Source organism: Campylobacter sp. RM16190 (genome assembly GCF_012978835.1).
In the GTDB taxonomy this organism is placed as follows: domain Bacteria; phylum Campylobacterota; class Campylobacteria; order Campylobacterales; family Campylobacteraceae; genus Campylobacter_A.
In genome coordinates, this window is the sequence record NZ_LIWS01000002.1 from 168,439 (window position 1) to 336,192 (window position 167,754).

General features: G+C 37.1%; 179 protein-coding genes and 4 pseudogenes (1 of these 183 only partly in view). 112 read left to right on the plus strand and 71 right to left on the minus strand.

All coding sequences use genetic code 11. The annotated features are described in order from the left end of the window. The 18 genes from trxA to mqnP form a co-directional block, all read right to left on the minus strand. Positions 1–131, minus strand: partial view of a thioredoxin gene (trxA, locus tag CDOM16190_RS02920; RefSeq protein ID WP_169976305.1) — the start only. The gene continues 184 nt to the left of window position 1, outside the view; 131 of the gene's 315 nt are visible here — the first part of the coding sequence; it begins with the start codon at positions 129–131; the stop codon falls past the left edge of the window. Between the two features lie 70 nt (positions 132–201). Beyond that, on the minus strand, positions 202–540 hold the full coding sequence (locus CDOM16190_RS02925; RefSeq protein ID WP_170018819.1) for a YraN family protein: 339 nt from the start codon (positions 538–540) through the stop codon (positions 202–204). Further along, positions 541–1,815 (minus strand): homoserine dehydrogenase, encoded by a 1,275-nt coding sequence (locus CDOM16190_RS02930; protein ID WP_170018820.1) that lies wholly within the window; start codon positions 1,813–1,815, stop codon positions 541–543. It lies immediately after the preceding gene. Further along, positions 1,815–3,020: an LL-diaminopimelate aminotransferase gene (locus CDOM16190_RS02935; protein WP_170018821.1), complete on the minus strand. Its 1,206-nt coding sequence runs from the start codon at positions 3,018–3,020 to the stop codon at positions 1,815–1,817. The genes CDOM16190_RS02930 and CDOM16190_RS02935 overlap by 1 nt, the downstream gene beginning before the upstream one ends. Positions 3,021–3,033: 13 nt before the next feature. Beyond that, positions 3,034–3,831 carry a hypothetical protein gene (locus CDOM16190_RS02940; protein WP_170018822.1) on the minus strand — a complete coding sequence of 266 codons (798 nt, stop codon included), beginning with the start codon at positions 3,829–3,831 and terminating at the stop codon, positions 3,034–3,036. Beyond that, entirely contained in the window at positions 3,825–4,838 is a 1,014-nt protein-coding gene (locus CDOM16190_RS02945; protein ID WP_170018823.1) for a phosphatidylglycerophosphate synthase, read from the minus strand. Before CDOM16190_RS02945 ends, CDOM16190_RS02940 begins: the two co-directional genes overlap by 7 nt. After that, on the minus strand, positions 4,831–5,511 hold the full coding sequence (locus CDOM16190_RS02950; protein ID WP_170018824.1) for a TrmH family RNA methyltransferase: 681 nt from the start codon (positions 5,509–5,511) through the stop codon (positions 4,831–4,833). Before CDOM16190_RS02950 ends, CDOM16190_RS02945 begins: the two co-directional genes overlap by 8 nt. A 35-nt stretch (positions 5,512–5,546) precedes the next feature. Continuing rightward, positions 5,547–6,359: a 16S rRNA (cytidine(1402)-2'-O)-methyltransferase gene (gene rsmI / locus CDOM16190_RS02955; RefSeq protein WP_170018825.1), complete on the minus strand. Its 813-nt coding sequence runs from the start codon at positions 6,357–6,359 to the stop codon at positions 5,547–5,549. 4 nt (positions 6,360–6,363) lie between these two features. After that, a complete protein-coding gene (gene rpmE / locus CDOM16190_RS02960) occupies positions 6,364–6,564 on the minus strand; it encodes a 50S ribosomal protein L31 (protein WP_169973557.1) in 201 nt (66 codons plus the stop codon). An 88-nt stretch (positions 6,565–6,652) separates the two neighbouring features. After that, positions 6,653–7,309: a 16S rRNA (uracil(1498)-N(3))-methyltransferase gene (locus CDOM16190_RS02965; protein WP_170018826.1), complete on the minus strand. Its 657-nt coding sequence runs from the start codon at positions 7,307–7,309 to the stop codon at positions 6,653–6,655. Next, positions 7,306–7,719, minus strand: a complete 414-nt coding sequence (locus tag CDOM16190_RS02970; RefSeq protein WP_170018827.1) for a hypothetical protein — start codon at positions 7,717–7,719, stop codon at positions 7,306–7,308. The genes CDOM16190_RS02965 and CDOM16190_RS02970 overlap by 4 nt, the downstream gene beginning before the upstream one ends. Further along, positions 7,719–7,907 (minus strand): hypothetical protein, encoded by a 189-nt coding sequence (locus CDOM16190_RS02975; RefSeq protein WP_170018828.1) that lies wholly within the window; start codon positions 7,905–7,907, stop codon positions 7,719–7,721. The genes CDOM16190_RS02970 and CDOM16190_RS02975 overlap by 1 nt, the downstream gene beginning before the upstream one ends. Beyond that, complete coding sequence (locus tag CDOM16190_RS02980; RefSeq protein WP_169943178.1) at positions 7,907–8,488, minus strand: 6-pyruvoyl trahydropterin synthase family protein; 582 nt, start codon at positions 8,486–8,488, stop codon at positions 7,907–7,909. The genes CDOM16190_RS02975 and CDOM16190_RS02980 overlap by 1 nt, the downstream gene beginning before the upstream one ends. Then, entirely contained in the window at positions 8,489–9,250 is a 762-nt protein-coding gene (locus CDOM16190_RS02985) for a 7-carboxy-7-deazaguanine synthase QueE (protein ID WP_170018829.1), read from the minus strand. It lies immediately after the preceding gene. 37 nt (positions 9,251–9,287) lie between these two features. Further along, complete coding sequence (gene moaA, locus CDOM16190_RS02990) at positions 9,288–10,256, minus strand: GTP 3',8-cyclase MoaA (RefSeq protein WP_170018830.1); 969 nt, start codon at positions 10,254–10,256, stop codon at positions 9,288–9,290. A 143-nt stretch (positions 10,257–10,399) separates the two neighbouring features. Beyond that, the gene (locus tag CDOM16190_RS02995) at positions 10,400–10,912 is read right to left on the minus strand and encodes a DUF6115 domain-containing protein (RefSeq protein WP_170018831.1); all 513 of its coding nucleotides are present in this window, start codon (positions 10,910–10,912) and stop codon (positions 10,400–10,402) included. Between the two features lie 58 nt (positions 10,913–10,970). Then, positions 10,971–11,486: a hypothetical protein gene (locus CDOM16190_RS03000; protein WP_170018832.1), complete on the minus strand. Its 516-nt coding sequence runs from the start codon at positions 11,484–11,486 to the stop codon at positions 10,971–10,973. Continuing rightward, the gene (gene mqnP, locus CDOM16190_RS03005; RefSeq protein WP_170018833.1) at positions 11,483–12,349 is read right to left on the minus strand and encodes a menaquinone biosynthesis prenyltransferase MqnP; all 867 of its coding nucleotides are present in this window, start codon (positions 12,347–12,349) and stop codon (positions 11,483–11,485) included. The genes CDOM16190_RS03000 and mqnP overlap by 4 nt, the downstream gene beginning before the upstream one ends. A 94-nt stretch (positions 12,350–12,443) precedes the next feature. Here mqnP and CDOM16190_RS03010 point away from each other — a divergent pair, with 94 nt between their 5' ends. The 16 genes and pseudogenes from CDOM16190_RS03010 to gdhA all read left to right on the plus strand — a co-directional run bounded on the left by CDOM16190_RS03010 (position 12,444) and on the right by gdhA (position 28,892). Next, complete coding sequence (locus tag CDOM16190_RS03010; RefSeq protein WP_170018834.1) at positions 12,444–13,646, plus strand: NAD(P)/FAD-dependent oxidoreductase; 1,203 nt, start codon at positions 12,444–12,446, stop codon at positions 13,644–13,646. After that, complete coding sequence (locus CDOM16190_RS03015) at positions 13,643–14,599, plus strand: tRNA (adenosine(37)-N6)-dimethylallyltransferase (RefSeq protein WP_170018835.1); 957 nt, start codon at positions 13,643–13,645, stop codon at positions 14,597–14,599. Before CDOM16190_RS03010 ends, CDOM16190_RS03015 begins: the two co-directional genes overlap by 4 nt. A 53-nt stretch (positions 14,600–14,652) precedes the next feature. Continuing rightward, entirely contained in the window at positions 14,653–15,726 is a 1,074-nt protein-coding gene (locus CDOM16190_RS03020; RefSeq protein ID WP_170018836.1) for an epoxyqueuosine reductase QueH, read from the plus strand. A 122-nt stretch (positions 15,727–15,848) separates the two neighbouring features. Beyond that, entirely contained in the window at positions 15,849–16,295 is a 447-nt protein-coding gene (gene fabZ / locus CDOM16190_RS03025) for a 3-hydroxyacyl-ACP dehydratase FabZ (protein ID WP_169943187.1), read from the plus strand. Between the two features lie 10 nt (positions 16,296–16,305). Further along, complete coding sequence (lpxA, locus tag CDOM16190_RS03030; RefSeq protein WP_170018837.1) at positions 16,306–17,094, plus strand: acyl-ACP--UDP-N-acetylglucosamine O-acyltransferase; 789 nt, start codon at positions 16,306–16,308, stop codon at positions 17,092–17,094. Further along, positions 17,094–18,326, plus strand: coding sequence for an ATP-dependent Clp protease ATP-binding subunit ClpX (gene clpX / locus CDOM16190_RS03035; protein ID WP_170018838.1), 1,233 nt, complete (start codon positions 17,094–17,096; stop codon positions 18,324–18,326). The genes lpxA and clpX overlap by 1 nt, the downstream gene beginning before the upstream one ends. Positions 18,327–18,341: 15 nt before the next feature. After that, positions 18,342–19,379, plus strand: coding sequence for a rod shape-determining protein (locus tag CDOM16190_RS03040; RefSeq protein WP_169973529.1), 1,038 nt, complete (start codon positions 18,342–18,344; stop codon positions 19,377–19,379). After that, the gene (gene mreC / locus CDOM16190_RS03045; RefSeq protein WP_170018839.1) at positions 19,369–20,124 is read left to right on the plus strand and encodes a rod shape-determining protein MreC; all 756 of its coding nucleotides are present in this window, start codon (positions 19,369–19,371) and stop codon (positions 20,122–20,124) included. The genes CDOM16190_RS03040 and mreC overlap by 11 nt, the downstream gene beginning before the upstream one ends. Further along, the gene (gene carB, locus CDOM16190_RS03050) at positions 20,124–23,381 is read left to right on the plus strand and encodes a carbamoyl-phosphate synthase large subunit (protein WP_170018840.1); all 3,258 of its coding nucleotides are present in this window, start codon (positions 20,124–20,126) and stop codon (positions 23,379–23,381) included. The genes mreC and carB overlap by 1 nt, the downstream gene beginning before the upstream one ends. A gap of 5 nt (positions 23,382–23,386) precedes the next feature. Then, the gene (locus CDOM16190_RS03055; RefSeq protein WP_170018841.1) at positions 23,387–24,091 is read left to right on the plus strand and encodes a type II restriction enzyme NmeDI-related protein; all 705 of its coding nucleotides are present in this window, start codon (positions 23,387–23,389) and stop codon (positions 24,089–24,091) included. Beyond that, positions 24,081–24,263 (plus strand): DpnD/PcfM family protein, encoded by a 183-nt coding sequence (locus CDOM16190_RS03060; protein ID WP_170018842.1) that lies wholly within the window; start codon positions 24,081–24,083, stop codon positions 24,261–24,263. Before CDOM16190_RS03055 ends, CDOM16190_RS03060 begins: the two co-directional genes overlap by 11 nt. Before the next feature lie 13 nt (positions 24,264–24,276). Beyond that, a pseudogene (locus CDOM16190_RS03065) lies at positions 24,277–25,097 on the plus strand (type II restriction endonuclease). Further along, on the plus strand, positions 25,090–25,908 hold the full coding sequence (locus CDOM16190_RS03070; protein WP_170018843.1) for a DNA-methyltransferase: 819 nt from the start codon (positions 25,090–25,092) through the stop codon (positions 25,906–25,908). The pseudogene CDOM16190_RS03065 and the gene CDOM16190_RS03070 overlap by 8 nt, the downstream one beginning before the upstream one ends. 84 nt (positions 25,909–25,992) lie before the next feature. After that, entirely contained in the window at positions 25,993–26,895 is a 903-nt protein-coding gene (locus tag CDOM16190_RS03075) for a DMT family transporter (protein ID WP_170018844.1), read from the plus strand. Further along, complete coding sequence (locus tag CDOM16190_RS03080; protein WP_170018845.1) at positions 26,892–27,314, plus strand: Sua5/YciO/YrdC/YwlC family protein; 423 nt, start codon at positions 26,892–26,894, stop codon at positions 27,312–27,314. Before CDOM16190_RS03075 ends, CDOM16190_RS03080 begins: the two co-directional genes overlap by 4 nt. A gap of 219 nt (positions 27,315–27,533) precedes the next feature. After that, positions 27,534–28,892 (plus strand): NADP-specific glutamate dehydrogenase, encoded by a 1,359-nt coding sequence (gene gdhA, locus CDOM16190_RS03085; protein ID WP_170018846.1) that lies wholly within the window; start codon positions 27,534–27,536, stop codon positions 28,890–28,892. 48 nt (positions 28,893–28,940) lie between these two features. On the opposite strand, the gene CDOM16190_RS03090 is transcribed toward gdhA, so the two are convergent. Then, positions 28,941–31,286 (minus strand): autotransporter outer membrane beta-barrel domain-containing protein, encoded by a 2,346-nt coding sequence (locus CDOM16190_RS03090; protein ID WP_170018847.1) that lies wholly within the window; start codon positions 31,284–31,286, stop codon positions 28,941–28,943. Positions 31,287–31,641: 355 nt separating this feature from the next. Between CDOM16190_RS03090 and CDOM16190_RS03095 the strand changes: the two genes are divergently transcribed. Beyond that, positions 31,642–32,079, plus strand: coding sequence for an isoleucyl-tRNA synthetase (locus CDOM16190_RS03095; protein ID WP_170018848.1), 438 nt, complete (start codon positions 31,642–31,644; stop codon positions 32,077–32,079). Here CDOM16190_RS03095 and CDOM16190_RS03100 read toward each other — a convergent pair. Together CDOM16190_RS03100 and surE are read right to left on the minus strand one after the other, a co-directional pair. Then, on the minus strand, positions 32,076–32,726 hold the full coding sequence (locus CDOM16190_RS03100) for a tRNA threonylcarbamoyladenosine dehydratase (protein WP_170018849.1): 651 nt from the start codon (positions 32,724–32,726) through the stop codon (positions 32,076–32,078). The genes CDOM16190_RS03095 and CDOM16190_RS03100 overlap by 4 nt on opposite strands. After that, a complete protein-coding gene (gene surE, locus CDOM16190_RS03105) occupies positions 32,723–33,493 on the minus strand; it encodes a 5'/3'-nucleotidase SurE (RefSeq protein WP_169973510.1) in 771 nt (256 codons plus the stop codon). The genes CDOM16190_RS03100 and surE overlap by 4 nt, the downstream gene beginning before the upstream one ends. Before the next feature lie 131 nt (positions 33,494–33,624). Here surE and lpxB point away from each other — a divergent pair, with 131 nt between their 5' ends. The 22 genes from lpxB (at position 33,625) to CDOM16190_RS03215 (ending at position 55,849) form a co-directional block, all read left to right on the plus strand. Then, positions 33,625–34,656 carry a lipid-A-disaccharide synthase gene (gene lpxB / locus CDOM16190_RS03110; protein ID WP_170018850.1) on the plus strand — a complete coding sequence of 344 codons (1,032 nt, stop codon included), beginning with the start codon at positions 33,625–33,627 and terminating at the stop codon, positions 34,654–34,656. A gap of 1 nt (position 34,657) precedes the next feature. After that, on the plus strand, positions 34,658–35,146 hold the full coding sequence (greA, locus tag CDOM16190_RS03115; protein WP_169973506.1) for a transcription elongation factor GreA: 489 nt from the start codon (positions 34,658–34,660) through the stop codon (positions 35,144–35,146). Between the two features lie 3 nt (positions 35,147–35,149). Continuing rightward, positions 35,150–36,151, plus strand: a complete 1,002-nt coding sequence (gene argC, locus CDOM16190_RS03120; RefSeq protein ID WP_170018851.1) for an N-acetyl-gamma-glutamyl-phosphate reductase — start codon at positions 35,150–35,152, stop codon at positions 36,149–36,151. Between the two features lies 1 nt (position 36,152). Then, entirely contained in the window at positions 36,153–36,881 is a 729-nt protein-coding gene (locus tag CDOM16190_RS03125) for a UDP-2,3-diacylglucosamine diphosphatase (RefSeq protein WP_170018852.1), read from the plus strand. After that, positions 36,874–37,821 (plus strand): chemotaxis protein, encoded by a 948-nt coding sequence (locus CDOM16190_RS03130; protein WP_170018853.1) that lies wholly within the window; start codon positions 36,874–36,876, stop codon positions 37,819–37,821. The genes CDOM16190_RS03125 and CDOM16190_RS03130 overlap by 8 nt, the downstream gene beginning before the upstream one ends. 9 nt (positions 37,822–37,830) lie before the next feature. Beyond that, positions 37,831–40,170, plus strand: coding sequence for a hybrid sensor histidine kinase/response regulator (locus CDOM16190_RS03135; RefSeq protein ID WP_170018854.1), 2,340 nt, complete (start codon positions 37,831–37,833; stop codon positions 40,168–40,170). A 3-nt stretch (positions 40,171–40,173) separates the two neighbouring features. Further along, positions 40,174–40,671, plus strand: a complete 498-nt coding sequence (locus tag CDOM16190_RS03140; RefSeq protein WP_169973497.1) for a chemotaxis protein CheW — start codon at positions 40,174–40,176, stop codon at positions 40,669–40,671. A gap of 11 nt (positions 40,672–40,682) precedes the next feature. Beyond that, positions 40,683–41,306: a phosphoserine phosphatase SerB gene (gene serB / locus CDOM16190_RS03145; RefSeq protein ID WP_170018855.1), complete on the plus strand. Its 624-nt coding sequence runs from the start codon at positions 40,683–40,685 to the stop codon at positions 41,304–41,306. Positions 41,307–41,315: 9 nt separating this feature from the next. Beyond that, a complete protein-coding gene (locus tag CDOM16190_RS03150; RefSeq protein ID WP_170018856.1) occupies positions 41,316–42,320 on the plus strand; it encodes a transaldolase in 1,005 nt (334 codons plus the stop codon). A gap of 15 nt (positions 42,321–42,335) precedes the next feature. Next, positions 42,336–43,529, plus strand: a complete 1,194-nt coding sequence (locus CDOM16190_RS03155; protein ID WP_170018857.1) for a type IV pilus twitching motility protein PilT — start codon at positions 42,336–42,338, stop codon at positions 43,527–43,529. 91 nt (positions 43,530–43,620) lie between these two features. Beyond that, the gene (locus tag CDOM16190_RS03160; protein ID WP_169973489.1) at positions 43,621–44,157 is read left to right on the plus strand and encodes a 50S ribosomal protein L25/general stress protein Ctc; all 537 of its coding nucleotides are present in this window, start codon (positions 43,621–43,623) and stop codon (positions 44,155–44,157) included. A 13-nt stretch (positions 44,158–44,170) separates the two neighbouring features. Next, positions 44,171–44,725, plus strand: coding sequence for an aminoacyl-tRNA hydrolase (pth, locus tag CDOM16190_RS03165; RefSeq protein ID WP_170018858.1), 555 nt, complete (start codon positions 44,171–44,173; stop codon positions 44,723–44,725). After that, entirely contained in the window at positions 44,722–45,783 is a 1,062-nt protein-coding gene (locus tag CDOM16190_RS03170) for an LptF/LptG family permease (RefSeq protein ID WP_170018859.1), read from the plus strand. Before pth ends, CDOM16190_RS03170 begins: the two co-directional genes overlap by 4 nt. Before the next feature lie 56 nt (positions 45,784–45,839). Then, the gene (lysA, locus tag CDOM16190_RS03175) at positions 45,840–47,039 is read left to right on the plus strand and encodes a diaminopimelate decarboxylase (RefSeq protein ID WP_170018860.1); all 1,200 of its coding nucleotides are present in this window, start codon (positions 45,840–45,842) and stop codon (positions 47,037–47,039) included. Further along, the gene (locus CDOM16190_RS03180) at positions 47,036–47,821 is read left to right on the plus strand and encodes an HAD-IIA family hydrolase (protein WP_170018861.1); all 786 of its coding nucleotides are present in this window, start codon (positions 47,036–47,038) and stop codon (positions 47,819–47,821) included. Before lysA ends, CDOM16190_RS03180 begins: the two co-directional genes overlap by 4 nt. Then, positions 47,805–48,884: a prephenate dehydratase gene (gene pheA, locus CDOM16190_RS03185; RefSeq protein ID WP_170018862.1), complete on the plus strand. Its 1,080-nt coding sequence runs from the start codon at positions 47,805–47,807 to the stop codon at positions 48,882–48,884. The genes CDOM16190_RS03180 and pheA overlap by 17 nt, the downstream gene beginning before the upstream one ends. Continuing rightward, positions 48,881–49,981 (plus strand): histidinol-phosphate transaminase, encoded by a 1,101-nt coding sequence (gene hisC, locus CDOM16190_RS03190; RefSeq protein ID WP_170018863.1) that lies wholly within the window; start codon positions 48,881–48,883, stop codon positions 49,979–49,981. The genes pheA and hisC overlap by 4 nt, the downstream gene beginning before the upstream one ends. Before the next feature lie 3 nt (positions 49,982–49,984). Next, complete coding sequence (gene fliF, locus CDOM16190_RS03195) at positions 49,985–51,679, plus strand: flagellar basal-body MS-ring/collar protein FliF (protein WP_169973476.1); 1,695 nt, start codon at positions 49,985–49,987, stop codon at positions 51,677–51,679. Then, positions 51,679–52,710: a flagellar motor switch protein FliG gene (gene fliG, locus CDOM16190_RS03200; RefSeq protein WP_169973475.1), complete on the plus strand. Its 1,032-nt coding sequence runs from the start codon at positions 51,679–51,681 to the stop codon at positions 52,708–52,710. The genes fliF and fliG overlap by 1 nt, the downstream gene beginning before the upstream one ends. Next, a complete protein-coding gene (fliH, locus tag CDOM16190_RS03205; RefSeq protein WP_170018864.1) occupies positions 52,707–53,531 on the plus strand; it encodes a flagellar assembly protein FliH in 825 nt (274 codons plus the stop codon). Before fliG ends, fliH begins: the two co-directional genes overlap by 4 nt. Before the next feature lie 12 nt (positions 53,532–53,543). Continuing rightward, entirely contained in the window at positions 53,544–55,373 is a 1,830-nt protein-coding gene (gene dxs, locus CDOM16190_RS03210) for a 1-deoxy-D-xylulose-5-phosphate synthase (RefSeq protein ID WP_170018953.1), read from the plus strand. Between the two features lie 62 nt (positions 55,374–55,435). Then, the gene (locus tag CDOM16190_RS03215; protein WP_170018865.1) at positions 55,436–55,849 is read left to right on the plus strand and encodes a Fur family transcriptional regulator; all 414 of its coding nucleotides are present in this window, start codon (positions 55,436–55,438) and stop codon (positions 55,847–55,849) included. Positions 55,850–56,086: 237 nt separating this feature from the next. Here CDOM16190_RS03215 and CDOM16190_RS10675 read toward each other — a convergent pair. The 5 genes and pseudogenes from CDOM16190_RS10675 to CDOM16190_RS03235 form a co-directional block, all read right to left on the minus strand. Further along, positions 56,087–56,419: pseudogene (locus tag CDOM16190_RS10675) on the minus strand (DIP1984 family protein); the annotation flags it as partial. A 21-nt stretch (positions 56,420–56,440) separates the two neighbouring features. Continuing rightward, the gene (locus CDOM16190_RS10680) at positions 56,441–56,536 is read right to left on the minus strand and encodes a DIP1984 family protein (protein ID WP_249934097.1); all 96 of its coding nucleotides are present in this window, start codon (positions 56,534–56,536) and stop codon (positions 56,441–56,443) included. A 31-nt stretch (positions 56,537–56,567) separates the two neighbouring features. Further along, a complete protein-coding gene (xseA, locus tag CDOM16190_RS03225) occupies positions 56,568–57,731 on the minus strand; it encodes an exodeoxyribonuclease VII large subunit (RefSeq protein WP_170018866.1) in 1,164 nt (387 codons plus the stop codon). Next, on the minus strand, positions 57,725–58,441 hold the full coding sequence (gene ubiE, locus CDOM16190_RS03230; RefSeq protein ID WP_169973471.1) for a bifunctional demethylmenaquinone methyltransferase/2-methoxy-6-polyprenyl-1,4-benzoquinol methylase UbiE: 717 nt from the start codon (positions 58,439–58,441) through the stop codon (positions 57,725–57,727). The genes xseA and ubiE overlap by 7 nt, the downstream gene beginning before the upstream one ends. A 9-nt stretch (positions 58,442–58,450) precedes the next feature. Then, positions 58,451–59,878: a CYTH and CHAD domain-containing protein gene (locus CDOM16190_RS03235; RefSeq protein WP_170018867.1), complete on the minus strand. Its 1,428-nt coding sequence runs from the start codon at positions 59,876–59,878 to the stop codon at positions 58,451–58,453. A gap of 130 nt (positions 59,879–60,008) precedes the next feature. Between CDOM16190_RS03235 and serC the strand changes: the two genes are divergently transcribed. Together serC and CDOM16190_RS03245 are read left to right on the plus strand one after the other, a co-directional pair. Next, entirely contained in the window at positions 60,009–61,091 is a 1,083-nt protein-coding gene (gene serC / locus CDOM16190_RS03240; protein WP_170018868.1) for a phosphoserine transaminase, read from the plus strand. A 128-nt stretch (positions 61,092–61,219) separates the two neighbouring features. Then, entirely contained in the window at positions 61,220–61,858 is a 639-nt protein-coding gene (locus tag CDOM16190_RS03245) for a Crp/Fnr family transcriptional regulator (RefSeq protein WP_170018869.1), read from the plus strand. Positions 61,859–61,892: 34 nt separating this feature from the next. On the opposite strand, the gene CDOM16190_RS03250 is transcribed toward CDOM16190_RS03245, so the two are convergent. The 6 genes from CDOM16190_RS03250 to CDOM16190_RS03275 all read right to left on the minus strand — a co-directional run bounded on the left by CDOM16190_RS03250 (position 61,893) and on the right by CDOM16190_RS03275 (position 65,201). Beyond that, positions 61,893–62,879: a beta-ketoacyl-ACP synthase III gene (locus tag CDOM16190_RS03250; RefSeq protein WP_170018870.1), complete on the minus strand. Its 987-nt coding sequence runs from the start codon at positions 62,877–62,879 to the stop codon at positions 61,893–61,895. 3 nt (positions 62,880–62,882) lie between these two features. Then, entirely contained in the window at positions 62,883–63,872 is a 990-nt protein-coding gene (plsX, locus tag CDOM16190_RS03255; protein ID WP_169973463.1) for a phosphate acyltransferase PlsX, read from the minus strand. 5 nt (positions 63,873–63,877) lie between these two features. Beyond that, positions 63,878–64,024 carry a 50S ribosomal protein L32 gene (gene rpmF, locus CDOM16190_RS03260; RefSeq protein ID WP_122863182.1) on the minus strand — a complete coding sequence of 49 codons (147 nt, stop codon included), beginning with the start codon at positions 64,022–64,024 and terminating at the stop codon, positions 63,878–63,880. A gap of 11 nt (positions 64,025–64,035) precedes the next feature. Beyond that, positions 64,036–64,392, minus strand: coding sequence for a DUF177 domain-containing protein (locus CDOM16190_RS03265; protein WP_169973462.1), 357 nt, complete (start codon positions 64,390–64,392; stop codon positions 64,036–64,038). Positions 64,393–64,400: 8 nt separating this feature from the next. Beyond that, positions 64,401–64,814, minus strand: coding sequence for a nucleoside-diphosphate kinase (ndk, locus tag CDOM16190_RS03270; RefSeq protein WP_169973461.1), 414 nt, complete (start codon positions 64,812–64,814; stop codon positions 64,401–64,403). A gap of 102 nt (positions 64,815–64,916) precedes the next feature. Then, positions 64,917–65,201, minus strand: a complete 285-nt coding sequence (locus CDOM16190_RS03275; RefSeq protein WP_169973460.1) for a DUF362 domain-containing protein — start codon at positions 65,199–65,201, stop codon at positions 64,917–64,919. 175 nt (positions 65,202–65,376) lie between these two features. On the opposite strand from CDOM16190_RS03275, the gene CDOM16190_RS03280 reads away from it, so the two are divergent. The 9 genes from CDOM16190_RS03280 (at position 65,377) to CDOM16190_RS03320 (ending at position 74,490) form a co-directional block, all read left to right on the plus strand. Beyond that, positions 65,377–65,976, plus strand: coding sequence for a peroxiredoxin (locus CDOM16190_RS03280; protein WP_169973459.1), 600 nt, complete (start codon positions 65,377–65,379; stop codon positions 65,974–65,976). Between the two features lie 198 nt (positions 65,977–66,174). Continuing rightward, complete coding sequence (locus tag CDOM16190_RS03285) at positions 66,175–66,900, plus strand: PilZ domain-containing protein (protein WP_169973458.1); 726 nt, start codon at positions 66,175–66,177, stop codon at positions 66,898–66,900. A 9-nt stretch (positions 66,901–66,909) separates the two neighbouring features. Next, on the plus strand, positions 66,910–69,201 hold the full coding sequence (locus tag CDOM16190_RS03290) for an ATP-binding protein (protein ID WP_170018871.1): 2,292 nt from the start codon (positions 66,910–66,912) through the stop codon (positions 69,199–69,201). Between the two features lie 83 nt (positions 69,202–69,284). Further along, positions 69,285–69,959, plus strand: a complete 675-nt coding sequence (locus CDOM16190_RS03295; RefSeq protein ID WP_170018872.1) for a hypothetical protein — start codon at positions 69,285–69,287, stop codon at positions 69,957–69,959. Between the two features lie 112 nt (positions 69,960–70,071). Continuing rightward, positions 70,072–70,686, plus strand: a complete 615-nt coding sequence (gene plsY, locus CDOM16190_RS03300) for a glycerol-3-phosphate 1-O-acyltransferase PlsY (RefSeq protein WP_170018873.1) — start codon at positions 70,072–70,074, stop codon at positions 70,684–70,686. Beyond that, complete coding sequence (locus CDOM16190_RS03305) at positions 70,683–71,000, plus strand: dihydroneopterin aldolase (protein ID WP_211437393.1); 318 nt, start codon at positions 70,683–70,685, stop codon at positions 70,998–71,000. The genes plsY and CDOM16190_RS03305 overlap by 4 nt, the downstream gene beginning before the upstream one ends. 80 nt (positions 71,001–71,080) lie before the next feature. Next, on the plus strand, positions 71,081–71,752 hold the full coding sequence (gene hsrA / locus CDOM16190_RS03310; RefSeq protein ID WP_169973454.1) for a homeostatic response regulator transcription factor HsrA: 672 nt from the start codon (positions 71,081–71,083) through the stop codon (positions 71,750–71,752). A gap of 38 nt (positions 71,753–71,790) precedes the next feature. Continuing rightward, complete coding sequence (locus CDOM16190_RS03315) at positions 71,791–73,023, plus strand: HAMP domain-containing sensor histidine kinase (protein WP_170018874.1); 1,233 nt, start codon at positions 71,791–71,793, stop codon at positions 73,021–73,023. A gap of 15 nt (positions 73,024–73,038) precedes the next feature. Beyond that, positions 73,039–74,490: a Ppx/GppA phosphatase family protein gene (locus CDOM16190_RS03320; protein WP_170018875.1), complete on the plus strand. Its 1,452-nt coding sequence runs from the start codon at positions 73,039–73,041 to the stop codon at positions 74,488–74,490. On the opposite strand, the gene CDOM16190_RS03325 is transcribed toward CDOM16190_RS03320, so the two are convergent. From CDOM16190_RS03325 to CDOM16190_RS03365, 9 genes are all read right to left on the minus strand, one after another. Next, positions 74,483–75,337, minus strand: a complete 855-nt coding sequence (locus CDOM16190_RS03325; RefSeq protein WP_169973450.1) for an excinuclease ABC subunit A — start codon at positions 75,335–75,337, stop codon at positions 74,483–74,485. The two genes, CDOM16190_RS03320 and CDOM16190_RS03325, sit on opposite strands and share 8 nt — an antisense overlap. After that, complete coding sequence (gene fliN / locus CDOM16190_RS03330) at positions 75,334–75,648, minus strand: flagellar motor switch protein FliN (RefSeq protein ID WP_169973448.1); 315 nt, start codon at positions 75,646–75,648, stop codon at positions 75,334–75,336. Before fliN ends, CDOM16190_RS03325 begins: the two co-directional genes overlap by 4 nt. Next, entirely contained in the window at positions 75,645–76,064 is a 420-nt protein-coding gene (locus CDOM16190_RS03335) for a restriction endonuclease (protein ID WP_249321433.1), read from the minus strand. Before CDOM16190_RS03335 ends, fliN begins: the two co-directional genes overlap by 4 nt. Before the next feature lie 63 nt (positions 76,065–76,127). Next, positions 76,128–76,877, minus strand: coding sequence for a tryptophan synthase subunit alpha (gene trpA, locus CDOM16190_RS03340; protein ID WP_170018876.1), 750 nt, complete (start codon positions 76,875–76,877; stop codon positions 76,128–76,130). Beyond that, positions 76,870–78,051 (minus strand): tryptophan synthase subunit beta, encoded by a 1,182-nt coding sequence (trpB, locus tag CDOM16190_RS03345; protein ID WP_170018877.1) that lies wholly within the window; start codon positions 78,049–78,051, stop codon positions 76,870–76,872. Before trpB ends, trpA begins: the two co-directional genes overlap by 8 nt. Further along, complete coding sequence (locus CDOM16190_RS03350) at positions 78,041–78,694, minus strand: phosphoribosylanthranilate isomerase (RefSeq protein WP_170018878.1); 654 nt, start codon at positions 78,692–78,694, stop codon at positions 78,041–78,043. Before CDOM16190_RS03350 ends, trpB begins: the two co-directional genes overlap by 11 nt. Continuing rightward, positions 78,691–80,295 (minus strand): anthranilate phosphoribosyltransferase, encoded by a 1,605-nt coding sequence (gene trpD / locus CDOM16190_RS03355; RefSeq protein ID WP_170018879.1) that lies wholly within the window; start codon positions 80,293–80,295, stop codon positions 78,691–78,693. The genes CDOM16190_RS03350 and trpD overlap by 4 nt, the downstream gene beginning before the upstream one ends. Further along, positions 80,292–81,560 carry an anthranilate synthase component I family protein gene (locus tag CDOM16190_RS03360; RefSeq protein WP_170018880.1) on the minus strand — a complete coding sequence of 423 codons (1,269 nt, stop codon included), beginning with the start codon at positions 81,558–81,560 and terminating at the stop codon, positions 80,292–80,294. The genes trpD and CDOM16190_RS03360 overlap by 4 nt, the downstream gene beginning before the upstream one ends. 145 nt (positions 81,561–81,705) lie before the next feature. Next, complete coding sequence (locus tag CDOM16190_RS03365) at positions 81,706–82,143, minus strand: DUF302 domain-containing protein (protein WP_170018881.1); 438 nt, start codon at positions 82,141–82,143, stop codon at positions 81,706–81,708. 87 nt (positions 82,144–82,230) lie between these two features. Between CDOM16190_RS03365 and CDOM16190_RS03370 the strand changes: the two genes are divergently transcribed. The 5 genes from CDOM16190_RS03370 (at position 82,231) to CDOM16190_RS03390 (ending at position 88,224) form a co-directional block, all read left to right on the plus strand. Further along, on the plus strand, positions 82,231–82,968 hold the full coding sequence (locus CDOM16190_RS03370; protein ID WP_170018882.1) for a sulfite exporter TauE/SafE family protein: 738 nt from the start codon (positions 82,231–82,233) through the stop codon (positions 82,966–82,968). Between the two features lie 241 nt (positions 82,969–83,209). Continuing rightward, a complete protein-coding gene (gene uvrA, locus CDOM16190_RS03375) occupies positions 83,210–86,068 on the plus strand; it encodes an excinuclease ABC subunit UvrA (RefSeq protein ID WP_170018883.1) in 2,859 nt (952 codons plus the stop codon). Further along, on the plus strand, positions 86,049–86,975 hold the full coding sequence (locus CDOM16190_RS03380) for a hypothetical protein (RefSeq protein ID WP_170018884.1): 927 nt from the start codon (positions 86,049–86,051) through the stop codon (positions 86,973–86,975). Before uvrA ends, CDOM16190_RS03380 begins: the two co-directional genes overlap by 20 nt. Next, entirely contained in the window at positions 86,972–87,412 is a 441-nt protein-coding gene (locus tag CDOM16190_RS03385) for a pyrimidine dimer DNA glycosylase/endonuclease V (protein WP_170018885.1), read from the plus strand. The genes CDOM16190_RS03380 and CDOM16190_RS03385 overlap by 4 nt, the downstream gene beginning before the upstream one ends. Beyond that, positions 87,391–88,224, plus strand: coding sequence for a DNA alkylation repair protein (locus CDOM16190_RS03390; RefSeq protein ID WP_170018886.1), 834 nt, complete (start codon positions 87,391–87,393; stop codon positions 88,222–88,224). The genes CDOM16190_RS03385 and CDOM16190_RS03390 overlap by 22 nt, the downstream gene beginning before the upstream one ends. A 142-nt stretch (positions 88,225–88,366) precedes the next feature. Here the strand turns inward: CDOM16190_RS03390 and CDOM16190_RS03395 are convergent, their stop codons facing one another. Both CDOM16190_RS03395 and CDOM16190_RS03400 read right to left on the minus strand, forming a co-directional pair. Beyond that, positions 88,367–88,540, minus strand: a complete 174-nt coding sequence (locus CDOM16190_RS03395; RefSeq protein ID WP_249321430.1) for a formate--tetrahydrofolate ligase — start codon at positions 88,538–88,540, stop codon at positions 88,367–88,369. Between the two features lie 52 nt (positions 88,541–88,592). Then, positions 88,593–88,952: pseudogene (locus CDOM16190_RS03400) on the minus strand (formate--tetrahydrofolate ligase); the annotation flags it as partial. A gap of 313 nt (positions 88,953–89,265) precedes the next feature. Here CDOM16190_RS03400 and CDOM16190_RS03405 point away from each other — a divergent pair. From CDOM16190_RS03405 to CDOM16190_RS03425, 5 genes are all read left to right on the plus strand, one after another. Then, entirely contained in the window at positions 89,266–89,853 is a 588-nt protein-coding gene (locus CDOM16190_RS03405; protein WP_170018887.1) for a DJ-1/PfpI family protein, read from the plus strand. Between the two features lie 75 nt (positions 89,854–89,928). After that, positions 89,929–90,738 carry an HDOD domain-containing protein gene (locus tag CDOM16190_RS03410; protein WP_170018888.1) on the plus strand — a complete coding sequence of 270 codons (810 nt, stop codon included), beginning with the start codon at positions 89,929–89,931 and terminating at the stop codon, positions 90,736–90,738. A gap of 75 nt (positions 90,739–90,813) precedes the next feature. After that, positions 90,814–93,462 carry a DNA polymerase I gene (gene polA, locus CDOM16190_RS03415; RefSeq protein WP_170018889.1) on the plus strand — a complete coding sequence of 883 codons (2,649 nt, stop codon included), beginning with the start codon at positions 90,814–90,816 and terminating at the stop codon, positions 93,460–93,462. 247 nt (positions 93,463–93,709) lie between these two features. Continuing rightward, entirely contained in the window at positions 93,710–95,380 is a 1,671-nt protein-coding gene (locus tag CDOM16190_RS03420) for an anaerobic C4-dicarboxylate transporter (RefSeq protein ID WP_170018890.1), read from the plus strand. Between the two features lie 199 nt (positions 95,381–95,579). Then, a complete protein-coding gene (locus CDOM16190_RS03425; RefSeq protein ID WP_169973414.1) occupies positions 95,580–95,798 on the plus strand; it encodes a hypothetical protein in 219 nt (72 codons plus the stop codon). A 27-nt stretch (positions 95,799–95,825) separates the two neighbouring features. Here CDOM16190_RS03425 and flhB read toward each other — a convergent pair whose 3' ends face one another. Then, positions 95,826–96,905, minus strand: coding sequence for a flagellar biosynthesis protein FlhB (gene flhB, locus CDOM16190_RS03430; RefSeq protein ID WP_170018891.1), 1,080 nt, complete (start codon positions 96,903–96,905; stop codon positions 95,826–95,828). A gap of 331 nt (positions 96,906–97,236) precedes the next feature. Between flhB and CDOM16190_RS03435 the strand changes: the two genes are divergently transcribed. The 26 genes from CDOM16190_RS03435 to CDOM16190_RS03560 all read left to right on the plus strand — a co-directional run bounded on the left by CDOM16190_RS03435 (position 97,237) and on the right by CDOM16190_RS03560 (position 117,674). Then, positions 97,237–98,268: a cytochrome-c peroxidase gene (locus CDOM16190_RS03435; RefSeq protein ID WP_170018892.1), complete on the plus strand. Its 1,032-nt coding sequence runs from the start codon at positions 97,237–97,239 to the stop codon at positions 98,266–98,268. 145 nt (positions 98,269–98,413) lie between these two features. Continuing rightward, positions 98,414–98,728: a 50S ribosomal protein L21 gene (gene rplU / locus CDOM16190_RS03440; RefSeq protein WP_169942268.1), complete on the plus strand. Its 315-nt coding sequence runs from the start codon at positions 98,414–98,416 to the stop codon at positions 98,726–98,728. An 11-nt stretch (positions 98,729–98,739) separates the two neighbouring features. Beyond that, a complete protein-coding gene (rpmA, locus tag CDOM16190_RS03445; protein ID WP_169973408.1) occupies positions 98,740–98,997 on the plus strand; it encodes a 50S ribosomal protein L27 in 258 nt (85 codons plus the stop codon). A gap of 190 nt (positions 98,998–99,187) precedes the next feature. Next, positions 99,188–100,240, plus strand: coding sequence for a GTPase ObgE (gene obgE, locus CDOM16190_RS03450; RefSeq protein WP_170018893.1), 1,053 nt, complete (start codon positions 99,188–99,190; stop codon positions 100,238–100,240). A gap of 116 nt (positions 100,241–100,356) precedes the next feature. Further along, entirely contained in the window at positions 100,357–101,010 is a 654-nt protein-coding gene (locus CDOM16190_RS03455) for an NAD(P)H-binding protein (RefSeq protein WP_170018894.1), read from the plus strand. 4 nt (positions 101,011–101,014) lie between these two features. Continuing rightward, positions 101,015–101,965, plus strand: coding sequence for a methionyl-tRNA formyltransferase (fmt, locus tag CDOM16190_RS03460; protein WP_170018895.1), 951 nt, complete (start codon positions 101,015–101,017; stop codon positions 101,963–101,965). Between the two features lie 12 nt (positions 101,966–101,977). Beyond that, the gene (locus CDOM16190_RS03465; protein ID WP_170018896.1) at positions 101,978–102,613 is read left to right on the plus strand and encodes a biotin--[acetyl-CoA-carboxylase] ligase; all 636 of its coding nucleotides are present in this window, start codon (positions 101,978–101,980) and stop codon (positions 102,611–102,613) included. Then, positions 102,610–103,392: a ParA family protein gene (locus CDOM16190_RS03470; protein ID WP_169973401.1), complete on the plus strand. Its 783-nt coding sequence runs from the start codon at positions 102,610–102,612 to the stop codon at positions 103,390–103,392. Before CDOM16190_RS03465 ends, CDOM16190_RS03470 begins: the two co-directional genes overlap by 4 nt. 3 nt (positions 103,393–103,395) lie before the next feature. Beyond that, positions 103,396–104,256: a ParB/RepB/Spo0J family partition protein gene (locus CDOM16190_RS03475; protein ID WP_170018897.1), complete on the plus strand. Its 861-nt coding sequence runs from the start codon at positions 103,396–103,398 to the stop codon at positions 104,254–104,256. A gap of 99 nt (positions 104,257–104,355) precedes the next feature. Further along, the gene (locus tag CDOM16190_RS03480; RefSeq protein ID WP_170018898.1) at positions 104,356–104,778 is read left to right on the plus strand and encodes a FoF1 ATP synthase subunit B'; all 423 of its coding nucleotides are present in this window, start codon (positions 104,356–104,358) and stop codon (positions 104,776–104,778) included. A 9-nt stretch (positions 104,779–104,787) separates the two neighbouring features. Further along, the gene (locus CDOM16190_RS03485) at positions 104,788–105,297 is read left to right on the plus strand and encodes a F0F1 ATP synthase subunit B (protein ID WP_170018899.1); all 510 of its coding nucleotides are present in this window, start codon (positions 104,788–104,790) and stop codon (positions 105,295–105,297) included. After that, positions 105,297–105,827, plus strand: a complete 531-nt coding sequence (locus tag CDOM16190_RS03490) for a F0F1 ATP synthase subunit delta (protein WP_170018900.1) — start codon at positions 105,297–105,299, stop codon at positions 105,825–105,827. Before CDOM16190_RS03485 ends, CDOM16190_RS03490 begins: the two co-directional genes overlap by 1 nt. Positions 105,828–105,840: 13 nt before the next feature. Next, positions 105,841–107,361, plus strand: a complete 1,521-nt coding sequence (gene atpA, locus CDOM16190_RS03495; protein WP_502707502.1) for a F0F1 ATP synthase subunit alpha — start codon at positions 105,841–105,843, stop codon at positions 107,359–107,361. 9 nt (positions 107,362–107,370) lie between these two features. Beyond that, positions 107,371–108,258, plus strand: a complete 888-nt coding sequence (gene atpG, locus CDOM16190_RS03500; RefSeq protein WP_170018901.1) for an ATP synthase F1 subunit gamma — start codon at positions 107,371–107,373, stop codon at positions 108,256–108,258. A 12-nt stretch (positions 108,259–108,270) separates the two neighbouring features. Beyond that, complete coding sequence (gene atpD, locus CDOM16190_RS03505) at positions 108,271–109,668, plus strand: F0F1 ATP synthase subunit beta (RefSeq protein WP_170018902.1); 1,398 nt, start codon at positions 108,271–108,273, stop codon at positions 109,666–109,668. A 19-nt stretch (positions 109,669–109,687) separates the two neighbouring features. Beyond that, the gene (gene atpC, locus CDOM16190_RS03510) at positions 109,688–110,077 is read left to right on the plus strand and encodes an ATP synthase F1 subunit epsilon (RefSeq protein ID WP_170018903.1); all 390 of its coding nucleotides are present in this window, start codon (positions 109,688–109,690) and stop codon (positions 110,075–110,077) included. Next, positions 110,077–110,652: a MotA/TolQ/ExbB proton channel family protein gene (locus tag CDOM16190_RS03515; RefSeq protein WP_170018904.1), complete on the plus strand. Its 576-nt coding sequence runs from the start codon at positions 110,077–110,079 to the stop codon at positions 110,650–110,652. Before atpC ends, CDOM16190_RS03515 begins: the two co-directional genes overlap by 1 nt. Before the next feature lie 4 nt (positions 110,653–110,656). After that, positions 110,657–111,049, plus strand: a complete 393-nt coding sequence (locus CDOM16190_RS03520) for a biopolymer transporter ExbD (protein WP_170018905.1) — start codon at positions 110,657–110,659, stop codon at positions 111,047–111,049. Then, positions 111,042–111,866, plus strand: a complete 825-nt coding sequence (locus CDOM16190_RS03525; RefSeq protein ID WP_170018906.1) for a TonB C-terminal domain-containing protein — start codon at positions 111,042–111,044, stop codon at positions 111,864–111,866. Before CDOM16190_RS03520 ends, CDOM16190_RS03525 begins: the two co-directional genes overlap by 8 nt. Positions 111,867–111,876: 10 nt before the next feature. Continuing rightward, positions 111,877–113,151 (plus strand): Tol-Pal system protein TolB, encoded by a 1,275-nt coding sequence (gene tolB, locus CDOM16190_RS03530; protein ID WP_170018907.1) that lies wholly within the window; start codon positions 111,877–111,879, stop codon positions 113,149–113,151. A gap of 51 nt (positions 113,152–113,202) precedes the next feature. Then, positions 113,203–113,724 (plus strand): OmpA family protein, encoded by a 522-nt coding sequence (locus CDOM16190_RS03535; RefSeq protein WP_170000674.1) that lies wholly within the window; start codon positions 113,203–113,205, stop codon positions 113,722–113,724. A 6-nt stretch (positions 113,725–113,730) separates the two neighbouring features. Next, positions 113,731–114,603, plus strand: coding sequence for a tol-pal system YbgF family protein (locus tag CDOM16190_RS03540; protein WP_170018908.1), 873 nt, complete (start codon positions 113,731–113,733; stop codon positions 114,601–114,603). A gap of 61 nt (positions 114,604–114,664) precedes the next feature. Further along, the gene (locus tag CDOM16190_RS03545) at positions 114,665–115,312 is read left to right on the plus strand and encodes an FKBP-type peptidyl-prolyl cis-trans isomerase (protein WP_502707243.1); all 648 of its coding nucleotides are present in this window, start codon (positions 114,665–114,667) and stop codon (positions 115,310–115,312) included. Between the two features lie 9 nt (positions 115,313–115,321). Continuing rightward, positions 115,322–116,248, plus strand: coding sequence for an ACP S-malonyltransferase (gene fabD / locus CDOM16190_RS03550; RefSeq protein WP_170018909.1), 927 nt, complete (start codon positions 115,322–115,324; stop codon positions 116,246–116,248). After that, positions 116,245–116,928, plus strand: a complete 684-nt coding sequence (locus CDOM16190_RS03555; protein WP_170018910.1) for a 5'-methylthioadenosine/adenosylhomocysteine nucleosidase — start codon at positions 116,245–116,247, stop codon at positions 116,926–116,928. Before fabD ends, CDOM16190_RS03555 begins: the two co-directional genes overlap by 4 nt. After that, positions 116,925–117,674, plus strand: coding sequence for a tRNA 2-thiocytidine biosynthesis TtcA family protein (locus CDOM16190_RS03560; RefSeq protein WP_170018911.1), 750 nt, complete (start codon positions 116,925–116,927; stop codon positions 117,672–117,674). Before CDOM16190_RS03555 ends, CDOM16190_RS03560 begins: the two co-directional genes overlap by 4 nt. Here CDOM16190_RS03560 and recO read toward each other — a convergent pair whose 3' ends face one another. From recO to CDOM16190_RS03635, 14 genes are all read right to left on the minus strand, one after another. Further along, entirely contained in the window at positions 117,675–118,289 is a 615-nt protein-coding gene (recO, locus tag CDOM16190_RS03565; protein WP_170018912.1) for a recombination protein RecO, read from the minus strand. Next, positions 118,290–119,216, minus strand: coding sequence for a tRNA dihydrouridine synthase (locus tag CDOM16190_RS03570; RefSeq protein WP_170018913.1), 927 nt, complete (start codon positions 119,214–119,216; stop codon positions 118,290–118,292). Next, positions 119,213–120,214, minus strand: a complete 1,002-nt coding sequence (locus CDOM16190_RS03575; protein WP_170018914.1) for a LapA family protein — start codon at positions 120,212–120,214, stop codon at positions 119,213–119,215. Before CDOM16190_RS03575 ends, CDOM16190_RS03570 begins: the two co-directional genes overlap by 4 nt. A 9-nt stretch (positions 120,215–120,223) precedes the next feature. Continuing rightward, positions 120,224–120,580 carry an RNA polymerase-binding protein DksA gene (dksA, locus tag CDOM16190_RS03580; RefSeq protein WP_170018915.1) on the minus strand — a complete coding sequence of 119 codons (357 nt, stop codon included), beginning with the start codon at positions 120,578–120,580 and terminating at the stop codon, positions 120,224–120,226. A 9-nt stretch (positions 120,581–120,589) separates the two neighbouring features. After that, positions 120,590–121,045 carry a 23S rRNA (pseudouridine(1915)-N(3))-methyltransferase RlmH gene (locus CDOM16190_RS03585; protein WP_170018916.1) on the minus strand — a complete coding sequence of 152 codons (456 nt, stop codon included), beginning with the start codon at positions 121,043–121,045 and terminating at the stop codon, positions 120,590–120,592. Positions 121,046–121,048: 3 nt separating this feature from the next. Continuing rightward, positions 121,049–121,954, minus strand: a complete 906-nt coding sequence (accD, locus tag CDOM16190_RS03590; protein ID WP_170018917.1) for an acetyl-CoA carboxylase, carboxyltransferase subunit beta — start codon at positions 121,952–121,954, stop codon at positions 121,049–121,051. A 127-nt stretch (positions 121,955–122,081) separates the two neighbouring features. Continuing rightward, entirely contained in the window at positions 122,082–122,510 is a 429-nt protein-coding gene (gene rimP / locus CDOM16190_RS03595; protein ID WP_169973355.1) for a ribosome maturation factor RimP, read from the minus strand. Beyond that, positions 122,497–122,868, minus strand: a complete 372-nt coding sequence (rbfA, locus tag CDOM16190_RS03600; RefSeq protein WP_169973353.1) for a 30S ribosome-binding factor RbfA — start codon at positions 122,866–122,868, stop codon at positions 122,497–122,499. The genes rimP and rbfA overlap by 14 nt, the downstream gene beginning before the upstream one ends. After that, positions 122,865–125,567: a translation initiation factor IF-2 gene (gene infB, locus CDOM16190_RS03605; RefSeq protein ID WP_170018918.1), complete on the minus strand. Its 2,703-nt coding sequence runs from the start codon at positions 125,565–125,567 to the stop codon at positions 122,865–122,867. The genes rbfA and infB overlap by 4 nt, the downstream gene beginning before the upstream one ends. 276 nt (positions 125,568–125,843) lie before the next feature. Beyond that, positions 125,844–126,728, minus strand: a complete 885-nt coding sequence (gene thrB, locus CDOM16190_RS03615; protein ID WP_170018919.1) for a homoserine kinase — start codon at positions 126,726–126,728, stop codon at positions 125,844–125,846. A gap of 8 nt (positions 126,729–126,736) precedes the next feature. Continuing rightward, the gene (locus CDOM16190_RS03620; protein ID WP_349644374.1) at positions 126,737–127,210 is read right to left on the minus strand and encodes a glycoprotease; all 474 of its coding nucleotides are present in this window, start codon (positions 127,208–127,210) and stop codon (positions 126,737–126,739) included. After that, a complete protein-coding gene (gene lpxC, locus CDOM16190_RS03625) occupies positions 127,189–128,073 on the minus strand; it encodes a UDP-3-O-acyl-N-acetylglucosamine deacetylase (protein ID WP_169973345.1) in 885 nt (294 codons plus the stop codon). The genes CDOM16190_RS03620 and lpxC overlap by 22 nt, the downstream gene beginning before the upstream one ends. A 65-nt stretch (positions 128,074–128,138) precedes the next feature. Beyond that, positions 128,139–129,509 (minus strand): peptidoglycan metallopeptidase Pgp6, encoded by a 1,371-nt coding sequence (gene pgp6, locus CDOM16190_RS03630; RefSeq protein WP_170018920.1) that lies wholly within the window; start codon positions 129,507–129,509, stop codon positions 128,139–128,141. 65 nt (positions 129,510–129,574) lie between these two features. After that, entirely contained in the window at positions 129,575–130,405 is an 831-nt protein-coding gene (locus tag CDOM16190_RS03635) for a prephenate dehydrogenase (RefSeq protein WP_170018921.1), read from the minus strand. An 81-nt stretch (positions 130,406–130,486) separates the two neighbouring features. Here CDOM16190_RS03635 and bamA point away from each other — a divergent pair, with 81 nt between their 5' ends. Together bamA and ribD are read left to right on the plus strand one after the other, a co-directional pair. Further along, positions 130,487–132,709: an outer membrane protein assembly factor BamA gene (gene bamA / locus CDOM16190_RS03640; RefSeq protein ID WP_170018922.1), complete on the plus strand. Its 2,223-nt coding sequence runs from the start codon at positions 130,487–130,489 to the stop codon at positions 132,707–132,709. A gap of 59 nt (positions 132,710–132,768) precedes the next feature. Continuing rightward, positions 132,769–133,767 (plus strand): bifunctional diaminohydroxyphosphoribosylaminopyrimidine deaminase/5-amino-6-(5-phosphoribosylamino)uracil reductase RibD, encoded by a 999-nt coding sequence (gene ribD, locus CDOM16190_RS03645; protein ID WP_170018957.1) that lies wholly within the window; start codon positions 132,769–132,771, stop codon positions 133,765–133,767. Positions 133,768–133,769: 2 nt separating this feature from the next. On the opposite strand, the gene sppA is transcribed toward ribD, so the two are convergent. Continuing rightward, positions 133,770–134,639, minus strand: coding sequence for a signal peptide peptidase SppA (sppA, locus tag CDOM16190_RS03650; protein WP_170018923.1), 870 nt, complete (start codon positions 134,637–134,639; stop codon positions 133,770–133,772). A 12-nt stretch (positions 134,640–134,651) separates the two neighbouring features. Next, positions 134,652–135,875, minus strand: a complete 1,224-nt coding sequence (gene mqnF / locus CDOM16190_RS03655; RefSeq protein WP_170018924.1) for an aminofutalosine deaminase family hydrolase — start codon at positions 135,873–135,875, stop codon at positions 134,652–134,654. A 150-nt stretch (positions 135,876–136,025) separates the two neighbouring features. Here mqnF and aroQ point away from each other — a divergent pair, with 150 nt between their 5' ends. The 18 genes from aroQ to CDOM16190_RS03740 all read left to right on the plus strand — a co-directional run bounded on the left by aroQ (position 136,026) and on the right by CDOM16190_RS03740 (position 149,908). Then, positions 136,026–136,508 (plus strand): type II 3-dehydroquinate dehydratase, encoded by a 483-nt coding sequence (aroQ, locus tag CDOM16190_RS03660; protein ID WP_170018925.1) that lies wholly within the window; start codon positions 136,026–136,028, stop codon positions 136,506–136,508. 10 nt (positions 136,509–136,518) lie between these two features. Then, positions 136,519–137,544, plus strand: coding sequence for a M24 family metallopeptidase (locus CDOM16190_RS03665; RefSeq protein ID WP_170018926.1), 1,026 nt, complete (start codon positions 136,519–136,521; stop codon positions 137,542–137,544). Next, positions 137,541–138,044 (plus strand): 2-amino-4-hydroxy-6-hydroxymethyldihydropteridine diphosphokinase, encoded by a 504-nt coding sequence (folK, locus tag CDOM16190_RS03670; RefSeq protein WP_170018927.1) that lies wholly within the window; start codon positions 137,541–137,543, stop codon positions 138,042–138,044. Before CDOM16190_RS03665 ends, folK begins: the two co-directional genes overlap by 4 nt. Then, positions 138,034–139,389, plus strand: coding sequence for a flagellar biosynthesis GTPase FlhF (flhF, locus tag CDOM16190_RS03675; RefSeq protein ID WP_170018928.1), 1,356 nt, complete (start codon positions 138,034–138,036; stop codon positions 139,387–139,389). Before folK ends, flhF begins: the two co-directional genes overlap by 11 nt. After that, the gene (locus CDOM16190_RS03680; protein ID WP_170000671.1) at positions 139,382–140,248 is read left to right on the plus strand and encodes a P-loop NTPase; all 867 of its coding nucleotides are present in this window, start codon (positions 139,382–139,384) and stop codon (positions 140,246–140,248) included. Before flhF ends, CDOM16190_RS03680 begins: the two co-directional genes overlap by 8 nt. A 14-nt stretch (positions 140,249–140,262) precedes the next feature. Beyond that, positions 140,263–140,619: a hypothetical protein gene (locus tag CDOM16190_RS03685; protein WP_170000670.1), complete on the plus strand. Its 357-nt coding sequence runs from the start codon at positions 140,263–140,265 to the stop codon at positions 140,617–140,619. Further along, entirely contained in the window at positions 140,591–141,298 is a 708-nt protein-coding gene (locus CDOM16190_RS03690; protein ID WP_170018929.1) for an RNA polymerase sigma factor FliA, read from the plus strand. Before CDOM16190_RS03685 ends, CDOM16190_RS03690 begins: the two co-directional genes overlap by 29 nt. Continuing rightward, positions 141,298–142,410 carry a flagellar motor switch protein FliM gene (fliM, locus tag CDOM16190_RS03695; protein WP_169973329.1) on the plus strand — a complete coding sequence of 371 codons (1,113 nt, stop codon included), beginning with the start codon at positions 141,298–141,300 and terminating at the stop codon, positions 142,408–142,410. Before CDOM16190_RS03690 ends, fliM begins: the two co-directional genes overlap by 1 nt. Beyond that, on the plus strand, positions 142,400–143,245 hold the full coding sequence (fliY, locus tag CDOM16190_RS03700) for a flagellar motor switch protein FliY (protein ID WP_170018958.1): 846 nt from the start codon (positions 142,400–142,402) through the stop codon (positions 143,243–143,245). The genes fliM and fliY overlap by 11 nt, the downstream gene beginning before the upstream one ends. Before the next feature lie 48 nt (positions 143,246–143,293). Beyond that, positions 143,294–143,884 carry an LOG family protein gene (locus tag CDOM16190_RS03705; RefSeq protein WP_170018930.1) on the plus strand — a complete coding sequence of 197 codons (591 nt, stop codon included), beginning with the start codon at positions 143,294–143,296 and terminating at the stop codon, positions 143,882–143,884. A gap of 53 nt (positions 143,885–143,937) precedes the next feature. Then, positions 143,938–144,951, plus strand: coding sequence for a tRNA 2-thiouridine(34) synthase MnmA (gene mnmA / locus CDOM16190_RS03710; protein ID WP_170018931.1), 1,014 nt, complete (start codon positions 143,938–143,940; stop codon positions 144,949–144,951). Between the two features lie 739 nt (positions 144,952–145,690). Continuing rightward, positions 145,691–145,825 (plus strand): hypothetical protein, encoded by a 135-nt coding sequence (locus tag CDOM16190_RS10820; RefSeq protein ID WP_260952209.1) that lies wholly within the window; start codon positions 145,691–145,693, stop codon positions 145,823–145,825. Then, on the plus strand, positions 145,812–146,741 hold the full coding sequence (locus CDOM16190_RS03715; protein WP_170018932.1) for a ribose-phosphate pyrophosphokinase: 930 nt from the start codon (positions 145,812–145,814) through the stop codon (positions 146,739–146,741). The genes CDOM16190_RS10820 and CDOM16190_RS03715 overlap by 14 nt, the downstream gene beginning before the upstream one ends. A 164-nt stretch (positions 146,742–146,905) precedes the next feature. Then, positions 146,906–147,622 carry a DUF4198 domain-containing protein gene (locus CDOM16190_RS03720; protein WP_169973325.1) on the plus strand — a complete coding sequence of 239 codons (717 nt, stop codon included), beginning with the start codon at positions 146,906–146,908 and terminating at the stop codon, positions 147,620–147,622. Beyond that, positions 147,622–148,044, plus strand: a complete 423-nt coding sequence (locus tag CDOM16190_RS03725) for a hypothetical protein (protein WP_169973324.1) — start codon at positions 147,622–147,624, stop codon at positions 148,042–148,044. Before CDOM16190_RS03720 ends, CDOM16190_RS03725 begins: the two co-directional genes overlap by 1 nt. A gap of 3 nt (positions 148,045–148,047) precedes the next feature. After that, positions 148,048–148,629 (plus strand): cobalt transporter CbiM, encoded by a 582-nt coding sequence (gene cbiM / locus CDOM16190_RS03730; RefSeq protein WP_169973323.1) that lies wholly within the window; start codon positions 148,048–148,050, stop codon positions 148,627–148,629. Beyond that, the gene (locus CDOM16190_RS03735; protein ID WP_169973321.1) at positions 148,626–149,279 is read left to right on the plus strand and encodes a CbiQ family ECF transporter T component; all 654 of its coding nucleotides are present in this window, start codon (positions 148,626–148,628) and stop codon (positions 149,277–149,279) included. The genes cbiM and CDOM16190_RS03735 overlap by 4 nt, the downstream gene beginning before the upstream one ends. 2 nt (positions 149,280–149,281) lie before the next feature. Beyond that, complete coding sequence (locus CDOM16190_RS03740) at positions 149,282–149,908, plus strand: energy-coupling factor ABC transporter ATP-binding protein (RefSeq protein ID WP_170018933.1); 627 nt, start codon at positions 149,282–149,284, stop codon at positions 149,906–149,908. A gap of 16 nt (positions 149,909–149,924) precedes the next feature. Here CDOM16190_RS03740 and CDOM16190_RS03745 read toward each other — a convergent pair whose 3' ends face one another. The 10 genes from CDOM16190_RS03745 to lepA form a co-directional block, all read right to left on the minus strand. Continuing rightward, on the minus strand, positions 149,925–150,431 hold the full coding sequence (locus tag CDOM16190_RS03745; protein ID WP_169973317.1) for a YqhA family protein: 507 nt from the start codon (positions 150,429–150,431) through the stop codon (positions 149,925–149,927). Between the two features lie 134 nt (positions 150,432–150,565). Beyond that, positions 150,566–151,591 carry an aspartate-semialdehyde dehydrogenase gene (locus tag CDOM16190_RS03750; RefSeq protein WP_170018934.1) on the minus strand — a complete coding sequence of 342 codons (1,026 nt, stop codon included), beginning with the start codon at positions 151,589–151,591 and terminating at the stop codon, positions 150,566–150,568. Beyond that, on the minus strand, positions 151,588–152,892 hold the full coding sequence (locus CDOM16190_RS03755) for a sigma-54-dependent transcriptional regulator (protein WP_170018935.1): 1,305 nt from the start codon (positions 152,890–152,892) through the stop codon (positions 151,588–151,590). Before CDOM16190_RS03755 ends, CDOM16190_RS03750 begins: the two co-directional genes overlap by 4 nt. Positions 152,893–152,895: 3 nt before the next feature. Next, on the minus strand, positions 152,896–153,306 hold the full coding sequence (locus CDOM16190_RS03760; protein WP_169973311.1) for a hypothetical protein: 411 nt from the start codon (positions 153,304–153,306) through the stop codon (positions 152,896–152,898). Further along, on the minus strand, positions 153,282–153,776 hold the full coding sequence (locus CDOM16190_RS03765) for an LPP20 family lipoprotein (RefSeq protein ID WP_170018936.1): 495 nt from the start codon (positions 153,774–153,776) through the stop codon (positions 153,282–153,284). Before CDOM16190_RS03765 ends, CDOM16190_RS03760 begins: the two co-directional genes overlap by 25 nt. 40 nt (positions 153,777–153,816) lie before the next feature. Beyond that, the gene (gene gyrA, locus CDOM16190_RS03770) at positions 153,817–156,426 is read right to left on the minus strand and encodes a DNA topoisomerase (ATP-hydrolyzing) subunit A (protein WP_170018937.1); all 2,610 of its coding nucleotides are present in this window, start codon (positions 156,424–156,426) and stop codon (positions 153,817–153,819) included. A 60-nt stretch (positions 156,427–156,486) separates the two neighbouring features. Continuing rightward, on the minus strand, positions 156,487–157,059 hold the full coding sequence (locus CDOM16190_RS03775; protein ID WP_170018938.1) for a ComF family protein: 573 nt from the start codon (positions 157,057–157,059) through the stop codon (positions 156,487–156,489). Next, positions 157,060–157,611, minus strand: a complete 552-nt coding sequence (locus CDOM16190_RS03780) for a YajG family lipoprotein (protein ID WP_169973302.1) — start codon at positions 157,609–157,611, stop codon at positions 157,060–157,062. Positions 157,612–157,620: 9 nt separating this feature from the next. Further along, positions 157,621–158,337, minus strand: a complete 717-nt coding sequence (locus CDOM16190_RS03785; RefSeq protein WP_170018939.1) for a hypothetical protein — start codon at positions 158,335–158,337, stop codon at positions 157,621–157,623. Positions 158,338–158,411: 74 nt separating this feature from the next. Next, a complete protein-coding gene (gene lepA, locus CDOM16190_RS03790; RefSeq protein ID WP_170018940.1) occupies positions 158,412–160,202 on the minus strand; it encodes a translation elongation factor 4 in 1,791 nt (596 codons plus the stop codon). A gap of 131 nt (positions 160,203–160,333) precedes the next feature. Here lepA and CDOM16190_RS10685 point away from each other — a divergent pair. Continuing rightward, positions 160,334–162,349 (plus strand): annotated as a pseudogene (locus CDOM16190_RS10685) (HsdM family class I SAM-dependent methyltransferase); the annotation flags it as partial. A 90-nt stretch (positions 162,350–162,439) separates the two neighbouring features. Beyond that, complete coding sequence (locus CDOM16190_RS10905; RefSeq protein ID WP_249934107.1) at positions 162,440–163,489, plus strand: restriction endonuclease subunit S; 1,050 nt, start codon at positions 162,440–162,442, stop codon at positions 163,487–163,489. Positions 163,490–163,564: 75 nt separating this feature from the next. On the opposite strand, the gene CDOM16190_RS03800 is transcribed toward CDOM16190_RS10905, so the two are convergent. Beyond that, complete coding sequence (locus tag CDOM16190_RS03800; protein ID WP_170018941.1) at positions 163,565–164,422, minus strand: ABC transporter six-transmembrane domain-containing protein; 858 nt, start codon at positions 164,420–164,422, stop codon at positions 163,565–163,567. Between the two features lie 159 nt (positions 164,423–164,581). Here CDOM16190_RS03800 and CDOM16190_RS03805 point away from each other — a divergent pair, with 159 nt between their 5' ends. The 4 genes from CDOM16190_RS03805 to CDOM16190_RS03820 form a co-directional block, all read left to right on the plus strand. Further along, positions 164,582–165,217 carry an NAD(P)-dependent oxidoreductase gene (locus CDOM16190_RS03805; protein WP_170018942.1) on the plus strand — a complete coding sequence of 212 codons (636 nt, stop codon included), beginning with the start codon at positions 164,582–164,584 and terminating at the stop codon, positions 165,215–165,217. A 69-nt stretch (positions 165,218–165,286) separates the two neighbouring features. Further along, positions 165,287–165,712: an Rrf2 family transcriptional regulator gene (locus CDOM16190_RS03810; protein ID WP_169942624.1), complete on the plus strand. Its 426-nt coding sequence runs from the start codon at positions 165,287–165,289 to the stop codon at positions 165,710–165,712. A 219-nt stretch (positions 165,713–165,931) separates the two neighbouring features. Further along, the gene (gene hemE / locus CDOM16190_RS03815) at positions 165,932–166,954 is read left to right on the plus strand and encodes a uroporphyrinogen decarboxylase (RefSeq protein ID WP_170018943.1); all 1,023 of its coding nucleotides are present in this window, start codon (positions 165,932–165,934) and stop codon (positions 166,952–166,954) included. Positions 166,955–166,989: 35 nt separating this feature from the next. Continuing rightward, a partial coding sequence (locus CDOM16190_RS03820) for a cache domain-containing protein (protein WP_170018944.1) occupies positions 166,990–167,754 on the plus strand: 765 nt, incomplete at its 3' end.

The window sequence follows — 167,754 nt, forward strand, 5'->3', positions numbered from 1 at the left end:
TCCGCAAGCTCATCAATAACCGGAGCAAGCATTCTGCAAGGTCCACACCAAGGCGCCCAGAAATCAACAAGTGCAACACCCTCTTTGGCTACGTCGAAGTTAGCCGATGTAAGCTCAATGTATTTTCCCATAATTTTCTCCTAATTGAATTTTGGATTGTATTATACATAAACAAGTTTAAAAAATAATAAATAATAAAAATTATAAACTAATATTTTTTATCCACTTTATATTATTATTTTCTATTGTTATCAGATCCACTTGAAAATCGGAGTTTAATCCATTTTGAAGCAGATAAAAATCAATAGTTTTTAAAATTTTCTCAAATTTAGCAGGAGTTAGTCTATATATTGCTTCATACTCTCCTTTGGTTGCTTTTACCTCTATGAAGTGTAAAATTTCATCTTTTTTTGCGATAATATCTATCTCGCCAAATTTTGAGCTAAAATTTCTATCTAAAATTTCATATCCCTCGTTTTTAACATGCCTAGAGGCTATATCCTCTGAGCTTATTCCAAAGAGATATTCATTTAAGCCCACTTACTGTTCAATCCTTATCATAAATGGCTTTTCTCTTATAAATTCTTGCTCTTCTAGTATTCTTATAACTCGTTTGACATCAGCCTCTCTGCTTGTATGAGTTGTAAAAAATAGAGTCGCTTTTTTGTCATTTTCTTCATTTTTAATGTGTGGTTTTTGTAAAAAACTATCGATTGAAAGATTATTTTCGCTCATTAAATTTGTAATTCTAGCCAAAACACCGACTTTATCATCAACCTTTAGTCTGAAATAGTATTTGGTTCTAATCTCATCTTGGGCAAGTAGCTCTAGGGATTTTATCTCAAGAGGTGATTTGTATCCCATCATCGGGAAATTTGTGCCTCTGGCAATATCGATTAGATCGCTTATAACAGCACTTGCGGTAGCGCTTCCACCAGCTCCAGGACCATAAAACATGGTTTCTCCGACAGCATCTCCTGCTACACTTACTGCGTTCATGACTCCATCTACTTTGGCTATCATCTTATCTTTCGCTACAAGTGCAGGATGTACTCTTAGCTCTACTTTATCTCCTACTTTTTTAGCTATCGCAAGAAGTTTGATGACATATTCAAAGTCTTGAGCGAAGAAAATATCGTCTTTTGTAATGCCTTCTATACCCTCTATCAGTATGTCTTCAGGATCTCCGTGAACACCGTATGCGATACTTGCTAGTATTAGCAGCTTATGAGCCGTATCAAATCCGCCTATGTCAAAGGTAGGATCAGCCTCTGCGTATCCAAGTTCTTGAGCTTTTTTAAGAGCGTCTTCAAATTTGACTCCGCTATTCATCATAGAGGTTAGTATATAGTTGCTGGTTCCATTCATTATGCCGTTTATAGAGAGAATCTGATTAGCGCTTAGACCTTCTCTAAGAGCTTTTATAATAGGGATTCCGCCAGCCACGCTAGCTTCAAAACCAAAAGGAGTGTCTCCTGTTAGATTTTGAAGTTTAAATCTATGGTAAGCTAAAAGTGCTTTGTTTGCTGTAACAACAGCTTTTTTTCTATGTAGAATCTCACTTACTACTCTATAAGGCTCATCAACTCCGCCCATCAATTCTATGTAAATATCGATATCATCTCTATTGATAACGCTATTTATATCATTTGTAAGCGGTAAATTTACATCGCGTTTTTTGTCTAAATTTCTTACAACGCCAATAACCGGCTTTATATCCTTGCCGGCTCTTGCGCTGATTAGCTTTTGATTTTGAATCAAAATTTTAGCCACTTGTTCACCGACTGTGCCAACTCCTAAAATTGCTACATTCATTAGAACTCTTTTAAGTATTTTTTGATATTTCTTGCTGCTTGCCTAATGCGGTTTTCATTCTCTATAAGCGCGATTCTTACATAATCGTTGCCGCCTTCTCCAAAGCCTATTCCGGGACTTACGGCCACGCAAGCTTTAGTTAAAAGCTGTTTGGAAAACTCTAAGCTTCCTAAATTGCCCACTTGAGGAGGTATTTTTGCCCATACGAACATACTTGCACTCGGTTTTTCTATTTGCCAGCCTGCATTATCGAATGCTTCTATTAGGACATCTCTGCGTTTTTCATAAATTTGGCGAATTCCCTCTACGCAATCTTGAGGACCGTCTAATGCCACTGTTGCGCCTACTTGAATTGGAGTAAACATTCCGTAGTCAAACCATGATTTGATTTTTTTAAGTGCCGCGCAAAGCCTTTTGTTTCCACATACAAAACCAACTCTCCAGCCAGCCATATTATAGCTTTTTGATAGAGTATAACACTCTACGGCAACATCTTTTGCGCCTGGAACTTCAAAAATACTAGGTGTTTTGTATCCGTCAAAAGTAAGGTCGGCATATGCGATGTCTGATATGATATAAAATCTCTCTTTTTTTGACATTGCCACAAGTCGCTCATAAAAGCTCTTTTGAACCGATACAGTCGTAGGGTTATGCGGGAAATTTACCACGACATATTTTGGTTTTGGTGAGCTTGAGTAGATGGTATTTTGCAAATTTTCAAAGAATTTATTCTCGTCAAGCTCATATTTTTCGTTATAAACTAGAGGCATTTTCGCGACATTTCCACCCGCAATGATAAATGCTTGAGTATGAATAGGATACGCAGGATCAGGTACTACGGCTATATCTCCAGGATTTATGATAGCTTGTGTAAGATGCACAAAGCCCTCTTTTGACCCCATTACGGCTACAGCCTCTGTTTCAGGGTCTAAATTTACGTCATATTTGCGCTTATACCAGTTGCAAATAGCAAGGCGGAGTTTGTAGATTCCTGCTGATGCGGAGTATCCGTGAGTTTTGTCTTTTTGTGCGCTCTCACAGAGTTTATCGACTATATGTTGAGGAGTCCTGCCCTCGGGGTTTCCCATAGAAAAATCTATAATATCTTCTCCCGCACGACGTGCGGCCATTTTTATAGCATTTACCTCTGCAAATACGTAGTTGGGTAGTCTCTCAATCGTATTAAAGCGAATTTCATCAAACATAGCTATCTCCTAGTTATTGTATATGGATTCTTAAGCCTCTTTTTATATTTTCAAGGCTGTTTGCATCGTCTATTGTAATGTATTTTGCGTTTGAAGGAAGTATAAAATTAATTTTAGTCGTCTTTTTGTTTTTTCTTTTTTCATCTATCAAATTTAAATTTTTATCCAAAATTCTAACCAAAGCAAACCAACTATCGCCATTTTTTGCAGTTATTTCGACCTTGTTTGCATCGCTTACATCTATAAAATATGGCTCAAGAGGTTTTGATAGTTCTATCTCTTTTCCTATTTCTACGGCCGTTAAATTTAATATGGATTTTGAGGTATCAAGTGCGTATTTATAAGTGAAGGTATCTGTTCTTTCAATAGCTTGTATAATGGTATTTGTATTTTTAAAAGCAGTATATAATGAGCCTGGATCAAGCATAAATTTAGTATTTAGCCTAATTCCCCAAATCGTAGCTTGGGTATTTGCAAATTCGGTTGTTAAAATTTCATTAAATCCAAGGCTGTTTAGCGCTTCTTTTACAATCTTTATCAAAAGTAGCGGATTTGCTTGACTTGATATAAATTGTATATCTAAATTTATTTTCTCTTTATATGAAGTAGGAAATAGCGAATTTGACTTTAGCGTGTTTGAAATTTTAGCTATATTAGGTCGTCCGTCTTCATCTAGATAATCCAGCCCATCTCTAAATAGTGCAGTTGTATTGGTGCTAGTTTGACCAAGTATGCCATCTACTATCTCTAATACATTGGCTCCAAAAGTAAAAGAAGCCGCTAAAGCAAATGCAATAATTTTTTTTACCAAGATTTGCCTTTATTTAAAGACACAAAATCATCATAGCTAATAAGCGTTATCCTGTCTTGTTCTACTAAAAATCTCTTTGGATTATCAGTGCTAAATTTTACAACCTCTCCATCTATATCTAAATTTATAGAGCCGTGCCCGGTTACTACTAATTGCTTTTTATCTAAAATTATATTTAGAGGCTTATCCGTATCGACAGATCTTTTTTTGCTACTTTCAAGATCTATAATGCCTATCCAAACTTTCTTGCGTGGATGAATTTTAACTTCGTTTAATCCGGTTGTTATATATTGGCTTCCTATTTCGGTAGATTTTATTTGATTGACTTTTGAAGTGTCTATTTGCAATATTGTCTCAGGCTCTATTTTTTGAACTTTCTCTTCAGGTTCAGGCTGCTCTTTTGATTCATTTTCATCTATTTGATCAGCTTTGGCCGGTTCTTCTTGAGGTATGGGAGCAGATACAATTATAAGTTCAGGCTTTTGCTCTATATTTTGCTTTGCTATAGGGGCCGGTAAATTTATAGTGACATTGGTCTCTTTTATGCTGTTTATATTTTTTTCAGCCTCTTCTACTACTACAGTATTCGTATAGCTTACACTTCTATTTTTGTCTTCAAATAGGCTAGATATGCTACCTATATGTTTATATCCTTCAAAAAACCATACTAAAAAACTTACTACAATCAAGATAATAAGAAGCCAAAATAAACCCCAGGATGATTTTTTACCAGTAGATGTGTATGATGAAATTTTTGGGAAAATGGCCGTGCTTTTTTGTGGAGCTTCATCCTTGTGTTTAGATACGAATTGATCATATTCCTCTAACCACTCTTTAAAATTTACATTATATTCACGTTCTAAAATTTTAATAAAGCCTCTGACATTTAGTCTTGCAAGCTTCTCATAATTTCTATCGATAATATAACCTACATATTCAGCTTCTATATGCGTTTTTCTGGCTATTTCGTTTAGTCCAATCTCTTGTAAGATACTAGTTTCATTCATTTATAATCCTGTCGCAAATTATGGCGAAAGCCGCACTTACATTTAGCGAATCCCAGCCGTTTTTCATCTTTATACCGACGCACTCGTCGCATTTTAAGATCGCTTTTTTCGGCATTCCTTCGCCTTCACTTCCCATAACAAGAGCTGTTTTAGGACCAAATTTCATCCCATTTACGTTTTTACCGCCGCTTGCTGTTGCATAGAGCTTAAATCCGCATTGCTTTAACTCATTTAGCGCGCTAAGTCCGTCTTCTACAAGAGCGATATCTATCTCATATGCAGCACCGCTGCTTGCTCTTATGACACCTTCCATGGCAAGACTTTTAGCCACTACGACTATGCCCTCACACCCCAAAGCGTGAGCGGTTCTGATGATAGCGCCTATGTTTCCTATGTCACTAAGTCCGTATAGAACGGTTATAAAATTTCGCTTTTTTAGCTCGTCAAACTGCTTAAAGCCAAACTCTTCAACTTCTGCTAAAAAGCCTTGGTGGTTGCCTCCGCGTGCAAGAGCTTGAGCTTTTTGATTATCCATTCGCTTGATAGGTGCTCCAACGGAAGCGATTTGCGAAAAGGTAGCTTTATCGCACTCTTTTGCAAGATAGATAGTTTTAACGCTTTTTTTATAGTGCTTTATAATGTGTAAAAATAGCTGTTTTCCATATATAATCATCGGCTCATAATAGCTAAAAATCAGTAAAATTTAGCTTATTTTGTTAGATTTTCGTATATTTTTTTTACGTTTTCGCCTGTGATTTTGGCGATCAGTTTGGCTTTGGTTTTTGGAGGTATATCAAGAGAGATGATGTCGTCTATCGTGATTTTTTCACTGCTTTGATGCAAGCTTTTATCTATCACGATACACCATTCGCCCTTTAAATTTGCATTTTGAAGTTGTTCTTTTAACTCTTTTGCATTTGTGCTGAATTTGGTTTCAAATTTTTTAGTCGCCTCTTTTATGGCAAAAATTTTTCTCTCAGGTTCTAAATTTGCTATCTGCTCTATCAGTGCAAGCACTCTTTTTGGACTTTCGTATATGACTATAGGATAGGGCGAAATAAGTGCGTTTTGTATAGCTATCATTCGTTCTTTGCCCGTGTTTGGTAAAAAGCCTAAAAAAGTAAATTCTTTATCACAAAGCCCGCTTGCAACGACTGCTAAAAGTAGTGCGCTTGATCCGCTTAAGACTTCGTAATCAATCCTGTTTTTGATAGCAAATCTTACTAGCTCAACACCCGGATCACTAATCGCGGGCATTCCTGCATCACTTACATAAGCAACTGTTTTTTTAAAAATTTCCGTATCCAAATTTGAAAGAATTTGAGCTTCGTTATGAGAGTGAAGCGAGATAAATTTTTCTATCTTTATATCTGAGTTAAAGCGAGAATTCAAAAGATTTATAAGAGTTTTAGTAACTCTCGTATCTTCACAAAAGATCACTTCACATTCACGCAAAATATTTAATGCGTGAAGTGAAATGTCCTCTAAATTTCCTATCGGAGTAGGAATAAAATAGAGCAAAGTATTATTTCAAGTTATATTTTTTCTTAAATTTATCAACTCTACCGGCAGAGTCAACTATCTTTTCGCTTCCTGTAAAGAACGGGTGGCACTCGCTGCAGATATCTACTCTGATCTCATTTTTGTTTGATTTGGTTGTAAAAGTGTTGCCGCAAGCACAAGTTACTTGGCACTCAACAAATTCCGGATGAATCTCTTTTTTCATTTTTTATCCTTTTTATAGCCTATTTTATTATCTGTTTCGTTCATAGAGTAAGGCGTGATTATACAAAAAAACTTTTTAAAAATCAAATTTAGACTAAAACCTTTGCTGCAACGCTTAAAATCGCAGTTTGAGATCGAAGTATATTTTTAGAATTTAGACTGTATTTTTTACCTGTTTTTTCACGCTCGATTTGGCTAAATCCGCCTTCCGGACCAATTATTAAAAGCTCGCTTTGCCTATAATTTTCAAAATTTTCTCCACCAAAATCAACTAGCGCAATATCCTTGTAAGAGTTTAAAACCTCATCTAAATTTTTATAAATTTCAATTTGCATAAGAGAATTTCGTCCGCACTGCTCGCAAGAATTTATTAAAATTCTCTCAAGTCTATCTTTATCGATTTTAAAGTTTTTTTGAGAAAAATCAGAGTAGAAAAATATAAGCTTGCTAACTCCGATCTCATTTAAGCTAGGCAGGGTTTTTTCTATCACTTTAGTATCTATGATAGCCCAGCCAAGGCTGAAATTCAGCTCTTCGTCCTCTAGGCTATGCTTAAAAACCAAAGATAGTTCGGCACTTTTTCTATCTAAATTTGCAATTTCATATATATAATTTTGTCCGTCTTTTAAATTTCTAACGTCAATTCGCTCGCCAAGTTTCGCTCGCCTTGCTTTAAGATGTAAAAACTGCTCGTTTTGAAGGCAAATTTGCTCCTCTCCCGCTTGCTTTGAGTAAAGAAATTTCATCTCACACCACTTGCGATAAGAACGAGTGCAAGATCAAGCAAAATTTTAAATCTCATCTTTTTTCTAAAATCTATAAAATTTTTACTCTTCATGGCCACTTTTAATTTTTTAAACTCCATTGCGCCAAGTCCGATTAAAAGTACCCAAACGACTATCATCACTACCACCCTGAAGCTTAAATGAAAGTAAAAGACACTCATCAATAAAAGCCCAGTCATTAGCATAGCTGCTAAAAAGCTATAGTAAGTTGGCAAGAAAAGTCGAATTCGCTTTGCATAAGATGGCGAATTTACGCCAAATTCTATAAGGCAAAAGTGTATGATGATGAGTGCTATTAATATAACGGCAATCGCCAAATGAAGACTAAGCGCCATTTCGTAAAGCTCTTTTAAACTCTCGTTAAATTCCATTATTTCCCTTCGACTACCGGTTCAGGCGGTAAATTTTCATCTATGGTTACGTTGGCATCAGGCGCAGCAATCGGCACATCGCTTGGAGGAGCTTCGTTTAGATCAAGTAAAATTTGCTTTTTTTCATCCTCGCAACCTGTGAAAAACAGTGCTAAGATCAAAGCCGAAATCCAAAAAATTCGCCTCATCATACCTCCTTTGGATTTATGATTTTTTGCCCGAGTTTTATCTTATCAAAGAGATCTTTATCGTCCCATTCGCTTATGATTTCAGGCGAAAATATAATATCTTTTAAATTTATCTCGCCCATTTTGGCGTTATATGCGTCATCCCTAAAACACTGCGCGTAGCCCGTGTCGGTTTCATGGACGATTACGCTGTGGATTTTTACTTCCCGCTCGCCGTTTTGCATAACGGTTGATTTTAAAAGTCTGTCGATTAGTACGAAAAATATCCTGCAAAACTGCTCTGCGGAAGGATTTACGGGAATTTCTATCCAACGTTTTGAATGTTTTTTCATGTCATCTAGGTACTCTTTATCATCACCGCTAAAAAGCGTGGTTGTGTGATCGAAGCTGTCGATTAGACATTTGATATTTTGCTTCATTAAGCCAAAGTCATAAACCATGCCCGCATTGTCTAAGAAATTTGATTCAAGTAGGATTTCAGCCCTATAAGAGTGCCCATGAATGCTTGTTCTGCACCTTCTTGAGCTACAAAATCTCACAATGTGAGCGTTTTCAAATTTAAAAAGTTTTCTAATTATCATTTAAACTCCATCTTTATCGCCCCAAAGTCTTATATGAACGCGATCCGTATAGTTAAAGCCAAATTTTATGCAAAATTCAGCCACGCTTTTAGCATTGTTTTCAAGGCTTATTTTATCATAACCTTGCGGCATGCAAAAAACGTCATTATCGCAAATTTCAAGGATTTCAAAAATTTCAGCCTCCGCTTGTGCGCTTTGAATCATCTCTTTATTTATCACAAATTTATAAAAGCTCTCTTTTGCATTTTCTTTTATGGCTTTTAAAGCCGCTTGATTTATGCGTTTGGCCTTGTTTTCACCGCTTGAGCTAAGCTTGACGCTTATGGCAAAAGTGCAGTTTTTATAAATCTGAAATTTACTAAAATCAATCTCAATAGTGCCGTTTGTCTCAAAATGCACCTCGTAATTTTCATCAAGCAAATTTTGAACCAAATTTATGAAATCTTCGTTTTTGTAATGTAAAAGCGGTTCTCCGCCGGTTATGACGATGATAGGCTTTTGGTGTAAATTTTGATCGTATTTTTTAACGAGGGCTAAAATTTCTTGATAGGTTAAATTTTCATATTTAAAGTGGCTTGTGTAAACAGCTCTAATAGTGTCGCAACCCGTTAGCTCTTCGCCGGTTTTTGGCGAAATTTTACTCACGCCAAAGCCTTTGCAGGTTAAGTTACATCCCGCAAATCGTAAAAATATGGCGAGCTTGCCGCTACTTTCGCCCTCGCCTTGTATGCTTAAAAAGCTCTCGACCAAATTTAAACCCAAATTTTACCTTTCAAATTTGGCGAGATTATATCAAATTTCAGCCGCCTGTTTGGTAAAAGGCTCTGCTTGAAGTTTCGTTTGCCACTCCCGCTTCCCATCTGTTTTTTTCGGGTTTGTTTTGAAGCACCTTGCGTAAAATTTCGCTTGCGCCTTTTACATCGCCCGCTTTTACGGCGTCTTTGATACTCATAGCATCTTCAAAATACAAGCACGGTATCAAAAACCCTTCAGCTGTTAAGCGAATTCTGTTGCAACTCTCGCAGAAGTCATGCTTATGAGGGTCTATAATGCCGAATTTATATCCGTCCTCAAGCATATATATACTAGCAGGGCTTGTAGGTAGCTTGCCGTCGCTTGTGATTTTATATTTTTGTCCGATAACGTCTAAAATTTCAGCCGCCTTCATGCCCTTAAGCTCGTCGTCTGCGTGCATGTTTTCCATGTATTCGATAAAGCGAATTTGACAACCTCTGCTCTTTGCAAACTCAAGCAAGCTTACTAGTTCATCGTCATTTACGCCTTTTAGGGCGACGGTATTTATCTTTACTTTAAGTCCTGCATCAAGTGCGGCTTCAAAGCCTGTCAAAACTTCGTGAAGCACGCTTTTTTGCGCGATAAATTTAGCTTTTTCGATTTTGAGGCTATCAAGTGACATGTTTAGTCTTTTAAGCCCCGCATCTTTAAGTGATCTTGCGTAGTGCTTTAGCATGTAGCCGTTTGTAGTAAGGGCTAAATCTATGTCGTTTTTATAATCGTGTATCATCCTTATAAAACTGTCAAGATCTTTTCTTAAAAGCGGTTCGCCGCCTGTTATTCGGATCTTTTTTACACCCTCGTCGATTGCGACTTTGACAAATAAAAACAGCTCCTCAAAGCTAAGCAAATTCTCTTTTGGTGTCCATTCAAAAGGGGTTTTTGGCATACAGTATTTGCATCTAAAGTTACAGCGTTGTGTTACTGAAATGCGCAGATAATCAACAACTCGTCCATGCCCGTCTATCAACATCTTTCTACCCTTAGTTAATTTAGATTTTTATCTAAACAAATTTATAAGCATTATATGGAGCTTACCTTTAAAATTTTTTAAATTTTGACTATTTTAGTGATGTTTATTTTTTATATTTTATAAGTTTAATTAGTTTTATTTATTTAAATGAGTTTATTAAATTTGAGGACAAATTCGACTTTGCCTATTCCAAGTCTAAGATCTTTGGCTATTGTTTCTATGTTTTTACCATCTTTATACATATCTATAATTCGTTTTTCGTCAGTTTCTTCACTATTTGATGTTATTTTTCCTATGGTTTTAGTTCGTTCTTCAAGTGTGTAGATCCTGTTTTGCTGCTCTTCTTGAAAGCTGTCTATGGAAGTTTCTATCCCTTTAAGAGTATTTACTATAGGGATGATTTTTGAGTTTATCTGCTCGTTTAGTCTTTGTTCTAATCGTAATTCTATCGCTTCTACATCTATATTTGCACTTCCTGCTATCTCTATATTGTTAAGTTGTTTTTTTAAGAGATGATTCTCTTGGATGATACCTTCTAATACTTTTTCATATCTTGAAAATTTCTTGCCAGCCTCCATGTCTTTAAACACTACCAACAAAAAAAGTATTACTAAAATAAGTCCAAGTCCAATAAAAATTATAAAATCGCTACTCATTATTTCCCCTTAACTACAATATAGACGAGTCAATAGAATGGGATAAACTTGAAAATCGCTACTCATTATTTCCCCTTAACTCGCGTATCATCACGCGCTCTCTAGCCGTTACATATCCGTTGTAGTCGCTCTCATCGCTTTCGTGCATCTTTGTTATCTTGGCTGTTTTTTCATCAACTGCTTCAAAAAACACCGCTAAATCTCGCTTTGGAAATATCGGCATTGAAATTCTAGCGTAATAACTGCCTCCGGTGCTAAATTTAGCCTCTTTTATCGCAAAATTTTCAAAGCCGATACCCTCTATCACCGAGCTTTCGTTAAGCTCAAGCTTTGAAATTTTTTCGTTTTTCAAATACGCATTTAGTTCGTCAAATTTGCGGTGCAGTTCGGTTAAAAGCGTGAGCAAAACCTGATCGCTCTCTTTGGTTTCACCCCTTGTTTTAGCGCGCTTTAGCCACTGTCCCAGCGGATCGTCCTCGCTTCCGCTTAGCTTATCGAATTCAATCGCAAATTCATCTTTTCTATCTAAAATTTCTTCAAAAACGATATCTAAATTTGCAGGATAAAGCCTCATAAATCTATCCATATAAATATAAAAAACATAATTCCAAGATAGCCGTTTAGCGTGAAAAAGGCTCTATCTATCTTGCTAAAATCCTTGCGAACGATTTTGTGTTCGGCAAATAAAATCACTGCGCTTAATATAACTCCGATAAATGCCCAAAGTCCCAAATTTGCAGCCCAAGCAAAGAGCAACCAAAACAAAACCGCATTTACGTGAAAAAGTGCGGAGATAAACATCGTAGCTTTTTGCCCGTAAATCGAAGGTATGCTAAAAAGCCCCTTTTGCTTATCAAATTCCATATCCTGAAGCGAATAAAGCAGGTCAAATCCCGCCACCCAAAACATCACCCCAAGGCACAGTAGCGCGCTCCATAAAGGTATGCTCGCACTTATCGCCACCGCTCCTGCGATCGGAGCTAAACCAAGCGATAAACCAAGCACCAAATGCGCAAGCTCGCTAAAGCGCTTAAAGAGCGAATATCCGCCAAGAATGATTAAAATCGGAAAAGATAGCCAAAATGCAAGATCGTTTATAAGCCAAGCGACTATGACAAAGATCGCCGCATTTGCGATGATAAAAACAAGCAAATTCCCCCTGCCTATGCGTCCGTCAACGCTTGGGCGATTTGCGGTGCGCGGGTTTAATTTATCTATATCCTCATCCATGTATCGGTTAAAAGCCATTGCGAAATTTCTGGCACTCACTGCACAGATTATGCCTAAAATCAGCAACTTCCAGCCAAACCAAGCCGAGTTATTTATCTGTTTGCTTGCAACTATCATCGCCGTAAAGATAAACGGCAACGCAAAAATAGAGTGCTTAAATACGATTAGTTCGCCGATATCTTTTAGTGTCGTCAGAAATTTTTGCATATTTTTCCATAAATTTAAGTTTGGCGTTATTTTATCTTAAATTACAAAAATTTGCTAAAATTAAGCCGCTCAAGATAAATTTAAAGGAAAACCTATGAAAGACGTAGTAGTTGTAGGAAGCGGAATTTCAGGGCTTTTTAGCGCTTACTGGTGCGTGAAAAACTCTCTTAGCGTAGCTGTCGTGTCTAAAACGCAAAAGCCTGAAACTAACGGCTTAAATACGCTAAATTTATTTTTAGGTGCACATCGAAGTTTGTTTGACGAGGTTTTAAAATTCGCCAGAGGAGACGGCTTTGTAGGGTTTAAAAATTTAGCCGATAAAGCGTTTTTAAATTGGCTTTTAAAATTTAGCGTAAATCAAACGAGACCTAGTAAAAAGCTTGAAATTTTAACTCGTAGATACGGCTTAAAAAGTTATGAAATTTACCAAAATTTAGCAAGCGAAATAGGGGGATTTGAATTTGAAAGCAGAGGCGAAGCGCTTGTGTTTTTTGACGATAAAAAATACAAATTCATGCTTGAAAATATAAAATTTAACGATGAAAATTTCGAAATTTTAGATATACGCGACGAAAATACTTTGGGTCTTGTTAAAAACGGCGTAAAGGGAGCTTTAAATTTAAAGAAAAACGCAAGACTGGACGCGCAAAAACTATATGAAAATTTAAAAGCGTTTTTAGAGCGAAGCGGAGTTGCTTTTATAACCGATGAGATCGTTGATTACGAAGTTGGTGCAGATGGCGTAAGATCGGTAATCGGAAGGCTTGACAGATATGAGGCAAGCAGCTTCATCCAAGCAAGCGGAGATGATAAGAATTTGGTTAAAAAATTAGGCGTGAATTTCGATCTCATTAGTGCGAAAATTTATGAAGTAAGTTTTGAAGCAAATGAGGATATATCGCCTAAAATGCCGCTTATGATTGATGATTTCGGATTGAATATAGATGCTAAAAACGGTCTTGTAAACATCGTTACAAAGCCTCAAATAAATGCAAAAGATGCGCTTGTGGATATAAAAGAGATAAATGAAAATTTAGCTAAGCTAAAGCCGTATACTTCATTTTTTGAGCTTAAAAATCCGACTTTTAAAGCTAAAAATTTGGCATTTACGCCCAATTCTCTGCCTATATTTGGGCGAGATGAGAGTTATAAAAACCTGCTTTATATAAGCGGTTTTGGGCTAAACGAGAGCCTCTTTGCTCCGTGCATTTCTAAAATTTTAACCGATATGATAGTGCGTGACATCTCAAACGAAAATAGCGATGACGTGCTGCTTTTTTCAGGAATTTACGCTTGAAAGAACTTGCTATCATAGGCGCTACGGCAAGCGGCAAGACCGATCTTGCGCTTAAGCTTGCAAGCGAGTTTAACGGCATTATCTTAAGTCTTGACTCGCTTTGCGTCTATAAAGAGATCAATATCGCAAGCGCAAAGCCAAGCGAGGAAGAGCTTGCTAGCGTGAGGCATTTTGGGATAAATTTGATATATCCAAACGAGCATTTTGACGTGGGGATGTTTTTTGAGATTTATAAGCAAGCCCGCGAATTTGCGTTAGAAAGCGGGAAAAATTTATTTATAACGGGCGGAAGCGGATTTTATCTAAAATCCTTAATCTCGGGACTCTCGCCGAAATTTGAGCGACTTGAAAGCGGACTTAGTAACGCTGAAATTTACGAATTTGCAAGTAAGATAGATCCTGTTTTTGCCTCTAAATTTAGTCAAAATGACACATATAGGCTAAACAAATGGCTTGACATCTACGCTCATGTTTTAAAGACTGAAAACCCCACCAAAGAGTTTGAAGTGCAAAATTTGATTAAAGCTGTGCAGCATAGATCGTGGCAAAATTTAGAGATCTTAACTCCGCCAAGCGTCTATCTGCGCGAAAATACCTATGAGCCTATCGTTTCAAATTTAAAAATTTTCGAGATAGTTTGGGAGAGAGAAATTTTGCGTGAGCGCATAAAAATTCGCACCAAAAATATGCTTGAAAAGGGGCTTTTGGATGAAGCGAAATTTCTTTTTGAAAAGTATCCTAGCGAGCCAAAACCGCTTAAGTCAATCGGGCTTAAAGAGTGCGGTGAGTTTTTAAAAGACAGCATTAATGAAAGCGAGCTTTTTGAGCTGATTTCAACGCATACGGCTCAGCTTGCCAAACGTCAGCGCACCTTTAACCGCTCGCAATTTGAAGAGAAATTTAGCGGCTCTATCCAAGAGTGCGAAACAAAAATTCGCGAATTTTTAAGCTGATTTAAAATTTGCAGCTAAAATTGCCATAAAATCACAAGTAAAAAAGGAAAAATTTGCTAGTTCATATCTGCTGTTCCGTCGATAGCCACTACTTTTTACGTCGTTTGCGTGAGGATTTTCCTGATGAGGAGCTGATTGGCTATTTTTATGACCCAAACATCCATCCTTATAGCGAATTTTTGATGCGTTACGAGGACGTTAAGCGCTCGTGTGACGCGATGGGTATTAAGCTGATATGCGGAGAATACGACTATGAAAGCTGGCTTGCCGGAACTAAAGGGCTTGAAGATGAGCCTGAAAAAGGCAAGCGCTGCAAATATTGCTTTGATTTTCGCGTGGGAAGCTCGGCCGCTAAGGCGATTGAGCTTGGGCAAAAGTCGGTTACAACTACGCTTTTAATGAGCCCGAAGAAGGATTTTAGCCAGCTTGAAGCTTCGCTAAAAGAGGCGGTAAGCGGCTATGAGCTTGAAGCAGTGGCGGTTGATTACCGAAAAAACGGTGGCACGAACGAGCAGTTTGAGCTAGCCAAAAAAGATAAGCTCTATCATCAAAACTACTGCGGATGCATCTTTGGGCTTAGTAAGCAGCGAGAAGCGCAGAATTTGCCGTTAAGTGAGCTTGCAAGCGAAATAAACGGACGCGTTTTGCCTGGCAGCATCGAAGAGCGGCTTGAGCTTTATAAAAGAGTGCGAGAGTGCGAAGAAAAGGGCGTGAAATTTCATCTTTCGCGCAAATATTTTTTAAACTACCGATTGCTTAGGGGATTTGTGAAGGTTGGCGGTGAAGTTGCGCCTAGCTACTTTTTGCTCTACTCAAATTTTAAGCGTTCGAGCGTGAAATTTAGTGTAAGCAAGGCAAAAGATCTGCTTGACGAGCTTCGAGACGGCGTAACGATGATGAATTTAGCCAAATTTAATGAAATTACGGGGCGTAAATACACTAGCGTTAGCGAGCTTTGCAAAAATCCGCCAAGCGTGGAAGCTGAGTTAAATTTAAGAAGGCAAATTTGCGGGGATTTTAGCCAAAATCCAATAGTCGTGCTTGATCAAATTTTAGAGGGCAGATATGAAATTTATGGCAAAAGCGTAACTTATAACGACAGCAGGGAAATTTTGGTTTTAGAGTGAATTAATGCTTAAAATTCGGCTTAAAATTTCCTGCTTAAAAAGCTAAAATTAAACTCAATAATCTTTCTCTTAGCAAAAATTAGCTAAAATCGGGTCTATATTTTAATGATTAAGGCTTAGTAGTGATAGACATAATGCAAATTCAAAAGATACTTCCGCATAGATATCCGTTTTTACTCATCGATAGAGTCGTAGAAATCGAGCCCGCAAAGCACATAGTGGCTTATAAAAACGTAACGATCGGCGAGCCGGTTTTCCAAGGACACTTCCCCGATCATCCGATATATCCGGGTGTAATGATAATAGAAGGCATGGCGCAAGCGGGCGGAGTGCTCGCGTTTAAGAGTATGAGCGATGAACATCAGGCGGGCATTGAAAATAAAGTTGTCTATTTTATGAGCATAGATCGCGCTAAATTTCGCCATCCGATCCGCCCTGGCGACAAGCTTGAGTACCGCCTTGAAGTGCTAAAACATAAAGGAAATATCTGGGTTCTTGACGGCAAGGCTTATGTGGACGGAACTCTTGCTTGCGAGGCGGAGTTAAAAGCGATGATAGTAGATAAATAGGCGAAATTTGATGAAAAATATCCATAAAACGGCGGTCATAGAAGACGGTGCCAAGATCGGCGAAGACGCGACAATCGAAGCCTATGCCTATGTCGGAAAGGACGCGGTGCTTGGTAACGGCGTGCTGGTTAAGCAGGGCGCTAGGATCGTGGGAGATACGCACATAGGCGACTTTAGTAAAATTTACAGCTACGCAATCGTAGGCGACATACCTCAAGATATCAGCTACAAGCCTGAAAGCGATACCGGCGTGCGTATAGGAAAGAATGCCACAATCCGTGAATTTTGCACGATAAATTCGGGCACGCATAAAGGCGATGGACTAACTAGAATCGGTGATAGTGCCTTTATCATGGCGTATTGCCACATAGCGCATGACTGTATAATCGGCAATAACGTAATTCTAGCAAACAACGCTACTTTAGCCGGACACGTTGAGATGGGAGATTTTGCGGTAGTCGGCGGACTAACTCCAGTGCATCAGTTCGTGCGAATCGGAGAAAGCTGCATGATCGCAGGTGCAAGCGCGCTTAGTCAAGATGTAGTGCCGTTTTGCTTGGCTGAGGGCAATAGAGCCTACATAAGAGGGCTAAATTTGGTTGGAATTCGCAGAAGATTTGATAAAGAAAATGTAGAAGAGATAAATAGGGCTTATAAATTTTTATTTAGACATGAAGGCGGGTTAAAAGAAGCTGCAGGCGAGCTTATGCAAACTCAAAACAACGAAAATGTAAAAAAAATGTGCGAATTTATACTAAGCACGACGCGGGGAATTCCGCTGGCAAAAGGAAGAGAATAATGGCGAAAAAGTGTAATTTTTGCGGCGAAGTCGAGTCAAACGACAGAAGGCTGCTATCTGATATAGACGGGCATGCTTTCATATGCGAATACTGCATAAATGCCGCTTACAATATGATTTATGGCGATACCAGCCTTGAAAAAAGCGAAGAAATTTTAAAGCATGATTATAAAAATTTGACTCCAAAAGAGTTAAAAGAGGTGCTTGACGGTTATGTAGTCGGTCAAGATAACGCAAAAAAGGTTTTTAGCGTAGGAGTTTATAACCACTACAAGAGAATTTTTAAGCAAAGCGAGATCGAGGATGATACCGAAATTTCAAAGTCAAATATCTTGCTTGTAGGACCTACAGGAAGCGGCAAAACGCTAATGGCTCAGACTTTAGCTAGATTTCTTGATGTGCCTATAGCCATTTGTGACGCGACAAGTCTAACTGAGGCGGGATACGTAGGCGAAGATGTGGAAAACATCCTAACTCGCTTGCTTCAGGCGGCTGACGGCGATGTAAAAAGAGCTGAGCAAGGCATTGTATTTGTCGATGAGATCGATAAGATAGCAAGGATGAGTGAAAACCGCTCGATAACTCGCGATGTTTCGGGCGAAGGCGTGCAGCAAGCACTTCTTAAGATAATCGAAGGAAGTGTCGTAAATATCCCTCCAAAAGGCGGCAGAAAGCATCCTAATCAAGACTTTATCCAGATAGATACTTCAAATATCTTGTTTGTTTGCGGTGGAGCGTTTGACGGACTTAGCGATATCGTGGAAAGACGTATCGGTAAAAACGTGCTTGGATTTAACCAAGATAAGCGCAGTAAGGATGAGAGGTCAAATTTGCTCCAGCTTCTTGAGCCTGATGACTTGGTGCATTTTGGGCTTATACCTGAGCTTATCGGAAGGCTTCACGTCGTAGCTACGCTAAATGAGATAACGCAAGATGATATGGTGAGAATTCTTACCGAGCCAAAAAACGCGATCTTAAAGCAGTATCAAAAGCTTTTTGCTATAGACAAAGCGGTTCTTAAATTTGACAATGAGGCGCTAAGAGAGGTTGCTAGACTTGCGATCGAGCGAAAGACGGGCGCAAGAGGGCTTAGAAGCATAATGGAAGAGGTGATGGTGGATATCATGTATGAGCTACCGGAGCTTGGCGGATATGAAGTAGTGATCACAAAAGATGTGGTAAGCGGTGGTGCTAAGCCGATTTTAGTAAAGCAAAACAAACTAAGTGCATAATATAAAAGGTAAAAGATGATTTTAGATCAAATTATTGGATTTTTCTCAAGTGATATGGGTATAGATTTGGGCACGGCAAACACGCTTGTGTTGGTAAAAGATAAAGGTATCATCATAAATGAGCCTTCGGTGGTTGCCGTGCAACGTGAAAAATACGGTAAGCAAAAAATTTTAGCAGTAGGACATGAGGCTAAAGATATGGTCGGTAAAACTCCCGGAGATATCGAGGCTATAAGACCGATGAGAGACGGCGTTATAGCGGACTTTGATATGACCGAAAAGATGATAAGGTATTTTATAGAAAAGACTCACAGACGTAAAAGCTTCATCCGTCCGCGCATCATCATCTCAGTGCCTTACGGTCTAACTCAGGTTGAGAGAAAAGCCGTCCGAGAAAGTGCGCTAAGTGCGGGCGCTAGAGAGGTATTTTTAATAGAAGAGCCTATGGCTGCGGCAATCGGAGCAAATTTGCCAGTTCGTGAGCCGCAAGGAAATTTAGTTGTCGATATCGGCGGCGGCACGACTGAGATAGGCGTTGTTTCTCTAGGAGGTCTTGTTATCAGTAAGTCAATACGTACTGCTGGAGATAAGATTGATATGAGTATAGTAAACTATATCAAAGAGAAGTATAACCTGCTAATAGGCGAAAGAGCGGGAGAGGACATAAAGATCCAAGTAGGCTCTGCTATACAGCTTCCTCAAGAGCTTACTATCGTGGTCAAAGGGCGCGATCAGGTAAGCGGACTTTTAAGCAGGATAGAGCTAACCAGCGAAGATGTGCGAGAGGCGATGAGAGAGCCCCTTAAAGAGATAGCCGACGCCTTAAAAACAGTGCTTGAGATGATGCCGCCTGATCTTGCCGGTGATATTGTAGAAAATGGAGTGGTTTTAACAGGTGGCGGAGCTCTGATAAGAGGACTTGATAAGTATCTATCCGATATAGTTAAGCTTCCTGTATTTGTAGCCGATGAGCCGCTAATGGCTGTTGCAAGAGGAACCGGTAAGGCCTTGGAAGAGATAGGACTTTTGCAACAACTAACAAATGAAGAGTAAAATTTTATTTGTTATTTTAATCGGAGCCTTGGTGCTTGGCTCTCTTTACAAGGGTGAGATATTTAGCAAAGAGGTTGTAAATTTAAATAGCTCTATTGTCAAAATGTATGATGATGGCATTAAAATTATAGTCAACAAGGTAAATGAGCATTTTAGACAAAAAGAGGAGATAATATCTCTTAGGACTCAAAATGCTGAGCTTGAAAAGTCTGCCGTTCTTTTGGCCTCATTTGCCAAAGAGCTAAATGAAATTTTGATAGATAAAAATTCAAGCATATATGAGCCCAAAATTCAGCTCGTTAGAGCGTTAAGCTATGTAAATATAAGCGATTATAATAAAATTTGGCTTGATAAATTTGATGATTTTAATAGCTCTAAAATTTATGGGCTTATTTATCAGGGCAAGAGTGCCGGCATAGTAATATCCAAAGACGATCGCCCAATGGCCATCTTACAAAATGATCCTAAAAATATATTTGCTGTTTTTGTGGGAAATGAAAAGATCCCAGGTATAGCACATGGCAATAAGAACGGACTTTTGATAAAATTTATTCCTCAATGGCTTCATCCAAAAGAGGGCGATGAGGTCTATACAAGCGGGCTTGACGGGATATTTTTCAGCGGAGTTCCTGTAGGAAAAGTTACAAAAGTTATTGAAGAGAGTTTATATAAGAGCGTATTAGTAGAACCATACGTAAAAGTTGATATTCCATCATATCTATATGCAGTTACAAAGGAAAAATAATGCCAAAAAGAGAAGATATAAAAACAGTTTTATTGATAGGTTCGGGACCTATTGTTATCGGTCAAGCTTGCGAATTTGATTATAGTGGCACGCAGGCGGCTAAGACTCTAAAGAGTTTAGGCTATAAGGTCGTGCTTATCAACTCAAACCCGGCTACCATCATGACCGATCCTGATTTTGCCGATGCTACTTATGTAGAGCCTATTACAAAAGAGAGTATAAAACGTATAATCGATAAAGAAAATGTAGATGCAATTTTACCTACTATGGGTGGACAAGTAGCTCTAAACGTGGCTATGCAATTACACGAATCAGGAATGCTTGAAGGCGTAAAATTCTTAGGCGCTAGACCTGAGGCGATAAAAAAGGGTGAGGATAGGCAGGAATTTAAAGCTGCTATGCAAAGAATAGGTATGGATCTGCCAAAGAGTAGATACGCTTATAACCTTGAAGAAGCTATGTCGGCTGCTAATGAGATAGGATTTCCTCTGATTATTAGGGCCTCTTTTACTCTAGGTGGTGCAGGAAGTGGAGTTGCATATAATATTGATGAGTTTAGAGAGCTTGCGCAAGCTGGTATAGATGCAAGCCCGATACATGAAATTTTAATAGAGGAGAGTTTGCTTGGTTGGAAAGAGTATGAGATGGAGGTTATTAGAGATAGCAAAGATAATTGCATCATAGTATGCTCTATCGAAAACCTCGATCCAATGGGTGTGCATACAGGAGATTCTATAACTATAGCCCCAGCGCTTACTCTAACAGATAAAGAGTATCAAAAGATGCGCGAAGCAAGCTTTGCTATTATCAGGGAGATAGGCGTAGATACCGGTGGAAGCAATATGCAGTTTGCTATAAATCCGAAAAATGGCAGAATGGTAGTTATAGAGATGAATCCACGCGTATCTAGAAGCTCTGCACTTGCCAGTAAGGCTACCGGTTATCCTATAGCAAAGGTTGCTACTCTTCTTGCCGTCGGTTTTAGCCTGGATGAGATAAAAAACGATATAGCCGATACTCCTGCATCAAGAGAGCCTGCAATTGATTATATAGTGACTAAAATTCCTCGCTTTACTTTTGAAAAATTTCCAGGTGCGAATCCATATTTAGGCACTGCGATGAAGTCTGTGGGCGAAGTAATGGCTATAGGAAGGACGTTTAAAGAGAGTATTCAAAAGGCACTTTGCTCGATGGAGAAGGATTTTTACGGATTTAACTTTTTAAATTTAGATAAAAACGCTTTGATTTACGGACTTAGAAATGCTAATGAAAATCGTCTTTTGATGATTGCTCAAGCATTTAGAGATGGACTTAGCATAGATGAAATTAACGAATATAGCAAGATAGATCCTTGGTTTTTGGATCAAATTCGCCAAATAGTTGAATTTGAAGACCGCATAGATATGGATATCTTAAACGATGAAAATTTACTTAGAGAAGCTAAATCAATGGGCTTTAGCGATAAGATGATAGCTCATCTTATAAATTTAAAAGACAATCTTGAGCTGAGTCAAAATGACATCTATTTTGCCAGAAATAAGCTTGGTATTAATCTTGAATACAATGAGGTAGATACTTGCGCAGGAGAGTTAAAAGCGCTTACTTCGTATCTGTATTCTACGACAAATATCACTAAAATTCCACAAAATTTATTAGCCGATGATTCTAAAAAAGTGATGATAATAGGCGGTGGACCAAACCGAATAGGTCAAGGCATAGAATTTGATTATTGCTGCGTGCATGCAAGCTACGCTCTTCGCGATCTTGGCGTAAAGACTATAATGTATAACTGTAATCCAGAGACTGTATCAACAGATTACGACACGAGCGATGTGCTTTATTTTGAGCCGATTGATTTTGAGCATGTACGCTCAGTCATCGAACGCGAAAAGCCAGATGGAGTGATAGTGCATTTCGGAGGACAAACTCCTCTTAAATTTGCTAAGCGCTTAACTATAGCCGGTGCTAAGATTATCGGAACTACCGCTCGCGTTATTGATATCGCAGAAGATAGAAAGAAATTTAGCGAATTTATAAATAAAATCGGAGTAAAGCAACCCGTTAACGATACCGCTACAAGCGAAAGCGAGGCTATTAGAAAGGCTAATACCATAGGTTATCCGGTGCTTGTGCGTCCTAGCTATGTACTTGGCGGACGTGCTATGAGAAGAGTTCATAGTGAGGCTGAACTAAAAGAGTATATGAGCGAAGCTGTGAATGTAAGCAACAATTCTCCTGTATTGCTTGATAAATTCTTGCAAGATGCTATTGAGCTTGATGTCGATGCAATAAGCGACAGCAAGGATGTATATATCGGTGCTATTATGCAGCATATCGAGGAGGCGGGTATCCACTCAGGCGATAGCGCGTGCATACTGCCACCAATGAGTTTAAGTAACGAAATGATAAAAAAAGTTGAACGTCAAACTCGCGATATAGCACTAAATTTGGGCGTTGTGGGACTTATGAATATCCAGTTTGCTATCTATCAAAACGAGCTATATATGATAGAAGTAAACCCTCGCGCAAGTCGCACCGTGCCTTTTGTAAGTAAGGCTACGGGCGTTCCTATGGCAAAGGTTGCAACCCGCGTTATGTGGCAAGGAAATTTGCGTGAAGCACTTAAATTTTACGACGCTTACGGAGTCGTCTTTGAAGAGGAGGGCATCCTAAAACCGCGCGTTAAAAACCACGTTTGCGTTAAAGAAGCTGTATTTCCGTTTAATAAACTAAGCGGCGCAGACTTGATACTTGGTCCTGAGATGAAATCAACAGGTGAAGTTATGGGTATCAGCAGTGATTTTGCAAGAAGCTTTGCTAAGTCGCAAATCGCAGCGAGTAACTCGCTACCTACAGGCGGACTCGTCTTCTTAACTCTTGCAGATAATGACAAGACATATGCTATTAATCTTGCAAAAGAGTTTATAAATTTAGGGTTTAAGATTATAGCAACAGGTGGAACGCATAAAATTTTAAAAGATAGCAATGTAGATGCGGAATTTGTGTATAAGATAAGTGAGGGTCGCCCGAATATAGAGGACAGGCTTAAAAACGGCGATATCTCGCTTGTTATAAACACAAGCGACAGCAAATCAAACGCCGAGGATGGTAAGAAAATTCGTCAAAATATATTGCGATTTAAAATTCCTTACTTTACTACTATCGCTGCTGCACTTGCCGCTGCTAAATCTATAAAAAGTGTTCAAGATGGTTCAGCTTTGGAAGTAAAAAGTTTACAGGATTATTTAACGAAATAGTTTAAATGAAGCAAAAAGATTTTGTCATAAAAGCTATGGTTGAAAACGGAAATTTGGCTACGTTTTCACAGCTTTATAGACTAACCGATGTTAGTTCGTGGCAGACTAAAACTCCGTTTGCCACGATACGCAGGATAGTTCAGACAAATAAAGAATTTTTTAAAATTCAGCCTGGACTTTGGGGTCTTAGCGAATTTAAAAGCGAAATTTTATCAAAGCTTAATATAAAAGAGATTACACGAGAGAATGAGTTTACCCACTCTTATTTTCAAGGCATTATCGCACAAATAGGGAATTTAAGAAATTTTTATACTTATATACCACCACAAGATAAAAATAGATTTTTCATCGATAAAAAACTGCATGAAATAGCTACGACTAGTGAAATTTATGAATTTTCTTATCCAAAAATCATAAAATTTGCTAAAACTATCGATGCGATATGGTTTAATGAGCGCAAGCTGCCTCATTCGTTTTTTGAAGTAGAACACTCAACTGATTTTAGAAATTCTCTTAATAAATTTTATGAACTTCAAGACTTTAACGCTAAGATGTTTATAGTTGCAGATAAAAATAGACGCGCTCAATTTAATAGCGTAATTAGCGCATCCATATATGAAAGTATTGCCAGTAGCGTGCGTTTTGTTGATTATGATAGCATAGTAAAACTATATGAAAAAGAAAATTTAAAGGTTCAAGTTGGAATTTGAAGTTCAAATCACCGAGACACTTGTAAAAAAGCTTTTTATTAAAGCAGAAAATAAGGAAGTTGCACGTAAGATCGCAAAATCAGCTTACGAAAATTGCGAAATAGTTTTAAATTCGGATGATTTTTGCGATGTTGAGTTTGAAATCAAAGAGCAAGTCGAGCTGAAATCTTAAATTTAGGGCAAAAATGGGGCAAAATTTCACGAATTTTGATGATTTTTTAGGGCTACTTAGGAAAACTAACGCAAATTTAAGCTATTTTACTGATTTTGAAAAGTGTGATGAAAATTTGCAAATCGTTTCGATAAAGCTTCACACTCTTAACTTTTTGCTAGGCAAAAATGATTTGAAAACAAATATTAACAGACTTTTTAAGTATGATAAAGAGTGCTTTGATGTCTTAAATTTGCTTATTGCGGTTCGTGATAAAAATACAGATGTAATTGATAATAACAGGGTTTTAACTAAGATTAAGACATATTTTAACGACCCAGAAAAAATCTATGAATTTTTTGTGAAACAGGACTTGATAAAGTTTTTATAAGTGGGAAAATTAAAAATTTACATGATTATGTATTTGGTATAGAAGTAGGACTTGATACAAATGCGCGAAAAAATCGAAGTGGAAAGAATTTTGCGCGAATTGTTTCAGAATATTTTAGGAGTGAAAATATTTGTTTTCAAACTGAAGTTAGCAACCTAAGCCTTGGCTTAGATTTAGGAAGTGATCAAAAGAGATTTGATTTTGTTGTCAAAGCCGGTGAGCTAACATATTTGGTAGAGACAAATTTTTATAATACGGGCGGTTCAAAACTAAATGAAGTAGCCAGATCCTATATAGAAATTTCGCACAAAATTTCACTTTATGATAGATTTAAATTCGTTTGGATAACAGATGGACAAGGCTGGTTAAGTGCTAAAAATAAGCTTGAAGAAGCTTATAAAAGTGTGAAGATTTACAACTTATCTACGCTTCATCTTTTTACTAGTGAGCTAAAACATGGCTGATAAAGTAGAAAGCAACTTCACTCTTCTTCAAGGCGATTGCTTTGAAATTTTGCCGAAATTTACAAAAGAATTTGATCTAATCTTTGCCGATCCGCCATATTTTTTATCAAATAACGGCTTAAGTATCCAAAGCGGACGCATAGTAAGCGTCAATAAAGGCGAGTGGGATAAGAGCTATGGCATAGATGAGATAGATAAATTTAACCTCTCTTGGCTTAGCCTAGCCAAAAATGCGCTAACCGACAACGGAAGTGTTATGATAAGCGGAACCTATCATAATATCTTTTCTATCGGGCGCGCTTTGCAAAAGCTGGATTATAAAATTTTAAATATCATAACATGGCAAAAGACAAATCCGCCTCCAAATTTTAGCTGTAGATACCTAACTCACAGCACAGAGCAGATTATCTGGGCAAGAAAGAGTGAAAAGCATAAGCATATATTTAACTACGAACTTATGAAAAAACTAAACGGCGATAAACAGATGAAAGATGTTTGGAGTTTTCCTGCCATTGCTCCTTGGGAGAAAAGCTGCGGCAAGCATCCGACGCAAAAGCCGCTTTCTCTTTTAGTGCGTATAATTTTGATGGCAAGCAGTGCAAATAGCCTTATCTGCGATCCTTTTAGCGGTTCAAGCACGACGGGAATAGCTGCGAATTTATTAGGACGAAAATTTGTAGGTATAGAAAAAGATGATGAATTTATTAAAATTTCTCAAAAAAGAAAACAGGAGTTAGATGCAAATTTTACTATTTTTAAACGTAAATTTTCAGACATTCGACTACTTGAACAATATAGCTTAGATTTTTAAGAAATAGTATTTAAAATAAAGTAATATTTTATTTATGATTAAGATTAAATTTATATACTTATTTTTTAATCTCAAGGTTGATCTATGCAAAAAAATATAAGCGAATTCTTAGGCACACTCTCTACACTTTTTGGCGGTATTTTATGGGGTTTTAGTGGGGTTTGCGGACAATATCTATTCGAACAAAAAAATATAAGTCCAGATTGGCTTGTTCCTTATAGGCTGTTTTTGGCTGGAACGGTTTTGGTAATATATTTTATGATCTCAAATCCAAAGCTGGCTTTTAAGCCTATAAGAGATACTAAGCTGCTTTTAGAGCTTATGATATATGCCTTTTTCGGTCTTTTGATGACGCAATATACATATTTTTGTGCCATAGAGCTATCAAATGCCGCAGTTGCAACGGTCATACAATACTCTGCGCCCGCAATGATACTAGCCGTTGTATGTTTAATTGAAAGAAGATTTCCAAAGCAAAATGAACTAATCGCTTTAATACTTGCTATTTTAGGTGTCTTTTTATTGGCAACTCATGGAGATTTCAATACTCTTGCCATCGGAGGAAAAGCTTTAGTTTATGCTCTAATAAGTGCAACAGGTATTGTCATATATAGCCTTGTGCCGACAAGACTTAATAAAAAATATCCAGTTGCTTTAAATCTGGGTTGGGGTATGGTGATAGCCGGAGCTGCTTTGGCACTCATAACCAAACCTTGGAGCTTAGATGGCGTAAGCGATACTAATGGATTTTTAGCTTTTTTGTCTGTCATCACCTTAGGCACTATTTTTGCCTTTAGTTTTTATATGGTAGGCGTTAAGACAATAGGTGCAAGCAAGGCTAGCATGATAGCTTGCATAGAGCCTGTTAGTGCCGCTATTTTTGGATATTTTTGGCTTAAGACCGAGTTTGTTTTATTAGATTTTATCGGGTTTGTATTTATAATATCTTGTATTTTAATACTTTCTAAAAAGGAGAAGGCGAGATGATATATCTTGCCCAAACCGATACTACAGCTGGATTTTTAAGCAAAGATTATCGTGAGCTAAACCGAATTAAAGGTCGAGACGAAGATAAACCATGTCTTATTACAACATCAAAATTTAGTAAGCTAAAAACACTCGTGCGAGTTCCAGATAAATTTAAAAATTTAGTTCGCCGAGCAAGAAAAACTACATTTTTATATCCAAATTTAAAAGCTATTCGTGTGGTTAAAGATTGTCCTCATGCTAAATTTCTTGATATTCACGGCTGGCTTTACTCAACTAGTGCAAATTTAAGCGGAGAGAAATTTGATGAAATTTGGGCAAAAAGTGTAGCGGATAATATAGTGGATATCGAGTTTAAAGAGAGTGCAAGCTCAAGGATATATAAAATTTCAAACAAAAGAATAAAAAAGCTTAGATAGGTCTTTTTGTAATAATATTTTCTTGAAATTTCAATCTTTATCTTTTAAATTTTACATTTAAAACATTATAGAATATACATTAATATTAAACCAGAATAAATTTAGTTTCAATATGTAACATCAAATGCCTAAAATAAAAATATAAAAATAACTTTAAACAAAAATTTTTTACTAGAGTGTTAATATTTCACCATAAAAATCTACCAAAAAGGATCCAAAATGAGTGAGTATATCAACCAGACTTTGGAGTGGATAAAGAGGACAAACCCAGGTCAGGCAGTATTCGTCCAAGCCGCTACTGAGGTGCTTTATAGCCTAGAGCCTTTGATAAAAAAAGAGAGCAAGTACCAAAAACATGCCATATTAGAGCGCATAGTAATCCCTGAAAGAACGGTTATTTTTAGGGTAACATATACCGATGACAACGGAAGACCTCAGGTCCATAACGGTTATCGTATCCAGTTTAACTCAGCTGTTGGTCCATATAAGGGCGGGCTTAGATTTCATCCTAGTGTTGATCTTGGCGTGTTGAAATTTTTAGGATTTGAGCAAATTTTTAAAAACTCTCTTACAGGCGTTAGAATGGGTGGCGCAAAAGGCGGAAGCAGTTTTGATCCAAAGGGTAAAAGCGATAATGAGATAATGCGTTTTTGCCAAGCTTTTATAAACGAACTATACCGTCATATAGGCAATACCGTAGATGTGCCCGCAGGAGATATAGGTGTGGGTGCTAGAGAGATTGGGTATATGTTTGGACAGTATAAAAAACTAACCGGTAGATTTGATGGGATTTTAACAGGCAAAGGCTTAAATTGGGGCGGAAGCCTTGCTAGAACAGAGGCTACAGGATATGGAGTTGTGTATTTCACTCAAAATATGCTACAAAAAGCCGGGCTTGATCTGGAGGGCAAAAGATGCTCTGTAAGCGGAAGCGGAAATGTCGCCATATATACGATAGAAAAGCTATATCAGGTAGGTGCCTTGCCTATTACGGCATCTGATTCAAACGGCTATGTATATGATAGCGATGGAATAGATGTGGCACTACTAAAAGAGATAAAAGAGGTCAGGCGCGAAAGACTTAGCGAATATGTGAAATTTAGACCAAATGCAAAATATGTAAGCGTGAGTGAATATAAAGAAGGTAGAAATGGTGTCTGGGATGTGCCTTGTGACGGAGCTTTTCCTTGCGCCACTCAAAACGAGATCCATTTGGCGGATATAAAAGTGCTTTACGCAAACGGTTGTCGCTTTGTCGCAGAGGGTGCAAACATGCCAAGCACATTAGATGCGATAAATTTTATGCTGGCTCAAAAAGATTTTTATTTCGCTCCTGCAAAAGCTGCAAATGCGGGAGGAGTCGGCACTAGCGGAATAGAGATGATGCAAAATGCCGGTATGACATCTTGGAGTTTCGAGAAAGTAGATAAGATGCTTCATAGTATTATGAATCATATTTTTGAACTCTCTTACGAGACGAGCAAGGAGTTTGGCGATGAGGGCAACCTCGTGCTTGGCTCAAATATCGCGGGCTTTAGAAAAGTGGCTGACGCGATGATAGATCAGGGCTATGTGTGATATATAAATAAAATTTCAAGGGAATTTATTTCCCTTGAAATTTATCATCTAAAATCTAAGCGCAAATCCTAGTTTCGCACTTGTTTCATCGCGCTTGCCTACGATTTGATTTGCCTCTATATTAATTACGCTTGCTTTGCTAGGAGTAAATTTAACGCCCAAACCGGCACCGCCGCTAAATCCTTTTTGGTTAAGATTAATGCCGTTTGGTTGCTGGATGGTTTGTAGTTTTGAATCTCCGTCAAATTCATACTCAAGTTTAGCATTTATGTAAGGAGCAAATTTTTCAAATTCGTTATAGGATATAACAGTATCAAATTTTACTCTATTTGAATTTATGCTATTAAATTTAATTTTTTCTTTGTTTATTTCCACTTCATCGTCTTTTACATGCGTAAAACTATATCCTAGCTTAGAGTCAAGACCTACAGCTCCTATATTTGCAAGGTATCCTATACCCACTCCAACGCCATAATACATTGCGCTTGTTTTATAGCTAACTTCACCTAATGTTTTAAACATAGAGTTGTAATCGGTTTTATTTTTACCTACTCTTAGATGCCCGTCTATGTATATATTGTTATCTAAGTTATATTTTGCTAGCGCTCCGATACCTATAGCCTTTGTCTTACCGTCTGATTTGGCTGCGTTGATGTCGCCGTCAAATTTAGCATATCCGTATTCTAAGAACGCTCCTAAAAGAGAGTTGTCGTAACTCTTAGCAAGCCCGGCAATAGCGTTAAACCCATCGGCATCCACATTTCCATTGTCGTAGTTTGAACTAAAGCCGCTTATATTAGCAAAGCTAATTACGCCAAGATCCGCATCGTAATATGTAGGCTTTATAGCGTCGGTTTGTATATTTGCGGCATGTGCCACCAGCTTGCTATCTAGTCTTCGTTTGATGTCTATCATAGCTCCGTTTATACCGTCATTTAGTCTATTGTTTAGAGTCATAGACGCTACTGAACCGCTTAGTAAAGAGTAGGCTTGTTGATTTATCTTACCCTCAGGCTTTGGTTCTGGTTTAGGCTCAGGTTTAGGCTGTTCAGGCTTTGGTTGCGGTTGAGGTTTAGGCTCAGGAAGTGAATTTAAAGTAGCTACTAAAGTTTTATCTCCCTCTTTTTTAACGCTAAAGTCATATACTGTAGTTACACCCTTAATAGCCTCTACTTTTATCTTTTCATCGGTGATTATTTTGCCTTCACCTTCACTTTTTATCAGATTTACTTTATCGTTAGCCTTTAGCATAGGAGAGTCGCCTTCTATGGTTACTCCTATTTTTGTATCTATAAGATTAGTATCGTATTTTCCCGTTAAGGTTACTATCGTATCGCCGTTTTTCGTATCGCTTGGAAGGTAGAAATTATATTTTTCAAAGTTGCTTAAAGATCCTGTTTTTACGTTTTTAGAGTGGATATTTAAAGTATTGCCAAGTGTCGTATATTCGGCTTTAATCTTGTTGTGTTGGTCTATATGCGTAAGTCCGCCTTGTATAGAGTTAACAACCTCTATATCCCCATATAAATTTACTATGTTGTTTATATTTTTGCCACTTCCGCTTGCGCCTCCGTATATGGAATTAAATTTTGAGTCTTTTACGCTTACTACGTTTTTACTAGCCGAATTTTTATCGGAGTAGCCGCCAAATATATCGTTTCCTTTAGAATTTACTACATTTACGGTATTTTCCTCTACCAAACCGTTGTTAGATTTTCCTCCATATATGCTTTTTACGCCAGAGTCAAATACTTCCGCTTTGTTTCCTCTAGCCTCTTTACCTTTCCACGAATCCCCGCCGTCAATACTTTTGTTATAAACTTTTGACTTTCTAACGATTACGGTGTTGAAATTCGCTCTTTCATCCCCATCTCCGCCATTTACTTCGCCGTACATATTTGAGTTCTCTACTATCAAAGTATTGTGAGCAGAAAAAGCTTCAGAAGAACCCCCTGATGTATATCCCGTATCTTCGTCTTTGCCGGCAGACTCTCTTCCTACCGTAGAATTTTTGATGGTTAGTTTATTGTATTCAGATTTTCCTTTGATACTAGCTCCGCCTTCTGCGCTATCTATTACCGAGTTTTCTACCGTAACCGTATTTTTAGTAGAGTCTTTGTCGTATGATACTCCGCCTACAACGTATCCTTTAGAAATATTAGTTTTGTTTTTGATGTTTATTGTATTATTGCTTGCCAAACCGCTATTGGATCCGGAGCCTATGATGTTTATAGGGTTTGTGTTGTTATAGCCGTCCACGTCTATTTTTACACCGCCTACATCTTCGCTTTCTTTATATGCGCCGAATATGAAACCGTCTATTTTGGCGTCTGTTTTGTCATTGATAACTAGAGGATTTTTTGTTCCTATTCCATATGGATAGGACGTTCCCATATCTTCATTGAAATAGTCTGCGATTTTGTTACTTTTAAGGCTAGGGGGAGTGAGGTCGCTAGCTATTGTCGTTGTCGGAAGCCATAAGGCTACTGCCGCTGATATATATATATATATCTTTTACTTGTCTGCCTAAAAGAATTTGCTTGAATGCAATCTTTCATATATACTCCTTAGTGGTAAATTATAAATTTTAAAAATTTATTTGCGGTCTATTATAGTTTAAAATTAATTTTTTAAAAATTAAATAGATTTAAGCTTAAGTTTTTGATTAAATTGAGTTTCTTTTTGTTACATATTTAAAATTTTGTATTCAAAGCCTAGATTTAATATAATTATCAATAAAGGAGCCGATATGAAGTTTATAAACGCTTTTTTTATAGGAATTTTATTCGTTTTAGCAGTTATTTTTACTCTTTTTGTCGGGCTTAAAACAAGCTATTTTGACTATTATAAAGTATCTGAATATTTTAATATAATTTTTGTAGATAGTGTGCCTTGGCTTTGGATTTTAACGATCTCTTTTGTATTCGGATATCTTATTTTCTATACACCTTTTAGAAAATTTATACGAATTTTTTACGCCATTATTTTGCTAGTTTGTGCTCTATCATGGCAAGATCAGATAGGCAGAAAGATTGGCGAATTTATTTTTAAAGGTGAATTAACCACCATTAAGCCTTCGCCTGATTTAAATATAACAATCAAAGGAAATATTATATACACCGGGCGCAAACAAATTTACTTTCTTAGAGGCGATACCGGCAAGGTTATAGAGATAAAAAGATTTTAGGCTAAAATTTTCTTTACTGTAAGACTTGCTAAATTTAGTCCAAAAACAGCCGTCACTCCCATAAAGCTTCCAAGCTCTTTACACTGTGGTAACTCCGTAGAAAATACCACTTCAAAGTTGCCTTGAAATCCTGATCTTTTAAGCTCGCTTCTATATTTTCTGGCAAGAGGATCATTGTAGGTTTGCCATACAGAGGCTACTTTTACCTGTGAGGCGTCTATGCGTTTTGCTCCCCCCATCGAGGCTATTATTTTTTTAGGCGCAGCATTAGCAAAAGCGATTTTTGCCGCCATATCATCTATGGCATCTACTACGACATCAAATTTGCTAAAGTCAAAATTTTCTATAAATTTAGGCGTGATAAGCTCTTTTAAAGCCTTGATATTTGGATAAATTTTAGCAAATTCGTCTACTTTCACAGCTCCTACCGCTTCGCTGTAAATTTGGCGATTTTGGTTTGTAATGTCGAAAGTGTCTTTGTCTATTATTACGATTTCACCGATTCCGCTTCGAGCTAGAGCGTCTACGCATACTCCTCCGACTCCTCCAACTCCGCATACTAGCACTTTAGCCTTTTGAAGTTTTTCAAAGCCTTCATCTCCCACAAGCCATCTTATGCGAGTAAATCTATCTATTATCTCGCTCATTTTATACTCTTTTTTAAAATTTCTAGGCTTGAGTGAGCCGTCATATCAAGCATTATAGGCGTTAAGCTTGCATAACCTTCGTTTACAACGCTTATATCGCTTGGTTCGCCTTGTTCATAATCAAGCGCAGCTACTCCTAACCAATAATACTCTATCCCTCTTGGATTACGGTTAAGCGTAGCGTGAGTAGCATAGCTTCGCCTGCCTACCGGCACAACTTGATAACCTTTAAACTCTTTTGGAGTAACCGCTGGGATGTTTACGTTTAAAAATTGTCTATCAGGCAAATTTATCTGATTGTCAAGTACTTTTGGCACTATAAATTTTACTATCTCTCTTGCTAGAGAAAAGCCAAGCATCTCTATGCTATCATTTTTATAAAATTGCGAAAAGGCTATACTCTTAATCCCTTGCAATACTCCTTCCATCGCCGCTCCGCATGTTCCGGAATAGGTTATATCCTCGCCCAAATTTGCACCGTGATTTATGCCAGATATTACTAGGTCAGGCTTTTTGTGATATAAGGCATGAAGCGCTAAGTATACGCAATCGCTTGGAGTAGCGTCGTCGAGCTTGAAAAAATTATCATCTATTTTTATAAATCTAAGCGGTTTTGTAAGTGTCAAAGAGTGTGCGCAAGCTGATTTTTCAGAGCTTGGAGCCACTATAGTTACATTTGTGTTTGGTATCTCCCTTAAAGCTCTGGCTAGTTCGTGAAGCCCTTTTGCCTCAAATCCGTCGTCATTTGTGATAAGAATCTCTCTCAAAATTTTCCTTTGAAATTTTATTGAGCTAATTATATCCTTTTTTACAAATTTGGTTTTAAGGCTTGTATCTTTTAATAATCCTAACTTTCAGCCTAAATCGGCTATAATGAAGCTAAAAAATTTGGATAAAAATGAGTAAAAAACTATTAGTTTCATGCCTTGAGCCTTCTGCAAATTTGCATTTGGGTGAGGTTTTAGAATTTTTGCCTAAATATGAAATTTTAGGGATTTTTGACGAGAAATTCGGTAAGCCTTATATGAGGAGTTCTGAATTTTCCGCAATGGGATTTATAGAGGTATTGCCGCTTTATTTTAAAGCTAAGCGCGCTATAAAAGAGATGGTAAAGCTAGCAAAAGAGGCCGATCATATCTTGCTAATAGATTCTCCTGCATTTAATCTTCCTCTTGCAAAAGCGATAAAAGAGGCAGGTGTTAAGGCTCCTATTACTTATTATATATTGCCGCAGGTTTGGGCTTGGAAACCAAAAAGAGTAGCAAAAATTGAAAAGTATTGCGATAACTTGGCTTCGATTTTACCATTTGATGCAAAATTTTATAATCGCTGCATTTATGTCGGACATCCATTGCTTGATGAACTTAAAGTGCGTAAAAATACTCTTATAGATAGTAAGAAATTTGCCTTTATGCCGGGTTCCAGAAAGGCTGAGATAGCTCGTCTGATGCCTATTTTTAGAGAGGTTGCAAAAAAGATAGATGGAGTAAAGCAGCTAGTAGTTCCTCCTCATTTGATGAATGAGCTGGAAATTTACGGAGATATAGACGAATTTGAGGTTGTAAATAACGCTCCAAGAGCCCTTTTGCAAAGTGAATTTGCGTTTATCTGCTCGGGAACCGCCACTCTTCAGGCGGCACTGATTGCGACTCCGTTTGTTTTAGCCTATAAGGCTAAGGCTATTGATATGTTTATAGCCAGGATGCTTGTGAAGCTGAAATTTGTAGGGCTTGCTAATATAATGCTTGATTTTATGGGAGAAGGCAATCTTCATATTGAGCTCTTGCAAGATGAGGTAACGGCTGAAAATTTACTAAAAGCATATGAAAGTTGTGATAAAAATAAATTTATAGAAGGTTGTGTAAAGCTGCGCAACTATTTGAATCACGGCTCTGCCGAAAATGTAGCTAATATAATAAAAAAGGATTAAAATGACTGAATTGATGACGGTTTTTGGGTATGAAAAGATAACTAATGAACTTAAAAATTTAAAGAGCGTAGAGCGTCCTAAGATAGTCGAGGAGATCGATATAGCAAGGAGTCACGGCGATCTTAAAGAGAATGCCGAGTATCATGCGGCACGTGAGAAGCAGGCCTTTATCGAGAGTAGAATAGCCGAGCTTAGCGATATAGTAAGCCGTGCAAAAGTTATTGATCCGACCGAATATGAGCATGAAAAGGTTAAATTTGGCTCTACAGTTGTAATTATGGACGTTGAAACCGAGATGGAAAGAACATATACCCTAGTCGGCACTCCTGAAAGTAATTTAGAACGCGGTCTAATATCGATAAATTCGCCTCTTGCCAAGCAGCTAATAGGTAAATTCGAGGGCGATGAAGTGACTTTAAATTTACCAAACGGTAGAAGCGACGTGGAAATAGTTTCGGTAGATTATAGGCCTATTAAATTTGGAGACTAGACAATGAACGTAGGAATAATAGGGGTTAGCGGATATACCGGATTTGAGCTAATAAAACTACTTTTAAATCATCCTAAATTTAAGATTAACTACCTAGCTGCAAGTGCCGAGAGTAGAGTAGAAGAGATTTTTCCGTCTTTAAATAGTATTTTCGAGTTTGACGTAAAAGTAGCGGACGCTAAAGAAGCTGCTAAAAAGTGTGAACTTGTATTTTTGGCCCTTCCTCATCAAGAGGCGATGAAGTATGCCAAAGAGCTTTTAAGCTTAGGTGTAAAAGTTGTGGATTTTTCTGCTGATTATAGGCTAAGCCAAGCCCTTTATGAGAAAAATTACTGCGAACATCTGGATCCAAAAAATTTAGAAAATGCCGTTTATGGACTGGTAGAGCTAAATAGGGACAAGATAAGATCTGCAAATTTAATAGCAAATCCGGGTTGCTATCCTACCGCTTCTATTTTAGCTATAGCTGCGTTTTTGCCACATATCGATAGAGATTTTGGCGTTATAATCGATGCAAAAAGCGGTGTCAGCGGTGCCGGCAAAAAAGCAAGCACAACAACTCATTTTGTAAGCGTGAATGAAAACGCAAACGCTTATAATCCTATAAAACACCGCCATAGCGATGAGATAAAAGAGCAAATTTCGCTTCTTGCTAGCACTCAAATCCCAACTCTCTTTGTACCTCATTTGCTTCCTATAACCCGTGGAATGCTAGTAAGCGTCTATGCTAAGCTAAATAGTCAGATAGAGCCTTTGGAAATTTTGCGTAAATTTTATAAAAATGAGAAATTTATTCGTATCATTAATAAGCCTGTAAATATAAAAGACGTTGCGGGAACGCATTTTTGCGATATCACAGCCTATGTAAGCGAGGGTAAAATTTTTATAAATTCAGCCATTGATAATCTTTTAAGAGGAGCTAGCTCGCAAGCCTTGGCAAATGCGAATTTGATGAGCGGATTTGAAGAGAGTTTGGCTTTACCAACTTTAACCGTAATGCCTTAAAATGAGTCAAACTATCATAAAAAACGGATCGATTTTTATTGCCGATGCTCACGAAAATGAAAATCGCCGCCATTTTTTAAAATTTTTACAATCTCTAAAAGAGGGCAAGATAAAGACCTCTCAACTTTTTATAATGGGCGATATGTTTGATTTTCTTTCTGATTTTTGTGACTATTCGCTTGAATTTGCAAGTGAATATATAAGGCTTCTTAATGAGCTTGGAGAGGAGATAGAGATTCATTATTTTGAAGGAAATCACGACTTTAATCTTGGTAAAATTTTAAAAAATATCAAGGTCTATCCTATTGAAAATCAGCCTGCAAATTTCTTAACTCAAAATCAAGAGAGCGTTCAGATAGCGCACGGAGATATATTTTTGCCATTTATTGACAAATACGCTTTAAGGTTTTTAAGATTAAAGCCTTTTTTAAAATCTATTAACTTCATTGATAAAATTTTAAATTTTAGAATTTCAAAAGCGATTTTTGCAAAACTTAGAGATAAAAATTTAAGTTATAAAATTTTAAATTTTAGAGAGATTATAGCTAGACACTTAGTAAATTTTGACGCCAAATTCGTCATTGAAGGACACTTTCATCAAGGAGAGATTATAAAATTTGAAAATAGGGAGTATATAAATATTCCTTGTTTTGCATACGATCAAAGTTATTTTGTAGTAGAATATGACAAAAATATTAAGTTTGCCAATACAAGGGGCCAAAATGTTTGATGATAAAGTTTTAAAAACCGGTTCAAACGAAATGGAGCTTGTTGATTTTCGTATCTTTAAGCAGACGGGAGACAAAGTATATGAGGGCATATACGGAGTAAATGTCGCTAAAGTGCGTGAAATCATTAAGATGCCTAATTTGACCGAATTACCTGGTGTTCCTGAATATATAGAGGGAATTTTTGATCTGCGCGGAGTTGTTATACCTGTTATAAATTTGGCCAAATGGATGCAGATAAAAGAGCCTACCGGAGTAGCTATAAAGCCTCGAGTGATAATATCAGAATTTAGTGAAATTTTAATAGGTTTTATAGTTCATGAGGCTAAAAGAATCAGACGTATAAGCTGGTCTGATATAGAGGCTACGAGTTTTTCCGCAAATTCAGGTGCTCTGGATAAAGGTAAAATCACAGGCGTTACTCGTATAGAAAACGATGAAGTATTACTGATACTTGATCTTGAAAGCATAGTTGAAGAGCTTGGAATTTATAGCCCTAAGATAGAGGTTGAGATAGATAAGACCAAAGCTTTAACCGGACTGGCTTTAGTGCTTGACGATAGCTCTACCGCAAGAAAACTTGTAAAAGATACTCTTGAAAAGATGGGTTTAAAGGTGGTTGAGGCAAAAGACGGAGTGGAAGGACTTGCTAAGATGCAAGATCTATACGATATGTATGGGGATAAGTTGCATGATTATTTAAGAGTAATTTTAAGCGATATTGAGATGCCTCAGATGGATGGATACCGCTTTGCAGCTACTTTAAAAGATGATAGTAGATACTCTAGTATTCCGATAATATTCAACTCTTCATTAAATAATATGTATAGTGAGGCTCAAAGTAAAGAGGCCGGCGGTGCAGCATACCTAACTAAATTTGATGCCACTTTGCTTTATAATGAGGTGCTTCGTGTCATCGAAGTACATAAATCTGCTAAATAGGGGTATAAGATGGATGATATGAAAGAGATACTTGAAGACTTTTTAGTAGAGGCTTTCGAACTTGTTGAGCAGATTGACCATGACCTTATCGAGCTTGAGTCAAATCCTGAGGATTTAGAGCTTTTGAATAGAATTTTCCGTGTAGCACATACTGTTAAGGGTTCATCATCGTTTTTGAATTTTGATATCTTGACTAAGCTTACTCATCATATGGAAGACGTTTTAAATAAAGCTAGAAAAGATGAGTTAAAAATAACTCCAGATATCATGGACGTAGTTTTAGAGTCTATAGATATGATGAAGGGGCTTTTGCACGGCATAAGGGACAATGGTAACGATACTGATGTGGGCATAGAAATTTCTGATATTTGTGCCAGACTTACAGCTATTTCAGAAGGAGAAGCGGCTCCTGCGGCTGAGCAAAAGCCTGCACAAAAGGCTCCTGAGACAAAACCAGAGCCAGAGCCAGAGGTTGAACCTGAACCTGAAATAAGCGATGAAAATTTATCAAATTTAACAGATGATGAGGTTGAGGCCGAAATAGAGAGATTGTTAAAGGTAAGAAAGGCCGAGGATCAGGCTAGACGTAGTCAAAAGGCAGCATCAGCAGCATCTGCTCCTGCCAATAAGCCAGCTCCTGAGCCAGCAGCGCCTAAACCAGCACCCGCCCCTAAGGCAAATGAAGCCGACAAGGATAAGAAGGTTCCGGCAGCATCTAGCGGATCTGATGCCGAGCAGACAATCCGCGTAGAGGTAAAAAGACTTGATCATCTTATGAATCTTATAGGCGAGCTAGTCCTTGGTAAGAATAGGCTTATAAAAATTTATGACGATGTCGAAGAGAGATACGAGGGTGAAAAATTCCTTGAAGAGCTAAATCAAGTAGTATCCGGTTTAAGCTTGGTTACTACAGATATCCAGCTTGCAGTTATGAAAACCAGAATGCTTCCAGTAGCTAAGGTATTTAATAAATTTCCTAGAATGATTAGAGATTTAAGTAGAGAGCTTAATAAGCAGATAGATCTTGAAATAACAGGAGAAGAAACAGAGCTTGATAAATCTATAGTAGAACAGATCGGCGATCCTCTTGTGCATATGATTAGAAATTCTTGCGATCACGGCATAGAAAATGCGGCAACTAGAATTGCTGCAGGCAAAAGTGAAAAAGGAACCATCGAGCTAAAAGCCTATAATGAAGGAAATCATATCGTAATAGAAATAGCTGATGATGGTAAAGGTCTTGACGCTGATATGCTAAAAGCTCGCTCTGTAGAAAAAGGAATCATCACCGAGCGTGAAGCTGATGCAATGAGTAATAAAGAGGCGTTTGGACTTATATTTAAGCCTGGATTTTCAACTGCAGCCAAGGTCACTAACGTAAGCGGACGTGGCGTGGGAATGGATGTCGTTAAGACAAATATAGAAAAATTAAACGGAATTATAGATATAGAGAGTGAGCTTGGAAAAGGCACAGTAATGAAGCTTAAAATCCCTCTTACTCTAGCTATTATGCAATCTCTTTTAGTAGGAGTTCAGGAAGAATTTTACGCTATTCCGCTTGCAAGTGTTCTTGAGACTGTGCGAGTGCCTGTAGATGATATATATACAATAGATGGAAAAAATGTGCTTAGACTTAGAGACGAGGTTTTGTCTCTTGTAAAACTTTCAGATATTTTCGGTGTCAAGCAGGTATTTGACAACGGAGATCAGACTTATGTTGTCATAATAGGCGTAGCCGAAACAAAACTTGGAATTATAGTAGATAGTCTTGTAGGACAAGAAGAGGTTGTTATAAAATCCATGGGAGAATATTTACAAAATATCCCTGGAATAGCAGGTGCCACGATAAGAGGCGACGGAAGAGTAACTCTAATAGTAGATGTGGGAACTATGATGGAGATGGCAAAAGATATCAAAGTGGATATAAAAGCCAGTATGGAATCATCAAAGGCGGTTAAAGAAAAGCCGAGCGATTATAAGGTCTTGATTGTAGATGACTCTAAAATGGATAGAACTATCATGCAAAAATCCCTTGAACCGCTTGGAGTAACTGTTCTGGAAGCTACTAATGGAGTAGAGGCTCTTACTATCGTGAAATCAGGCGAGCATGCACTTGATGCAATTTTAATAGATATTGAGATGCCTAGAATGGATGGATATACATTGGCAGCAGAAATTCGTAAGTATTCAAAATATAGAAATTTACCTCTAATTGCTGTTACTTCCAGGACTTCAAAGACTGATAGACTAAGAGGTGTTGAGGTGGGAATGACTGAATACATAACCAAGCCGTATTCGTCAGAATACCTTGAAAACGTAGTTAGAAAAAATATTAAATTGATAGGATAGAACATGAATGACAAATTAAATCAGGTTCTAAAAAGACAAAAAAAACAGATGGCTGATCCAAGCGAGAAGGATAGAGACGAAGTAATCCAGCTTGTCGGGTTTATTGTAGGCGAAGAGGAGTATGCTATACCTATTTTAAATATAAAAGAGATTATTAAGCCTATTGAGTATACTCGCGTGCCAAGCGTTCCAGATTATGTCCTAGGCGTATTTAATCTAAGAGGAAGCGTTATCCCTCTTATAGATTTAAGAAAGAAATTCGCTCTTGGCTCGGTTAAGCCTGGCCCAAGCACTAGGTACATAGTAATGAAAGATGAGGAAAATGTGGCAGGCTTTGTCATAGACAGGCTAACGGAAGCCATTAGGATAAAAAGAAATAGGATAGATCCGCCGCCTGAGACTTTGATTAAAGACAAGGGTATGATATACGGCATAGGCAAAAGAGATCAAAATATACTTACGATTTTAAAAGTCGAAGCTCTTTTAAAGCGTGATTTTTAAAAGGTTATAAATTGATAAAGCTTTGTGTATTTGATTTTGACTCCACGCTTATGGATGGAGAGACTATAGATTTTTTGGCCCAGGCTTGTAAAGTAGGAGATGAGGTAAGCAGGATAACTAGGATGGCAATGGCTGGAGAGCTTGATTTTTTCGAGAGTCTTACTAAAAGAGTTGCTTATTTAAAGGGTCTTGAGCTTTCTATTGTTGATGAAATTTGTGAAAATTTACCGCTTATGAACGGTGCTTTTGATCTTATAAATCATTTAAAAAGTAAAGGTATAAAGGTTGTAGTTTTTAGTGGCGGATTTCATTCTGGTACCGATAGAGCACAAAAGAAGCTTAAATTTGACGCATCTTTTGCCAATATTTTACACCATAAAGACGGTAGGCTTACCGGGCTTGTTGGTGGCGAGATGATGTTTGGCTTTTCCAAAGGAATTATGATGCAAAGCCTGCAAAGCCTGCTTGGTATTAGCAAGGAAGAAACTATGAGCGTGGGAGATGGAGCTAACGATCTATCGATGTTTGAGCACTCGAATATAAAAATAGCCTTTTGCGCAAAAGAGATTTTAAGAGCCAAAGCCACTCATTGCGTGGATACAAAAGATCTAAGAGAGATTATAAAACTAGTATAGGGAGAGAATATGTTTAATAATGATGTTAAATTTTCACTTTGGTGTGATTTTATAGAGCGAGATTTTTTAGATAATGAATTTGTAAAACTTATAAATTCCAATACTATAAATGGAGCAACTTCAAATCCCGCTATATTTAAATCAGCCTTTTTGACCTCTCCTGCTTACAAGATTACGATTAAAGAGAACGAAAGAAGACATGAGAAGCAAATTTATGAAATTTTAGCCGTGCAGGATATTAAAATTGCTGCAGATAGGCTTATTCAAAACTATGCCAATGACGATGATGGATTCGTTAGTATCGAAGTAGATCCAAACTTATGCAACGATACGCAAGGCACTATAGAAGAGGGTGTTAGACTGTTTAATACAGTGATGATGCCAAATGTTATGATTAAAATTCCTGCTACCAATGCGGGATTTGATGCTATGAGCGCTTTGATGTCTAGAGGAATTCCAGTAAATGCCACTCTTATATTTTCTCCAGATCAGGCTATTAAGTGCCTTGATGCTTTTGAAATAGGCACCAAAGAGTATCAAAAAAAATTCCCAAATACAAAAAATCCAAAGGGTGTAATAAGTATATTTGTAAGCAGATTTGATAGGCTTCTTGATGAAGTGATGCGAGAAAAATGTCTTCCTGCCGGACAAATAGGTATAATGAATGCTACTAAAATTTACACAATCATACAAAATAGAAATTTAGAAAATGTTAGAGCACTTTTTGCAAGCACAGGAGTAAAAGGGGATGATTTAAGAAAAGATTATTATATAAGAGAGCTGATGTATGAAAACTCTATAAATACAGCTCCGCTTGATACCATTAAGGCTTTTACAGAGCAAAAGAGCGAGCCTAAAGAGGCGGTTAGCGAGGATAGTATAGAGAAGTTTTTTGAGGTTGTCTCTAGAGCCGGCATAGATATGAATAGGGTATATAAAGAGCTTTTAAGCGATGGTCTTAAACAGTTTTTGCAGGCTTATGACGATATAATGAAGGCGTTAAAGCAAGAATAAAATTTGGAACTTAATATGGAAAGTTTACAAAATGAAGAAATTTTAGATCCTGGGCGCTTGCAAAGAGATAAGCTTGATGCCTATCTTATAGAGCTTGTTTCAAAAGGTGGAAGCGACCTACATATTAAAGCAAATGGAGCCGTGAGAGCTAGATATAACGGTGAAATTTACAAGATGAGCGATGAAGTGTTGAGCTATGATGACACGCTAGCTCTTACTAAAGAGATTCTAAGAACAAATTTTGATAATCTAGTTGCTAAAAAAAGTGTAGATTTTACGTATAAATTAAATGAAGATTATCGTTTTCGTGCTAATGCCTTTTTTCAAATAGATGGTGTTTCTATGGTGTTTAGAACAATACCAACCAAAATCCCAAATATGCAAGATCTATTTTTGCCACCTGTTCTTGAAAAGCTTTGTAATACTGTAAACCGCGGATTTATACTTGTGACAGGTCCTACGGGAAGCGGCAAGACAACTACTCTAGCTAGCATGATTAACTATATTAATAAAAATAAAAATAGACATATTGTTACCATTGAAGATCCTATCGAATTTATCTTTTCGGAAGAAAAGAGTATTATAAATCAAAGAGGTATAGGTCAAGATGTACATAACTTTTCAGATGCCTTGCGTGCAGCTCTTCGTGAAGACCCCGATGTAATACTTGTTGGAGAGATGAGGGATTTAGAGACCATTAGAACAGCTATGGCTGCTGCTGAAACAGGACACCTTGTTTTGGCTACCTTGCATACTCTTGATGCGAAAGAGACTGTTGGTCGTGTTATAAATATGTTTCCAAAAGAGGAACAAAATCGTATCAAGATGACATTTTCTTCGGTTGTAGAAGCCATTATATGTCAAAGATTTGTTAGGACGATGGATGACAAAAGGCGTGTAGCAGTTGAAGTGCTTGTAAAAAACACCAGAATTAAAGATATGATATTAGATGGCAGAGAGGATGAAATTTACGATGCTATAGAGCAGAGTAAGAATACTTATGGTATGCAGACTTTCGAGCAACATCTTCTTGAGCTTTATAAAGAAGGCATAATAGATAAGCAGGAGGCTTTAGAGAAATCAAGTAGAAGAAATGATCTTGAGCTAAGAATTAAAAACGCAGATCTTGCTAAAGAGAAGGCGAGATTGGCGGAAAATAGAGATAATGATAGCAAAGAAGAGGGCATAATAGCTCTTAAAGAGATATAAACTATATACTTTTACTATTAGCAACTATTTAAAGTATAAATTTATAAATATTTTGGTATTATCAGCACTTATTTTTCATGAAAGGAATACGATGTTAGAAGGTATCGTTAGAGAGAGTATCGGTAAAAAAGCTGCTAAAGCTTTGAGAAGAGATGGTTATCTAATCGCGAACATTTACGGCAAGGGATTAGAGAATATCGAAGCGGCATTTAAGGTAAATGAATTTATCAAAGAGGCTCGCAAAAAAGAGAACCTTGCGTTTGATGTAAAAGTTGGCGACAAGACCTTAAAAGTCGTTATAGTTGAGTATCAAAAAGATCCTATTACAAATGCGCTTAAGCATGTTGATCTAAAAGTGGCTCTTCCTGGAGTTATCTCAAGATATATGATCCCCGTTAAGCCTTTTGGAACTCCAATCGGTCTTAAAAATAAAGGTGTTTTGGTTCAATCTAAAAAGAGACTTGCAGTAAAATGCACAGCTGAGAATTTACCAAACGCATTTAATATTGACGTAAGCAAACTTGATGTCGAAGATACTATCTTGGTAAGAGATATTTCAGTTCCAGCAGGTGTTACAATGGTTGATGCAGGCCATGTTGCCGTAGTTGGAGTTGTCAAAGCCAAATAATTAAGGCAAGGCTTTGATCCTTATAGTTGGGCTGGGAAATCCCGGCTCACAATATGAAAAAACAAGACACAATATCGGGTTTATGCTTATAGACCTACTTAAAAATGAAAAATTTACAGATGTAACTTCTTTAAAATTTCAAGGTGAACTTTTTAAATTTTCAAATTTGCTTCTCTTAAAACCTCAAACTTTTATGAACTTATCCGGAAATAGCGTAAAAGCGGTAAATGACTTTTACAAGCCTGAACGCATAATTGTAATTCATGATGATTTAGATCTAAAACTTGGAGTCGTTAAGTTTAAGATAGGTGGCAGCAGTGGCGGCCATAACGGTATAAAATCCATCGATTCCTTAATAGGAAGCGATTATGAACGAGTTAGAGTGGGTATAGGAAGAGCTCAAAATTCAAGTGTGACCGGGCATGTTTTGGGTAATTTTAGCCAAGATGAGAGTGAGTGTCTTAAAAAAGTTCTAAATTATACAAAAGAGGCTGTAGTAGAGCTTATTAAAAGCGATATTAATACTATTTCGCAAAAATATTCTAGCAAAAAAGGCATATGCGCGTGAATTTATATGCAAAATATGTTGGCTGGAACTATTTTAAATCATTTCTGATTATATTTTTTTCATTAGTTTTGTTTTATACTGGCATTGATATTTTGACAAATTTAAAAGATATGCCTTCAAGTGCGAATCTAAAATTACTATATTTTACGCTTACTTCAATGGCTGCGATCGGCTATGTTTTACCACTTTCTTTGATTTTTGCTTTGATTGTTACTAAATTTAACATGATTAGGAGCAATGAGCTTGTTAGCTTTTACGCCCTTGGAGTAAGTAAAAACGCTCTTATCAAACCACCTTTTTTTATCTCTATTTTTATAACTTTAATTTATATAGGGCTTAATTTTACACCATTTGCATACTCTTATGAATTTCAAAGAAATTTGATGAAAACAACGCAAATTTCGCGAATAAGCTCCGATATTTTTTTAAAATTTGGAGGCAAATTTGTATATATAGACGAGCTAAATCCTGTGAGTGCAAACATGCGCGATGTGAGAATTTTTGATGTAGCGGATGGCAAGTTGTTAAGTGCTACTTTTGGTAGCGAGGCAAAATTTAATGAGAATAAATGGACTTTAAAAGATGCGAATGTCACAACCATGCCTAAGGTTATAGAATTTGGTAAAGACGGCCTTGATATCAAACACTATGAAAATCTTATTGCGCTTGAGGGTTTTAAGCCAAAGACGATAGAGAGTGCATATCAGTCAAATTCATCGCTATCGATTCCGGACGCATTTGATTTTATTACTGCTTTTGAAAAAGAGGGGGTTGGGCTAAATTCTGCTAAAACAACCCTTTATAGCCTCTTATTTTCGCCGTTTTTTGCTCCCGTTATGGTGCTTATTATATATTATTTTTTGCCCATTACAGGACGTTTTTTTAATTTAGCACTTACAAGTTTTATATTTATTATAATTACGCTTTGTAGCTGGGGAACTCTTTTTGTGCTGATGAAATTTGCCCATAACTCTGTAGTTTTGCCAGAAATTGGAGTTATCTTGCCGCTATTTTGTCTATCAGGCTTTGCCTTATATCTTTACTTTCGTAACCGTTAAGAGAGTTTTAGGCAAAATTCAAGTAAAATCTACCTATTTTTATTAAGGTTAGATCGATGAATTTTGAAAATTTGGCTCAAGTTTATGGGACTCCTCTTTATGTATATGACTTTAATCATATAGCTTCACGCTATGAAACTCTAAAAAAAGCATTTCATGCACGAAAATCTTTGGTTTGTTATGCTGTAAAAGCAAATTCAAATTTAAGCATTTTGAAACTTTTAGCCTCACTTGGAGCGGGGTTTGACTGTGTAAGCATAGGAGAAGTAAGACGTGCCCTAACTGCCGGAGCAAAAAGATATCAAATTATCTTAAGCGGAGTTGGCAAAAGAGATGACGAGCTAAAATTTGCACTCGAGAATGAAATTTTGATGATAAATTTAGAGAGTGAAGCCGAGATGTATAGGCTAGAAAAAATTGCTCAAGATCTTGGCAAAATCGCTCGTATAAGCATTAGAGTAAATCCTGATATAGATGCCAAAACTCATCCTTATATCTCAACCGGACTAAATGAGAATAAATTCGGCGTAGATATAACAACTGCAAAAAAAATGTATCTGCATGCTAAAAATTCGCCTTTTCTCGATCCTGTTGGCATACACTTTCATATAGGCTCTCAGCTTACTGATATAACTCCGATAATAGAGGCTTCAAGAGTGGTGTCAAACTTGCTTAGAGAGCTAAAGGCTATAGAGATAGATATTAAATTTTTTGATGTCGGAGGCGGAGTTGGCATAGTATATGATGGCGAGGAAGAGCCAAATTTATACGATTACGCTCAAGGGATTTTAAGCACTCTTGGCGGACTTGATGTCACTATAGTCTGCGAGCCGGGACGATTTATAGTAGGCAACTGCGGATATTTTTTAACCAGAGTTTTATATGAGAAATTTAATAAACAAAAGCGTTTTGTGGTTGTTGACGGGGCTATGAACGATCTAATTCGCCCAAGTCTTTATGGGGCATATCATAAAATCTCAATAGTAGGCAAAGAGGGTAGTGAGAGTGAGTGTGATGTGGTGGGACCAATATGTGAAAGCGGTGATTTTTTGGCTAAGAATATAAATTTACCACCTTGCGATAGTGATGATTTGATTGTTATAAGATCTGCCGGTGCATACGGTTTTACGATGAGTAGCAATTATAACTCTCGTCCAAGAGCCGCTGAAATCGGTATAAAAGATGGAAAAGATTTTTTAATTAGAAAGCGTGAGAGTTTTGAAGATCTGATAGCACTTGAAAAGGATATGATTTGATCTTTATCGATGTTCAAGGAACCTTGATAAGCGATAGCGATAAAAGCCTTATAAATGGGGCAAAAGAGCTTATAGAGTTTTTAAATTTTAAAAAAATTCCATATGTAGTGATTACGAATAATACAAAATTTAGTAGTTTGGATTTTTTAAAAGAGTTGCGAGACAAGGGGCTTGATATCAAAGATAAGGCGTACATAGATCCTTTTTATGTTTTAAAAGATATTTTGCCCACTTGCCAGGTAGCCGCCCTTGGTTCTGATAAATTCAAAAAAGTATTGCAAAATTTAGGATATGAGCTGGAGTTTTCAAATTTAGCCAAAGCTGTTTTGATAGCAAGCGGAGATGATTTTAAATTTGATGAATTTAGTACTATGATAGAGATTTTGCAAAATGGCGCAGAGCTAATTGCTATGAGCGAAACCAGTATATATAAAAAAAATGCTAAAAGCTATCCTGGCGTGGGAGCTATAGCTAAGATGCTAAACTATGCCACAGGATGCGAATATAAGGTGGTTGGCAAGCCAAGCGAGGAGTTTTATAAGGCTGCTTTAAGGCTATTAAATTCGCAAGGCTTTAACGCAAATTTTAAAGATGTGTTGATAATAAGCGACGATGCAAAGGGTGATTTAGTAGGAGCTAAAGAGCTTGGAATGAGGACGGCTCTAGTTTTAAGCGGCAAGGTTAATAGCGCCTTAAAGACAGGGGTAGAGCTAAAATTTATAGATAAAATTTACAAAGACGTAAGCCTATTTTTAAAGGAATTGGATGCAGAATATAAATGATTTGCGAGACGAGATCGACAAGATAGATGACGAGATCTTAAAAAAACTAAATGAGAGAATGCGCTTTGTCAAAAAAATAGGTGAGTTAAAGCAAACCAGCGGTACCTCTATATATCGTCCAGAGCGTGAGAGAGCGATATTAAACCGTCTTGAGAGCTTAAGCTCAAATATTTTAAATAAATCGGCGATAGAGGCTATTTATCTTGAAATTTTTGCTGTAAGTAGAAACCTTGAAATGCCAGAAAAAGTCGCGTATCTAGGACCTGAGGGCACATATACTCATCAAGCCGCCGAGAGTAGATTTGGCGCGATGAGTGCGTATTTGCCGCTTGCAAGTATTGAGGCTGTTTTTACGAAGCTAAAACACAAAGAGGCCAAATACGGAGTAGTGCCTATAGAAAACAATACCGAAGGTGCCGTAGGGGCGACGCTAGATTGTCTTGGAAGATTTGAAAATATCAAGGTTGTGGCTGAGCTTTATATGGATATTCACCACTCTTTTGCAAGTGTTTGTGAGAATTTAAAAGACATAAAAAAGATATATTCGCATCCTCAAGGATACAATCAGTGCCGTAAATTTTTAGACGATCACCTGCTTTTAAATGCTGAATTTATACCTACGAAATCCACTGCAGAGGCGGCTAAATTTGCAAGCGAGGATCCAAACTCTGCGGCAATTTGTTCTAAGATAGCCGCCAAGCTTTATAATGTGCCTATCTTGTTTGAGACTATTGAGGATAATATGGCAAATCGAACGAGATTTTTTATACTAAGCGATTTTAAAAACGAGCGTTCGACAAAGAACAAAACCTCTATTTTGGCAAAGACTGACCACAGGCCAGGAGGACTTGCAGATCTACTTACCGCTTTTAGAGACGAGGGTATAAATTTAACTAGGCTTGAGAGCCGTCCTATAAAGGAGCGTGAGTTTAAGACAGTATTTTATATCGACTTTGAAGGTCATATCGATGATGAAAATGTCCAAAGAGCTATAGATAAAGCCAATAGTTTTGGAGACGAGATAGTTTGGTTGGGAAGCTACATACCAGGAGATCAAAGATGAAATTTAACGATAAATTAGCAAATTTAATAAATTATGAGGCTGGCAAGCCAATAGAGCTTGTGGTGCGTGAATTTGGTATAGCGCCAAAGGATGTAATTAAGCTAGCGAGTAACGAAAATCCTTTCGGAACAAGTCCAAGAGTTATTGAGGCGATAAAAAATTGTGCGCAAAATATGTATCTTTATCCTGATGATAGCTATTATGAGCTAAAAGAAGCCTTGTCGGCTAAATTTAACGTGAATACGAAAAATATAATAATAGGCTCCGGAAGCGATCAGGTGATAGAATTTGCGGTTCATGCCAAAGCAAATTCGAAAAATGCCGTATTGATGGCAGGAGTAACCTTTGCTATGTATGAAATTTACGCCAAGCATACCGGAGCAAAAATTTATAGAACTCAGGCTAAAGGGCATAATCTGGAGGATTTTTTAAAAGTTTATAATGATAAAAAAGATGAAATTTCTATGATCTTTTTATGCTTGCCAAATAATCCTTTAGGAGAGTGTCTAAATAGAGATGATGTGTATGAATTTTTAGAGCAGATTGATAAAGATGTGATGATTGTAATAGATGGCGCTTATAATGAATTTGCGAGATTTAAAGACAAAAATAAAGAAATTTGTCCTAAAGATTTGATAACTAAATTTAAAAATACTATTTTTCTTGGCACCTTTTCTAAAGCTTACGGACTTGGAGGAATGCGTGTAGGATACGGAATAGCTGATGAATCTATAATAAATGAACTTGGCAAACTAAGAGCGCCTTTTAATATCACCACTCTTAGTCTAAAAGCAGCCATAGAAGCTCTTAAGGATCAGGAATTTGTAGATAAGACCGTAGAGGCTAATTTTCAAGAGATGAAAAAATATGAAAAATTTGCAAAAGAGCATAATATAGAGTTTATTGATAGTTATACTAACTTTATAACTTATAACTTTGAGCGTGAAAATGCAAGCGAGATTGCCAAAAATCTGCTAAAAAAAGGTATAATTTTACGTGATTTGAAAAGTTACGGTATGAATTCAATTAGAATTACCATAGGTTTGCCAGAGCAAAACGATAGAGTTTTAGATGAATTAAGGAAAGCTATAAAATAAAATATGGATTTTAAAACCGCATTTCAACAAATCGGACACATTTATCAGAGCCTCTCTATAAGACAGCGCATAGTTGCGGCAAGTTCTGTCGTGCTTGTGGTTGGATTTTTAGTCTTTTTAAGCATTTATAAAAGCTCTCAGACAAACTATGACGGATATAGCGTTCTTTTTGAGAGTGTTAATCCTAGCGACTCGGCACTTATTATTCAGCAGCTTGAAAAAGACGGGGTTAAATATAAAATTTACAATGAAGGCACTATTTTAGTCCCAAATCAAGATGTTTACAAAGAGAGAATTTCGATAGCATCCTTGGGTATTTTAAAGGATAATAAAGTAGGCTTTGAAATCTTTGACAAACAAGAATTCGGAGCTACCGACTCTGAACAAAAGGTAAAATTTCAAAGAGCTTTAGAGGGTGAGCTTGCTAGGACAATAGAGAGCCTAGCACCTATAGAAAAGGCTATGGTGCGCATAGCCATACCAAAAGAGACTCTATTTACAGAAAGAACTACTCCGCCTTCGGCTTCAATAGTATTAAATTTAAAAACCGGAAATAGCTTAAATTTAAAGCAGATTTCAGGTATTAAAAATTTAGTTTCGGCTGCGGTTGCAAATTTAAGCACTCAAAATGTAAAGATAGTAAATCAAGATGGAATTCCTCTTGGCGAAGAGGATGGCGAATACGATAGCGATCAGATAAATCAGCAGATAAAATATAAAAGAGAGTCGGAAAACGCACTTGAGCAAAAGATTATAAACGTTCTTTCCCCTATAGTTGGAGGCACTCATAAAGTAGTAGCCAAGGTAACTATAGACTTTGATTTTGCCAGAAAAGATAGTGAGAGCGAGACCTTTGATCCAAATTCTGTAGCAAGAAGCGAACAGAGCGTAGAAGAGAAGCGACAAGGCTCTAAAGAACGCGAAGTTCAAGGGGTTCCCGGAGCTGTTAGCAATATAGGTCCGGTTGAAGGGATAGATGATAAAAAGCTTGAGGAGCAGTATTCTAAGAGCTCATCTACTACAAACTATGAAATTTCAAAAAAAGTTATGCGTATCAAAGATCAATTCGCTACTATCAAGCGCTTAAGTGCTGCTGTAGTAGTGGATGGTAGATATGAGAATAAAAGAGATGAAAACGGAAATTTAACTAAAGAGATCGTATATACTCCTCTTACAAATGAGCAGTTAGATAAGATTAGTGCGCTTATAAAGCAATCGGTGGGATTTGATACAAATAGGGGTGATGAAGTAACTGTAAGTAACTTTGAATTCCAAAGACCTGGCACAGATACTCCTGCAAATAAAGTAAATTCGTTTTTTGATACCTATGTAAATCCTTTTATGCCTATATTTAAATATATATTTGTCGGAATTTTATTATTTATATTTTACAAAAAAGTCATCGTTCCGTTTATGGAAAAGATGCTTCAAAATATCAAAGAAGAAGAGCCTGATATGCAAGATGATATAGTAGATCTTGAGGATAGCGAGGATGCCTTAGAGAAATTTAAAGCAGCTAAGAAAAAGGTTGAAGAGCAGCTTGGAATCGGAAGTGATTTTAATGAAGATGAGCTTAGGTATGATGTGCTACTTGAGAAGATGAAGCTGATTATACAGGAGCGAAGTGAAGAGGTTTCTGTATTGCTTCAGGATATGGTTAAAAACGACTCTGACTTTAGTAACCGCAAGGACTTTTAATGGCGACTAGCTTAACCGAACAACAAAAGATGACTTATGATGATCTCTCGATGCCTGAAAAAGTTGCGATACTGCTTATACAGCTTGGAGAAGATGCTACCACTCTTTTATTTTCGCATATGGAAGTTGATGTTATCACAGAAATTTCAAGATATATAGCGACTGCAAAAAGTGTTGATAAACAAGTAGCCGCAGCTGTTTTGGAGGAATTTTACGCTCTAATGCAGTCAAATCAATATATGAGAAGCGGTGGCTTAGAATATGCCAAAGAGATTCTTTATCGCACCTTTGGTCCTGAGACCGCACAAAAAATTCTTGACAAGCTTGCAAAAAGCATGGAGAGTTCAAAGAGTTTTGGGTATCTAACTAAAATTAAACCTCAACAGCTTGCCGATTTTATTATGAAAGAGCACCCTCAAACTATCGCCTTGATTTTAGCTCATATGGATCCGACTAGTGCCGCCGAGACACTTTCATTTTTGTCGGACGAACTTAGAAGCGAGGTTGTGATTAGAATGGCGAATTTGGGCGATATTAGCCCATCTGTGATCAAGCGTGTATCAACAGTGCTTGAAGGCAAGCTCGAAAGCCTTACTTCGTATAAGGTTGAAGTTGGTGGTCCAAGAGCTGTTGCGGAGGTGCTTAACCGTCTTGGTCAAAAGGCCTCAAAATCCACTATCGAATATATCGAGGATGTCGATGATAAGCTTGCCACTACTATTAAAGAGCTTATGTTTACGTTTGAAGATATTAATACACTTAATCAAACAGCAATTAGAGAAATTCTTAAAAATGTCGACAAAAAGGATCTTATGATAGCCCTTAAGGGCTCTGGAGATGCACTTAAAGAGAAATTTATGGGTAGTATGTCTCAGCGCGCAAGCGAAGCGTTTAAAGAAGAGATGCAATACCTCGGAGCCGTTCGCGTAAAAGACGTAGAAGAGGCTCAGCGCCGCATAGTAGAGCAGGTGCAAGCCTTGGCTGATCAGGGAGTATTCCAAGTCGGTGAAGCAGAAGAGATGATAGAATGAGAAGCAGCGTAATAACCAACGAAGAGACTAAAAGCCATTTCGTAGAGAGCTATAGATTTAAGGTTTTAGGTCAAGAAAAAAAGGCGAATGATAGCCACGAAAATGAGCATGCAGACAAAAATAATATCAATAGCGAAAATTCAAATATGGCTGATTTTGCTACAAATTTTGATCACTCTATAAAAAATAATCCGCAAATACCAATATCTCAAGATCCAAAAATAGAGTCAAATTTCGTAGAAGAGCTTTTAAAGCGCACGGATGAGCTTTCGGGAAATATCATAAAGCTTCAAATGCAGATAGAAAACCAAGAGAGCGAATTTGCAAAGCGTCTAGAAAATGAGACTATAAGAGCTAAAGAGGAGGGTCTTAGGCAGGGTTTTGAAGATGCTAGAGCTAAATTTGAGAGTGAATTAAAATCTCTTGAGTCAAGATATCTAAATTCGGTAGCGAAGCTAGATGGCGAAGTTGCTAAATTTGAGAATTTTCTAAGCTCAAGTGAAAACGAGCTCTCAAACACGGCAATCGATATTGCAAAAGAGATTGTAAAAAAAGAGATTTCATCAAATTCTTCAAGTGTTGCTTATGCGCTTACAAAATCTTTAATAAAAGAGCTTAATGAGGCTAAAAGGCTGCAAATTAGAGTTAATATTAAAGATTTTGAGTTTTTAAAAGAGCATTTTGGCACCAGCGAAAATATAGAAATTTTAGCCGATGAGGCTATAAATGTCGGCGGTGTTATAGTTATGAGCGATGCCGGGAATCTTGATGGAACCATTGAGGCTAGGTTTGAAAAGATAAAAAGGATAGTTGGCGAATAGTATATGAATGATATAAATTTAAAATCTATGAATATAGAAGAGCTTGAGGAGCTTTGTAATAAGATAAGAGGCAAAATTTTAGAGACAGTTAGTAAAAATGGAGGGCATCTTAGCTCAAATATTGGTGCGGTTGAGCTTATAGTAGCTATGCACTATGTATTTGACAAAGAAAAAGACCCGTTTATCTTTGATGTTAGTCATCAAAGCTATGCTCATAAGCTTCTAACAAATCGCTGGGATAACTTTGATAGTTTGCGTAAATTTGGCGGTATAAGTGGATATACTAAACCAAATGAGAGTAAATATGACTATTTTATAGCAGGTCATAGCTCCACTTCAATATCTTTGGCCGTAGGTGCCGCAAAGGCTATAAGGCTTAAAAACGAAGATCGTTTGCCAGTAGTTCTAATAGGCGATGGCTCTATGAGTGCCGGAATGGCTTATGAGGCTTTAAATGAGCTTGGCGATAGAAAATATCCCTGTGTGATAATCCTAAACGATAACGAGATGAGCATAAGTAAGCCTATAGGAGCGCTTAGTAAGTATTTAAGCCAGATGATGGCAGGACAACCTTATCAGAAATTTAAAAGCAGGGTTGAGAAATTTCTAAGCTATATGCCAGACGGTGCTGCGTATATGGCGCGCAGGATGGAGGAGGGTATCAGGCTTATAACTCCTGGGATGTTTTTTGAGGAGCTTGGGCTTGAGTATATAGGTCCTGTAGATGGTCATGATATAAGGGCTGTAATAGATGCTTTTGAAGTGGCAAAGAAGATGAAAAAGCCTGTTATCGTCCATGCGCAAACCCTAAAAGGCAAGGGATATGAGAAGGCCGAGGGTCACTATGCTAACTGGCACGGAGTCGGACCATTTGACTTAAAAAGCGGGGAGAGTATCAAAAAAAGCGCTCCAAAATCTGCCACCTCACTCTTTGCGGAAAATTTGCTAAAACTTGCCCAAAAATATGAAAATGTGGTTGGAGTAACTGCGGCAATGCCTACCGGAACAGGAATGGATCTACTTATTGAGAAATTTCCAGAACGTTTTTGGGATGTGGCGATAGCGGAGCAGCATGCAGTAACATCTATGGCTGCTATGGCTAAAGAGGGATTTAAGCCTTTTATCGCCATATATTCGACCTTTCTTCAGCGCGCCTTTGATCAGGTGATACACGATGCTTGCATTATGAATCTAAACGTTGTTTTTGCTATGGATAGAGCCGGAGTTGTAGGAGAGGACGGAGAGACTCATCAGGGTGCCTTTGATATAGGCTATCTTCATGTCATACCAAATATGACTATTTTTGCTCCTAGATCTGCGGAAAATTTTAAACTTATAATGGAATATGCTTATAGGCATGTTGGAGCTTGTGCATTTAGGTATCCTAGAGGCAACTTCTTATTGGACGATGGAGAATTTGAGTCAAAAGAGATTAAATTTGGCAAAAGTGAAATTTTATCTAAAACAGATTCAAAAGTGGCGTTTATAGGATATGGAAATGGAGTAGGGCGTGCAAATTTGGTCAAAAAGGCCTTAGGGGATAAATTTAATCCGACTCTTGTGGATTTGGTATTCGTAAAACCGCTTGACAGAGAGCTTTTGTTGGATTTAGTCAAGGATAAAAAGGTTTGGTATGTTTTCTCAGATAGTGCTAAAAAGGGCGGAGTAGCTGAAATTTTAAGCGCATTTTTACAAGATGAAGCTATATATGATGTGAGAGTTATTAGTTTTGAGTATGGAGATAAATTTATAGAGCATGGTAATACAAGTGAAGTTGAGAAGGGATTAGGGCTAGATCCGCATAGTATTTCTGAAAAAATACTAAAAGATAATTTATATTAATAAGTATAAAGAACTTTTAAATAATTTTTTTGTATAGTTAGAAAAAATTAAAAGGGAGTTATATGAATTATATAAATTTACTAAAAGAGCGCGGACTAAAAGCCACTCCACAAAGAATCAGCGTCTTGAAAATTCTAGATCGTCATATGCATCCTACTATAGATGAGCTATATGAGGAAATTTTAGTTGAAAATCCATCTGTATCGTTAGCTACCGTGTATAAAAACCTAAATACACTAAAAGACGAGGGATTGGTAGTAGAGGTTAATATGCCAAATCAAAAGGCTAAATACGATATCTTTGAGCATCCTCATATACACGTTGTTTGTCAAGGCTGTGGCGAGGTAAGCGATATGAGCTATAATGACGCTTTGCTTGACGAATATAAAGAAAATCTTGAAAAGAAACTTGGAAATTTCGTTGAAAAACTAAATGTACTTGTAACCGTAAAAAGTTGTAAACATTGTAATAAATAATTCTAGTATCTCTTAATTAGGGTGAGAGGCTCTCACCCATATCGCTTTCTTTAATATTTTGATTTAAATTTTTAGCCCCAAACCCGCCCTCGGTATCAAAATCAGTATATGGTAGTGATATTACGCATTTACATTACACTTTTTAATGTACTAGGATTACTGTCTTTACTATAGCTTCTCCGTGCCATCTTTGCCAAAAAATTATACTCGCCTTTTAATACCTACATCCAAAATTTTCTATTTTTCTATTAAGTCTATTTGCCAATTTGCCATCTGTAGTTTAGTGTCGATCTGTCTTATCTCCTTTGATATCCTGTCGATCTGTTTTTGTAGACTTGATACATCAACACTGCTTAAGATCTTAATCTCTTTGTTTGAGTATATGTCTATCTTTTGACTGGCATTTGTGATGAAATTTCTAAGTATATTTACTTTTAATCCCAAAGTATCGCGATCCGCTATTAAATTTACCAAGTATATACCTTTAATTTGGGCTTCACAATTTGTCCTATTTATCCTCTTAATTAGTAAATTTAACTCTTCTGTATTCTCATTAAGCTCCCTTGAGAGTTCTTTTGGAGGAGTATCATTTTATTGAACTTTGGCATTATTGTTTAGCCTAATGCGAAGCTGTTCGATTCGTTTTTGCAGATCGGAGCGTAGGATTAGAGCTTCTGCTAATTTCATCTTATTTCCTTTAAAATTGATATGATAGAAATTATAAAATTTTTGCTTTTTTAGTCGCTGCAATTGAACTTAAGATAATCTCATCATCTTTTTTTAACTCGTTTAAATTGGTCATTTTGCCATCTTTTAAAACTCTTACAAATGATGAAATTTGATCAAAAAACCCCTCTTGTTGCATAAAGCTTTTATTTAGAATCGATATTTGATTCTCAAATTTTAGTATTTTTAGATTTAGAGCATTTTTTAGTTTTAAATTTAAGTTGTTTAAAATTTGATATTTATGATCTATTTTTTGTTCTAAAATTTGCTTTGATAGACGGTTTTTAAGCATATTTAAACTGCTTTCTTTGCGCTCAAACACTCTTTTAATCGCTATATCAATTGCATCTAAGTATCTATCTATCATCTGCATAAATTCATTCATATCCGGAAGTAGTGAAGTCATGGCGGCACTTGGAGTGGGCGCTCTAAAATCAGCCACAAAATCTGTGATAACATAGTCTATCTCGTGTCCTATCGCGCTTATTATAGGTGTTTTAGATATATAAATTTCACGTGCCAAGCATTCATCGTTAAAGCACCATAGATCCTCTCTGCTTCCGCCTCCTCTAGCCAAGACTATTACGTCAAGTCCGTAGCTATCAGCCTTTTTAAGAGCTTTTATAAGAGCCTTTGGGGCGTTTTCGCCTTGAGTTAATGAGTCGAATATGAAAATTTCACTAAGTATCCATCTTTGATTGATAATTTTTAGCATATCTTGTAGAGCTGCTGAGGTTTTAGAGGTTATGATGCCTATTTTTTTAGGAAATTTAGGCAGACTTTTTTTATTTGAAATTTCAAAAAGCCCTTCTTTTTCAAGCCTCTCTTTAAGCTGCTTGAATGCGAGCTCAAGCTCTCCATCTCCGCTCGGTCTAATAGAAGTGGCTATAAGCTGATAGCTACCACTCGGGGAGTAGAGGGAAATTTTGCCATAAATTATAACTTTCATGCCGTCTTTTATATCAAATTTCAGCTTTTCATTGTTAAATTTATAAATTACCGCAGGAATTGAGGCTTTGGCATCTTTTAGCGTAAAATACCAGTGTCCTGAGGCATGTTTGGTAAGTCTAGAGATTTCTCCTTCTACCTCAACGTATGAAAATGTTGTTTCAAGCAGGGTTTTGGCTTGTTCGTTTAGTTCGCTTACGCTTAGCAATTTTTAAATTTCCTGGCTACAAAAAGTGTAGAAATATCCATCGAAAAACTTTTACAAACTTCGATTTCAAATCCTGCTTTTCGCAACTCGTCTACGAAGCTTTCTGTATCTAAGAAATTTTCTATAGAGCTTGGCAGATATTCATATGCCTCTTGGTTTTTAGATATAAATCCACCTATTTTAGGCAAAATTTTACTTAGATAAAAGTCTCTTATTTTTGTTAGAAAGCCAGATTTTTTTCTTTTTGTGAACTCTAAAACAACGATATATCCGCCATTTTTTAATATTCTATTAAATTCTTTTAGCGCAGCCTCTCTTTCGACCACATTTCTAATTCCGTAACTTATACTTAATACATTTGTGCTTGCATCATCTAATGATGTATTAGTTGCCAGAGCCTCTATGAATTTAAACTCTGGAAATTTTTGCTTAGCAACTTCAAGCATACCACTTGATGGGTCTATGCCTGTCAAAGAGTTGATTTTCACATTAAATTTATTTGCCATATTTTTCCAAAAACCCATCATATCACCGGTGCCGCATGCGACATCGACTATGTTTATACTTTGGTTTTTGAATTTTTCAAGCACTATTTTGCAGGCTATCTTACGCCACCTAATATCTACACCCATACTTAAAACTCTGTTTGCAAGGTCGTAAGTCGGAGCAATTTCATTAAACATTTGAACTATTTTTTCTTGTTTTTGCATTCTCTTTCTTTAGCTGTAATAAATTTTTAAATTTTTGGAAACTTTGCTTAAATTTTTAATAAATTTTATCTTTTCTTTTAAAATCTCATCTCTTATCTTAAAAATTTGCTTGTAAATTTTACTTTTCAATTTTGCTATTGCTTGATCGTCAATGCCTTGCTCTTTTTCAATATTATCTAAGATAAGTAACCATATATCTCTATCTTGCAAGTCACTAAAGAGCTCTTGAATCTCTTTTGCTCTATCTTTGCATTTTTCAAGAGATCTAATTGCAAAGAGATCGATGAAGTTTTCAAATAGATATCTAAGCCTTTTTAACTCTATTCTTGTTTCATGAAAAATAGCATTTTCTCGCTCGCTATTAAGCATTAAAAGATCTTTTTTTAACTTTAAAATTTGAGTTCTAATTGCCTTTGCTACAATTTTTTTAATAGGCTTATCGTAGTCTTCGCCTTTGTAAAAATCGCTATCCTCTTTTAAAAATATCTCCCAATCCCTAAAAATTTCATTGCTTTGAAGACTGCTTAATATAGCTTTTATTTCGTCGTTTTGTCTATTTTTTATATTTTCTAAAATTTGAGTTATTGTTTTGGCTTTTTTTTGTTTTTTTAAAAACTCTAAAAATACGTCTATATCTCGTTTTGTATTAGTAGAGTTGGCTAGAACTTTAAAATTTTTACTAAAATGAACCGTTAGCTTCTCATCAAAAATTTTATTTAATAGTTTAAGCAAGGATCGCGTTTTGCGTAGATTTACTCTTATCTGATGAAGCTCCTCTTCATTACTTGTTTTTAGATACTCTTCTTTATGAAATTCTATAAATTTATAAATTTGAAAAAATAGCACTCTTGCAGCATCTATTGAACGAATTGAGCTCGGAAAAGACAGCTTTATATCTTTGTTTGTATCTAAAATTTCCAATGCTTTTTTAACGTCAAATTTCATATCCGGCATGCCAAATAGAGCCAAATTTTTATTTTTATATCGTTCGTCTTCGGTGATTTCAGATGTGATATGATTGGCTAAAAAATCAGGCATTATAAAATTATTCGCATCCTCTACTTTTAAAAATTCTATCTCAAGTGTAACGAGTCCTTCTAATGCGCCTTTATAAATATCGATATTTGCGGGGAGATTATTTATCTTAAACTCAAATCTATCTTTTTCTATTGGCATTGCTATAGAGTTTTTAAAAGCTTTTTTGTATGATTTTTCATCGCAAATCTCTTCAAATTCTTGCCTTACCATTCCTTTTCCGATTTTTTTAGTCATGGTAAGATTATTTTCTGATTTACGAAATCTAATCTCTTCAAGGGGTGTGATTTTGGTATAAAACTGCATTACATTTTTGCTATCTAGTAAAATACCATCTCTTTTAAGAGCATTAATAGCTAAAATACCGTCTAATACAAATTTACGTTCTATCTCTAAGACCAAATATAGCTCCTTAAACTATTTTTAATTGTATCAAAAGCTAGCTTAAATTGTAAATTTGCGATTTTAGTCTTATGAAATTAATTTTTAACTCAAATTGTGATAAATTATAGAAAATTTTAAAGGAGTTTTCGTGAATAGAAAGATAAATTTTAGCGCAGGACCAAGCGGACTACCTCTAAGTGTATTGGAACATGCTCAAAAAGAGCTTATAAGCTACCAAAACAATGGCTTTTCTATAATGGAGATAAGCCATAGGAGCAAAACATTTGAAGAGGTTCATTTTGGGGCGATGGATAAGATAAGGAAGCTTTACGGCTTTGGCGATGAGTATGAAATTTTATTTTTGCAAGGCGGAGCGCATTTGCAGTTTGCGATGGTGCCTTTAAATTTATCAATGGGCGGAACAGCAGAGTATGTAAATACCGGAGTATGGACCAATAAAGCCATAAAAGAAGCCAAACTTCTTGGTATAAATCATAAAGTTGTTGCAAGCTCTGAAGATACGAAATTTGACCGCATCCCGGAGAATATAAAATTTAGCGATGATGCAGATTATGCTTATATTTGCACAAATAATACAATTTACGGCACTCAGTATAAAAGCCTTCCAAAGAGCAAGGCACCGCTTGTCATAGATGCTAGTAGTGACTTTTTTTCAGAACCTCTTGATTTTACAGATATTGGTCTATTGTATGGAGGGGCGCAAAAAAATGCCGGCCCAAGCGGTGTGACAGTAGTAATAATTCGCAAAGATCTTGCCGAGCGTCTTGATAACGATAGAGTGCCTACCATGCTTAGATATAAAACTCATACAGACGCCAAGTCGCTATATAATACTCCTCCGACATTTGGCATCTATCTTCTTGATCTTACTATGGGATGGCTGCTTGAGCAGGGCGGTCTTGTAGCCGCAAAAGAGAGAAATGCGGCAAAGGCGGATTTATTATACGATGCTATTGATAATTCTAAAGGATTTTATAAGGGGCATGCAAGGAAGACTGATCGCTCGGTTATGAATGTAAGCTACAATATTGCCGCAAATGCCGAGCTTGAGCCTGTTTTTGTTGCCGAGGCGGAAAAGGCGGGAATGCTAGGGCTTAAAGGACACCGTCATTTGGGCGGAATTCGTGCTTCAATTTATAACGTAGTGAGCCTAAATGATGTGAAAACCTTAGTTGAATTTATGAAGGAATTTGCCAGAAAGAACGGGTAAATTGATAGTATATTAAATCTATTTATAATGATTATTTTGATAGAATCGGCGTTTTTATATATGATTTATCTAGTGAGTATTGAAAATTAATTTTAGATTTTATAAAATGCCAAATAAAGGGGTTGGTTATGCTAAAAGATATTGAAATTTTTAGAACATTAACAGATGAACAGCTTAATAAACTTGAGGGCATAAGCATAATAAGACGCTACAATAAAGATGAATTCTTATTTATGGAGGGAGAGGTTCCTAAGTGGTTTTATGTATTGCTTAAGGGCAGGATTAAAATATACAAAACCTCTCCAAAAGGTAAAGAGGTGTTTGTTCATGAATTTTTACCGGTCTCTCCTGTGGCAAAATTTGCAAATTTTGGAGATACGCCTTTTAACGGCTCTGCGGTTTTTGTCGAAGATTCTGAGGTTTTAATGATAGATTTTGATAAATTTAAGAAAAATTTTATGAGCGATGCAAATTTATGCATGGAGATTATTAAATCTTTGTCTGAAAATTTTAGACTCGTACAGGGTATGCTTCATAGAGAAATCGCTCTTGGAGTAGAGGGTAAGATAGCGCTTTTTATAAGTGAATATCAAGATGGTCTTCCTTCTAAAAAATATGCTCAAATAGCTCAAATGTTAAATACCACTCCTGAGACCTTTTCAAGGGTAATTACAAAATTTAAGAAAAATGGATATATATCTATCGATGCAAATAAGAATATCAAGATACTAAATCATGATAAGCTTAAAGAGTTGTATGAGACTTAAAAATTTTTAAAGAAGCGAAAAATTTTAGTAGATTCTATCTGCCGCCAAATTTTAGTAGTGCGCTTCCCCATGTAAAGCCACCACCAAATGCATCTAAGAGTATAAGGTCTCCATTTTTAAGCCTTCCCTCTTCGTAGGCGTCATTTATTGCCATTGGTATTGATGCTGCACTTGTGTTTCCGTATTTTCCTACGGTTACTACACATTGACTATCAGTGAAATTTAGTCTTTGTTTGACAGCTTCTATGATGCGTAAATTTGCTTGATGCGGTATAAATAGATCCACTTTATCGCTTGTAATACTATTTTTTTGAAGTATATCTATAACACTTTTTGTAAGTGTTTGCACTGCGATTTTAAAGACTTCATTTCCAGCCATATGGATAAAATTTAGTTTATTTTCGAGCATTGCTTGCGAGGCTGGATTGGCGCTACCTCCGCCTGGAGTTATAAGTAGATCAGCAAAATTTCCATCGCTCGCTGTATGAACATCCAAGATCTCATTATTGTCTCTAGCGCTTATTATAGCCGCTCCGCCACCATCTCCAAAAAGTATGCAGGTGCTGCGGTCGCTGTAATCAACTATTGAACTTAGTTTTTCCGCTCCTATAATTAGGACGTTTTTTTTAGCTCCGCTTTCTATAAGAGATTTTGCAAGCTCAAGAAGGTAGATAAATCCTGTGCAAGCAGCACTTATATCAAATGCTGTTATTCCTTCTAATCCTAAGTTTTTAGCTATCTTGCAAGCTGTTGACGGCATGCAAAAGTGATCCGGGCTAATCGTGGCGCATATGATAGCGTCTATCTCTTTAATATCAATATCCGCTCTTTGAATCGCTACCAAAGCAGCCTTCGTGGCTATTTCACTCGTAATTTCACCTGTTGCGATGTGTCTAGTATGAATTCCTGTGCGTTTCACAATCCACTCATCGCTGGTTTCAACCATCTTTTCTAAATCAAAGTTGGTAAGAGTGTCTTTTGGTACATATGCGCCTATTGAAATTAAAGAGGCTTTTTTCATCAGTTACCTTGCAAAGCTTAAAAGCTCGTCTTTGATAACTTTATTTATCTCTGAGTCTGCAAAATTTAGAGCTTGAAATATAGCGTTTTTTATAGCTTTTGCATTGCTTTTACCATGGCTTATGATTACACAACCATCTACGCCAAGTAGTGGCGCTCCTCCGTACTCATCGTAATCGACTTGCTGTTTTAAAGTTTTAAAAACTTTTTTCATCAAAAGGGAGCCAGCTATCGCTATAGGTGATTTTTTAACATGTTTTTTTATTATTTTTGTTATGGCGTCAGCTACGCCCTCGCTTGTTTTAAGCAAAATATTTCCTACGAATCCATCGCATATCACGACATCTACGCTACCGTCAAAAATTTGATTGCCTTCAACATTACCTACGAAACAATCTAGCTTAGACATGAGAGCAAATGTTTCTTTTGTGACTTCATTGCCTTTGCTTTCTTCTTCTCCGTTAGAAAGAAGTCCTATTTTTGGTTTTTTTATTTTAAGAATTTCTTTGACATAAGCTTCGCCCATGATTGCAAACTGAAAAAGATGTTCCGCTTTACAATCTACGTTAGCTCCGACATCCATTACAAGAGTTTTTTTGCCTAAAACATTTGGCATAAGCGTAGCAATCGCAGGGCGTAATACGTTTTGGATTCTACCTACTCTAAGAGTAGCTAGACTCATTGTGGCACCGCTATGACCTGCCGAAACTACTGCTTTAACTTCTTTGTTTTTTAGGAGTTCTATAGCCTTATATATTGTGCTATCTTTTTTCTTTAGTGCATTTGTGGCACCATCAGACATTGATATTGTTTCGGTTGCTTCTATGTAGCTTATGTATTTTTGTAGATGAGATGGTACTAGAGGTTTTAAAACTTCTTCTTTTCCTGCCAAAACAGCACTAAATTTAACAGTTTCTAAAGCCTCTACAACACCCTCTATTATTGGTTTAGGACCAAAGTCCCCGCCCATTGCATCAATGCAAATGCTTGTCATATTTTTTAGTACTCACCGGTTGTTTTATTTACACGATGAGGCATTTTCCATGAACCGTCTTTATCTTTAACAGGTATAGGAAGTGTTACTTTATAGTGTGTTCTACGTTTTGCTGCACGTGTATGACTCACTCTTCTCTTAGGTACTGCCATGTTACTCTCCTTTATAAATTTTCACAATTTTTACAGTAGAAATAGTCGCTTTTAAAAGCCTCTATTTCACTTGATAATATCTCTTCTAAATCTATATATCCGTCGAAAAATTCGATAACATCTTCAAGTTTTTCTTCGCTATCTTTATAAATCCCATCACTTATAAGTAGATTTAAATTCTCTTTTGGACTTAGTATTATATCTTCGCCACATCTATCGCAGTTGTGGCTCATATTGCCACTTATTAGAGCTTTACACTCTACTAGATTGGAATTTATTCTTTTTAAATTTCCGCTAAAGCTAAGATTTTCTCTTTTTATATCAAACGGAATTTGATTGTTTGCAATTTTTGCAAATGCTATTTTCAAAATTTTCCTTAGCAGATATCTCTGGATGCAAAGAAAAATTCAATTTCTATTTTTGCATTTTCTAGACTGTCGCTTCCATGGACCGCATTTGCATCAATATTTTCTGCAAAATCGGCTCTAATAGTTCCAGGAGCGGCTTCTTTAGGATTTGTTGCGCCCATTAGCTCTCTATTTTTAGCTACCGCATTTTCTCCCTCAAGAACCATAATAACAACTGGTCCGCTAGTCATAAATTCAACCAAATCATTGAAAAATGGTCTCTTTGAATGAACTGCATAAAATTTCTTAGCATCGCATTTGCTCAGTCTAATTTTTTTCATAGCAGCTATTCTAAGTCCGTTGCTTTCAAATCTATCTACTATTTTACCGATTACGCCTTTTTTTACAGCATCAGGCTTTATGATAGAAAGTGTTCTTTGCATAAAATTTCCTTGTATTGTTTATTTTGTTTTAAGAGAGGGGATTATATCAAAAAAATTATTAAAAACAAAATAAGCCCTTTTTCGGGCTTATTTTTTAAAATTTTAAGCTATAACAGCAGTTTCGCCCTTTCTCATGTCTGCGCCAATTTCACTGCGTGACGGCTGGCCTTCGTAAGGCATATCCCATACGATACAGCCGTCGGTCGGACAGGCTGATGCACAGGCTGGCTCGTCATTGTGTCCTACGCATTCTACGCATTTATCTGCGTATACATAGTATATATCTTCTCCGGTTGGATTATCGCTATCATCCACTATGGCTTCTACCGGACATTCGTCTATACACGATCCGCAACTGATACAAATATCTGTAATTTTTACTGACATTTTTTCTCCTTAAATTAAAATTTTCGTAACAATATCAAAATATTTTTAAATTTGATATAAAAAAATAAATTTTATTTTTTAGATTTAAATTTGTAAAAATACAAAATTTATCTATTATTAAACTTGAGACGATATAATTTCGCCAATAATAAAAATTATTTATTAAGGAGAAATAATGATAGTAACAAAAAAAGCACCTGATTTTACAGCTGCAGCAGTTTTAGGTAATAATCAAATCGTAAATGATTTTAACCTATATAAAAATATTGGCGAAAAAGGCGCTGTAGTATTTTTCTATCCAATGGATTTTACCTTTGTTTGCCCAAGTGAGATAATAGCATTTGATAAGAGATATGATGAGTTTAAGTCTCGTGGTATAGAGGTTATAGCTGTATCTTGCGATAATCAATTCTCCCATTTTGCATGGAAAGAGACTCCAGTAAGCAAAGGCGGAATAGGTCAAGTTCGCTTCCCTATAGTAGCTGATATGACAAAAGAGATTGCACGCGGATTTGACGTGTTAATTGATGAGGCCGGTGTTGCACTGCGCGGATCTTTCTTGTTGGATAAAGACGGCACGGTTCGCCATGCAGTAGTAAATGACCTGCCTCTTGGAAGAAATATAGACGAGATGATAAGAATGGTTGATACTATGATATTTACAAACGAGCATGGCGAGGTTTGCCCAGCAGGATGGAATAGGGGTGATAAGGGTATGAAAGCTGATACGGCTGGAGTAGCTGACTATCTAGCGCACAATGCAGATAAACTATAATCTTTCAACTATATTTTTTATACAAAAGATAAAGAGGTGGAATATCCGCCTCTTTTTATATTCTTATAAAATTTTAAAATTTATAAGTATTTTTTCTAAATCCAAGTTACATTTTTTCAATAATTTAATAAAAAAAATAAGAAATTTTTACTATAATTAATAGTTTCTACTCTTTTATGGATTATAGGGGATGAATAGATGAACAAAGATCTACATTTTAGTTTCATTGGCGGCAAAGCCATAATACTTGAAAGAGCGATTGATGTTTTTGAAAAAATTATTAACAAAAATCACTCTGTGCATTTTTTAAATTTATATAATGGTGTAAAAGTAGAGTGTTTCGGTAAAGTTTTGTCCATTGAAAATGAGTATGTCGTATGCGAAGTTAATCTTATGCAGATTTTGGCTATGAAAGAGGAGAGAAATGCCTATATAGTGCAAGATGAGTATTTTGCAAAAAATATAGTAGCTGATATAGTTTCTGTAGATATAGCAAATTCTACTGTAACTTTAAAAAATTTCACATACGCAAATAACCTGCATGCAAATTTAAGAAAATTCCAAAGAGTCTATCCAAATCGCTATACCAAAGTTATTCTAAGTGATGAAAATGGAGAAATTCAGGGGAATTTATATGATATTTCAGAGGGCGGAATAGGAGTAATTAGCACAAATTGCGGCACATTTAGAAGCGGAGGTGTTATAAAAGCCAAATTTGTCCTAGAAATTCCTGCAACCAAAGAGATAAAAGATATAGAAGTGGATTTAAAACTGATAGTAGAGCTTGTTTATAGGGGTGCCGTAAGGTACTGTTGTCAAATTATAGAAGGGCAAGATATTCAAGAAACTATAAATCAATTTACTAAAGAGCGTGTAAAAGATACTGTAAAAGAGCTAAAAGAGCAACTAAGTCTATACCAATAAAGAGATTATATGAAATCTATACAAGAGAATTTAAAACTATTTTATATAGGACTAAAGGACAAAGAGCCATTTTTGTATAAAAATAAGGATCTAACAACACATGCTGCTATTATAGGAATGACTGGTAGCGGGAAAACGGGTCTTGGTATAGGTATTTTAGAAGAGGCTTGCATAGACAATATCCCATCTTTTATCATAGACCCCAAGGGTGATATGACGAATTTGCTTTTAGCCTTTGATGAGATGAAGGCGGATGATTTTTTGCCATATATGGATGAAAATGAGGCGCAAAACAAAGGCTTAAGCAGATCTCAGTTGGCTCAAAAAGAGGCTGAAGCATGGAAAAACGGAATAGAAAATTCATTTCAAAGCTTAGATAGAATTAGGCTTTTTAAAGATAGTGTGGAGTTTAAAATTTATACTCCAAAAAGCTCTTCTGGCCTTAGTGTTGCTCTTCTTGGGGATTTTATATGTCCAAATATAGAGAATGAGGAGGAAATTTCTGAGTATATAAGCTCGCTCACTAGCTCGGTTTTGTCACTAATTGGTATAGATATAGATATAAATTCAAAAGAGCATCTTTTAATATCAAATATTTTTGTGAATAAATTTGGATTAAAAGAGGATCTTAGTTTAGAAGAACTCATTGGCTTCATAGCTGAGCCGCCGTTTAATAAAATTGGTGTTTTTGATATTGAGAAATTTTATCCATCTAGCGAGAGAATGAAGCTTGCCGTTAAGCTTAATACTCTTTTGGCAAGCCCTGATTTTCGTGCTTGGCTAAATGGAGGGAGGCTTGAAATTTCAAAGATGCTCTTTACAAAAGACGGTAAAGCAAAATGTAATATTTTTACTATTTCTCACTTAAATGATAGTGAAAGAATGTTTTTTGTCACGCTTTTATTAAACGAGATAATTGCTTGGATGAGAAAAACAGAGGGAACAAGCTCGCTTAGGGCGATTTTATATATGGATGAAATTTTTGGATTTTTCCCGCCAAACGGTAACCCACCCTCGAAAACTCCAATGCTAACTCTTTTAAAACAGGCTCGTGCTCATGGGCTTGGAGTAATTTTAAGCACACAAAATCCGGTCGATCTTGACTATAAAGGACTTAGTAATATCGGCACTTGGTTTATTGGCAGGCTTCAAACCGCCCAAGATAAGGCCAGGGTAATAGATGGAATGACCGGAATTCAAGGCTCATCTATGGATAAAAACGAGATAGAAAATTTAATATCAAATTTAGCTAAACGAAATTTCTTACTTAAAAATATCCATGAGGATGGACTTAATGTAATCTCTACAAGATGGGCTCTTAGCTATCTAAAAGGACCTTTAAGTAGAGAGCAAATTTCAAATTTGATGAGAGACAAGAAGGCCTATTTGAATATTAAAAATACAAAAAGTGAAATTTCAAGCAATAATCCAAAACCAATTTTATCTCAAACAATAGATCAAATTTATGATTTAAGCCTAGAGGATGAGGCTAACGGTTATTTATACGCTAAAGCTAAAGTTAGGTTTTGCGATGTCAAAAAGGGAGTCGATTTTACAAAAGATCTAAATTTGTTATATAGGTTAGAAGAGGATTGTTCTGATATAGATTGGAGTGAAGCTAGCGAGGATGTGCAAATTCACATATCTAGTGAACCAAAAGGAAAAATTTCTTATATGCCGCTTCCTGCTAAAATAACCGGAGTTAAGGATTTTAAAGAGATTACTAAAAAATTTAAAGAGTATATCTACCGAAATGTAAAACTAACTCTTTATAGCTCACTTGGGCTAAATTCAAATCCAAACGAAAGTAAAGAAGAGTTTTTTATACGTTTAAGCGATAGGTGTAATGAAGTTTTAGAACTAGAAACAGCAAAGCTTAATGAAAAATTTACAAAAGAGAGAGTAAAGCTTGACGAAAAATTAGGCAAAGCTATCTTAAAACTTGAAAAAGAGCAAAGGGATGTGAAAAATAAAGGCCTTGAAGCCGCGATATCCGTAGGAGCTAGCCTGATCGGAGCTCTTTTTGGTAGAAATTTATTAAGTAGAACAAATTTAGGCAAAGTTGCAAGTGGCGCAAAATCTGCGAATAGAGTATTAAAAGAGCGCGATGATGTAAAGCTTGGCGAGCAGGCTGTGGCTGATATAGAGACTCAAATAGAGGAGCTTATGGCTAAATTTGAAAATGAAGCCAGTGAGCTAAAATTAAAAAATGATATACAAAATATCACTATAGCTGAAATTGAAATAGCGCCTAAAAATAGTGATATATATGGTGAGAAAGTCTATCTTTTGTGGAAATAATTAGTTTCATTGTACCAAAGTACAATATACAAACTATCTATTTTTTTAATACAATTACACAAAAATAGAAAAAGAGGGGAATTATGAGCAGTTCGGGTTTCGTAAAAGAAGTGATAGGAAGAGCTATCGTCGTAGATATGCGAAGTCAAGAAAGAGAGCTTAATAAAGGTGATGTTTTAAATATAGGCGATACTGTATTTACAAGCTCTGAAAGTGATAGCATTGTCTTATCTTTTGGATTAGAAGATATAGCTTTAGTAGGAATTGATAGTTTAAAAATAGATCAAAGTATAGTTAGTGCAGAGAGCTTTGGTGATGAATCAAATTTGCAAGAAAGCTCACTGGAAAAGGCGATTTTAGAAATTCAGAGTTTTGAAACTATAGAAGAGGTGACTACTGAAAGTTTTTTTATTGAATCAAACGATGGTTTTGACTCCAAAGCTATTTATAATGCTAGCAATGCAGAACATGTTAGCATTTCTAGTGACTCTACTCTTGATTTAAGTAAAGTTTCAGATATGAAACACGAAGAGCAAACTAAACTTATGAAAGATGCTATTATAGAAAAGGTATCGGCTCAAGACATGCTTGATGTCGGTGATAAAAAAGATGGTCTAGAAAATAGTCTAAACGTCGAGAACAATAAGGATGTATCCATCTCTTATAGTAATGAATATAAAAATAGCGATACTTCATCGGAAACTACTAATGCTACAATATCCATTAAGATAGAAAGTGAAATTCAAGTAGATATTTAATAAATTTGGCGAAAAAAATACTTCGCCAAAACCTTAAATTTCTCATAAATTTATAAGAAAATCAGATAAAATTAAATAATATAATATCCTTAAATCTAAAATAGGATAAAAAATGAACGAAAACATTATAGCTTATGCCTTAGCTTACCTTCTGGGCGGGATTCCATTTGGATTAATACTTGGTAAATTTTTTGCTAACGTAAATATACAAAATGAGGGTAGTAAAAGTATTGGCGCAACGAATGTTTTGCGTGTATTAAAAGAAAAAGATCCAAAGCTTGCTAAAAAGATAGCTATATTAACCGTAGTTTGCGATGCTCTAAAAGGTGTTTTGCCTATCTTGATAGCTAAATTTATAGGGCTTAGCCCTGCTACCCTTTGGGCTATGGCTGTTTTTTCAGTTATCGGCCACTGCTATTCACCATTTTTAAAATTTGAAGGCGGTAAAGGGGTGGCAACTGGAGCCGGTGTTTTGATGATATTTTTGCCTATTGAGATTATAGTAGCTCTTGTTGTCTGGTTTATAATCGGAAAAGTGCTAAAAATCAGCTCTTTGGCATCTTTAGTAGCACTTTTTGCGTTCATTATCTCATCTTTTATAATTCATCCGCAAATCCCTGATATCGACTCTCACGCCCCTATATTAATAATAGCTTTTATCGTATTTTATAAGCATATTCCAAATATCAAAAGATTGATTAGCGGGCAAGAGAGTAAGGTGATATGATAACTACGCTCATCAAAGATTATGAGTTTGAAACCATTATAGGTCTGCTCGAATTTGAGCGCATAAGATCTCAGAAAGTGCGTATAAATGTAGAATTTCAAAGCAGTGACTTTATAGACTATGTTGAGGTGATAAATTTTATAGAGTCTATTTACAATGAGCATAAATTTAAAACAGTTGAAAAATCGCTTGAAGTCTGCTCTAAAAGTCTAAAAGACAAATTTGGCTCTCTAACTTTACTTAAGATGGAAATTTTAAAAATCGAGATTCTTGATAATGCCTTGGTGGGAGCAAGGTTCGAGAGTAAATATTAAATTTTTTTTAAAGTATCTTGAAATTATCCTTAATTTATGATACAATCCGCGTATAATTTACACCTCCAAGGAATAATCAAATGAGAATTTTAATAGTAGAAGACGAAGTAACGTTAAATAAAACGATTGCCGAAGGCTTACAAGAATTTGGATACCAGACCGATAGCTCTGAAAATTTTAAGGATGCCGAATACTATATAGGTATCAGAAATTACGATCTTGTGCTTACAGATTGGATGTTGCCTGATGGAGACGGTGTTGATCTCATCAGTGTTATTAAAAATAAATCTCCAAGAACCGCTGTTGTAGTGCTATCTGCAAAAGATGACAAGGATAGCGAGGTTAAGGCGTTTAGAGTAGGTGCTGACGACTATATCAAAAAGCCGTTTGACTTTGATGTGCTTGTAGCAAGAATCGAAGCAAGATTGAGATTTGGCGGAACTAATGTTATTAAGATTGATGATCTTATAATAGATCCGGATGAAGAGAAGATCACATATCTTGGACAAGATATTGAGCTAAAAGGCAAGCCTTTCGAAGTATTAACTCACCTTGCTCGTCACTCTGATCAGATAGTTTCTAAAGAGCAGTTATTGGATGCCATCTGGGAAGAGCCTGAGCTTGTTACTCCAAACGTAATCGAGGTAGCAATCAATCAAATACGCCAAAAAATGGATAAACCACTCAATATATCTACAATCGAAACCGTTAGAAGACGCGGATATAGATTTTGCTTTCCAAAAAAAGCTTAAGAGCCAGATTTATAATTCAATTGGCATCCGCTTCGGCGATGCTAATTGTCATAATCTCTGTGATGCTATATCACTACATCAAGGTAACTATCTATGAGGGTATCTCTCAATCTTTGATGTATGAGGCCAAAATTCTCTCGACAAGTTCAAATTTAAGCCAAAAAAGGGGTAGTTTTGAATACGGTACTCTTGATGGAAGCACAACTACAGTAAATATAATAACAAAAACTTCAAAGTCCAAAAACCCATATTTTGTAAATGAAAAAGTTGGAAATAAAACCTACTTGAAGCTATATTTTCCATATATAGAAAGTTCATACATAACTCTTACTAAAGAGACTACTATACAAAGTAAGCTTATAGATCAAATTTTAGTAGATATTATGATAGTAAATGCAACGGCTATATTTTTAGTGCTTTTTTACGCGTTATTTTTATCAAGAATGTTGCTTGTTCCTATTAAAATTTTAAGCTCAAAACTTAGTAAATTAAACGAAAGATTTTTAAAAGAAGTTAGTATAGATGAGCTGCCCGATGAATTTACTCCGCTTGGCAAGAGTATCAACCGCCTAATAGGTAGAATACAGACCTTTGTGTTGTACCAAAAGGAGCTTTTTGTCGGTGTTGCACATGAGCTAAAAACACCTCTTGCTGTGATGAAAACTAAAAATGAAGTGACTTTATTAAAACCTAGAGATAGTGAAAAGTATATAGAGGCTCTTAAAAACAACAACGAAGAGATAAACGGTATGAATAAGATGATAGGATCTATCCTTGAAATAGGGCGTCAGGAGGGGGCTCAGTTTGAAGAGGCGGTCCAGATAGATATTATAGAATTTTTGAATAAAATGGCTAATAATTTTAAAATTTTGGCTCGTGGTGACGATAAGTATGTTGAGATAAATTTATCTCCTAAAACTCTTAAAATGACCTTGCAACCTACCTTGCTAACACATATTATTCAAAATTTCGTTCAAAATGCAATCAAATTTTCCCCTCAAAAATCTACAATCACGATAGTTTCAAGATTAAAAGATGAAGAATTTGTTGTAGAAGTAATTGATGAAGGTATAGGTATAGATGAGAGCAAAGATCTTTTTGCTCCGTTTAAACGATTCGGAAATAAAAGCGGTGCGGGTCTCGGGCTATTTTTGGCCAAAGGTGCGGCCCAAGCTCTAGGCGGAAGTGTAAGTATAAAAAATAGAACTGACGGAGTAAAAGGAGCGGTCTCGTCGCTTGTTTTACCGATATTAAGAAATGTAAAAAAGTAAATCAAAGAGCGGTATATGGCAAAAAGAACAGCGGTTATAGATCTTGGATCGAATTCTATGAGAATGGCTATATTTGAGAGGACTTCAAGATACGCGTTTTATATACTGGGCGAATTTAAAATGAAGGTTAGGCTCGGTGAAAGTGCCTATGAAAATGGCGGCGCAATAAGTAAAAAATCAATGCAGAAAGCTTATGAGGCATTTTGTGAGTTTAAAAGCATAGCCAAAGCGTATAAGTGCAATAAGATATTTTGTATGGGTACTTCAGCCCTTAGAGACGCACCTAATTCAAATGAATTAATAAGCCTGATTAGACGAAATTTGGGACTGAATTTAAAGGTTGTAAAAGGGGTTGATGAGGCTAGTTTGGGCGGGATTGCGGCTTTAAATTTGCTTGAACCTATGGATGAGTTTATTACGATTGATATAGGTGGAGGCTCGACTGAACTTGCTATGATTAAAGACGCAAAAATAGTAGATGCCGTTTCTCTTGATGTAGGCACGGTAAGACTAAAAGAGCTATTTTTCGATAAGAAAAATTTAAAAGGTCTTAATGATTTTATGAAAGAAATTTTAAAAGATCTGCCAAAAAACTTTAAAAGCAAAAATATAGTGACAATAGGTGGAAGCTTAAGAGCTATATCAAGCGCTATTATGCAAGCGCAAAACTATCCTTTAAGATCGGTTCATAACTTTAGCTATAAATTTGAATCGCAAAAGGAATTTATACAAAATTTAACCAAAGCAAGGGTGCTTGATCTCGATAAATTTTATATTAAAAAAGATCGTTTTGATACCATTAGGGAGGGTGCTTATATATTTTTAAGTGTGGTAAATAGCTTAAAATGTGAGCATGTGTATACAAGTGGTGTAGGATTTAGAGAGGGTGTCTACCTAAGCGATATATTGCGCCCTAGTAAGAAATTTCCACCAAATTTTAATACTAGCGTAAGAAGTTTGCAAGATAGATTTTTGCTAAATAACAACAAAATGGTCGTAAAATATGCAAAAGATGCTTTTGTAACGCTTAAACCGCTTCACGGAATCGATGATAAGTTTATATATGAACTTGAGACCGCCGCTAGACTTCATAATCTAGGACAATGTTTAGGATTTTACGGAGAGCATATAAATTCTGCAAATTTTGTTATAAACGCTTTAAATTATGGCTTTTCACATAGACAAAAAGCACTTATAGCAACCATTATAGGATTAAATGGTAAAAAAACTCTAGGAGAATTTGAGAAATTCAGAGATCTTTTGCCCGAAGAAGATATTGTAAAATGGCTGAGTTTTATTCTAAATTTTGCTAAGATATTGGATATAAACTGCACGCATAAGAAGCTAAAATTTGAGCTTAAAAGCCAAATGCTTGAAATTAGCGGGGCAAAAGAGCAATTTATGACAAAAGAGAATATTAAAAAGATCGCTAAGCCTGCGACATTTGCAATAAGCTTCGTTAGTTGAGGCTAGCTTTGTCCTTGTATGCGCTCAAGGCATTTTGCCTATCTTCAAGATACTGTCCTATTCTCTTACGATTTTCTTCAAAAAATGCCTCAAAGTCATTTTCGCTATTAATAGTGTCTTCACCAAATTTATCTAGTAGCACATTTGAACTGCCCACCAAGACAAGGTATTTTTTGTTTTGATGGTTTAATAGCATAACCTTGTTTGTTCTATCAAGCGGTTTTTCATATAAAATTTTTACATCCTGACTTTTATCGCTATTTAGCCATCCGGCAAGATTTAGTTTTCTGCTGCCTCCTGTTTTTTTGACTATAAAGTTTTTAAGCAGCCAAAGAGCTATGGCAAAGGCTATAAGAACACCTATTACCATATAATATCTTGCGTCAAAGATATTTTGTATATCAGGCTGAGTATTTATAGTTGTAGACGTTTTGGGCTGGATTATCTGTTCGCTTTGTGAAATAGGTTGCTCGTTTTTAGTTGAGGCGGCAGCTGTGCTTACGACTCTGATTCTGAGTCCAAATCCGTCAGAGGTTTTAGAAGCCATTACTCCTATTGAAGAACTGCTTTTTATGCTTAAAACTACGCTATTTTGCTTGGGTTCTATGTATAGTTCTTGAAGTATTTTTGAGTTTAAGTTTTTTTCAACAGCCTGATCGAAATTTAGCCCGTTAAATATAAGCATTGTCATATCGTTTTCACGCTTTTGGAATATATTTCCCTCGTAAGGTGCGTCAAATGAAAGCATTACATCGACCCTATCGCTTCTTTCATATATATTATATGTGAGTAGGTTTGAGGCAAATAATGAGACGGTAAAAGCAAAAATAGCAAGCAAATTTCTCATAATTGCTCTCTTTTGAAGTATTGAATTACTGATTTTGAGTCTAAAATTTCATTTATGCGGATAGCTAAATTTTTCTCATACACCATTACTTCGCCCTTGCCAAAAATTCGGTTGTTGATGAAGAGTTCCACACTTTCGCCGGCAGGCTTTTCAAGATCTATAACCGAGCCGTTTTCAAGCTTTAAAAGCTCTCTTACGCTAATTGTTGTCGTGCCAAGTTCGGAGATAAAATCTACGCTTATATCCATTAACTCGTCATAGCTTTTAAAAAGTCCGTTTTTTTCTAAAATTTGTTCTAGCTCCCGATTCATGCCTTTTTGTACCCTATTTGAAATGTTCTATTTTTTATTTTATAGATTCTCTTTTCTTCAAGCTCCACAGGAAAGCCTTGCATACGCCCGAGATATTCTGGAGTACCCATTTTGTAAGCGTTATTTTCTCGTTCATTTAGTATGTTTTTAGCATATCCTATTGCCAAATTTGCACTCTCTTTGCAAATATCACTTAGTTCATCCTCGGCTAGCTCATCAACTCCCAATAAAATTTTAGCAAACTGATTTAAAGTCTCTTTTTTAAAATAAAGGTAGAATTGATATTCGTCCCCGCCTTTATAAATTGGTAGGCTAGAGCCATAAAATTCGCCATTTAATGTTTTTGCTTCACTGACTTTATATCCGAGAGTATCTTCACAAAGGTGTTTTATTCCTATCTCAATTATATCCATCATTTTAATTTCCTTGATATCAAATAACTTCAATTATACTTCAAATTTATATAATTTACTATAAATTTAAAAAAGCTTATTGATTTCTTCTATCAATTTTTTACCGCTAAATTTCGCCGTTAGCTTGACGATTTCGGTGCCGATTATCGCTCCGTCTGCAAAGCTTTTAACCTCGCTAACGTCAGAGCTGTTTTTCACGCCAAAGCCCACAGCCACAGGCAAATCGCTCTTTTGCTTTAAATTTGAGACTAAATTTTTAAGCCTATCTATGCTCGCGCGCTCAGATCCGCTTACGCCGATAGCTCCAAGTGCGTAGATGAAGCCTCTGCCGATATCTAAAATTTTATCCGTTCTGTGGGCTGAGGTAACGCTTATTAAAGGCACCAGATCAAGCCCAAATTTATCACATAGCACGCTTACCTCTTCGCACTCTTCATACGGCAGATCAGGGATGATAAACCCGCTTATACCGACCTCACTTGAGCGCGCGATAAATTTTTCCACTCCGTAAGAAAACACAAGGTTGTAATAGACCAAAAAGACAAGAGGCTTGTTTATGCGCCCTTTGCACTCTTTAAGCAGGTTAAAGACAGTGTCCGTGTTTACTCCCTTTGTTACGGCGTTAAAGCTAGCTTCGGCTATCAGTTTACCGTCAGCTAACGGATCAGAATACGGCACTCCAAGCTCAAGCAGATCAAGCGAGCTAGCGTCTAAATTTAGTAAAAATTCGCGCGTATGCTCAATGCTCGGATAACCCGCTACTATGTAGCCGATGTTTGCTTTTTTGCCCTCAAAGGCTTTAGAGATCTTAGCCATAAATTTTTCCTTTCTCATAGCTCATTACCGTGTTCATATCTTTATCACCTCTGCCTGATACGTTTACTACGATGGTGCTTTTTTTGCTCAAATTCGGGCAGAGTTTTTCCAGATACGCAAGCGCATGCGAGCTTTCTATCGCAGGGATTATGCCTTCAAGGCGGCTTGTAAGACGAAGCGCGTTTATGCACTCATCATCGCTTATGGGATAGTATTTGGCGCGTTTTATGTCGTGTAAGTGTGCATGCTCAGGACCCACTCCAGGGTAGTCAAGACCCGCCGAGATACTATGAACCGGTGCTATCATGCCGTAGTTATCTTGAAGCACGATGGTTTTCATGCCGTGTATGATGCCTTCGCGCCCTTTAGTAAGCGTGGCTGCGTGATATGCAGTATCCGCTCCAAGTCCTGCGGCTTCTATGCCTACTAAATTTACGCTCTCATCATCCAAAAATCCGCTAAAAATTCCTATCGCATTGCTTCCGCCGCCAACGCAAGCTATCACGTAATCAGCCTTCACGCCATACTCTTTTAGCTGCTCTTTGGTCTCATGTCCGATCACGCTTTGAAGATCGCGTACGATCTTTGGATAAGGATAAGGACCCACGACCGAGCCGATCACGTAAAAGCTACTTTCTATCTCGTTCACCCAAGCTTGGATAGCCGCAGTGGTGGCCTCTTTAAGCGTTTTTAGTCCGTCATGTATGCTTACAACCTTTGCACCGAGCAGATCCATCCTAAAAGCATTTAGCTGTTGTCTAGCCACATCGGTTGCGCCCATGTATACATCACAATCCAGTCCAAGCAGTGCCGCAGCAGTCGCAGTCGCCACTCCGTGCTGTCCCGCTCCCGTTTCGGCCAAGAGCTTTTTTTTGCCCATTTTTTTAGCTAATAGGGCTTGACCGAGGGCGTTATTTATCTTATGAGCGCCGGTGTGGTTTAGATCTTCGCGCTTAAGGTAAATTTCATGCCCATAATACTCGCTTAGTCGCTTTGCGTGATAAAGCGGGCTAGGGCGACCCACATAGTGCTTTAGCAGATCGTTAAGCTCGTCTTTAAATTCCTGCGTACCGGCTATATTTTCGTAAGCCTCTTCAAGCTCTTCAAGCGCGAACATAACCGTTTCAGGCACGAACTGCCCGCCAAATTTGCCAAAATATGCTTTAGTGTTCATTGCCTTCTTCCTTATTTACGATGTCTAAAATTTCTTTTATCTTGCTTGGAATTTTTATCATATTTTCATCTTCTACCCGTGAGTTTATATCCAAAATTTTAGGCTTAAATTTAAGCGCTTCAAGCGCGTTTGTTTCGTCTATACCGCCTGCTAATACGAAACTAAAAGGCTTTAGGTCTTTTAAAATTTTCCAGTCAAAACTCACTCCGTTCCCGCCTAAATTTTCGCCTTTATAGTCATAAAGAATCAAATCATGAGGTTCGTTTGTAGCGATAAGTTCGTCTTTTACGCTTAAAACTTTCCAAACGCTTACTCCAAGATCTTTTAAATTTGCGTACAAATTTTCGCTTATCTCTCCGTAAATTTGAGCCGCGTCAAGTCCTGCAAATTCGCAAATTTCCATTATCTCGCAGCTACTTTGCTCACCCTTTGACGCCAAAGAGCACTCGCTTGCGCCGACAAATACTCCTACGCATTTTGCACCGAATTTGTGAGCTAAATTCGCTATTTGCCGAGCGGTTTTGATATCTACTTGCCTTGGGCTTTTTGCAAGAATTACTCCGATAAATTTTACTCCGAGTTCAAGCACGTTTTTGGCTTCAGCCTCGCTTTTGATACCACAAATTTTAAGCTCTGTTTTCATGATTTTACCCCGATATAATCTTTAAAATACTCATAAACTTGCCCGCTATCAATTGCCTTGATTATAACGTCCTTTGCGTCCATCGGGTTTGCGACGAAATTTGCCGTATAAAGCGCAAACATCGCGTTTAGCACGACTATGTCAAATTTGGCTCCTCTTTCCTTGCCTTTTAAAATTTTAACCAAAGTTTGTGCGTTTTCTTCGGGAGTTCCGCCCTCTATCTCGCTATGAAATGCTCGCTTAAAGCCAAACTGCTCCGGAGTTACGGAGTATTCGTAAATTTCGCCGTTTTTAAGCTCGATTATCTTTGTCTCATCGCATAAGCTTATCTCATCAAGCCCGTCCTCGCCGCGTACCACTAGCGCATGCTCGCGCCCAAGTAGCTTTAAAGTCTGCGCATAAAGCTTCAAAACAGGCTTGTGATATACGCCTACAAGTTGGTTCTTAAGGCTTAAATTTGGATTTAGCATAGGCCCAAGCACGTTAAATACCGTCCTTATTCCAAGGCGGGCTCGCACCTCTTTGACCTCGGCAACTAGCGGATGAAAAAACGGCGCATGGAAAAAGGCTAAATTTTTCTCATCAAGCAGCTCTCTTAGGGTGCTTAGTGAATTTGACATGGTTAAATTTATGCCTTCAAGCACATCCGAGCTGCCCGATCTGCTTGAAATCGCCTTGTTGCCGTGCTTTGCGACTTTAACGCCAAGGCTTGCAAGGATAAACGAAACCGCAGTTGAGATATTTATCGTCTTAAGCCCATCACCACCCGTTCCGCACAGATCTATCATCGGCGAAGCGTCGCGGTAGGTTTGGGAGTATTTTAAGATGTTTTTAACGAGGCTTGCAAGACTCTTTGGATAAAGACTCTTTTCGCTAATCAGCACCAAAAGCGCTGCAAGCTGCGTTATCTCGTAATCCTTTGAAGCTATCAGCGCGCAAATTTGCTCAAAATCCCTATCGTCAAGCCCGACGTTGTCTTGAAGCTTGATTAAAAACCTCTTGAAATTCGCAGGTTCGCTCTCTTGTATTTTGGCTTCGCTTTTAAAGTTTAGAAAATTTTCGATTATCTTTTTACCGTATTGCGTGAAGTAGCTTTCAGGGTGAAACTGTATGCCAAAAACGGGGCGATTAACTTCGCGAAGCGCCATTATTACGCCATCATCGCTGATCGCAAGCGGTTTTAAATTTGACGGCAATTCATCAACATAAAGCGAATGGTAGCGCATAACCTCAAATTTGGCCGGCAATCCTTCAAAAAGCGGGCTTTCTTCAAGCACATCGATAAATGAAGTCTTGCCGTGAAACGGCTTTTCAAGACGCTTTATGACCGCACCGCCTACTAGTCCGATCGCCTGATGCCCAAGGCAAATTCCCAAAATAGGCAAGTTTAGATCGCTTTTTAAAATTTCAAGACAAATTCCGCTATCTTTTGGATGTTTGGGTCCGGGACTTAGCACGATCTTGCTTGGATTTAGCTTGCGAATTTCTTCAAGCGTTATCTTGTCGTTTCTTACACTTATGACCTCTTCGTCGGTTAGCTCTTTGATGTATTGCTCGACGTTAAATACGAAGCTGTCGTAGTTGTCTATCAGAAGTATCATTTATGAGTTTCCCTTGAGTTATTTTTAAATACATTTAGCACCGAGGCGCGTTTTTTGCAAATTTCTTTGTATTCGTTCTCGCCCACGCTATCTATGACGATGCCTGCACCGGCTTGGATAAACACCTCGCTAGCGCCGTTTTTAGACACAAAAACAGCACTTCGTATGAGGATAGCTTGCTGAGCGTCGCCGTTAAAGTGAAAAAATCCTATTCCACCTCCGTACGCGTTTCGCTTATAGCTTTCAAGCTCAGATATTATCTCCATGGCGCGAATTTTTGGCGTTCCGCTGAGCGTGCCTGCGGGAAATACGCTAGAGACTACTTCAAACGAGCTTATATCATCGCGTTTCATGCCATAAACATCGCTAGCCATGTGCATAACGCTCTCATAAAAGACCACGTGCATCGGGTTTTTCACGCTTACGCTCGAGCTTTTTGCGACGCGTCCGATGTCGTTTCTGGCTAGATCGATTAGCATTTTATGCTCGGCGAGCTCTTTTTCGTCATTTATAAGCTCGTTTTTAAGCCTTTCATCTTCTATGGCGTCCTTGCCTCGCCCTCTTGTGCCTGCGATCGGGGCTGCGAAAATTTGAGAGTTTTTTACTTCGCACACTAGCTCCGGGCTTGAACCTACGATATCACCGTGCGGAGTCGGGAAGTGAAACATATAAGGGCTTGGGTTTGCCTCGCTTAATAACCTATAAAACTCAAGGCTATCCATGTCGCTTATTAGTTTCATCTGCTCGCTAAGCACGACTTGAAAGATATCGCCGCTATATAGATACTCTTTTGCTTTTTGAGTCATATCTAAAAAGTGCTCGCGCTCTTTATCTAAATCCGTACAAATTTGATAAAAGCTATCTTTGGCTTTTAAATTTGGCTCTTTGATCTCTTTTAAAAAGTCGTAATATCTGCTCTTTTCGCCGTAAAACGAGTAAATTTTGCTTGTCTTGTCAAAATGCAGATAGGCTCTTGCGTTTGCGTATAAGAAATTTGGAAATTCATACTGCGAGCTTTGAAATTCGGGAATTTTTTCAAAATATCTCACGCTTTCATAGCCTAAAATTCCAAAAAGCCCCGCAAAGGGCGCGCTGTGTTTTTGAGTTAAAAAATAGCTCTTAAGTCCTGCAAAATCAACATCGTCACTACTTATATACTCGCAATCTATCCCGATGATTGCTTGAGCGGTATCTTCTGCTAAAAAGCTGTTTTTAAATTTTTGTCTTATCGCTTCGTAATAAACTAAAGGCTCTAGTAAAAGCATATTAAATCCTAAAAAATAAGTGAAATATTATATGTAAAAAGAGCTTTTATATGCATAAAGGGCTAAATTTAGGTCGCTAAAGTAGGGTGCGCTGAGTAAAAAAGAGTAAAATTTAAGCGGGATAGACCTCAAAAGAGGTCTAAGATTATTCCGTTAAAGCTTTGTGGAAATTTGCTTGTATTCCGCTTATTTTTTCGACTATGTCGCAGTTTTGAGCGCCGTATCTTTTAGCGATATTTTTGATATCCTCGTAAGCTACGGTTGTTTTGCCTCCGTCTTTGTAGATTAAAAATTTCATCGGCAGCTCAAGAGCGATTTGCGGTTCGCACTTCATTAAAAGCGTTCCGACTTTCGGTGCGCCAAATACCACCACGCTGGTTTCAGTCATCTCAAGACCCGCCTCTTTGGCTAGTTTTGAGTGGTTAAATACGTCAAAAAGCATAACGCCTTTTTCTTTAAGAATATTGCTAAATTTAGCTACCGTTTCATCTACGCTTAGACTGTTTGTGCCTTTTATAAGCATGCTTTCACCTCCAAATGCCAGCGACGCTATCGCCGCTACCGATATGAGCAGTTTTTTCACCTATTCTCCTTTATAAATTTTAGATTTAGATTAAAACGTAATTATACTTTAACAAGCTTAATGCTAAAATTTGCCAAAAGGTTAAAGATGTTTATCGGATATGTTTTTTTGGGCGTTTTAGTCGGTTTTGTTTCGGGATTTTTCGGTATCGGAGGCGGTGCGGTAGTCGTGCCTGCGATGATACTTTTGGGATATGATATCAAATATGCAATCGGTGTTAGCATAATGCAGATGGTATTTAGCTCCATCTTTGGCTCGTTTGTAAATTTACGCTCCAAGATGCTTGATTTAAAACCCGCTTTGGTGCTTGGGCTCGGGGGGTTTTGTGGTGCGCTTAGCAGTGGATTTATAGTCTCTCACTTTTCATCTAAATTTCTACTTGGAGCGCTTATTACCGCTCAGATGATAAATTTAACTAAGCTTTTAACAAGCCCGCTTGAGCCAAAAGGAGAGCAAAACAGCTCGCAAATTTTACTGTTTGTCATAGGGCTTATCACGGGAGCGGTTGCTATTAGCGTAGGTATCGGAGGATCGGTTTTTGTTATGCCTGCGCTTATCGGATTTTTAAACTACGACATTAAAAAGGCTGTTAGCACGGGACTATTTTTCGTAGTGTTTAGCTCAACTGCGGGCTTTATTAGCCTTGCTTCACATGGGCTGGTTCATTACGATATAGGCGTTGCTATCGGAATTGGTTCTTTGTTTGGGGTGTATTTTGGCGTAAAGACATCGCACGCCATAGATAAAAAGAAACAAAAATACTGGATGATCGCTCTTATAACGACCATCCTTGTAATTACGATTAGAAAATTTTTAATGGCTTAAAATATTTCAAACATGTGAGCTTGAGTTAACTTTCTTTCAAGATCTTTAACATAATCACTCGCAGCCTTATTAAACTATTTTTTGGTTTGCATTTTTATAACTGAATTATTATTTGAAAAATTAAAATCTTGTAAATTTAGCTATCTATTTGATGCCTAATTTGAAGATTGAAATTTAATAATTAATCAGATATTTATACCGCTTTGATTAAAATAAATAACTTAAAATTTAGGCGATAATCATGAACGATACAATAAAAATCACAGGTGCGCGCGAGCACAACTTAAAAAATATAAATTTAGAAATTCCAAAGAACAAATTAGTAGTTTTTACGGGGCTTTCGGGCTCTGGCAAGAGCACTCTAGCCTTTGATACGCTTTATGCCGAAGGACAAAGACGATATATCGAGAGTCTTTCTGCTTATGCAAGGCAGTTTTTGGATAAGGTCGGAAAGCCTGATGTGGATAAGATTGAAGGGCTAACGCCGGCAATCGCAATCGATCAAAAGACCACAAGCAAAAACCCTCGCTCTACAGTCGGCACGATAACCGAAATTTACGACTATCTAAGGTTGCTTTATGCACGCGTTGGGATTCAGCATTGTCATCAGTGCGGCAAACCGATCTCAAAGATGAGTGCAAGCGATATCATAAACGAAATTTCAAAGCTTCCTAAGGGCGCTAAAGTAGTGATTTACGCTCCGCTTGTGCGAGAAAAAAAGGGAACTTGGGCGGATCTAATTGAAAATTTGCGCGCAAAAGGCTTCGTAAGAGCCCAAATAGACGGTGTGATGGTAAGGCTTGATGAGGAAATCGAGCTAGCTAAAACTAAAAAGCACACCATAAAAGTCATAGTCGATCGCTTGGTTATCGATGATGAAAACCTTCAGCGTCTGGCTCAAGACGTAGAGAAGGCTTTGAGCGAGAGTTACGGCGAAGTCGAGATCGAGATAACCAATGCCGACGAGTTAAATTTAAAAGAGAAATTTATACATTACAGCGAGCATATGGCGTGCTTTGATTGCAAAATTTCATTTACTCCGCTAGAGCCGCTTAGCTTTAGTTTCAACTCTCCAAAAGGAGCTTGCGAGCATTGCGACGGACTTGGAATTCGCTACAGCCTTGATATGAATAAGATAATAGACGAGGAAAAAAGCGTAGAAACCGGCGCTATCAAGCTACTTTACGGCTACAATATGAGCTATTATTATAAATTTCTGCTTGCATTTTGCGAACAAAACGGTATTGACGTGAAAAAGTCATACTTTGAGCTAAGTGAAGATGAAAAGCGACTTGTGCTTTACGGCAACGCAAAAGAGGTTGAGTTTTTCTGGAAAAGACACAAGATAGCGCGTAAATTTGAAGGTGCGGTTAAGATCAGCTACGATTTGCTTAAAGACTCCAAGGATTTTGGCGAGTATATGAGCGAAAGAGGCTGCTCTGAGTGCGGCGGACACAGGCTTAGACCGCAATCTTTAGCCGTGCGCGTAGCGGGGCTTGGGATCGGTGAAATTTTGGATATGAGTATAGAAAATTGCGTTGCGTTTTTCTCGGACTCTAGCAAATTTGACTACTTAAGCGAGCAAGATGGCATGATAGCTTCGCCTATCTTAAAAGAGATAAACGAGCGACTTTATTTTCTTTATGACGTGGGGCTTGGCTATCTCTCTCTTGGGCGGGACGCGCGCACGATTAGCGGCGGAGAAGCTCAGAGAATTCGCATCGCAAGCCAGATAGGAAGCGGGCTAAGCGGCGTTATGTACGTGCTTGATGAGCCAAGCATCGGACTTCATGAAAGAGACACATTAAAGCTTATTAAAACTCTTAGAAATTTGCAGTCAAAAGGCAACTCCGTAATCGTGGTAGAGCATGATAAAAAGACGATAGAGGAGGCTGATTTTGTAGTTGATATCGGTCCTGCAGCAGGTAAATTCGGAGGCGAGATTATATTTAGCGGCGATGTAAAAAGCCTTATGCAAACCAACACCTCAACCGCTTTATATCTAAGCGGTGAGAAAAACATCAACTATCAAAAAAACAGAAAGCAAGAGAAGTGGATAGAAATTTCAAACGTAAATATCAACAATATCTCAAATTTAAGCGCCAAATTTCCGCTTAGAAATTTAGTCGGTATTACGGGCGTTTCGGGCTCGGGTAAAAGCTCGCTCATACTTCAAACCCTGCTTCCTGAAGCGCAAGAGCAGCTAAATAGAGCTAGAAAAGTTAAAAAGATAGCGGGCGTGAATTTAAGCGGACTTGAAAATTTAGATAAGGTTATCTACCTTGATCAAAGCCCGATAGGTCGCACTCCACGCTCAAATCCTGCGACATATACGGGTGTGATGGACGAGATAAGAAATCTCTTTGCACAGACCAAGGAAGCAAAGCTAAGAGGCTATAAGATCGGGCGCTTTAGCTTTAACGTCAAGGGCGGCAGATGCGAGAAGTGCCAAGGTGAGGGCGAGATAAAGATAGAGATGCACTTTTTGCCCGATGTGATGGTGGTTTGTGATGCTTGTAGCGGCTCCAGATATAATGCTCAGACGCTAGAAATTTTATATAAAGGCAAGAGTATCGCCGATGTGCTAAATATGAGTATCGATGAGGCGATAGAGTTTTTTAAAGCGGTTCCTAAAATTTACGCTAAGCTTAAAACTCTGCAAGACGTCGGGCTTGGCTACATCACGCTTGGACAAAACGCAACTACACTAAGCGGCGGCGAAGCTCAGCGCGTGAAGCTCTCAAAGGAGCTTGGTAGAAGCGATACGGGAAATACGCTTTATATACTTGATGAGCCTACTACGGGACTTCACTTTGCCGATGTCGATCGCCTTACGCAAGTGCTTCATCATCTAGTCGAGCTTGGGAATTCGGTCTTTGTGATCGAGCATAATATGGACGTGATTAAAAATTGCGATTATATAGTTGATATGGGACCTGAAGGTGGTAGCAAGGGCGGTAAGATCATCGCTAGCGGAAGCGTAAAAGAGGTAGCTAAAAATCACAAAAAAACAGGCTCTTACACGGGTAAATTTTTAGCCGATGAACTTGAGGATATGAAGGCTAAAAAGGGCAAAAAAGATGCAAAGAGCGCTCAGTGAGTATCTTGAAATTTGCAGGCATATACAAAACGTAGCAAGCAGACATGCCAACAAAGAGGATTTTATCGCCCAAATCATAAATCAGATTTCGTTTAGGCATACAAAAGAGCTTTATGAAATTTGGCTTAAGGAGTGCCTTGAAAAGCGCGACTGGAAGGGCGTAAACAGCTTGATATTTCAGCAAAACCGCATGGAGCTCATACCCGGAAGTGCAAGCGGATACGATCACTGCATTAGGTTTTCTAAGTTGCTAAATAGCGTTGCGTGCGGTGATTTTGAAGCTGTTAATAAAATTATCCCGCCTGATATCGTAGCTAGCAAAAACGGCTACACATTGCTAGTTGTAGGTATAAATTTATTCTTTGCGATGTGGTATAAAGATGAGGTTAAGCTTGAGGCGGCATTAAAGGCGGCTAGGAAATTTATAAACTCAAAAAAGCCTGCCAACGAGCGAGCTCAAATCGCCTCTATAGTAGGAATTTGTGATAAGGACGCGGAAGCGGTAAGTGAGAATTTGCAAGCCTTTTGCACGGGATATAATAAAACAGACGTTTTGCCTTACAAAAAGCTGCTTTGCATGCCTGCGCACGGCATTTACTGCCTTGCTAAAATTTTGCTTGACGAAGAAACTTTTAGTCAAATAAAAATGCCAAAACATCAAAATTTCTCCCGCGAATTTGCCGCTTGGCGAAACGACAATCAAAATCCTGAGCTAAATTTATACTTTACTTATCCAAAAGAGCTTGAAATTTTTAACCAAATTTTTATGCACCCGCCCGTAAAGAGCATGCTTCATCAGCCATATAAGGATTACGAGCGAGTGCCGTACTGGTATATGGATGAAAAAGCGATGGTAACGGCTCTTGCAAAGCAGATTGTAGATAAATTAAGGAGTGAGACAAAATGAGACTTTGGACGATCAGCCCTGTTTATCTGGACGCAAAAGGTTTAGTAGCGTTATGGAGAGAGGCGCTTTTAGCAAAGCATGTTTTAAATGGGCTTACAAAGGGGTATAAAAACCATCCGCAGCTTGATAGATTTTACGCGCATGACAACCCCAAAGAGCTTATAAATGCCTATTTGCAAGAGGTTTATGACGAGGCCTCAAAAAGAGGATATAAATTTGATAAAAGCAAGATAGATGCCTTTAGTAGCCAGAATTTATCGCCGGTGCAAGTTACAAGCGGTCAGATAGAGTATGAATTTGCGTTTTTGCAAGATAAGCTAAGAGTGCGAGACGCCCTGATGTATGAGCGAAATTTGAGCGTGAACGAAGTTGGGATAATGAGTATTTTTAAAGCTGTAAATGGAGATGTCGAGCCGTGGGAAAAGATAAAGAGTTAAAAGAAATTCCGCGCAAAGGCGCAAGATCGATAAGTGAAATTCCTACCGAAATTTTAGAGCGGTTAAATTCAGGCGAGATCCAAACGGCAAATTTGACCGAATGGCTTGCCGTAAATCAAGAAATTTTGCTTGCAAACGTGCTTGTGCAAATAAACAAAAGCGAATTTTTAGAGCAAATTTTAGCTCAGGTTAAAAGCCTTAAAAACAAAAGCGCAAATTCCGTTAGCAAGACGATCGGCGCCGAGCTTTTTAAGATTGCAAGCACGGATAAAAGCGGACAAATTTTAAAAGCTCTTAGCACTCACAGATCAGACACCGTGCGATGTTGGGCGGCTTATATGACGGCTTGCGATGAGAGCCTTGATATAAGCGCTACTCTTAACGCTATAAAGCCGTTTGCAGCGGACTCTCACTTTGGCGTTAGAGAGATCGCCTGGCTTTGCGTGAGAGGTAAAGTCATCTCAAATTTGGACGAAAGCATAGAAATTCTCTCAAAATTTGCACTTGATGAAGACGCTAATATCAGGCGATTTGCAAGCGAGGCGACAAGACCGCGCGGAGTTTGGTGCGAGCATATATCGGCACTCAAAGCCGAGCCTTGGCGCGCACTAGCAATACTTGAGCCGCTTAAAAGCGATAGCTCAAAATATGTGCAAGATAGCGTGGCAAACTGGCTAAACGACGCGAGTAAAACGCAAGCTGAATTTGTGCGTGAAATTTGCTCTCGGTGGAGCGAGCAAAGCAAAAGCAAGCAGACTGCCTATATCATAAAAAGAGCGCTTAGAACGCTTAAGAAAAGCGATGACATATAAAACAGAGGCGATAAAAAGTTCTTTAAAAGGAATTGCGGTGATTTTTAAAAAAATAAGAATAAGTTAAGACTATCCTTATTTAGAGAAACTACAGATGATTTTATGTGAGCTTTTATATTCATTGCGCTCATTTGGAGGCTTGTTAAGCTCTGGTATTAACATAGTTTATAATCACGATAAATCCGCTTCCTGCACGAAGCTCAAAGCTAAAGTCTCTAGCTCTGCCTAGAAATTTTGGATCTGAGCTGAAGCTGTATTGATTTTTTACGATACAAACGGGCAAATTTGCCTTGCCTAAAGCTATTATGCTATTCATATTCTTAAGCGCTTTTTGGCTAAATTTCACATCTCTTGCGCGTTTTTGCAAGGTGCAAATTTATATCATCGCTTGGCGCAACTTGAGCGTATCCTCCACCTGTCGCCTCGCCTTTGATGCCAAATACAGGCCCAAGGCTTGGCTCTCTAAGTGCGGCGCAGACTCTTTTATCAAGCCTGCTTAAAGCGTCGCTAAGTCCTATGGTTACGGTTGTCTTGCCCTCTCCAAAGGGGGTCAGGTTTGTAGCCGTTACAAGGATCAAATTTGAGTTGCTAGTAGCCAAATTCGCAGCCACTTTAGCCTTAAATTTGCCAAAAAGCTCTAAATTTTCTTCATTTAAATTTAACTTTTTAGCCACCTCTTTGATGTTTTTTAAATTTGCCTTTTTTTCTATCTCGTGATCGTTTAGCACAAATTTCCTTAAAATTTTAGATTAGTTCAAAGATTAAAATTTGGCTCTGTTAAAATATAGTGTTGATTATGATATTTTAGATTCCAAAAAATGTAACTAAATATTGTATAAAGTCCGAAATTAGCAATCGATGTAAATGACTTTTTAAATTCATAGTATATCTTTAGTGTTTTTTACAGTTATAACGATTAAGCTTAGTATTTTTTGCCAAGAAATATCAATGAAGTATTTTAATAGAGCCTAAAATTTATCAAAAAGATATGAAAAATTTGATTAAATTTGTCTGCAAATTTAAATTTCACAAGGAAAAGCCATGCAGCAGATAAATATCTTGCTTTTTGACGACTATACAAGTCTTGACGCGCTTGGACCGCTTGAAGTGCTTTCAAGGCTTAAGCAGCACTATGAGATAGACTATTTTTCACTTGACGGAAAAGCGGTTAAAAGCTCCATAAACACGCAAATTTTAACTCGCAAAATAAGCGAGATAAAAAGCCATGATATCCTGCTGGTACCTGGTGGATTTGCGACAAGAGCACTTATAAATGATGAGCGGTTTTTAAGCGAATTAAGCAATTTGGCTAACGCCAGCAAGATAGTTTTAAGCGTCTGCACGGGCTCGGTTTTGCTCGCTTGCGCAGGATGTTTAAAGGGCAAAAGAGCCACTAGCAACAAGTCATCTTGGGAATTTGTAACAGCATCAAGCAAAGACGTGGAGTGGATAAAGCCTGCCAGATGGGTAAAGGACGGCAAATTTTACACCTCAAGCGGAGTTGCGTCCGGCATTGATATGGCGCTTGGTTTTGTGGCTGAAATTCATGGAATAAAAACTGCACGATATATCTCAAAATCCATGGAATACATCTGGAATGAAGATAGAAATTTCGATCCGTTTGCGTGAAATTTAAAAACGGAGTGAAGTTTGTTTATAGCAAATTTTTGATACAATTTCTTAAATTTTTAGTAAGGACAAGATATGATTGAAGAGTTTAAAAAGAGGATAAAAACGCTTCCGCCGCTTCCAAAAAGCTTCCATAAAGTTTTGCAAATTTGTGAGAGCGATAGCGGAGTAGGGGAGCTTGCCAAGGCTATCGAAGGCGATCCGATGATGGTTGCTCAAATGTTAAAAACGGCAAATTCTCCGCTTTATGGCTTTAACAGGCAGATTAAAACAGTTTTGCAAGCGGTTAGCCTATTTGGCAAAAATATGACCAAATCGCTTGTGGCTAGCTCAACCGTGCAAGGCATGCTAAAAGTAAGCGTGGAGCCTTATAGCGTGAGTCCTGAGCAGTTTGTAAATATCTCAAATTTGCAAGGATCTATCGCAAAAGCGTGGTTTAAGCGCATTGCGCCTGAGAAGATGGATGATCTGTTTTTATGCGCGCTGCTTCAAGATACGGGCAAAATTTTGATCTCTGATGAGGTGATCAGACGCGATGAGGTGATGTATTTTAAAGAAGATATAGCGATGAGCTTTGATATCGGCGCGGTTGAGATGAATAACTTCGGCACTACAAGCGTGCTCATAGCTGCTGATATATTTGATCACTGGGGCTTTGAAAAGGGTATCGTAGAAAACATCCGCCACTCAAACGATCCAAAAAGTGCGCCTGATGAGCTTAAGCAAACCGCATGGGCGCTTTATATCATAAGAGTTTTGGCAAATCAAAAGCAGCAACTTAGCGATCTAAACGTCCAAACTGCGCTAAATTTGGCTGCTGAAAACGGCTTTGACGAGCAAATTTTAAAAGAGGTTGTAGAAGAGATAAAAGAAAAAAACGGTTAGTAGTTTAAGGCGGTTTGCTCGCCTTAAACTTAACTTCTGCTCTGCTTTTGCGCAAATTTAAATCAAGGAAAAATAATGAACAGCAAAAAAACTCTCACTATCATCGATACTTTCGGCTTTTTTTTCAGGCTTTATTATGCGATGCCAAACCTCAAAAACAAAGAGGGTAAGCCAAGCGGGATGGTGAGCGGATTTGCAAATTTCATTATGAATTTAAGGGATGAATTTCCAAGTGATTACATCATCTTTGCGCTGGATAGCAAGGGCAAGACGCTTCGCCACGAGATGGCCGGCGAATACAAAGCTAACCGCGACGAGCCGCCAGCGCCGCTTAAAGAGCAGCTTCCCGTGTGTATAGAGATGATACGCCGGATGGGGCTTTGCGCGATGTCAAAAGAGGGTTATGAGGCTGATGACATCATCGCAACAGCGGTAAAAACAGCAAAAGAACAAGATATCTTCGTGCGAATCGTAACGCACGATAAAGACCTTTATCAGCTTATCGAAGATGGCAAAGTAAGCATATATAGCCCACAAAGCAAGATCGATCACGATAGCGCAAGCTGCGTGGAAAAGTATGGCGTGCTGCCTTCTCAAATTCGCGATTTTCTAGCCCTTACAGGAGATAGCTCAGATAACATCCCCGGCGTAAAAGGTATCGGCGCAAAGGGTGCTAAAAAGCTACTTGATGAGTTTGGAAATTTAGAAAATATCTATGAAAATTTAAGCTTTATAAGAAACGATCGCACAAGGCAGATGCTCGTTGATGACAGGGAAAATGCCTTTTTAAGCAAGCGGCTAACTTCGCTTTTTTACGATGCGGTTGAGATAACAAGCTTTGAAAATGCGCTATTTCCTACGCAAAATCCGCTTTTAAAGGTTGCCGATCTGCTTCGCGAATACGACTTAAATCGCATACTAAAATCGCTTCAAAATAGCGAAGAAAACGCCGAATTTAAGCTTGGCTTTAACGCGCATTTGCTAACTGATGAAAGCCAGATAGAGCGCTTGCTAGAAGATATCACGGACGAGACGATCGTGGCTTTTGATACCGAAACTACGGGCATTGACGCAAATAACGCCAAGATCGTGGGCTTTAGCTTTTGCTTTAACGACACCGATAGCTACTACGTGCCTATAGCTCACAGCTATCTTGGAGTTAGCAAGCAAGTAAGCCCGAAATTTGCGGCTTGGGCGGTAGGGCAAATTTACAAAGGCTGCGTCATAGGGCAAAATTTAAAATATGATTTTAAGGTCGTAAAGCAAAATTTAAACCTCAATCCACCTAAAAATTTTAAAGATACGATGATCATGGCGTGGCTTATGGAGCCTTCGCAGGCTGTGGGTATGGACGCGCTTGCAAAGAGGCTTTATAATTACGATACGATCAAATTTGAAGATGTGGTTAAGCGCGGCGAAACATTTGCCAGTGTTAGCCTTGAGAATGCCGCAAAATACGCGAGCGAGGACGCTTGGATAACGCTTAAATTTTATAAGAGCTTTTTAAATCTGCTTGAGCCAAATTTGCTTAAACTCGCAAACGAGCATGAATTCCCTTTTCTCATCACGCTTTTTGATATGGAAAATCGCGGCATCAAGCTAAACAGGCAAAAAATGCAAAATTTGATAATCCAAAATGACGCCACTATCAAGCGTCTCACTGCCGAAATTTACGAGCTAAGCGGCGAGAGCTTTAATATCAACTCCGTTAAACAGCTTGGCGAAGTTCTCTTTGAGAGGTTAAATTTGCCTGCTAAGAAAAAGACTAAAACAGGCTACAGCACCGATGAAGCCGTGCTTACCGAGCTGCTTGAAGCTCATCCTGTTATAGCGAAACTGCTTGAGTACCGCGAAATTTACAAGCTTCAAAGTACCTATTGCGAGCCGCTTTTAAATTTGGCTAAAAACGATGAAAACAGCCGAATTTATACAAATTTTATGCAAACGGGCACGAGTACTGGCAGGCTTTCTAGCAAAAATCCGAATTTGCAAAACATACCTGCGCGCGGAAGCCTTGCTTACGAGGTTCGCGAGACGTTTGAGGCAAAGGATGGCTTTAGTCTTGTGGGGCTTGATTATAGCCAGATAGAGCTAAGACTGCTTGCGCATTTTAGTAAAGATAGCGCTCTGCTTGAGGCGTTTGCAAATGATGAGGATATACACGCAAGAACGGCGATTAGCATATTTGGAGAGAGTAATGCACAAAACAGAGCCGTAGCAAAGAGTATAAATTTCGGGCTTATCTACGGCATGGGCTCAAGCAAGCTCTCAGGGCAGGTCGGCATCTCACGCGCCGAAGCAAAAGAGTATATAGAGCGCTATTTTAGGGCTTTTCCAAGCATTAAGGGCTTTTTAGAAAGCATTAAAACCGAGGCTAAAAATAATGGATTTGTCACCACCTTGCTTGGTCGAAAAAGATTTTTTGACTTTAGCACGGCAACTCCGATGCAGCTTGCGATGTATGAGCGTGAGGCTGTAAATACGATATTTCAGGGCTCGGCGGCTGATATCATAAAGCTTGCGATGGTAAAAATCAGCAAAATTTTAGATGAGCGAGCCAACATGCTGCTTCAAATTCATGATGAGCTTATATTTGAGGTTGAAGATGGCTTTGCGCAAGAATTTGGTGAGCAGGCAAAAGAGGTAATGCAAAGTATTTGTAGGCTTAACGTTCCGCTTAAGACTTCGCTAAATATAGCGAAAAATTGGAGTGATTTGAAGTAAAATTTGTGCTTTATAAATACAAAGCGTGAGATAAATTTTAAGTTTCGTTACCCAAATTTAACAGCTTTGCGAATACATAATTTTCAAGAAATATTATTTTAGTGACATTTTTACCTATTTAATAATCTTAAATTATCTTATTAAAAATGATTTTTAATAAAAACTATAAAATTTAAGCTGATTGACGCCGTGTATTTGCTAAAATTACGCTAATACTCTAAAAAATAACATTCCAAAAGGAGAATTAATGGAGTTTTTGACTAGTTTAAGCGAAGGCACGCAGTTTGCCATTCAGCTTATAGTTGTTCTTGTCTGTCTATTTTACGGGGCGAAAAAGGGCGGCATCGCGCTTGGTTTGCTAGGCGGTATAGGACTTATCGTTCTTGTATTTGGCTTTCACATTCAGCCTGGTAAGCCGGCGATTGCCGTTATGCTCACCATCCTTGCCGTTGTTGTTGCGAGTGCGACATTGCAGGCAAGCGGCGGACTTGACGTTATGCTTCAAATAGCGGAGAGAATTTTAAGGAAAAATCCAAAATACGTAAGTATCCTAGCGCCGTTTGTAACGTGCTTTTTAACGATACTTTGCGGAACCGGACACGTTGTTTATACGATTTTACCTATCGTTTATGATATAGCTATCAAAAACGGCATTCGTCCTGAGCGCCCGATGGCTGCAAGCTCGGTATCTGCGCAAATGGGTATCATCGCAAGCCCGGTTTCAGTTGCGGTCGTAACCTTAACCGCATTTTTAGTAAGTTCCAAGACTCAGCTTGCCGGATTTGATGGCTATTTGGACCTTCTTAAAATCACGATACCTTCGACATTTTGTGGTGTTTTAGCGATCGGAATTTTTAGCTGGTTTAGAGGCAAAGATCTTGATAAAGACGAGGAATTCCAAGAGAAGATAAAAGATCCTGAGTTTAAAAAATATGTTTACGGCGAAAGTGCTTCTTTGCTCGGTCAAAAGCTTCCACAATCAAGCTGGAACGCGATGTGGATATTTTTAGGTGCTATCGCGGTTGTTGCTCTACTTGGATACTTCAAAGAGTACCGCCCGGCATGGCCTAAATCAAATCCTGCGAAAGTAGTCGAGATCGTAGCTGACGGTAAAGCGGTTAAGAGCTTTAACGTAAAAGACGGCAAGATCGTAGCTATCGTAAAAGACGGCAAGATCGAAGAGACTGTTGCTTCAAGCAAGGCAAAAAGCTCTATGAGCTATGAAAACATTGAAATTTATAGCAAAGATGGCAAACTGACTCAAAGCCTAAAAGCTGAAAACGGCGGCGTGGTGCTAAATGCCGGAGATAAGAGCGAGACCATAGCTTCAGCTAAGATCGCTGTAAAAGATAGCGTGAAAAAGCCCGCTCCTATGGGCATGGTTGATGTTATCCAAATTTTCATGCTGCTAGCCGGTGCGCTCATCATCATCTTTACAAAAACGGATGCGAGCAAGATCAGCAAAAACGAAATTTTCCGCTCAGGTATGATCGCACTTGTTGCGGTGTTTGGAATTTCATGGATGGCTGAGACGATGTTTGCGGTGCATACTCCGATGATGAAAGAAGCACTTGGAGATATCGTTAAGCAGCACCCTTGGACATATGCGGTTATGCTGCTTTTGGTGTCAAAATTTGTTAATTCTCAGGCCGCCGCGCTTGTGGCTTTCGTGCCGTTAGCTCTTGGTATAGGCGTTAGCCCTGCGATAATCCTTGCCTTTGCGCCTGCTTGCTATGGATATTATATACTTCCTACATATCCAAGCGACCTTGCGGCTATTCAGTTTGACCGCTCGGGTACGACAAGGATTGGCAAATATGTTATAAATCATAGTTTTATTATTCCTGGACTTATTGGAGTATTCTCGTCGTGCTTATTTGGCTGGATATTCGCGAGTCTATATGGGTATATGGGCTAAAATTTAGAATTTTTATCTGCTTAAGTCTTATAGAAAGAGACTTAAGCAGTATATTTATATGTGTTGCGAAATAATATAATTTAGGTAAGACTATAAATTATTACACTTAATATTATTTTATTTTGACACTATTTTATAATTTTAGTGGTATACTTATATGATTATAAATATTTTTTAAATACATTAAGATTGGATGGAAGTGAAAAGACCAAATAGCTATTGGAACTCTCAGATAGAATCTCAAGAGGGAAGTGTTGAGCGCATGATGAAAGATGAGCTTATGCGAAAGAAAGCTTATGAAAAAAATCAAAAAAATTTTGTAAAGGCATTTGAAGACAGGATGGATTTTTATATAACATCTAGTATTGTGGTAATGAGTTTGGTGTTAGTCGGCTTTGTACTAAAGTATATGGTTTAATTTTTTATCAATCTGCTTAGCTATAACTCATTTTTTTAGCCTATTGCCAAATTTGGCTCTATCGCTCATATATACAAAGCTTAAGACTTCCGCAACCGCTCTAAAAAGCTCGGCAGGTATCATCTCGTTTATATCACACACCTTATAAAGCTCTCTTGCAAGCGGCGGATTTTCTACGATCTTAACGCCGCTATTTATACCGATATCTTTGATACGAAGCGCTAGGAAATCGACCCCTTTGGCTATAACGACAGGTGCTTTTTCTTTAGTTTTATCATATCTTAGCGCGACTGCGTAGTGAGTAGGGTTAGTGATGATGACGTCGGCTTCAGGGATATTTTGCATCATCCTTCGCCTGCTTGCTTCCATCTGAAGCCTTCGAATACGAGCTTTTACCTGCGGATCACCTTCCATCTGTTTGTATTCGTCTTTAACCTCTTGCTTTGTCATTCTAAGGTCTTTAAAATACTGAAAACGCACGATAAGAACATCAACAATCGCTATGACAAATAGCACGATGAGCATGACAAAAGCTAGGATTATCATCTTTTCTTTAAGCCAGTCAAGCTGAGCTACCATAGGCAAAAATATAGTGTGCGGAAGCTCTTTGATAAAGCTTAGAAACATGAAAAATCCAACGCTAAATACGATGGTAACTTTTAGCGTCATCTTTATGGATTCGATCAGTTTTTTAAGCGAAAAGAGGTTTTTAAGCCCTTTTATCGGGTTTATTTTGTTTAAATTTGGCTCAAGCGGCTTTGTCGTAAAGATAAATCCAAACTGGATCAAATTTGCGATAATTCCTGCAATTGCCACACAAATGGTAATCGGCAAGATCATTAAAAGCGCTCTAAAAACCGTTGTAAGCGCGATACTGTAAATGAGCTTTGCGTCTATCTCTTGCCCGATTAAGCTCTGATAATAAACATAAAGCGCGAAAAACTGCTCGCCTAAAAAGCCAAGAAGTAAAATTACGGCAAAGATAGCCACAAAAAGGGTGATAAATCCCGCTAAGTCCTGGCTTTTAGGGACGTTTCCGTCCTTTTTGGCGTCTTCTATCTTTTTGGAGGTGGCTTCTTCGGTTTTTTCTTGATCGTTTTCTGCCATTATCTACTTAGCCGTATTTAAGATTAAGCTAAATTTCTTAGTGTAGTTGAGTGGAAAATTTTGAGCAGTGTCTAATAGTAAGATAAATTTTACCAAGAAATTTCCTTTGTGATTTTGAATTTAGTGATTATATCAAAACTGCTTTGTATTTTTAAATTTAAAATTCTAAATTAAATCTAAAATAGAAACTTTTAAGTAATAATCAGAGATATTTTATCCTAATTGCTTAATACTATCTAAAAATAATTTTTAACAAACAATAAAATTTATTTTAAATTAATAGAAAAAATTATATTATTCTGTGATTTTATTTTAAATTTAAGGATTAAGTATGAAATTTAAGTTTATCTTACTGAGTTCAGCTTTGGCTAGTTCGATTTTTGCGAACGATTTGATTAAAGAGGCGCTTGACGCAGGTCTTGTTGCGATCCCAAGCGATCCGCACACTCTTACAAAGATGATAAATGATGCTTCGCCTGATTCTAAAGAATTTCCTACGACAATGGTAGCTTATGAGCTTGGAAAGAGGCTTTATTTTGATCCTCGCCTTTCAAAATCAGGTATCATAAGCTGTAACACCTGTCATAACTTAGGTCTTGGAGGCGTTGATGGAGTGCCTGCTTCAACAGGTCACAAATGGATGCCAAACCCGCATCACGTAAACGCGCCTACAGTTTATAACTCTGTATTTAACTCAGTTCAATTCTGGGACGGACGCGCAGCTCACCTTGCAGCTCAAGCGGCTGGTCCTATGACAGCACTTCCTGAAATGGCTTCAACTCCTGAGCTTGTGGTGGATAGACTTAAATCAATTCCTGCTTATGTAGCCGAGTTTAAAAAAGCATTTAACAGCGAGATAAATTTTGATCTTGTTACGACTGCGATTGGAATTTTTGAAAGAACGCTTGTAACTCCTTCAAGATTTGACAAATTCCTAGAGGGCGACAAGAATGCACTAAATGAAGCTGAGAAAAAAGGCTTAAAAGTGTTTTTGGATAAGGGTTGTGCATCTTGCCATAATGGCATCAATTTAGGCGGGACTCTTCAACCGTTTGAAGTTGCAGGCAAGTATGAATTTGCAAATGTTGGTGATTTTAAAGGCGACGCAAACGGAATGGTAAAGGCTCCTACACTTAGAAACGTCGAGTTAACAGCTCCTTATTTTCATAACGGCGCTATTTGGTCTCTAAAAGATGCAGTAAAAGCCATGGGTAGTATTCAGCTTGGAATCGAGATAAGCGAGCAAGAAGCTAACGATATGGTAACGTTTTTAAATTCCTTAACAGGAACTATGCCAAAGGTTGAATATCCGATGTTTCCTGCTTCGACAGATAAAACCTCAAAGCCTGAATTAGACTACTAAAATTTATGATCGGGAGGTTATCCTCCTGATTAAATTCAACTTAAATTTATAAAAAAAAGTATATAATCCACTCCTTACAACCAACAAAGCTCCAGAAATCTTTTTTAAAAGTGCTTTTTGGTAACTTACCAAAGAAGGGATAGCAATGTCAAAATATGCTATTATAAAACACGGCGGAAAGCAGTATAGAGTGAGCGAAGGTGAATACCTTAAGCTTGATCGCTTTGAAGCCGAGCCAAAAGCAAACATCGAAATAAACGAAGTTTTAGCTCTTGGCGGAGATGAAGTGAAGGTAGGTGCGCCATTTGTTAAGGGTGCAAAAGTTGTCTTAGAGGTCGTAAATTTAGGTAAAGACAAAAAAGTCGTGATCTATAAAAAACGCAGAAGAAAAGACTCTAAATTAAAACGCGGTTTTAGAAGACAATTTACTCGCGTTAAAGTTTTAAGCATACAAGCCTAAGGAGATAAAGTATGGCACACAAAAAAGGTCAAGGTTCAACCCAGAATAACCGAGATTCCATCGGTCGCCGCTTAGGCGTTAAAAAATTCGGAGGCGAATTTGTTCGCGCCGGCAATATCATAATCCGCCAAAGAGGCACAGCAACTCACGCCGGAAGCAACGTAGGTCTTGGTAAAGATCACACGATATTTGCGCTTATCGACGGATATGTAAAATTCGAGAGAAAAGATAAAACAAGAAAAAAAGTTTCTGTTTATCCGGCTGCTTAAATTTTAGGAGGGCTTAGCTCTCCTTTTCTTCATTAAATTTTTACAAAAATATTTTACTCTTGCTGCTAAATCAAATTAAATACCGTTATGTTATAAATTTATGTTAGGCAGATTTATAATTGTGAGAATTTTAAAATCAAATTTTAATCAACAAAAAGATATAATGAAAAGAAAATTTTAAGGTAAATTTATGTTTATAGATAGTGTAAGTTTGACATTAAGCTCGGGTCACGGCGGAGCGGGTGCGGTTAGCTTTCGTCGAGAAAAGCACGTTATACTAGGCGGACCTGACGGCGGAGACGGCGGAGACGGCGGAGATGTGTATTTTATCGTTGATAACAACACTCACACATTAGCCGCATACAAAGGTAAGCGTGCATTAAAGGCTCAAAACGGAGAGCCTGGCATGGGACGTAGAATGACTGGTAAAAAAGGCGAAAATTTAGAGCTTATCGTTCCTCCTGGAACCGCCGTATACGATGCCGATAGCGGCGAGCTTTTGCTTGATTTAACGCAGCAGGGCGAGCGAAAGATGTTTTTAAAGGGCGGCAAAGGCGGACTTGGTAACGTTCATTTTAAAAGCTCGACCAACCAAGCTCCTGAATACTCTCAAAAGGGCACTCCTGAAGAAATTTGTAATGTGCGTCTTGAGTTAAAGCTGATCGCCGATGTGGGGCTTGTGGGCTTTCCAAATGTTGGTAAATCAACGCTTATATCAACCGTTTCAAACGCCAAACCGCAGATTGCCAACTATGAATTTACGACACTTACACCAAAGCTCGGTCTTGTAGAAGTTGATGAATATAACGGCTTTGTTATGGCGGATATCCCCGGTATTATTGAAGGAGCAAGCGACGGAAGAGGGCTTGGAGTCCAGTTTTTAAAGCATATTGAGCGGACTAAAGTTTTACTTTATATGCTAGATCTTGCCAACTACCGAACCCTTGAAGAGCAGTTTGGCACTCTTAAAGCAGAGGTTAGCAAATTTTCAAGCGAGCTTGGTGGCAGGGATTATGCTATCGCACTTACTAGGCTTGATGCTTGCGAAGAGGTGGATAAAATTTCGGGCTTCATTAAGAGTCTTGGGCTTGGAAATGATCTTTTAAGCTACAAGCAAGACGTATATGAATTTGATGCTGCCAAGCCGTTTTTCATCATGCCGATATCGTCTGCAAGCGGGGAAAATATAAATGAGCTTAAATTTAACCTGCTTGAGCTTTTGCAAAAAGACAAATTCAAATAGTTCGTTTGGTCAAATTTTGTGCTTAAATTTGCTTTTTATAAGCCAAATTCTCACAAATAAGAGCTATTGTTTTAAAATTTTACGGCTCCAAAATACAAAAGAGAAACGGAGAAGATATGAGCGGTCATAAAACAGCCTTAGTAGTAGGGGCGACAGGAGTCGTCGGACGCGAGATAGTAAGGCAGCTTTGCGAGGATGAGGATTATTTGAGGGTTTTTGTCTGGACAAGACGTGATCTTGATTTTGCGCACGAAAAACTAGATATAAAAAAGATTGATTTTGACAAGATAAGCGAGATAAAGCCGTTTTATGTGGATGAAATTTACTGCGCACTTGGCACGACTTTAAGAAAAGCCAGAAGTAAAGAGCGGTTTTTAAAAGTGGATGTAGAGTATGTGAAAGAGGTTGCCAAATGGGGTAAGTTATCAGGTGCGAAGAGCTTTTCGATGATATCTTCGCTTAAGGCCGATGTAAATTCAGGCGTATTTTATTTTAGAGCAAAAGGCGAGGCTGAAAATGCGGTTAAAGAGCTTGGATATGACTCTTTGATGATATTTCATCCCTCGCTTATCAAGGGTCAGCGAGAGGAGTTTAGGGTTTTTGAAAATTTCATGATAACCATGTTTAAATTGATACCTAAAAAATTCTTTTCGTCCATGCGACCTATGAGTGGAAAGCAGATCGCGCAAGCGGTTTTGAAAGTGGCCAAAAACCCGCCTGCGGGAGCTAAAATTTACCGCCCGCAAGATGTAATTAAAACTAACGGATAGAGATATGAATGTAATTTTTATGGGAACGCCCGAGTATGCGGTCAAAATTTTAGACTCTATGGTTAAATTTAACACCAATCAACTTAGCTTAGACGGCGCTAAAAAAGAGCCGAAATTTAATATCGTAGCCGTTTTTACCCAGCCTGATAAGCCCGTGGGCAGGAAGCAGATACTAACTCCTAGTAGCGTTAAGATTTATAGCGAGGCAAATTTGCCCACTGTACCGATATTTCAGCCAAAGACTTTGCGAGATGAAGCGGTGGCTCGGCAAATTTCAAGCTTGAAGCCTGATTTTATAGTTGTGGCGGCGTATGGAAAAATTTTGCCTAAGAGCATACTTGACATCGCTCCTTGTATAAATTTGCACGCTTCGATTTTGCCGAAATACCGCGGCGCAAGTCCGATTCAAAGCGCGATTTTAGAAGGCGAAAAACAAACCGGAGTAACGGCTATGCTTATGAACGAAGGGCTTGATACAGGCGATATGCTTGATTTTGCCTATACGAACTGCGAAAACAAAATGGCGCAAGAGCTTTTTAGCGAACTTGGCGATATGGCGGGCGAACTAATAGTAAAAACGCTCTTAAATTTTCAAAATTTAACCCCTATCAAGCAAGACGACAACCTCGCAACCGAATGTAAAAAGATACAAAAAACGGACGGGCTTTTTAGCTTTAACGAAGATGCACATGAAATTTATAATAAATTTAGAGCGCTTACTCCTTGGCCGGGAATTTATCTTGAGAGTGGACTTAAAATTTTATCTTTGGAGCTATTTGAAGGCTCAAGCGGTGAAGCAGGAGAGATTTTAAGCATTTATAAAGATAGTTTTGTAGTGGGGTGCAATAGTGGAGCTGTTAAAATTTACTCTCTGCAAGAACCTGCCAAAAAGGCCGTCGATGCAAATTCTTATATAAACGGCAAACGCCTTAGAGTAGGCGATAAAATTTTATGATAAGAGCTGATTTTGGTAGTTGAATTTGTTGATTCAATCCCGTCAACACAGGAATTTGTCTGCGAAGGCGTGCGAGCAGGAGCGATAAAGTCGCCTTTTATGATCGTTGCAAACGAACAAACCAAAGGTATAGGCAGCAGAAATAACGAGTGGCAAGGATTTAGAGGGAATTTGTTTTTTTCTTTTTGTGTAGATAGGAGCTTTTTGCCAAATGATCTGCATGAGGCCTCCATATCTATATATTTTTCGATGATTATGCGTGAATTTTTAGCTTCGCAAGGTTCTGAAATTTGGATTAAGTGGCCCAATGATTTTTACATAGAAGATAAAAAAATAGGCGGAACAATTACTTCAAAGATAAGTGAAAATTATATTTGCGGTATGGGCTTAAATCTCGTCGGTGCACCAAAAAATGCGGGTATTTTGGATATACAAATTAGTCAAAATGAAGCAGTTTGGGGATTTTGTGAATTATTAGAAAAAAAGATTTTATGGAAGCAGATTTTTAGCAAATTTAGGTTAGACTTTCAGAAATCAAAAAAATTCATCACGCATATAGACGGGCAAGAGATATCGCTGCAAGATGCAGAAATTTGCGATGATGGAGCTATTTTAGTAAATGAAAAAAGGGTGTATTCTTTAAGATGAGCGAGATAATAACCATAGCAAACCAAAAAGGCGGTGTAGGCAAAACGACCACAGCGGTAAATTTGGCGGCTTCTTTGGCGGTTGCGGAAAAGAGAGTTTTACTCATAGATATCGATCCTCAGGCAAATGCGACTACGGGAATGGGCTTTAGCAGAAATGACTATGAATACAATATCTATCACGTTTTAACAGGGCGCAAGAAGCTTTCTCAGATAGTTCTAAAAACCGAAATTCCTACACTTTTTCTAGCTCCTTCAAACATCGGTTTAGTGGGTATCGAGCAGGAATTTAACGATCAGAGCAAGGATTACAAACTAATCCTTAAAAATAAAATCGCAGAAGTTTTACACGAGTATGATTTCATCATCATCGATAGCCCGCCCGCACTTGGCAGCATAACCGTAAATGCTTTAAGTGCAAGCGATAGCGTGATTATACCTATACAATGCGAATTTTACGCACTTGAAGGATTGGCGCAAATTTTAAACACGGTTAAAATAATCAAAAAAACTATAAATCCAAAGCTTGCCATAAAGGGCTTTTTGCCGACTATGTACAGCTCTCAAAACAACCTTTCAAAAGAGACTGTGGCGAATTTAAAGCAGCATTTTGAAAACAAGCTGTTTAAACTAAGAGACGATAGTGAGGATTTTGTGATCGTGCCTAGAAATGTAAAGCTTGCCGAGTCTCCAAGTTTTGGTAAGCCGGTGATACTCTATGATATCAAATCTCCAGGCTCTCAAGCCTATCAAAATTTAGCTTACGCGATTTTAGGATAAAAGATGGCTAAAAAGAGTAGTTTGGGACGTGGATTAGGCGCGATACTTGAGGATGTTGAGCTTGCTTACAAAGCAGAATTAAGCGGCGGAAATCGCGATATAGTAACCGAAATCGATCTGAATTTAATAACCGAAAACCCTTATCAGCCACGAAAACACTTCGATGAAACAGCCTTAAAAGAGCTAAGCGAATCAATAAAAAGACACGGACTTATCCAGCCTATAATCGTCATACAAAAAGATGACGGATATATGCTGATAGCCGGCGAAAGAAGATTTAGAGCGACTAAAATTTTAGGCGCCGAGAAAATAAAAGCCATAGTTGCCGATATCGAGAGTAAAAATTTAAGAGAACTTGCACTTATTGAAAATATCCAAAGAGAAGATCTTAATCCTATCGAGCTTGCAAATTCATACAAAGAGCTAATTGACGAGTATAAGATCACTCAAGAAGGACTTGCAAACATCATACATAAGAGCAGAACTCAGATAACAAACACAATGCGGCTTTTGTCTTTAAGCCTTCATACTCAAGATTTCATAAAAGAAGGAAAGATAACTCAAGGACATGCTAAAGTAATCGTAGGGCTTGAGCCAAATGATGAAAAGATGGCTGTCGATACGATAATCGGACAGAGATTGAGCGTTCGCGAAACTGAAAATTTGGTTAAAAATTTAAAAGACAAAAGCAAAGGCTCACAAAAAATCGGTTTTAAAATCGATGAAAAATACGCTAAAAAACTTGACGATTTAAAAGAGCTGCTTGAACAACTCCATATAAAATCAAAAATAAAAAACAGAAATTTGATACTTGAATTTAAAGATATATCGGATATTGAGAAATTTATATATAAAATAAGATAGAAATTTGCTAATAAATTTAGCTTATTTTTTCTTTTAATATTGTAGAATAAACCGATTTTTTGTTTTTACACAAAATATACAGAGTCATAAGGAGATTTAATGTTACAAGTCGATTTGCCATTAGTAATTCTAACGGCAGTGGTTTTTATAGGACTTATCATTATTTTAAACTCAATCCTCTATCAACCTCTGATTCATTTTATTGATTCGAGAAATGAGGCTATTAAAAATGATGAAGAAAGTGCTATTAAAAATACAAGCGATCTTAGTGTTCATGAGGCTGAGATTGAGCAGATAATTATGTCTGCCAGAAATGAAGCCGGTAAAATCAAACAAGAGGCTTTAAACGCAGCAAAAGAGAGTGCAGCAAAAATAATAGAGCAAAAGCGCGCTACTTTAGAGGCTGATTATGAGGCATTTATGCAAAATTTGCAGACTCAAAAAAATGAGTTTAAGTCTGATTTGATTACTAGGTTGCCTGACCTTAAGAGTGTTCTTAGAACAAAATTGGCAAGAATTTAAGGAGAGTGTATGAAGAAAATTTATCTTATTTTGCTTGTTCCGTTTTTTGCTTTAGCTAGTGAATCTAGCGGACACAGCTATGATATAGTAGCAAGAATTCTAAACTTTTTAATGTTTTTTGGAATCTTATATTATTTTATAGCTACTCCTGTTAAAAATGCTTATAAGGCTAGAATTGAAGGTATCGCGACTAGGCTTGATAATATCCAAAAGAAGTTAAGAGAGTCAAAGGCTAAAAAGAACGATGCTCTTAAAAGAGTTGAAGAGGCTAAAAACAATGCCATAAGCCTTATTGAGACTTCTAGAAAAGAGGCTTTATTATTATGCGAAAAGATAAAAGCAGAGACTAATCAAGAGCTTTTAAGCCTTGAAAAGAGCTTCCAGGAACAAAAAGAATTTGAAAGAAGACGTGCCGTAAAAAACGTTGTAGTTGAAATTTTAAATGAAGTTTTTGAAAGCGATAGCCTTAAAATCGATAAAAACGAACTTGTTAATATTGTTCTTAAAAAGGTTGGCTAATGAAAGAGTTGATAGCAAAAAAATATGTAAAAGCTTTAATGGCTGATCTTAACAGAGATGATCTTGAGAAATTTATAAGCGATCTAGATGTTGTTGTAAGTGCATTTAATATTAATAAATTTAGAAACATTATAACTTCTCCTAGTGTAAAAAATGATAAGAAAATCGATCTTGTATTATCTTTTTTAAGTAGTAATAATTCTAAAATTATAAATTTTATCAAGCTTTTAGGCGAGAATAAAAGGCTTGATATCTTGCCTGATATACTTAATGAGCTTGCAGTGCAAAAAGCTCAAATGGATAATATTTTCCGTGGCACAATCTATGGAAATTTTGAGATTGATCAATCTCAAATTACTGAGCTTGAAAAAAGCTTTTCTAAAAGATTTAATGCAAAAATCATGTTAGAAGCTGTAAAAAGCGATTATAACGGTATAAAAATAGAGTTGGACGATTTGGGTGTGGAGGCTAGTCTTTCGATAGATAGACTTAAATCTCAAATGACTGAATATATATTAAAAGCAATTTAAAAGGAGAAAAAGCGTGGTTGCAACTAAAATAAAAGCAGATGAAATTAGCGCTATCATCAAGGAAAGAATCGAAAATTTCGATCTTAGTGTTGATGTTGAAGAGACAGGTAAAGTTATCTCGGTAGCAGATGGAGTTGCGAATGTTTATGGCCTAAAAAATGTTATGGCCGGCGAGATGGTTGAGTTTGAAACGGGCGAAAAAGGTATGGCTCTTAACTTGGAAGAGAGTAGTGTCGGTATAGTTATCCTTGGTAAAACTGATAACATTAAAGAGGGAAGTTCGGTAAAACGCCTAGCTAGACTTCTTCGTGTCCCTGTGGGTGATGCCCTTATAGGACGTGTTGTAAACTCTCTTGGCGAGCCAATAGACGCAAAAGGTCCGATTGACGCTAGTGAGACAAGATTCGTTGAAGAAAAAGCAAAAGGTATCATGGCTAGAAAATCTGTTCATGAGCCGCTTCAAACAGGTATTAAAGCTATTGATGCACTTGTTCCAATCGGACGTGGACAACGCGAGCTTATCATTGGTGACCGCCAAACAGGTAAAACCACCGTAGCAATCGATACTATCATCAATCAAAAAGGCCAAGATGTAATTTGTATATACGTTGCTATCGGACAAAAACAATCAACCGTCGCTCAAGTTGTTAAAAAACTTGAAGAGTATGGCGCTATGGACTATACTATAGTTGTAAACGCAGGCGCATCAGATGCTGCAGCGCTTCAATACCTTGCTCCGTATGCGGGCGTAACTATGGGTGAATATTTCCGTGACAATTCACGCCACGCATTAATCATTTATGATGATCTTTCAAAGCACGCTGTAGCATACCGCGAAATGTCTTTGATTCTTCGCAGACCTCCAGGACGTGAAGCATATCCTGGTGACGTTTTCTACCTTCACTCAAGACTTCTTGAGCGTGCAAGTAAGCTAAATGATAAGCTAGGTGGCGGTTCGCTTACTGCGCTTCCTATCATCGAGACTCAAGCAGGTGACGTTTCTGCGTATATTCCGACAAACGTTATTTCTATTACGGATGGTCAAATTTTCCTTGAGTCGGATCTTTTTAACTCAGGTATTCGCCCTGCGATTAACGTTGGTCTATCTGTTTCTCGTGTTGGTGGTGCGGCTCAGATTAAAGCTATTAAGCAAGTTTCAGGTAACTTAAGACTTGACCTTGCGCAATACCGTGAGCTTCAAGCGTTTGCTCAGTTTGCGAGCGATCTTGACGAGAGCTCAAGAAGACAGCTTGAGCGTGGACAAAGAATGGTTGAGATCTTAAAACAACCTCCATACAGTCCTCTTCCTGTAGAAAATCAAGTAGTTCTTATTTTTGCTGGTGCTAAGGGTTATTTAGATGATATTTCTGTAAGTGCAATCAATAAGTTTGAATCAGAACTATATCCTTATATAGAGGCGAAATATCCTGAAATTTTTGAACAAATTAGAACAAAAAAAGTACTTGATAAAGAGATTGAAGAGCTTTTACATAAGGCACTAAAAGACTTTAAAGCAACATTTGCTGCTAACTAAGGTTAAGATATGTCAAATTTAAAAGATATAAAACGAAAGATCAAAAGCGTTCAGAACACTCAAAAGACGACGCGTGCGATGAAGCTCGTATCTACTGCTAAACTTAGAAAAGCAGAAGATGTGGCTCGTCACTCTAGAGTATATGCGTTTAAGATCAATGAGGTTTTATCAGAGATTGCATATAAGATCAATCAATACGGCTCTGTTGATTCGGAGAGTAAATTCTTTAACACTAAAAATAGTGTAGAGAAAGTTGATATTATCTTTGTAACAGCTGATAAAGGGCTTTGCGGAGGCTTTAATATTCAGACTATTAAAACCGTTAGAAATATGATAAATGAATTTAAGGCCAAAAAAGTTAAGATCAGGCTAAGGGCCATTGGCAAAAAAGGAATAGAATTCTTTAACTTCCAAGGCATAGAACTTCTTAAAACTTATGTTGGATATAGCTCATCTCCTACTTACGAGAAGGCTCAAGAAGTCATAAAAGAGGCTATTGATGATTTTATAAACGGAGTTACCGATAAGGTTATTTTAGTTCATAACGGCTACAACAATATGATATCTCAGCAAATTCGCATAAATGACATCGTGCCTGTTGAGCCGCCTAAGATAGTTGAGGTTGAGACTAACTCTTTAATGGAATTTGAGCCTAGCGATGATGACGGTAAAATTTTAGACGAACTACTTAAAAAATATTTTGAGTATAGTATGTATTATGCGCTTGTCGATAGTCTTGCTGCAGAGCATAGTGCTAGAATGCAGGCAATGGATAATGCAACAAATAACGCAAAAGAGCGCGTTAGAGAGCTGAATCTGGCTTATAATAAAGCTAGACAACAGTCTATTACCACTGAGCTTATCGAGATCATCAGTGGCGTTGAATCAATGAAATAAAAAGGAGTATTAATGAAAGGTATTATTTCTCAAGTAATGGGACCTGTCGTTGATGTCGATTTTAGCGAGTATTTGCCAAAAATCAACGAGGCCATTGAGGTAAATTTTGAGGTGGAAGGCAAAAAGAATAAGCTTGTTCTTGAAGTTGCCGCTCACTTAGGAGATAACCGCGTAAGAACGATCGCTATGGATATGAGTGAGGGTCTAACTCGTGGTCTAGAGGCTACTGCTCTTGGAGCGCCTATTACGGTTCCAGTTGGTGAGAAAGTTTTGGGAAGAATTTTTAACGTTATTGGCGATTTAATTGATGAAGGTGAAGATCTTAATTTTGATAAGAGATGGTCTATTCACCGCGATCCTCCTCCATTTGAAGAGCAAAGCACTAAGAGTGAAATTTTTGAAACCGGTATTAAGGTAGTTGACCTTCTTGCTCCTTATGCAAAGGGTGGTAAGGTTGGACTATTCGGTGGTGCCGGTGTTGGTAAAACGGTTATTATTATGGAGCTTATTCATAACGTTGCATTTAAACATAGCGGCTACTCCGTATTTGCAGGCGTTGGTGAGAGAACTCGTGAAGGAAATGACCTTTATCACGAGATGAAAGAGTCCAACGTTTTGGATAAAGTTGCCTTATGCTATGGCCAGATGAACGAACCGCCGGGGGCAAGAAACAGAATCGCGCTAACAGGTCTTACTATGGCTGAGTATTTTAGAGATGAGATGGGGCTTGACGTTCTTATGTTTATCGACAACATCTTTAGGTTCTCGCAATCAGGTTCAGAGATGTCAGCGCTTCTTGGACGTATCCCTTCAGCTGTTGGTTATCAGCCTACACTTGCAAGTGAAATGGGTAAATTCCAAGAGAGAATTACATCAACCAAAAAGGGTTCAATTACATCTGTTCAAGCTGTTTATGTTCCGGCAGACGACCTTACAGACCCTGCTCCTGCGACAGTTTTTGCTCACCTTGATGCTACTACGGTTCTTAACCGTGCTATTGCAGAGAAGGGAATTTATCCTGCGGTTGACCCGCTTGACTCAACTTCACGTATGCTTGATCCGCAAATTTTAGGTGGAGAGCACTATAAAGTTGCACGCGGTGTTCAGGCTGTTTTACAAAAATATAAAGATTTACAAGATATTATTGCGATTCTTGGTATGGATGAGCTTAGCGAAGAGGATAAAGTTACAGTTGATAGAGCAAGAAAGATAGAAAGATTCTTGTCTCAGCCATTCTTCGTTGCGGAAGTCTTTACAGGAAGTCCCGGAAAATATGTAAGCCTAGAAGAGAGCATTGCTGGCTTTAAAGGAATTTTAGATGGTAAATATGACGATCTTCCTGAGGCAGCGTTTTATATGGTTGGAAATATAGACGAGGTAATGCAAAAAGCTGAAAAACTTAAAGGCTAAAATTTAATAAGGAAGCGTAATGAATAAATTACATTTAGAGATTGTGACGCCTGAAGGACTTGTATTTTCAAATGATGTTAAAAGCGTGGTTTTGCCTGGAAGTGAAGGAGAATTTGGTGTTTTACCAGGGCACGCATCTTTGATATCTTTGCTAAAAGCTGGTCTTATAGATATAGAAAACGAAGATAAAAATCACGATATTGTAGCTATAAATTGGGGATATGTGAAAATTGATGAAGGCAAGGCGGTTGTCCTTGCCGATGGCGCAGTGTATGTATCAGGAAGCTCTGAGAGTGAGTTAGCTCACTCTCTTGAAAAGGCAAAAGATCTTATTCAAAGCATGAGTAGTGAGACAAATGCATTTGCGGCAACAGTTGCAAAACTTGATAGTATGGCGAGAGCTAAATAGTGGCAGGTCTTGATATATTTTTAAATTATTATTCAAGAAGTAGCTTTATAACTATTTTTGTTCTTGCTTGGCTATCGCTATATTTTATTATAAGTTTTACCATACTTTTTTCTCGTATGGTAGAACTTGCCTTATGGAAAAAAAGAGAGCAAAATGCTTTAGAATCACTGTTTATGGGTTCTAAAGTAATTTCGAACGACTCTTCTTTAAAAAGATGTGCCTCCGGTAAAATTTGTAAAGAAAAACTTGGTATTTGTATAAGTATGGCAGAAAAAAATGCCACAAGCGGTGTTACTTGGCTTGGGATTATTGCATCTACATCGCCTTTTATTGGACTTTTTGGCACAGTTGTGGCAATACTTGAGACCTTTTCAAAACTTGGTCAAGGAGGAAATTCGTCCCTTGGAGTAATAGCACCCGCCATATCCGAAGCTCTTGTAGCTACAGGAGCAGGTATTTTTGTCGCAATTCCTGCATATACCTTTAGTTTGCTTCTCAAAAGAAAGGCGTATGAGCTTATGAGTATTGTTAGAAGAGAAGCTGATATGTTAATCGCAAACAAAGAAGAGAGCTAAATTTATGATAAATCTCGAAGAGACCCCAGAGCTTAATATCACCCCTTTGGTTGATATTATGCTTGTTTTGCTCGCGATACTTATGGTGACTACTCCGACTCTTGTGTATGAAGAGCAGATAGTATTGCCTGACGGATCCAAGACGAAAACACTCTCGGCTGAGCAAAAGAATCTAACTGTTATAGTGGATGCTCAAAGAAAAATTAGAATAGATCAAAGCACTATGAGTCTTCAAGAGTTGCCTGATAATATAGCTCTTTTAAGTGCGAAATATGATAAAAATTCAGCTGTTTATATAAAGGCTGATAAAAATTTACTATATGATGATGTTATGTTTGTATTAAAAAGTATCAAAAATGCCGGATTCTCAAAGGTAGCACTCCAAACGAATGGATAAAATTTTAGAGCCAAAATTTAATACTTTTAGCTACTTTATACTCTCTTTTATTCTGTATATTTCTATTGTGAGCGGTATTTTTATAAAACTTACATATTTTAGAAGCGAAGAACCTAAAAAATATACCGATACAAAAGATGCCTTTATGGATATTATGATAGTTGAGCGTGAGCAAGATATAGTAGTAAAGGCTCCTGAAAAAAAAGAAGAAGTGGTAAAAGTAGAGGAGCCTGAAAAAAAGATTGAAGAGGTTAAAGAGGAGCTAAAGCTAGATACTACAAACAAACCTTTAGAGCCAGAGGTAAAGCCAGAGCCTGAAATTGTCCAAAAAACAGAAGAGCCGAGCCTAAAGGATCTTTTTAAGGATATAAACATATCTAAGCTTAAAGACGATAAGGTTGTAAAAAAGACCGAGTCTTTAAAAGAGCAGAGCAGAAAAAAGCCTGAAAAAAATCAATCTCAAAACTCTCAAAAAAAGGCAAGCGATGTTATAAATGCATTAAAACTTGATAAAGTAGCGAAAGCTCCTAAAACGCAAATGACAGGCGAATATCACCCTTATTTCGGGCAGATTGAAAGAATTTTGCAGGCAAAATGGAGTGCTTATAAAGCTGATTCAAACGATAATGCTGAAGTTGAAATTAGTATAGATTTGAGTGGAAATTTTAGTTATGATATTAAAAAATTATCATATAATAGCGAATTTAATGACAAGGTCAGGGAATTTTTACAAAGTATGACCTTTGAAAAATTTCCGCCTTCCGAGTTAGGAAGGACAGTTACTCTTAAAACCACACTGGTAGATAAAATAGAATAATGGAGGAAAAATGAAAAAAATTATTTTGATACTGAGTTTTGCTTTAGGCTTATTTGCCGCCGACGCTACCATATCTATTATAAATAAAGGTATGGTTTTGCCTAAAATAGTGCTTCAAGATGCTACGACTATGGTTTCTGATCAGGCATTTAAAAACAGATTCCATAAGATTATGTTAGGCGATTTAAAGGTAAGCTCTGATTTTGAAGTAGTAGATGAGTATATAACTAGTAGCTATGAGGGAGATTCTGATACGAATGTTATGAGTCACAAAAACGCTCAGTTGATTTTTAGATACGCTCTTGAGGGTTTGCCAAACACATCTCTTGTCTTAAGAGTTAAGCTAATAAATGCTAAAACCGCGACCACTCAATATGAGAGAATTTACACTATGAATGACGGTGCTAAATTTCCATTTTTGGCGCATAAGGCAATAGTCGAGCTTGTAAATGAGCTTAAGATGCCTCCTGTAAATTGGATGGAAAAATTTATAGTTTTTTCCAAATCTACAGGATCTAAACAGAGCGAAATTGTAGTGGCTGACTATACTTTAACCTATCAAAAGGTGCTTGTTAGGGGAGGACTTAATATATTCCCTAAATGGGCGGGAGCCGATCAGAAAGCATTTTATTATTCAGACTACAGCGGCTCTAAAATAATTTTATATAAATTTGATATAGCAACAGGTCAAAAAACTAAAATTTTAGATACTAAAGGCGGTATGCTTGTGGCTTCTGACGTTAGCCAAAGTGGCGATAAGATGCTTCTTACTATGGCGCCTCAAGATCAGCCTGATATATATCTATATGATTTAAATTCTAAAAGACTTTCTCAGGTTACAAACTATATCGGCATAGATGTAAATGGAAATTTTGTGGATAATGATACTAGGGTAGTTTTTGTATCAGACAGATTGGGTTATCCTAATATTTTTTCACAAAATATAGCAGGAGGTGCTGTCGAGCAGATGGTATATCACGGTAAAAACAATAACTCTGTAAGTACATATCAAAACTATATAGTTTATTCAAGTAGAGAGAATGAAAAAAGTGAATTTGGAACCAGAGATTTTAATATCTATATGATTTCAACCAAAACAGACTATATAAGGCAGCTTACCGCAAGCGGAAAGAATTTATATCCTAGATTTTCTAGCGACGGACAAAGTGTAGTGTTTATTAAGGAACTTGGAGGTCAGAGCTCACTAGGAATAATACGCATAAATGAAAATAGGAGTTTTCAATTTCCTCTAAAGATAGGTAGAATACAGTCTATTGATTGGTAATCTTATTAAAAAAATATGATATAATCACTAAAATTTTTGCAAAGGATTAAAATGAAAAAAGTAGCTTTAGCTTCTGCTGTTGTCGCAGCTTTACTAATGAGCGGTTGTAGCTCAAAAGCCCCTGAGGTTGATATGAGTGCTGATTCTAAACAAGGTAGCGTATCTACCATGGGTTCTAGCGATAGCATGATGAGTGCTAGCGATAAATTACAACAACTAATATCTATGGTTGAAGGACATGTTAAAAACGTATATTTTGATTTTGATAAATTTAATATTAAAAGCGATATGCAATCGGTTGTAAACATGAATGCTAGTGTATTTAACCATGCAGATGCAAAAAATTTAACTATTAAAGTAGAAGGAAACTGCGACGAGTGGGGAAGTGATGAGTATAACTACGCTCTTGGTCTAAAAAGAGCAAAGGCTACAAAAGATGCTCTTGTAAAACAAGGTGTTGCTGCTGATAGAATTACCGTTGTTAGTTATGGAGAGAGCAATCCTATTTGTACAGATAAAACAAAAGCTTGCGACGCACAAAATAGACGTGCCGAATTCAAAGTTCTTCCGTAATAAAATATGACAAATTTAAAGAAAATAGCGACTCTGTCTTTTGGAGTCGCTATTTTATACTCTGCTGAAATTTCAGTATTTGATGCCGGTAATTTAGATAGCACAAACCCTTATGGTCTAACCGATAGTGAAAAAGTTCTGCTTAAAAATAAGCAACGCGTAGAAAATTTAAGCAGAAACATGGGTGATGTAGAGTCTAGTTTAAGCGGGGCACAGGAGAGAATTGAAGGTCTGCAAAGTATTATGGACGGCATTAATGAGCGAATATCCAGGTTAGAAAAACGCATAAACGATCTTGAAGCCCAAACAATAAATAAAGAAGATAGTCTAAAAAACGATCTTGAAGTTCTAAAAAAATACTCTGAAGAGACTAGGGCGATTCAGGAAACCAATAATAAAAAAATTACAAAAACTCTTAAAGACCTCGGCACACTTATAGATAAATCAAATGCAGCAAAAGAAGAGTCAAAATCCACAAAAAATAGTTCCGAAGAGTCAAATAAACAAGCCTCATCAGATTTTACTAAACAAAAAATTCGAGATGTAGAAGCTGATGCAAAGAAGCTTTTTGATACAGGGAAGCTAGATGATGCAAGAGCTAGATATGAATTCTTGATAACCAAGGGGCATAAGCCAGCCGCTGCAAATTTCTATCTTGGCGAAATTTCATATAAACAAAAAGCATACAACAATGCTATAAAATATTATCAACAAAGCATAGCTCTTTATGATAAGGCTGACTACATACCAAAACTACTATATCATACTGCAATCAGTTTTGATAAGATTAATGATACTCAAAGTGCAAATCGATTTTATAAAGCATTGAAATTAGGCTATCCTGAAAGTAAAGAAGCCAAAGCATCTCCTGATAGATAAGTCAATTTACATTAATAAATTTACGATATAATCATACTTATTTTAATTTTTAGGAGAAAGTGTGAATCAAGTTATATCTATGTTTTATGAGCTAAAAGACGCTAAGACAGGTGAAATTTTAGAATCTAACATGCAAGAAGGCGGTCAAATTTCATTTTTGACAGGTAGAGGACACATAATACAAAAGCTAGAGGATGAGGTTAGCTCACTAAAAGCCGGAGATACAAAGAGAGTTATTATAGAAGCGGCCGATGCTTGCGGACTTTATGATGAGAGTGCTCTTCAAAAATTACCAAAAGAACAATTTGCTGGCATTGAGCTTAAAGAGGGAATGGAGCTATTTGGACAAGGAGAGGACGGCTCAAACGTTCGCGTTACCGTAGCAAAAATAGACGAAAATGAAGTCACTGTTGATTTTAATCACCCTTATGCTGGTAAAGACCTAGAGTTTAACGTTCAAATAACAGAAGTTAGAGAGGCTACTGAAGATGAGATAGCTACTGGTGTTGTTGCTCATGCTCATGCTTGCGGATGCGGTAGTGGACATGGAGACAAAGAGGGTGGCTGCTGCGGAGGTCATGGCCATGATCATGAAGAAGGCGGATGTTGCGGTGGCGGACACCATCACCACGATGATGAAGGTGGATGTTGTGGCGGAGGACACCACCATAATGATGGTGGCGGATGCTGCGGAAAACATCATCACTAAGAAACTATAATGAAATTTTCTTTTATATTCCCTGGTCAGGGGTCTCAAGCCATTGGAATGGGCAAAGAAATTTATGAAAATTTCAATGAGGCTAAAGAGCTTTTGCATAATGCAAGTGATGCTCTTAGCGTAGATTTCAAGAAGCTTCTTTTTGAAGAGAACGAGCTGATTAATCAGAGTGAGTTTACTCAGCCTGCAATAGTTTTAAATTCTTTAATGTGCTATTTGGCTCTAAAATCAAAATTAAATTTAGAGCCAAATTTCAGCCTCGGACACTCTCTTGGAGAGTTTAGTGCCTTGGCTGTAAATAGCGGATTTGACTTTGTAGATGCACTTAAGGTGGTAAATATCAGAGGCAAGCTTATGCAAGAGGCTTGCAATGGTAAAGATGTGTCTATGATGGTTGTTTTAGGACTAAATGATCAAATTGTCGAAGAAATTTGCGTAGGCGCTCAAAAAGATGGTTTGCAAATTTACGCAGCAAATTACAACTGTGATGGACAGATAGTCGTAGCCGGAGTTAGAGAGCATTTGGCTAAATTTGAATCAGTATTTAAAGAGGCTGGGGCAAAGAGGGCTATGCTTTTAAATATGTCTGTTGCCAGCCATTGCCCTATTCTTAGTAGTGCAAGCATAGGTCTTGTTAGCCATCTTGAGGCGACATTAAAAGATAAATTTAAAAGTGTTATATCTAACGCAACTGCTAAACCATATAGTAGCAAGAATGAGGCTTTAAATTTATTAAAAGATCAGCTTGTAAAACCTGTTTTATATAAACAAAGTATTCAAAATTCACAAAGTGAAATTGATATTTTTGTAGAATTTGGTTCAAGCGTGCTAAAAGGGATCAATAAAAAGATCACTGATAAACCGACCTATTCTATAACGGATATTAAGAGCTTGGATGAATTTTTAGTATTTTTGGAGGGTAAATGATAGCGATTTTGGGGGCGATGCCTGAAGAGATCACTCCGCTTTTAGATGTTTTAAAAGATTATGAAGAGATACGCTATGCAAATAATGTCTTTTATTTGGCTAAATTTAAGGATAAAGAGCTTGCAATAGCATATTCAAAAATAGGTAAAGTAAATGCCGCCCTGACGGCTACAATAATGATTGAAAAATTTAAGGCTCAAAAACTACTTTTTACAGGTGTTGCCGGCGCTTTAAATGAAAATTTAAAAATTAAAGACATGTTGTATGCCGAATCATTGGTGCAGCATGATCTTGACATTACAGCGTTTGGTCATCCGCATGGATTTGTGCCAGGTACAAGTATATTTATGAAAAGCGATGGAAATTTAAATGTCCTGGCTACTAAAATTGCTAAACAAAAGGGAATAAATTTAAAAAGCGGAATTATAGCTACCGGAGATCAGTTTATTTGTGAACAAAGTAAAAAAGATTGGATAAAAAATACATTCAAAGCCGATGCTACAGAGATGGAAGGTGCCAGTGTAGCCCTAGTATGTGAAAGCTTAAATGTGCCATTTTTTATTTTAAGGGCTATAAGTGATGAGGCTGGAGGTGGAGCGGAGTTTGATTTTGACGAATTTTTACAAAGCTCTGCTAATATAAGTGCTGATTTCATCCTCTCTATGATTGAGGAGTTATGATAGAGCTTAGCAAAAAGCTCCTTCGCATAGTCGGTCAGACGAATGCGAAATACAAGATGTTTGAAGAGGGCGATAAAATTTTACTCGCCCTAAGCGGTGGCAAGGATAGCATGACACTTGCCCATTTGCTTAAGCATTTTTGCTCGGTAAGTCCGCTTAATTGGCAGTTTGAAGCAGTTACTGTGACTTACGGTATAGGTGAAAATCTTGAACCTATAAAAGAGCATTTTAAACTATACGAAATTCCTTACAAAATTATTGACACTCAAATTTTTGAATTCGGTAGAGAGAAAATTCGTGAAAATACGACATTTTGCAGCTTTTGCAGTCGTATGCGTAGGGGCTATCTCTACACTTATGCTCTTGAAAACGGCTTTAATAAAATTGCGATCGCTCATCATCTTGACGATGCAGCGGAGAGTTTTTTCATGAATTTTACCTATAACGGCGCGCTTAGGACTTTGGCTCCAAGATATAAGGCTGAAAACGGACTTCATATCATTAGACCTCTTATACTTGTGCGAGAGCGTCAAATTCGCGATTGTGCGATCAAAAATGAGCTTCCCTTGATGAATGAAGAAGAGAGCTGCCCTGCTAAGCAATACGGCGGCAAATCGCCTCGCGCAAGAGCTGAAACCAAAGCTATGCTAGCAAATTTAGAGAGTGAAAATCCTAAATTTTTTGTCTCTTTAAAGGCTGCGTTTGAAAATGTTCATTTGGATACATTTTTTGGCGCTGATGAATAACTAAAAACCTTGTAAAACTATGCTGTAAAGCTCGTTTACCTCTCTATCATCTAGTAAAATCGTAGATTTTTTCTTAAATAGATGTTGAATTTTTTCAAAATTTAGATTTAAATTACCAAAACAATTTGGGTGAGATGGTAAAAATCCTCTTGTTAAGGATATAAAGCCTTCTATTTTTTCATCGCAAACAAAGCAGGTTGGTTCATCGTGAAGCCTTCCTTCATGCTCTAAAATTCGCACATAAGCCTCTATAATAAGGCGTTTCGGATTTTGTTTTAAGAGTCTTTGGGCACAAATTTCAATCTCTTGAAAGTATATCTCATCAATATTCTCTACATCTTTTAAGTGTGCGTAAAATAATCGCATAAATTGCTGCCAAATTATTAGGCGCTCTCGTAAAATCAGCCAGCTAAAACCAAGGTGTAGCACGCTTCTAAGGTGAGGCAAAAAATTTGCGCTCTCTACAAGCTCAAAATCTATTTTGTATCCTTGCATGATACTAGGATGGCGTGCTCCGTAAAACCTGTAGCATTTAATAAGCGAATTTGAAGTCAAAAGATAGACGATCATATCCTCATCTTTGACTTTTTGTGTGTGGATTATGTAGCCTTGCATTTAGATTGTAAAGAAAGCCTCAATCTTATCTCTCATAAGCTTCATATTATTTATTCTATTAACTTCGTCTCTAAAACTGCTTGCGCCATCAATTCCTTTAGAGTATTGGTGCAAATGTTTTCTAAAAATAGATACTCCATAAGTGCCATAATGAGCTATCATAGCATCAAAATGAGCTAATATAATATCTTTCTTTAACTCACTGCTTACTTTATTTGTAGTTTTTATTTCGTGAAATATCCATGGCTTGCCTATACTGGCACGCCCTATCATAATTGCATCGCAACCAGTTATTTTAAAAACTTCAGCTGCATTTTTTTCGTCTATATCTCCATTTGCAACTACTGGGATTTTAACAGATTCTTTGGCTCTTTTTATAGCATTATAATCGACTTCCGCACTGTATCCACCCACTCTTGTTCTTCCGTGAATACTTATAAAATCAGCTCCTGCGTCTTGTGCGGCGAGGGCTAAAATTTCAGGCATCTTCTCGTCAAACCCAAGACGCATTTTTACGCTTAGCATGCTTTTGTTTGATGTCTTTTTTATCGTTTCTACTATTTTTTTGAGATTGTCTATATCTTTTAGAAGTGCCGAGCCTGCACATTGCTTAACTACTTTTGGAACAGGACAGCCACAGTTTAGATCTATGCCGTCTATACCGTCAAATTTGTTTATGATCTCGACTGCTTTTTTGATAATTTCGCTATCACTTCCTGCGATTTGAACGATATATGGAGTCTCCTCTGGAGATTTTTTAAGCATTTCAAGCGTTTTATCGGAGCCTTCATAGACAAGTGCGTTTGCGCTTATCATCTCGCTAACCGTCACATCGCATCCAAAACGCTTGACTACGCTTCTTAGAGGTAGATCCGAAAAACCAGCTAAAGGTGCAAGAAAAATAGGTTTTTTGCTAAAATCTATCATCTAAAAAGCATATTTGCAGGTACCATTCTGCCATTTTCTCTAAGGTAGAGTAAAATTCTAAAATTTTGATACTCATAAGGGTCTGAATTTTCTAAAATTTCACGAATACGCTCTATCATTTGAAGCTCAAATAGCACATACAAATATGCCTCTTCCGCATCTTGATGAGAACTCTTTAATCTTTCAAATATTCCCATAAGAGTATCTGGAGTTAATTTATCTTTTAAAACTATAGCACTGTGGTTATACTGCTCTTTTGTGATTTGGTGATGGTTTAGAATCTCAAAAATTTCTTCACTATTCATATCTATTTCATCGTTTACAAAACGATCTATCATGATTATGACCTCTTCACCACTCTTTTCAAATCCAAATCTTTTAATATCTGTAAAAGAGCCAAGCCTGATGAGCTTTTCGTTAGCTTTTTTTGAAATTTCATCATTTAACTCTTGGTAGCTTTTTACTACTTCAACGAAGTAGTTTGGTATCTTTTCTAGTTTGTTTAGCTCATTTTGTATAAATAGCTTATTGTCTTTTGGTAGTTTAAATTTCTTTAGATCCATAACTTCGCCATTTTGCACGCTTTTTACAATTTTGACAACATTGTCTAGCTCATCGTTACTAACTGCAATTTCGTTATATTTTTTCCAAGGTGATAAAATTTTAGTTATCTGCAAAGGTGTTTTGTAAAGCTCTGTTTTAAACTCTTTGTTTGTATCAAGACCTAAAAAAACTTCTTTTGCTAGCTCGTTATAAAGATGCTCGTCTTTTTTTATTGAGCGTTTAAATACATATATTTCAAATCCATGATATGCAATATGGACTATGGAGAGTATAGCAAATATAGCAATAGGGATTACTATCCATGCAGCAAGTGGAAGAGTAAGTGAATACTCAAGAAAGTTAAAAGTATGCTCTGAGGCATCTAGTGAATATACAAAAATGCCGACTAATACTATATAAATTAAACTATAAACTATAAAACGTCTAGTTTTCATAACAATCCCCTATTTTTTAGATGTTTTTTCGACTATCTCTCTACAAACTATACAATATCTTGCATGAGGTTTTACTTTAAGTCTTGGTATTCCAATATCTTCTTCACACATTTCACAAATTCCGTAAGTCTTGTTGGTTATCTTGCTAAGGGCTACGTCTATAGCGGCCAATTCGTATCTTTGTTGCGCACTTATTGATTGTTCTATTAGCTGATCGGCATTTACTGTTGCTATGTCAAATTCATCGCTTATGCCACTATCTCTTAGGCCTGCCATCTCGTTACTTGCATCAAGTATATTTTTCTTGATCTGGATTTTTCTCTCTTCTAAAATAGACTTAAAAAGTTCTAGATCGCTTTTGCGCATCTGTTTCCTTTACTTATGATATGGGTGATTTGCATTTATACAAAGAGCCCTAAAAATTTGTTCAAAAAGTACTAGTTTGGCTATTTTATGAGCCATTGTAAGAGGGCTCAGACTTATAATTTTATCCACTTTTTGTTTGAAATTTTGACTAAGCCCATAAGCTCCACCTATAAAAAATGAAATTTGCGAATTGCTTTCTAAAATTTTAGCAAATTGAATACTATCAAGCTTTTCGCCCTTTTCGTCAAGTGCTATACAAAAACCCTTTAAATTTGGCTCATAAATATCATCATAGCTTTTTAATGCCGATTCGCTTCCGGCACTTTGAGCTTTGGCGATTTTTTCATTGAATATAGTCAAATCAGAAATTTTGGCAAATTTTGATGACATTTTTATATACTCTTTTATCTCGTTTTCAAAGTTATCAGCTTTGGATTTTTGTATCGAGAACACAGAAATTTCCAATGCCTACTCTTCCTCTTCATCATTATCATTGTTTTGCAAAATAAGCTCGGCACTCTCTTCTTTTACAGGCTTAGAATTCGATAGAAGCCTTATCATATCACTTACAAATTTTTTATGATCTTTTCTTTCAACTATAGCGTCTATCAGTCCGTGTTCAAGCAAAAATTCAGATCTTTGAAATCCTTCCGGAAGATCTGAGCCTATAGTTTGCTTGATAACTCTTTGCCCAGCAAATCCTATAAGTGCGCCAGGTTCTGCTATGATAATATCTCCAAGCCAAGCAAAACTAGCACTAACTCCACCCATTGTAGGATCTGTTAGTATCGATATATAGGGTACCTTAGCCTCATCAAGCAGTTTTAGTGCTGCGGAAGTCTTTGACATCTGCATTAAAGAAAATGTGCTTTCTTGCATTCTTGCTCCGCCTGATGCCGAGATTATTATAAGCGGGTGTTTTTTGTCTATGGATCTTTTGATAGCTCTAACTATCTTTTCACCTTCTACTGAGCCTAGGCTTCCACCCATGAAACTAAAGTCAAAGACCACAAGCTGTACGTCCATATTGTCTATTTTTGCTTCGCCGCATATTACGGCACTGCTTCTTCCAGTTTTCTCTTCGCTCTCACTGATACGCTTTTTGTATGATTTTTTATCCACAAATTTAAGCGGATCTACAGGTTTTAAGTTTTTATCAAATTCTACGAAGGTTTCAGGGTCGCATAAAAGCTCTATTCTTCTTTGAGGTTTGAGTCTCATATGGTATCCGCATTTCGGGCATACGTTAAAGCAGGCTTCTACCTCTTTATAATACATTAATGAGTGGCAGCTTTCGCACTTTACCCAGTGCGCAGGAGCTTCACTCGGAGATGATTGATTTCTTGTTTTTGAAAAAATATCTAAAAAGCCCATTTTCTACCTACTTAAATATAAAAATTATGCGATTATATCTAATTTTAGCATTGTATTTGCTTATATTTGATTGTTAAATTAGTTAAATTTAAATTTTATATATTTAAAGTTTGTAGTAAAATTTATTTTACCACTCTATGTATGTTTTTGCTTTTTTGATGTCTGAAATTTTTATTTTGATAGGTTTATTGTCTACTTCAAGATCTATTTCATCGTCATTTACGGCTAAAATTTTACCTTTTAGTTTTTGATTTCCTCCATCGATTGAGGCTGTAATTTTTACAAGCTCTCCTATGCTTGAGCTAAAATGAGCGATTGTTTCGAGCTTTCTTTCAAGTCCGGGACTGCTAACTTCAAGAGTATAGTCACCATTAACGGGTGGTTCTACATCAAAGATAGGTGAAAGTAATCTCGATACTTTTTCACAGTCGTCTAAATTTACTCCATCTTTTTTAGTAATATAAATTCTGTAAATAGTTTTGCCGTTTTCATTGGCTAGTTCGGTATCATAAAGCTCTACCCCGCACTCTTTAATTAGTTTTTCAAGATTTTGCATTTTTATCTAAATCCTTTGAAATTTTATCAAACAAACTATCCATATGATTTTGATACTCTAGCCTATCATCAAATTTGAAGTGAAAATTCGGGCATCTATACCAACCTTCAGCTTCCATGCAGTGGTTTTGTAGATATTTTGATATGCGTTTTAAGTGACTTAATACATAGGCTTGTTCTTTGTCGTCAAACGCCATCTTATCAAGATATACAAAGGCGTCATATCTACCTTTTTTGCACTCTACATCAGTTACGCAAAGACCTCTTAAAAACTCATCCTCTAAAGTCGCAAGAGCTTCAGGAATAAGCTCTTTCAACACACTTTCGGTTCTTAGTCTTTTAATTTCGGCTGAATTCATAGAGTCGCTTGCTCCTCAATCTCTTTAAAGCTTTCTATATAATCACCCTCTCTTATATCATTATATCCGTCTATTCCTACGCCACACTCATAGCCTTTTGCCACCTCGCGAACGTCGTCTTTAAAGCGTTTTAGTGAGCTTACCGTACCTTCATGAACTACTATACCATTTCTAATGAGCCTTATTTTTGCTCCTCTGTTTATACTGCCTTCTGTTACCATACATCCAGCTATAGCACCTATTTTTGGCACATTTATTACTTGGCGAACTTGAGCTTGTCCTAAGTGCTCTTCTCGTAATATAGGTGACATTAATCCGCTTAGTAGCGCTTTAACATCATCTAGAAGGTTATAGATTACATTATATGTTTTAATCTCTATTCCACTTTCTTTCGCTTTTTCTTTTATCTCTCCGGTTGGGCGTATGTTAAATCCTAAGATTACACTATTTTCACTGGCTTTTGCTAAAGCTACGTCGCTTTGAGTTATTCCGCCTACTCCAGAGTGTATAATATTTACCTTAATCTCATCATTTCTTAGTTTTTCAAGACTTGATTTTATGGCTTCTAATGATCCGCCAACATCTGCTTTTACAATAACAGGCAGTGATTTTAGCTCACCTTCCGCAATCTTTTCACTAAGCTCTTCAAGGCTTACTTTTGTAGTCTTACTAAGCTCTTTTTGACGTAGGTATTCTGCCTTTTTCTGAGCATATTCGCGAGCCTCTTTGTCTGTTTTAACACTTATTAGAGTCTCTCCCGCCTCAGGAATTTCACTTAAACCCATTATTACGCCACATTCACCGGGCTTTATCTCTTTTAAAACATTGGCTTTATCGTCTGTTATGCTTCTTATTTTACCGTAGGCCACTCCTGCCACTACAGTATCTCCAACTTTTAAAGTACCGTTTTCTACGATTATGGTTGCAACAGGTCCCCTGCCTTTTTGTTGCGAGCTTTCTATTATGGTAGCTTTCGCATTTGCTTTCGCATTTGCCTTAAGTTCCAGAATGTCTGCTTGTAAAAGTACTATCTCCAATAGGTCTTCTATACCCATTCCTGTTTTTGCTGAAATAGGAACAAATTCATATGCTCCGCCCCATTCGGTAGATAGTATGTCAAGATCTGCGAGTTCGCTTTTTACTTTGTCCGGATTTGCTGCCTCTTTATCCATCTTATTGATAGCTATTATAATAGGTACATTTGCAGCCTTAGCATGACTAATGGCCTCTTTTGTCTGTGGTTTTACTCCATCGTCGGCAGCAACGACTATTATAACTATATCTGTTACTCCTGCCCCTCTAGCTCTCATGGCAGTAAAGGCCTCGTGGCCAGGAGTGTCTATAAATGTTATGTTTCGATTATTTTTGTTAACCATATATGCGCCTACGTGCTGGGTTATACCGCCAGCTTCTCCGGATGCTACGCGTGAGTTTCTTATATAGTCAAGCAAAGATGTTTTGCCGTGATCAACGTGACCCATTATCGTTATAACAGGAGCTCTTTGAGTTAAATTTTCTTCCCCGTTTTGCTCATCGTATGCCTTTACGTAGTCAAACGCCTCTTGAGTATCTACAATATTTATTTCCACTCCAAATTCATCGGCTAGAATTTCTATCGAATCCTCGTCTAAAAAGTCGTTTTTAGTAGTCATCATACCTAGCATAAACAGTTTGCTAATAATCTCACTAGGCTGTTTATTTAACTTCTCAGCAAATTCATATACACGTATCTCTTTTGGGATCTCAATAGATGTTATTGTCTCGCTGTTATTTGAGTCTTTTGAAACTTTTTTATGTTTTTTTCTCGAGCGCCTGCTTATGCCTTGCTCTAAAAAAGATCCTATCGAGTTATTTAAAGACGGCTTATATATATTTGTCTGTTTAGTTTTTTGAGTCGGCTGTGGAGCAGGCGTTCTTACTGAAAAATCAGGCAGAACCACTACATCCTCATCTTCTAAAACTATATCGGCTAGATCTCTATCACTTAAGAGATCGACTTTTTGGATCCCATCTTTTTTAGTTGCAATTACAGGTTTTTTCTCTTTTTTTTTCTTTTTAAGCGTAGATTCTGCGTTATTAAATGAGAACATACTCTCTAAATTTCTAATAGGCTCGTTTTCGGTTTTTTCTGCTTGTTTTATAGGTCTTGGAGTAGTCACAGACTCTTCTTTTTTTTTCTTAACTATCATAAGTCCTCTTCTTTTTTGAAGACTTACGTCAGCTAGGCTCTCTTTTAATTCAAGTTTTTTTTCAACTATGACAGGTTTTTCAGGTTGCTTATCCTCTTTTTGTCTTGTATTTTCTTTTGTTTCTATTTCAGATTTTATTTCAGGAATTTCTACTTTTTCTTTAGGTTGTTTTGTTGAAGCTTGCCCTGTTTTAAGAGTTTTTTCTGCTACCTTATCATCTTTTTTGGTGGTTTTAGAAGACTCTTTTTTAGTATCTTTACTCTCTTTTTGCTCTTTTGTCTGTTTTGGGGCTGACTTTTTAGGCTCGGATTTTTTCTTTTCAGGCTTTTTCTTAAAACTTTCCGGAATTTCTCCTGTCTGCACATATGTATATAGCGCCTCGGCCTCTTCAGGCGTAACTCCGCTGGAGTGTGTTTTTACTTTTAACCCTAGCTCATTAGCCTTTTCTACAATTTCTTTGCTAGGATAACCTAGCTCATTTGCTATCTCTGAAATACGAACAGTCCCCATTTAAGAGTATCTCCTTTAAAATTTGCCCATTTTTTAAGGTGGCGATAAAATTTCCCGCCACTCTGCCGAGCGATTTTTTCAAATTTTTTTCATCTTTTTTTAAACAGTCTTCACATATATAAAAACTTCTTCCATTTCCGCTACCAAAAAAAAGTGAAGAATTAATGATGCGAAATCTGCGTAAATCATATTGTTTGAATCTTATCTTACAAACTACGCACATTCTAATGGGAATATAATTTTTAACCATATATTATAACTTTTGTTTGCTTTTTTTTAGCTTTTTGAGATGATAAATCCGTTATTATCAAATGATAAAATTTCAACTCTAAAATTTTTAAATTTATCTTTTAGTCTCTCTTGTAGATTAGCGGCATCTGATTTATAAGTTATATTTAAAAATGTCGAACCACTTCCAGATAGTGTGCTCATCAAAGCCCCGTTTTCATAAGCCGTTTTACGAACATCAAAGAGCTCAGGAAGAGTTTGCATTCTAAGTTCTTCATGCATCATATCTTTTGATGCTATTTTTAAAAGATCGTATTTTTCTTCTAAGAAACAGGCCGTTAAAAATGCTGAATGAGATAGATTACTCACGCATTTACTCATTGGGTAGTGTTTAGGCAGTTTTGTGCGAGATTCTTTTGTGCTCATCGGTTTATCTGGAATAACCACCACGGCTTTAATATCGTCTCCTATAGCTTTTTTAATGGAATTTACCTGATTATTATGCACCACAGAGGTTACAAAGCCTCCAAGAACTGCTGGAGAGATATTGTCAGGATGATTTTCATATACTAAGGATCTATTTAATACTACGTTTTTATCGACTTTAAACTCAGCCATAGCGTAAGCCAAAGCAATCGCGGAGGTAATAACTGCAGATGAGCTCCCAAGACCACGAGAAAATGGAATATGATTTTTAAAAACTATTCTAAAACTATCTTTTTTGCCTGTTAGTTCATAATAAATTTCATTAAAAATTGATAGAAAAAGATTATTTTTTTTGAGTTTTATATTTTCTGCGCCTTCGCCTATTATGGATATTGATGAAAAATTTGCTCTTTTTATATCAATTTCGTTATATAAACTCAAAGCAAGTCCTAAGGCATCAAAGCCAGGACCTAAATTTGCACTTGTTGCAGGAACACTGATAGTCAAAACAACTCCTAAACCGCTTGGATAATATAGTTTGGTAGAGTATCAAAATTTAAATTTAAAACATCTAAATTTGATGGCAGTTTGAAATTTCCTGCTTCAGTTTTTTCCAACTTAATCTCGTCTTGAAATTTAACAAAACTTAGAGCCTTATTTGCACGTATAGGTGCATTGTCATTTAGTTCAAAACCGCTTACTGCGTAAAACTCACACTCTTTTATGATGCTTAATGTCTTTAAAATTATATATGAAACTTTTATACCCATAAAGCTTCCGGGGCCATTTGCATAGATTATTTTTGAAATTTTATATCTGTTTTTATTTAAAATTTCATCTATTATTTCTATTAAAGCCTCATCGGATTTTTTATCACTTTGTATCTCTTGTATAAACTCACCTTTTTCATCATATATACCAAATAAAAGTGGAGAAGTGAGCGCTATGACTAAAATTTGGATATTTTTTATGCAAATACCTTTTGGTATTCAAGTGATAGCTGATCTTTTAGGGTCACAACTTCATAGTTTTTAGCATCACTTAAAATCGCTAAAGTAAGTTCGTGATTTAGCTCATGGCTTCCAGCAAAAGATGTATAATCAGCCATTAAAGGAGCGCCCATTAGGCTAAGATCTCCAATTGCATCTAAGATTTTGTGTCTTACGAATTCGTTTTCAAACCTAAGTCCTTCCGGGTTTAAAATCCTAGTATCATCTATTACTACGGCATTATCAAGACTTCCACCAAGGGCTAGATTATTGGCTCTTAGCATCTGAACATCTTTTAAAAATCCAAAAGTTCTAGCTCTGGCAATCTCCTCTATAAATGCACTTTTGCTAAACTCAAACAGGTATCTTTGTTCGCCTATTATAGGGTGATCAAATTTGATTGTAAAATCAAATTTTGGATTTTTTGACGGCGTCACTTTGGCAAATTTACCGTTCTTGCTGACTTCAACCTCTTTTTTTATTATAATTACTCTTTTGTGATCATTGAGTTTAGCAGTGCCGGCTTCATCAAGCATCATGCAGTAGCTTATTGCACTTCCGTCCATTACGGGAACCTCGTTTGCGTCAAGAACTATACGTATATTGTCTATTCCGTATCCGCTAATTGCAGACAACAGATGCTCTATTGTCGATATATAGCCTTTTTGAGAGCCTATAACAGTTGCCATTTGAGTATTTATAACATTTTTTGGTTCCGCTTTAAAACTTATACCCAGATCTTTTCTATAAAAAACTATACCTGTATTTGCACTCATAGGCTCTAAGATTATTTTTATCGGCTCACCCTTGTGAAGACCTATTCCAACACCTTCTACAGCCTTTTTTATAGTTGTTTGTTGCAAAATTTTCCTTTTAAATTTTCTAAATTTTTCGTATTATACAATTTTTTAGTAACAAATAATAAATTTTATTTACCATCAATCATCTTTTTTGCGGCATTTAAAACATTTAAGACATTATCTCTCATCCAGCTTGTATCCATCCACTCTTCAGGTCTTACCTCGATGCCTTGAACTATCATTCCAAAGTGCAAGTGATCTCCCATGGCAAGTCCGCTTACACCAGTAGCTCCTATATGATCTCCTGCATTTATCTGATCTCCTGTTTTTACCGCTATCGAGTTACAGTGTCCATATAGTGAAAATATTCCAAAGCCATGATTTATAATGATGGTTTGTCCGTAAATTCCATTCTCCCCGGCAAAATCCACTGTACCGTTATTACTTGTTACAATACTGGCATTTTTAGTAGAAGCAAGATCTAGTCCCATATGCCAAGATTCACTGATATCTTGCCCCTCAAAGGTATAATATCTGTGATCACCAAAGCTTGCAACAGCCTTTGCATTTTTAAGGGGATAGAATTTTTTTAGACTAAATTCGCTTATAGTATCTTCGGATATTTTTGATGTGATATCCGAGATTAGCTTCTCGTTTGCTCCGCGCAAATTCTCGTTTACGAATTTCATCTTTTCTAAATTTGACATTGATTCGTGGTTTTGTGCGTATTGTGCGGCTAGTTCAGGTATCTTTTCGTTTAAAAATCTATTTTGGTTATCAAGTTTTATCTTTGAGCTTTTGTAGTTTCTATTTTGATAAAAAAATCTTATCTTGCTCTTTGTGATATTTCCCGCATAATCTATTGCAACTACATCTGCACTAAACGAGCTTTGTGTCGCGGGCCAAGCTACTAAAGAGGCATAGTAATCATCTTTATAAAATTTAGAAGGTATAAATTTCTTGCCGAAATTTGTCTGTATATATAGCTCTTTTAATCTCTCGTCCGTTACCTTAAATACGACCGTTGCACTTCCGCCTTTATTGATTGCGTAGGAGTGATTTAGGATGTTTACTTCAGGTCTTTTGCCATCGACTATGACTTCAACATTTTTTGTCTGCTTGTTTCCCATAAAAAAGCCCCATTTGCTCGCATCAATCGCTTCAATGCTCATGGTATAATTCTTTTTTTGAGACTGAAATCCGGTCTTTGGAAATGATAAATTTATATCTAAAATATCCAGAGGGGCTTCAAAATTTTGGTTAGTTAAAATCATTTGATGCTCTGCATCAAGCATGCTTATTTTTAAGGATTTTATACCGCTTTCATCGGTGATTTTTACAGACAGAGGCGATGTTAAATTCCAATAAATTTTATCTTCTATGGATATTAGCGGTTTTTCTCTCTCGAATGATTTTGAGCTAAACAGCATAAAAATTCCAGCAACTATTAAAACAAAAAGTACACTATAAGCTATAAAATTTGATCTATTTTTTCTCATTAAATAATCCTTAAACCTATATATTTTCGGAGATTTTACTAAAAAGCTATAAATTTGGAGTAAATTTATAAAATTTCGCGTATCTTTCTGGCCTCGCTCATCCAGTCTTTAAGTTCGTCCCATTTTTCGTTTTTAACTAAAATTTCGCAATCTTCTAGCTCTTTTTTAAACATATCTATTGCGTTTATTAGGTTGTCTTTGTTTTGTTTAAAAATATCGCTCCACATTACTGGTGAGCTTTTTGCTATTCTTATCATATCCTTAAAGCTTGTTCCACCAAGTGCGATAATGTCTTTTTTATTTTCTTTTTTTAATACGCTTGATGCAAGTGAAAAACTGATGACGTGAGGTAGATGAGATATTACACTTGTGCGATGATCGTGTTCTTTTGCGCTCATAAACACAATTTTCATGCCAATATGAGAAAATAGCTCTACACAGCGTTTTACATGTTTTTCGCTACTTTCTTTAAAGTCACAAATTATTACAACGGCATCTTTAAATAAACCAGGAAAAGCTGCTTGTGGGCCTGAGTATTCCGTACCTGCCATAGGGTGAGCTGGGATAAAATTTTGTCTTATTTTTTCAGGAACTGCCTCTATAATCTTCTCTTTTGTGCTTCCAAGATCAATTATTGTAGTATTTTCATCTATGTCTTCAAGGTCTTTTACTATTTTTATTATCGCTTCAACAGGAATAGCTAGAAATATCATATCGCACTTTTTTTTCATCTCGTCAAGGGTTAAAATTTCATGTACCAAGCCAAGCTCCAGTGCTTTTTGTTCATGCTCTTTATTTAAATCAAGTCCGCTTACGCAAGAGATTAATTTTTCATTTTTTAAGCTAAGTCCTAAAGAGCCACCGATTAGCCCTAATCCGATGATGCCTATTTTCATAAAAAGCCTTTGTAAATTTATATTGTTTAAAATTAAAATGTGTTATTATACCGCCTAATACTCATTTTTAGGTTAAATTCAATGAAAAAAAGCGTTTTTTTAATACTTGCCGCGGCATGTTTAGGCAGTGCTGTAGAGATAAAGTCTATAAATTTCAAAGGTCTTTTACGCCTATCTCCCGAGGTTGCAAAAGATATTATGGGGCTAAAAGTAGGAGATCAATTAACTGGTGAAAATAGCGATGCTGCAATTTCAAATTTATTTAAACAAAACTATTTTGACGATATTTACATCGAAGAAAGCGATGGCAATATCCTAGTCATCGTAAAAGAAAAACCGAGTATAGCAAGACTTGATATAAAAGGCGTTGTAACAAACGATAAGACTACGATAGATCAACTAATCGGCATAAAACAAGGAAATATGTATGACGAACTCGCTATCAGTAGAGCAAAAGAGCGCATTAGACAGTTTTATGAGTCAAAGGGCTATTTTGATACCGTTGTGGATGTAACCAAAGAGAGTGTAGCTGGCAATGACAGTAGTTTATTTGTAACCTTGAATGTAAATCGTGGTGAAAATATCATAATTCAAAAGGTAAATTTAGTAGGTGCAAAAGTTTTTGATTATAGCGATATAGAGCCTGTTGTGGCTAATAAAGAACGTGAATTTATGGGTTGGATGTGGGGCAGAAATGACGGAAAAGTAAAACTTTTTGAGCTACCAAACGATCCGGGACGAATCCAAGATAAATACTTTCAAAAGGGCTATCTTGACGCTACGGTTTCTACGCCATATCTAAATGCCTATATGGATAACTATACTGCAGAGCTTACTTACTATATCAGTGAGGGTGAGCCTTACAGAGTATCTAGTGTTGATATAGAAGCACCTGAGTTTTTAGAGCTTGATAAGGAAAAAATTTTAAAAGAATTTAAACTAGAAGCGGGCGATAGGATGAATTCGGCGAGGCTTAGACGAGATATGCAAAAGCTTGATGATATAGTGGCCGATAGAGGATACGCTTTTGTAAAAGTTATGCCAAGAACGGATAAGAATAGCCAAGATAAGAGCGTGAGCATAGTTTACGAGGTGGCTCCTGGAGATAAGGCGTATATCAGAAACGTTCAAATTTCAGGAAACGATAGAACCGTAGATAGGGTTGTTAGAAGAGAGCTTTATTTAACAGAAGGAAATTTATACAGCAGAACTGATCTTGAAGATAGTAAAACAGCGCTTAAGAGAACCGGATACTTTGAAGATGTGGAGATAAAAGAAGAGAGGGTGGGAGCTAATGAGGTTGATCTTTTAGTAAATGTCAAAGAGGCCTCAACTGGATCAATAAGCGGTGGTATAGGATATGGAAGCTCTGATGGACTACTGCTTAATGCAAGTGTATCTGATACAAACGTATTTGGTAGCGGTATGAAAGGCGTATTGAGCGTAGATAGAAGCGATAATGAGCTTTCAGGACAGATTGGCCTTACCAATCCTAGAATATTTGATTCTGAGTATAGCTTAGGAGGGACTCTATATGCCAACGATTACGATTGGAATAACTATGACGAAAGATCTTACGGGTTCAATACTGTTTTAGGAAGAAAACTGACTAGAAATTTAAGCGCTTCGATAGGGTATGTCATAGAGCAAAGTAATATTAAAAAGCTAAACGAGACACTTATTAGGACAGGCTATAAAGAGGGTAAAAGTCTAAAAAGCGCCTTTATTCCGTCTATTACATATAATAATACAGATGATTATTATTTGCCAAGAACCGGCATAATAGCCACTACCAGCCTTGAATACGCAGGAGTTGGCGGAGATGAGAAATTTATAAAAAGCAGAACGGGATTTAACTGGTATTTTGGGCTTAGGGAGTGGATTGATTATGATTTAATCTTAAGATACAAGGCAAATTTTGCTAAAATTTGGGATAGAGGATATGTGCCTATTAACGAGAAGCTGTATTTAGGTGGTATTAAAAATTTAAGGGGATATGATTCAAGGACAGTCTCCCCTAAAAACCAATATGGAGATGAAACGGGAGGAACTATATCTTTTAATAACTCATTTGAGCTTAGTTTTCCTATAATAGATAGGGTAAAAATGCGTGGTGTGTTATTTTTTGATTACGGCAAGATAGGTCAAAACAGTATAAATGAGAATACAAGATACTCAACCGGCGCAGGTATAGAGTGGATCACTCCTATAGGACCGCTTCAACTGATTTTTGCAAAACCGCTTAACGATAAGCCAGGAGATGAGACCAGCTCATTTGAGTTTACAATCGGACAACGCTTCTAAAGGCTTATTTTGAATATAGGTTTTGTCTATATTCTTTTGTAACTTTTGGTTTTTATATGATAAACGATGAATTTTATATGAATTTAGCCTTGCAAAAGGCTTGGGAATTCCAGATTTTAACCTATCCAAACCCTGCGGTCGGCTGTGTGATCTTAGATAAAAACGGTGCACTTCTTGCCTGCGAAGCTCATGAAAGAGCCGGAGAGGCCCATGCTGAACTAAATGCAGTGAAATCGGCACTTTTAAAAATAAATCCAAGTTTTAAATTTCCAAATGGCTCAAATGAGCTTTATGAGTTTATTTTGGCTAATCATAACGGTATTTTAAAGGACTCAAAGGCCTATGTAACCCTTGAGCCGTGCTCCCATCACGGAAAAACTCCCCCTTGTGCAAATCTGCTTAAAGTTTTAGGTTTTAAAGAGGTCATAATAGCTAGGCGAGATGAGAATAAAAAGGCAAGTGGCGGGGCTGAAATTTTAAGAGACGGAAATATCAAGCTTAAATTCGATGTTTTAAAAGATAGAGCTGATGAGCTTATAGAGCCTTTTTTGTCTTGGCAAAGTGGAAATTTCAGCTTTTTTAAAATAGCCCTTTGCGCAAATGGAGTAGCCACCGGCGGAGTCATATCAAGCGAACAAAGCCGCACTCATATGCATAGACTAAGAAGCGCATCAGATCTGCTTGTAATAGGTGGCAATACAGTGCGAACAGATCGTCCGACTCTTGATATCAGACTTATAAAAAATGGTAAAAATCCGGATATTCTTATCTACTCTAGGACTCAAAATTTTGACAGAACAATTCCGCTTTTTAATGTTAGTGGTAGAATCGTTGAGATATCAAATAGTCTTGAAAAGGCTTTTAAAGTTCCTCTTGTGATGTTTGAAGGCGGGGAGAGTTTTTTAAACTCACTTGATGAAAGAGTAAGCTGGGTGTTAATCTATCAATCAAGCGAGTTTAAAAATTTGCAAAATTTAAGAGCGAATTTAAGGCTAAAAAGAGTGTTTGGCTCAAATTTTGGCAGTGATAATTACGGTTGGTATAAGATAATCAAATAAGCCTATCTAATCTTGTTTGTAAAAACCGCGTTTATAAGGCTATTTACACCCTCTTTGAAAATCCCTTCCAAGGCTCTTTCGTAAGCGTGCTTCTCTTTCCATACAGGAGTAGCTACACCGCTTAGGCTTTCTATCTCTTTTCTTGCAGAGTAATAATCACTCACATCGTCGATAAGCCCTACTCTTTTGGCGTCAGAGGCTAAAAACACTCTGGCATTGGCCCACTCTAGGCTTTTATTGATATCTAAATTTCTTGCAGTGGCTACATCTTTTACAAACATATCGTAAGATTTTTTGACCAGTTTTTCAAGCTCATTTCGCTCAATACTGCTCCACTCTCTAGCGAAGGTTCCTACCTCTTTAAACTCCCCTGCCTTTACAACCTGTTGGGATATTCCGATTTTACTCGCTAGTTCGCTTATATTTGGGGCTTGGATTATAACTCCTATCGAGCCTATAAACGAGCCAGGATTTGCCAAAATTTTATTTGAATTTACTCCGGAGTAGTAGCTTCCACTAGTCATTGTTCCGCCCGCATAAGCTATCACGGGTTTTTCGGCTCTTAATTTTTTTACCGCCATAGCTATCTCTGTGCTTGGCGCAAGAGCTCCTCCGGGGCTATCTATGAACAGCAAAACACCTTTGATATGATCATCCTTGGTCGCCTCATGTATCTCTTTTAGCGTCTTTTGGCTATCTAAGATCATGCCACTTATATCTATTTGGACCAAATTTGGTGTATGTACGCCCTTTGAATCAGGGTAGATGAATATCAAAAATAAGATTAAGAGAAAAATCATAGTTTTAAAATATTCATTTATAAATTTAAATATCGCAACTATCGGCGAGAAAAGTAGTTTTAAAAAATTCAATTTCTTTCCTTATTAGTCTAAATTTAAAGGTTTGCCTTGGATATATAGCTTTTTGCACTCTTTTGCGTGTAACAAAAACATCAAAGCAAGCCCATCTTGCTCTGTGTTACCAAATCTATCATACAATGCCATATCCGCCAGTTTTCCCTCTTTAATCTCTCCAAGATTTAAATTTAGGGACTTTGCACACCATGAAGTGGATGCAAGGAGCAAAATTTTAGCTAAATTTTTTAAATCAAAATCGCTATGGATTAATAAATTAGCTCTCAATTCGTCTAAAAAATTTAGACTTATATTTGAACTAAGCCCGTCTGTGCCTATATTGAAAGAGATATTTTGATCTAATAAATTTTGTAAATTCAAAGTCTTTTTACTTAGTAGCCTATTTGAAAAAGCGCAATGCGTAACGCTGTGAATAGAGTTATCAAATTTGCTAAAATCACTCATATAAACGCAGTGCGTAAAAAGAGTTCTAACGTCCTTAAATAGCTCAATAAAACTATCCACGCTATAAAGAGGTTTTGGAAATTTACTAAATTTACCAAGCCACTCTTTAAATCCGCCTACGCCACTTTTTAGCCACTCTCTTTCGTGATCTGACTCCATTAGGTGCGTTGATACTAGTAAATTTTGCTCTTTTGCGAGATTTATAGCGGCTTTAGCCAAATTTGGATGTGTAGAGTATGGCGAGTGAACAGATATAGCAGGAGTGAAAAATTCGCTTTTAAATTTCACGCTCTCATCGAAACGCTTTTTAAAGCCCTGCCAATTTACATCTAAAAATTCCTCATTTGAACCTAAAATCTCGTTAAAGTATATTACTCTAGCAGAGCTATTAACACAGGCTTTGAGGTCTGTTCCGAAGCTGGAAACCGCACCTATAGTGCCTACTCCGCTTTTTTGCATGGTTTTTATGGCGGATTTTATAACTTCTTCATTAGCTTGCTGCGAAAGCGTAGAGCGAGAGTTTATTACGCTACTTAGCCACTCTAAAAAATCCCCATAAACTAGACTGGTTTTATTTGCGCTAAACTCTAAATGAACGTGCGGATTTATAAATGCCGGTGCCAGGATTGCTTCTTTTTCTTCTATAAATTCGGCATTCTTAAATTCTTTTTTTAGCTCGCTCGCTTCGCCTATTTTTATTATCTTGTCGTCAAAAGCAACTGCCTTATCTTGTAAAATAGTGAAATTTTCATCGCAGAGCATTATAAATTTTGGCTTTAAAATAGTCATTTTTAACCTTTTTTTGTTGTGATTGTAACAAAATTTTCTTATTTCAAAGCTTCAATATGATCGGATGAAGCAACGGCTGATAAAAACAAAAATTTAGAAATAAAAATGTATAATTAAAGCTAAATTTAAAATTTACAAAAAGGAAATGCTATGGATAAAAAATTTAAGGTTATGGTTATTCAAGGACCAAATATTAACATGCTGGGCACTAGAGAGACATCTATTTACGGCGTTATGAAGATGGAGGATATCCATAATCAGATGAAGATTTTTGCAGAGCAAAACGATGTGGATATAGAGTTTTTTCAAAGTAATTTAGAGGGTGAGCTTGTGGATAAAATTCAAGAGTGCTACGGAGATGCTGACGGTATTATAATAAACCCTGCAGCCTATACACATAGCTCTATTGCCATAAGAGACGCATTAAGCGCTGTTAGCTTACCTGCGATAGAGGTTCATATCAGCAATATTTACCGCAGAGAAGAATTTCGCCAAAAGAGCATGATATCTGCGGTAACCGCCGGCCAAATAGTTGGTTTTGGACCTGTAGGATATCATCTGGCAATGATTGCAATGCTTCAAATTTTCGAGCAAATCAAAGCGGTAAGGCAGGCTCAAAATACACAAGAATAATTAAAAAATCATGAGAAATTTTATTCTAAAAAATGAAAATGCCATATATCATGAGTGCGGATATAGCTGTGATAATGCGCTCTTTGTCGATATTAGTGGCAGAAGATTTTTTTTAACAGACGCTAGATACGGGATAGAGGCTAAAGAGTTAGCTAAAAACTGTCAAGTATTGCAGGTTCAAAGAGGCTTGATAAAAGACGTCAGAGAATTTTTACGAGACAAAAGAGTTAAAAATTTGACCTTCGATCCTTGTGATTTTAGTGTGGCAGAGTTTGAAGAGCTAAATAAAAATTCAAAAATAAATTTTAAACCAAAGCCTAATTTTTCGCAAATTTCACGTATTTTAAAGAGCGAAGATGAGGTTAAAATTTTAAAAGAAGCCGCAAGATTAGGAGCTAAATGCTTTGATGAATTTGCAAAATTTGTAAGAGAAAAAGGCGAAGGAATGAGCGAAGAGGAGCTATTTTTTAACGCTGAGCTCATATTTAAGCAAAAGGGATCACTTGAGCTTAGCTTCTCTCCGATTGTGGCGATAAATGAAAATGCAGCCAAAGCGCATGCGCTACCAAGCAAAAAGAGACTAAAAGAGGGTGACTTACTCCTGCTTGATGCCGGAGTAAAATTTAAAAGATACTGCTCTGATAGAACAAGAACAGCTTGTTTTACAGCCGATTTTAACTTTTCTAAAGAGCAAAAATTTAAGAATCAAAAACATCAAGAGGTTTACGAGATCGTAAAAGAGGCTCAAAGTTTGGCCATAAACTCTATTGAAATAGGCAAAAAAGCCAAAGAGATAGATGATGTAGCGCGCAAATTTATATCTAAGCACGGCTTTGAAAAGGAGTTTTTCCACTCTACAGGACATGGTGTGGGAGTAGATATACATGAGCTTCCAAGGATATCGATGAAAGACAAAACGCTTTTAAAAGCCGGGATGGTTTTTAGCGTGGAGCCAGGAGTATATATAGAGAATGAATTTGGCGTCAGAATCGAGGATGTGGTTGTAGTTCGAGAAAACGGAGCTGAAATTTTATGAGGTTAAAGGGAATGAGACGCTTTGTTAGAAGCGTTTTTTTTCCAAAAGTTTTAAGTTTTAAATCCGATTTTAAATATAGCGTTCTTTTGGGCATAGGTGGAAATATAGGGGACTCTAAAAGGCGTTTTGATAAGTTTTTTAGACTTTTGCAAGATGATAAGCGGATAAATTTAGTAGAGAGTTCTCAAATTTTGGTAAATGAGGCATTTGGTTTTAGAGAACAGGCGGATTTTTACAACGCTGTGATTTTGATTCAAACTAGCCTTAGTGCGAGAGCCTTGTTGAAAGTAACTTTAAATTTAGAGAGGCGATTTAGGCGTGTAAGAAGTTTTAAAAATGCGCCAAGAACGCTTGATGTAGATATATTGTATTTTAGTGGGCGAAATAGAAATGACTCTAGGCTTACTCTTCCACATAAAGGAGCAGAAGAGAGACTAAGTGTAATTTTACCGCTTGGTGTGATGAAAATGGGTTTTAAAAGGAGTAGATTTGGCAACTAAATTTCATACATTTACAGGTGAAAGCAGTATAGAAGCGCTAAAAAAAGCTAGAGCTCAGTGTGGTGAAAAAGCGATTTTGGTAACTACTAAGCAGATTCAGCCAAAGACCATAAATAAAAAACCTTTATATGAAATTTTAGTTAGTGTTGAAGAGGATGAGCCGCAAAAGCAGCCTTTAAAGCCGGTAAGTTTAAAGGGCTACGATCGATTTCAAAATATTAATCAAGCTCCTAAATTTGAGATTATAGAAGAGCCTAAAAATAGCGATTTTGTGCCTGATGATGAGCTGTTTGGAAATAAAAAAAATACAAACAAAGATAACGATATACTAATAAATATATCAAAGGCTGCAAAAGAGATAAGTGAAATAACAAAGATGAGTATGGAAACCAGCCCAAATGAAGGACAAAATCCATCTTATAATAAAAAAATAGATGATGTGGCAAAGCAGATGAACGCCATCGGAGATAAGGTAAATCTGATGATGGATATGCTCTGGGAGGATAGGGCTTCTAGCAGAAATAATCTCATTATACCGCCTGAGTTTGCGAGCATATATAAAGCTGCGAAAAAAAGCGGTATGAAAGATGAGCATTTAAACTCAATTATGCAGATTACGATTGAAAATATGCCTACTTCTATGAAAACCAATCCAAATGCGGTAAAAAGATATTTTTACTCCTTGCTTCGTAAAATGCTTCCTTGCAGAAACGAGCAAAAAAATAGAAAACAACGTATTATGATGCTAGTAGGACCTACCGGAGTTGGCAAGACAACGACTCTAGCAAAGCTTGCGGCACGCTTTGCCTACGGTAAGGATATAAGGTATAAAACCGGAATAATCACTCTTGATACATATAGAATCGGAGCTGTGGAGCAATTGTTTCAATATGCCAAGATGATGAAGTTGCCGATACTTGACGTAATTGAAGTGGATGATTTTAAAGATGCTCTTAAGCAGCTAAACCACTGCGATGTGATCTTGATAGATACTACCGGGAATTCTCAGTATGATAAAGAAAAATTAGCTAGACTTGAAAAGTTTTTAAAGAGTGCTGACGCTCAAATAGATGTAAATTTAGTTCTCTCTGCTGGATCAAAGGCGGAGGATTTATTAGAAATTTATAACGGTTTTAGTTTTCTTGACATAGATACTTTGATAATTACTAAATTTGACGAGACTAAAATTTTTGGAAACGTATTCTCTCTTATTTACGAGACAAATACGCCTGTGAGTTACTTTTGTGTAGGGCAAGAGGTGCCTGATGATCTAATGGAAGCTAAGAGTGAATTTTTAGTAGAGTGTATATTGGATGGATACAGCAAGGAGAGTAAAGATGAATAATCAAGCTAATAAGCTAAAGACTCTTGTCTCTTCAAGCATGGTTCCTAGAAGCACTCATTTTATCGCTGTTACAAGCGGTAAGGGTGGAGTCGGTAAGAGTACTATAAGTGCAAATTTAGCAAATGTTTTGGCTAATAACGGCTACAAAGTAGCATTATTTGATGCTGATATCGGACTTGCAAATTTAGACGTGATTTTAAATGTAAGAGTTAATAAAAACCTACTTCACGTATTAAAAGGCGAATGCTCTTTAAATGATATTTTAGTAAAAATCAAGCCAAATTTAATCCTGATTCCCGGAGAGAGTGGGGATGAAATTTTAAAATTTAATAATCAATTTTTATACGAGAGATTTTTGGATGAGGCTAGCGCTTTAAATGATCTTGACTTTTTAATAATAGACACAGGGGCCGGAATAGGAGGCAATACTCATCTATTTTTAGAGGCTGCTGATGAGGTTATAGTAGTCACGGTGCCAGATCCTGCCGCAATTACCGATGCTTATGCTGTTATAAAGGTAACTTCAAGAGTAAAAAACAATATCTTTATGCTTTTTAATATGGTGAAAAATGATAAAGAGGCTGTTAAAATCTTTGAAAACATCCGAAAAGTCGCCAAGGCCAATATTACCAATGATCTTAACCTTGAGCTAATAGGCTATCTTAGCGAAAATAAGAACGTATCAAAGAGTATTAAGCAAAGGACTTTATTTACAGATGACGCTGAATTTTCGACAAGCAGCGGAGAACTAAAGGAGATAGCATCAAAACTGCTTTATAGATTGGAACGAAAAGTGCTTGATACAAGCGAAAATAGAAGCTTTGGCAGCTTTTTTAAGCGGTTGATTGAGCAATTTTAAAATAGGATGTTATTTTGCGAGCGGAAAATTTTATAGCTTTTTTTACTGTATGCGGTTTTTTTATAGGGCTTATGTTTGTTACTTTAAAGGTTGATGAGCCTATAGAGATGATGATATATACTTTTTTGATAACATTCTTTTTCTACCTTCTGATACATATTGTTATAATGAACTACATCGATGTAAGGAATATTTTTAAAGGACATTTTAATAAGCATGAACATGAGGAGAGTGCTGATTATTTGATTACTGAACTTAGCGTAAGGGAGAAAAGAATCGAGAGTATGCTTGCTAAACTTGCTGTAGAGAATGCGCTTATAAAACAGACATTAAGTAATAATAATGGACAATCTAAAGCAAAAGCAGCTTAATGCCTATTCCGCAACTATAAAAAAAGAGCAAGATGATATAGTTTTGCAATATATGCCCGCACTTAGGGCTATGGCCTTTAGGCTCAAAGAGCGTTTGCCTGCTACTATTGATGTAAACGACCTTATAGGCATAGGCGTAGAGGAGATGATAAAACTCTCCAGAAAATATGATAAAGAGCAGAATGATTCTTTCTGGGGGTATGCTAAAAAGCGTGTTTACGGTTCGATGCTTGATTTTTTAAGAGGACTTGATGTGGTAAGCCGAGCTAGTAGAACTCTTATAAAATCAATAGATACTCTTGTGGACCAGTATTTTAATAAGTATGAGTGCGAGCCCGATGATGAGTATCTGGCAGATACTCTTGGTGAAGATATAGAAAAAATTCGAGACGCCAGAAATGTAAGCTCAGTAATAGTGACTCTTGGAATAGACGATCAAATGGATATAATGAGCGAAGAAAACACTCTTGATAGGATAGAAAAAGAGAATTTGATAGAGAAAATAGAAGAAATTTTATCTACTTTTGATAAGCGCGATCAACTCGTCGTCCAGTTATATTATTACGAAGAGCTAAGCTTAAAGGAGATAAGCGAGGTTTTGCAAATTAGCGAAGGAAGAATTTCACAAATTCATAAAAGGTTGATGAATAAACTAAGAGAGAGACTTGAGGGTAAATAATGGCGGATATTTTAAGTCAAGAAGAGATAGATGCACTGCTTGAAGTCGTAGATGAGGACGCAGAGGGTGCCGATATAGGCATAGGGGGTTCGTCTAGCGAGGATCAAAGACAGATTATAATCTATGACTTTAAAAGACCAAATCGTGTCTCCAAAGAGCAGCTTCGTGCCATAAAAGGCATACACGATAAACTTGCGAGAAATTTGGCTTCTCAAATTTCAAGCGTAATGAGAAGTATTGTAGAAATTAGACTTCATAGCGTAGACCAGATGACTTATGGCGAGTTTTTGATGAGTTTGCCAAGTCCAACTAGCTTTAACGTATTTTCAATCAAACCTCTTGATGGCAACTGCGTACTTGAGATAAATCCAAGTATAGCCTTTCCTATGATAGATAGGCTTTTGGGTGGTAATGGTGAAGGGTTTGAGACAAGTAGAGAGCTAACCGATATAGAGGTAAATTTGCTTGACGCGATACTTAGAATGATGATGCAAAGGCTAAAAGACAGTTGGAGTATTATTACCGATATGTATCCAAACGTTGAGGCCAAAGAGAGTAGCCCAAATGTCGTTCAAATAGTCTCTCAAAACGAAATCGTAATAATGGTTGTCATGGAGATCATAGTCGGCAATTCAAGCGGAATGATAAATATATGCTATCCTGTTATCTATCTTGAGCCGATTTTATCACGTCTTGCGAACCGTGATATAATGCTTGGTGAGACAAGTGCTAAAAAGAGCAGAAACAAAGAGTTAAAGACGCTAATAGGTCGTGCCGAAGTATTATATGAGGCGATACTGGGTAAGGCGGTAATAAGCGTAAATGAGTTTTTAAACTTAAAAGAAGGCGACATACTACGTCTTGATCGTTCTGCCGATAATAGGGCTATTGTCACTATAGACAAAAAAGAGGTCTTTTTAGCAGAAGTAGGGCTTCATAGATTTAGAAAATCAATAAAGATAGAAGAGCTTATCAGAACCGATAAAGATGAGATTAAGCATATCTTAGAGCAATATGAAGAGGAGCGAAAGGCTAGGCTAATGAGCTATGAGCAAGAAGAAAACGAGTATGATGAAAATATGATGGAAGAGAGCGATGAATATAATGAATGATTTTTTTGAAATTTTTATAAATGAATGCAAGGCTACTATCGAGGGACTTACCGGTAGGACTCCTGAATTTGGTGCCAAGGCTGAATTTGACGCTCCAAGTCAAGAAGGCATTAAGCCGCCTATTGCTGTAGCAAATATAAATGTTAGCGGTGATATAACGGCTAAGATAATGCTTGTGGCAACTCCTGTGCTTATGAGTGCTATAGGTGAATGGATGATGGGAGAAGAGGAAATTTCACGAAATGAAAGTTTAAGCGAAGATGATTTGGATGCTACCAAAGAGGTTTTTTCAAATATCTTAGGAGCCTTTTCTACATCACTTGGAGCTCAAAAAACCTTGCCAAAGCTCAATTTTGAAATTTCAAAGGTAAATTTTATAGACGAAGACTCAAATTTTGATATAAGCAGCTTTGAAAAAATCTATATTTACAATGTAAATATAGAAGATATTAGTGAGCAGATAGGCGTTGTTGTAGATTTTTCATTTTTTAGCTTTTTTAATAAAGATCAAAAAAAAGGTTCTGATGCCAGTGAAAAATCAGGGCAACATAAGATGGAGCTAAGTCCAACCGAACTTCAAAATATCAATCTCATTATGGATGTTAGGCTGCCTATCAGAGTTAGAATCGGATCTAAAAAAATGCTTTTAAAAGATGTTTTAAGCATGGATATAGGCTCCGTAATAGAGCTAAATCAGCTTGCAAACGATCCTCTTGAGATCCTTATTAACGATAAGGTAATCGCACTTGGCGAAGTTGTAATAGTGGACGGAAATTTTGGTATCCAGATAACTGAAATCGGTAGTAAAAAAGAGCGTTTAGAGCAGCTTCGATAAATTTGATATACTTGCCGTTTTTAAAATAAGAAAATTTAAAGAGAGTTGATGGAAGAAATTTTAAATGATTTAAGCAAATTTAGAGATTTTTTAGCTTATAAAAATCCTAGTGTTACCTTTTTTGGCTCTGCTAGATTTGAGCCTGATAATAAATATTGTAAAATGGCTTATGAACTGGCTTTCGCTCTGGCTAGCGAGGGTTTTGCCATAATAAGTGGAGGGGGAGGCGGCATAATGGAGGCTGCCAATAAAGCCGCCTATGATAGTGGCAAGAGTCCTTCCATAGGGCTAAATATCGTGCTTCCTTTCGAGCAGGTTACAAATCCGTATGCTACCGACAAATTTGTATTTTCTAATTTAAACGCACGCAAATTTGCCCTTATTGAGCGCTCAAAGGCATTTTTAGTATTTCCAGGCGGATTTGGAACTTTAGATGAACTGTTTGAAATTTTAGTATTAGCTCAAATCGGTAGAAAAAAATCTAAAATTTATCTCATAGGAAGTGAATTTTGGAGTAAATTGGATGACTTTATTAAAACTACTTTAATAAATGAAAAATCTATCAGCAAAGAGGATCTAAACATCTACGAAATATCCGATGATCTTAAAAAAATTTCAGAAGAGATTTTAAAAATTTAATGATATTTTATGAAATGAGATAAATTTATCCAAAGTATTTCAAAAAGGAAGATATGAAAATTTTAATAGCTATGAGTGGCGGAGTGGATTCTACGATGAGTGCTAAGATGTTAAAAGAGCAGGGGCATGAGATCGTGGGTTGCTATATGAAACTGCACAAAAAACCCGGATATCACGAAAAAAACATAGAAAAAGTAGAGAAAGTATGTGATTTCTTGGGTATTAAGATGCATATTTTAGACCTTGAAGAAAAATTTAATAAATATGTATATTCGCCTTTTATAGATACTTACAAAGAGGGTAAAACTCCAAATCCTTGCGCTTTGTGTAATAAATTTATAAAATTTGGTAAGCTTTTGAAATTTGCTAAAAGTATAGGATGTCAAAAGCTAGCTACGGGACACTATGTGCAAATTGAAAACGGATTAATAAAGACAGCAAGGGATCTGAATAAGGATCAGAGCTACTTTATTGCACAAGTTCCAAAAGAAGTTTTAGCCGATATGATATTTCCTCTTGGAGACAAGATGAAGAGCGATATCAAAGAGATGGCTAAAAATTTACCTGACTTTAAAGAATTTGGCGAGCAGGCCGAGAGTAGCGAAATCTGCTTTGTGGATACTACATATATTGATATTTTAAATAGGCATTATGATACAAATTTGCCGGGAGATGTGGTAGATGCCTCAGGTAAAATTATAGGCAGACATAGCGGATATATGCACTATACCATAGGTAAAAGACGAGGTTTTGAAGTGTTTGGTGCACACGAACCACATTTTGTTTTATCTATTGATGCCACAAAAAACCAGATAGTGGTGGGCACTAAAAGCGAACTTGAAAAGAGCGAAGTGTTAGTCAAAGAATTAAATATGTTTGTGAATGAGAGTGAATTTGAGTGTGAGGTTAAAGTAAGATACCGAAGCATACCGCTTCAGGCTCATGTTGTTATAGATGATGATATTGCAAAGATAAGTTTAAAGCAGAGCGCTTACGGAGTTGCCAGCGGACAACTTGCCGTATTTTACAGAGGTGATTTTGTTATAGGGAGTGGGTTTATAGTCTGATTAATAAATAAAATTTATATGTTTTAAGCAAACAAACCTTAAAATTCATCTAAGATTATGAAAGATTGTAAATTTAGATGGATAAAATTTTTCTCGCTCTGCTATTACTCGATTTTTATTGCACTTTCTATCTATATTTCAGGCGGATACACTTTAATAAATTTACTTAAAAATTTTTATATCATACTTGAAAAGTCTATAAAAATTGATTTAAATTTGATAGATATAGTGTTAAAACTTTAGTCGGCAGTTGAAGAAATTTAATATCTGTTGTTTGCGAAATTGAGTTTGCAATAGAATCAGAGCCTATGATAAAGCTCGCAATAAAAGAGTTTGCAAAGAGCTAAAAAGCTAGATCCTAAAAAACCGCCTAGTTCAAAAAGAGCATTAAAAATAGAGCAGCAAGTTCTCTTGGTATATTTAAATCTGACAACTTCCGTTTGATCTACTGATCAAAATTTAAATATAAGTTTAAAGATAGGTGGTTTATCCGGCAAAATTTAGCAAAGCTAAATAGAAATGATATTGCCAGAAACTCGCTTTGATAAAATTGGCTATAAAAAGCATAAGCGCTATCTCGAAAAAGCACTCAAACTAAGATAATAAGGTGTTGGTCATATACAATCTACGCTTGCAAAAAATGGAGAGATAAAAGATCTAAAATATCCAAAAGCTCATCAAAAACCGCATTGAATGAGACTGCACTAAAAGAGCCTTAAAAGATGCTAAAAGCGAGTTTGTGAGGTTTAAAGAGGATATGAATATAAAGCTAAGCCTTAAATTTATACTAAATAGGATATTTAAATTTAGGTTCGTTTTGGTAAAATGGGCTATCTTAAAAAACACAAAGGCAAAATCTTATGAGAGGTTATAAAATTTTTTCCGGTACGGCAAATGTTGAATTTTCTAAAAAAATATCTCAATACCTTTCTCTCCCGCTAAGCGAGTCATCGATAAAGCGTTTTAGCGATGGCGAAATAAGCGTGCAAATAGGCGAAAGTGTGCGCGGCAAGGATATATTTGTAATTCAGCCTACCTGCGCTCCGGCTAATGTAAATTTAATGGAACTTTTAATATTAACGGACGCTTTAAGAAGAAGCTCGGCAAGCTCTATAACGGCTGTAATTCCATATTTTGGATATGCAAGACAGGATAGAAAGGCGGCTCCTAGGGTACCAATTACTGCAAAACTTGTGGCAAATATGATTCAGGTTGCAGGCATAGATCGTGTCGTCACAATCGATCTTCATGCCGGACAAATTCAAGGATTTTTCGATATTCCGGTGGATAATCTTTATGGTTCAATAATATTTAACGAGTATATAAAAAATAAAAATTTAAAAAATCCAATCATTGCAAGCCCTGATATAGGTGGAGTGGCTCGTGCTAGAAGCGTGGCTAAAACACTTGATCTTGATATAGTAATCGTAGATAAACGCCGCGAAAAGGCAAATGAGAGCGAGGTAATGAATGTAATAGGCGATGTTGCCGGAAAAGATGTGATTTTGGTAGATGATATGATAGATACTGCAGGCACTATAGTAAAGGCTGCCGAAGTGTTTAAAGAAAAAGGCGCTACAAGTGTGATGGCATGTTGCACTCATGCGGTTTTAAGTGGACCTGCTTATGAGAGATTAAAAAGTGATGCCATAGATGAACTTGTGGTAACTGATACCATACCTCTAAAAGAGCAGCATGAAAAAATAAAGGTCTTAAGCGTAGCACCTATATTTGGAGAGGTTATAAGACGCGTATATCACAATGAAAGTGTAAATTCTCTATTTTTATAAAATTAAAGTCGGTGAATTTGTCTAAATTTGCCGACTTGGCTTCCGGAAAAATATAAATTACTCATATATAATCTATTGTTTATAAATTATATATTTTTTTATATAGATTTAAATATCCTAATTATATAATACTAAATATAGAAATTTATTACTAAAGGAATACTATGTTTAAGAAAATATTATTTAGCACCGCCGTTTTTATTATCGGACTTACGATGTCCGCTCAGGCTCATCAGGTTATTGCCAATAGCGTAGGTAAAAATAAATTTGAAGTAAAATTTTGGGCTCATGATAAATTTGAATCCTACTCTTCAGAACAACTTTTGGGAGCAAAGGCTTATGATGAGAATTTAAATCGTATCAAAACCGGCATAGCTTATAATTTTAATGATGCTAAAAAAGCTCCTGAAGTACTGACAGAAAAAGCTCCTGCAATAGTAACTATGTTTTTTGATGCAAACTACTGGGTGCAGACTGACGATGGCTATATAGTAGGAGATAAAGTAAAGACTAAAGGCATCGTGTTTGACGCTATTAAGAGTATAAAAATCGGTAAAACATATTTTTCTTGGAATGAGAAATTTTTAAATCCTATAGGACTAAAACTAGAAGTTATAGCGTTAAAAAATCCTTTAGAGGTTAGAGTTGGAGAGTCTTTGCCCGTTTTGGTTTTAAAAGATGGCGAACCTCTTGAGGGTGCTGGTTTTGAGACTGCAAAAGACGATCTTGAAACAGTCACTAATAAATTTGGCATTGCGCTAATTCCTATTAAGGAAAAAGGTCTAAATATTATCGCAGCAAAGAGTGCAGAGCCTATATTTACAGACCCGAAAGCCGAAAGGCTACTTATCCAAAGCTCAATATCATTTGAGGTTAAATAGTGAGAATCCTACCCCTTCTTTCACTATTTCTCTCGGCCTTGTTCTCGCACGGACTCTTTTATAGTGTCCATGAGGACAAAGCCGTAATAATAAACGCAAATTTTTCAGAAAAAATCCCAGCCGCTTACGCGAGTATAGTCATATACGAGGGTGAGTCGGCTATACCTCTTCTAACATCCAAGCTTGATAGTGGTGGAAATTTTGCATTTTTGCCACCTAGAAGCGGAGAGTATAGGGTTAAAATCAGTGCAAGTAGCGATCATGGAAGCCATGATAAAGAATTTAGTTTAAATGTAGATGAAGGTAGCCTAAGCGGATATAAAGAGCCTGTTTATCAGAAGTATTTAGGGATTTTAAGCGTTATAGGCATAATATTTGGAATTTTTGGTATCATTGTGCTAATTAAATCTAAAAAAGCGTGATAGGTGCATATATCTGAGGGAATTTTAAATAGCGAAATTTTAGTAGCCGGCTGGGTCGTATCTGGCGTAATCAGTGCATATGCTCTATACAAAATGAATTCTCAAGAGATACCGAAAGTCGCCATGCTTACATCTTTATTTTTCATAGGTTCTTTTGTCCATATTCCGGTAGGGCCAACTAGTGTTCATCTGCTTTTTAGTGGTCTTATAGGCGCTATAGGTGGTGTGAACGGATTTTTGGCTATATTTATAGCTCTTTTTTTTCAGGCTTTACTTTACGGATTTGGCGGTATAGGAGTGCTTGGCGTAAATACTCTTATTATAGCTGGACCGGCGGTTTTTCTGTGGTATTTTTTAAGACCCAAGATAACAACTCATCTAAATTTTGTCTCTTTTGTTGGCGGATTTTTGCCCGTATTTTTTAGTGTTTTACTATTGGTTGGAGTTTTGATTTTAAATAGTGTGCATCTTGACTATGCAGTATATATGATAATTTTATTTAATTTGCCACTTATGATAATAGAGGGCTTAATATCTCTATTTACTCTTAAATTTATCATGAAATATAGACTAAATTTCTTATGAGTAAGCCGGTTTGCTATCTTTTTATAGTTTTGATTTATGATATTTTTTTGCTTTCGGCTAGCGAATTTTATCCTCTTGACTTTTTAATCCCGTTGCTTGCATTTTTGCTGTTTGCAGAGAATAAATTTAAAGTTTTAACCTGGCTTTTAACGCTTGATGTTTTTTTGTTTTTTGTTGTTTTTTCATATATTTTAAACGGTGATTTTTTTATCGCAAAAGTAGTTTTTATAAGGACAAATTTGATACTTCTTTTAGTGCTTAGCCTATTTTTGGGCAGGAATCAATACTTTTTAATTAAAGCTCTTTATTCTATAAAAATTCCTCAAAAATTACTAGCGGTAATGATTATAAACAGCAAATTATTTGAAGAGCTTTTAAATCAAATTTCTAAGATACCAAACACTTTACAAGTGCGTGGTGTAAAGGTAAATTTTTCTATTTTTACCTATAGGGCCTATGCTAATTTGATTGGAAAGATTATAGTTAATGGATTTGATAGATCGTTTGAAATCTACTCTGCTATGAGAGTTAGGGGATATAAAGGATATATAAGTTTTTTGGATATGCAAAGAGCAAATTTAAGTGAAATTTCGCTTTTGATTTTGACCTTGATTGCAGCTGGTTTTAGGATTTATAAATTTGTAGGATAGAGATGGAAAATATAATAGAGGTTAGAAATTTATCCTTTGGATTTGATGGAAAAACTATTTTTGAAAATATAAATTTAGATATCAAAAAGAATTCTAAAATTTTAATTTATGGTGCAAATGGAGTTGGTAAAAGCACATTTTTATCTATTTTAGCATCTATTAATAGTGCAACAGGCGGACAGGTCATAATAAAAGAAAATTTAAAAATTTCATATCTTTTTCAAAATAGCAACGATCAATTTATAGCTCCAAGCGTAATTGAGGATGTGGCTTTTTCGCTTTTGGCCGAAGGAGTGGATGCTAAAATAGCTCAAAATAATGCTACTGAAATTTTAGAAAAATTTGAAATTTCACACCTTAAGGATCGCTCTATCTACAATCTCTCGGGCGGCGAAAAGAGGCTTGTGGCAATAGCCGGAGCTTTAGTAAGGGATGCCGATATATATCTTTTTGATGAGCCGTTTAATGAGCTTGATAGCCATAAAAGCGAGCTTGTTTTAAAAAATTTAAACGAAAAAAATAGAGCTTTTGTGATAATCACACATCATAAAAGAGATATTTTTGATAAAGATACGATTAGTTGTGAATTTTTTAAAAATGGATTGGTTATAGATGATTTAAAGAGCTAGCTAAGGGCTCTTTAAATCAATGTTCACCTTTATGTAGGAAATAAAGTCCTAAACAAAGAGCCAGAATAGACACTGCTAGGTATGCCATTTCAAGAGGTGTATTAAAATTTGCATGTAGGACTCTTTGGAAAAAATTTACGATTAAAACCATTACTATTACTTTTGCCAGCTTATCTTTTAGCTGATCTAGCGAATGCACTTCAAGCACGCTAGAGTGTCTTGAGTCTTTCATATGTTCGATTTCACCGATAAAAAGCTCGTAAATTCCAAAGCTAAATATAAAAAGCACTAACGCCATCAAATAAAGATCTATCGCTCCCACTATGACCCCTACGACATCCGAGTGAAAGCTCTCAGGATGATGCCCTTTAAAAAAGTAAGCGTAAATATCTCCAAAGATAACAAAAATATCGTAACTTGCGATAATAAACAGCACTATAGCCCCAAGCAGACAAAATATTACAGGCAAGATGGCAAAAATTCTGCTTGACCACATTAGCCTTCCAAATATACTCTTTAGCATTAAATCTCCTTAAATTTTAAGAGTCGACATTCTATAATATTTTGACTGAATTTGCAAAAATAATTAGAAAAATAAATCATAATATTAAGCGGTAGCCGTAAAATTTATATATGATTTTACGGCTAAATTTATAGCTAGTCTTGTAGTTCAATCCATTTTTGCGCGATTCTTACCGCGTTTGTCGCAGCTCCTACGCGAATTTGATCGGCTACACACCAAAGATGAAGCACGTTATTTCGGTAGTTATCCTTGCGAATTCTGCCGACGTAAGTGTCGTTTGTGTTGCTTGCAGTTAGCGGCATAGGATAAATTTTCTCTTTCGGTTCATCTTCTATAACGATGCTTGGCGCGTTTTTTAGTATCTCTCTTGCACGCGCTGCGTCTATGTCTCTGTCAAAATGTATAGTGATGGCTTCCGAGTGGCTTCTAAGCACAGGCACTCTAACGCAGGTAGCACTTACCTCCATCTTTTTGTGAAGGATTTTTTGAGTCTCATTAACCATTTTCATCTCTTCTTTTGTGTAGTCGTTATCTAAAAACACGTCGATGTGCGGTATGAGGTTAAACGCAAGTTGATGGGCAAAAACCTTCGGCTCGCACTCGTCAAGCTTAAATTCAAAGAATTTTTGAAGCTGCAGAACAAGCTCTTCCATACCCTCTTTGCCTGCGCCGCTTGCTGCTTGATATGTGGCCACATCCACGCGGTTTATTCCAAATGCGTCATCAAGCGGCTTTAGAACCTGCACCATTTGGATGGTTGAGCAGTTTGGGTTGGCGATTATGCCGCGATTTGTCCACTGCGCGATATCTTGCGGGTTGCACTCAGGCACCACTAGCGGGATATCTGCTTCCATTCTAAAGTGGCTTGTGTTATCTATAACTACAGCTCCGCTTTGTGCTGCAAATGGCGCAAATTTAGCCGATATAGAGCCACCAGCGCTAAAAAACGCTATATCGATCTCGTGCTCGTCAAATACACTCTCTGTAAGCTCAACGACCTTATACATCTTGCCGTTAAACTCGACTTCGCTTCCAGCACTTCTTGCACTTGCAAGCGGTAAAAGTTCGTTCACCGGGAAATTTACCTCTTCCATCACGCGAAATATCTCTTCTCCCACAGCCCCTGTAGCACCCACCACAGCAACGTTAAATTTTCTCATAGCCATTCCTTTATACCGTATTTATCAAGTTTGTCACGCAAATTTTCTTCGCTTAAATTTAAAATTTCGCAAGCCTCTTTTATATTTCCATCCACGCTTTTTATCACATCTATGATGAGCTCTTGCTTGATCGTCTCTTTGTCTTTTACCCTTCTAGCCTGTAAAAACAGATCCGCAGCTGAAATTTCTTCACCTTCGCTCATGATCGCAGCTCTTTGAACTACTGAGATAAGCTCTCTTATGTTGCCCGGAAATTCGTAGCTTTCAAGCTCGGCTTCGGCTTCTTTTGAAAATTTCTTGGTGTTAAAGCCAAATTCAGAGCACGAGCTTTCAAGCGCTTTTTTTGCGATTGGTAAAATTTCCTCTTTTCGCTCTCTAAGCGGTGGGATGAGCACCGGGATAGTATTTAGTCGGTAAAAGAGATCTTCTCTAAATTTGCCTTGCTTTATCAAATTTTCTAAATTTGCATTAGTCGCGCATACGATCCTAACGTCTATCTTTGTGCTTTTAGTCGCGCCAAGCCTCGTTATCTCTCGCTCTTGCAGTGCACGCAGAAGCTTTGGTTGAAGAGATATAGGCATCTCGCCGATCTCATCTAAAAACAAAGTTCCGCCGTCCGCAAGCTCAAATTGACCTTTTTTTTGCGCGGAAGCGTCGGTAAAAGCTCCCTTTTCAAAGCCAAAAAGCTCACTTTCTATGAGATTTTCAGGGATGGCTGCCATGTTTAGTGCGATAAAAGGCTTGTTTGCGCGAGGCGAGTTTTTATGTATGAAATTTGCAAAGAGCTCTTTGCCAACGCCGCTTTCGCCCATAAGCATTATGCTTACGTCCGTTGCTGCCGCTTTTTTGGCTATGTTTAAAGCCTTATCAAGCTTTGGTGAAGTAGCGTAGAAGTCGCCTTTAGTTTCTTCTTTTTTTTCGCTTTGTTTTTTTAAATTTGAAGGCGTTTTTTGATTTAAAATTTCAACTCTTTTTATAGCCTGATAAAGAGTTTGGACATCAAAAGGCTTTGTTAAAAAATCTTTTACTCCAAGCCTTACACTCTCGATAGCTTTGTTAAGGGTGGCGTTGCCCGTCATGATAATCACATCAAATTTGCCATCCAGCGTCTTTATGAACTCTAGTCCGTCCATCGTAGGCATGTTTATATCGGTTATGATAAGATCAGTCTCATCGCTCATCTTTTTAAGCGCTTCAACGGCACTTTTGTAGCTTTTTATTTTTAGCTCTTCGTATTCGCCAAGTGCTATTTCAAGGGATTTTCGCATATTTATGTCATCTTCGACAATGACTACATTCATAACCTACTCTTTTATCTTAAATACGCCGATAATAGCAGAATTTGGCTTAAATTTAATAGTAAATCGAATCGGCAAAAGCGTAGTATCCGTTTTGGTGTGTAGATTTATTCCTTGTGGATTTTGGCTGTGAGTATAGAAGTCCTGAACCTTAAATTTTTGTGATAAAAAGCACTCAAACAGCTTTTCTTTATGTAAATTTAAATACTCTAAAGCGCTATCTTTTTTATCTTTTTCTTCATCTATTTCGCACAAAAACTCATCTTCAAGACCGGTTAAAACCATAGCCTTTGAGATAGCGAAATTTTCGTAATTTACAATGTGATTTTTAGTAGAAATTTTGGCCCAAAGGATAAACTCCTCCGAGCCAAAAAAATTGGTTATTATAAGGATTAATAAGCAAAAATTTCTTGCCACTTGCTTTGATCTAACTTAAGTTCCATTCTAACGCGATACAAACCATCTTTGAAGTCGTGCTCGACTATAGAGGCGTTTTTGATAAGACCGCTTACTTGGGCTGTGATAGTTGAGTCCCTTAGCATCGCGTCTCTTACTGTATCTTTTGAGTTTATTTTAACGCCGTAAAGTTTTTCCGCAAGCTGTCTGTGCGCATCAGCTATTGCCGCACGTTTTGCAAGGGCTAAAGACTGAGCTTGAGAGACTGTGTTAAGCGGTGCTATGCCCTCTCCAACAGCGCTAAAAGAAGCTTCTGCCGGAGCTGTGTCATATATCATCTTCTCTTGTCTCATCACATCTCTGATATCGTCTTTATCGACTTTTTGGACAACAACATCTTGCTGTGCCATATTTGCAGTGACGTCCTTACTGGAACAACCACTCATGATCAGCATAGCTACGCCAACTATCGCAACATAAAAACTCTTCATTTTATAACCTTTTTATAAATTTCATTTGATTAAGCAAAATTTATTCCAAAATACTACCGCTATCTTCGCCGTTTTCTTCGCCCGCTTCAAACTCTTGGCTGTCGCTTTCTTCTTTAGGGCATTTCGCTACGCTTACTACGTCATCACCGTCTACGTTTACGACGATTACACCGCTTGTGTTACGTCCAGCCTTTCTGATGCTTTGCATATCGACTCTTATCATCTTTCCGCTTGAAGTTAGCGCCATCAGGTCTTGCTCTTCATCGACCATCACGACACCTACAAGATCGCCTGTGCGGTTGTTTAGCTTCATGCAGATTACGCCCTTGCCGCCGCGGTTTGTTAAGCGGTACTCTTCAGCAGTTGTGCGCTTGCCGATACCTTTTTGAGATATGCTAAGCACCTCTTGTTCGTTGTGTTCGATTACCGCTGCGCCTACGACTTCATCGCCTAGTTCTTTAAACTTAATTCCGGTTACGCCACGAGCAGTTCTTCCCATCTGGCGAACTTTGCTAACGTTAAATTTAAGGCACATTCCTTTTTTGGTAACGATAAATAGCATCTTTCCTGCCGCTGCGTTATCAGCGTTTTCATCTAAATTTTCATCTTGAATTTGCTCTTCTTGCACCACCTCTACGCTTTCATCATCACTTATAGACGGTATAAATTCATTTTCGTCGCTTTCAACGATTAGCGCTGTGACTAGCTCGTCGTTTTCATCTAGACTTATAGCGCGAACACCGATAGAGCGGATATTTTTAAACTCGCTTAAATTTGTGCGTTTTACTACACCATTTTTCGTAAAGAATGCAAGCGACTTGCTCTCGTCAAAATCAGTCGTCGGTATGATAGCCATGATCTTTTCATCAGGCTGAAGTTGAACTAGATTTACCACCGCTTTGCCTTTTGCTGTGCGACTTCCCTCAGGAATTTTATAAACTTTCAGCCAGTAGAGTTGTCCGCGATCGGTTACAAACATCAGCGTATCGTGAGTATTTGAAGTAAAGAAGCTTTCGATGAAGTCATCATCGTAGGTAGTTACGGCTACTTTGCCCTTGCCGCCTCGCTTTTGCTTCTCGTATTGCTTGCTTGGCACTCGCTTGATGTATCCGCGATGAGTTATGGTTACGACCATGTTTTCATTAGGTATCAAGTCCTCGATATCGATATCGTCATAATCGTCCACTATCTCGGTAACGCGCGGAACTTTAAATTTGCTCTTTATTTCGATGAGTTCTTCTCTAATCAGTGTTTCAAGCAAGGTTTCGCTCTTTAAAATTTCGTCAAGTCTTGCTATCTCGGATAGTAGTTCTTGAAGCTCGTTATCAAGTTTTTCGCGCTCAAGACCGGTTAGCTTGCTTAGCCTCATATCCAAAATCGCATTTGACTGAAGCTCGCTAAGTCCAAATTTAGCCATCAATCCATCTCTGGCCGAATTCGTATCAGGGCTATTTTTTATAAGTTCTATTACTTCATCGATATTATCAAGTGCGATTTTAAGACCTTCTAATATATGGGCTCTTGCACGCGCTTTTTGAAGCTCAAAAATAGTTCGTCTGATTATGACCGTTTTGCGGTGATTTAAAAATAGCTTAAGCAGATCAATGAGTCCAAAAATTTTAGGCTCTTTGTTATCGATCGCAAGCATTATCACGCCAAAGGTGCTTTCCATTGTGGTTGATTTAAAGAGATTGTTTAACACGATATCGCTCATCGCGTCGCGTTTTAGCTCAATAACTACGCGGATTCCGTCTCTGTCGGACTCGTCGCGCACCTCGCTGATGCCCTCTATCTGCTTTTCTTTAACTAGATCTGCGATTTGCTCGATGAGGCGCGCTTTGTTTGTTTGATATGGTAGCTCATCAATTACGATCACGTCTTTGTTTGGCTTTTTTTCGATGTGAGTTTTTGCTCTTATCTTTACGCGACCTCTACCTGTACGGTAGGCTTCGATAATACCTTTTTTGCCAAATATTATGCCGCCTGTGGGGAAGTCCGGGCCCTTTATATGCTCCATAACCTCTTCAAGAGTCGCATTTTTGTTTTCAAGAACAAGCAAAAGCCCATCGATTAGTTCGTTAAGGCTGTGCGGAGGGATATTTGTAGCCATACCGACCGCGATACCGCTTGAGCCGTTTAAAAGCAAATTCGGCACTCTGGCAGGCAAAACGTCCGGCTCAACAGTGCTATCGTCGTAGTTTGGGATAAAATCAACCGTATCTTTATCTATATCTCGCAGCAGCTCTTCGGCTAGTATCGTCATCCTAGCTTCGGTATAACGCATCGCAGCAGCGCCGTCGCCATCGACTGAACCGAAGTTTCCTTGACCGTCCACGCTTGGGTATCTCATAGAAAACGGCTGAGCCATACGCACAAGCGCGTCATATACCGCAGTATCTCCGTGCGGGTGGTATTTACCGATGACGTCACCGACTATACGGGCTGATTTCTTATACGGGCTTCTTGAGCCCACGCCAAGGTCGTTCATGGCGTATAAAATTCTTCTGTGAACAGGCTTTAGCCCGTCTCTTGCGTCAGGAAGTGCGCGTCCGATGATGACGCTCATAGAGTAGTCTAGATAGCTTGCTTTTATAGAGTCTTCTATGTCTATAACTTCGATATCTTGATTTGCTTCAAATATATTTTCCATTTGTATCCTTAAAATTAACTCATAGATTTTAGCTTAAATTTGATAAAAAGTTGCTAAATACTAATACTTTGCATCGGCTAATACTAGTGCGAATAGTACTTGAACTCCAGCTTTTTCAAGTGTGTTTTTGGCTTCTAAAATTGTTGTTCCTGTGGTTATTATGTCATCGACTAGGATAACTGGAAATTTGGGCTTTTTGTTGATTTTAAAATTTCTTGGATTTTTGAGGCGATAGGCTAAGTTTTTTCCTGCATAGGTTAAATTTGAAGTCGCATGTAAGCTGGCATAAAGTGGCTTTATCTCCTTATTTTTAAGAGCTCTTGCTAAAATTGCCGTGTGAGAATAGTCAAACTTAACTCTATCATCTATCGCAACCGCATTTATAAAAGAGCCGAATTTAAACTCTTTAGCAAACTGTTTAAAGCTTAAATTTGCTAAAAATTTATAAACAAAATTCCCGTGAAATTTATGTTTTGAGGCGAGCAAATTTTTAATTTCAGAATAATCAAAAAAACTGTAAATTTTAAATTCATTTTCTAAAACTCTAGTTCTTAAAGATGAGTTTTGAAGATGATTAGCGCAAGTTTTGCAGATTATTTTTAGGTTAAAATTTCCACAATTAACACAACGCATCTAGCTTTTTATAATTTGAAGAGCAGCTCTTTTTACAATATCGCTTAAAAGCTCATTCAAAAATTTATCAAAAACTCCGCTTGTGTGAATAAGTGCAAATTTTGTCTGGCTTTGGGCTACGTTTTTTGTAATAGTAGTCTCTCCTTTTTTAATTGTAAGCAGGAGTTTAGCATTGCCTTTTAGGTTATCACTGCCATATCCGCTTAAATTGGCCCTTAGTTCAACTATCTTTATATCTACTATTAGATCGTTTGAAAAATTACTCACATTTCCACCAAGCCTTACTAGCTCGTTTGTGATGCCGTCTTGTAGCCAAGCTTTAATATCGTTTTGAAGTGTGACATACTCGCTGACACTTCCCTTTGAATCGGTAATTGTAGCTATTACACTTTTGTTTTGGCGCATATCTGTTACGCTATTTATATGAATCTGTCTATTGAATCCTAGGTTGCTTGAATTTGATTGATATGGGCTTAAATTTATCACATCACTTCTTTTAGAGCAGCCTAAAAAAGCAAAAGCGATCAAGACCGACAGGATGTATTTTTTCATAAATTTACCTTACATCTTTGAAATTTCTTCCGCGACCTTGTTGGCTGCTTGTTTTACCAGCAAGGATACGTAGATGTCAAACTGTCCTGTCCTGCTTACTGCAAGCTTTTTTACTTCTTGTTTTGTAGTGATGTTTAGCATTCTGCTGAAGTTTATATTTTTGATCTTAAGCACGCCAAAAAGCTGAGAATTTAGCTGCTCTTGGTTTCTGCTGTAAACGCCTTTAAGCTCGGTAAAGGCAAAATCCAGTCTATAAGTGTAAGGCGAGGTTTGATCTTCTACTACAAGGATGCCTCGCGAGAGTAGCTCTTGCTTTAAAAACATATAAAATAAAAGCTCAAGCCTTGGATTTGAGTTAAATATAACCGTGCTTCCGTTGGCTCTTATGTATTTTATGCTTTGAACATCCTCTCTTTCGTCGGTTATCCTGTGTAAATAGATCTTTTTAAGCGCGACTTTCGTGTCTATCATATTTTTTTTAAGGCAGCATTTTATGGCAACGTCGCTTCTGTATTTTGTGCCGTTTATCGTTACCGTGTCTCCCGAGCCCTTGCAGGAGCTGCAATCAACAGGGATCTTCATGACTTCTTCGAAGTGAAATTTAGCATCGCTTGAAGATGAGCTAAAGACGTTGCCGGCTAAAACAGGTCCGTCGCTTGTCTTTGAAGAGCAACCTAAAAATAAAAAAGCCGCCGCTATCATCAAAAAAATCGTCTTAAATTTCATTCTGTATCCTTAAAATTTTATATTAATCAAAGCAAATTTTATTCCGCCTGCGAAATTTAGCCCTAATTTAAGCCTTAATCTATCTTAAGCACGCTTAAAAACGCTTCTTGCGGTAAATTTACCTTGCCTATGGCTTTCATTCTTTTTTTGCCCTCTTTTTGCTTTTCAAGCAATTTTCTCTTACGCGTGATATCGCCTCCGTAGCACTTTGCAGTGACGTTTTTGCCCATTGATTTGACCGTCTCGCGCGCTATGATTTTATTGCCGATACTTGCTTGGATAGCCACTTCAAAAAGCTGTCTTGGCACGATCTCCTTCATCGCTTTTACGAAGTCTCGACCCTTGCTTTGAGCTTTGCTTTCAGGTACGATGATAGAGAGCGCATCTACCGTTTCTCCCGCAACTTTGATATCAAGCTTCACTAGGTCTCCTTCGCGGTACTCGCTAGGCTCATAATCAAAGCTTGCGTAGCCTTTGGTACTTGATTTAAGCTTGTCGTAAAAGTCCATTACGATCTCATTCATCGGTATATCGTATTCAAGCAACACACGCTCTGGCGTGATGTAGTCCATCTTGGTCTGAATCGCTCGGCGGTTGTTTAAAAGCGTGATGATATTGCCTAAAAATTCACTCGGCGTGATGATGGTCGAGCGCACGTAAGGCTCTTTTATCATCTCGATTTTATTTACAGGCGGAAGCTGGCTTGGGTTTTGAATCTCTAAAATTTGCCCGTCCGTTTGGATGACTTCGTATGTTACGGTCGGTGCAGTTGCTATCAGATCAAGGTCAAATTCACGCTCTAAACGCTCTTTGATGACCTCCATATGAAGTAGTCCCAAAAATCCAACGCGAAAGCCAAATCCAAGAGCCACAGAAGTCTCGGGCTCGTAGCTTATAGAGCTGTCGTTTAGCTTAAGCTTATCAAGAGCGTCGCGCAGATCTTCAAATTTGTCCGTTTCTATCGGATAAAGTCCTGCAAATACAAATGGCTTTGCCCTCTCAAAACCGCCGACCGGCTCTTTAAGCGGATTTTTGGCAAGCGTTATCGTATCTCCTACCTGTACGTCGCTTACGTTTTTAAGTCCAAGTACGATTATGCCTACTTCGCCCGCGCTTAGCTTGCTTGTCTTAATCGGCGCGATTGGGTTTGGATACATAAGATCAAGCACGATATGCTTTTTGCCCGTTCCCATAACCAAAATTTCGTCGTTTTTGGATAACTCGCCGTCGTATACGCGCACAAGAGCCAGCGCGCCAAGGTAGTTGTCAAACCAACTATCGTAAATCAGCGTCTTAAGCGGGCTTTTTAGCCCTCCGTGAGGTGGCGGAATTCGCGTGATGATAGCCTCAACTAACTCTTTTATGCCTATGCCGCTTTTTGCGCTTACTTCGATAGCGTTGGAGCAGTCAAGCCCGATAACGTGCTCTATCTCGTTTTTAACGCGCTCGGCATCGGCCGCCGGAAGGTCAATTTTATTTATCACGGGGATGATTTCAAGGTTGTTTTCAAGTGCGATATAGACGTTTGCGATCGTTTGAGCTTCGACTCCTTGGCTTGCATCAACCACAAGCAGGGCTCCTTCGCAGCTTGCTAGACTTCTACTTACTTCGTAGCTAAAATCAACGTGTCCCGGAGTGTCGATTAGATTTAAGATATATTTTTCGCCGTTTAGGTTGTGTTCAAGTCTCACGCTTTGAGCTTTTATCGTGATACCGCGCTCTTTTTCGATATCCATCGTGTCCATTATCTGGCTACTCATCTCGCGGTCACTTACCGCTCCGCACTCTTGGATTAATCGGTCTGCAAGAGTGCTTTTGCCGTGATCTATGTGGGCGATGATGCTGAAATTTCTTATGTTTTTCATTTAAATTTTTACTTTACTTTAAATTTTGGCTTTTATTTTGCCCAAAAATCATTTAAAATCTGCATAAATACGATTTTAATATTAAGAAAAACTTAGCTAAACTACCAAAATAAAATTTCTAAAGGCGAAAAATGGCAGTACAAAGCGTAGAGCCAAATGTGGCTGATTTTATAAATTCACAGTTAAAATCATACGGACTTGATTATAAATTAGAACAAGAAAGCTTAAATAGCGAGATAGATAACGCTTTAAAAGAGTATTTTACGAAAAACGGCGGAGCAGGAGCAAATCGTCCGGATGCGAAATTGCTTTTGCAGGACAATAAGTTAAATTTCTTTCCTGTTTTAATTGAATACAAAGGCTATGAAGATAGACTTGAAAAGCTAGATATAGACGGCAATATAGAAAATCGCACCGCCAAAAACGAACCGAATCTAAAAAATATAAATTCTTACGCCGTAAACGGCGCAGTGCATTACGCCAATGCATTGCTTCATCATACTAGCTATACCGATATAGTTGCTATCGGAGTTACTGGACATAAAGATAATAAAAACGTTCTAAAAACTCAAATCGGCGTTTATTACGTGTCAAAATCAAATTTGGGAGTCGGTCGTAAAGTCGGTGAATTTAGCGATCTTTCATTTTTAAAAAAAGAAAATTTTACTCAATTTACAAATTGACTTAAAAATTTAAATTTATCTCACGATGAGCTTGAAAAAATAAAGCAGAAACGAGAACGCGAGATAGATGCGAGTTTAGTAAAGTTAAATAATGACATTTATAACAACGAAAAAGGACTCGGAGAAAATGATCGTGTTTATCTAGTTGCCGCTTCTATCATAGCTACTCTTGGCATACCCGGTAAAGTAGCTCCGTTAGAAAAATCAGATTTAAGATCTTCTAACGAAAAAGGCAATACCGACGGTGAAATTTTGATGAGAAAGATTAAGGCTTTTTTGGACTATAAAAATTTGCCCAATGAGAAAAAAGACCTTATCATCCGCACTCTGTCAAATACGATTTTAACGGAAAATATAAATAAGATAGCAAACGGAGAAACTCAGCTAAAAAGAGTTTTTAGCAAGATAGTAGATGATCTTGGAATTTACTATAAAATAGGACTTACCACCGACTTTACGGGTAAGCTTTTTAATGAGATGTATTCTTGGTTAGGCTTTACTCAAGACAAGTTAAACGATGTCGTGCTTACACCCTCTTATGTAGCCACTCTTTTAGTTAGACTAGCTCGTGTAAATAAAGATAGCTATGTTTGGGATTTTGCTACGGGTTCGGCGGGACTTTTGGTCGCCGCTATGAATGAGATGTTAAAAGACGCTAAAAATTCAATATCGTCTCCCGATCAATTAGCCGCGAAAGAGGCTTGCATTAAGGCCAATCAGCTTTTAGGCTTAGAGCTACTTTCAAGTGTTTATATGCTGGCTATTTTAAATATGATAATGATGGGCGATGGAAGCTCAAATATTTTAAACAAAGATTCTTTAACCGATTTTGACGGAAAATACGGATTTAATATGCAAAATGAAAAATTTCCGGCGACTGCATTTGTGCTAAATCCGCCGTATTCTGCACAAGGCAATGGAATGGTCTTTGTAGAAACCGCCCTTAATATGATGAGCGGCGGATATGCAGCGATTATTATTCAAAATTCGGCAGGCAGCGGTAAAGCTCGTGAGATAAACAAGCGAATTTTAACTCGTAACACTTTAATAGCAAGCATAAAAATGCCGGTTGATCTTTTTGTAGGAAAATCAAGCGTTCAAACGAATATCTATGTTTTTAAAGTCGGCGAGAAACACGAAAAAGACGAGATCGTTAAATTTATAGATTTTTCAAACGACGGCTATACTCGTTCAAATCGTAAAAAAGCCAGCAATAATTTAAAAGATACCGATAGGGCTAAAGAGCGTTACGAAGAGCTTGTAAATTTAGTCCGCTTTGGAAGCTCTAAACTAGACATCTTTAGTTTAAATGAGTATTATGAATCAACAATTGACCCAAAAAATGGAGCAGATTGGAATCAGTCCCGTCCGATAGACGCAAAGCCTACTTTGGCGGATTTTAAAAAGACCGTGAGCGATTATCTAGCATGGGAAGTAACGCAAATTTTAAAAAAGGACAGTCCCCGGGAGAGCGGATTTAGTAAAAAAATAGAAAAATTAGAGCAGGAATTTAAAGCTAGCGGTGGGAAATTTGAAGAGTTTAGAATAGGGGATTTGTTTGATATTAAGACAGGCTCTCTCTTAAATTCTAATATTTTATTCAATGGAAAAATTAAAAGGATATCGGCAAAGAGTGAAGACAATGGGGTTATAGGCTCTTATGATACACTTGGTGTAAATGGAGCTAGGCATTATGAAAATTTTATATCTGTAAATTTCTTTGGCGATGTTTTTTATCATCCATATTTGGCTAGTGTGGAAATGAAAGTACATGTGCTTAAATTTAAAGGGAATGAATTTACGTCAAGCTCAGGACTTTATGTTGCTAGTTGTATTAAAAATACTTTTCGTGGAAAATTTGGGTATGGGAATCAGCTTTCTAGTTCAAAATTGCGAGAAGGTAACTTTAATATAATTTTGCCGACTTTAGGAGGCAAAATAAGCTTTGCGTTTATGCAAAGCTTCATCGAGGAACTCGAAGCGTATCTTGCGGTAACGGGACTTAAAAACTATAATCTAACGAATAAAGAAAAAGACGCTTTGGCTAAATTTGATGAATTTAGCAAATGGGGGGGGGTAGCGAGTGAATATTTTACTTTAGATAGCTTGTTTGATAATATAAAGCAGGGCAGAAGACTAAAGAAGGAAAACCAAAAAAATGGCTTAATACCTTTTGTAATGTCCGGAGTGACTAATACAGGGGTAGTAAATTACATATCAAATCCTGTCGCAAAATTCCCTAAAAACTCAATTACAATAGATATTTTTGGCAACACTTTTTATAGAAATTATGATTTTGGTGCGGGAGACGACACAGGTGTGTATTGGAATGAAAGTAAAAAATATCCATACCAAACTATGCTTTATTTTGCTACCGCAATATCTAAAAGTTTATTTGGGAAATTTTCATACGGAAAAAAATTACGAAGTTCGCAAAGTTTAAAATTTAAAATTTTACTTCTTGTAAAAGACGATAATAAACCTGACTACGAATTTATGAACGATTTTATCAAAGCCGTCCAAAAACTAGTTATAAAAGATGTTGTTCTTTGGGCAGATCAAAAGATAGAAGCTACCAAAAGCGTTGTTGCTAAAGTTTATTAGAACTCTCATTGACGGTTATATTTGTTATTATTAAAGTTGTGTATAAAACTTCAATCAACCATGATCGCTTTTAGTTTATGCAATATTGGCATTTATACGTCTGCCTATATCTTTTAGTTTTGAAAACTGCTCGATGAGGTTTGGTGCATCATCAAGGCTTATTGCAAATGTCCATAGGTATGTTATTACCGAGTAGATATGTCCCGCGGTTGCTTTATCGTTTGCAAGAGTTATGATAGCTAGGCTAAAAAGTACGGCGGCGCTTATGCCGATGATTAAAAAGCTCATCGCTTCGCGGTTTGATATCCTTACTCTTAATAGCGAAAGCAGCTTGTAGTGCCTTTTTAGCTTGTTTTCTCTAGCTTCTTTTATCCTGCTAACCTCTTTTTCTATCTGGTTATTTAGTCTTAAGTAGAGTTTGTCGTTTTTGCTTATGTACCTTGGCAGCAAAAGAGCAAATATAACAATTATTATAAATGTTGCCAGACCCACGTAAAATTCGATAAAAAATAGCATAACCACAGAGCCGAAAATAGAAACCGCCGAAGTAAAAAGCATAGGAAAATGCTGCTCGAAGAAATCCACAAATTCCCGTGACAAATTCGCTCTTGCTATTATTACGGAGTCGTTTTTTGAGTCTTTTTTCTCGCTCATTATGACTTTTACGGCAAGATCTGCATAAATTTTAGTAAATACCTGTGTGTCGATACGCCTTCTTGCAGCTCCTATGCCCCATCCTATAAAGACCATGAGCGAATAAGTAAGCGCTAGCAAGACTTTGCCTTCTATGATGGCGTTTATGGCGATACCTGCTAGCAACGGATATATAAGAAACAGTCCGTTTTCGGCAAGCACCAAGCTAAATGCTAAAAATAGCTTTTTGAAATTTTGCTTAGCGATGAGTTTTAGCGTTTTAAAAGCGCTATTTTGCATGAAATTCCTTTGTTTAAATTAAGCTAAATTTTATAAGCTTTTAAATTCGATGTCAAATTTAAAATTAGTTGTAACTATTGACATTACAATAAAAATTAGATAGACTTCGCTCATAAGTTATAATTAAAAACATTACAACAAAATTTTAAAGGATCTAAAATGAAAAAAGTAGCTATCATAGGCGCAAACGGAAAGAGTGGCAAAGAGTTGGTAAAAGAAGCCTTGCTTCAAGGTTATGAAGTAACCGCTATCGTGCGAAACAAAGAGTATAAAAACGATCAAGTTAAGGTCGTTTATAAAGACGTGTTTGGGCTTAATAAAGAAGATTTAAGCGAATTTGACGTAGTTATAAGCGCATTTGCCGTATGGACGAAAGAGACTTTTCATCTTCATGCAAAGCACACCAAGCATCTTGCCGATCTTCTTAGCGGGAGCAAAACTAGGCTATTTATAGTGGGTGGAGCAGGAACTCTTTATGTAGATAGCGACCGCAAAGTAATGCTAATGGACGCGCCTGATTTTCCGACTGAATACTTAGATGTAGCAAAGGCTGACGCAGGATCTTTTTGTGAGCTAAAAGATAGAAAAGATACACTTTGGACTTATGTTTCGCCTGCTCTAAATTACGATGAAGGCGGAGCTAGAACGGGTAAATATAAAATCGGAAGTGATGAGATTATTTTAAATTCAAACAACCAAAGCTACATAAGCTATCCTGACCTTGCCTTGGCGATAATCGACGAGATAAAAAACCAAAACTATATAAATAGGTGCCTAACTGCGGTAAGCGGCTGAAATTTATGTTTTTGCCCGTAAAATTTGCTATTTTTAGCTAGAATAACGAAAAAATATTTTTAGGTAAAAATGCAAATAGGGCAAAAATTTTCAATCGCGGTTCATATTCTTTTGAGTGTTGAGTTTTTTAAAGAGGATAAAAACACTAGCGAATTTCTGGCTGAGGGTATAGGGGTAAATCCCGTAATCGTAAGAAATATCACGGCTCTTTTGAAAAAAGCTAAATTGATAAAAACTTCTCCCGGTGTAGGCGGACTATCCTTGCTAAAACAGCCAAGTGAAATTACGCTACTAGATATTTATAACGCTGTAAATTCGGATCAAAAAGAGCTTTTTAAAATACATCAAAAATCCCCTGCCGCTTGTCCTCTCGGCGGGCAAATTCAAAATTTGCTAAGCGGACATTTTTTAGCCGCGCAAAACGCTATGCAAAACAAACTCTCTTGTATAAATTTACAAAATTTACTTGACGAGCTAAGGGTTTTAGGCTCTTAATCTAGCTTTGTTTTTAAATTTTATGTAAGAAAATTAATAATTTTAATCAAGAATAGAATTAAAATAAATTTTAAAATTGCCGATATGGAGTGAATATTTAAAATATTTGGTAAATGAAATTTTAAAATACGCAGAAAAAATAATACTCGGCTTATTGTCAAATTTTAAATACTTTAATAATAAATGTGATACAATCGGCAAAAATTTAAAGGAAATTTAATGATATTTGTAGATGCTTGTTTCAAAAGACCTACGCCTTATACTCCTGTTTGGATGATGCGTCAGGCGGGGCGCTATTTGCCTGAGTATATGGCGGTTCGCAAGTCGGCGGGAGATTTTTTATCGCTTTGCAAGGATTATAAAAAAGCAAGTGAAGTAACCATCCAGCCTGTTGATATTTTAGGCGTTGATGCGGCGATACTTTTTAGCGATATCTTGGTCGTACCACTTGAAATGGGCATGGATTTAAAATTCGTGCAAGGCGAGGGGCCTGTTTTTAGCGATCCGATCAAGACAAGAGAGGATTTAGACAGACTTGACGTGCAAAAATCAATTAAAAATTTAAGCTATGTTTATGATACGATCAAGCTAACTCGCCAAAATTTGGCTCAGGATAAAGCGTTAATCGGTTTTTGCGGCGCTCCTTGGACGATAGCTACTTATATGATTGAAGGCGGCGGGACTAAAACTTATGCGGTTAGTAAGAAACTACTTTATTCAAATCCAGAATTTATGCATCAAATTTTAGCCAAGGTTACGGCCGCTCTCATAGGATATATTAAAGAGCAGATCAAAGCCGGCGTAAATGCGGTGCAAATTTTTGATAGCTGGGCTGCTGCGCTTGAGATGAGTGCGTATTTTGAGTTTGGCTGGAAGTATATCATGGATATAGTAGATGCACTTAAGGCTGAATTTCCGCAAATTCCAGTGATCGTATTTCCAAAGGGTATAAGCGGATATCTTGATAAGATAGATGGAAATTTCGAGGTTTTTGGCGTGGATTGGAGTACTCCGATAGAGCTTGCTAAAGCAAAACTAAGTCCAAAATTTGTACTTCAAGGAAACATGGAACCTACTAGACTATACTCAAAATCTGCGATTGATGAGGGAGTAGATAAAATTTTAAGCGTGATGAATGGTGCGCCTCATATATTTAACTTGGGGCACGGAATTTTACCTGATATACCTGTTGAAAATGCAAAACATTTCATCAGGCAGGTTCAAGAAAAAAGTAGAAAATAAAATTAATATAAGAAATTTAAAAAATGGAGTTAAACGTGTTTAGAAAAATTTCATCAAAGATAGCTTTTTTTATATTTGTTTTACTATCTATAGCATTTACCATAATGGCGGTTATAAATTACAACAAAACTAAAAATTCAGTTTTAGATGTGACGGAGATTTCAAAGGAGTCAACAACTCTTGCGAGCGGCATATTTGTTGATGAGTATATGAGTAGTAGGATAAAAGCGGTAGAGGATGCTGTGAGCTATCTTGAGAAAAATCAAGAGCTTTTTTTGGGCGATAGAGAGGCTCTTCAAAAAGACCTTGCAAATATCACAAACTTTATGAATTTGGAGGAGTTTTTTATAGGATTTGCAAATGATGGCGAGATGATTAGCATATCTTTTGCTAACGATAGAAGAGATCCTAAAATATCGGTATTTAACTCTCAAAATAAACAGTATGATGCGAGGACTCGCGGTTGGTATAAAACAGCTGTTGCTAAAGGAGGACTCGCATTTACGGCTCCTTATGTAACCAAGTCAAAAGGTCTTTTGGTGATGAGCGTTATTAAACCTGTTATAATAGAAGGAAAAGTAGCTGCTGTCCTTGGTATAGATATGCTTATAGATGAGCTTGGAAAATCTCTAAGTAAGATAAAAGACAGTCCAAGCGGCATAGTGTTTATCATAGATATGAATACAAAAAGCATGGTATATCATCCTGATAGAAAAATGGTTGTAGAAAAAGACGAGACAGCTTTAAGAGTTGCTCAGGATTTTATCGGATATTACGAAAAATACAAGGATAAAACTTTT

What these genes read in the sequence shown, in the direction of transcription:
- CDOM16190_RS02930 (WP_170018820.1), bottom strand. Translation starts at nt 1,815, where the DNA reads ATGAATGTAGCAATTTTAGGAGTTGGCACAGTCGGTGAACAAGTGGCT.
- CDOM16190_RS02935 (WP_170018821.1), bottom strand. Translation starts at nt 3,020, where the DNA reads ATGTTTGATGAAATTCGCTTTAATACGATTGAGAGACTACCCAACTAC.
- CDOM16190_RS02945 (WP_170018823.1), bottom strand. Translation starts at nt 4,838, where the DNA reads ATGAATGAAACTAGTATCTTACAAGAGATTGGACTAAACGAAATAGCC.
- CDOM16190_RS02950 (WP_170018824.1), bottom strand. Translation starts at nt 5,511, where the DNA reads ATGATTATATATGGAAAACAGCTATTTTTACACATTATAAAGCACTAT.
- rpmE (WP_169973557.1), bottom strand. Translation starts at nt 6,564, where the DNA reads ATGAAAAAAGAGATTCATCCGGAATTTGTTGAGTGCCAAGTAACTTGT.
- CDOM16190_RS02965 (WP_170018826.1), bottom strand. Translation starts at nt 7,309, where the DNA reads ATGAAATTTCTTTACTCAAAGCAAGCGGGAGAGGAGCAAATTTGCCTT.
- CDOM16190_RS02970 (WP_170018827.1), bottom strand. Translation starts at nt 7,719, where the DNA reads ATGGAATTTAACGAGAGTTTAAAAGAGCTTTACGAAATGGCGCTTAGT.
- CDOM16190_RS02975 (WP_170018828.1), bottom strand. Translation starts at nt 7,907, where the DNA reads ATGAGGCGAATTTTTTGGATTTCGGCTTTGATCTTAGCACTGTTTTTC.
- CDOM16190_RS02980 (WP_169943178.1), bottom strand. Translation starts at nt 8,488, where the DNA reads ATGATAATTAGAAAACTTTTTAAATTTGAAAACGCTCACATTGTGAGA.
- moaA (WP_170018830.1), bottom strand. Translation starts at nt 10,256, where the DNA reads ATGTTGATAGACGGGCATGGACGAGTTGTTGATTATCTGCGCATTTCA.
- CDOM16190_RS02995 (WP_170018831.1), bottom strand. Translation starts at nt 10,912, where the DNA reads ATGAGTAGCGATTTTATAATTTTTATTGGACTTGGACTTATTTTAGTA.
- CDOM16190_RS03000 (WP_170018832.1), bottom strand. Translation starts at nt 11,486, where the DNA reads ATGAGGCTTTATCCTGCAAATTTAGATATCGTTTTTGAAGAAATTTTA.
- mqnP (WP_170018833.1), bottom strand. Translation starts at nt 12,349, where the DNA reads ATGCAAAAATTTCTGACGACACTAAAAGATATCGGCGAACTAATCGTA.
- CDOM16190_RS03010 (WP_170018834.1), top strand. Translation starts at nt 12,444, where the DNA reads ATGAAAGACGTAGTAGTTGTAGGAAGCGGAATTTCAGGGCTTTTTAGC.
- lpxA (WP_170018837.1), top strand. Translation starts at nt 16,306, where the DNA reads ATGAAAAATATCCATAAAACGGCGGTCATAGAAGACGGTGCCAAGATC.
- clpX (WP_170018838.1), top strand. Translation starts at nt 17,094, where the DNA reads ATGGCGAAAAAGTGTAATTTTTGCGGCGAAGTCGAGTCAAACGACAGA.
- CDOM16190_RS03040 (WP_169973529.1), top strand. Translation starts at nt 18,342, where the DNA reads ATGATTTTAGATCAAATTATTGGATTTTTCTCAAGTGATATGGGTATA.
- mreC (WP_170018839.1), top strand. Translation starts at nt 19,369, where the DNA reads ATGAAGAGTAAAATTTTATTTGTTATTTTAATCGGAGCCTTGGTGCTT.
- carB (WP_170018840.1), top strand. Translation starts at nt 20,124, where the DNA reads ATGCCAAAAAGAGAAGATATAAAAACAGTTTTATTGATAGGTTCGGGA.
- CDOM16190_RS03055 (WP_170018841.1), top strand. Translation starts at nt 23,387, where the DNA reads ATGAAGCAAAAAGATTTTGTCATAAAAGCTATGGTTGAAAACGGAAAT.
- CDOM16190_RS03070 (WP_170018843.1), top strand. Translation starts at nt 25,090, where the DNA reads ATGGCTGATAAAGTAGAAAGCAACTTCACTCTTCTTCAAGGCGATTGC.
- CDOM16190_RS03075 (WP_170018844.1), top strand. Translation starts at nt 25,993, where the DNA reads ATGCAAAAAAATATAAGCGAATTCTTAGGCACACTCTCTACACTTTTT.
- CDOM16190_RS03080 (WP_170018845.1), top strand. Translation starts at nt 26,892, where the DNA reads ATGATATATCTTGCCCAAACCGATACTACAGCTGGATTTTTAAGCAAA.
- gdhA (WP_170018846.1), top strand. Translation starts at nt 27,534, where the DNA reads ATGAGTGAGTATATCAACCAGACTTTGGAGTGGATAAAGAGGACAAAC.
- CDOM16190_RS03090 (WP_170018847.1), bottom strand. Translation starts at nt 31,286, where the DNA reads ATGGGAACGTCCTATCCATATGGAATAGGAACAAAAAATCCTCTAGTT.
- CDOM16190_RS03095 (WP_170018848.1), top strand. Translation starts at nt 31,642, where the DNA reads ATGAAGTTTATAAACGCTTTTTTTATAGGAATTTTATTCGTTTTAGCA.
- CDOM16190_RS03100 (WP_170018849.1), bottom strand. Translation starts at nt 32,726, where the DNA reads ATGAGCGAGATAATAGATAGATTTACTCGCATAAGATGGCTTGTGGGA.
- lpxB (WP_170018850.1), top strand. Translation starts at nt 33,625, where the DNA reads ATGAGTAAAAAACTATTAGTTTCATGCCTTGAGCCTTCTGCAAATTTG.
- greA (WP_169973506.1), top strand. Translation starts at nt 34,658, where the DNA reads ATGACTGAATTGATGACGGTTTTTGGGTATGAAAAGATAACTAATGAA.
- argC (WP_170018851.1), top strand. Translation starts at nt 35,150, where the DNA reads ATGAACGTAGGAATAATAGGGGTTAGCGGATATACCGGATTTGAGCTA.
- CDOM16190_RS03125 (WP_170018852.1), top strand. Translation starts at nt 36,153, where the DNA reads ATGAGTCAAACTATCATAAAAAACGGATCGATTTTTATTGCCGATGCT.
- CDOM16190_RS03130 (WP_170018853.1), top strand. Translation starts at nt 36,874, where the DNA reads ATGTTTGATGATAAAGTTTTAAAAACCGGTTCAAACGAAATGGAGCTT.
- CDOM16190_RS03135 (WP_170018854.1), top strand. Translation starts at nt 37,831, where the DNA reads ATGGATGATATGAAAGAGATACTTGAAGACTTTTTAGTAGAGGCTTTC.
- CDOM16190_RS03140 (WP_169973497.1), top strand. Translation starts at nt 40,174, where the DNA reads ATGAATGACAAATTAAATCAGGTTCTAAAAAGACAAAAAAAACAGATG.
- CDOM16190_RS03150 (WP_170018856.1), top strand. Translation starts at nt 41,316, where the DNA reads ATGTTTAATAATGATGTTAAATTTTCACTTTGGTGTGATTTTATAGAG.
- CDOM16190_RS03155 (WP_170018857.1), top strand. Translation starts at nt 42,336, where the DNA reads ATGGAAAGTTTACAAAATGAAGAAATTTTAGATCCTGGGCGCTTGCAA.
- CDOM16190_RS03160 (WP_169973489.1), top strand. Translation starts at nt 43,621, where the DNA reads ATGTTAGAAGGTATCGTTAGAGAGAGTATCGGTAAAAAAGCTGCTAAA.
- lysA (WP_170018860.1), top strand. Translation starts at nt 45,840, where the DNA reads ATGAATTTTGAAAATTTGGCTCAAGTTTATGGGACTCCTCTTTATGTA.
- pheA (WP_170018862.1), top strand. Translation starts at nt 47,805, where the DNA reads ATGCAGAATATAAATGATTTGCGAGACGAGATCGACAAGATAGATGAC.
- hisC (WP_170018863.1), top strand. Translation starts at nt 48,881, where the DNA reads ATGAAATTTAACGATAAATTAGCAAATTTAATAAATTATGAGGCTGGC.
- fliF (WP_169973476.1), top strand. Translation starts at nt 49,985, where the DNA reads ATGGATTTTAAAACCGCATTTCAACAAATCGGACACATTTATCAGAGC.
- fliG (WP_169973475.1), top strand. Translation starts at nt 51,679, where the DNA reads ATGGCGACTAGCTTAACCGAACAACAAAAGATGACTTATGATGATCTC.
- fliH (WP_170018864.1), top strand. Translation starts at nt 52,707, where the DNA reads ATGAGAAGCAGCGTAATAACCAACGAAGAGACTAAAAGCCATTTCGTA.
- CDOM16190_RS03215 (WP_170018865.1), top strand. Translation starts at nt 55,436, where the DNA reads ATGAATTATATAAATTTACTAAAAGAGCGCGGACTAAAAGCCACTCCA.
- CDOM16190_RS10680 (WP_249934097.1), bottom strand. Translation starts at nt 56,536, where the DNA reads ATGAAATTAGCAGAAGCTCTAATCCTACGCTCCGATCTGCAAAAACGA.
- ubiE (WP_169973471.1), bottom strand. Translation starts at nt 58,441, where the DNA reads ATGCAAAAACAAGAAAAAATAGTTCAAATGTTTAATGAAATTGCTCCG.
- CDOM16190_RS03245 (WP_170018869.1), top strand. Translation starts at nt 61,220, where the DNA reads ATGCTAAAAGATATTGAAATTTTTAGAACATTAACAGATGAACAGCTT.
- CDOM16190_RS03250 (WP_170018870.1), bottom strand. Translation starts at nt 62,879, where the DNA reads ATGAAAAAAGCCTCTTTAATTTCAATAGGCGCATATGTACCAAAAGAC.
- plsX (WP_169973463.1), bottom strand. Translation starts at nt 63,872, where the DNA reads ATGACAAGCATTTGCATTGATGCAATGGGCGGGGACTTTGGTCCTAAA.
- rpmF (WP_122863182.1), bottom strand. Translation starts at nt 64,024, where the DNA reads ATGGCAGTACCTAAGAGAAGAGTGAGTCATACACGTGCAGCAAAACGT.
- ndk (WP_169973461.1), bottom strand. Translation starts at nt 64,814, where the DNA reads ATGCAAAGAACACTTTCTATCATAAAGCCTGATGCTGTAAAAAAAGGC.
- CDOM16190_RS03275 (WP_169973460.1), bottom strand. Translation starts at nt 65,201, where the DNA reads ATGTCAGTAAAAATTACAGATATTTGTATCAGTTGCGGATCGTGTATA.
- CDOM16190_RS03280 (WP_169973459.1), top strand. Translation starts at nt 65,377, where the DNA reads ATGATAGTAACAAAAAAAGCACCTGATTTTACAGCTGCAGCAGTTTTA.
- CDOM16190_RS03285 (WP_169973458.1), top strand. Translation starts at nt 66,175, where the DNA reads ATGAACAAAGATCTACATTTTAGTTTCATTGGCGGCAAAGCCATAATA.
- CDOM16190_RS03290 (WP_170018871.1), top strand. Translation starts at nt 66,910, where the DNA reads ATGAAATCTATACAAGAGAATTTAAAACTATTTTATATAGGACTAAAG.
- CDOM16190_RS03295 (WP_170018872.1), top strand. Translation starts at nt 69,285, where the DNA reads ATGAGCAGTTCGGGTTTCGTAAAAGAAGTGATAGGAAGAGCTATCGTC.
- plsY (WP_170018873.1), top strand. Translation starts at nt 70,072, where the DNA reads ATGAACGAAAACATTATAGCTTATGCCTTAGCTTACCTTCTGGGCGGG.
- CDOM16190_RS03305 (WP_211437393.1), top strand. Translation starts at nt 70,683, where the DNA reads ATGATAACTACGCTCATCAAAGATTATGAGTTTGAAACCATTATAGGT.
- hsrA (WP_169973454.1), top strand. Translation starts at nt 71,081, where the DNA reads ATGAGAATTTTAATAGTAGAAGACGAAGTAACGTTAAATAAAACGATT.
- CDOM16190_RS03315 (WP_170018874.1), top strand. Translation starts at nt 71,791, where the DNA reads ATGCTAATTGTCATAATCTCTGTGATGCTATATCACTACATCAAGGTA.
- CDOM16190_RS03320 (WP_170018875.1), top strand. Translation starts at nt 73,039, where the DNA reads ATGGCAAAAAGAACAGCGGTTATAGATCTTGGATCGAATTCTATGAGA.
- CDOM16190_RS03325 (WP_169973450.1), bottom strand. Translation starts at nt 75,337, where the DNA reads ATGAGAAATTTGCTTGCTATTTTTGCTTTTACCGTCTCATTATTTGCC.
- fliN (WP_169973448.1), bottom strand. Translation starts at nt 75,648, where the DNA reads ATGAATCGGGAGCTAGAACAAATTTTAGAAAAAAACGGACTTTTTAAA.
- CDOM16190_RS03335 (WP_249321433.1), bottom strand. Translation starts at nt 76,064, where the DNA reads ATGATGGATATAATTGAGATAGGAATAAAACACCTTTGTGAAGATACT.
- trpA (WP_170018876.1), bottom strand. Translation starts at nt 76,877, where the DNA reads ATGGCTAAGATCTCTAAAGCCTTTGAGGGCAAAAAAGCAAACATCGGC.
- trpB (WP_170018877.1), bottom strand. Translation starts at nt 78,051, where the DNA reads ATGAACACTAAAGCATATTTTGGCAAATTTGGCGGGCAGTTCGTGCCT.
- CDOM16190_RS03350 (WP_170018878.1), bottom strand. Translation starts at nt 78,694, where the DNA reads ATGAAAACAGAGCTTAAAATTTGTGGTATCAAAAGCGAGGCTGAAGCC.
- trpD (WP_170018879.1), bottom strand. Translation starts at nt 80,295, where the DNA reads ATGATACTTCTGATAGACAACTACGACAGCTTCGTATTTAACGTCGAG.
- CDOM16190_RS03360 (WP_170018880.1), bottom strand. Translation starts at nt 81,560, where the DNA reads ATGCTTTTACTAGAGCCTTTAGTTTATTACGAAGCGATAAGACAAAAA.
- CDOM16190_RS03370 (WP_170018882.1), top strand. Translation starts at nt 82,231, where the DNA reads ATGTTTATCGGATATGTTTTTTTGGGCGTTTTAGTCGGTTTTGTTTCG.
- uvrA (WP_170018883.1), top strand. Translation starts at nt 83,210, where the DNA reads ATGAACGATACAATAAAAATCACAGGTGCGCGCGAGCACAACTTAAAA.
- CDOM16190_RS03380 (WP_170018884.1), top strand. Translation starts at nt 86,049, where the DNA reads ATGCAAAGAGCGCTCAGTGAGTATCTTGAAATTTGCAGGCATATACAA.
- CDOM16190_RS03385 (WP_170018885.1), top strand. Translation starts at nt 86,972, where the DNA reads ATGAGACTTTGGACGATCAGCCCTGTTTATCTGGACGCAAAAGGTTTA.
- CDOM16190_RS03395 (WP_249321430.1), bottom strand. Translation starts at nt 88,540, where the DNA reads ATGAATAGCATAATAGCTTTAGGCAAGGCAAATTTGCCCGTTTGTATC.
- CDOM16190_RS03405 (WP_170018887.1), top strand. Translation starts at nt 89,266, where the DNA reads ATGCAGCAGATAAATATCTTGCTTTTTGACGACTATACAAGTCTTGAC.
- CDOM16190_RS03410 (WP_170018888.1), top strand. Translation starts at nt 89,929, where the DNA reads ATGATTGAAGAGTTTAAAAAGAGGATAAAAACGCTTCCGCCGCTTCCA.
- polA (WP_170018889.1), top strand. Translation starts at nt 90,814, where the DNA reads ATGAACAGCAAAAAAACTCTCACTATCATCGATACTTTCGGCTTTTTT.
- CDOM16190_RS03420 (WP_170018890.1), top strand. Translation starts at nt 93,710, where the DNA reads ATGGAGTTTTTGACTAGTTTAAGCGAAGGCACGCAGTTTGCCATTCAG.
- flhB (WP_170018891.1), bottom strand. Translation starts at nt 96,905, where the DNA reads ATGGCAGAAAACGATCAAGAAAAAACCGAAGAAGCCACCTCCAAAAAG.
- CDOM16190_RS03435 (WP_170018892.1), top strand. Translation starts at nt 97,237, where the DNA reads ATGAAATTTAAGTTTATCTTACTGAGTTCAGCTTTGGCTAGTTCGATT.
- rplU (WP_169942268.1), top strand. Translation starts at nt 98,414, where the DNA reads ATGTCAAAATATGCTATTATAAAACACGGCGGAAAGCAGTATAGAGTG.
- rpmA (WP_169973408.1), top strand. Translation starts at nt 98,740, where the DNA reads ATGGCACACAAAAAAGGTCAAGGTTCAACCCAGAATAACCGAGATTCC.
- obgE (WP_170018893.1), top strand. Translation starts at nt 99,188, where the DNA reads ATGTTTATAGATAGTGTAAGTTTGACATTAAGCTCGGGTCACGGCGGA.
- CDOM16190_RS03455 (WP_170018894.1), top strand. Translation starts at nt 100,357, where the DNA reads ATGAGCGGTCATAAAACAGCCTTAGTAGTAGGGGCGACAGGAGTCGTC.
- fmt (WP_170018895.1), top strand. Translation starts at nt 101,015, where the DNA reads ATGAATGTAATTTTTATGGGAACGCCCGAGTATGCGGTCAAAATTTTA.
- CDOM16190_RS03470 (WP_169973401.1), top strand. Translation starts at nt 102,610, where the DNA reads ATGAGCGAGATAATAACCATAGCAAACCAAAAAGGCGGTGTAGGCAAA.
- CDOM16190_RS03475 (WP_170018897.1), top strand. Translation starts at nt 103,396, where the DNA reads ATGGCTAAAAAGAGTAGTTTGGGACGTGGATTAGGCGCGATACTTGAG.
- CDOM16190_RS03480 (WP_170018898.1), top strand. Translation starts at nt 104,356, where the DNA reads ATGTTACAAGTCGATTTGCCATTAGTAATTCTAACGGCAGTGGTTTTT.
- CDOM16190_RS03485 (WP_170018899.1), top strand. Translation starts at nt 104,788, where the DNA reads ATGAAGAAAATTTATCTTATTTTGCTTGTTCCGTTTTTTGCTTTAGCT.
- CDOM16190_RS03490 (WP_170018900.1), top strand. Translation starts at nt 105,297, where the DNA reads ATGAAAGAGTTGATAGCAAAAAAATATGTAAAAGCTTTAATGGCTGAT.
- atpG (WP_170018901.1), top strand. Translation starts at nt 107,371, where the DNA reads ATGTCAAATTTAAAAGATATAAAACGAAAGATCAAAAGCGTTCAGAAC.
- atpD (WP_170018902.1), top strand. Translation starts at nt 108,271, where the DNA reads ATGAAAGGTATTATTTCTCAAGTAATGGGACCTGTCGTTGATGTCGAT.
- atpC (WP_170018903.1), top strand. Translation starts at nt 109,688, where the DNA reads ATGAATAAATTACATTTAGAGATTGTGACGCCTGAAGGACTTGTATTT.
- CDOM16190_RS03520 (WP_170018905.1), top strand. Translation starts at nt 110,657, where the DNA reads ATGATAAATCTCGAAGAGACCCCAGAGCTTAATATCACCCCTTTGGTT.
- CDOM16190_RS03525 (WP_170018906.1), top strand. Translation starts at nt 111,042, where the DNA reads ATGGATAAAATTTTAGAGCCAAAATTTAATACTTTTAGCTACTTTATA.
- tolB (WP_170018907.1), top strand. Translation starts at nt 111,877, where the DNA reads ATGAAAAAAATTATTTTGATACTGAGTTTTGCTTTAGGCTTATTTGCC.
- CDOM16190_RS03535 (WP_170000674.1), top strand. Translation starts at nt 113,203, where the DNA reads ATGAAAAAAGTAGCTTTAGCTTCTGCTGTTGTCGCAGCTTTACTAATG.
- CDOM16190_RS03540 (WP_170018908.1), top strand. Translation starts at nt 113,731, where the DNA reads ATGACAAATTTAAAGAAAATAGCGACTCTGTCTTTTGGAGTCGCTATT.
- fabD (WP_170018909.1), top strand. Translation starts at nt 115,322, where the DNA reads ATGAAATTTTCTTTTATATTCCCTGGTCAGGGGTCTCAAGCCATTGGA.
- CDOM16190_RS03555 (WP_170018910.1), top strand. Translation starts at nt 116,245, where the DNA reads ATGATAGCGATTTTGGGGGCGATGCCTGAAGAGATCACTCCGCTTTTA.
- CDOM16190_RS03560 (WP_170018911.1), top strand. Translation starts at nt 116,925, where the DNA reads ATGATAGAGCTTAGCAAAAAGCTCCTTCGCATAGTCGGTCAGACGAAT.
- recO (WP_170018912.1), bottom strand. Translation starts at nt 118,289, where the DNA reads ATGCAAGGCTACATAATCCACACACAAAAAGTCAAAGATGAGGATATG.
- CDOM16190_RS03570 (WP_170018913.1), bottom strand. Translation starts at nt 119,216, where the DNA reads ATGATAGATTTTAGCAAAAAACCTATTTTTCTTGCACCTTTAGCTGGT.
- CDOM16190_RS03575 (WP_170018914.1), bottom strand. Translation starts at nt 120,214, where the DNA reads ATGAAAACTAGACGTTTTATAGTTTATAGTTTAATTTATATAGTATTA.
- dksA (WP_170018915.1), bottom strand. Translation starts at nt 120,580, where the DNA reads ATGCGCAAAAGCGATCTAGAACTTTTTAAGTCTATTTTAGAAGAGAGA.
- accD (WP_170018917.1), bottom strand. Translation starts at nt 121,954, where the DNA reads ATGGGCTTTTTAGATATTTTTTCAAAAACAAGAAATCAATCATCTCCG.
- rimP (WP_169973355.1), bottom strand. Translation starts at nt 122,510, where the DNA reads ATGCAAAATCTTGAAAAACTAATTAAAGAGTGCGGGGTAGAGCTTTAT.
- rbfA (WP_169973353.1), bottom strand. Translation starts at nt 122,868, where the DNA reads ATGAATTCAGCCGAAATTAAAAGACTAAGAACCGAAAGTGTGTTGAAA.
- infB (WP_170018918.1), bottom strand. Translation starts at nt 125,567, where the DNA reads ATGGGGACTGTTCGTATTTCAGAGATAGCAAATGAGCTAGGTTATCCT.
- pgp6 (WP_170018920.1), bottom strand. Translation starts at nt 129,509, where the DNA reads ATGAGAAAAAATAGATCAAATTTTATAGCTTATAGTGTACTTTTTGTT.
- CDOM16190_RS03635 (WP_170018921.1), bottom strand. Translation starts at nt 130,405, where the DNA reads ATGAAAATAGGCATCATCGGATTAGGGCTAATCGGTGGCTCTTTAGGA.
- bamA (WP_170018922.1), top strand. Translation starts at nt 130,487, where the DNA reads ATGAAAAAAAGCGTTTTTTTAATACTTGCCGCGGCATGTTTAGGCAGT.
- mqnF (WP_170018924.1), bottom strand. Translation starts at nt 135,875, where the DNA reads ATGACTATTTTAAAGCCAAAATTTATAATGCTCTGCGATGAAAATTTC.
- aroQ (WP_170018925.1), top strand. Translation starts at nt 136,026, where the DNA reads ATGGATAAAAAATTTAAGGTTATGGTTATTCAAGGACCAAATATTAAC.
- CDOM16190_RS03665 (WP_170018926.1), top strand. Translation starts at nt 136,519, where the DNA reads ATGAGAAATTTTATTCTAAAAAATGAAAATGCCATATATCATGAGTGC.
- folK (WP_170018927.1), top strand. Translation starts at nt 137,541, where the DNA reads ATGAGGTTAAAGGGAATGAGACGCTTTGTTAGAAGCGTTTTTTTTCCA.
- CDOM16190_RS03680 (WP_170000671.1), top strand. Translation starts at nt 139,382, where the DNA reads ATGAATAATCAAGCTAATAAGCTAAAGACTCTTGTCTCTTCAAGCATG.
- CDOM16190_RS03690 (WP_170018929.1), top strand. Translation starts at nt 140,591, where the DNA reads ATGGACAATCTAAAGCAAAAGCAGCTTAATGCCTATTCCGCAACTATA.
- fliM (WP_169973329.1), top strand. Translation starts at nt 141,298, where the DNA reads ATGGCGGATATTTTAAGTCAAGAAGAGATAGATGCACTGCTTGAAGTC.
- CDOM16190_RS03705 (WP_170018930.1), top strand. Translation starts at nt 143,294, where the DNA reads ATGGAAGAAATTTTAAATGATTTAAGCAAATTTAGAGATTTTTTAGCT.
- mnmA (WP_170018931.1), top strand. Translation starts at nt 143,938, where the DNA reads ATGAAAATTTTAATAGCTATGAGTGGCGGAGTGGATTCTACGATGAGT.
- CDOM16190_RS03715 (WP_170018932.1), top strand. Translation starts at nt 145,812, where the DNA reads ATGAGAGGTTATAAAATTTTTTCCGGTACGGCAAATGTTGAATTTTCT.
- CDOM16190_RS03720 (WP_169973325.1), top strand. Translation starts at nt 146,906, where the DNA reads ATGTTTAAGAAAATATTATTTAGCACCGCCGTTTTTATTATCGGACTT.
- CDOM16190_RS03735 (WP_169973321.1), top strand. Translation starts at nt 148,626, where the DNA reads ATGAGTAAGCCGGTTTGCTATCTTTTTATAGTTTTGATTTATGATATT.
- CDOM16190_RS03740 (WP_170018933.1), top strand. Translation starts at nt 149,282, where the DNA reads ATGGAAAATATAATAGAGGTTAGAAATTTATCCTTTGGATTTGATGGA.
- CDOM16190_RS03745 (WP_169973317.1), bottom strand. Translation starts at nt 150,431, where the DNA reads ATGCTAAAGAGTATATTTGGAAGGCTAATGTGGTCAAGCAGAATTTTT.
- CDOM16190_RS03750 (WP_170018934.1), bottom strand. Translation starts at nt 151,591, where the DNA reads ATGAGAAAATTTAACGTTGCTGTGGTGGGTGCTACAGGGGCTGTGGGA.
- CDOM16190_RS03755 (WP_170018935.1), bottom strand. Translation starts at nt 152,892, where the DNA reads ATGAATGTAGTCATTGTCGAAGATGACATAAATATGCGAAAATCCCTT.
- CDOM16190_RS03765 (WP_170018936.1), bottom strand. Translation starts at nt 153,776, where the DNA reads ATGAAGAGTTTTTATGTTGCGATAGTTGGCGTAGCTATGCTGATCATG.
- gyrA (WP_170018937.1), bottom strand. Translation starts at nt 156,426, where the DNA reads ATGGAAAATATATTTGAAGCAAATCAAGATATCGAAGTTATAGACATA.
- CDOM16190_RS03775 (WP_170018938.1), bottom strand. Translation starts at nt 157,059, where the DNA reads ATGCGTTGTGTTAATTGTGGAAATTTTAACCTAAAAATAATCTGCAAA.
- CDOM16190_RS03780 (WP_169973302.1), bottom strand. Translation starts at nt 157,611, where the DNA reads ATGAAAAAATACATCCTGTCGGTCTTGATCGCTTTTGCTTTTTTAGGC.
- CDOM16190_RS03785 (WP_170018939.1), bottom strand. Translation starts at nt 158,337, where the DNA reads ATGAAATTTAAGACGATTTTTTTGATGATAGCGGCGGCTTTTTTATTT.
- lepA (WP_170018940.1), bottom strand. Translation starts at nt 160,202, where the DNA reads ATGAAAAACATAAGAAATTTCAGCATCATCGCCCACATAGATCACGGC.
- CDOM16190_RS03800 (WP_170018941.1), bottom strand. Translation starts at nt 164,422, where the DNA reads ATGCAAAATAGCGCTTTTAAAACGCTAAAACTCATCGCTAAGCAAAAT.
- CDOM16190_RS03805 (WP_170018942.1), top strand. Translation starts at nt 164,582, where the DNA reads ATGAAAAAAGTAGCTATCATAGGCGCAAACGGAAAGAGTGGCAAAGAG.
- CDOM16190_RS03810 (WP_169942624.1), top strand. Translation starts at nt 165,287, where the DNA reads ATGCAAATAGGGCAAAAATTTTCAATCGCGGTTCATATTCTTTTGAGT.
- hemE (WP_170018943.1), top strand. Translation starts at nt 165,932, where the DNA reads ATGATATTTGTAGATGCTTGTTTCAAAAGACCTACGCCTTATACTCCT.